The following is a 226,568-nucleotide window of genomic DNA, read 5'->3' as shown; positions in this document are numbered from 1 at the left end:
TTCGACGAAGATCTGCGTCGGCGCGAACGAGCCGAAATCGACCACGGTGCCGGCCCAGTCGAGGATCGCGGCTTGCAGCTTGTCTGGGTTGGTGTAGTTCATGGCAATCAATTCCTGAGTTGGCAATACGATTCAAATGTAGGAGTGAGCCTGCTCGCGATGGCGGTTGATCATTGAGCATCTTCGTCGACTGACAGGGCCTCATCGCGACCAGGCTCACTCCTACAGGGGATTTGTGGTGGGATTTAAATGTCGAGCACTTCCATCTCCCGCAGCGCTTCAGCCACGGCTGCCACCGCCCGGCGCATTTCGTCCGGGGTGACGTGGCCGATGCAGCCGATGCGGAAGGTTTCGACCTGGGTCAGTTTGCCGGGGTAGAGGATGTAACCCTTGGCCTTGACCCGTTCATAGAAATCCTTGAAGCGATAACGCGGATCCTGCGGCGCATGGAACGTGACGATGATCGGCGCCTGAATCGCCGCTGGCAGAAAGCTGCGCAAACCGATTTTGTTCATCTCTGCCATCAGCGCCTGGCAGTTGGCAGCATAACGCGCATGCCGCGCCGGCAGGCCACCTTCTTCGCTGTATTGCAGCAATGCTTCGTGCAGCGCGGCGACCACGTGGGTCGGCGGGGTGAAGCGCCATTGCCCGGTTTTGATCATGTAGGCGTGCTGGTCGTACAGGTCCATCGCCAGTGAGTGCGAGTTGCCGGCGGCCGCGGCCAGCGATTCTTTGCGGGCGAAGACAAAACCCATCCCCGGCACGCCTTCCAGGCATTTACCGGAGGCGGCGATCAGCGCGTCGAACGGCACTTTTCGCGCATCCACCGGCAATGCGCCGAAGGAACTCATGGCATCGATGATCAAGCGTTTGCCGTGTTGCGCGACGACCCCGGCGATTTCCGCCAGCGGATTGAGAATTCCGGTACTGGTTTCGCAGTGAATCAGCGCGACGTGAGTAATGTTGGCGTCGGCGCGCAGCAGTCGGTCGACGTCGACGGCGGTGGTCGGTTGGTCTTCGGCGGTTTCGAAGGTGCTGAACGAGCGACCGAGCACTTCGCAGATTTTCGCCAGACGCTTGCCGTACGCGCCATTGATCAGCACCAGCACCTTGCCGTCGCGCGGCACCAGCGTACCGATGGCAGCTTCGACGGCGAAGGTGCCGCTGCCTTGCAACGGTACGCAGTGGTGGCTGGTGGCGCCATTGACGATGGCCAGCAATTGTTCGCACAGGCTGGCGGTCAACTGGTTGAAGCGCTCATCCCACGAACCCCAGTCGACCATCATCGCCTGACGGGTGCGGGCCGAAGTGGTCAACGGGCCGGGAGTGAGCAAAATCGGTACGGCGGTACTCATTAATGGTGTCCTTGCGAGAGCGCTGTGGAGTGACGCTACTGGGCATACGTTGCAATTCGCGGTTGCATCAATCAAATTGTTTGTTGTTATGCCAGCCATCAGTGAGGCTTATTCATGAATCTGTTTCAGCTACGCGCCTTCGATGCCGTGGCGCGGGAAGGCAGTTTCACCCGCGCCGCCGCGCGGTTGTTCATCAGCCAGCCGGCAGTTACCGGGCACATCAAGGCGCTGGAGGAGCATTACCAGATCACCCTGCTGCGGCGCACCGCGCGCCGGGTAGAGCTGACCGAGGAGGGCACCAGACTGGCGGCGATCACCCGTGCGATGTTTGGCCTGGCGCAAGAAGCCCAGACCCTGCTTGAGGCCAATCGGCAGTTATTGACCGGGCGCCTGGAAGTGGCGGCGGACGGGCCGCACTTGGTCATGCCGATGCTGGCCAGTCTGCGCGCGCGCTATCCGGGGATCACCGTGAACCTGCGTCTGGGCAATGCGCAGGAAACCCTGGCGGCGCTGTTGTCCGAGCACGCCGATGTCGCGGTGCTGACTGAGGTCGAGCCGCGCAAGGGACTGCACCTGCAAGCGCTGAGCGAGTCGCGGATCTGCGCGCTGGTGCCGGTGGCGCATCCGTGGGCGGCGCGCTCCGGTGAAGTGAAACTCGAAGAGCTGGATCAGGTGATCATGGTCCTGCGCGAACCGGGCTCGATCACTCGCCGCACGTTTGACAAGGCTTGCGCGCAGGCGTCGATTCAACCGCGGGTGTTACTGGAGCTGGACAGTCGCGAGGCGGTCACCGAAGCGGTTGCGGCTGAGCTGGGCGTTGGTGTGGTGTCATCGGTGGAGGTCAGCCACGACCCGCGCGTAGTGGCGATTCCGATTGCCGGGGAAGGGCTGATGAATCGGCACATGATCGGCTGCATGGAGCGTCGGCGCGAGTTGCGCTTGATTCACGCGTTCTTTGATCTGGCGCCAACCTGAATACCGAGGCGACTCCTTCGCGAACAGGCTCGCTCCCACATGGATTCTGCGCCTGGCGCGATGAACGCAGGAGCTGCCGAAGGCTGCGATCTTTGCCTTTGCTCTAATGCTCGGCGCGGTTGATCAGCCAGTCCAGCAGCAGGCCGTCGCGTGCAGGCTCCGACTCGCGTGCCGGCGGCTGGCGCGAATGGCCGAGGCACAGAATCGGTCGGTCCGGATCGCTGTCGAGGAAACTGACCCACACTTCACTGCCGGCGCGAGGCAACTCGTCAATGCCGACCGGGCGGTTGAGCCGACTCATGGCCATCGGCAACCACAGGGCGTCGCTGTCGGGTTTTCCCTCCGCTGGCCACAAGACCACAGCGAGGCGTCCGTTTTCATCCACTTGCGCCGGTTGCCCGGGCGCGCCCGCCACTCGCGCGAGGTGATAACCAGCAATATTCGGACGCGCCTGTTTGAGCGGCGGACGGAAGTCGCTTGACCAGGGCTGTGCAGTAAAGTCGTTGTGGTAGCGATGAGCAGTCGGGGCCGTCTCGAGAATTGAAGGATGCTGCCCATGGTGGCGTACGGCATTGATAAGCCACTGTTCGTTGAAGTGATGGATCGGGTGGTCCGCCACCAACAGCAAACGGCCACTGAGCAAATCGCTGCAATCACTGCGACCGTGAATGGTGCGCAGCTGGCAGCGTTGTCGCTGCAGATGACGGCGGCTGCGTTGTTCTGCGTGCAGACGCTCCAGCGATCGCGCTGGCATCGGTAGCTGCGGGGTCACTTCGTTGGCTGCTTCATCGTTGCAGGTTGGCTGACCGCGATTGCGTACCGCATGCAGTACCGGGGCAGGTGCCGCGCGATGCTGTTGGTACAGAACGCTGACGCAGGGCGACGGCGGCTGTTCGTCGGCATTGAACGGAATCTCCACTGGGGTTTGTGGCAGGCTCAGGCTGTCGTCGGCGAACACCACAACATGGCCTTCAGGCCCGTGCTCGAAGTGATAGTGGATCCCTTCTTCTTCGCAAAGCCTCTGTACCAGCGCCAGATCGCTTTCCTCGTACTGAATGCAAAACGGCCGTGCCGGGTAATGGCCCGCCGTCATTTCAATACGGTAGCTGTCGACTGGCAGGGCGTGCTCCTCCAGCAGCAGTTGAATGATCTGCGGCGCACTCAGGTGGGTAAACACACGTCGTTCAGGCGTTTGCGCCAGTTGTTGCAGATACGGCACCAGAATCAGGCGATAGCCCACCCGATGGGTGCCACGATGTTCGCAACTGGCGCTGGAGATCGTACCGTGGAAACCCTGTTGTTCGCTCAGACGCATAAAAGCCTGGCAGTGCAAGAAAGCGCTGGGAGCGATGGCCGGAGCCAGACCGACCAGTTGGATGTCGAAACGGTAGGGCTGGTTCAGCGCTTCCTCACCGCGAAAACGCACTACTGGCAGGCGCAATCCACTGTCGATCAGAGTAAGGGTGAACGGACTTTCCTTGTCATTGAGCATTCGAGCAGGCCCTGTCAGGCGATACGGGGTTTCAAGGGTACGAAACCGTCGAGCTCAATGGTCATGTCAAAGCCGCTTTTCAGAATCCCCCTACACGCTTTGGTGAAGATGTCGATTCCGTCGGCTGTTTTTTTGGTCGATTGCCGACTTTAGGCCGTATAAACTTGCGGCCACGCGTCGGCCAATAGATGTCTCGGCGCCACAGATCAAGAGAGTGAGTAATGGGCGCACAGTGGAAGGTTAAACACAAAGAAGCGGCAGCCAACGCCAAAGGGAAAATCTTCGGCAAACTGGTGAAGGAAATCACCATTGCTGCGCGCAACGGTGCCGACACCGCCACCAACGCACACCTGCGTCTGGTGGTCGAACAGGCGAAAAAAGCCTCGATGCCGAAGGAAACCCTCGATCGCGCGATCAAGAAAGGCGCCGGTCTGCTGGGCGAAACCGTCCAGTACCATCGCGTCACCTACGAAGGTTTTGCCCCGCACCAAGTGCCGCTGATCGTCGAATGCGTTACCGATAACATCAACCGCACCGTCGCAGAAATCCGCGTGGCGTTCCGCAAGGGCCAGTTGGGCGCTTCCGGTTCGGTAGCATGGATGTTCAACCACGTCGGCATGATCGAAGCCTCGCCGGATACCCCGGACGCCGATCCGGAAATGGCCGCGATTGAAGCCGGTGCCCAGGATTTCGAGCCGGGTGAAGAGGGCGCAACGCTGTTCCTCACCGATCCGACTGACCTTGACGCTGTGCAGAAAGCTCTGCCGGAACAAGGCTTCACCGTGCTGTCGGCCAAGCTCGGCTACCAGCCGAAGAACCCGGTCAGCGGCTTGAGCGACGAGCAGATGGCTGAAGTCGAAGCGTTCCTTGAAGGCCTCGACAACCATGATGACGTGCAGGACATGTTTGTCGGTCTGGCTGGCTGATCCTCTGCATCAGTCAGGGCTTCTGCGCGAGCAGGCTTGCTGCCACCTTTGAAATGCATTTCAATGTGGGAGCGAGCCTGCCCGCGATTGACCGCGAAGCAGTCACACATTCTCCAGCACCTCGATCACTTCGCTGAACCCCGGCCGCCCCAACACATCCGCCTGACAGCAACGCCTTTCAAGCGCCTCCAGCGCCAAGCGCCGCTCGGTACTCAACCCCGAGTCGATACGCGTCAGCAACTCCCCCAGCAACACGCCGAACGCGCGCACTTCCAGGCGTTGCAATGCACGGGTCTGCGCATCATCGGTAGTGGCATGAAACGACGCCGCACCAAAATCCCCCAGCAGACAATCGCCCTGATCGTTCAGCAGAATGTTGTGGCCGTAGAGGTCGCCGTGGGTAATGCCTTGCCGATGCAAATGTTGCGCTGCCGAAGCGACCCCTTTGGCGATGCGCAGCGCAACCTCCGCCGAGAATCGGCAATTCTCGGCGTAGACGTCTCGCGAGCACGAGGCGAGGCTCGGCAAGCCGGCGAGGTTGCGAAAACTCGGGTCGATCAACTGCATGACCAATCCCTGCTGCTGATCGGGATGGCCGCCGATGCGCCCTTCGACGCGGATCAGGTTCGGGTGCACACCGGCGGTGATAGAGGCGTTCATCTCATGCAGCGGCGAGCCGTCGCTGGTCATCTCGCCTTTGTACAGCTTGACCGCAACCGCCTGCGCCGCGCCGTCGTCACGCTTCCAGACCGCCCGGGAAATCACCCCGGAAGCGCCTTCGCCCAGCTGTTGCTCAAGGCGCAACGCCGACCAGGCGATCAGTGGCGTGGCCTCGAGGGCAGCGGCATCGGCTTCGGTTTCCAGCGGGTTGCCGGCGTAGGCCAGCCAGGTCAGGCTCGGCAGGGTCAGCAGCCACTGTGGTAGCTCGGTGAGCTGGTTGGCGGCGATGCGCAGCAATTCCAGCCGATGACAGTGGCGCACGGATTCCGGCAGCGATTGCAGGCGATTGCCGGCGAGCATCAGTTTCTGCAGGGCGGGGCGTTCACCGAGTTCGCTCGGCAGGCTTGCGATGCGGTTATCGGTCAGGATCAGCCAGCGCAGCTGCGGCGGCAGGGCAGCGCCGGGGACATCGACGATGCGATTGGCCTTGAAGCCGACCATCGTCAGCGCGGTGCACTGGCCGAGGCAGGCCGGCAGCTCAGTGAACTGGTTGTCGGAGCAGAACAGCACGCGCAGTCGGGTCAGACGATGCAAATCGTCGGGCAGGCTGCTCAACGCATTGCCGCTGAGATTGAGCACTTCCAGCGTGTCGGCCAGTTCGAAAATTTCGCGAGGGAATTCGCTGAGGCCGCAAGACAGGTCGAGGCGGGTAATGCCAGACAGCTCGCCGGCGCGCAGTTGAGCAAGGGTGTGCATGTTTGGTTTCGCTATTGATCGGTGGAGCGACGCGGGGGCGCTGCGAATGGGCGACATGATAACGGTAAAGCGGATGCTGGATTGGGGCGGGATGTTGCAATCACACCCGGTCATTGTAGGAGTGAGCCTGCTCGCGAAGACGGTTTGTCAGGCACATCATCAGCATCTGAAAGAACGCTATCGCGAGCAGGCTCACTCCTACCGGGGGCGGGTGTCAGTCAGATTCGTGGATTTCCTGTAATTGCCCCAATCGGCTGCGCGTGCGCGCCAGGTCGATGGCGTGACCTTCCAGGCTCTGGCCCAGCGACAGTTGGCCGAGCAGGGTCAGGTGTTTGTCCTGATCGTAAAGCACGTCAATCAGATTGATGAAGCGCTGTTGCACGGCGATCGGACACTCGCCGAGCTGCGGCAGGTCATCGATGATCCATTGGTCGAAACGCTGGCACAGCTGCAGATAATCCATCACTGCCGTTGGCTGTTCGCACAGATCATTGAAAGTGAATGCGACTCTTCGGCCCTCGCACAAGCGCGCCTGCAACTGGCGCTTGCCAACCTCGAGGGCAAGGGCAGGCGCGTCGGCTGGCGGCAGGTTGAGAGCCTGGCGCTGAGCCGACGTGGCCGGCCACACGTAGTGTCCCTGGGTAAACACCTGATGCGTGTGCTGGCGGTTGAGCGTGCGGTAATCGTGGGCGCCGCCGACTTCCATGACCTGCATGCGCGTGTTGATCAGCTCGATCACCGGTTTGAAGCGCGCGTGATACAGCGGATTGGGCAGCAGGCCCTCCGGCGCATAGTTGGACGTGACCAACAGCATGATCCGCCGTTTGAACAAAGCCTTGAACAGGCGCGTGATGAGCATTGCATCGCCGATGTCATGCACGTGAAACTCGTCGAAACACAGCGCCTGACAATCTTCCAGCAGCTCGTCCAGGGTGATTTCCAGCGCGTCTTCCTGCTGGCGATGACGGAACATGCTCTCGTGCAGTCGGGCAAAGAACTGATGGAAATGCAGGCGACGCTTGCGGGTGATCGGCAGTGCCTGGAAGAAACCGTCGAGCAGCCAGCTCTTGCCGCGCCCGACTGCGCCGTACAGATACAGACTGGGTGGTGTGAGTCCACTGTCGCCCAACAGAACGCTGGCCTGTTGCGCCATGCAATCAATGACGTGCTGCTGGCTGCGGCTGAGGGTGTAACCCTGACTGTGAGCCTTGTCGCGAAAATAATCGCGGATGATCGCGGCGTTGGCATCGTGCCCGGCGCTGACAGGCACGCCTTTGCCGAACAGGCGGCGCAGCAACGGCCAGCGTTGGCTCAGTCGTGATCGTTTCGGCGTTCGGGCGGGCACGCGGGGCAGGCTCCTGGTTGATTGGGCCGACTCCACCGGAGCTCGGCGCTAAAGTTTAACCAGACCTCGGACATAGGCTCCATGAAATATGCATGATTCCCCTGTAGGAGCTGACGAGTGCAACGAGGCTGCGATCTTTTGATCCTGGGTTGCCGCGAACAGATCGCAGCCTCGTTGCACTCGTCAGCTCCTACAATGGGCGGATTTCAGAACGGTGGCGATTGCTTGAGCAACTCTGCTGCCGGCGAGTCGGTCGGGCTGACCACCGCGTAGTTGTAGCCCGGCCCCGACCAGTAATCGGCCTGCAGATCGCCATCGCTGCGCGAGCCGCGCGGCAGCAAAGTGTTTTTCGGCCCCGGCGGACGCAAGTAGAAACTCACCTTGTGGCCGCTGCCGTCCTCATACATCACCATCGCCGCCGGGCCTTCATCGGTGCTGAGCAAGCGCCCGCTGACCGGTTCAAAACCGGCTGCCTTCAGGTTCGGCAAGCGCCCGGCGCCGCTGAAGTAACGGTCGAGCCAACGCTGCATGTCGCCATCACTGTCGACCTTGTAATCGGCGGGCAACACGCCTTGCTGGGCGATCAGACGATAGGCTTGCAAGGCGTCAGTCATCGGCAATTGCGCAGGGCGCACCAGAGTCATTTCCCGCGCCTGCCAGCCACTGAAACCGCCGACGCTGACGGCGATCAGCAACACCGCCGCGCTGGCCAGATGCCGACGTGACTGTTGGCGGCGCCGCTGGCGAATCATCATCGGATCCAGCGCCGGATTACTCGGCTGCTGCAACCCGCCACTGAGGGCCGCACGTAACTGCTGGGCGTCGCGTTGCCAGGCGCGAACCTGCGCCGCTTCTTCAGGGTGGCTGGCCAGCCATGTTTCCAGCACGCGCCGGTCGGCGTCGCTGAGCTGGTGATCGACGTAGGCGTGCAAGTCACGCTCATTGGGAGGCAGGCTGATCATTTGAGTATCCGCAGGGAAGGGCTGCTGATTTCGCCGTCGCTGAGTTGGCGCAAGGCCTGGCGGGCGCGGGACAGGCGCGACATCACGGTGCCGATCGGGGCGCCGAGGATCTCGGCGACCTCTTTATAGGACAGGCCCTCCACCGACACCATCAGCAGCAGGGCGCGTTGTTCGGTGGGCAGGCGTTCGAAGGCTTGCAGGGTCGACTGGGCAATCACCGTGCGCTCCACCGAAGGTTCGGCGTCGTCACGACCGGTGAAAAATTCGAGCATCCGCGCATAGCGCCGCGAGCGACGGTGCGCGTCGAGAAATTGCCGATAGAGGATCGCAAACAGCCAGGCACGCAAGTCGCCATCGGCGCGTTTTTCGCCCCACGCCGACAGCGCCCGCTCGAGGCTGGCCTGGACCAGATCGTCAGCGCTGCTGCTGTTACGCGTCAACGACACGGCGAAGCGGCGCAATCTGGGAATGATTTCTCTCAACTGTTCGTCGAATTCGCTCATGAATTTCTGCTGGTCGCTACGCTGTGGACTAGGAAGACGCCCGTCAGCGCAGGTTATTCCCCGTGCGCAAAAATAAATACGGCGCAGTGGAATAAACCCGGACGGGGTGCGTCTTGCTGACTCTTTCCACTTGTGGCCGATGGCCTGGAGATATTCATGGTTGATCGCTCGTCCCCCAACGCTGCACCGCCGGGCAGGCCGCCGCGCCAGCCATTGAGCGCCGCGAGCCTGGTTTTCCGTCTGGGCGCCATTGCCGTGATTGTTGCCGCCGTGGCCGGGGCGTTTGCCTACGTGCACGGCAACCTTGACCCACAACGCCTGACGCCAAAGGCGTTGGTCGATGTGCTGGAAAAGAACAACGGCGTGCATCCCGGTTTTCGTCGCAACCACGCCAAGGGCGTTTGCGTGATCGGCCATTTCGAAAGCAGCAGCGAGGCGCGGGCATTCTCTACGGCACAAGTGTTCAACCTGCCGCAGACGCCGGTGGTGGGGCGTTTCGCCTTGCCGGCCGGCAATCCCTATGCGCCGGACAGTGCCGTGCCGATCCGCAGTCTGGCGCTGCGTTTCACTCAGGCGGACGGCCAGCAGTGGCGCACCGGCATGAACAGCATGCCGGTGTTCCCGATCGGCACACCCGAGGCGTTCTATCAGTTACAACAGGCGCAGTCGCCGGATCCCGCCACCGGCAAACCCGACCCGACGAAGGTGCCGGCGTTTTTTGCCGCACATCCGGAAGCCGTGCCGTTTCTGACGTGGGTGAAGACCGCCAAGCCTTCGGCCAGCTACGCCACCGAAACTTATAACAGCATCAATGCGTTCTATCTGGTCGATGGCAACGGCAAGAAACAGGCGGTGCGCTGGAGCATGACGCCGCTGGCGCAGGACGCGGCGGGTGCCACCGCCCCTGAAGGCGCGGACTTTCTCGAGAAGGACCTGGTGCAACGCTTGGCCGCCGCACCCTTGCGCTTCCAGCTGAACATCACCCTGGCTAACTCCGACGACCCGGTAAACGATGCGAGCAAATCCTGGCCTGCAGATCGCAAAGTGCTGAACGCCGGGACGCTGGTGCTGGAAAAAACCCAACCGCAGCTGAGTGGCGAGTGCCGCGATATCAACTATGACCCGCTGGTGTTGCCAGCCGGGATTCAAGGTTCGGAAGACCCATTGCTCGCCGCGCGCTCCGCCGGTTACGCCGATTCCTACCTGCGTCGCACCAGCGAAGTCAGCCAATTGCCCGCCGCCAGACAGGAGGCTCGCCCATGAGCACGCACCCGACGCATTTCGTTTTGCTGGCGCGCCTGCTGCACTGGCTGATGGCGCTGATGATCATCGCCATGCTGTTTATCGGCGCGGGCATGGTCACTTCGGTGTCGTCTCGCCATGAATGGCTGATTCATCTGCACAAGCCGCTGGGCATCGCGATTCTGGCGCTGGTGATCGTGCGCGTGCTGGTGCGCTTCAGCACGCGTCAGCCACCGTTGCCGGATGATCTGCCGGGCTGGCAGGTGCTGGCAGCCAAGGCATCCCACGTTTTGTTGTATGCGTTGATGCTGGTATTGCCGCTGCTCGGCTGGGCGATGATCAGTGCCTCGGGCGAACCGGTGATGCTCACGGCGTCGCTGCATCTGCCGTCGATCGTGCCGGCGGATGCGCAACTGTTTGCGCTGTTGCGCAAGGCGCATGGCTATCTGGCGTATCTGCTGTTTCTGACGGTGCTGCTGCACTTGGCGGCCGCGCTGTTTCATGGCTGGGTGCGTCGTGACGAAGTGCTCGACAGCATGTTGCGTGGGCGCGATCGCGGCTGAGTCGTCAAAGCAAAAGATCGCAGGCCGGCTGCGATCTTTTGTTGGTGCGGGCGAGGGGATCAGCGCAGGGTGTCGACCATGTCGGCGAGCGTGGTCAGCACGTCTTTACCCAATTGCTTCGAACGCTTGCCCGACCAGCCGGTGGTCTTGTCCGGGTGGTCGTCATGGTCCTTGAACGGCATCTCCAGGGTCAGCGACAGGCAGTCGTATGTCTGCCCGACGCTGTTGCAGGCCAGGGTCATGTTGGCCTGACCCGGTTCGTCGCGGGTATAGCCGTAGGTGGTCTGGAAGTCTTTGGTGGTGTGCTTCAGATGGCTGCGGAAATGCTCTTCAAGCTTTTCGATGCGCGGTGTGAAGCCAGGGTTGCCTTCACAACCGGCGGTGAAGACGTGGGGGATTTCCTCGTCGCCGTGTACGTCGATAAACGCATCGACGCCATACTTTTCCATCTGCAGCTGGACGAAAAGCACTTCCGGGCTGATGTCCTGACTGGCGTTCTGCCAGGCTCGATTCAGGTCCTGGCCCATGGCGTTGGTGCGCAGATGGCCGTGGAAGGCGCCGTCCGGATTCATGTTCGGCACCAGATACAGGTCGGCGCTGGCCAGCAGTTTGTTCAGTACCGGATCGTCCTGTCGTTCCAGGCGTTCGATCACACCTTCCATGAACCATTCGGCCATGTGCTCGCCCGGATGCTGCTGGGCGATGATCCAGATCTTGCGTTGGCCTTCGGCGCCGCTGCCTTTGCGCAACAACTGAATGTCGCGGCCCTCGACACTTTTGCCGGTTGCCAGCAATTCGGTGCCAGCCTTGCTCAGCGCCTGCTCGATCAGCCAGTCGTGACGGCCGCGGCTGTAGGGTTCGAAATAAGCGAACCAGGCGTGGGTCTGTTCGGCTTCGAGGCAGAAACGCAGGCTGTCGCCTTCGAAGCTGGTGGGGATGCGGAACCAGTTGACGTGGTCGTAGGAAGCGACTGCCTGATAGCCGGTCCAGGCTTTGTTATAGGAGGATTGGCTGGCGTTGACCAGGCGAAACCAGTGCTCCTGATGAACATGCAGGCCGCTGGCCTTGAAGTGAAACCACTGAAAATGGGCGCTGCGAGTGTCCGGGCGGATGGCCAGAACCGGATTGAGCGGGTTGCTGATGTCGATGACTTGGATATTGCCGCTGTCGAAACTGGCGCTGATGTCGAACGAAGATTTGGCCACGGTCATAGTCGCTTCCTGAGCAGGATTTTTATGACCGGTACTTTACACGCAGGCTGGGGTGAAACCGAGGGGAATTGCGGATCGCGAGCGGGGGGCGTCCTCCGTGACGCGGCAGCAGCTTAGGGCCTGTGCGATTGATTCTCAAGTGCTGATTGCCATTAGTTTCGGCCATTGTGGCTGGGCTCGGGTTGCCAATCGATATTCATTTGATATTATCCGCGCCATCGAATTTGCAGCACCCAAAGACTTCATTAGCCTGAAGACACAAGCCCGAAAAACGGGCAAAAAAAGACCCGGCAAAAAGCCGGGTCAAAAACCGTGATTAGCCTGATGAGGAGATAGTCCAGAAGACCGACCTAAGGTCTCTGGTCCATCGACTGATCTCGCGACCAGCTGCTTGCAATAATAATCATTATCATTTGCAAGTCAAATGTTTTTATCTGCGCGATGGGAAAATTCTTTCCTGTCCGCCCGAACCTTGTTCGCCGTGACTTCGTCGTTATCGATCGAATGGTCGACCATCGCCCGCGCCATATCCACCATGTGCACCACCGAGAAAGCCAGGTCCCGATTCGTGCCTTGCAGGTTTTCTGCTGCCTTGAATGCCGTGGCGGCTGCACATCGCAATAGATCCGAAGCATGTACCAGCGCTTCCTCGCCGCTGAGATGGCCTTTGACATTGAAGAAGCGTTCGTCCGTCTCGGGTTCTGAAACAGCCGGTTTCAAGTAATAGTCAAGCGCGCGCTGTGCGGCGGCATTGCCCTGAGGCGAGGAGAAGCTGGTATCGATTTGCAGGTCGGGCAAGTCTTTGCTGCTGATGTTCATCATGAAAGGGCACTCCATGTTCAATTGAAAGTCCGTTTCCATAGGATAGTACCGCTTGTATTTGTGACGAGAATTTAAATACTACAATATGTGTTTTGCCGGTCGAAGACGTCCGCGTAAGGTGCGGCACATGGATAAATGGATTGAGTTGGTCAAGGCCAAGATGAGTGAACTCAAAATCACTCAAACAGAGCTCGGAGAGCGCGTCGGCATGTCCCAGGGCGGGATCGGTCATTGGCTGAACAAGCGTCGCGAACCCGGTGTCAGCGAAATGAATCGCGTGCTCAAGGCGCTGGGAATGGATTTCCTCGAAGTCGTCCTGGTCATCCGCGAGCCGCAGCCCACGGCGGATGACGAGATGCCGCTGGCGCAGAAGTACAACCCGTACTTCCGTTACCCGGTCTGCGACTGGCGAGCGCCGTGCGAGGTGCGCGACGCTGCAGCTAACTACGCCGGCGCATCGGCGAAGCAGCGCTTCGAACTCACTGATTACCACGCTCGCGGCGGTGCGGCGTTCTGGCTGACGGTGACGGGGGATTCGATGACCGCGCCGAGCGGCCAGAGCATTGCCGAAGGCATGCTGATTCTGGTCGATCCGGAGTTGGAAGCGGTGCCCGGCAAACTGGTGATCGCCCAGTGGCCGGACAGCGAAGAAGCAATTTTCCGCAAACTCGACGAGCAGGCCGGCCAGCGTTACCTGGTGCCGCTCAATCCGACCTGGCCGAAAACCCTGCTCACCGATGAATGCCGGATTATCGGCGTGGTGGTTCAGGCAACGGCGCGTTACTGAGCGGATCGATCCTCGCTCAAGGCCAGGATCGATCCTCTTTCATTTCACCCTTCTTCCAGTTCAACCAAAGCGCTGCCTTCGCTGACCATATCGCCCTCCTGGCAATACAGCGCTTTGATCACACCGGCCTGTGGCGCGCGGATGCTGTGTTCCATTTTCATGGCTTCGAGCACTACCAGTTGCGCCCCGGCCTCAACCGCTTGCCCGGCTTCGACCAGCACGCGCACGATGCTGCCGTTCATTGGCGCGGTCAGGCCGCCCTGATGGCTATGGCTGGCTTCGACGGCACTGACTGGATCGAACGCCTCGATGCGCCGCAATTCGCCGTCCCATTGCAGATACAACGAACCACCCTGACGAATCGCCCGCAACGTGCGGCGCACGCCTTCATGCTCGACCACCAGCGCTTCGCCCAACAGTTTGGCGTGGGCCGCAGCTCCCAGGGTCAGCGCGCGATCCTGTCCCTCGCAACTCAAATGCACAGTGATTTGCGCCGGCAAACCTGCTCGCAGACCACTGCCGCAAGACCAAGGCGAAGCGGGGTCATCTGCCCGCGCACGGGTTGGCAGACTCTGCGCAAACGCCTGCGCCGCCACCTCCCAGAACTCATCGCTCAACGTGCCCGGCGCTGGCAGCAATTGCTCCTGATAGCGCGGGATAAACCCGGTATCCAGCTGTGCCGCGGCAAACGCCGGATGCGCGATGATCCGGCGCAGGAAATTGATGTTGGTCTTCAGACCGCCGATCGCAAACTCATCGAGCATGCTCAACAGACGCAAGCGCGCCTGCTCGCGGTCTTCCCCCCAGGCAATCAGTTTGCCGAGCATCGGGTCGTAGAACGGCGAAATCTCGTCGCCTTCCTCAACGCCGCTGTCCACCCGTCGCCCCGGTTCCTGCGCCGATTCGCGGTACAAGTCCAGACGCCCGGTGGCCGGCAGAAAATCATTCGCCGGATCTTCGGCATACAAGCGCACTTCAATCGCATGACCGTTGAGCGGCACCTGCGCCTGGGTCATCGGCAGCGCTTCACCACGGGCGACGCGAATCTGCCAGGCGACCAGATCGAGCCCGGTTATCGCTTCGGTCACCGGGTGCTCGACCTGCAGCCGCGTGTTCATTTCCATGAAGAAAAACTCGCCGCGCGCGTCGAGCAAAAATTCCACGGTGCCGGCGCCGACATAACCGATCGCCTGCGCCGAACGTACGGCGGCTTCGCCCATCGCCCGGCGCAATTCGGGCGTCAGGCCCGGCGCTGGTGCTTCTTCGACGACTTTCTGATGGCGACGCTGGATCGAACAATCGCGCTCGTTGAGGTAAAGGCAGTTGCCGTGCTGATCGGCGAACACCTGAATCTCCACATGACGTGGCTTGAGCAGATACTTCTCCACCAGCATCCTCGAATCGCCAAACGACGATTGCGCTTCGCGCTGCGCCGAGGCGAGGGCTTCAGCGAGTTGGCTGACATCCTCGACCACTTTCATGCCTTTGCCGCCACCACCCGCAGTGGCCTTGAGCAGCACCGGATAACCGATGCGTTCGCAGGCTTCGCGGAAGGTATCCAGATCCTGCGCTTCGCCGTGATAGCCCGGCACCAACGGCACACCGGCCTTTTCCATCAGCGCTTTGGCGGCAGATTTGCTGCCCATCGCGTCGATGGCCGAGGCGGGCGGGCCGAGGAAGATCAGTCCGGCGGCTTCGATAGCGCGGGCGAACCCGGCGTTCTCCGAGAGGAAACCATACCCGGGATGAATCGCCTGGGCACCGCTGGCCTTGGCAGCAGCGATCAATTTATCGATTTGCAGATAACTCTCAGCGGCCTTGCTGCCGCCCAGGTCAACGCGGATATCGGCTTCTCGGCTGTGCCGCGCATCTCTGTCGGTGGCGCTGTGCACGGCGACGGTGGTCAGCCCCAGGGCCTTGGCGGTGCGCATGACCCGGCAGGCGATTTCGCCGCGGTTGGCCACCAACAGGGTGGTAATCACAGGTGCGCTCATCAACGCGACTCCTTGGTGGATGCGGCTTGCCAGTTCGGCGGGCGTTTTTGCAGGAAGGCGCGCAAGCCTTCCTGGCCCTCAGAGCTGACGCGAATTCGCGCGATGGCATTTTCGGTATAACGACGCAGGGCTGGGGTCAGTGCACCGTTGCCGACTTCGCGCAGCAAGTCCTTGCTGGCACGCATGGCAGCGGGGCTGTTGAGCAACAGGTTGTCGGTCCACTGTTCGACCTGTTGCTCCAGTTCAGCGGCGGGATAGCTTTCAGCGAGCAAGCCGATTTCCCGCGCCCGCTGTCCGCCGAAGCGCTCGGCCGTAAGCGCGTAACGCCGTGCCGCTCGTTCACCGATCGCCTGCACCACGAAGGGGCTGATCACGGCGGGCGCCAGGCCGATGCGCACTTCCGACAGGCAGAACTGCGCGTCATCGGTGCCGATCGCCATGTCACAGCAACTGATCAAGCCCAGCGCGCCACCGAACGCAGCGCCCTGGACCACGGCGAGGGTGGGGATTTTCAGCTTGGCGAGGTTGTACATCAGCTCGGCCAGTTCGCGGGCGTCGTCGAGGTTGGTGTGGTAATCAAGCTCGGCCGATTGCTGCATCCACGCCAGGTCGGCGCCGGCACTGAAGTGCTTACCGCGCCCGCGCAGCAGCAGAAAACGCAGGCTCGAATCGCTGGCGACCTTGTCGAGGGCAAGGATCAGTTCGCGGATCATCTCGGCGTTGAAGGCGTTGTTTTTCTCGGCGCGGTTGAGCCACAGCGTCGCGAAGCCGCGCGGGTCGGTTTGCAGTTCGAGGGTATTGAAGTCGCTCATCAGGTTCTCCCCATCACATCCGGAACACGCCGAAGCGGCTCGGTTCGATTGGCGCGTTCAGTGACGCAGACAAGGCCAGGCCCAGTACATCGCGGGTCTGCGCCGGGTCGATGACGCCGTCGTCCCACAGCCGCGCGCTGGAGTAGTAGGGGTGACCCTGCTCTTCGTACTGGTCGAGAATCGGCTGCTTGATCTCGGTCTCCTGCTCAGCAGTGAACGCCTGACCGCTGCGTTCGGCCTGTTCGCGCTTGACCTGCACCAGCACACCGGCGGCCTGTTCGGCGCCCATCACGCCGATCCGCGCGTTCGGCCACATCCACAAAAAACGCGGATCGTAAGCGCGACCGCACATGCCGTAGTTGCCGGCGCCGAAGCTGCCGCCGATGATCACGGTGAATTTCGGCACCTTGGCGCAGGCCACTGCGGTAACCAGCTTCGCGCCGTGCTTGGCAATGCCGCCGGCTTCGTATTTCTGGCCGACCATGAAGCCAGTGATGTTCTGCAGAAACAGCAGCGGGATGCCGCGCTGGCAGGCCAGCTCGATGAAGTGCGCGCCTTTCTGCGCGGCTTCGGCGAAGAGGATGCCGTTATTCGCCAGGATCGCGATCGGGTAGCCGTGCAAGTGAGCGAAACCGCAAACCAGCGTGGTGCCGAACAGCGCTTTGAATTCATCGAACACCGAGCCGTCGACCAACCGTGCAATCACCTCGCGCACATCGAAAGGCTGCTTGGCGTCGGCCGGGACCACACCGTACAACTCGTCGCTGGCATACAGCGGCGCAATCGGCGTGCGCTGCTGCACCTCGCCGAGCTTGCGCCAGTTGAGGTTGGCGACGCTGCGGCGGGCGAGAGCGAGGGCGTGTTCGTCGTTCTCGGCGTAATGGTCGGCCACGCCGGAAGTCTTGCAGTGCACATCGGCACCGCCCAGGTCTTCGGCGCTGACCACTTCACCGGTCGCGGCTTTCACCAGCGGTGGGCCGGCGAGAAAAATCGTCGCCTGGTTGCGCACCATGATCGCTTCGTCCGCCATCGCTGGCACATACGCGCCGCCAGCGGTGCACGAACCCATGACCACGGCGATCTGCGGGATGCCCATGGCGCTCATGTTGGCCTGATTGAAAAAGATCCGCCCGAAGTGCTCGCGATCGGGAAATACCTCGTCCTGACGCGGCAGATTGGCGCCGCCGGAATCCACGAGATAAATGCACGGCAGGCGATTCTGCTGGGCGATGGTCTGTGCGCGCAGGTGTTTTTTCACGGTCAGCGGGTAATACGAGCCACCTTTTACCGTCGCGTCGTTGGCGACGATCATGCATTCCACACCTTCGACGCGACCGATTCCGGCGATCACCCCGGCGGCCGGCACGTCTTCGCCATACACGGCATGGGCGGCGAGTTGGCTGATTTCGAGAAACGGCGAGCCCGGATCGAGCAGGCGGTTGATGCGCTCACGTGGCAGCAGTTTGCCGCGCGAGGTATGGCGTTCCTGGGCTTTGGCACCGCCACCCTGCGCCACTTGGGCGAGCAAAGTGTGCAGCGCGTCGACCTGTTTGAGCATCGCCGCGCTGTTGGCGGCGAACTCCGCTGAACGCGGGTTGAGCTGAGTGTGCAGGGTTGCCATGGTCAGCTCCGTTTAGCGGGTTTCGTTGAACAGTTCGCGACCGATCAGCATGCGGCGGATTTCGCTGGTGCCGGCGCCGATTTCGTAGAGTTTGGCGTCGCGCAGCAGGCGCCCGGCGGGGAATTCGTTGATGTAGCCGTTACCGCCGAGAATCTGGATCGCGTCGAGGGCCATTTGCGTGGCGCGTTCGGCGGTATAGAGGATCACCCCGGCAGCATCCTTGCGCGTGGTCTCGCCGCGCTCGCAGGCCTGGGCCACCGCGTACAGATAGGCGCGGCTGGCGTTGAGTTGGGTGTACATGTCGGCGACTTTGCCCTGGATCAGCTGGAATTCGCCGATGCTCTGGCCGAACTGCTTGCGGTCGTGGATGTACGGCACGATCAGATCCATGCACGACTGCATGATCCCGGTCGGACCGCCCGAAAGCACCACCCGTTCGTAATCGAGACCGCTCATCAGCACCTTCACGCCGCCGTTGAGCACACCGAGAATGTTCTCTTCCGGCACTTCGACGTCATCGAAAAACAACTCGCAGGTATTGGAGCCACGCATGCCCAGCTTGTCGAACTTGTTGCTGCGGCTGAAGCCTTTCCAGTCACGCTCGACGATGAACGCAGTAATGCCGTGCGGGCCTTTTTCCAGATCGGTTTTGGCGTAGATCACGTAGGTGTTGGCGTCAGGGCCGTTGGTGATCCAGGTCTTGCTGCCGTTAAGGACGAAGCGGTCGCCGCGTTTGTCGGCACGCAGCTTCATAGAGACCACGTCGGAACCGGCATTGGGCTCGCTCATCGCTAGGGCGCCGACGTGTTCGCCGCTGATCAGCTTCGGCAGGTATTTGCTTTTCTGTTCGTGATTGCCGTTGCGGTTGATCTGGTTGACGCAGAGGTTGGAATGCGCGCCGTAGGACAGCGCCACTGATGCCGAACCACGGCTGATTTCTTCCATCGCCACCACGTGCGCCAGATAACCCAGGCCCGCGCCGCCGTACTCTTCCGGCACGGTGATGCCGAGCAGGCCCATATCACCGAATTTGCGCCACATGTCGGCGGGGAACAGGTTGTCGTGGTCGATCTGCGCGGCACGCGGGGCGATCTGGTCGGCGACAAAGGACTGCACCTGATCGCGCAGCATATCGATGGTTTCACCGAGGGCGAAGTTCAGGGATGGATAGCTCATGGGGCACCTTTTGGCTTTTTTATCGGGTGGAGCGCACGACGAATCGGCGTTCAGCTTTACGTTAACGTAAAGCTTCCACAGTTCGACTGTCAATCGGCTTTACGTAAGCGTCAACTTGGGCGAGAGTAAGGACAGTTCAGGATTGAAAACGGAGAGCTTTCTGTAGGAGTGAGCCTGCTCGCGATAGCGGTATTCCAGTCAATACTTGCGTCGGCTGACACACCGCTATCGCGAGCAGGCTCACTCCTACAGGGGACCTTCGATACACCCACTAATAAAGACAATAGGGGTCGTCATGGATCAACCCAGTGCAAACCCGCAGCCTAGCTACAGCCGTGGCTCTCAGGAGAAGGCTCTGCTGGCGATGACTATCGGTCAGCGCTTCGATCAGACCGTCGCGCAACACCCGGACGGCGAGGCGCTGGTGGTGCGCCATCAACAGTTGCGCTACTCCTGGCGGCAACTGGCCGACGCGGTGGATGAGCAGGCCAGAGCCTTGCTCGCACTGGGCTTGCAGACCGGCGATCGCCTCGGCATCTGGGCGCCGAATTGCGCGCAGTGGTGCATCACCCAGTTCGCCACGGCGAAGATCGGCGTGATCCTGGTCAACATCAATCCCGCCTACCGCAGTTCCGAACTCGAATATGTGCTCAAGCAGTCCGGCTGCCAGTGGCTGGTCTGTGCCGGAGCGTTCAAAACCTCGAATTATCACGAAATGCTCCAGGGCCTGGCGCCGGAACTGGCCGAGCACGCCATCGGTCACCTGCGCAGTGAACGTCTGCCGGATTTGCACGGCGTGATCAGCCTCGACGCAAATCCGCCGTGCGGCTTTTTACCGTGGGCGCAACTGAGCGATCTGGCCGCCGGCGTCTCACCCGATCAACTGCGCGAACGCAGTGACAGCCTGCATTTCGATCAGCCGGTGAACATCCAGTACACCTCCGGCACCACCGGTTTCCCCAAGGGCGCGACCCTCAGTCACTACAACATTCTCAACAACGGTTACATGGTCGGCGAAAGCCTCGGGCTGACGGCTGCCGATCGTCTGGTGATTCCGGTGCCGCTGTATCACTGCTTCGGCATGGTCATGGGCAATCTCGGTTGCGTCACCCACGCCAGCACGATGATTTACCCCAACGACGCCTTCGATCCGACGCTGGCCCTGCAAGCGGTGGCCGAAGAACAGGCCACGGCGCTGTACGGTGTGCCGACCATGTTCATCGCCATGCTCGATCAGCCGCAGCGGCAGGCTTTCGACCTGTCGAGCCTGCGCACCGGGATCATGGCCGGCGCCACTTGTCCGATCGAGGTCATGCGCCGGGTGATCAACGAAATGCACATGAGCGAAGTGCAGATTGCCTATGGCATGACCGAAACCAGCCCGGTGTCGTTGCAAACGGGGCCGGCGGATGAGCTGGAGTTGCGCGTGACCACGGTCGGCCGTACTCAGCCACAACTGGAAAGCAAGATCATCGACGCCGCTGGCAACATCGTGCCACGCGGCACCATCGGCGAATTGTGCACGCGCGGTTACAGCGTGATGCTCGGCTACTGGAACAACCCGCAGGCCACCGCCGAAGCCATCGATGAAGCGGGCTGGATGCACACCGGCGATCTTGCGAGCATGAACGAAGAGGGCTACGTCAACATCGCCGGGCGTAACAAAGACATGATCATTCGTGGTGGCGAGAACGTTTATCCCCGTGAGCTTGAGGAATTCTTCTTCACCCACCCGGCGGTGGCGGACGTGCAGGTAATCGGCATTCCGTGCTCGCGCTACGGTGAGGAAATCGTCGCCTGGATCAAATTCCACCCCGGCCACAGCGCCTCCGAGCTTGAGCTGCAAGCGTGGTGCAAGGAGCGCATCGCGCACTTCAAGACACCGCGTTACTTCAAGTTCGTTGACGCGTTTCCGATGACGGTGACGGGGAAGATCCAGAAATTCAGGATGCGTGAGATCAGTATCGAAGAGCTGAAAACAATCGACCGATAACCACAAAACTTCTGTGGGAGCGAGCCTGCTCGCGAATGCGGTGTGTCATTCAGCGTAAATGTGTCTGGCACACCGTTTTCGCGAGCAGGCTCGCTCCCACAGGGATGCAGTGATAGAGAGACGAATCACAGAAAGCACAAAGGGGAGCCGAGGCTCCCCTTTAATTTGTCGTTGCGTGCTCTTTTTATTATTGAGGGTCGGTCTGTTGTTGTTTTTGGCAACCGTGGCCCTGTACAGCTTTTTGGCGACCCCCATCCGGGGTCAAGAGCAAACGTATTTTTTTGAGCGCTGATCTGCTTTCTCGTCAAACGATCCAACCGATTCGGGAGCTACCTGAAGGTAGTTTTATTGTTCTCTGCCCGGTTGCGGGTCACTCCTGAGAGCACCCTGAAAAGCACACCTTCTCCAAAAAAATCTGTTAGCTGCGTCTCTGCCGTGTTGTTCTTGTTATGTCAGAGTCGTTTCGTCTTGTTTTTATTGGTTTGCGGCTTTTTATTCTTGTTATGCGATAGAGATAGCAGGTGTCGTGCCAACTTTAGAAATGCCTTGTAAATCAAGTGGTTACGATTTTCAGTATTTTTCAGCCTTGGGCAAAGCCAGACAATTTGTTTCCGTGTTACTCGCTTTTGCCCACACCACTGACCCAGCGGTAACACCTCACTGCGCGCTGCGCGCCTTCGCCACTCGCGATCCGGTTGGGCGGCCGAGCACTGAACTGATCTGCTGGCCCGCGGTGATCAAGGCGTCCAGGTCGATACCGGTCTCGATGCCCAGGCCGTTGAGCAGGTACACCACGTCTTCGGTCGCGACGTTACCGCTCGCGCCTTTGGCGTACGGGCAGCCGCCGAGGCCGGCGATAGAGCTGTCGAACACTGCAATGCCTTCGAGCAGGCTGGCGTAGATGTTGGCCATGGCCTGGCCGTAGGTGTCATGGAAGTGCCCGGCGAGTCTGTCCCGTGGCACCTGCGCCGAGACCACCTCGAACAGGCGCCGGGTCGCGCCCGCCGTGCCGGTGCCGATGGTGTCGCCCAGCGACACTTCGTAGCAGCCCATCGCGTACAGTTCGCGCGCGACCACCGCCACTTGCTCCGGCGCAACGGTGCCTTCATACGGGCAGCCCAGCACACAGGAAACGTAACCGCGCACGGTAACGCCGTGTTGTTTCGCCGCCTCCATGATCGGCGCAAACCGCGCCAGGCTCTCGCTGATCGAACAATTGATATTGCGCTGCGAGAACGCCTCGGAGGCCGCAGCGAACACCGCGACTTCCTTGACCCCGGCGGCGAGTGCGTCTTCAAAGCCGCGCAGGTTCGGCGCCAGCGCGCCATAGGTGACGCCAGGCTTGCGCTGGATCTGAGCGAACACCTCGGCCGAACCGGCCATCTGCGGCACCCACTTGGGCGAAACGAAACTGCCGACTTCGATATAGCCGAGCCCGGCGGCACTCAGTGCGTCGACCAGTTGTACTTTGTCAGCCACGCTGATCGGCTGGGCTTCGTTCTGCAGGCCATCGCGCGGGCCGACTTCGATCAGGCGTACTTGGGAGGGGAGGGACATGGGCGGGACCTGCCTGTTTTTTTGAGTTCACGAAGAACCCTGTGGGAGCGAGCCTGCTCGCGAAAGCGGTGGATCTGTCACCGTCAACGTTGGATGACAGAATGCATTCGCGAGCAGGCTCGCTCCCACAGGGGCGCCAGTGTTTGCTAGACCGCCTGGCTTTTAAGCGTCTGCTCCAGCGCCTGAACGCAGCGCTCTTCAGCGGTATCCAGTTCCAGCTTCATCTGTTCGATATCCAGCAGCTGCTGTTCAAGCTGTTCACGGCGTTCGCTGATTTTCGCCAGCATGCTGTTGAGCTGTTTGGTGTTGCCGCCTGACGGGTCGTAGAGCTCGATCAGTTCGCGACATTCGGCCAGGGAAAAACCGATGCGCTTGCCGCGCAGGATCAGCTTCAGCGTGACCTTGTCGCGCGGCGAATAGATACGTTCCTGGCCACGACGCTCGGGGCTTAGCAGGCCTTGCTCTTCATAAAAACGGATCGCCCGGGTGGTGATGTCCAGCTCGCGGGCGAGATCGGAAATGCTGTAAGTCTGACTGCTCATGAAAGCGCTCGGAAAAGGGGCATGGCGCTAAGCTAATCGGTGGTTTACGTTTACGTCAAGGATCAAGATCCTCGCTGCGTTTGCCGGCCTCTTCGCGAGCAGGCTCGCTCCCACATTGAATTGCATTTCATCGGAAGGAATGCAGTCGAATGTGGGAGCGAGCCTGCTCGCGAAGAACGATTACGCAGTAAAAAGCCCTACACCTTCTCCAGCTTCTTCTCCTGCGCCGTCACCTGTTGGCACAACTCGATCATCTGTTCGCGCATCCAGCGGTTGGCCGGGTCCTGGTCGGTGCTTTCGTGCCAGTACAAGTGCGTCTCCACCGAGGGCACATCATTCACCGGCAAATTGAACGACTGCAAATCATGACGGCGGGCGAAGCGTTCCGGCACGGTCATGACCATGTCGGTCTGCTGCATCACTTGCGAAGCCATCAGGTAGTGCTGCGAGCGCAGGGCGATCTTGCGCTGGATGCCCATTTTGCCCAGCGCCAGATCGACATAACCCAGACCACTGCGGCGGCTGGAAATATGGATGTGCGTCAGCGAAAGATAATCATCGAGGCTGAGTTTTTCCTTGCCCGCCATCGGATGGCCCTTGCGCATGGCGCAGACGTAACGGTCGTCCATCAGCTTGACGTGGCGCACCTGGGGGTCGGTGTTGAGCGGCGCATCCACGGCGAAATCCAAACGCCCGGCGGCCAGTTCCTTGGTGGTTTCCCGGCGTTTGGACAGAAAGCTTTCGATGATCACCGTCGGCGCCAGGCGGCGCAGGCGCTGGAACAGCGGCGGCAGAATGATTGCCTCCGTGAGGTCGGTCATGCTGATGCGGTAAGTCTTGACTGCCTGCGCCGGGTTGAAGATGCGGCTTTCCTGCACCGACACGCGCAGCAGCGACAGCGCGTTGCGCACCGGGCCGATAATGTTCTGTGCCATCGGCGTTGGCACCATGCCCTGAGCGGTACGCACGAAGAGCGGGTCGTTGAAGGTTTCGCGCAAACGCGCCAGCGCATTGGACACCGCCGGCTGGGTGATGCCGACAATCTGCCCGGCGCGGGTCAGGTTGGCTTCGGTGTAGATCGCGTCGAAGACGATGAAAAGGTTGAGGTCGACCTTGCTCAGGTTCATAACGCGGCTTCTCTTGTTATTAAAGGCGGTGTTTTAACGGCTGACGATCAGCCGATCATATATCGGTGATGAATGTTTATACACGCCGAGAATAGGCTAGGTAAATTATCAGCGCTGTTCTAGCATCGATTGCATGACTTGAACAACCTCTGCCCGAGAAGGTAACTACCCATGGATTTCGCTTATTCGCCCAAGGTGCAAGAACTGCGTGAGCGCGTGACCGCGTTCATGGACACTTACGTTTACCCGGCCGAAGCGGTGTTCGAACGCCAGGTTGCCGAGGGCGATCGCTGGCAGCCGACCGCGATCATGGAAGAGCTCAAGGCCAAGGCGAAGGCTGAAGGGCTGTGGAATCTGTTTCTGCCCGAGTCCGAACTGGGTGCTGGCCTGAGCAACCTCGAATACGCGCCATTGGCGGAAATCATGGGCCGTTCCCTGCTGGGGCCGGAGCCGTTCAACTGCTCGGCGCCGGACACCGGCAACATGGAAGTGCTGGTGCGTTACGCCAACGAAGAACAGAAACAACGCTGGCTCGAACCGCTGCTGCGCGGCGAGATCCGTTCGGCGTTCGCCATGACCGAGCCTGACGTCGCGTCTTCCGATGCGACCAACATGGCCGCCAGCGCCGTGCGCGATGGCGATCAGTGGGTGATCAACGGCAAAAAATGGTGGACCTCCGGCGCCTGCGATCCGCGCTGCAAAATCCTGATTTTCATGGGCCTGAGCAACCCCGACGCACCGCGTCACGCCCAGCACTCGATGATCCTCGTGCCGGTCGACACGTCCGGGGTGAAAATCGTCCGGCCGCTGCCGGTGTTCGGGTACGACGATGCACCGCACGGTCACGCCGAAGTGCTGTTCGACAATGTGCGGGTGCCGTACGAAAACGTCCTGCTCGGTGAAGGACGCGGTTTCGAAATCGCCCAGGGTCGCCTTGGCCCAGGGCGGATTCACCACTGCATGCGTTCGATCGGTATGGCCGAGCGTGCGCTGGAACTGATGTGCAAACGCTCGGTGAGCCGCACCGCGTTCGGCAAACCGCTGGCGCGTCTGGGCGGCAATATCGACAAGATCGCCGACTCGCGGATGGAAATCGACATGGCCCGCCTGCTGACGTTGAAAGCGGCGTACATGATGGACACCGTCGGCAACAAGGTGGCGAAAAGCGAGATCGCACAGATCAAGGTTGTGGCGCCGAATGTGGCCCTGCGAGTGATCGATCGGGCCATCCAGATGCACGGCGGAGCAGGGGTGTCGAACGATTTCCCGCTGGCTTACATGTACGCCATGCAGCGCACCCTGCGCCTGGCCGACGGCCCGGACGAAGTGCACCGCGCGGCGATCGGCAAGTTCGAGATCGGCAAGTATGTGCCGAAGGAAATGTTGCGCAGCGGCCAGTAACACCGCGTCGCCTCATTCACATTCCCCCCAGTCTGATCGTTCCCACGCTCTGCGTGGGAATGCCGCCATGGACGCTCTGCGTCCGCTGTGACGCGGAGCGTCACGGGATGCGTTCCCACGCGGAGCGTGGGAACGATCAGGCGTCAGGATCAATACACCCAAACCTCAACCCGCCGGTTCTTGATCCTTCCCTCATCCGCACTGTTGGTCGCCACCGGCATCAGCGCGCCGAAACCGCGTACTTCGCGCATGACCACACCGTTTCTGACCAACTCGCGGCGCACCGCCATCGCCCGCAGCTTCGACAGCAGATCGGCTCGCGCCGGGTCATCCTTGAGGTCACCAAAACCCACCAGGGTCACCGCGCGCTCGGTCTTGCCGTTGCGCTTTATATAGTCGAGCACCCGCGCCAGATCCTGCCGCGCCTTGTTGTCCAGACTCGCGCTACCCTCGGCAAAACGGAAATTCACTGTCAGACGCTGGGCGTGTCGGCTGAGGGATTGATAACCCTCGGGCATCAGCGCATTCGGCGCCACGCTCATGGCTTGCACGGTCTGGCTGACAAAACCGCTGGCGGCGACGATCGCCTGGCCCTGTGGGCTCTGCGCGAACATGGCCAAGGCCTGCGCCCACGGGTTGCGGGTGTCGGGCGGCAGATAAAAGAACAGGCGCCGCGACAGCGGATAGTCTTCGGTAGCGATCAGACTGTTCAGCGGCAACATCGCTTGCGACGCACCATCGGTGATTGCCACAGCTTTGGCCTGACGTACGTAAGGCAAGCCGATGAAGCCGATACCCTGCGGATCGGCGCTGACCGCGTCGGACAATTGCTCGCTGGATTCAAAGCGTTTCGCTGTACTGCTGAGACTTTTCCCACGCCGACTCAGGACCAGTTCCTTGAACGTGTCGTAGGTCCCCGACTGATCATCCCGCGTATATAGATGTATGGCGCCGCCACGGCCACCAAGGTCTTCCCAGGTTTTCACTTCGCCGGCAAAAATCCGCGCCAGTTGTTCGGTATCCAGCTGCTGTAGCGGATTGGCCGGGTTGAGGATGATTGCCAGACCGTCGATGGCGATGACTTGCTCGGCCGCCGGGCTTTTCAGATCGCCGAGGGTTTGCAGGGCGAGCAGTTCGCTGTCCTTGATCTCCCGGGAAGAAGCGGCGAGATCGGCGCTGGTGTTTTTCAGCGCAGCGAAACCGGTGCTGGAACCGTGGGCGGCGACTTCAATGACTACGCGTTGGCCTTGTGCGGTCTGGCCGACGATGCGCTGTTCGTTGGCAGTGTCCGGGACTTCGCGGTGAATTTTCAGCAGGCCTTGTTCCTGTAACAAGCCCTCGACCAGCGCCGGCCCAAGTTCGGCGCCGATGGTGTTGGAACCCTGAATGCGCAATGCCGGGCCGTTTTCGGGGATCGGCAGGGCGGCGGCGTAGACCGACAGCCAGCCACTCAACAGGAAAACGCAGAGAACACGCAGGGTCATGCCGGCACCGAATCAAGCCAAGGGGATTGCCGGGGAGATTAAGTCAGGCGCGTGACCGAAATATGACAGATCAAAAGATCGCAGCCTCCGGCAGCTCCTACAGGGGAAATGCATTCCAAATGTAGGAGCTGCCGAAGGCTGCGATCTTTTGCTTTTAGCTCAGTTCAAGCCAGATCGGTGCATGGTCCGATGGCTTTTCCATGCCGCGCAGTTCGTAGTCCACACCGGCATCCTTGACCCGTGGCAGCAAACCATGGGAAGCCAGAATCAAGTCAATGCGCAGGCCGCGCTTGGGCTCGTCTTCAAAACCACGGCTGCGGTAGTCGAACCAGCTGAACATGTCGCTCACGTCGGGATTGAGGTGACGGTAGCTGTCGGTCAGGCCCCAGTTTTTCAGGCGCGCCATCCACTCGCGCTCTTCCGGCAGGAAGCTGCATTTGCCGGTTTTCAGCCAGCGCTTCATGTTGTCCGGGCCGATGCCGATGTCGCAGTCTTCCGGGGAAATGTTCACATCGCCCATCACCACCAGTGGCTGTTCGTTGTGGAACTGGCTCTCCAGCAGCGCTTGCAAATCACTGTAGAAACGCTGCTTGGCAGGGAATTTGGTCGGGTGGTCACGGCTTTCACCCTGTGGGAAATAGCCGTTCATGATCGTCACCGGGACGCCATTGGCATCAGCGAAAGTGCCCCAGATAAAGCGCCGCTGCGCGTCTTCTTCATCGGTGGCGAAGCCTTTATGAATGGCGATCGGTTCGTTGCGCGAGAGCAGGGCGACACCGTAATGACCTTTCTGGCCATGGAAGTGCACGTGATAGCCCAGGGCGCGGATGTCTTCGAGGGGGAACTGGTCGTCGTGAACCTTGGTTTCCTGCAGGCCGATCACGTCGGGCTGATGTTTTTCGATCAGCGCTGCCAGCTGATGCGGACGGGCACGCAGTCCGTTGATGTTGAAGGAAACGATCTTCATGGTCGGCATGGTCGGCAGTCCTGGCAAAAGGGCGATGCTAGCTGACATGGGGGAGATGGGCCAGTGTGGGAGAAATCATTTTGGCCTGTGGGATTTATGTTGTTAGTGATGACGCTATCGCGAGCAGGCTCACTCCTACAGGGGAACGCATTCCAAAATGTAGGAGTGAGCCTGCTCGCGATAGCGCCCTCACATTCGATGAAGATCCAGGGCTGGTCTAACCTGTGAGGGAACCACGCCACCGTCAAAAGGTTCGTACCAACAAGCGCGCCAGCCTCCGAGCGCGCCCCGGAGAGAATCATTGCCATGCCTGAAACCCAGTTCGCCAGCGCCGCCATCCACATGCTCGACCGCGGCTACTCGCGCGAAGCCCGCTCGTTGCTGTATCAGGCCTATCGCCACGAGCCGACCTTCGGCTACCTGTTCGAAGCCGAACGTCCCGGCTACGAACAACGCGTACGCGCCACGGTGCGCGAGTTGGTCAAACAGCATTTTCTCCAGGACCTGCCGGCGATCGGCCTGTTGGTCAACGATCGCTTGATCGGCATCGCCCTGATCGCGCCGCCGCAACGGCGCCTGGGGGTGACGGAAAGCTGGGCGTGGCGGTTGCGCATGGTGCTCAGCACCGGGTTTCGCTGCACCCGGCGTTATCTGGAATATCACGATGCCGTTGCTGCATGCGTGCCCGGTGACTCGGTGCACATGCTGCCACTGCTCGGCGTACATCCGCAGTTTCAGGGCAAGCACTACGGCGAACAGTTGCTCACCGCCGTGCACAACTGGTGCGCGGTGGATGAGACCTCGCAAGGCGTGGTGCTCGATACCGGCAACCCCCGCTACCTGGAATTCTATAAAAGGCAGGGTTATCAGGAGATCGGCGAGGTTGCCGTCGGGCCGGTGCGCGAACACGTATTTTTCCACGCCAACCCGCAGGTGTTACAAACAGCCACGGGGTAATGATCGAACTTCTTCACAAATTACCTGTTCTATCAGGCTCCCGAGCCCGTGATAGCATCCGCGCCTATGAAGTTTCCACGAAGATTTACCAGCGGCGTGCTGATGCTGTTATCCAGCTGCGCGGCGCTGGCGCAAAGTGAATTGGATGTACGGATCAAGCCGTCCAACGATGAACTCAAGGCCAATATAGAAGGCTATATCGGCAGCCTCGGCGATCGCGACGAAGAAGCCTTGCTGCGCTTCAGTCGCGGCGCCGAAGAGCAGGCGCGCAAAGCGGCGCAGGCGTTGGGCTACTACCAGCCGCAGATCGACAGTGACGTCAAGGGCGGGGAAAAACCGCGTCTGGTGCTGAACATCGACCCCGGCGAACCGATCCGCCTGCGCAACGTCACCGTGCGTGTCGACGGTCCGGCGGCCTCGCTGAAATCCTTTCGCGTACCGAAAAGCGACCTGCTCAAATCCGGCGCGGTACTCAACCATGGCCGCTACGAAGACGCCAAACGGGTAATCCAGAATCAGGCCTCGCGCTTCGGTTACTTCAGCGGCCATTTCACCAGCCAGAAACTCATGGTCGATCCGCGCGCGGGTGTCGCCGACATCGAATTGATCTACGACAGCGGCCCGCGTTATGCGCTGGGCAAAGTCAGCTTCGAGGGCGACACGCCGTTCGACGAAGACCTGTTGCAACGCATGGTGCCGTTCAAGGCAGGCGAACCGTACGATTCCGAGCTGATTGCCGAACTCAATCGCGACCTGCAATCGAGCGGCTATTTCGAAGGCGTGCGCGTCGACGCCGCGCCGACCGCAGCGAAAAACGATGTGATTCCGGTCGAGGTCAAACTCGACACGCGCAAGCCGCGCACCATGGGCCTGGGCCTGGGTTACTCGACCGACGTCGGCCCGCGCATCAAGGCCAACTGGACGCGCCACTGGGTCAACCCGCAGGGCGACAGTTACGGCTGGGAGGCCGAACTCTCGGCGCCCCGGCAGAACGTCGGGCTGTTCTACGACATCCCGCTCGACCCGCCATTGACTGACAAACTGCGCTGGGCCGGCGGCTATCAGTTCGAGGACATCGAAGGTTCCGACACCCTCAGCAAGCTGCTGACCTTCGGCCCGGAGTGGCACAGCAAGTTGCCCAGCGGCTGGCAGCGGGTGATCTCGCTGAAGTGGCAGCGCGAGGAATACGAACTGGGCGACGACTCCGGCCTGAGCACGTTGCTCATGCCCGGCATCAGTTATTCCTACCTCAAAAGCGACAACCGCATCGACCCGCGCAACGGCTATCGCCTGAGCTTCGAAAGCAAAGTGGCCAAAGAAGGCCTGGGTTCGGACAACAATCTTTTATACGGCACCGCGCAGGTCAAAGGCCTGACAACGGTGTTCGACAAGCACCGCTTGCTCGGCCGCGTGCAGGTTGGCGGCAGCGCCACCAATGGCTACAACTCGATTCCGCCGTCGCTGCGCTTTTTTGCCGGTGGCGATCAGAGCGTGCGCGGTTACGACTACCAGAGCCTGTCGCCGAAAAACTCCGACGGCGACCGCATCGGTGGTCGCTACATGATTGCCGGCAGCGTCGAATATCAATATTCGATCGCCGAGAAATGGCGGGTCGCGACCTTCGTCGACCAGGGCAACTCTTTCAACAAACTCGAACTGCCCGACCTCAAGACCGGGGTCGGCGTAGGTGTGCGCTGGGTCTCGCCGGTCGGGCCGATCCGCCTCGACCTCGCTCATGCGCTGGACGACGACGGCGGCATCCGGCTGCACTTTTCCATGGGGCCTGAGCTGTGAAGCGTGGTGTGAAAATAACGGCGCTGACGCTGTTGGCGCTGGTCGTATTGATCGTCTTGAGCCTCGCCGCGCTGCTCGGTACGCAGGCGGGTAGCCGCTGGGCGCTGGGGCTGGTGCCGGGTTTGAGCGTGGAGAATTTCCACGGTCGCCTCGGTGGCCAATGGAGCGCCGATCATTTGGTGTGGCAGCAGGACACAAGCCGTGTCGAGCTGAACAGGGCGATCTTCGCCTGGTCGCCGCTGTGCCTGACGCGCATGACCTTGTGCATCGATCAGCTCAAGGCCGATCAGGTGATCCTGCAATTCCCGCCGAGCGAAGAAATCACCGAGAGCGGCCCGATCAAACTGCCCGATCTGCAATTGCCGCTGGCCATTGAGCTGGGCGATGTCGAGGTCGGTAGCCTGTTGTTCAACGGCAGCGAACAGCTCAAGGGCTTGCAACTGGCGGCGCACTGGACCGCTCAGGGTCTGCAGATCGACAGCGTGAAATTGCAGCGCGACGAGCTCAGCCTGAACCTGTCCGGCCTGCTGCAACCGAGCGGCAACTGGCCGCTGAAAATTCAGGGCGATCTGACTTTGCCCGCTCCTGGCAGCGAGCCGTGGACGCTGGCGCTGAAAGTCGACGGCGACCTGCTGAAAACCCTCAACCTGCACGCCGACAGTCGTGGCTACCTCGACGGCCAGTTGAGCGGCGAACTGCAAGCGCTGGCGGAAAACCTGCCGGCCAAGGTGCGCATCACCAGCGACGCGTTCAAGCCGAGCGCCGATCTGCCGGACACCCTGCAATTCAATCAGCTTGTACTCACGGGCGAAGGCGACCTGAAAAACGGTTACCAACTACTCGGCAACGCCACGCTGCCCGCGGAAAAATCGCCAGTGGCGCTGCTGCTCAAAGGCAAGGTCGACGCCAGCGGCGCGCAAATCGCCGGGCTCGATCTCAACGCCACCGACAAGCAAAGCCTCAAGCTCACCGGCAATGTCGACTGGAGCAAAGGCCTCAGCGCCCAGGCCAATATTAACTGGCAAGACTTCCCGTGGCATCGGCTCTATCCGGAAATCGACGAGCCGCAAGTCGCGTTGCGTACTTTCACTGGCGAAGTGTCCTACACCGACGGTCAGTACCTCGGCAACTTCGACGCCGCGCTGGATGGCCCGGCCGGGGCGTTCACCTTGAGCAGTCCGTTCAGCGGCAGTCTGGAACAGATCGCCTTGCCGCAACTGATCATGCAGGCCGGGCAGGGCAGGGCCGAAGGGCACGTGAATGTGCGCTTCGCCGACGGCATCGCCTGGGATACCGCGCTGGATCTGTCGGCGCTCAACCCGGCGTACTGGGTCGCGGAACTGCCGGGCACGCTGGCTGGGCCGCTGAAGAGCAAAGGCGAGATGAAGAATGAGCGACTGAGCCTCAGCGCCGACCTCGATCTCAAAGGCAAACTGCGCGGCCAACCGGCGATTCTGCAAGCCAAGGCTGACGGCGCGGGCGAGCGGTGGAACCTCAATGCCCTGCAAATCCGCCTCGGCGATAACAGCATCAGCGGCAAGGGCAGCCTGCAGGACAAGCTCGGCGGGCAGATCGATATCAAGCTGCCGCGTCTCGCGCAGCTATGGCCGCAATTGCGCGGGCAGGTCAACGGTCAGGTCAACGTCGCTGGAACGCTGAAGGCGCCACAGGGCAAGCTCGATCTGCAAGGTTCGCAACTGGCCTTTCAGGATAATCGCCTGCAAAGCCTCAACCTCGACGCCACCCTCGACAGTGCGCAACGAGCGAAAATCAATCTCAAAGGCAGCGGCATTCAGACCGGCGACACCTCGCTGGGCACCCTGACCGCCAGTGCTCAGGGCGATATCAAAAGCCAGAAACTCAACCTCGACCTGACCGGGCCGAAGCTGAAACTGGCGCTGGGACTGGACGGCAATCTGGACAAGGGCAACTGGCGCGGTCGTTTGGCCGGCGGCGATATTCAGGCCGGTGGCCAGGACTGGAAACTGCAAAACCCGGCGAGGCTAGAGCGCCTGGCGAACGGCCAGATCAATTTCGGCGCGCATTGCTGGCTGTCCGGCAACGCCAGCCTGTGCGGTGAAGATCAGCGCCTGATGCCCGAGCCGAAACTGCGTTATCACCTCAAGCAATTCCCGATCGAAAGCCTCGCGCAATGGCTGCCCAAGGACTTCGCCTGGCAGGGCCGGCTCAACGCCGATCTGCAATTGGACCTGCCGGCCAGCGGCCCGAACGGCGTGGTCAGTGTCGATGCCAGCGGCGGCACCCTGCGCGTGCGCGACAAGGATCGCTGGCTGGATTTCCCCTATCAGACGCTCAAACTCAGCAGCAAACTCACGCCCAAGCGCGTCGACACCGAACTCAACTTCATCGGCGGCAAACTCGGCGAATTGATGGTGCAGGCGCAGCTCAATCCGTTGCCGAAAAACAAACCGCTGAGCGGCTCGTTCCGCCTTTCCGGCCTCGACCTGTCGGTGGCGCGGCCGTTTGTACCGATGGTGGAAAAACTCACCGGCCGGCTCAACGGCAGCGGCACGCTGTCCGGTGGCCTGCTCGCGCCGCTGGTCAACGGCACCGTGCAGCTCAGCGACGGCGAAGTGTCCGGCGCTGAACTGCCGATGGAGCTGCAGAACCTGCAACTGACCGCAGCGATTGCCGGCGAATCGGTGCGTCTGGACGGCGGCTGGAACAGCGGCAACACTGGCCGGGGCAGCCTCAACGGCAACGTCGCCTGGGGGCAGGCGCTGGTGGTCGATCTGGCGCTCAAGGGCACGCAATTGCCGGTCAGTGTCGAACCCTACGCCAAACTGGAAATGGCCCCGGATCTGAAGATTTCCATGGCCGGCGATGAGCTGAAGGTTGCCGGCAAGGTGCTGGTGCCGAAAGGCGAAATCACCGTGCGCGAATTGCCGCCATCAACGGTGAAAGTCTCCGACGACACCATCATCGTTGGTGCGCAGACCGAGGAGGGCAAACCACCGATCGCGATGAAAATGGACATCGACGTGATCGTCGGCCAGGACAAGCTGAGCTTCGCCGGTTTCGGCCTGACCGCCAACCTGCAAGGTCAGGTGCACATCGGCGACAACATGGACACCCGTGGCGAACTGTGGCTCAACGACGGCCGCTATCGCGCCTACGGTCAGCGCCTCACAGTGCGCCGTGCGCGATTGTTGTTCGCAGGTCCCATCGACCAGCCGTATCTGGACATCGAAGCGATCCGCCAGACCGACGACGTCATTGCCGGCATTCGCCTGAGCGGCAGCGCCGAACAGCCGACCACGCAGATCTTCTCCGAACCGGCGATGAGTCAGGAGCAGGCGCTGTCGTACCTGGTGCTGGGCCGTCCGCTGAGCACCAACGGCGAAGACAACAACATGCTCGCCCAAGCCGCGCTGGGCCTGGGCTTGATGGGCAGCGCCGGGGTCACCAGTGGTCTGGCCAAGGATCTGGGCATCGAGGATTTCCAGCTCGACACCCAGGGCAGCGGCAACGACACCAGCGTCGTCGCCAGCGGCAACATCTCCGAGAAACTCAGCCTGCGCTACGGCGTCGGCGTCTTCGAACCGGCCAGCACCATCGCCTTGCGCTACAAGCTGAGCAAGAAGGTCTACGTCGAAGCAGCAAGCGGCGTGGCGAGTTCGCTGGATATTTTCTACAAGCGGGATTTCTAGAGCGCACCTGCTCATTTCAACCGAGTCGCGCCCTTCGCGAGCAGGCTCGCTCCCACAGTTGGAATGCGTTTCCCCCCTGTAGGAGTGAGCCTGCTCGCCAAGGCTTTTTTTCAGGCGGTGGGGTTATTTTGACCGGGTACATATCCGTTGCTGCGGTAACGGCTGCTTAGGGTTCCGCCCTTACGGCGGGTCACCTTTTTCAAACGCCAAAAAGGTAACCCAAAAGGCTTGCTCCTGCGTTCGGCCCCTCGCGGGCTCGGGGTTCCTTCGCTGCGGGATCGATCCGGGCGCAGCGGCTCCGGTTTGCTTCGCTGCACCTCCTTGCGCTGTGTACGACTGCGTCGTACGGTCGCTGCGCTCCCACGCCCGGATCAATCCCTCCGCTCAGCCTTCCGACGTCGCTGGAGGATCAAGATCAAGATCAAGAGCAGGCGAGCTGACACTCGGCCTCATGGTTGGCGCGATCACGGTAGGAGCTGCCGAAGGCTGCGATCTTTTGCTCTTGCTCTTGCTTCTGCTTTTGTAGGGGTGAGCCTGCTCGCGAAGGCTTTTTTTCAGGCGGTGGGGTTATTTTGACCGGGTACATATCCGTTGCTGCGGTAACGGCTGCTTAGGGTTACGCCCTTACGGCGGGTCACCTTTTTCAAACGCCAAAAAGGTAACCCAAAAGGCTTGCTCCTGCGTTCGGCCCCTCGCGGGCTCGGGGTTCCTTCGCTGCGGGATCGATCCGGGCGCAGCGGCTCCGGTTTGCTTCGCTGCACCTCCTCCCGCTGTGTTCGACTTCGTCGAACGGTCGCTGCGCTCCCACCCCCGGATCAATCCCTCCACTCAGCCTTCCGACGTCGCCCGTGGATCAAGATCAAGATCAAGAGCAGGCGAGCTGACACTCGGCCTCATGGTTGGCGCGATCACGGTAGGAGCTGCCGAAGGCTGCGATCTTTTGCTCTTGCTCTTGCTTCTGCTTTTGTAGGGGTGAGCCTGCTCGCGAAGGCTTTTTTTCAGGCGGTGGGGTTATTTTGACCGGGTACATATCCGTTGCTGCGGTAACGGCTGCTTAGGGTTCCGCCCTTACGGCGGGTCACCTTTTTCAAACGCCGGAGTGCCGGCCCAGCAAAAAGGTAACCCAAAAGGCTTGCTCCTGCGTTCGGCCCTCGCAGGCTCGGGTTCCTTCGCTGCGGGACCGATCCGGGCGCAGCGGCTCCGGTTTGCTTCGCTGCACCTCCTTGCGCTGTGTACGACTGCGTCGTACGGTCGCTGCGCTCCCACGCCCGGATCAATCCCTTCACTCAGCCTTCCGACGTCGCCCGTGGATCAAGATCAAGATCAAGAGCAGGCGAGCTGACACTCGGCCCCATGGTTGGCGCGATCACGGTAGGAGCTGCCGAAGGCTGCGATCTTTTGATCTTGCTCTTGCTCTTGCTCTTGCTCTTGTAGCAGTGAGCCTGCTCGCGAAAGCTTCTTCCCAGTCGATGATGATGCTGGAGCTGATGGCCTCATCGCGAACAGGCTCACTCCTGCATTTGGTCCGGGCGGCACACCAGTGAGGCGCGTTCGTAGTTCAACGCCTTGTCGCGCTCCCGCAGCGCATAGGGTGCCTCGCAGCGCTGGCCTTGCCACTTGATGGTCAAGGTGCCGGCGTCGTCTTCGACCAGGGCCAGGGCCTTGCCGCTCGGGTCGGAGATCGCCAGTTGCTTGCCGGCGGCGTCTTCCAGCGCGGCGCCGAACGGAATCGGCTGGTGCTGCGCATCGAACAGCGAGAACTGCACCCGGCGTCCGGTCTTGCTCGCATAGCGCGCCAGCACCACCGCACCACGGCGCGGCACCACTTGCTGGGTGGCGTTTTCGATTTCGACATCGCCGCCCAGATCGCGGGTGTCGAGGCTGATCCAGTTGACCCGATACGGTTGCGCATTGGACACCACGGCATACCCATTGCCAGCGGTTTTCGCCCCGGAGAAGCTGGCGATCTTCACGCCTTCGACACCCTCGACCTGCGCCAGCGCGAACGTCTCACCGACGGTCTGCCCGAGGTTGATGCCACCGGCGTGGCCGACAATCGAACCGGCAACATTGAGATTCTGCGAGTTGTAGCCACGGCCCTGACTGTAACCGGCACTGATGTCCATCACCGAGGTTCGCGTGCTGAGGTTGGCCGAGCCCGTGCTGCCGCCGGTGCGACTGTTGCCGCCCTGCACCGAGTAATAGGTGTCGCTGTCTTCGGCCAGATAACCGTTGATGCCGACCTGGGTGCTGCTGTTGTCCTTCTGCGAACTGGCCGAAACGAATGCCCGTGGCGCGCGGGGTTTCGAGCCCAGCGGAAACGACAGCGACAGGTTGAGCAGAGTGTCGTTGTTCGCCGGGCCGTAGTTGCCGACATCCTTGGTATGGGTGGCGCTGAGGTTGTAGCTGACTTCGCCCCAATAATTGCTGTAACCGGCCGACAGGCTCTGCGAACCGCCGCGTCCCCAGTAGCGCTGGTCGCTGGCGTTGAGGTAGATGCTGCCGAACTGCTGGTTGCGCCCCAGGCTCTGGTTGACGGTCAGGTCGGTGCGGGTTTTCGAATTGCCGGTGCGTTGCTCGCCGTCACGGCTCAGCTCCTCGACGTGTTCGCTCAAGGTGCGATAGCCCTCGGTCGAATAACGGTAGGCGGCGAGGGTGAAATTGGTGTCGGTCCCGGTGAAGGTCTTGGCGTACAGCGCGCGCAAGCTGTTGCCCTTGACGGTGCGGCCGAAGGTACGGCTGTTGGAATGGGTCAGGTCGAGCGAGATCGCACCGATCGCCGTATTGCGCCCGGCGCCGACTGACAGTGCCTGAAAATTCTCGGTGGCCTGAGTACCGACAATTGCCGACAGATTACTGCTGACGCCATAAGCCACCGTGCTGCTGAGAAATTCCGGCGTCTGTTGGTCATCGCTGTTGCTGTTGTAGCGGCCCGCCGAAACGCTGTACTTGAGTTGCCCTTCGCGAACCATGATCGGCAGGCTGGAAAATGCCTGGACCGTCACTCGGCGCCGACCGTCGGCTTCGATCACGGTGATTTCCAGATCGCCGTTGGAGCCGCTCGGGTAGATGTCGCTGATCTCGAACGGCCCGGGCGGCACGTTGGCGGTGTACAGAATGTAATTGTTCTGGCGAATCTCGACGGTGGCGCTCGATTGCGCGATGCCACGAATCACCGGCGCATAACCGCGCTCGCTGTCGGCGCGCATGCCGTCGTCGGAGGCCAGTTTCAAGCCGCGGTAGCGCACGCTGTCGAACAGGTCGGCGTCGGAAAAAATATCGCCGGCACTGAACTGGCCCTTCAACGCGGTGACGTCATGTTGCAGATAACTGCGGTTGCTCTTGAACGTGCTCGGCCGCCCGGTGCTGCTGCTGAAGTTGGACTCGTTGCGCAAGCGCCAGCCGCCGAGGTTGATGCCGTTGCGCAGGCCGATGTTGTTGGCAAACGTGGTTTCGGCGTCGCTGCTGTTGCGATTGCTGCTCACCTGATAGTTGATGAACGCTGCGGGTACGCCTTCGTCCCACAGTGCCGGATCGACATAACCACGGCGACCACGCTCCATGGCGCTTTGCGGCACGCTGACCAGCAAACGCAGGCGCGGCACGTCGTAGCGCACGGTGGCGTGATCGATCAGCGCGGGCAGGTCGAGGCAGGCGTCCGCGTCGGCGACGTCGAGTTTGCCGCTGGCCTGCAACTTGCTGAGGTCCACGCCCAGTTGCTTGAGCATGTCCACGGTCAGGCAGGCTTCGACCTTGTTGCTGTCGGGGAGGCGGCGGAAGTCGATATCGCGGCGGCCCACCAGCATGTCGTTGCCGTACAGATCAACGCGATAGGTGCCGGGAAGAACGCGACTGCCAGCGAGCAGCGATTGCAAGTCGAGGGCGGATGTCGCGCCTTGCAGAAACGAGGTATTGAATTGTTCGTCGCCGTCGGCCAGGCAGGTGGTACTGAATACCAGAGCAACCGAAAACGGCGCCAGGCCATCGCGCTTGAGTAAAAACATGCAGGAACCCTATATCACCTCCGATACGAACTAACGGAGCGAAGAGAAATACAGTGAAAGTGCGGCTGTTAAAGCGGCACGCGAGTTACGGCGATTCTTTATCCGGGCTGGCGCTGACTTCGGCGCTGCTGGAAAGTTGCGCGACATAACGATCGCGGGCGCCATAGTCGTTGATGCTGCTGAATGACAGGCGCATTGAACTGGCCGCATGAAGTTGTTTGAGGGAGAACTCTTTCTGTTCACCGGGCGCGATCATCATTGAATCAAATGGATGTTCGCTGTTGGCGCCGGACTGCACGGTGATGTCGGCAATCGACACGTGATAGAGGCCGGGATTATTCACCAGCAGCAGGTTCTTGCCGGCGCGCTCGGTCAGGCGCCAGGTCAGCTCGGCCGGTGCCTGATAGGCGTTGTTGTTCAGCCCGGCAGGGCGGAAGAACACCTTGATGCGTTGACGCACCGCCAGTTGCAGGGTGTTCGCGGTTTTCGCCGACTGCGGGATCTCCTGCACGTTCAGCCAGACCACCGATTCGCGGTCGCTGGGCATGCCAGTGCCTTCGTAGATGACCCGCAGAATCTGCTGCTCGCTGTCGCTGACGCGCACCAGCGGCGGAGTGACGGCGAAGGGCACAGAGGCCTCGTCGTTGTCGGTGTCGACCCAGGACTGAACCAACACGTCGGCACCGCTGTTGCGCACGGTGATGCCGGCTTCTTTGTGCTTGCCATCGAAAATCAGCCGGGTGCTGCTCAGGGAAATGCCGGCCATGGCCTGATTGACGACGAACAGGCCGAGAAGGCCGACGCAAAGAGACAGGGAAGAACGTAAAAACATGAAGAGTTACCGCACAGAGTGAAGGAAAGTGCAGGGCTGTTCAGCCCCGCACAGTGCTCGATGAAGCGCGCGGTTTATTCGTATTGCAGGGTGAACGGCAGGGTCGCGTCGCCGCGGCCGGCCACGGCCAGTTTTGGATCGACGGTGGTCACGTAGGCGGCCGAGAATTTCAGCGTGGTGTTGCTGTCCTGCAGGGTGTTTTCGATGCGTGCGGTGGTCGGTGAAGTCAAATCGATCACCTCGCCGTTGGCGTCCAGCAACGCGATGCCGATGCCTTTCGCAGCGCCGAGGCCCTGGATCAGGTTCAGCACTTTGGTGCCTGTCGCGATGCCCGAACCACCCTGTTTGGTCGGTTCGAAGATCATCGCCACTTTGGTACCGGCGTTACAGTTGATCTTCATGTCGAAGTTCTCAACGCTCAGGGTGCCGTTGCCTTTTGGCGCGGTAGCGGTGCCCATGTCCTTGATCGACACTTCGCCCATGTTCACCGAAATGGTTTTTTCCTTGCCGGCGCCTTCGATCGAGCAGGCATCGTTGTTGATGTTGCCAGTGAAGTTGATGGTGCCGCTGCCAGCCTTGGTAGGCACGACCGGGTCGGCCGCGAGAACATTACCGGCAGCGAAGATCGACAGGGCGAGAAGCGTGCGAGACAGCTTTTTCATGTTGCTTTTCCATTGGTGGGGTAAAGACAACACGATAAAACCCGTACCGACATTGCAACATCAGACGATCCCTAGAAGCCGGGAAGTTGCCAGCGATAACGGTGAGTTAATTGAACAAGTTGCGTTCGATGCAATAAGCCAGCAACTCCTGATCACTGCTTACTTCCAGTTTGCGCATGGCCGAAATCTTCTGCGTACTGATTGTTTTCGCACTTCTGTTCAAACCCCGGGCAATTTCATTGACGCCTTGCCCCTGAACGAACAAGCGCAGAATTTCATGTTCCTTGGGCGATAGGCGGGTAAAGCGTTCATCGAGATCGGCGCCGTCGTCCAGCACAGAGGTCGGCGCCGGTTGATGGCCGCGTATCCGCTTGCCTTTGGCGATGGCTTTGAGCGCCACTTCTATTTCAACGTGCAATTGGCTTTTCTGAATGACCGCGAGTACGCCGAGCTCTTGCAGGCGGGTCAGGATCAGCGGGTTGGAAATCATGGTCAGCACCAGTACCCGCACTGCGGGAAAGTGCCGGGTGACGTACTCCACCAGTTTCAGACCGTCACCGTAGGGCGAGTCGCCGGGCATATTGAAATCCGTAATCAACAGGTCTACCGGCCGGGCCTTGAGCAATTCGATCAAACCATCGGAGCACACCGCTTCGCCGACCACGTTGAAGCGCCGGTCCCGCTCGACCAGCTCGCGCACCCCCAGCAGGACGATGGGATGATCATCGGCGATGACAACGTTGAAGGTTTCCATGGTGCTTTATCCAGAGTGAAATTATTCAAGGGCGTCGAGCAGGTCAGTAAGACGCGCCAATTGCTGGCGTACTTCAAGGGCCAGCGGCGGGGTAATGCTCATGCCGGTCAGGCGGCATTCCAGCTCGACGAACGCCTGGGCCAGCGCCTCGACCTGCACTGCGCCGAGTGCCCCGGCCATGCTGTGCAACTGCTGCGCGACGCTGTTGGCGTCGGCCGCATCCAGCGCGCAGAGGGTGGTTTGAACGTCCTTGCGCAGTGTCGAGACAAACAGCTCACGCATCTTCGGCGACAGTGTCGGCGGGGTGTCAGCGACCTGCGCGAACGCAATCTGGCAGTGGCTTTGCAACTGCGCGCGTAGCGTTGCCAGATTCAATGGCTTGACCATCCAGGCATTCATGCCGACGGCGGCGCAGCGTTCGCCTTCTTCGCGCAGGGCATTGGCGGTGACGCCGATGATCGGCAGCGTCGCGTCCTGCTCGCGCAGTGCGGCGGCCAGTTGGTAGCCATTCATGACCGGCATGTTGACGTCGGTCAGCAGCAGATCGAAGCGCCCCGGTGCCCATTGCGCCAGGGCCTGCTCGCCATTGGCGGCAACGATCACCGAGCAGCCCAGCGCCTCCAGTTGTTCCTGGATGATCGCCGCGTTGATCGCATTGTCCTCGGCCACCAGCACGCGCAGATTCAGCGCGCCGGTCTTTTCGTGCGGCGAAGGCGCGCGGCGCTGATGAGTGTCGTGTCGGGCCAGCGCAATCGCCCAGCCAATCGCGCGCACATCGTCGGCATCGACCTGCCAGCCTTTGCCGCTGACCTGCGCCGGGTTGGGGCCGCCCGGTATTGCAGCGATTCGTGCGCCATCGAAAACCGTGGCGTTGGCCAGTGGCGCAAGATCCACCAGCAGTGCGGTGGAGGGTGGCAGCTCGTTGGTTACCAGACGACAATCGAGGCCAAAGCGGCTCAGCCAGCCGAGCAGATGCTGCGCCAGTTCGGCCACCGGTGCGCGTACGTACACGGCGGCGCTGCCGGCCTCGAATGATGGGCAATCGGCGAGGCTGCCCGGCGCGCAATCGAGGCTCAGTTGCAAGTTGAAGCGGCTGCCAAGCCCCGGTTCGCTGACCACGTTCAACTCACCATGCATCAACTCGCACAGCCACTTGCAAATCGCCAGACCGAGACCCGCACCGGCGTGACTGTCGGCTTCGTTGACTTGATAAAAAGGGTCGAACAATTGCTCTTGCTGTGCCTGGGAAATACCCACGCCGGAATCGCTGACCTGCCACAGCACCTCGGCGCGGCCGTCAGCGTTCTGCAGCACCTGAACGCGCACCACCACGCGACCGTTATCGGTGAACTTGATCGCGTTGCTCAGCAGGTTGTTGAGGATCTGGCGAATGCGCTGCGCATCACCGAGCAACTGATCCGGCAGCGTCGCATCGATGCAGGCATACAGTTGCAGACCTTTGCCACGGGCAAACGCGCCGTAGCTGCGCAGCACATCTTCGGTCAGTTCCAGCGGGCAGAACGGTTGCAGCTCGAGATTCATCTGCCCGGCCTCGATCTTCGACACATCCAGCACGTCACTGATCAGCTTGAACAGGCTGGCGGACGAGCGCTGAATGGTCTCCAGATAGGCCTGCTGACGCGGCGCGAGATCGGTCAGGCCGAGCAGCTCCAGGGTGCCGAGCACGCCATACAGCGGCGTGCGGATTTCATGGCTCATGGTTGCCAGAAAGCGGCTCTTGGCCTGATTGGCCGAATCGGCGGCCTGACGGGCGACTTCGAGTTCTGCCGCATCTTCGACATGGCGGGTGACATCGTGCAGCGCACACAGCCACGCGTCCTGGCCCTGATAGCGCGTCGAAACGAAGGCCACGTGCAAATGCCGGCCGTCGATCTCAAGCTCAGCGTGGCCATGCCCGCTCACGCCTTGTCGGTCGAGCAGGCTGATCAATTGCTCGGTGTCGTGCCATTGCTGGGCGCGCTGATTTTCCAGCAAGACCCGGTGATCGCGGCGGCTGATCACGCACAGGCCGGTGGGTGCGGTATCAATGACCGCGCGGCTGAACGCCTCGCTTTCGGCGATGCTCGCGTGAGCACTTTGTGCGGGCAGGATGACGCGCTCGGTGTACCAGCGATTGAGCGCGCGGCCACAACCGAGCAGGGCCAGGACCAGGCCCAGCAGGCACAGCAACGGCCACAGCGCGTAATCGAGAAAGCTCTGCACGCTGATCACATAGATCGCCGTCCAGTGCTGTTCGCCGGGGCTGCTCAGCTTGAACACCAGACCGTCGCGGGTCAGGTTCGCGCCTTCATCGAGAACCTGATCGGGCTTGGGCTCGCCGATCAGCACCGTGCCGCTGGGCGTGATCAGCGTGAAGTCATCGTAGATCGACCACTCCATCAGGCGCTCGATGTTGTTGACCTGCGACAGCTTCAACAGCGAACCGAGCACCACCCAGGAGTTCGAGCCTTCGATGGCCAGCGTCGGTTTGTGCAGGTTGATCCGCACGTAAGCGAGCAGGCTGGGGGTAACGTTGTTGTCCTCCGCGAACGGGTAGGGCACCCAGTGCACTTGCGCCGAAGTCTGCGCGCGCCGTTGCAGGTTTTTCCGGGTCATGATCTCGACGAAGGTGCTGATCGGCGTCGGCCCCGCTCCGCGCAAACGACCGGCGGCAGGCACGGCGATGTCGAAATTGTCCGGCCCGTTGAGCAGGATCACCTGCGGCGACTGGTAATGCGACGCTGCCCAGAAAGCGCTGTAATAAGCCGCGAGATAGCTGCCGAGGGCAAACACTTTGGGGTACTGGCTGGGGGCGATGCGCTCGGGATCGATCTTGACGCTGAACGGCAACGAAAAGGGCAGGCCCCGACCTTCATAAATATTCGGACCTTCCTCAGGCAAAAGCCTTTGCACAACGGCCGGCGCCACGGTCTCGGGGAAGTACTCACCTTTGTCGCTGGCCCGTGAAACAGCGCCGAGAAAGGCTTCCTGCTCGCGGATGTTTTCCATCAGCCGGGCGAAGTGAAACTGCAGGGTATCGCGCTGCTCTTCGACCATGCGCTGCACACCCAGATAGCTGATGCCCAGCAACAGCAAAACCAGCGCCGCGAGTATCAGCAGGCCCTTGTTCAGGCGCAGCGAACTGCTGGCGAGTTTCTCCAGAAAGGCATTGGGATGCGGCATCAAAGCGCCCGGTCAGTGAAAGTGGTTAGGCCAGTGAACACAGATCACCTCGATGGCAAGTGACGGTCGTCCAGCGCATGCTGCGGCTCACCAGACATTCGCCGGGCCGTCGTGGCTGAGCAACTGCTGGAACTGCTCCGAAGACACCGCGTGGGAGATCAGGAAACCCTGGACCTGAGTGCAGTCGATCTTACGCAACAGAGCAAGTTCTTGCGCAGTTTCCACACCTTCGGCCACCACCGTCAGGCCCAGTTGCCGACCGAGGGTGACGATACTGGTCAGGGCCTGTGCCAGTTCCGCGTTGCTGTTGCAACCTTTCACCAGCGCGCGGTCGATTTTCAGTTCGGTGAAGGGCGCCGACACCAGATTCATGTAGGAACTGTAGCCCTTGCCGAAATCATCCTGGGACAAGCCGAAACCCTTGATGCGCAAGCGGCAGGCCCCGGCATAGAAATTACTGATGTCATCAGGCACCGAGCACTCCATCAGCTCGAAGCAGATCCGCGCCGGCAGCCCGTCGTGTTGCAGGACAAACGCGAGTATGCGATCAGGCAGGTCGTGGCTGTTGAGCAGGTGCGTCGGCAGGTTGATCGACACCGGAATGTCATAGCCTTGTTGGCGCCATACCGATTGGGCGGCAATCGCCTGTTCGAGCATGCGCCAGAGCAGATGTTCTTCAAGGTCGTGGGCGATCAGCGCTGGCAGGAACGCTCCCGGCAACAAGGTGCCATGTTCGGGATGCATCCAGCGCACCAGTGCTTCGGCGGCAACGATGCGGCCATTGTCCAGCGCCTTCTTGGGTTGAAACCAGGCTTGCAGCTCAGCGTTATCCAGCGCACGCAAAAGACTCTGCCGATCGATACCGGCATGCGCAGTAACCGCAACGTCCTGACGTAGTGCCTGCAACTGCTCGATCAGGCAGCGCAATGCCGCGCTGTTGACCGGTTTGGAAATCAGCCCGATGACCTTCACTTGCAGGTTGCTCGCCACCAGACTCGCGCCCATCAACATGCGCCGGGAGGCAGCACTCATGATCGCCAGAGCCGGACGCGACTTCTGCGCCGCAAGGCCCTGGATGAACTGCACGCCATCCATGCCCGGCATCAGCAGATCGGTGAGCACCAGATCGAATTCGCGATTCTGCAGGCGCCGCAAGGCTTCTTCGCCGTCCCGGGCAAACTCCAGATCGAACACGCCCAGCGCGTTGAACAGGTTCTGCAAGTACAGATGCTGAAACGGATGATCTTCGACAATCAGCAGACTAGATGACTTCATCGGTGACTCGTTGGTAGGGAGCCAGGACAGTCGACAAGGCTCGCAGCGTGAAAGGTTTGATCAGGCAGTGATTCATCCCGGCGGCCAGGCACAACGCCTCTTCGCCGCGCAGGGCGTTGGCGGTGGCGCCGATGATCGGCGTGGTGCAGCCCAGATGTCGCAGGGCCTTGGCCAGTTCATAGCCGTTGAGGCGCGGCATGTTGACGTCCGTCAGGACCACATCGAAGCTTTCGTCCTGCCAGAGCGACAAGGCTTCTTCGCCATCGCTGGCCAGCGCCACCGTGCAGCCCAGCTCTTGCAACTGGTCGCGCAGGATCAACTGATTGATCGCATTGTCTTCGGCGACGAGGATGTGCAGGTGCAAGGGCGCCAGCGCGGCGGTTGGCGAGGGCCGCTGATGCTCAATGACGGGGCCGCCCTGCGCCTGACGCACGGCCTGGCGGATCGCGGCCAGATCGTTCAGGTTCGCCGTCCAGCCGTCGCCGGTGCTCTGCGGCTCACAGGCTGCATCGCCGCTGGCCAGCACTCGCGGACCAGACCAGTGCAGGTCGCTGCGCTGCGCCAGCGGCTCCGGGTACAACTCCAGCAACACGCCACGGTCGGCAGACTCGTGGCTGGCTGGCGCACCAAGGTGCGGCAGAGCGCCCCAACGACGCAGCCAGCCCGCCAGGCTCTCGGCCAATTCGCGCACTGGTGACACCACGTAAACGGTCTCGGCCGCGAGTTTCGCCTTCACTTCAGGCAGCGCATCGCCCGAGCGCTGCTCCAGCGGCAAAGTCAGGGAAAAACTGCTGCCCAGCCCCGGCTCGCTGACCATGCGCAGCGTGCCGTCCATCAAATGGGTCAGGCGCAGGCAGATCGGCAGACCCAGCCCGGTACCAGCGACCACATGGCTGTTGCCCTGGGTCTGATAAAACGGTTCGAAAATAAACGCCTGATCCGCGTGGGCAATCCCGCGACCGGTGTCCGAGACCTGCCATTGCACGCAGACGCGCTCACCCTCACGGGCCTGCACCTTGATCCGCAACACCACGCGTCCCGAATCGGTGAATTTCACCGCGTTGTTCAACAGATTATTCAGAACCTGGCGCACGCGGCTGACATCACCGACCAGGCTGTCGGGCAGTTGCGGGTCGAAGCAGGCATACAGCTGCAAGCCCTTGCCCTGCGCCGCCGCCGCGTATCCCTGCACCACTTCCTGCGCCAGCGTCACGACGCAAAAGTCACTCAATTCCAGCGCCAGTTGCCCGGCTTCGATTTTCGATACATCGAGCACATCGCAGATCAGTTGCAGCAGGGTTGCGGACGAGCCTTCGATCGCTCGCAAGTAACCTTTCTGCTGAGCGTCGAGTCGGGTCCGGGCGAGCAGCTCCAGTGTGCCGAGTACGCCATACAGCGGCGTGCGGATCTCGTGGCTCATGGTCGCCAGAAACAGGGTCTTCGCTTCGTTGGCGGCATCGGCGGACTGGCGTGCCTGCTCCAGCGCCGCTTCGATCTGCCGGCGTGCGCTGATGTCGCTGAAGGCGCAAAGCAACACGTCCTCGCCCTTGTAACGGGTCGGCGCGCAGCTCAGGTACAGGTGGCGACCGTCGGCGGTTTCGAAATAATCGGTGAGGCACGGCGATTCATCCGCAAACGCAGCGCGGATCCAGCCAGGCCCGAGTTGCTGGCTGCATTCGCCCAGCCATTGCCGGGCGAGGGTGTTTTCCAGCACCACCTGCGCATCGCTGCGCCGCAATACGCAGAGCGCCACCGGCGCGGTCTGGATCACGTCGCGGCTGAACAGCTCGCTTTCGACCAAGGCCTGAATGCGCTGCAGGGTCGGCGTGATGAAGCGATGTTCCAAACGCCGGATCAACAGCCAAACCAGGCTGATACTGGCCAGACAGAACGCCAGCGCGCCGAGAATCTGCGGCCACAACGCCCGCACCACGGCGAGCAAGTCGATGGAGTAGGTCAGTTGCCAGTCCGAGGATTTCAGCTGTTTGCGCAACACCAGTTGCTCGGGTAGCCAGCCGTCACCGACGAAGCCGAAGAAGTCCTGCTGGCGCAACAGCGGCAGATCCTGCCCGGGCGGCGGCTTGCGGCTGTTGCTGAACAGCGGCATGCCTTGCGAGTTGAACATGGTGAACTCGCCAGCGCTGTGGTCGCTCAGCGCATTGGAGATCTCACGGTCGTCCATCTCCAGACCCAGCCAGCCGGAATCAAGGTCGCGCTCATCCAGACGAATGAAGATGTACAGCTGCGAGTGCCCCTGCGAATTGTGCGTCAGCCAGATTTCTTTGAGGGCGCTGGTGTTGTCGCGTTTGAGGGTTTCCAAGCGCTCGAGCATGGCCTGCGGAAAATCACCGGCCATGGGTGTCGTGTTATACAGACGCCATACCTGCGCCTCGGCGCCGCTGCTGACGTAGAGCAGATTCAGTTTGCGCGCTTGCAGATAGTCGCGCATGCGCTGGGTCAGCCAGATGCTCCATTGCTTGCCCGGCGCTTGTCCCAGCAACAGGCGAATTTCCTCTTCGGACAACGGCGCGCTTAACGCAGTCTGCCGGGTCGCCGACAAACTCAGGCTTTCCAGCAGCGCCTCGCGGGTGGTGAAAAAAGTGTGCGCCTCGGCAATGGCGCTGCTCATGTAGCTGCGCCGCTGAGAGATTTCGTTGTTGAAGGTGAACAGCAGAAAGCTGTACACGCCGCCGAGAATGCCCAGCAGCAGCACCCACGCAAAAATGCGCAACAAGCGTCGCGCAGCGTGAGGCGTGGACAGCACAGGGCTGATCTGATGGAGGTAATTCTTCAATCGCATGCCGGCACAGTAGGGGCGGCCGGGTGTGGCGAGAATCAGACGATTCCTAAAGAGGGTTGCGCGAACAATCGGCTATCGCAACGCCTCATTTGGATTCACAGGTAACTCATGACAAACGCAATCGTTGCGTTGGCTGTTCCGGCGCGCATGCCCTTGTCAAACCCACCATTGCCAGCGGTTTCAGCGATGCGAAAGTATCGAGCGCTCAGGGGGATCTTCAAGTTGCCCCCCACAGAGGGATAGTCCGTGAACACATGACTTTGATTCAAAACCAGGGGGTTTCCATCACTGTTGAGTACTTGCAAAGCCATACCTTGAGCAGTCGAATCTGCACTCAGTTTTACGATGCCTGCCGTGGCGTTCTGCGCGGGGGAAGTTGAGGTAGGCAGTAGGGTATAAGTTACTTTGTTTATGCCTGTCGGGCAGTTGTTAAGGCTGATGTCAAAATTGACGGATTTCGAATAGGCGCCGTTATAGGAAAAAGCACTTATGTCATGTGAGCCCATGTCCACTTTGATGTCAGGTGTTTCGCATGATTGAGGGACGATAGTTGTGCCGTTGGTGGCCATTGCCAGTGGTGAGACACCGTCTGCATGGAAAACCCCCAGTGTTCCTGCGGGGATTTTCTGCGCATCGATTACGTCCGCTATCTTGATTAGTCTTAGCACGTGCCTTGTGGTGTCCCATCCATATCCGCCCGCTTCTCGCCGAATTGCCGGATAAATGGGTATGGTGATGTTGTCCTTGAAGGACCACTGCCATGCGAGCCCGGTATTTCCGATGGCGTAAACGAGGTCGCCCGATTTGGATACGCCGACGTTGTTCTGAACACCATATGAAAACTCGGTAGTGCATTTATACGAGCTGGGCGTAGGGCCCATTGTGAGTGGAGGACTTTCATATATTACGGTGCCATTAGGCGTATCGCGAGGGACCGAAAGTGTAGCCGGTACTTGCATGGTAATAGTTGTTTGATGATGACCCGGGTAGAGCGAGCAATTAGCTGCGCCCGCGTAGCCGGACGCGAAGAGTAAAGTCAGGCACAGCGTGTGAATCAATTTCGTCAGCGGGACAGGGCGCTGTAGTTGGAAACGCTTCATGAGGTGGGCTTTACGTATCGGCCAATGAGTGGCGTACGTTAGCCACGACACTCAAACCTGAATATCAGGCGATTCCTAGAAGACGCTCCCCACTTGCAATGCATTCCCCCCCTGTAGGAGTGAGCCTGCTCGCGATGGCGTCCTTTCATCCACCATCAATGGTGCAGCTGATGGCCTCATCGCGAGCAGGCTCACTCCTACAGGGAATGCATTACAGCGCCTCTGCATCGCTAAAACGCAGCTAATTACCAAGCCCCCTAACTATTGCGTTGACATTCGCTGCCTAAGCAGTAACATCTCGACATACATTCACTGCCTAGGCAGTTATCAGGTCGACCCATGAAGCATTTCACCCCGGAAGAATTCAAACATTGCCACCTCGGCCTCTTGCTCGGCCGTGCCGCGTTGCTCAAGGACCGGATCATCGACACCCACATGGAACCCCACGGCATCACCGCCGCGCAGTTCAAGGTGTTGATCATCATGGCCCAGTTCGGCGTCGACACACCGGCCGAGCTGTGCCGGCACTTGTCGCTCGATAGCGGTTCGATGACGCGCATGCTCGATCGCCTCGAACAGAAGGCTTTTCTGCTTCGTCAGCGCAGCGAAGGTGACCGTCGTCAGGTGCAGCTGAAGCTGACCGAGCAGGGCCAGCAACTGGCCGATCGCCTGCCGCACATCGGTGCCGATGCGATGAATGAACTGGCCGGCGCCATTTCCCGCGACGAGCTGAAGACTTTGGAATACATCCTGAAGAAAATCCTTCTGGCCGCCGGTGACCCGATCACCGTCCAGCGTTTGGGTGAACACAATGAGCGCTAAGACCTTGCGCAGCAGCCTGACGCTGTTGCTGTCGGCGATGATCCTCGCCGGTTGCGCCAACTACAGCGGCCTCGACACCGAAGGCCAGCGCCTCGACGCGGCGCAGTTGAAGACAGCGAAGTCTCTGCAAGGCGTAACCCTGTCGCCGGCGGCATGGCCGAAAAGCGACTGGTGGAGCAGCCTCGGCGATCCGCAGCTTGACGGGCTGATCCGCGAAGCCCTGCACGACAGCCCGGACATGCAGATCGCTGAAGCCCGCGCGCACCAGGCCAGCGCCGCCGCGTATGCCGCCGATGCCGAACGTTATCCGACCCTCGACGCCAGCGCCGGCCTCAGCCGTTCGCGTCTGGCCCGGGATCAGGATCCGTTGGGGCAGGGCGGCGCCTACGCGACGGTGCGCAATGTCAGCGCCGGCTTCAATTACAACTTCGACTTATGGGGCGGCCAGCGCGATGCCTGGGAAGCCGCACTCGGCGAGGCGCGCGCTGCTGAAGTCGATCGTCAGGCCGCGCAGCTGACCCTCGCCGCTGACGTCGCCCGCGCGTACAGCGATCTCGGTCAGGCGCACATCGTTTACGACCTCGCCAGCGAAGACCTCAAGCGCACCCGGCAAATGCTCGACCTCAGTCAGCGCCGCTTGAGTTCGGGGATCGACAGCCAGTACCAGTTCCAGCAAACCCAGAGTCTGGAAGCCAGTTCTCAGGCCAGCCTGATCGACGCGGAAAAACGCCTGAACAGCGCGAAAATCGCCTTGGCGGTATTGCTCGGGAAGGGCCCGGATCGCGGCAACGAAATCGCCCGACCGACAGTCCTGCAAGCCAGTGCCGTGGCGGTGCCGTCGGTGTTGCCAGCGGAACTGCTCGGTCGCCGCCCGGATCTGGTCGCGGCGCGCTGGCGTGTCGAGGCGGCGAGCAAAGACATCGATGCGGCGAAAACCCGTTTCTATCCCAACTTGAACCTGTCGGCCTCGGCCGGCGCCGAGTCGTTGCTCGGTGATGCGATGTTCGGTTCCGCCAGCCGTTTCTTCAATATCGCGCCGACCGTGTCATTACCGATCTTCGATGGCGGACGCCTGCGTGCCAGCCTCGATGCCCGCGACGCCGATTACGATCTGGCGGTGGCGCAGTACAACAAAAGCCTGGTGAAAGCCCTCGGCGATGTCGGCGACACCATCAACCAGTTGCGTGATATCGGCCGCCAGATCGGCGCGCAGCGACACGCCACCGACATTGCTCAGGATTCTTACAACACCGTCGTCCAGCGTTACGGTTCCGGCATTGGCAACTACCTGGACGTGCTCAGCATCGAGCAGCAATTGCTCCAGGCCCAGCGTCAGCTGGCGACCCTCAATGCCGAGCAGATCGACCTGTCGATTCAACTGATGCAAGCGCTGGGCGGCGGCTTTCAGGGTGAAAACCTGAACGCAGCCAACGCCAGCCCAGCCTCGTCGCACTACTAATTCAAGGTATTTGTCATGGCCACTGCCGAAAACACCCAAGCTCAAGACAACACCCCGGACACCGGCAACCCGCGCAAACGCAAGGTGATGCTGCTGGCCCTCGCCGTGGTCGTCCTGCTCGCCATCGCCGGCGTCTGGACCTATCACGAATTCATCGGGCGCTTTAACGAAAGCACCGACGATGCCTACGTCAACGGCAACGTGGTGGAGATCACGCCGCTGGTCACCGGCACCGTGGTCAGCATCGGCGCCGACGACGGTGATCTGGTCCACGAAGGCCAGGTGCTGGTCAACTTCGACCCCAACGATGCCGAAGTCGGCCTGCAAAGTGCCAAGGCCAAACTGGCGCGCACCGTGCGTCAGGCGCGCGGTTTGTACAGCAACGTCGATGGCATGAAAGCGCAGGTCAACGCGCAGCAGGCCGAAGTGCAGAAAGCCCAGGACAACTACAACCGCCGCAAAAATCTGGCTCAGGGCGGGGCGATTTCCCAGGAAGAGCTGTCCCACGCTCGCGACGACCTGACCTCGGCGCAGAACGCTTTGGCCAACGCTAAACAGCAACTGAAAACCACCAGTGCCCTGGTCGACGACACCGTGGTCTCGTCGCACCCGGACGTGATGTCGGCAGCTGCCGATCTGCGTCAGGCCTACCTGACCAATGCCCGCAGCATCTTGATCGCGCCGGTCACTGGTTACGTCGCCAAGCGCACCGTGCAACTCGGTCAGCGCGTGCAGCCGGGCACCGCGTTGATGGCGGTGATTCCGCTGGATCAGCTGTGGATCGACGCCAACTTCAAGGAAACCCAACTGCGTGACATGCGCATCGGCCAGCCGGTGGATATCGAGGCCGATATTTATGGCAGCGACGTGAAATACAGCGGCACCGTCGACAGCCTCGGCGCTGGTACCGGCAGCGCATTTGCCTTGCTGCCGGCGCAGAACGCCACCGGTAACTGGATCAAGATCGTCCAGCGCGTGCCGGTGCGGATTCACATCAATGCTGAAGAACGGGCAAAGCACCCGTTGCGTGTCGGTCTGTCGACCAACGTCGAAGTGAATCTGCACGACCAGAGCGGCCCGGTGCTGGCCCAGCAACCGCCGCAAAAGGCCTCGTTCAGCACCAACGTCTACGAGCGCCAACTGGCCGAGGCGGACGCGATGATTGCGCAACTGATCCACGACAACAGCGCCGCAGCGGGCAAGACCGCACAGCGCTGACCTGCACGGACCTTGTAGGAGTGAGCCTGCTCGCGATAGCGGTGTGTCAGTCACCGATGATGTCGACTGTTATGCCGCTATCGCGAGCAGGCTCACTCCTACAGGGGGGTGGTGTCCATTAGGTTCCATAGGATTCACAATGAGCAATAACGCTTCTTTCACGCCGCCCAGCCTGTTGCTCAGCACCATCGGCCTGTCGCTGGCGACGTTCATGCAAGTGCTCGACACGACCATCGCCAACGTGGCACTGCCGACGATTTCCGGCAACCTCGGGGTGAGTTCGGAGCAGGGCACTTGGGTCATCACCTCGTTCGCAGTGAGCAACGCGATTGCACTGCCGCTGACCGGTTGGCTCAGCCGCCGCTTCGGCGAGGTGAAGCTGTTTCTGTGGGCGACGATGCTGTTTGTACTGGCGTCGTTTCTTTGCGGTATCTCGACCTCAATGCCCGAGCTGATCGGTTTTCGCGTGCTGCAAGGTCTGGTCGCCGGGCCGCTGTATCCGATGACGCAGACCCTGTTGATCGCGGTGTATCCGCCGGCGAAACGCGGGATGGCTCTGGCGCTGCTGGCGATGGTCACGGTGGTCGCGCCGATTGCCGGTCCGATTCTCGGCGGCTGGATCACCGACAGTTACAGCTGGCCGTGGATCTTCTTCATCAACGTGCCGATCGGCATCTTTGCGGTGATGGTGGTGCGTTCGCAACTGGCGAAACGGCCGGTGGTCACCAGTCGCCAGCCAATGGATTACGTCGGCCTGATCACGTTGATCATTGGTGTCGGCGCGTTGCAGGTGATCCTCGACAAGGGCAATGACCTGGACTGGTTCGAGTCGAATTTCATCATTGTTGGCGCGGCGATTTCCGTGGTCGCCCTGGCGGTGTTCGTGATCTGGGAAATGACCGACCGCCACCCGGTGGTCAACCTGCGCCTGTTCGCCTATCGCAACTTCCGCATCGGCACGCTGGTGCTGGTGCTGGGTTATGCCGGTTTCTTCGGCATCAACCTGATCCTGCCGCAGTGGTTGCAAACGCAAATGGGCTACACCGCGACCTGGGCGGGCCTGGCGGTGGCACCGATCGGTATTCTGCCGGTGCTGCTGTCGCCGTTTGTCGGCAAGTACGCGAACAAGTTCGACCTGCGTCTGCTCGCCGGGCTGGCATTTCTGGCGATTGGCTTGAGCTGCTTCATGCGTGCCGAGTTCACCAACGAGGTGGACTTCCAGCACATCGCGCTGGTGCAGTTGTTCATGGGCATCGGTGTGGCGCTGTTCTTCATGCCGACCCTGAGCATTCTGATGTCGGACTTGCCGCCGAGCCAGATTGCCGATGGCGCTGGCCTGGCGACGTTTTTGCGGACGTTGGGCGGTAGCTTTGCGGCGTCGCTGACCACCTGGATCTGGATTCGCCGGGCCGATCAGCATCATGCGTACATGAGCGAGAGCATCAGCACCTTCGAGCCGGCCACCCGCGAAACCTTGAATCAGTTGGGCGGGGCGAGTCAGTCGGCCTATGCGCAGATGGATCAGATCCTCACGAGCCAGGCGTACATGCTGTCCACCGTGGATTACTTCACGTTGCTGGGCTGGGGGTTCATGGGGTTGATTCTGATCGTATGGCTGGCGAAACCGCCGTTTGCCGCCAAGGCAGGGCCTGCCGCCAGCGGGCATTGATCCGAAGCGCGATCAACTGTAGGAGTGAGCCTGCTCGCGATAGCGGTGTATCAGTCAACAAAGATGTTGAATGTGATATCGCTATCGCGAGCAGGCTCACTCCTACAATGGTTTTGTATTTGGCTTTAAATCGTTGGGGCGGGGAGGGCGGGTGGCGGGGCGAAGTCGAACGGGGCCAGGGCGTACCCGCTTTCATCGACCTGCAACGCCCAACCCTGACGGTCCCAGTCCCCCAGCACAATCCGCTTCGCCGCTTGTTCACCAAGCTGCAACTTGTGAATCGCCGGGCGGTGGGTGTGGCCGTGGATCAGGGTTTTCACGCCGAATTTCTGCATCACCCGCGGAATCTCTTCCGGGGTGACATCAACGATGTCATTGGCCTTCATCCGCGTCTGTGCGCGGCTTTCGCTGCGCAGCTTGCGCGCCAGTTTATGGCGGCTGCTCAGCGGCAGATGACGGAGGATGAACAGGGTGATCGGGTTGCGCAGATAGCGGCGCAGCTTCATGTAGCCAACGTCGCGGGTGCACAGGCTGTCGCCGTGCATCAGCAGCACCGGCTCGCCGTAGAACTGCACGACACTCGGATCCTTCAGCAATGTGCAGCCGGCCTGTTTGCAGAAAGCCTTGCCGAGCATGAAATCGCGATTGCCGTGCATGAGAAAGATCGCCGTACCGCTGTCCCTCAAATCGCGCAGGGCCTGGCAGATGGAGCGCTGAAAGGGCGTCATGGCGTCGTCGCCAATCCACGCCTCGAAGAAGTCGCCGAGGATGTACAACGCACTCGCCGAGCGGGCGCGTCCGGCGATCAAATCCAGAAACGCCCGGGTAATGTCCGGGCGCTCCTCTTCCAGATGCAAGTCTGAAATCAGCAATATCACGCTGCGATGATCTCGGCTTTCTCGATGATCACGTCGTCTGCAGGTACGTCTTGGTGGCCGGCCTTGGAAGTGGTCGACACGCCTTTGATCTTGTCGACAACGTCGGTGCCTTGGGTGACTTTACCGAATACCGCGTAGCCCCAGCCCTGCACGTTCTTGCCGCTGTGGTTGAGGAAGGTGTTGTCGGCGACGTTGATGAAGAACTGCGCCGAAGCCGAATGCGGCTCCATGGTGCGGGCCATGGCGACGGTGTACTTGTCGTTGGAAAGACCATTGTCCGCTTCGTTCTGGATGCTTGGACGCTTGTCTTTCTTTTCTTTCATGCCAGGCTCGAAACCGCCGCCCTGGATCATGAAGTTGCCGATGACGCGGTGGAATACGGTGTTGGTGTAGTGACCGGCGTTGACGTATTCGATGAAGTTGGCGACGGTGATCGGCGCCTTTTCAGCGTTCAGTTCGATGACGATGTCGCCATGGTTGGTGGTCAGTTTGACTTGAGTCATGGTCATTACTCTTTATAGGGAATTCGTGGTTTTCGGACACCTGGACCGAAAACCGGTTCAGCCTGCTTCGGCCAAGGTGCGCAGTTTAGCGTGACAGGCGCGAATTTCGAGGCGGTTTTTCAAATCCCGGCGATTAAATGCATGCCTTTATAAGAGCTGCTCTGTCAGGCCCTTGACAGCATCGGCTATGATAGCGGCTTTGTTTTGTCTGGCCCCTCTTTGCGGCCGCGCACCTGTACGTCAAGGATCCTATGAGCAAGCCCACTGTCGACCCTACCTCGAATGCCAAGTCCGGCCCTGCCGTGCCGGTCAACTTCCTGCGGCCGATCATCCAGGCAGACCTGGACTCGGGCAAGCACACCCAGATCGTGACTCGCTTCCCGCCGGAGCCCAACGGCTACCTGCACATCGGCCACGCCAAGTCGATCTGCGTCAACTTCGGCCTGGCCCAGGAGTTCGGTGGCGTCACGCACCTGCGTTTCGACGACACCAACCCGGCCAAGGAAGATCAGGAATACATCGACGCGATCGAAAGCGACGTCAAATGGCTGGGCTTCGAATGGTCCGGTGAAGTGCGCTACGCCTCGCAGTATTTCGACCAGTTGCACGACTGGGCCGTCGAGCTGATCAAGGCCGGCAAGGCCTACGTCGACGATCTGACCCCGGAGCAGGCCAAGGAATACCGTGGCAGCCTGACCGAGCCGGGCAAGAACAGCCCGTTCCGCGACCGCACCGTGGAAGAGAATCTCGACCTGTTCGCGCGCATGAAGGCCGGTGAGTTCGCCGACGGCGCCCGCGTGCTGCGGGCGAAGATCGACATGGCTTCGCCGAACATGAACCTGCGCGACCCGATCATGTATCGCATCCGCCATGCCCATCACCATCAAACTGGTGACAAGTGGTGCATCTACCCGAACTACGACTTCACCCATGGTCAGTCGGACGCCATCGAAGGCATCACTCACTCGATCTGCACCCTCGAGTTCGAAAGCCATCGTCCGCTGTACGAGTGGTTCCTGGAGAACCTGCCGGTGCCGGCGAACCCGCGCCAGTACGAGTTCAGCCGCCTGAACCTGAACTACACGATCACCAGCAAGCGCAAGCTCAAGCAACTGGTTGACGAGAAGCACGTCAACGGCTGGGACGATCCGCGCATGTCCACCCTGTCGGGCTTCCGCCGCCGTGGCTACACGCCGAAATCGATCCGCAACTTCTGCGAAATGATCGGCACCAACCGTTCCGACGGCGTGGTCGACTTCGGCATGCTTGAATTCAGCATCCGCGACGACCTCGACCACAGCGCCCCGCGCGCGATGTGCGTGCTGCGTCCGTTGAAAGTGGTCATCACCAACTACCCGGAAGGCCAGGTCGAAAAGCTCGAACTGCCACGCCACCCGAAAGAAGACATGGGCGTGCGCGCGCTGCCGTTCGCCCGGGAAATCTACATCGACCGTGAAGATTTCATGGAAGAGCCGCCGAAGGGCTACAAGCGTCTGGAACCGGCCGGTGAAGTGCGTCTGCGCGGCAGCTACGTGATTCGTGCCGACGAAGCGATCAAGGACGCCGACGGCAATATCGTCGAACTGCGTTGCTCGTACGACCCGGACACCCTCGGCAAGAACCCGGAAGGGCGCAAGGTCAAAGGCGTGATCCACTGGGTGCCGGCCGCTGCCAGCGTCGAGTGCGAAGTGCGTCTGTACGATCGCCTGTTCCGCTCGCCGAACCCGGAGAAGGCCGAAGACAGCGCCAGCTTCCTCGACAATATCAACCCTGACTCGCTGCAAGTGCTGACCGGTTGTCGCGCCGAGCCATCGCTCGGCAATGCCCAGCCGGAAGACCGTTTCCAGTTCGAGCGCGAAGGCTACTTCGTCGCGGATCTGAAGGACTCGAAACCCGGTCAGCCGGTATTCAACCGTACCGTGACCCTGCGTGATTCGTGGGGCCAGTGAGTGAGTCAAGGAACTAACGTGCTAACGATCTACAACACGCTCACCAAGAGCAAAGAAGTCTTCAAGCCGCTGGATGGCAACAAGGTGCGCATGTACGTCTGCGGGATGACCGTGTACGACTACTGCCACCTCGGCCACGGCCGCAGCATGGTCGCGTTCGACCTGGTGACGCGCTGGTTGCGCTTCAGCGGTTATGACCTGACCTACGTGCGCAACATCACCGACATCGACGACAAGATCATCAATCGCGCCCGCGAGAACGGTGAATCGTTCGAAGCGCTGACCGAGCGCATGATCGCCGCGATGCACGAAGACGAAGCGCGCCTGAACATCCAGAAGCCGGACATGGAACCGCGCGCCACCGATCACATCGCCGGCATGCACGCGATGATCCAGACCCTGATCGACAAGGGCTACGCTTACGCCCCGGGCAATGGCGACGTGTACTACCGCGTCGGCAAATTCATGGGCTACGGCAAGCTGTCGCGCAAGAAGATCGAAGACCTGCGCATCGGCGCCCGTATCGAAGTCGACGAGTCGAAGGAAGACCCGCTTGATTTCGTCCTGTGGAAAGCTGCCAAGCCGGGCGAGCCGAGCTGGGAATCGCCATGGGGCGCCGGACGTCCGGGCTGGCACATCGAGTGCTCGGTGATGTCGACCTGCTGCCTCGGCGAGACCTTCGACATTCATGGCGGCGGCAGCGATCTGGAGTTCCCGCACCACGAAAACGAAATCGCCCAAAGCGAAGCGGCCACCGGCAAGACCTACGCCAACGCGTGGATGCATTGCGGCATGATTCGCATCAATGGCGAGAAGATGTCCAAGTCGTTGAACAACTTCTTCACCATCCGCGACGTGCTCGACAAGTACCACCCGGAAGTCGTGCGTTACCTGCTGGTGTCAAGCCACTACCGCAGCGCGATCAACTATTCGGAAGACAACCTCAAGGACGCCAAGGGCGCACTCGAGCGTTTCTACCACGCGTTGAAAGGCCTGCCGACTGTGGCGCCGGCCGGGGGCGAGGCGTTCGTCGAGCGCTTCACCACGGTGATGAACGACGACTTCGGCACCCCCGAGGCCTGCGCCGTGCTGTTCGAGATGGTGCGTGAGATCAACCGTCTGCGTGAGAGCGATCTCGATGCAGCGGCGGGGCTGGCGGCGCGCTTGAAGGAACTGGCCAGCGTGCTGGGTGTGTTGCAGTTGGAGGCCGATGATTTCCTGCAGGCGGGCGCTGAAGGGCGTGTCGACGCGGCTGAAGTCGATGCACTGATCGCGGCGCGTCTTGCAGCGCGGGCGGGTAAGGATTGGGCCGAGTCGGACCGCATTCGTGATCAGCTCACGGCGATGGGTGTTGTGCTGGAAGATGGCAAGGGTGGGACTACGTGGCGGTTGGCTGACTGAGTAGGCGCCTGCCTTGTTCGTTCCCACGCTCTGCGTGGGAGCGATCTTTTGATCTGGCTTTTAATTGCCAATCTGCCGCAACCGTTTGTACAGCGTATTGCGGCTAACCCCCAAACGCCGCGCCAGGTGCGAGATATTCCCTCCAGCCGCCTTCAACTCCCTGTTCAACGCCTCAGCATCATTCAAATCCAGCCCCAGCGGCGCCGCCGTTTCCACCGGCTCCATCTCCAGATCGACAAAAAAATCATCCGGCAAATGCTCAAGCCGCACTGGTTGTTCTTCGGCCATGGCCAGCGCCACCTGCATCACGCTGCTGACCTGACGCAGATTCCCCGGCCACGGATGCTTTTCAAACAACTCCAACACTTCTGGGCTCAGCCCCGCCCATTGCGTCGGCTCGCGATGTTGCTGCCACAGCCGTTTGAACAGCGCCTGCTTGTCACTGCGCTCGCGTAACGGCGGCAATTCCAGCGTCAGCCCGCCAATCCGGTAATACAAATCCTCACGAAAGCGGCCCAATTGCACCTGCTCGCGCAACGATCGGTTGGTGGCGGAGATAATTCGCAGATCAACCGGGAACAACTCGCTGCTGCCCACCGGTTGCACGCAGCGCTCCTGCAACACCCGCAACAGGCGCGCCTGGGTCGGCAGCGGCATATCGCCGATCTCGTCGAGAAACAGCGTGCCTTTGTCGGCCTTGCGGATCAGGCCGATGCTGCCTTTCTGGTTGGCCCCGGTGAAAGCGCCTTTCTCGTAGCCAAACAACTCAGACTCGACCAGTTCGGCGGGGATCGCAGCGCAGTTCACCGCGATGAACGCCTGTTTGCTGCGTGAGCTGGCCTGATGCAGAGCTTTGACGAAGACTTCCTTGCCGACGCCAGTTTCACCGTGGATCAACAACGGAATGTCTTTCTCAAGCAAACGCTCGGCCTGGCGCACGGCTTTTTCCACGCGGCTGTCACCGAAATGCAGAGTGTTGAGGCTGATTGTGCTGGCTGACGCAGGCTTGTCCTCGACGACAAACACCCGCGCTTGCACCGGCGCCTGTTTCGGCCGTTTCAGCAAGCACTGGAAACGGTTGCGCCCGGATGTCTGCAAGGCAAACGGCATGCCCTCGGGCTGATTGATCAGCTCCAGCAGTGACACCTTGAACAGGCTCTCGACGCTGACCCGTGACAGACGCACGCCGAGCAGATTGTCGGCGCGGCGATTGGCCGAGAGCACCTGGCCGCTCTCATCGAAAATCAGCAACCCGGCCCATTGGCTGTCGAGGTTGTTCAAGCCGGTGTTGAAGGTCAGTTGAAAATGCTGTCCATGGAACAGGTTGAGGATCAGCCGGTTTTCCACGGTCTGGCTCATCATCTTGACCATGCCCAGGGTGTGCGAGGGCGGCAGGTAGCTGTCGCTGGACACATCGAGCACGGCGATGACCTTGCGCTCGGCGTCGAAGATCGGCGCGGCGGAGCCGGTCATGAAGCGGTTGGCCTTGAGGAAGTGTTCGTCGTGTTCGATGTGCACCGCCTGCTCACAGGCCAGCGCGGTGCCGATCGCATTGGTGCCGCTGCTGCGCTCCATCCAGCTCGCGCCGGCCTGAAAGCCCCGGGCCAGATTCGGCTCGATAAAGCGCTGCGTGCCCCACGACGTCAGCACCTGGCCCTGATTGTCGGCGAGCATGATCAGGCAGTTGGAGTTGCTGAGGATGTTTTCGTAGTAGGGCAGGACTTCCTGATGCGTGGTCTGCACCAGCGAATGATGACTGTCGAGCAACCGCGCAATGCCGGCGGCGGGCAATTGATCGAAGGCCGGGGTGCTCTGGTGGTCGAGGCCGAACGCGCGGCAACGTTGCCAGGAGGTCTGGACGATCGCGTCGTGGGACAGCGGCGAAGCAGGTGCGGCCATGGGGGCAAGCCTCTGAGTGCAGCGATTTTATTATTGTTATGAACCCGTTTCGAATCCGACGCAGATCCCCTGTAGGAGTGAGCCTGCTCGCGATAGCGGTCTTTCCGACATATTTTCATCGGCTGACACACCGCTATCGCGAGCAGGCTCACTCCTACAATTGACCTGTGTCGCTAATCGAATCGGGTGCATAGAGTGTTGTTCACTATTGTTCATTGTCAATCACCCCGACTGTTCAAAAGTGTTCAGCTGTGAACGCCACTTCCCTGCGTAATCAACGATTTTCACGGCAAATCAACCACTTGCCATTTCTGGCACGAATGTCGCTCTGTTGCTCCGGTCGCTTGACTCCAAAAATAAAAAAGGCCGAGCCATGTCACTCACCCTGGAGCACGTCAGCCGTACCGTCGAGGGCCAGATATGGATCGACGATGCGTGCCTGAAATTCGAACCCGGATCCTTCAATGTTTTGCTCGGGCGCACCCTGTCCGGCAAGACCAGTCTCATGCGCCTGATGGCCGGCCTCGACAAACCCGACAGCGGCCGCGTGCTGATGAACGGCGTCGACGTCACCCAGCGCCCGGTGCGGCTGCGCAACGTGTCGATGGTCTATCAGCAGTTCATCAACTACCCGACCATGACCGTGTTCGAGAACATCGCCTCGCCACTGCGTCAGGCCGGCATCTCGAAAGAGATCATCCACAGCAAGGTGCAGGAAACTGCACGGATGTTGCGCATCGAGAAGTTCCTGCAGCGCTACCCGCTGGAACTCTCCGGCGGACAGCAACAGCGCACGGCCATGGCCCGCGCGCTGGTCAAGGATGCCGAACTGATCCTCTTCGACGAGCCGCTGGTCAACCTCGACTACAAGCTGCGCGAAGAGCTGCGTCAGGAAATGCGCGAGCTGTTCAAGGCCCGCCATACCATCGCCATCTACGCCACCACCGAACCCAATGAAGCACTGGCCCTCGGCGGCACCACCACCATCCTGCACGAAGGCCGGGTGATCCAGAGCGGGCCGTCGACCGAGGTCTATCACCAGCCGCAGTCGGTGCTCGCCGCTGAATTGTTCTCCGAGCCGCCGATCAACCTGATGCCGGGACGCATTGCCGGCAACGAAGTCAGCTTCGCCAACTTCGTACACTTTCCGTTGAACGTCGATTTGCGTCCGGTGGGCGAGGGCGAGTTCCGTTTCGGCGTGCGCCCGAGTCATATCTCGCTGGTGCCGAGCAACGATGACGATCTCGAATTGGCCGTAACCGTCGAGGTCGCCGAGATCAGCGGTTCGGAAACTTTCCTGCATGTGCGCAACGAGCATTTCCTGCTGGTGCTGCACTTGCCGGGTGTTCATGAATACGACGTCGATGCGCCGATCCGCATCTATATCCCGACCCACAAACTGTTCGTTTTCGATGCGCAGGGCCGGCTGGTGCAAGCACCGGGCCGGCGTGTCGCGAGGGTTGCCTGATGGCCGAAATCCGTTTGCAGCACCTCGCCCACAGCTACAGCAAAACCCCGAGCGGCGCGGAGGATTACGCGATCCGCGAGATGGATCACGTCTGGGAGCAGGGCGGCGCCTATGCGTTGCTCGGGCCGTCGGGTTGCGGCAAGTCGACCTTGCTCAACATCATTTCCGGCCTGCTCAGCCCGTCACAGGGCCATGTGTTGTTTGACGGCAAAGCGGTCAACGACCTGACCCCGGAGAAGCGCAACATCGCCCAGGTTTTCCAGTTCCCGGTGGTCTACGACACCATGACTGTGTTCGATAACCTCGCTTTCCCCCTGCGAAATCAGGGCATGGCCGAGGCGAAAGTGCACAGCAAGGTGCAGGAAATTGCCGAGGTGCTCGACCTGCAGAATCTGCTGAGCAAGAAAGCGCGCAATCTCACCGCCGACGAAAAACAGAAAGTTTCCATGGGCCGTGGGCTGGTGCGCGACGATGTCTCGGCAATCCTCTTCGACGAGCCGCTGACGGTGATCGACCCGCACCTGAAGTGGAAACTGCGGCGCAAGCTCAAACAGATCCACGAGCAGTTCAACATCACCATGGTCTACGTCACCCACGACCAACTGGAAGCCTCGACCTTCGCCGACAAGATCGCGGTGATGTACGGTGGCCAAATCGTCCAGTTTGGTACGCCACGGGAATTGTTCGAGCGGCCGAGCCACACCTTTGTCGGCTATTTCATCGGCAGCCCGGGGATGAACCTGATCGACGTGCAGCCGCAACCCGGTGGCGTCGGTTTCGCCTCGACGCACCTGCCGTTGTCCGACGCCATGCAGCGCCATATCGAGCACGGTCAATGGAAAAACCTGAAGGTCGGCATCCGCCCGGAGTTCATTCATGTCTGGGACGAGCCGTTTGATGACGCCATGCAGGCCAGAGTCGTACACGTCGAAGACCTCGGCACCTACAAGATCATGACCCTCGACCTCGACGGCGCGCCGTTGAAAGTACGGCTGGCCGAAGACAAACCGGTTCCCCAAGGCACGGCGTACATCAGTTTCCCGGCGCAATGGCTGATGGTCTATGCCGATGAGTTTCTGCTCGAAGCCGACGATGAGGTGCAGCCATGAACAAGGTGCAGAACAACAAGGCCTGGTGGCTGGTGTTACCGGTGTTTCTGCTGGTGGCGTTCAGTGCGGTGATCCCGATGATGACCGTGGTCAACTATTCGGTGCAGGACATCTTCGACCAGTCCAGCCGCTACTTCGTCGGCGCTGACTGGTACAAACAAGTGCTGCTCGATCCGCGCCTGCATGACTCGCTGCTGCGCCAGTTCATCTATTCAGCCTGCGTGCTGCTGATCGAAATTCCGCTGGGCATCGCCGTCGCCCTGACCATGCCGACCAAGGGCCGCTGGTCGTCGGTTGTGCTGATCATTCTGGCGATTCCGCTGCTGATTCCGTGGAACGTGGTCGGCACGATCTGGCAGATCTTTGGCCGCGCCGACATTGGCCTGCTCGGTTCCAGCCTCAATGCGCTGGGCATCAGCTACAACTACGCGGCCAACACCATGGACGCCTGGGTGACGGTGCTGGTGATGGACGTCTGGCACTGGACATCGCTGGTAGCGCTGTTGTGTTTCTCCGGGTTGCGCGCGATTCCTGACGTCTATTACCAGGCCGCGCGCATCGACCGCGCCTCGGCCTGGGCGGTGTTCCGCCATATCCAATTGCCCAAACTGAAGAGCGTGCTGCTGATCGCGGTGATGCTGCGCTTCATGGACAGTTTCATGATCTACACCGAGCCGTTCGTGCTCACCGGCGGCGGTCCGGGCAATGCCACGACCTTCCTCAGTCAGACGTTGACGCAGATGGCCGTAGGGCAATTCGACCTCGGTCCGGCAGCGGCGTTTTCGCTGGTGTACTTCCTGATCATCCTGTTGGTGTCCTGGCTGTTCTACACCGCCATGACGCACTCCGACGCCAACCGCTGAGGCCCGGCCATGAGCAAGAAAAAGCTTATTCCGTTGCTGGTGTACATCCTGTTCCTGCTGGTGCCGATCTACTGGTTGCTGAACATGTCGTTCAAGAGCAACACCGAAATCCTCGGCGGCCTGACGCTTTTCCCACAGGATTTCACGCTGGCGAACTACAAGGTGATCTTCACCGATCCGAGCTGGTACACCGGCTACTTGAACTCGCTGTATTACGTCAGCCTCAACACGGTGATTTCCCTGAGTGTGGCGTTACCGGCGGCTTACGCGTTTTCACGCTATCGTTTCCTCGGCGACAAGCACCTGTTCTTCTGGCTGCTGACCAACCGCATGGCGCCGCCGGCGGTGTTCTTGCTGCCGTTTTTCCAGTTGTATTCGTCGATCGGCCTGTTCGACACGCACATCGCCGTGGCCTTGGCGCATTGCTTGTTCAACGTGCCGCTGGCGGTGTGGATTCTTGAAGGCTTCATGTCCGGCGTGCCCAAGGAGATCGACGAAACGGCCTACATCGACGGCTACAGTTTCCCCAAGTTCTTCGTGAAGATTTTCATTCCGTTGATCGGTTCCGGGATCGGCGTCACGGCGTTTTTCTGCTTCATGTTTTCCTGGGTCGAGCTGTTGCTGGCGCGCACGCTGACCTCGGTCAACGCCAAGCCGATTGCGGCAGTGATGACGCGCACGGTGTCGGCATCGGGGATCGATTGGGGTGTGCTGGCAGCGGCGGGGGTGTTGACCATCCTCCCGGGCATGCTGGTGATCTGGTTTGTGCGCAACCACGTGGCCAAGGGCTTTGCCCTCGGTCGAGTCTGAGGAACAGATGATGGAATGGATGAGCTGGACGACACCGACCGCCGCGTTCTTCATCGGCATCGGTCTGATTCTGGTGGGCATGACCACTTGGGAATTGCGCTCGCCGAGCATTCTGCGGCGCGGGTTTCTGCCGATTGCCACCACCCGTGGCGATCGCTTGTTTATCGGTCTTCTCGGCAGCGCCTACCTGCATTTGCTGGTAATCGGCGTCACCGACTGGAGCATCTGGGTGGCGTCCGCGTTGTCCCTGGTGTGGCTGTTGGCTGTGATGCGTTGGGGCTAGTCGAATCGTTCGGCAACGCGGCTCCACAACTTAAACAGGAGGTCTCTATGTTCGATAAAAACAATAAGCTGCGACATAGCATTTCATTGGCAGCCATGCTGGCACTCAGCGGTTTGAGCGCATCTGCCTGGGCCGACGCCTATGAAGATGCGGCGAAAAAATGGATCGGCAGCGAGTTCAAGCCCTCGACCCTGACGGCCGAACAGCAGCTCGAAGAATTGAAGTGGTTCATCAAGGCCGCCGAGCCGTTTCGCGGCATGGACATCAAGGTCGTTTCCGAAACCCTGACCACCCACGAATACGAGTCCAAGGTGCTGGCCAAGGCCTTCAGCGAAATCACCGGGATCAAACTCACCCACGACCTGCTGCAGGAAGGCGACGTGGTCGAGAAGATGCAGACGGTGATGCAGTCGGACAAGAACATCTATGACGGCTGGGTCAACGATTCCGACCTGATCGGTACGCACTTTCGCTACGGCAAGACCGAATCGATCACCGACCTGATGGCCAACGAAGGCAAGAACTTCACCTCGCCAACCCTCGACATCAAGGACTTTATCGGCATCTCTTTCACCACCGCGCCGGACGGCAAGATCTATCAACTGCCCGACCAGCAGTTTGCCAACCTTTACTGGTTTCGCGCCGACTGGTTCGAGCGCGCCGACCTGAAAGCCAAGTTCAAGGAAAAGTACGGCTACGAATTAGGCGTGCCGGTGAACTGGTCGGCCTATGAAGACATCGCCAAATTCTTCAGCGAAGACGTCAAGGAAATAGACGGCAAACGCGTCTACGGCCACATGGATTACGGCAAGAAAGACCCGTCGCTGGGCTGGCGTTTCACCGACGCCTGGTTCTCCATGGCCGGCGGCGGCGACAAGGGCATCCCGAACGGTTTGCCGGTGGACGAGTGGGGCATTCGCGTCGAAGACTGCCACCCGGTCGGCTCCAGCGTGACACGCGGCGGCGACACCAACGGCCCGGCGGCGGTGTTCGCCACCACCAAATATGTCGACTGGCTGAAGAAATACGCGCCACCGGAAGCGGCGGGCATGACCTTCTCCGAGTCCGGCCCGGTGCCGTCCCAGGGCAACATCGCCCAGCAGATTTTCTGGTACACCGCGTTCACCGCCGACATGACCAAACCGGGCCTGCCGGTGGTCAACGCCGACGGCACGCCGAAATGGCGCATGGCGCCATCGCCACGCGGGCCGTATTGGGAGGAGGGCATGAAGCTCGGCTATCAGGACGTGGGCTCGTGGACATTCATGAAATCCACGCCTGAGAAACAGAAACTGGCGGCCTGGCTGTACGCGCAGTTCGTCACCTCGAAAACCGTGTCGCTGAAGAAAACCATCGTCGGCCTGACGCCGATTCGCGAGTCGGACATCAACTCGCAAGCGATGACCGATCTGGCACCGAAGCTCGGTGGCCTGGTCGAGTTCTACCGCAGCCCGGCCCGCGTGCAATGGACCCCGACCGGCACCAACGTGCCGGACTATCCGCGTCTGGCGCAACTGTGGTGGAGCCACATCGCCGAAGCCGCCAGCGGCGAGAAGACCCCACAACAGGCGCTGGATGGCCTGGCCAAGGATCAGGATGCGATCATGACCCGTCTCGAACGCTCCAAGGCTCAGGCCACTTGCGCGCCGAAGATGAACCCGGAGCGCGACGCGCAGTACTGGTTCGATCAGCCGGGCGCACCGAAGCCGAAACTGGCCAACGAGAAGCCGAAGGGTGAAACCGTGAGCTATAGCGAACTGCTGAAATCCTGGGCGGATGCGCGCAAGTGATGTCGGAAATGTGAGAAGCGAACGGCACCGGAAGGTGCCGTTTTTTTTGCTGCCTGATCTGCCGCTTTCGCGAGCAGGCTCGCTCCCACAGGGATTTTTGGTGCCACCGATCTTGAGTAGCACTGATCCAATGTGGGAGCGAGCCTGCTCGCGAAAGCGCTGGGTCAGACGGCGGATTTTCAACTGACATCACACCATCGCGAGCAGGCCCACTTCTACAAGGGTTTGCGATGCACCCGGGTACAAACAAAAAACGGCACCCGAAGGTGCCGTTTTCATTTTCAGCCAGATCAGCCGAGCAATCAGCCCGCCAGACCCGCCTGTTGTACCAGCACCAGCAATGGCTGCGGGTACACACCCAGGAAGAAAGCGACCAGGGCGATGGCCAGCAGCATCACGCCGCCTGCCTTCTGTTCCCAGTGCAACTGGGCGTCGTGGCGACGCAGGTTTGGCTCGATCAGGTACAGGGTGACCATCACGCGCAGGTAGTAGAAGACGCCGATGGCGCTGCCCAGTACCAGTGCGCCGACCAGCCACCACTGACGGGTTTCGACGCCACTGGCGATGATGTAGAACTTGCCGATGAAGCCGGCGGTCAGCGGAATACCTGCCAGGGACAACATCATCACGGTGAGTACGGCGGTCAGGTACGGACGGCGCCAGAACAGGCCGCGGTACTCGTACAGGGCGTCGGCGTCGCGGCCGTTATACGGCGACGACATCAGGGTGATCACGCCGAACGCGCCGAGGCTGGTGATCACGTAGGTGACCAGGTACACGCCGATGGCTTCCACCGCCAGACCCTTGCTCGCCACCAGCGCGATCAGCAGGTAACCGAAGTGCGCGATGGACGAGTAACCGAGCAGACGCTTGAGGTTGCTCTGGGTCAGGGCCAGCAGGTTACCGAACAGGATCGAGGCGACTGCGATCACGCTCAGCACGTCGCTCAGTACGCCACTGCTGGCGGCAGGGGAGAGCTGGAACAGACGCACCATCACCGCAAACACCGCCACCTTCGAAGCGGTGGCGAGGAACGCCGCCACCGGCGCCGGAGCACCTTCGTAAACGTCCGGCGTCCACAGGTGGAACGGTACGAGCGACAGCTTGAACGCCAGACCGATCAGCATCATGCCCAGGCCCAGTTGCGCCAGCGGGCTAGGCAGACCGGTCGCGGCCAGGGCCTGACCGATGCCGACGAAGCTCAGCGAACCGGCGTCGGCGTACAGCAGCGCCATACCGAACAGCAGGAACGCGGAACCGGCGGCCGAGAGCACCATGTACTTGATGCCGGCTTCCAGCGAACGCTTGTTGAAAAAGGCGTAAGCCACCAGACCGTAGACCGGTACCGAGAGCAGTTCCAGACCGATGAACAACCCGGCCAGGTGCTGCGCGCTGACCAGCACCAGACCACCGGCGGCAGCCATCAGGATCAGCAGGTACAGTTCTTCGCGGTTGCCCGGGTAGCCCGAACCGCCATCACCCAGATAAGCGTGGGCGAGGGTAACGCAGGCGAGCGTGGCGACCAGGATCATCGCCATGTACAGGCAGGCAAACGCGTCGATCTGCAGCAGTGGAGTCACGGCTAGAGGCGCGACTTTCAACGCAGGCAGGATCGACAGCAAAGCCAGGTTCAGACCCGCCACCGAAATCAGGAAGGTCTGCGAGTGGTTGCGGCGCCAGGCGATTGCCAGCATCACCACGATAATGGTGAGGCTGGTGATCAACAGAGGCGCAAGCGCAATAAAGTGTTGAATCGTGAATTCCATAGCGCTCTTACCGGGCCGAAGCGAGTTGAGAGAAGGCGGTGCCGAGCCACTGCTGCACGCCATGCATGGTGGCGGCAGAGGTGTCGAGGAACGGTTGCGGGTAGACGCCGAGGTAAATCAGCAGCACCGCCAGACCGAGCACCATGATCAGTTCGCGCGCGTCCATGCCATGCAGCACCGCGTCGGATTTCGACGGGCCGAAGTAGGCACGGTGGATCATGATCAGCGAGTAGACCGAACCGAACACCAGACCGGACGTGGCAACCGCCGTGACCCAAGGAGCGCTGGCGAAGGAGCCGATCAGGATCAGGAATTCGCCGACAAAGTTACCGGTACCCGGCAAGCCCAGCGACGCCGCCGCGAAGAACAGGCTGATCGCCGGCAGGTAGGCGATACGCGACCACAGACCGCCCATCTCACGCATGTCACGAGTGTGCAGACGCTCGTACAACTGACCGCTGAGGATAAACAGTGCCGCTGCCGACAGACCGTGCGCGAGCATCTGGATCACTGCGCCTTGCAACGCCAGTTGGCTGCCGGAGTAGATACCGATCAACACGAAGCCCATGTGGGAAACGGAAGAGAAGGCGATCAGACGCTTGATGTCGGTTTGTGCAAACGCGAGGAACGCGCCGTAGAAGATCCCGATCAGACCGAGGGTCATGGCGATCGGCGCAAACTCGGCCGAAGCGTTCGGGAACAGCGGCAGGGCGAAACGCAGCAGACCGTAGGCCGCAGTTTTCAGCAGGATACCGGCGAGGTCGACGGAACCGGCAGTCGGTGCCTGGGCGTGAGCGTCAGGCAGCCAGGAGTGGAACGGAACCACTGGCAGCTTGACCGCGAAGGCTATGAAGAAGCCGAGCATCAGAATGTACTCGGTGGTCATCGACATCTTGGTTTTCAACAGGTCGGCGTAGTTGAAGGTAATCACGCCAGTGTTGTTGAAGTTGACCAGCACCAGACCGAGGATCGCCACCAGCATGATCAGGCCGGACGCCTGAGTGAAGATGAAGAACTTGGTCGCTGCGTAGATCCGGGTTTTCTTGCCGTCCGAAGAACTGTGACCCCAGAGCGCGATGAGGAAGTACATCGGCACCAGCATCATTTCCCAGAAGAAGAAGAACATGAACAGGTCGAGGGCGAGGAACACGCCAACCACACCGCCGAGGATCCACATCAGGTTCAGGTGGAAGAAGCCAACGTGACGTTGAATCTCTTTCCACGAGCAGAGCACCGAGAGGATACCCAGCAGGCCGGTCAGCAGGATCATCAACAACGACAGGCCGTCGAGGGCCAGGTGCACGTTGATGCCGAAACGCTGGATCCAGACATGCTTGAACTCAAGCGCCCAGGTCGGATCGGCGCCCGGCGCCGGTGCGAATGAATAGTCACCGTGGGCCCACAGCCAGAGGCCGAGCGCGAGTTCCAGGGTCATGGTCAACAGCGCAATCCAGCGCGGGAGGGTAGCGCCGAAGCGCTCACCCATCCAGCACAGCAGGCCGCCGATGAAGGGGATCAGGATTAGCCAAGGCAGAATCATGACGGGCTCGTTTCCTTTCGCAAATTCGCAAGGTTCATATCAGACCGCTACCAGCACGATGGCGCCGATCACCAGCACGGCACCAGCAGCCATCGAGGCGGCGTACCAACGCAGTTGACCGGTCTCGGTGCGGCTCAGGGCAGTGTGACCACCCTTGGCCATACGCGGGATCAGACCGATGGTCTGGTCGAGCGGGTCTTTGCGCAGTACATGGCTGATCGCAAGGTACGGCTTGACGAACAGTTTGTCGTAGATCCAGTCGAAGCCCCAGGCAGCGAACCACCAGGCCGAAAGGAAACGGCCGATACCGCTGTTGGCGATCGCCGTGACGAAGCGACGCTTGCCGAGGAACAGCAGCGCGGCCAGCAGGATACCGGCCAGGGCGATGGCGCCTGAGGCGATTTCCAGACTGTGCTTGGCTTCGCCGCCGGCATGGCCAACGCTTTCTGGCAGAACGCCGTGCAGCGGCGGAACGATCATGGCGCCGACGAAAGTCGACAACACGATCAGCACCGACAGCGGCAGCCAGTGAGCGATGCCGTGACCGGCGTGGGCTTCGGTCTTGGCTTCACCGTGGAACGTGATGAAGATCAGGCGGAAGGTGTACAGCGAGGTCATGAACGCACCGACCAGACCTGCGTAGAGCAGACCGTGGTTACCGCTGGCAAACGCTTCCCAGAGGATTTCGTCCTTGGAGTAGAAGCCCGCAGTGACCAGAGGCAGAGCGGCCAGCGCAGCACCACCGACGATGAAGCTGGCGTAGGCCAGTGGCAGTTTCTTCCACAGACCGCCCATCTTGAAGATGTTCTGCTCGTGGTGACAGGCAACGATCACTGCACCGGAAGCAAGGAACAGCAGGGCCTTGAAGAAGGCATGGGTCATCAGGTGGAAGATCGCGCCATCCCATGCACCCACGCCCAGCGCCAGGAACATGTAGCCGATCTGGCTCATGGTCGAGTAGGCGAGGATACGTTTGATGTCGGTTTGCACCAGCGCGGCGAAGCCTGCGAGAACCAGTGTCACGCCACCGACGATGCCCACCAGGTGCAGGATTTCCGGCGCCAGGGTGAACAGGCCGTGAGTACGGGCGATCAGGTAAACACCGGCGGTCACCATGGTTGCGGCGTGGATCAGTGCCGACACCGGGGTCGGGCCGGCCATCGCGTCCGCCAGCCAGGTTTGCAGCGGCAGTTGCGCCGATTTACCGACCGCACCACCCAGCAGCATCAGCGTTGCCAGGGTGATCCAGAAGTCGCCGACCTGGAATTTCTGCGGTGCCAGCACCAGCAGTTCCTGGATGTTCAGCGTGCCCACTTGCTGGAACAGGATGAACAGGCCGATGGCCATGAACACGTCGCCGACGCGGGTGACGATGAAGGCCTTGAGTGCGGCGTTACCGTTGTTGCGATTGCTGTAGTAGAAACCGATCAACAGGTACGAGCACAGGCCCACGCCTTCCCAGCCGAAGTACAGGAACAACAGGTTATCGCCGAGCACCAGGAACAGCATGCTGGCGATAAACAGGTTGGTGTACGAGAAGAAGCGCGAGTAGCCCGCTTCACCGCGCATGTACCAGGACGCGAACAGATGGATCAGGAAACCGACGCCCACCACCACGCCGAGCATGGTGATCGACAGGCCGTCGACGTAGAGGGCGAAGTCAGGCTTGAAGCCTTCGACCGCCATCCACTGCCACAGCACCAGGGTGTAGTGACCGCCTTCGGGAGGTGCGACGTTGAATTGCCAGATGACGTAGGCGGCGACAATCGCCGACAAGCCAATGGAGCCCACGCCGATCAGCGCCGAGAGGTTTTCCGACCAGCGTCCACGGGAGAACGACAGGAGCAGGAAACCGATCAGAGGGAATACGAAAGTCAGAAAGATCAGGTTCATCCGCGCATCTCACTGGCAGCGTCGATATCGAGCGTGTGGAAGCGGCGATACAGTTGCAGCAGGATCGCCAGGCCAATACTGGCCTCGGCTGCGGCAAGGCTGATCACCAGGATGAACATGATCTGTCCATCCGGTTGCGCCCAGCGGGCGCCTGCAACGATGAAGGCCAGGGCAGAGGCGTTCATCATCACTTCCAGACTCATCAACACGAACAAAATGTTGCGGCGGACCATCAGGCCGACCAGACCAAGGCAGAACAGGATGCCGGCAACCGCCAGTCCATGCTCGAGAGGGATAGCAGGCATGTCTTACTCCTTCGCCTCGTTACGGCCCAAATGGAACGCCGTGACGGCTGCGGCAAGCAGCAGCATCGAGGCGAGTTCGACCACCAGCAGGTACGGGCCGAACAGGCTGATGCCCACGGCTTTCGCGTCTACGGTGGTGTGGCCGATGGCCTGGCCGCTCTGGTGAGCGAACAGCACATACAGCAGTTCGGCCAGCAGCAGCGCGGCGAGAATCACCGGTCCTGCCCAGATGCCGGGCTTGAGCCAGGTGCGTTCCTGCTGCACCGAGGCCGGGCCGAGGTTGAGCATCATCACCACGAACACGAACAGCACCATGATGGCGCCGGCGTAGGCGATCACTTCCAGCACACCGGCGAACGGCGCGCCGAGGGCGAAGAAGGTCATGGCCACGGCGATCAACGAGATGATCAGGTAGAGCAGGGCGTGCACAGGATTGGTGTTGGTGACCACACGCAGCGTGGACACCACAGCAATACCCGATGCGAAATAGAAAGCGAATTCCATCGTTCTTCCTTAAGGCAGCAAGCTCTTCACGTTGATCGGTTCGGCTTCGTTCTGCGCAGCGCCTTTCGGCTTGCCAGCGATTGCCATACCTGCAACACGATAGAAGTTGTAATCAGGGTTTTTGCCGGGGCCGGAGATCAGCAGATCTTCTTTCTCGTACACCAGGTCCTGACGTTTGAACTCGGCCATCTCGAAATCCGGAGTCAACTGGATTGCGGTGGTCGGGCAGGCTTCCTCGCAGAGACCGCAGAAAATGCAGCGCGAGAAGTTGATCCGGAAGAAGTCGGGGTACCAGCGACCGTCTTCGGTCTCAGCTTTCTGCAGCGAGATGCAACCCACCGGGCAAGCCACGGCGCACAGGTTGCAGGCCACGCAGCGTTCTTCGCCATCGGGGTCGCGGGTCAGGACGATGCGGCCACGGTAGCGCGGCGGCAGGTAGACCTGCTCCTCGGGGTATTGCAGGGTGTCGCGCTTGCGAAAGCCATGGCCGAAGATCATGACCAGGCTGCGCAACTGGGTACCGGTACCCTTAACGATGTCGCCAATATATTTGAACATGGGTCAAATCCTCACTGAACCGCAACCGCAGGCGTGTTCAACAACACAACCGCAGCGGTCACCAGCAAATTGATCAGGGTCAGTGGCAGGCAGAATTTCCAGCTGAAATCCATCACCTGGTCATAACGCGGACGCGGGATGGAAGCGCGCAGCAGGATGAACAGCATGATGAAGAACGCGGTCTTCAGTGCGAACCAGACGAAGGACAGTTGCGGCAGGATGCCGAACGGACCGTGCCAGCCACCGAAGAACAGGGTGACCAGCAGCGCCGAGATCAGGATGATGCCGATGTATTCACCGACGAAGAACATGCCCCATTTCATACCGGCGTATTCAATGTGGTAACCGTCGGCCAGTTCCTGTTCCGCTTCCGGCTGGTCGAACGGGTGACGGTGAGTCACGGCGACGCCAGCGATGAAGAAGGTACAGAAGCCGAAGAACTGCGGAATGATGAACCACAGGTTCTGCGCCTGGTACTCGACGATGTCGCGCATGTTGAACGAGCCGACCTGGACCACGATGCCCATCAGCGCCAGGCCCATGAACACTTCGTAGGACACGGTCTGCGCCGAGGCACGCAGGCTACCGAGCAGGGCGAACTTGTTGTTGCTCGACCAGCCGGCGAACAGCACCGCGTAGACCGACAGACCGGCCATGGCGAAGAAGAACAGCAGGCCGATGTTCAGATCCGCCACGCCCCAGGTCGGGGTGATCGGGATGATCGCGAAGGCGATCAGCAGGGCGGACATGGCCACCACCGGCGCGAGGGTGAAAATCACCTTGTCGGCAAACGGCGGGGTCCAGTCTTCCTTGAAGAACATCTTCAGCATGTCGGCGGCGATCTGGAACATGCCGAACGGGCCAACGCGGTTCGGACCGTAACGGTCCTGCCACCAGCCCAGCAGGCGACGTTCGACAAAGCTGAGCAAGGCGCCTGCGACCACCACGGCCAGCAGGATCACGATGGCTTTGATGACCGTCAGGATCACATCGATCACTTCAGGGGTGAACCAGGTCATTGCGCTGCCTCCTGCAGACCGTCGACGGACACGCCGGCGAATGCCGGTGGAATGCCAGCGATGCCCGCAGGCAATGCCACCAGACCGGCGCCCAGTTCTTCATTGATGCGCAGCGGCAGACGCAGGGTCTGGCCGGCAACGTTCAGGCTCAGCAGGGCGCCGTCGTTGACGCCGAGGCGGTCGGCTTCGGATTTCGCCAGAGCCACATATGGCGCCGGAATGCGTTCTTGCACCGGGGCGGCTTTCGACGAGTTCTCTTCGCTGCCGAACAGGTGGAAGAACGGCACGGCTTGCCAGGTACCCGGCGCCGGGTTGAAGGCACGCGGCGCAGCGGCGAACCAATTCAGCGAGTCGCCAGTGCTTTCGATCAGGCGTGTGCCCGGGTCGCCAGCGCGCAGGTGACCACCGACTTCGTCCTGGAACTTGTTCCACGCTTGTGGCGAGTTCCAGCCCGGCGACCATGCGAATGGCACCTGCTGACGCGGTTCGGCGGAGCCCGAGTAACCTTCCATGGAGAAGGCGAACGCGGTGTCCTGGTCTTGCGGGGTGCGCGGTTCGTGAACGCTGATGTCGGCGCGCATCGCGGTGCGACCGGAGTAACGCAGCGGCTCACGGGCCAGTTTCAGACCCTTGATGCGGAACGCAGCGGAAGGTGCAGCATCAACGATACGCGCCAGTTGCGCGGTGCTCGAAGCCACCGCAGCGGTGACGTGGTCGAGTTGCGTCCAGTCGATCGGCTGGTTCAGCAGGGTCGCGCGCAGGGCATGCAGCCAGCGCCAGCCTTCGTGCACCAGAATGCTCGCGTCGAGGTATTGCGGATCGAAAACCTGGAAGAAGCGCTGGGCGCGACCTTCCTGGCTGACCAGCGTACCGTCGCCTTCGGCGAAGCTCGCCGCTGGCAGCACCAGGTGCGCGCGATCGGTGGTGGCGGTTTTCTGATGGTCGGCGACAATCACCACCTTCGCAGCGTTCAGCGCAGCATCGACCTTGGCTTTGGCAGTACGGGTGTACAGATCGTTTTCGAGCACGACGATCGCGTCGGCCTTGCCATCGATGACCGCTTGCAGCGCGGCGTCGACCGATTCGCCACCGAGCATGGCCAGGCCGAGGCTGTTGGCTTCCGGCACGATCAGGCTGATCGAGCCGTTCTTCTCACGCAGCTTCAGGGCTTTGGCGATGTTAGCCGCCGCTTCGATCAGGGCTTTGGAGCCCAGCGAAGTACCGGCGATGATCAGCGGACGTTTGGCTGCGAGCAGGGCATCGGCGATGCGCTTGGCCAGTTCCAGTGCTTCGGCGTCCAGACCTTCAACGACCGGGGCGCTGGCGTCCAGAGCGTGAGCAACGGCGAAACCGATGCGTGCCAGGTCGTCAGGCGCGGCGTGTACGCATTCTTCAGCGATGTCGTCCAGCTTGGTTTCCGCCAGGCTGGCGATAAACAGCGGGTTCAGCGCGTGCTGGCCGATGTTCTTCACCGCCGCGTCGAGCCAAGGCTGGACGCGCATGGCTTCGGCCATGTCTTCAGCCTTGCCCTTGACCGACTGACGCAGAGCCAGCGCCATACGTGCAGCGGTCTGGGTCAGGTCTTCACCGAGGACGAAAATCGCGTCGTGGTCTTCGATGTCGCGCATGTTCGGCACTGGCAGCGGGCTGTCGTTCAGCACCTGCAGGACCAGACGAATGCGCTCCAGTTCGGAGGCTTCGATGCCGGAGTAGAAGTGCTCGGCACCGACCAGTTCGCGCAACGCGTAGTTGCTTTCGAGGCTGGCACGCGGCGAACCGATACCGACGATGTTGCGACCGCGCAGCAGATCGGCAGCTTTATCCAGTGCCGCATCCAGGCCAAGCTTGGTGCCGTCGGCCAGCAGCGGCTGACGTGGACGGTCGGTGCGGTTGACGTAGCCATAACCGAAACGGCCACGGTCGCAGAGGAAGTACTGGTTCACCGAACCGTTGAAACGGTTTTCGATGCGACGCAGTTCACCGTAACGCTCGCCCGGGGAGATGTTGCAACCGCTCGAGCAGCCATGGCAGATGCTCGGGGCGAACTGCATGTCCCACTTGCGGTTATAGCGCTCGGAGTGAGTCTTGTCGGTGAACACGCCGGTCGGGCAGACCTCGGTGAGGTTGCCGGAGAACTCGCTTTCGAGGGTGCCGTCTTCCACGCGACCGAAGTACACGTTGTCGTGGGCGCCGAATACACCGAGGTCGGTGCCGCCGGCGTAGTCCTTGTAGAAACGCACGCAGCGGTAGCAAGCGATGCAGCGGTTCATTTCGTGGGAAATGAACGGGCCCAGTTGCTGGTTCTGGTGGGTGCGTTTGCTGAAGCGATAGCGGCGCTCGTTGTGGCCGGTCATCACTGTCATGTCTTGCAGGTGGCAGTGACCGCCTTCCTCGCACACCGGGCAGTCGTGCGGGTGGTTGGTCATCAGCCATTCGACAACGCTGGCGCGAAACGCCTTGGATTCTTCATCGTCGATGGAGATCCAGGTGTTGTCGGTGGCGGGGGTCATGCAGGACATGACGATGCGACCACGGGTGTCGTTCTCGTCGGTGTACTGCTTGACTGCGCACTGGCGGCAGGCCCCGACGCTACCAAGCGCGGGGTGCCAGCAGAAATATGGAATGTCGAGGCCCAGCGACAGACATGCCTGTAACAGGTTGTCTGCCCCGTCGACTTCGAGCGCTTTGCCGTCTACGTGGATAGTGGCCATGGTTCAAAGGTCTTCGTTGGCCCGGTGTCAGCGGGCGTGGCTAATGGAATCTTGTTATGCGTCCGAATCCAAACAGCCCCGAAGGGCGTCATCGGACGAAAGGCGAAGGGCACGGACCCTTCGCCTAAGCGTTTACGCGCCGACTACGATCGGCCTTGCCAGAGGCGGGACGGCGGCGCTGACAGGCGCGATACCGGCTTCGAACTCTGGACGGAAGTATTTGATGGCGCTGCCCAGCGGCTCCACGGCACCCGGTGCGTGAGCACAGAAGGTCTTGCCCGGGCCGAGGAAACCGACCAGACCCAGCAGGGTCTCGATGTCGCCTGGCTGGCCCTTGCCCTGTTCGATGGCCATCAAGAGCTTGACGCTCCATGGCAGGCCATCGCGGCACGGGGTGCAGAAACCGCAGGATTCGCGGGCGAAGAACTGCTCCATGTTGCGCAGCAGCGAGACCATGTTGACGCTGTCGTCCACCGCCATCGCCAGGCCGGTACCCATCCGGGTGCCCACTTTCGCGATGCCGCCGGCATACATTTGTGCGTCGAGGTGCTCCGGCAGGAGGAAACCGGTACCGGCGCCCCCTGGCTGCCAGGCCTTGAGCTTGAAGCCGTCGCGCATGCCGCCGGCGTAGTCTTCGAACAGCTCGCGACCGGTGACGCCGAATGGCAGTTCCCACAGGCCCGGATTCTTGACCTTGCCGGAGAAGCCCATGAGCTTGGTGCCCATGTCTTCGGAGCCTTCGCGGGCCAACGATTTGTACCAGTCAACGCCGTCGGCAATGATCGCCGGCACGTTGCACAGGGTTTCGACGTTGTTCACACAGGTAGGCTTGCCCCATACGCCAACGGCGGCAGGGAAGGGCGGCTTGGAGCGCGGGTTGGCGCGGCGGCCTTCGAGGGAGTTGATCAGTGCGGTTTCTTCACCGCAGATGTAACGCCCGGCGCCAGTGTGGACGAACAGTTCGAAATCGAAACCGCTGCCCAGAATGTTCTTGCCCAGCAGGCCGGCCGCCTTGGCTTCTTCCACAGCACGGTTGAGGTGCTTGGCGGCGGTGGTGTATTCGCCGCGCAGGAAGATGTAGCCACGGTAGGTTTTCAGCGCACGGGCACTGATCAGCATGCCTTCGATCAGCAGATGGGGCAGTTGCTCCATCAGCATGCGGTCTTTCCAGGTATTCGGCTCCATTTCATCCGCGTTGCACAGCAGGTAGCGGATGTTGATGGATTCGTCCTTCGGCATCAGGCCCCACTTCACGCCAGTGGGGAAGCCGGCACCGCCGCGACCCTTCAGGCCAGCGTCTTTCACGGTCTGGACGATGGCGTCCTGATCCATGTCGGCGAAGGCTTTGCGCGCGGCGGCGTAACCGTTCTTGGCCTGGTACTCGTCGAGCCACACGGCTTCGCCGTCATCGCGCAGACGCCAGGTCAGCGGGTGAGTCTCGGCCGAGCGCTGGATGCGGTTGGCTGGACCAAAAGATGTCAGGGTCATACGTAGCCCTCGAGCAGTTTGGCCACGCCGGCAGGCTGCACGTCGCCAAAGGTGTCGTCGTCGATCATCAGCGCCGGTGCCTTGTCGCAGTTGCCGAGGCAGCAGACAGGCAGCAGGGTGAAACGACCGTCGGCGGTGGTCTGACCCAGGCCGATGCCCAGATTGTTCTGGATTTCGCTGACCACCGACTCGTGGCCGCCGATGTAGCAGACCATGCTGTCGCAGACGCGAATGATGTGGCGGCCGACCGGCTGACGGAAGATCTGGCTGTAGAACGTCGCCACGCCTTCAACGTCGCTGGCGGGAATGCCGAGGATCTCACCGATCGCGTACAGGGCGCCGTCCGGCACCCAGCCGCGTTCCTTCTGAACGATCTTCAGGGCTTCGATCGACGCCGCGCGCGGGTCTTCGTAGTGATGCAGCTCGTGCTCGATGGCCGAGCGCTCGGTTTCACTCAAGGTGAAACGGTCTGTCTGGATAAGCGTGCTGTTCATGCTTAGCGGTCCACGTCGGCCATAACGAAGTCGATACTACCCAGGTACGCAATCAAGTCCGCGACCATGCTGCCTTTGATCACCGAAGGGATCTGTTGCAGATGCGGGAAGCTCGGAGTACGGATCCGGGTACGGTAGCTCATGGTGCCGCCGTCGCTCGTCAGGTAATAACTGTTGATGCCCTTGGTCGCTTCGATCATCTGGAAGGATTCGTTGGCCGGCATGACCGGGCCCCACGAAACTTGCAGGAAGTGTGTGATCAGGGTTTCGATGTGCTGCAGCGTGCGCTCTTTCGGCGGCGGCGTGGTCAGCGGGTGATCCGCCTTGTACGGGCCTTCCGGCATGTTGCGCATGCACTGGTCGATGATCTTGATGCTCTGGCGCATCTCTTCGACGCGGACCATGCAGCGGTCGTAGGCATCGCCGTTGACGGCCAGCGGCACTTCGAATTCGAAGTTCTCGTAGCCCGAGTACGGACGCGCTTTACGCAGGTCGAAATCGCAACCGGTCGAACGCAGGCCGGCACCGGTGACGCCCCATTCCAGGGCCTCTTTGGTGTTGTAGGCAGCGACGCCGACGGTACGACCCTTGAGGATGCTGTTCTGCAGGGCGGCCTTGGTGTATTCGTCCAGGCGCTTGGGCATCCACTCGACAAAATCCTTGACCAGTTTTTCCCAGCCGCGCGGCAGATCGTGGGCGACGCCACCGATGCGGTACCAGGCCGGGTGCAGACGGAAACCGGTAATCGCCTCGATCACCGTGTACGCCTTCTGACGGTCGGTGAAGGTGAAGAACACCGGAGTCATGGCGCCGACGTCCTGGATGTAGGTACCGAGGAACAGCAGGTGACTGGTGATCCGGAAGAACTCGGCCATCATGATGCGGATGACGTCGACCTTCTGCGGCACCTTGATGCCGGCGAGCTTCTCGACCGAGAGCACGTACGGCAGGTTGTTCATCACGCCGCCGAGGTAGTCGATACGGTCGGTGTACGGAATGTAGCTGTGCCAGGACTGACGTTCGCCCATCTTCTCGGCGCCACGGTGGTGGTAACCGATGTCCGGGACGCAGTCGACGATCTCTTCGCCGTCCAGCTGCAGAATGATGCGGAACGCACCGTGCGCCGAAGGGTGGTTCGGGCCGAGGTTGAGGAACATGTAGTCCTCGTTGGCACCGGAACGCTTCATGCCCCAGTCTTCGGGACGGAAACGCGCGGCTTCCTCTTCAAGCTGCTGCTTGGCGAGGTTGAGGCTGTACGGATCGAATTCGGTGGCGCGCGCCGGGAAATCCTTGCGCAGCGGGTGACCTTCCCAGGTCGGCGGCATCATGATGCGCGACAGGTGCGGGTGGCCTTTGAAGTCGATGCCGAACATGTCCCAGACTTCGCGCTCGTACCAGTTGGCGTTCGGCCAGATGCTGGTGACGGAAGGCATGCTGAGGTCGCCTTCGGACAAGGCCACCTTGATCATCACGTCACTATTACGCTCCAGCGACATGAGGTGATAGAACACGGTGAAATCGGCGCCGGTCGGCAGCCCTTGACGCTTGGTGCGCAGACGCTCGTCCACGCCATGCAGGTCATAGAGCATGACGTACGGCTTGGGCAGGTTGCGCAGGAAAGTCAGGACTTCAACCAGTCTGGCGCGGGCCACCCACAGCACCGGCATGCCGGTGCGGGTTGCCTGCGCGGTGAACGCTTCGGCGCCAAAACGGTTGTTCAGTTCGACGACCACATCCTGGTCGTCTGCCTTGTAAGGCGGGATGTACAGAGCACTGCCTGTAGTCATGGTTATTTTTTCGCTTTCGGTCAACGTAAAGAATGAAGCCAGCTTCTCGTTACTTGGAACAGAACTGGATCAGACTTCGTCAGGGCTGCGCAGGTTGGTGACTGCGATTCGCTGTTCGCGGCGCTGTTCCTTCTGCGAAGGCATGTCGGCGCGATAGACGCCTTGATCACCAACGACCCAGGAAAGCGGACGACGCTCCTGTCCAATCGATTCCTGCAGCAGCATCAAGCCTTGCAGAAATGCTTCCGGACGGGGCGGGCAGCCAGGTACGTAGACGTCCACGGGCAGGAACTTGTCTACGCCTTGAACCACGGAGTAGATGTCGTACATGCCGCCGGAGTTGGCGCACGAACCCATGGAGATGACCCATTTCGGTTCGAGCATTTGCTCGTAGAGACGCTGAATGATCGGCGCCATCTTGATGAAGCAGGTACCGGCGATAACCATGAAGTCGGCCTGACGCGGCGAGGCCCGGATCACTTCGGCGCCAAAGCGCGCGATGTCGTGGGGCGCCGTGAAGGCGGTGGTCATTTCCACGTAGCAGCACGACAGGCCGAAGTTGTACGGCCACAGGGAGTTTTTACGTCCCCAGTTGACCGCGCCACTCAGCACGTCTTCCAGCTTGCCCATGAAAATGTTCTTGTGGACTTGATCTTCTAACGGATCGGCAACGGTTTCCCGCTGGCCAATCGGATACTGCTCGTTAGGAGCATCGGGGTCGATCCTGGTGAGATTGTATTGCATTGCCAAAGCCTCATTGTTTCAGCTTCGCCTGCCGCTTGCGACGAGCTTCCGGAGCCCAGTCAAGGGCGCCCACTCGGAACAGGTAGACAAGACCTGCCAACAGAATTGCTATGAAAACGAGAGCTTCGACGAATCCGGTCCAGCCGCTTTCGCGGACGGACACAGACCATGCAAAGAGAAAGAGGGCTTCGATATCGAAGATCACGAAGAGCATCGCGACCAGATAGAATTTGGCTGAGAGCCGCAAGCGGGCGCCACCGGTAGGTAGCATGCCCGACTCGAACGGTTCATTTTTGCTGCGACCCCAGGCTTTTGACCCGAGGAGGCTGGAGACGCCAAGCATGAAGGCACACAGGCCGACGACACCCAGAAGGAAAATGGCAAAGCCCCAGTTGTGGGCCATGAGTCCTGTCGCTTCGGGCATGCTGGTAATCCTTAACAGAGAGCAAAGGTCTCTGAGCTTGATAAAGAAATAAGGCAGTGACGATATGTCGCAGCAATCAATCTGGCTGATTTTATGGCTAAACACCCGGCAAGTAAAATTCCAAAGGCGAAATTATTTACCGGATTAAGGACATAGCGCTTGCTCACAGCCCTGCGGCCCATGCGTTGCGGGCATTAGCCGGGTTTCCATCAATTATGTTTTGTAGGGTTTGTAACGAACATAGTTGCCGCTGAATGATAATTGATATCGTTTGCGGTGGTTTTGTAACTGTTTAACGAGTGAGTGGTTGGGAAGTTGTCTTACTTGCGCGTTACTGCAAGTAGCGAGGCCTACGGTTTTAGCGGAAATTTCTGACGCTTGTACCGCTTCAGATCAATGTTTCGCGCTGACGCCGCAGATCCCCTGTAGGAGCTGCCGAAGGCTGCGATCTTTTGATTTTGCTTTTGAGGGGCAAGATCAAAAGATCGCAGCCTTCGGCAGCTCCTACACTGCGCGAATCGATTTCCCCAGGCAAAAAAAAACGCCCCGATCCAGTCGGGGCGTCAGTTTTGCGGCTCTGCGGTTAGCTTTTATTCGATCCGCAAAGGCCGTTTGCTCAGCGAAGCGCTATCAGTGGAACTGTTCTTCTTCGGTCGAACCGGTCAGCGCGGTCACCGAGGACGAGCCGCCCTGGATCACGGTGGTCATGTCGTCGAAGTAGCCGGTGCCCACTTCCTGCTGGTGCGCCACAAAGGTGTAGCCTTTGGCGGCGTCAGCGAATTCCTGCTCTTGCAGCTTCACGTAGGCCGTCATGTCGTTGCGGGCGTAGTCGTGCGCCAGGTTGAACATGCTGTGCCACATGTTGTGAATGCCGGCCAGGGTGATGAACTGGTGCTTGTAGCCCATGGCGGACAGTTCGCGCTGGAACTTGGCGATGGTCGCGTCGTCCAGGTTCTTCTTCCAGTTGAAAGAAGGCGAGCAGTTGTACGACAGCAGCTGGTCCGGGTATTCCTTCTTGATCGCTTCAGCGAAGCGACGGGCTTCGTCCAGATCCGGCTTGGCAGTTTCGCACCAGATCAGGTCGGCGTACGGCGCGTAAGCCAGGCCACGGGCGATCGCTTGGTCCAGGCCGGCACGTACCTTGTAGAAACCTTCCTGGGTGCGCTCGCCAGTTACGAATGGCTGATCGTACGGGTCGCAGTCGGAAGTCAGCAGGTCTGCCGCGTTGGCGTCGGTGCGGGCCAGAATGATGGTCGGCGTACCGGCAACGTCAGCGGCCAGACGGGCAGCGGTCAGCTTCTGTACGGCTTCCTGGGTTGGCACCAGAACCTTGCCGCCCATGTGGCCGCATTTCTTCACCGAAGCCAGTTGGTCTTCGAAGTGAACGCCGGCGGCGCCTGCTTCGATCATGCTCTTCATCAGTTCGTAAGCGTTGAGTACGCCGCCGAAACCGGCCTCAGCGTCTGCAACGATTGGCGCGAAGTAGTCGATGTAGCCTACATCGCCCGGGTTCTTGCCAGCTTTCCACTGGATCTGGTCGGCACGACGGAACGAGTTGTTGATGCGCTTGACCACGGTTGGCACCGAGTCCACCGGGTACAGCGACTGATCCGGGTACATCGATTCTGCGGAGTTGTTGTCCGCAGCCACCTGCCAGCCGGACAGGTAGATCGCCTGGATACCGGCTTTAACCTGCTGAACAGCCTGGCCGCCGGTCAGGGCGCCCATGCAGTTGACGAAATCTTTCTCTGGACGGAAGGACGGCTTGGCACCCTGGGTGACCAGGTTCCACAGCTTCTCGGCGCCCATCTTCGCGAAGGTGTGCTCAGGCTGAACCGAGCCACGCAGACGGACCACGTCAGCAGCGGAGTAAGTGCGAGTCACGCCTTTCCAGCGCGGGTTCTCGGCCCAGTCTTTTTCGAGGGCTGCAATTTGCTGTTCGCGTGTCAGTGCCATGGAGATAAACCTCGTCGCGTCTTTTATGAAAAGTTGTTCTGCGGTGGAAAATTCCTGCGCTCGCTGACCAGAAGCTTAGGTGGTCAAGTCGGATTCGGCGGGGTAGGCGACGGGATGAACGATGGGCTCGAGGGGAAGTGAGCAGGTAGTGGCGGACTGCGGGGCGCATGCGGGCGTCGTGGGCCTTTATACGGACAACAGCGTGAAGCCGGGTTACCTAAATACGCTTCCGTCCCTCGGGACAACTTCGTTCCAGTCGGCAACCTCGTCAAACACACCTTGTGGGCGGTACAGACACGAAACGGCTCGCAGGGTAGGTGCGAACGGCGCTTCGAAGGCCCTTGCCAGGGCCTCTGATTAGCGGGAGCGAGGCCATCATGCCTTCGCTTTTTTACCCCGTCAAACGTTTTGTAGTGCTTTTTTTCAAGCACTACATCTTTAGTCTGATACGACTAATCAGTCAGTTTTCGGTGCTTTAGTCCAGCGTGTCGACTTTGACCCGCAAGGTCATGTCATCCCGGCCTTGAGTCGAGTAGCTGCGGGTCAGGCCCTGTTTATCGGCCTGAGTCTGGCTGTTGACGCCGGCGAGGGTGATCCACTCACCGAGGCGTCCGGTGACGGTTGTGTCGGTACTCTGAACGTTCACTACATCGGGACGTTCCTGGCTCATGCGGTCACGGTTGGTACTGATTGCCAGATGAACGGTCTCGCCGGTGACGCTGGCGGTGACGTAGAAACCCTGGGTGACGTTGCGGTATTGGGTCTCGCTGCTGTAACCACCGTAGGAATCGCTCTGGGTGTTGGTGATCGGCACACTCTGGCCGACCTGGATCAGCGCCGGAGTACCTTCACTGGTCTGCACTTGCTGGACGCCGCCGTTGCGGCTGGTGGTGCTGCGACTGATGATCCGGGTCTGGTTCGGCTGGGCACCATTGACCGAGTAGCCTTCGTCGCCACGGCCATTGTTTTCGTTGGTGTCGACGGTGATCAGCAAGCGCTTGGGCGCGGTGTCGAGTTGCGCCAGCAAATCCTTCAACTCCTGAATCTTGCCCGGCTCGGCCTTGACGATCAGTTGGTTGCCGTAAGCGCTGACCTGGCCGTCGTGACCGATGAAGTCCTGCGCCACTGGCAGCATGTCGGCGCTGGTGTGGTATTTGAGAGGGACGATTTCTGTGGCTGCCAGCACCGAAAAACTGCAACCGAGCAGCAGGGTGGTGAGCAGGGTGCGTAGGGACATGTCCGTTATCTCCGCGTTCGAAAGGCTTGATATTGCCAGTTTGTCGGCCCGCGGTGGGGCAAGTTGAATCGTAGACAGCAAAACGCCCCGACATCGTTGAATGCCGGGGCGGTTAGTGGTGTTCTCAAGGGCCTTTTCGCGAGCAGGCTCGCTCCCACACTGGATCTCTTTCTGACACAAAATATGTGTCCACCGCAGATCTACTGTGGGAGCGAGCCTGCTCGCGAAGGCCGCGCCTCGGTATCAGGCCGAATGCCGAACCATGTCGACATGCGGAATCCCGGCTTCCAGGAATTCCTCACTGACCAGGCTGAAGCCCAGGCGTTCATAGAACGCCGTGGCCTGCACCTGAGCGCTGAGCTTCTGTTGCTTCAAACCGCGTGCTTCGGCTTCGGCGATGACTGCTTGCATCAGCGCGTCACCGACCCTCATCCCGCGCCAGTCTTTCAGCACCGACACCCGGCCGATATGCCCATCGGGCAACAGTCGCGCCGTGCCGATCGGGAAGTCGCCTTCGAACGCCAGAAAATGCACGGCGGTCGCGTCATCCGCGTCCCACTCAAGCTCGGGTGGCACCGATTGTTCGCCGATGAACACCGTTTCACGAATGCGCCGGATCTCGGCGATATCCTTCTGCCAGTCTGCGACACGAACGCGAATTTTATTCATCGGCGAACCCCAGGCTCCCTTGCTTGACCAGTTCGCAGAGCAGGCTGCGACCGTCTTCGTCGCTCAGCCATTCGCCGAGGTTATCGGCGTGCAGGGCGTCAGCGGCGCAGATCAGCTTCAGCAGTTCGCGCAGCTTGCCCGGCAGGTAACGGCTCTGGCCGCTGGCGAACAGCAGCAGATCGTCATCGACTTCCGACCAGGCCAGGCGCGCGCTCGGGTTGCGGATCAGCACAGCGCCGTCCTGCAGGGCGGCGAGGAAGTCTTCTTCTTCGACGTCTTCCGGGCCGACCACCAGCTCCGGATAACGCGGCTCGGTCATGTACTGGCCGAACCAGGTCAGCAGCAGGCGCTCGTCGCTCATGTGTTCGGCGAGCAGGCTTTTCAGGCGATCCAGCGCATCGTGTTGAATCTGGTGCGGATCGACCGCCGGCTTGGCGTCGGCATCGGTGTAGCGCTCTTCGTCGGTCAGGAACTGGCTGAGGAAGTCGGTGAAGTGGGTCAGCACTTCAGCGGCGCTTGGGGCGCGGAAGCCGACCGAGTAGGTCATGCAGTTGTCGACTGCGACACCGCAATGGGCCAGACGTGGTGGCAGGTAGAGCATGTCACCCGGCTCCAGCACCCACTCTTCGGTCTCGTGGAATTCGGCGAGGATGCGCAGGTCGGCGTGCTGCAGCAGCGGACTCTCGGAGTCGCACATCTGGCCGATTTTCCAGTTGCGCTTGCCGTGGCCCTGCAGCAGGAACACATCGTAGTTGTCGAAGTGCGGGCCGACGCTGCCACCCGGTGCGGCGAAGCTGATCATCACGTCGTCGACGCGCCAGCTCGGCAGGAAGCGGAAGTTTTCCAGCAGCTCGCTGACTTCCGGCACGAACTGGTCGACCGCCTGCACCAGCAGGGTCCACTCTTTTTCCGGCAGTTTGCTGAACTCGTCTTCGGCGAACGGGCCGCGACGCAGTTCCCACGGACGCTCGCCGTGCTCGATGACCAGGCGCGATTCGACTTCTTCTTCCAGGGCCAGGCCGGCCAGTTCGTCGGCGTCGATCGGGCTTTCGAAGTCAGGAATCGCCTGACGGATCAGCAGCGGTTTTTTCTGCCAGTAATCGCGCAGGAATTCGCGTGCTGTGAGGCCGCCCAGAAGTTGAAGAGGAATATCGGAATTCATATGTAACCTATTGAAAAAAAGCACTTTTCAGACGGGAATAAAAACGCCCGGCGCGGCCGGGCGTCTCAAACGGAGCAAACGGTCGATCAGATGCGTTTGGCTTGTGCCACAGCGTTGCCGATGTAGTTGGCCGGGGTCAGTTGCTTGAGCTCGGCTTTGGCTTCGGCTGGCATGTCCAGGCCATCGATGAAAGTCTGCAATGCTTCAGGGCTGATGCCCTTGCCACGGGTCAGTTCTTTCAGCTTTTCGTACGGGTTTTCGATGTTGTAGCGACGCATCACGGTCTGGATCGGCTCGGCCAATACTTCCCAGCAGGCGTCGAGGTCAGCGGCAATCTTCTGCTCGTTGAGTTCGAGTTTGCTGATGCCTTTGAGGCTGGCTTCGTAAGCGATCACGCTGTGGGCGAAGCCGACACCGAGGTTGCGCAGGACGGTGGAGTCGGTCAGGTCGCGCTGCCAGCGGGAGATCGGCAGTTTGCTCGCCAGGTGCTGGAACAGTGCGTTGGCGATGCCCAGGTTGCCTTCGGAGTTTTCGAAGTCGATCGGGTTGACCTTGTGCGGCATGGTCGACGAACCGATTTCGCCAGCGATGGTGCGCTGCTTGAAATAGCCCAGGGAGATGTAGCCCCAGATGTCACGGTCGAAGTCGATCAGGATGGTGTTGAAGCGCGCGATCGCGTCGAACAGTTCGGCAATGTAGTCGTGCGGTTCGATCTGCGTGGTGTACGGGTTAAAACCCAGGCCCAGTTCGTCTTCGATGAAGGCGCGGGCGTTGGCTTCCCAGTCGATCTGTGGATAGGCCGACAGGTGCGCGTTGTAGTTGCCGACGGCGCCGTTGATCTTGCCCAGCAGCGGAACCGCAGCAACCTGAGCGATCTGGCGCTCGAGACGGTAAACCACGTTGGCCAGCTCTTTGCCCAAAGTGGTCGGCGACGCCGGCTGACCGTGGGTGCGCGACAGCATCGGCACGTCGGCGAAACGGATGGCCAATTCGCGGATGGCGTTGGCGGTCTGGCGCATCAGCGGCAGCATCACGTCGTCACGGCCTTCGCGCAGCATCAGGGCGTGGGACAGGTTGTTGATGTCTTCGCTGGTGCAGGCAAAGTGGATGAATTCGCTGACCTTGGCCAGCTCCGGCAGCTTGGCCGCCTGCTCTTTGAGCAGGTATTCGATCGCTTTGACGTCGTGGTTGGTGGTGCGCTCGATCTCTTTGACGCGCTCGGCGTGCTCCAGCGAGAAGTTTTCCGCCAGTTCGTTGAGAACGGCGTTGGCCTCGGCGGAGAAGGCCGGTACTTCAGGGATGCCAGCGTGGGCGGCCAGGCGCTGGAGCCAGCGCACTTCAACCAGAACGCGGGCACGGATCAGGCCGTACTCGCTGAAAATCGGGCGCAGGGCCTGGGTTTTGCCGGCGTAGCGGCCGTCAACAGGGGAAACCGCAGTGAGCGAAGAGAGCTGCATGGGGTGTTCTCGGACAGTCGGGCAACGAAATGGGGCGCGTATCATACATGAAAAAATCCGCCGGTCCGTCGCCAACTGACCGGCGTATTACGCGTTACAGACTACAAAGCCTTCATGACGCGGCGTTTATTCGCTGCGCATCAACGGATAAAGCTCTTTGAGCAACTTGCGGCGGCTGATCACCAACTGCCAGCGATGACCGCCGAGCTGTCGCCACAGGCGCGCCGAGCGGATACCGGCAAGGAGCAGGGCGCGGATCTTCGAGGCGTTGCTCGGCTGCTGCAGGTTGCGCATGTCGCCGTGCACCTGAATGCGCTGGCGCAGGGTGCTCAACGTGTCCTGGTACAACGCACCGCAAGCGGCCACGACGTTTTCGTGGGCCGGGCCAAAATGCTCGACCTGCGACTGAATCTGCGGCAGGCGTTTGGCAATCGTCTCGAGCATGTCGTCACGCTTGGCCAGTTGCCGCTCAAGACCGAGCATCGACAGGGCATAGCGCAGCGGCTCGCGCTGCAAGGTGCTCGGATCGCGCTCCAGGGCGCCAATCAGCGCGCGATAACCCTCGCGCAGATTGATGTCATCGCCACCGTACACGTCCAGCGTATCTTTCGGATCCCGCACCAACAGGCTGCCGAGCATGCAGCTCAGGCCGGCCTCGTTGGTCTGGCCGGTCTTGGCGATGCGATCCACCAGCACGGCGGCGAGAAACACGCCGCCCAGCGCCGTCAGTTGCTCCTGAGTCGGGCTCATGCCTGGCCGCTCCACGGCTCGGCCACTTCGATCACGCCGCCGCCGAGGCAAATTTCGCCGTCATAGAACACCACCGACTGGCCCGGCGTCACCGCGCGTTGCGGCTCGTCGAACACGGCGCGATAGCCGTCCGCGGTTTTTTCCAGGGTGCAGGCCTGATCGCTCTGGCGGTAGCGCACTTTCGCCGTCAGGCGCAGCGGCTGGCTCAGGTCGATCGGGTTGACCCAGTAGATTTCCGAAGCGAGCAGGGCGCTGGAGAACAGCCACGGATGGTTGTTGCCCTGGCCGACGATCAGCTCGTTGCTCTCCAGGTCCTTGCGCAGCACGTACCAGGGCTCGTCACCGGCGTCCTTCAAACCGCCGATGCCGAGGCCCTGACGCTGGCCGATGGTGTGGTACATCAAGCCGTGATGACGGCCGATGACTTCGCCTTCGGTGGTCTTGATCTCGCCCGGTTGTGCCGGCAGGTATTGCTTGAGGAAATCGCTGAAACGGCGCTCGCCGATGAAGCAGATCCCGGTGGAATCCTTCTTCTTGGCGGTGGCCAGCTCATATTTCTCGGCAATCGCGCGGACTTCAGGCTTTTCCAGTTCGCCGACCGGGAACAGGGTCTTGGCAATCTGCTCGCCGCCGACGGCGTGCAGGAAGTAGCTCTGATCCTTGTTCGGATCGAGGCCCTTGAGCAGCTCGGTGCGGCCATCGATATCGCGGCGGCGCACGTAGTGGCCGGTGGCGATCAGGTCGGCGCCGAGCATCATTGCGTAGTCGAGGAACGCTTTGAACTTGATCTCGCGGTTACACAGGATGTCCGGGTTCGGCGTGCGCCCGGCCTTGTATTCGGCGAGGAAGTGCTCGAACACGTTGTCCCAGTACTCGGCAGCGAAGTTGGCGGTGTGCAACTTGATGCCGATCTTGTCGCAGACAGCCTGCGCATCCGCCAGGTCATCCATGGCGGTGCAGTATTCCGTTCCGTCGTCTTCTTCCCAGTTCTTCATGAACAGGCCTTCCACTTCGTAACCTTGCTCGATCAGCAGAAGGGCGGAAACGGAAGAGTCCACGCCGCCGGACATGCCGACAATGACGCGCTTCTTGGATGTGTCAGAAGGGGCTGGATCACGCATAGGAATTCAATGAGTGTCTTGGAAAAGGGCGCGATTCTATCAGGCTCGCGGCCGCAAGGCTAAAGAGAAGGGCGGATCAGTTCGAGGCCGAAGTGATTGCCCGCCAGATAATCGTCGATGCAACGGATGATCAGCTCGCTGCGCCAGTGGTCGCGCTGGGCAATTAATTCGTCACGGGTCAGCCACTTGGCGCCGAGGATGCCGTCGTCGAGCTGGTAATCCGGATGGTGCTGGACGGCTTTGGCGCTGAAGCACACGCGCTGGTAAGTCACGCCGTTGCTCGGTGCGGTGTACAGATAAATGCCGATCACCCCGGTGGGTTCGACGTCCCAACCGGTTTCTTCGAGGGTTTCGCGAATGGCCGCGTCGATCAGGGTTTCATCCGGGTCGAGATGGCCGGCGGGCTGGTTGAGCACGTTACGGCCGCCTTTGTGTTCTTCGACCATCAGGAAGCGACCGTTGTCCTCGACGACGGTAGCGACGGTGATGTGGGGGAGCCATTCCATAAATTTTCCTCAATTCTGAGAATGTAATGAGAACACTGTGGGAGCGAGCTTGCTCGCGAAAGCGGTGGGTCAGTCAATGAAGACCTTGAATGATAAACCGCATTCGCGAGCAAGCTCGCTCCCACAAGGGAATTGCGTGCATTCTGAAAACACAAACCCCGGCACAAGGCCGGGGTTTGTTTAACGCATTACAACCTTAAACCAGCGCAGCGATCGCGGCGTTGAAGGTTGCGCTTGGGCGCATGGCCTTGCTGATCAGCTCGGCGTCGGCATGGTAGTAACCACCGATGTCGACTGGCTTGCCCTGAACGGCGTTGAGCTCGGCAACGATGGTCGCTTCGTTCTCGGTCAGGGTTTTGGCCAGGGTCGCGAACTGCGCTTGCAGTGCCGCGTCTTCAGTCTGGGCGGCCAGGGCCTGAGCCCAGTACATCGCCAGGTAGAAGTGGCTGCCGCGGTTGTCGATGTTGCCGACTTTGCGCGATGGCGACTTGTTGTTGTCGAGGAACTGGCCAGTAGCCTGGTCGAGGGTTTTCGACAGCACCAGCGCTTTCGGGTTGTTGTAGTTCACGCCCAAGTGCTCAAGGGAAGCGGCGAGGGCGAGGAACTCACCCAGCGAATCCCAGCGCAGGAAGTTTTCTTCAACCAGTTGCTGCACGTGTTTCGGAGCCGAGCCGCCGGCGCCGGTTTCGAACAGACCACCGCCGTTCATCAGCGGCACGATCGACAGCATCTTGGCGCTGGTGCCCAGTTCCATGATCGGGAACAGGTCGGTCAGGTAGTCGCGGAGCACGTTACCGGTCACCGAAATGGTGTCCTTGCCTTCGCGGGTGCGCTGCAGGGTGTACTTCATCGCATCGACCGGGGCCATGATCTGGATGTCCAGACCGCTGGTGTCGTGATCCTTCAGGTACGCCTGAACCTTCTCGATCACCACGCCATCATGAGCGCGCATCGGGTCGAGCCAGAAGATCGCCGGCGTGCTGCTCGCGCGAGCACGGTTGACGGCCAGTTTGACCCAGTCCTGGATCGGCGCGTCTTTGGTCTGGCACATGCGGAAGATGTCGCCGGCTTCGACAGCCTGTTCCATCAGCAGCTTGCCCTTGCTGTCGGTGACGCGAACGACGCCGTCAGCCTTGATCTGGAAGGTCTTGTCGTGGGAGCCGTACTCTTCGGCTTTCTTCGCCATCAGACCGACGTTCGGCACGCTGCCCATGGTGGTCGGATCAAAAGCGCCGTTGGCTTTGCAGTCTTCGATCACGGCCTGGTAGATGGTCGCGTAGCAGCGATCCGGGATCACAGCCTTGGTGTCGTGCAGCTGACCGTCGGTGCCCCACATCTTGCCGGAGTCACGGATCATCGCTGGCATCGAGGCGTCGACGATGACGTCGCTCGGCACGTGCAGGTTGGTGATGCCTTTGTCGGAGTTGACCATCGCCAGCGATGGACGAACGGCGTAGACCGCTGCGATATCCGCTTCGATCTGCGCTTGCTGCTCGGCCGGCAGGGCCTTGATGCGCGCGTACAGATCGCCGATGCCGTTGTTCAGGTTGAAGCCGATCTGGTTCAGCACGTCAGCGTGTTTGGTCAGTGCGTCTTTATAGAACTCGGCAACGATCTGGCCGAACATGATCGGGTCGGAGACCTTCATCATGGTCGCTTTCAGGTGCACCGAGAGCAGCACGCCCTGGGCCTTGGCGCTTTCGATCTCGGCAGCGATGAACGCACGCAGGGCGTTTTTGCTCATCACGGCGCAGTCGAGGATCTCGCCAGCCTGAACGGTGGTTTTTTCTTTCAGAACGGTGGCAGCACCGTCCTTGGCGATCAGTTCGATCTTCACGGCGTCAGCGGCGTCGATCAGGACAGCTTTTTCGCTGCCGTAGAAATCGCCGGTGCTCATGTGAGCGACGTGGGACTTGGAGTCTTTGGCCCAGGCACCCATTTTGTGCGGGTGCTTGCGCGCGTAGTTCTTCACCGACAGCGGAGCGCGGCGGTCGGAGTTGCCTTCACGCAGAACCGGGTTCACGGCGCTGCCCTTGACCTTGTCGTAACGCGCCTTGGCGTCTTTGTCGGCGTCGCTGGTCACGGTTTCCGGGTAATCCGGCAGGTTGTAGCCCTGTGCCTGCAACTCTTTGATCGCGGCTTGCAGCTGTGGCACCGAAGCACTGATGTTCGGCAGCTTGATGATGTTGGCTTCAGGCGTAACGGCCAGGTCGCCCAGTTCGGCAAGGTGGTCGGCTACGGCTTTGTCGCCCAGTTGCTCGGGGAAGCTTGCCAGGATGCGCGCTGCAAGAGAGATATCGCGGGTTTCCACGGCGATATCGGCCGAGGCGGTGTAAGCCTCGATGATCGGCAGCAGGGAATAGGTGGCGAGGGCAGGAGCTTCGTCGGTGAAGGTATAGATGATCTTCGAGCGGGTGGGCATATTCGGATTAACTCTCTCTTCTTTGCTAAAGCGTGCGCAGAAACTCGAGGGGCGCCGGGTAAGCGCGTTCGTTCAAAGTCATCCATGAACCGAATGTCGAGAATCTTCGCGGTGATGTTGGGTGCATCAGTAGAGCGTCAAGCAGTCAGGCTGCGGTAACAACCCGACCAATCAGGCGGAAAGTCTCGTGCTAGAGAGGCCAGCCGTCGTGACCCTGTGGTCAGCGGGCGGCATTATACATAGGTAGCTGGCAATCTGCCGATGGTTCATATGCAACGATTCTCGTCCATTGGTCTAAAGGTCGCAGGGCAGCATCGGGCAAAGACTCGTTACGAATGCTGGAGTTTGGCGCTTTTCCCTTTGCTTTCAGGCTTGTACGAAACGAGATGTGCGCGGCGCCGGAACATAGGGTTTGCGTGTTGATTCAACTGGGTTACGCTCGAAGCAAGCCAGGTGTTCAATCCAAACAATGGAGTTCAGCATGGGTTACAAGAAGATTCAGGTTCCAGCCGTCGGTGACAAAATCACTGTCAATGCAGACCATTCTCTCAATGTTCCTGATAACCCGATCATCCCCTTCATCGAAGGCGACGGTATTGGTGTCGACATCAGTCCGGTGATGATCAAGGTTGTCGATGCTGCTGTTGAAAAGGCCTACGGCGGCAAGCGCAAGATTTCCTGGATGGAAGTCTACGCCGGCGAAAAGGCCACTCAGGTTTATGACCAGGACACCTGGCTGCCGCAGGAAACCCTCGACGCGGTCAAGGATTACGTGGTCTCCATCAAAGGCCCGCTGACCACTCCGGTCGGTGGCGGTATCCGCTCGCTGAACGTGGCCCTGCGTCAGCAGCTCGACCTGTACGTCTGCCTGCGCCCGGTGCGCTGGTTCGAAGGCGTGCCAAGCCCGGTGAAAAAGCCTGGCGATGTCGACATGACCATCTTCCGCGAAAACTCCGAAGACATTTACGCCGGTATCGAATGGAAGGCCGGTTCGCCGGAAGCCACCAAGGTCATCAAATTCCTTAAAGAAGAAATGGGCGTCACCAAGATCCGTTTCGACGAAAACTGCGGCATTGGCGTCAAGCCTGTATCCCGCGAAGGCACCAAGCGCCTGGCGCGCAAGGCTCTGCAATACGTGGTCGACAATGACCGCGACTCGCTGACCATCGTGCACAAAGGCAACATCATGAAGTTCACCGAAGGTGCCTTCAAGGAATGGGCCTACGAGGTAGCGGCGGAAGAGTTCGGCGCGACCCTGCTCGATGGCGGCCCGTGGATGCAGTTCAAGAACCCGAAAACCGGCAAGAACGTTGTGGTCAAGGACGCCATCGCCGACGCCATGCTCCAGCAGATCCTGCTGCGCCCGGCCGAGTACGATGTGATCGCTACGCTTAACCTCAACGGCGACTATCTGTCTGACGCCCTGGCCGCGGAAGTGGGCGGTATCGGCATTGCGCCGGGCGCCAACCTGTCGGACACCGTGGCGATGTTCGAAGCGACCCACGGTACCGCGCCGAAGTACGCCGGCAAGGATCAGGTCAACCCGGGCTCGCTGATCCTCTCGGCCGAGATGATGTTGCGTCACATGGGCTGGACTGAAGCGGCGGACCTGATCATCAAGGGCACCAACGGTGCGATCGGCGCGAAGACTGTTACTTATGATTTCGAGCGTTTGATGGATGGGGCCAAGCTGGTTTCGTCTTCGGGGTTTGGGGATGCGTTGATTTCGCATATGTAAAAATCGCAGGCACACAAAAACCGCCTGACTCAATGGGACAGGCGGTTTTTATGACTGAATGTATTCAGGTGTCAGTGGGTCACCGTTTGTTTTTCAGTGGCGACAAAGCTTGGCGCCGAAGCGACTTCGACCGAAGTTATCTTCACGGCATGCAAGCCTTTGGGGCCTTGAACGATGTCGAATGTGACTGCCTGACCCGCTTTCAGGGTCTTGTACCCGTCCATTTCAATGGCCGAGTAGTGGGCAAAGAAGTCAATGTCCTTGCCGTCCTCATCGCGACCTTCCCGGGCGTCGGTATTGATAAAGCCGAACCCCTTGGCGTTGTTGAACCATTTCACCTTGCCGACAGCCATGCTCAAATCCCTCTGCAACAGACTCCATCGCTGGAGTATCATCCACGACATCCGCAATCGAATTCGATAAAAGAATTGACTCCGCGGATCTTTTTTACCCACTGTGGGCTCTATTGGTTGTAACACCGTTTTCCCGATAGTCAAGGTGACCGGGCAGTCGTAGTTGAAAACGTGTGCAACCGCCCCCACCACTGTATTCGCACAACTGACGAACCTTTTTTTCCATGCATGCAATCAGCCAGATTCGACTAACATTCAATCAGGATCGCCCGCTTCTCCAAAAGGATCTTCCACAGGAGCACGACGACGATTCGGCAGGCGTTGCTGTTCAGGAAGCAAAGCCCGCGTTACAGGCGCCGCCGATGTACAAGGTGGTTTTGTTCAACGATGACTACACACCGATGGATTTCGTCGTCGAAGTGCTCGAGGTGTTTTTTAACCTGAATCGCGAGCTGGCGACCAAGGTCATGCTGGCCGTCCATACAGAAGGCCGGGCAGTATGTGGAGTGTTTACCCGCGACATCGCCGAGACAAAGGCCATGCAGGTCAACCAGTACGCCAGGGAAAGCCAGCATCCGCTACTCTGTGAAATCGAGAAGGACGGTTAATCGCCGACCACTTGGGTATGAGGTGAAGCTATGTTAAACCGCGAGCTCGAAGTCACCCTCAATCTAGCCTTCAAGGAGGCTCGTTCGAAGCGTCATGAGTTCATGACCGTCGAACATCTCCTGCTGGCCCTATTGGATAATGAGGCTGCCGCCACCGTTTTGCGTGCCTGCGGCGCAAACCTCGACAAACTCAAGCATGATCTGCAGGAGTTCATCGACTCCACCACGCCATTGATCCCCGTGCATGACGAGGATCGCGAAACCCAGCCAACCCTGGGTTTCCAGCGGGTCCTGCAGCGTGCTGTTTTTCACGTACAGAGCTCGGGCAAACGCGAAGTGACCGGCGCCAATGTGCTGGTCGCCATCTTCAGTGAGCAAGAGAGTCAGGCAGTGTTCCTGCTGAAACAGCAGAGCGTTGCGCGCATCGATGTCGTCAACTACATCGCCCACGGCATCTCCAAAGTACCGGGGCACGGCGATCACTCTGAAGGTGAACAAGATATGCAGGACGACGAGGGCGGTGAGTCTTCTTCTTCAGGCAATCCTCTGGATGCTTATGCCAGCAACCTCAACGAACTCGCGCGCCAGGGTCGCATCGATCCGTTGGTCGGCCGCGAATCGGAAGTCGAGCGTGTCGCGCAGATTCTCGCGCGCCGGCGCAAGAACAATCCGCTGCTGGTCGGCGAAGCAGGCGTGGGTAAAACCGCGATTGCCGAAGGCCTGGCCAAGCGCATCGTCGATAATCAGGTGCCGGATCTGCTGGCCAATGCGGTTGTTTATTCGCTCGATCTTGGCGCTTTGCTCGCGGGCACCAAGTATCGTGGTGATTTCGAGAAGCGCTTCAAGGCGTTGCTCAATGAACTGAAAAAACGTCCGCAGGCGATCCTGTTCATCGACGAGATCCACACCATCATCGGTGCGGGTGCTGCGTCCGGTGGCGTGATGGATGCGTCCAACCTGCTCAAGCCGTTGCTGTCGTCTGGCGACATTCGCTGCATCGGTTCGACCACGTTCCAGGAATTCCGTGGCATCTTCGAGAAGGATCGCGCCCTGGCGCGCCGCTTCCAGAAGGTCGATGTCGTCGAGCCGTCAGTGGAAGACACCATCGGTATCCTGCGCGGTCTGAAAGGACGTTTCGAGCAGCATCACAACATCGAGTACAGCGATGAGTCGTTGCGTGCCGCTGCGGAATTGGCGTCGCGCTACATCAATGACCGGCACATGCCGGACAAGGCCATCGACGTGATCGACGAGGCGGGCGCCTATCAGCGTCTGCAACCGGTGGAGATGCGCGTCAAGCGAATCGAAGTGCCACAGGTCGAGGACATTGTCGCGAAAATCGCGCGGATTCCGCCAAAGCACGTCACCAGTTCCGACAAGGAACTGCTGCGTAATCTTGAGCGTGACCTGAAACTGACGGTGTTCGGTCAGGATGCTGCGATCGATTCGCTGTCGACTGCAATCAAACTGTCTCGTGCGGGGCTCAAATCGCCTGACAAGCCGGTCGGTTCGTTTCTCTTCGCCGGGCCTACCGGTGTCGGTAAAACCGAGGCCGCGCGACAGCTGGCCAAAGCGCTGGGGATCGAGCTGGTCCGCTTCGACATGTCCGAGTACATGGAGCGTCACACCGTTTCACGTCTGATCGGTGCGCCTCCAGGCTATGTCGGTTTCGATCAGGGCGGTCTTTTGACCGAAGCGATCACCAAGCAGCCACATTGCGTATTGTTGCTCGACGAAATCGAGAAGGCGCATCCGGAAGTCTTCAATCTGCTGTTGCAGGTTATGGACCATGGCACGCTGACCGATAACAACGGGCGCAAGGCGGACTTCCGCAACGTGATCGTGATTATGACCACCAACGCCGGTGCCGAAACGGCCGCGCGGGCTTCGATCGGTTTCACCCATCAGGATCACTCGTCTGATGCGATGGAAGTGATCAAGAAGAGCTTTACGCCGGAATTCCGTAACCGGCTGGATACCATTATCCAGTTTGGTCGCCTCAGTCATGAGGTCATCAAAAGCGTGGTGGACAAGTTCCTTACCGAGCTGCAAGCGCAGTTGGAAGACAAGCGTGTGTTGCTGGAGGTTACCGACGCGGCGCGCAGCTGGCTGGCGGCCGGTGGTTACGATTCGGCGATGGGCGCACGTCCAATGGCGCGTCTGATCCAGGACAAGATCAAGCGTCCGTTGGCGGAGGAGATTCTGTTTGGCGAACTGGCCGAGCATGGCGGTGTGGTGCACATCGACATCAAGGACGGGGAGTTGACGTTCGACTTCGAAACTACGGCGGAAATGGCCTGACGGCTGTTGTCTGTTGGTAACGCTAAAGGCGCCTTCGGGCGCCTTTTTGCTGTTTGTCGTTTGGGGGGTTTGGGTGAATATCCGTTTTTGCCGTGCTCCGGCTGGCGGTTTCGCCTGACGGCGACTCACTTTTTTTACAAACGCCTAAAAAAAGTAAGCAAAAAAACGCTTGCTCCTGCGTTCGGCCCTCGCAGGCTCGGGTTCCTTCGCTGCGGGATCGATCCGGGCGCAGCGGCTCCGGTTTGCTCCGCTGCACCTCCTTCCGCTGTGTCTGGCTGCGCCAGACGGTCGCTGCGCTCCCACGCCCGGATCAATCCCTCCACTCAGCCTTCCGACGTCGCCCATGGATCAAAAGCACTCGAGCTAACGCTCATTGTTGAGTGGGGCGGCTTCGCCGCGGGCAGCTGCGCTGCTTTTTTTGCTTTTGTGGGAGCGAGCCTGCTCGCGAAGGCGGCCTGACAGCCGACGTGTTTCTTGAGGTTGTACTCGATCCAATTGCAGGAGTGAGCCTGCTCGCGATGGCGCCCTGCTGGTCAACCAGTTTCCATCAGAGACCCACGATCCAACTGTAGGAGCTGCCGAAGGCTGCGATCTTTTGATCTGGCTCTTGATCTGGCTCTTGATCTGGCTCTTGATCTGGCTTTTGCTTTGCTTCGGCTTTTGACCTTTTGCCCCTTCGGCAGGCTTCGTTACGGGATCGATCCGGGCGTGGGAGCGCAGCGACCGTACGACGCAGTCGTACACAGCGAGAGGAGGTGCAGCGAAGCAAACCGGAGGCGCTGCGCCCGGATCGATCCCGTAACGAAGGTACCCCGAGCCCTAGCGAGCGGGCCGAACGCCGGGGCAAAGCCTTTTGGGTTACCTTTTCGGCGTTTGGAAAAGGTGACTCGCTGTAAAAGCGAAACCGCCAGCGGCAGCACCCGCAGCAACGGATATGCCCCCAAAACCCACAAAACCCACAAAACCCCAAACCCCAGACAAACAAAAACGCCCGGCATAACCCGGGCGTTCTGTATTGACTTGATTAACGAGCGCGGTAAGTGATCCGCCCTTTGCTCAAATCATAGGGCGTCAGCTCGACGCGCACTTTGTCACCGGTAAGAATACGAATGTAGTTCTTGCGCATCTTGCCGGAAATATGCGCGGTTACGACGTGCCCATTTTCCAACTCCACACGAAACATGGTGTTGGGCAGGGTGTCGACGACAGTGCCTTCCATTTCGAAGCTGTCTTCTTTCGACATGCAGTAAAGCCCTCGGTATCCAATGAATGGCCCGGTGCAACTGCGCCAGGCAAAAGCGGCGTGCATTGTGCCCGAAAAATGGGGTTTACGCCAAGGGGTTTAGGCCGCGGGTTTAGTTCAGGACGACCCAGCGCTGGTTGATCAGCAATTCGATGGGCCGATATTGCGTCTTGTAGTTCATCTTTTTGCAGTTCTTGATCCAGTAACCCAGGTACACCGCCTCAAGGCCCAAGCGCTGGCTCTCGGCGATTTGCCAGAGGATCGCGTAACGCCCCAGGCTGCGGCGTTCTTCGTTCGGTTCGTAGAAGGTGTACACCGCCGACAAACCGTTAGGCAGAAGATCGGTCACCGCCACCGCGAGCAACCGTCCGTCGAGTCGAAACTCATAAAAGCGCGAGAAGGGCAAGTCACGCACCAGGAACGTCGAGAACTGATCACGGCTCGGCGGGTACATGTCGCCGTCGGCATGGCGCTGTTCGATGTAGCGCTGGTACAGATCGAAGTATTCTTCACTGAACTGCGGTTTGACTGGCTGCACTTGCAAATCGGCGTTGCGTTTGTAGATACGCTTCTGCTGGCGATTGGCAATGAACTGGGCGGAAGGAATACGCGCAGGCACGCACGCATTGCAATTCTGGCAATGCGGCCGGTACAGGTGATCGCCGCTGCGACGAAAGCCCATTTCCGACAGATCTGCGTAGACGTGCACATCCATGGGCTGACTCGGGTCGAGAAACAGCGTCGTGGCCTGCTCCTCGGGCAGATAACTGCAAGAGTGGGGCTGAGTGGCATAGAACTTCAATCGCGCCAACTCGGTCATGAATCAACCCTCGGGATAAGCTGGTGGATTAAGTGTAAGCCACCTGCGCAAAAGTCGCTCAGCAAACCCAGGTCGCTGTGTTCGGTTGGTCGAGATGCCGAGCCAGATAATCGGCGAATTCGCTACGCGCGATCGATCGTGCACCGAGGCTCTGAAGATGATCGGTCGGCATCTGGCAGTCGATCAGGACAAAGCCGGCGGCTTTCAAATGCTGCACCAAGGTCGCGAAGCCGTACTTCGAAGCGTTGTCGGCGCGGCTGAACATCGACTCGCCAAAAAACAGTTGGCCCATCGCCAGGCCATACAGGCCGCCGACCAGTTGTCCATCGCCCCAGACCTCAACCGAATGAGCGAAACCGCGACGATGCAGCTCCATGTAAGCATTCTGCATGGCCTCCGTGATCCAGGTGCCGTCAGCGTAATCCCGGGGCGCGGCGCAGGCGCGGATGACGGCGTCGAAATCCTCGTCGAAGGTTACTTGATAGCGTTCCTTGCGCAGCAGTTTGGCGAGACTGCGCGAGACATGCAGTTCATCGGGAAAAAGCACGGTGCGGGGATCGGGCGACCACCAGAGAATTGGCTGACCCTCGGAAAACCATGGGAAGCAGCCATGGCGATAGGCCTGGATCAATCGATCGGCAGACAGGTCGCCACCGGCGGCGAGCAACCCGTTCGGTTCACGCGTGGCCTTGTCCAGTGAAGGGAAGGTCAGGGAGTTACGTTGTAACCAAGTCAGCATGGCATCCAGGCTTGCAGAAGGGGAGGGCGGTCAGGGGCGCGCAGCCCCGCGAAAGAGTTTGCCGCGAAACGGCGCCAATGTCCTGCACAGATGTCCGGTGCGGTAACCATCGGGCTGCAACTTGATGTGTCGGCCGTGGTCGTAAGCGTCACCATGGCGATGCTCGCAAATCGTTTTGACTCAATAGAAATCGCTGGCTTCGCTACGTTCATCAAATACAGCTCATAAGCCTTTGTCACAAAAGACAATGCGTGCTCCAATTGCAACGCAGCGCGTGTACGTTTGGCTATGCTCAAGGCAAGGGTCTCAAGCATGGCGTCGGGCGCGCAAACCCGTACAATGCCGGGTTGTGACGGCTTTGCGCTGTGCACAGTGTTTATGGCCGTGTTTATAAAACCAGTGGCACAGTGTTAAAAGTAGTCTCAATTGGGCTTTTCACCTTTGTTACCTGCCTGGACTGGCAGTTTTTTATCGTCATTCAATAGATGGACGCGCCTCGGGCGCAGGAAAAGAAGCGTTTTGAAGAAGACCACCGAAGCACCCAAAACAGTCGTTCCGCTCTGGCGCCAACAGCTGCACTACCGGCTCAAGGAAGGTGCATTGATCGCCATTGGCGCCTTGTGCCTGTTCCTGATGATGGCTTTGCTGACTTACGGCAAGGACGATCCGGGCTGGAGCCATAACAGCAAGATCGACGATGTGCAGAATTTCGGCGGGCCTGCGGGCTCGTACAGCGCCGATATCCTGTTCATGGTGCTCGGTTACTTCGCCTATATCTTCCCGCTGTTGCTGGCGGTCAAGGCGTATCAGATTTTCCGTCAACGTCACGAACCGTGGCAGTGGAGCGGCTGGCTGTTCTCCTGGCGCCTGATCGGTCTGGTGTTTCTGGTGCTTTCCGGTGCTGCGCTGGCGCACATTCACTTTCATGCCGCGACCGGTTTGCCGGCCGGCGCTGGCGGGGCGTTGGGCGAAAGCCTTGGCGATCTGGCGAAAAATGCGCTGAACATTCAGGGCAGCACGCTGCTGTTCATCGCCTTGTTCCTGTTCGGCCTGACCGTATTCACTGACCTGTCGTGGTTCAAGGTGATGGACGTCACCGGCAAGATCACCCTCGATCTGTTCGAACTCTTCCAGGGTGCGCTCAACCGCTGGTGGTCGGCGCGCACCGAACGCAAGCAACTGGTCGCGCAACTGCGTGAGGTTGATGACCGCGTCCACGATGTGGTCGCACCGACTGTCACCGACAAGCGCGAACAGGCCAAGGTCAAGGAACGTCTGATCGAACGCGAGCAGGCACTGAGCAAGCACATGTCCGACCGCGAGAAGCAGGTGCCGCCGGTCATCGCCCCGGCACCGGCCAAGGCGCCGGAGCCGAGCAAGCGCGTGCAGAAAGAGAAACAGGCGCCGTTGTTCGTCGACAGCGCGGTGGAAGGTACCTTGCCGCCGATTTCGATTCTTGATCCTGCGGAAAAGAAACAACTCAACTATTCGCCTGAGTCCTTGGCTGCAGTCGGTCACTTGCTGGAGATCAAGCTCAAGGAATTCGGCGTCGAAGTCACCGTCGATTCGATCCATCCCGGCCCGGTGATTACCCGTTACGAAATCCAGCCGGCTGCCGGCGTGAAAGTCAGCCGCATCGCCAACCTGGCGAAAGACCTGGCACGCTCGCTGGCGGTGACCAGCGTGCGGGTGGTCGAGGTGATTCCGGGCAAAACCACTGTCGGTATCGAAATTCCCAACGAAGACCGTCAGATCGTGCGCTTCTCCGAAGTGCTGTCGACGCCCGAGTACGACAATTTCAAATCGCCGGTCACCCTGGCGCTCGGTCACGATATCGGTGGCAAGCCGGTCATCACCGACCTGGCGAAGATGCCGCACCTGCTGGTGGCCGGTACCACCGGTTCCGGTAAGTCCGTGGGCGTGAACGCGATGATCCTGTCGATCCTGTTCAAATCCGGCCCGGACGACGCCAAGCTGATCATGATCGACCCGAAAATGCTCGAGCTGTCGATCTACGAAGGCATTCCGCACCTGCTGTGCCCGGTGGTGACGGACATGAAGGACGCTGCCAACGCCTTGCGCTGGAGCGTTGCCGAGATGGAGCGGCGCTACAAGCTGATGGCGAAGATGGGCGTGCGTAACCTGTCCGGCTTCAACGCCAAGGTCAAGGAAGCCCAGGATGCCGGCGAGCCGTTGAGCGATCCGCTGTACAAGCGTGAAAGCATCCACGACGAAGCGCCGCTGTTGCAGAAACTGCCAACCATCGTCGTCGTGGTCGACGAATTCGCTGACATGATGATGATCGTCGGCAAGAAGGTCGAAGAACTGATCGCGCGGATCGCGCAGAAGGCGCGTGCGGCGGGGATTCACTTGATTCTTGCGACCCAGCGCCCGTCGGTGGACGTGATCACCGGTTTGATCAAGGCCAACATCCCGACCCGCATGGCGTTCCAGGTTTCGAGCAAGATCGACTCGCGGACCATCATCGACCAGGGTGGCGCCGAGCAACTGCTGGGTCACGGTGACATGCTTTACATGCCTCCGGGCACCAGTCTGCCGATCCGCGTCCACGGCGCGTTCGTTTCCGACGATGAGGTTCACCGTGTGGTCGAGGCGTGGAAACTGCGCGGCGCGCCGGAATACAACGACGACATCCTCAACGGTGTCGAAGAGGCGGGCAGCGGCTTTGAAGGCAGCAGCGGTGGTGGTGACGGTGATGATCCGGAAGCCGACGCGCTGTATGACGAAGCCGTGCAGTTCGTCCTCGAAAGCCGTCGCGCGTCGATTTCCGCAGTCCAGCGCAAACTGAAGATCGGCTACAACCGCGCCGCGCGGATGATCGAAGCCATGGAAATGGCGGGCGTCGTCACGTCAATGAACACCAACGGATCGCGTGAAGTCCTGGCCCCAGGCCCGGTACGCGACTGATAACGCAACGATTCGAGTGGCGCAATGATGCGCCATTCGCTTTCCCACGAGTATTCAAGAGGACTCTCATGCGCCTTATCCGCATGCTGTTGCCAGTACTGGCGCTGACCACGCTCACGGCCCACGCCGACGAAAAGGACGTGGCGCGTCTGACCCAATTGCTGGAAACATCGAAAACCCTGTCGGCGAATTTTTCGCAGTTGACCCTCGACGGCGGCGGCACTCAATTGCAGGAGACCACCGGCAATATGACCCTGCAGCGTCCGGGCCTGTTTTACTGGCACACCAACGCGCCGGCCGAGCAGACCATGGTCTCCGATGGCAAGAAAGTCACCCTGTGGGACCCGGACCTGGAACAGGCAACCATCAAGAAGCTCGATGAGCGTCTGACCCAGACCCCGGCGCTGCTGTTGTCCGGCGATGTCTCGAAGATCAGCCAGAGCTTCGATATCAGCGCGAAAGAGGCGGGCGGTGTGATCGACTTTACCCTCAAGCCGAAAACCAAGGACACCCTGTTCGACAATCTGCGCCTGTCGTTCCGCAACGGGCTGCTCAATGACATGCAACTGATTGACAGTGTCGGCCAGCGCACCAATATCCTGTTTACCGGGGTCAAGGCCAACGAAGCGGTACCGGCGTCGAAGTTCAAATTCGACATCCCCAAGGGTGCCGACGTCATCCAGGAATAATTTCAAACCCTGTGGGAGCGAGCTTGCTCGCGAATGCGATCGGACAGGCAATCTGTCTGGCGCCTGATACACCGCCTTCGCGAGCAAGCTCGCTCCCACAATGGTTGTTGTGCCCAATGAGGTTTCGAACGTAGTGATGGATCTGTTTCGCAGTGCACCGATAGCCCAACCCCTGGCCGCGCGTCTGCGTGCGGCCAATCTGGATGAGTACGTCGGTCAGGAACACCTGCTCGCTCGCGGCAAGCCTCTGCGCGAGGCGCTGGAGCAGGGCGCGCTGCATTCGATGATCTTCTGGGGGCCGCCGGGTGTGGGCAAGACTACCCTGGCGCGGTTGCTCGCTGAAGTCTCCGATGCGCACTTCGAAACGGTCTCGGCGGTGCTCGCCGGGGTCAAGGAAATCCGTCAGGCCGTTGAAATTGCCAAGCAGCAGGCCGGCCAGTACGGCAAACGCACGATCCTGTTTGTCGACGAGGTGCACCGCTTCAACAAGTCGCAGCAGGACGCGTTTCTGCCATACGTTGAAGACGGCACGCTGATCTTCATCGGCGCCACCACCGAAAACCCTTCGTTCGAACTGAACAACGCCTTGTTGTCGCGTGCCCGTGTCTATGTGCTGAAAAGCCTCGACGAAGCGGCGCTGCGCAAACTGGTGCATCGGGCCTTGACCGAAGAGCGCGGGCTGGGCAAGCGCAATCTGACACTGAGCGATGAGGGTTTTCAGATGCTGCTGTCCGCCGCTGATGGCGATGGCCGGCGTCTGCTCAATCTGCTGGAGAACGCCTCCGACCTGGCTGAAGACAATAGCGAAATCGGCACCGAGCTGCTGCAAAGCCTGCTCGGCGACACCCGTCGACGTTTCGACAAGGGTGGCGAAGCGTTTTATGACCAGATCTCGGCCCTGCACAAATCAGTGCGCGGCTCCAATCCTGACGGCGCGCTGTACTGGTTCGCGCGGATGATCGACGGCGGCTGCGATCCGCTGTATCTGGCGCGGCGCGTGGTGCGCATGGCCAGCGAAGACATTGGCAATGCCGACCCGCGTGCGCTGAGCCTGTGCCTGGCGGCGTGGGAGGTGCAGGAGCGTCTCGGCAGTCCCGAGGGCGAGTTGGCAGTGGCCCAGGCCATCACGTATCTGGCCTGCGCACCGAAAAGTAATGCGGTGTACATGGGCTTCAAGACCGCCCTGCGCGCGGCTGCCGAAAACGGCTCGCTGGAAGTGCCGCTGCACCTGCGCAATGCTCCGACCAAGCTGATGAAGCAATTGGGTTACGGCGACGAGTACCGCTACGCCCACGACGAGCCGGACGCTTATGCCGCCGGCGAAGACTATTTCCCGGAAGAACTCGAGCCGATTCCGTTCTATCAGCCAGTGCCCCGTGGCCTGGAGTTGAAGATCGGCGAGAAGCTCAATCACCTCGCTCAACTCGATCGTCTGAGCCCTCGGCAGCGGAGAAAGTAGTGGTCCCATTGATCATCGCAGTGTCGGTCGGCGGCGTCGCTGGCACATTGTTGCGCTTCGCCACCGGCAATTGGGTCAGCGCCAATTGGCCGCGGCACTTCTATACCGCGACGCTGGCCGTTAATATCGTGGGCTGCCTGCTGATTGGCGTGTTGTACGGCCTGTTTTTGATACGCCCGGAAGTGCCGATCGAGGTGCGCGCCGGGTTGATGGTCGGCTTCCTCGGGGGGCTGACGACTTTTTCATCCTTTTCACTGGATACGGTGCGCCTGCTGGAAAGCGGGCAAGTGTTGCTGGCCCTGGGCTACGCGGCACTCAGCGTATTCGGCGGGCTGCTCGCCACGTGGGCCGGCCTGTCCCTGACCAAACTTTGATAACGAGAAACCGACATGCTCGATTCCAAACTGTTACGTAGCAACCTTCAGGACGTAGCGGACCGCCTGGCTTCCCGTGGCTTTGCCCTGGACACCGCGCGCATCGAAGCGCTGGAAGAACAGCGCAAGACCGTCCAGACCCGCACCGAAGCACTGCAGGCTGAGCGTAACGCGCGTTCCAAATCCATCGGCCAGGCCAAGCAGCGCGGTGAAGACATCGCGCCGCTGATGGCGGATGTCGAGCGCATGGCGGGCGAACTGAGCGCTGGCAAGGTCGAACTGGACGCGATCCAGACCGAACTGGATTCGATCCTGCTCGGCATCCCCAACCTGCCACATGAATCGGTTCCGGTCGGCAAGGACGAAGACGACAACGTCGAAGTGCGTCGTTGGGGTACACCAACTCAGTTCGATTTCGAAGTCAAAGATCACGTAGCTCTCGGTGAGAAGTTCGGCTGGCTGGACTTCGAAACCGCCGCCAAGCTGTCCGGCGCGCGCTTTGCGCTGTTGCGTGGTCCGATCGCCCGCCTGCACCGCGCGCTGGCGCAGTTCATGATCAACCTGCACGTCAACGAGCATGGCTACGAAGAGGCTTACACGCCTTACCTGGTTCAGGCCCCGGCGCTGCAAGGTACCGGCCAGCTGCCGAAATTCGAAGAAGATTTGTTCAAGATCGCCCGTGAAGGTGAAGCCGATCTGTACCTGATCCCGACGGCCGAAGTGTCACTGACCAACATCGTTGCCGGCGAAATCGTCGATTCGAAACTGCTGCCGATCAAGTTCGTCGCCCATACCCCGTGCTTCCGCAGCGAAGCCGGTGCCTCGGGTCGCGACACTCGCGGGATGATTCGCCAGCACCAGTTCGACAAAGTCGAAATGGTCCAGATCGTCGAACCGTCGCAATCGATGGAAGCGCTGGAAGGCCTGACCGCCAACGCCGAAAAGGTTCTGCAACTGCTCGGCCTGCCTTACCGCACCCTGGCGCTGTGTACTGGCGACATGGGTTTCAGCGCGGTCAAGACCTACGACCTTGAAGTGTGGATTCCGAGCCAGGACAAGTACCGCGAAATTTCCTCGTGCTCGAACTGCGGCGACTTCCAGGCCCGTCGCATGCAGGCGCGTTTCCGCAACCCGGAAACCGGCAAGCCTGAGCTGGTGCACACCTTGAACGGTTCCGGCCTCGCGGTCGGTCGTACGCTGGTGGCGGTGCTGGAAAACTACCAGCAGGCCGACGGTTCGATCCGTGTGCCGGACGTGCTCAAGCCGTACATGGGTGGCCTTGAGGTCATCGGCTAAATGAAATATCTGCCGCTGTTTCACAACCTGCGCGGCAGTCGTGTGTTGGTTGTCGGTGGGGGGGAAATTGCCTTGCGCAAATCCCGCCTGCTGGCCGATGCCGGTGCGCTGCTGCGGGTGGTCGCACCTGAAATCGAACCGCAACTGGCTGAACTGGTCGCTGCCAGCGGCGGTGAATGCCTGCTGCGCGGTTACGTCGAAACGGATCTGGACGGTTGCGGGCTGATCATAGCCGCCACCGACGACGAAACGCTGAATGCGCAAGTCTCCACCGATGCCCATCGGCGTTGCGTGCCGGTCAACGTGGTCGATGCGCCGGCCTTGTGCAGCGTGATCTTCCCGGCGATCGTCGACCGTTCGCCTCTGATCATTGCCGTGTCCAGCGGCGGCGATGCGCCAGTGCTGGCGCGTCTGATCCGGGCAAAAATCGAAACCTGGATTCCCTCGACTTACGGTCAGTTGGCCGGGCTGGCTGCGCGTTTTCGCCATCAGGTGAAAAACCTGTTTCCGGATGTGCAGCAGCGTCGCGGCTTTTGGGAAGACGTTTTCCAGGGCCCGATCGCCGATCGTCAACTGGCCGGGCAGGGCGCTGAGGCCGAGCGCCTGTTGCAGGCAAAAGTGGATGGCGAGCCAATGGTCACCACTGGCGAGGTTTATCTGGTCGGCGCCGGCCCGGGCGATCCGGATCTGTTGACCTTCCGCGCGCTGCGTCTGATGCAGCAAGCCGATGTGGTGCTCTATGACCGCTTGGTGGCGCCGGCGATTCTAGAGCTGTGCCGTCGCGATGCCGAGCGGGTGTATGTCGGCAAGCGTCGTTCCGAACACGCCGTGCCGCAGGATCAGATCAATCAGCAACTGGTCGATCTGGCCAAGGCCGGCAAGCGCGTGGTGCGGTTGAAGGGCGGCGATCCTTTTATCTTCGGCCGCGGTGGCGAAGAGATCGAAGAGCTGGCAGCTCACGGCATCCCCTTCCAGGTGGTGCCGGGGATCACGGCGGCCAGCGGGTGTGCAGCCTATGCTGGTATTCCGTTGACCCATCGCGATCATGCGCAGTCCGTGCGGTTTGTCACTGGCCACTTGAAGGATGGTTCCACCGATCTGCCATGGGCTGACCTTGTCGCTCCGGCGCAGACGCTGGTGTTCTACATGGGCCTGGTGGGTTTGCCGATCATTTGCGAGCAGTTGATCAGGCACGGTCGCGCGGCGGATACCCCGGCGGCGTTGATTCAGCAGGGCACCACGGTCAATCAGCGGGTATTTACCGGCACGCTGGCCGATTTGCCGCGGCTGGTGGCGGAGCATGAAGTGCATGCGCCGACCCTGGTGATCGTTGGCGAAGTGGTGCAACTGCGCGAGAAACTGGCGTGGTTTGAAGGGGCGCAGGCGCAAATCTGAGTCAAAGCAAAAAGATCGCAGCCTTCGGCAGCTCCTACAGGGAACGCATTCTCATTTAGGAGCTGCCGAAGGCTGCGATCTTTTGCTTTTGTGGTTAGCCCCTGCGCCAAACCCCTTTCCCGCTCAGCCGCGCGCGGTCATGGGCCACAGTGAAATCCTGCTCCGGCCCCTTCGGCACAACCCCTGTCGGGTTAATCGTTTTGTGGCTGCCGTAGTAATGATGCTTGATGTGCTGAAAATCCACCGTTTCGGCAATCCCCGGCCACTGATACATCTCACGCAACCAGTTCGAAAGGTTCGGATAATCGGCAATTCGACGCAGGTTGCACTTGAAGTGTCCGTGATACACCGCGTCGAAGCGAATCATCGTAGTAAACAGGCGCACATCGGCTTCGGTCAGGTATTCCCCGCTCAGGTAGCGATTGGCACCGAGCAATTGTTCCAGATGGTCCAGTTCAGCAAATACTTCATCGAACGCCTGTTCGTAAGCCTGCTGCGACGTGGCAAAACCGGCGCGGTAGACACCGTTGTTCACCGCCGGATAGATCCGCTCGTTCAGCGCATCGATTTCATTGCGTAGCGGCGCCGGATAGAAGTCCAGGTCGTTTCCGGTGAGGTCGTCGAATGCACTGTTGAACATGCGGATGATTTCCGCCGATTCGTTGCTGACGATGCGCTTGAGTTTCTTGTCCCACAGCACTGGCACCGTCACCCGCCCGGTGTAGTCAGGCGTGTCAGCGGTGTAGCGTTGATGCATGAAATCGAAGCCATCGAGTTTATCGCCGGTCGAGCCGAGCGCTGTGTCGAAAGTCCAGCCATTCTCCAGCATCAACCAACTGACGACCGAAACGTCGATCAGACTTTCCAGCCCTTTGAGTTTGCGCAGAATCAGCGTGCGATGCGCCCAAGGGCAGGCGAGGGAAACGTAGAGGTGATAGCGCCCGGCTTCGGCAGCGAAACCGCCCTCACCGCTGGGGCCGGGCTGGCCGTCGGCGGTCACCCAGTTGCGCCGTTGCGCTTGTTCGCGCTGGAACGCGCCGTCCTTGCTGCTTTCGTACCACTTGTCCTGCCAGTGGCCGTCGACGAGTAAACCCATGATCGAGACTCCCAAAACCAATATGCGTTGGAGTCGAGTCTATTCCGATGAGTTCGAACAAAAAGCGCAAAGATCGGGCGCTAATGATCGGTTAGATCGATGTGTTGCGTGTTGCCCAATATTGCTCGGCGGTGATGAACGCCTGTTCACGATTTTGACCAAGGCCGCGCAGGGCGAGAGCCATGGTCGCAATCAGGGCCATTTGCGGGTAACTGTCGACCACATCGCCACGCCACACGGCTTTCAAGTGTCCGATGTCCAGCGAGGCGGGTTTGACGTGGCGTTGCGCTGACAACTGTGGCCATTCCTCATCCCAGCTCTGACCGCCGCTGGTGCCGTAAAGATGGCTGGTTGCGTCGGGGTTGATCTCGATTTCACCGCCATCGCCCTTGACCACGATTGCCGTGTCGCCAAGCAAGCCGCTGGCATCGCGATGCACCGCCTGGTAGCCCGGGTGAAAAATGCTTTGCAGGCCGCAGCGCGCACCGAGCGGATTGAGAATCCGCGCCAGCGAGTGGATCGGTGAACGCAGGCCGAGGGTGTTGCGCAGATCGATCATCTTTTGCAACTGCGGCGCCCAGTCCACCAGCGGCATAAAGGCCAGGCCGCCGTTGTCCAGTGCCGTGCCGACCTGCTGCCAGTTGCGGCACAGAGGAATGTTCAGTTCGCCCAGCAGTTGTTCGCTGTACAAGCGCCCGGCGGTGTGCGCGCCGCCGCCGTGCATGAAGATGCGTACGCCATTCTGTGCGAGACATTTGGCTGCCAGCAGGTACCACGGCAGATGGCGTTTTTTGCCGGCGTAGGTCGGCCAGTCCAGATCGACATTCATTGCCGGCGCCTGCAAGCGTTCGCGCAGCGCCTCGGTGAAACCGGCCATTTCCTCCGCGCTTTCTTCCTTGTGCCGCAGCAACATCAGGAAGGCGCCGAGTTGGGTGTCTTCCACCTGATCGTCAAGCACCATGCCCATCGCCTGGCGGGCTTCCTCACGCGTCAGGTCGCGGGCGCCGCGTTTGCCTTTGCCGAGAATCCGTACGAATTGCGCGAACGGGTGTTCGGCGGGCGTTTCGAGGGTCAATGCTGGAAAGTCGGTCATAGGCAATTCGTCGGTTTGGGCAGGCCCGCCAGTTTCGCGGCGAGTTTGGCAGGGGTGCCTTTGAACAGTCGGTTCAGGTGCAGGCTGTTGCCTTTGTCCGCGCCGAGTTTCAACGCGGTGTACTTGATCAGCGGCCGCGTGGCCGGGGACAGTTGAAATTCGGCGTAGAAGCTGCGCAGCAGTTCGAGGACTTCCCAGTGTTCGGGGGTCAACTCGATGTCTTCGGCAGCGGCAAGGGCACTGGCAACTTCCGCCGACCAGTCACTGAGGTCGACGAGAAAACCGTCCTTGTCCAGTTCGATGGCGCGGGCGCCGACGGTCATCGAATTCATAACCAACTGTTGACCTTGGCGTGATGGATCGACAGTTCGACGAAGGCCGGGTAATCGATGGCCTTGGCCCAGTCCGGAATCGCGATCGCACGGGCTTGTGCGTCTTCAACCAATACGAACAGGTCGATTTTTCGCTCTTGCAGGGCAGAAAACGGCACAGTGTCCGGTTGCAGCGCATACACCGCATCGCCGGACAACAACACCGCATCGGCGCTGCCCAGCAGGCGCAAGCAGCTAGTCAGGCGATCGTCGCCGAACGGGGAATGAGACAACACATGCAAAGTCGACATCAGAGGGTGATCACCTGGTCGTAGCGGTCAATAAGGGCGGTGATGTGTTCAGCGGCGAGCGGCTGCGCTTCGTCCAGCGACAGTTTGCCAAGACCGCGGGCGTGGGCGCTTTCGGCGCAATAGAACAATTCCTCGACACCAAACATCGGCAGCGCCTGCAGATTGGCGCTGAGGTCTTTCTGCTGCAAGGCCTTGGCGTTTTGCCCGGCGGCCAGTTGCAGTACGCCGTCATCGAGAAACAGCAAGCCGATCGGCAGATCGAAGGCGCCACCGGCCAGCACGATGTCCAGCGCTTCCCGCGCGCCGGGGCCGGACCAGGGCGACTGGCGGCTGATGATCAACAGCGATTTGGCCATGTTCATGCGCCTCCGAAACAGATGAGACGGTCAGCGTCCTGCACGGCGTCGTGCAACTGACCAAGACCGGACAATTCCCACGGCGCGCTCAGCGAAATCGCTTCACGCTGGTAACGCCTGGCTTCTTCTTCATTCAATACACCACGGCGCAGGGCGGCGGCGATGCAGACCACGCCATCCAGTTGCTGTTCGTTGATGAAGGCGCGCCATTGCTTGGGCAGGTCCAGTTCATCCTGTGGCGTCACCACTGCATCGCAGGCATTGAAAACGCCGTCCTGATAGAAGAACAGCCGGACAATCTCATGGTCGCCGGCCAGCGCGGCCTGGGCAAACAGCAGGGCACGGCGCGAGGAGGGCGCATGGGCGGCGGAAAACAGCGCAATGGCGAACTTCATGATGGACTCGATCAGCGAAACTGCGCCCATGATAAAGCTTTATTGCGGCAGCCGCGAAACCCCGGTTTCATGCAGATTCCTTGGTAGGAGCTGCCGAAGGCTGCGATCTTTTGATTTTGCTCTTCAAGATCAAGATCAAAAGATCGCAGCCTTCGGCAGCTCCTACACGTTTTACGGTGTGATGCCGTAAAGATCGCAATACTCAATCCACTCCATCCCTGCCATTTCCGCGACTTCCCGATGCACCTCAAGCCGTTGCGCCTGATAGTCCTCGGGCGAATCAGCGGTCAACTGCAACGTCAGCTCCCAGGCGAACAACCCCTGTCTTTCCGCCTCTTCTTCAAACGCCTCATGCAAGCGTTCTTCGCGATATTGCGCCTGGGTTTCGCCCTTGGCCTGAGCCAGCAGCGGGTTGAGATGGTCGAGTGTTTCACGCAGTTCGGGTCGCGCATCGAGAAACAGTTTCAGAGCCTGTTCATGTCGCTGGTCGCTAGGCGCCATGTAATTTCCTTGTGTGGCTGATGACCGTAGGGTGCCGCACCTGTTCGCGCATGTCGCGCATAAAAACAGTTAAGCAGAACGATTTGCCGCGTTGCGGTGCTACAGTCCGCTTTTTTCTCAATGAGCGAATGCAATGCGAATGCTGATGGTAGCGCTGGCGGCGGCCCTGTTGGCCGGGTGCGCCGGTTCGGTGATGAACGATGCTCGTACCCAGAGCCCGGACAAGGTCCTGACCTCGGACAAGCCCGAGAAAGACGTTGCCCGGTGCGTGCAATTCGCTTGGCAGGACGAAGCGGTGTTCGGCGTCGACGCGGCGGCCTATCTGGAGCCGCGCAAGTCGGGCGGCACGACGGTTTACACCCGTTCGGCGGAGTCGTTCGTCGATGTGATCACCGAAGCGTCGGGTACGACCCTGAACTACTACGCGCAGCAGGATGATTTTGTCGCGATGCGGCGCATGGCGGCGATGGCGACCTGTCTCTGATTGTGTGTCGAGGCGGCTGGCGCTTTCGCGAGCAGGCTCGCTCCCACAAGTTGAAATGCATTCCAATGTGGGAGCGAGCGTGCTCGCGAAGACGACGGCGCAATCAGTCAATCAGGCGCTTCTGAAAGAAATGCCGCTTGTGCCCCGGTGGGTAGTCAACGATCTCACCGAACTGGCTGAAGCCCAGCTTCTTGTAAAATTCCGGCGCCTGAAAATCGAAGGTGTCGAGCCAGATTCCGTAGCAGTTCCTGTCTTCGGCCAATGCTTCTGCCTGTGCCATTAACCGGGAACCAATCCCCTGTCCGCGACCTTGTTCCGGTACTGACAGCAAATCGATGAACATCCAGCGCAAAGTCACTCGCCCGTACAACCCGCCCAGTATCGCGCCATACTCATCTTTTACCATCAAGGCGAACGGCTCGGTTTTCGATATGCCGGTCTTCGCATCGTTGTATTCAATCAACGGTTGGAGAATGGCCTGGCGCTGTTCCTCGGTAGGATTTTCTGTCAACTCGATACGCAAATTCATGCATGACTTCCTTGTGTAATTGAATGCCCAGCCTAACGCGTCCGGGCAAGCGCCTCCAAGCCCTTCGATCAAACGAGCGGAACCGCCAAACAAGCGCTGCGGTCTAGGCTTTTATCGCGTCTTTCCCTGAGCGCGGTTGATGAGGAAAGCCCCTTGAATATTTTTGAAGCCTTGCGCGAAAGCCACGAGCGCCAGCGCACTTATGCCAAAGCTCTGGTCGCGACCAGCGGCGACAGCCCTGAGCGGGTCGAGGCATACAAGCAGCTCAAAGCAGAGCTGCAAGCGCATGAAACCGCCGAAGAGCGGCACTTCTACATCCCGTTGATGGCAATCGACGAAGGCGTGGACCTGAGCCGCCACGCCATCTCCGAGCACCACGAAATGGACGAGATGATGGAAGAACTCGACGAGACCGAGATGTCCAGTCCGGCGTGGCTGGCCACCGCCAAAAAGCTCTCCGACAAGGTGCATCACCACCTCGAGGAAGAAGAGCACAAGTTCTTCCAGATGGCCGGCAAGCTGCTCGACGATACTCAGAAAACCCAACTCGCCGGGCAGTACGAAAAGGAGTATCAGGCGCAACTGTCTGAATGACCAAAGGCGACTCGGCGTGTAGGTGTTCAGCTACACGTTGAGTGCGACGTGTCGACTGGTACTGGTTATCCATCCAGTCTTTCCGGGTTTTCTACGTCCTGCACAATCGCACCGCGACAAAAGCGCCGATGGACAAAAAAACCACCTCCGTTAGCTTGAAGGCCTCTCCTCGGGAAGGAGAGTTCTCAAATCAACGGAGTGAACATCATGAATCAGGCAATTCCACAAACCCAACTGAAACACGGTCGTGTCATCTCGCCAGCAAGTCGCGGCGCAGTGGCCATCGACCTCGGCTTGCTCGGCGCTTGGCAAGTCAATGAAATGGAAGGCGGCAAGAACTTCCCGGCGCTTGGAGCTGGATCGTTTCCATCACCCTTCGAGACGGACTCGGACAGCGTTGCGCCGCCGGCTGATGGCTACATCCTCAGCGGCGGAAAGACCGATGCCCGCGATTGCGTGAACTACACCGATGACGAGATGAGCAAGAAGCTTGGTCGTTCCTTCAGCTGGCCGCTGCTCAATGTCGATCCGGGCCAGCTCCTCAAGGTCAGTTGGGCCTACACCGCGCCGCACACCACCCGTGGTTATCGCTGGTTGATCACCAAAGACGGCTGGGATCCACAGCAACGCATCAGCCGTGTGCAGCTCGAAACCCAGCCGTTCTTCGAAGACTTTTACCCGCAAGTGCCCTATTACAGCCATGCCGGCGAATTGAAGGCCAAGGTCGATCACGAAGTGAGGCTGCCGGCCAACAAAAAGGGACATCACGTCATCGTGCTGATGTGGATCGTTGCCAACACCGGCAACGCCTTCTATCAGGCCTTCGACGTCGACTTCCAGTAACAACCCAGGCTGAACGAGCCCGGTAGCGCTGCCGGGCTTTTTTTGTCGGCGCAATTGTCCGACCATGGCAGTCCCCCATGAAGACAGGATCAGACGCGATGTCCAACACAGGCGAACGGGTCAATATCATCGACACTCAGGTGTTGTCCCACGACTGGTATCTGCTGAAGAAAATCACTTTCGACTACCACCGCAACAACGGTGAATGGCAGCGCCAGACCCGCGAGGTATACGACCGCGGCAACGGCGCGGCGATTCTGCTGTTCAACCGCGAAAAGCGTACGGTGGTGCTGACCCGCCAGTTTCGCTTGCCGGTGTTCGTCAATGGCCACGATGGATTGTTGATCGAGGTGGCGGCGGGGTTGCTCGAAGGTGCCGCCCCTGAGCAACGCATCCGTGACGAAGCCGAGGAGGAAACCGGTTACCGCGTGCATGATGTGAAGAAGGTCTTCGAGGCCTATATGAGCCCCGGCTCGGTGACCGAGAAGCTGCACTTCTTTATCGCCGAATACGATGCCGCCTCCAAGGTCAGCGACGGTGGTGGCCTGGAAGAGGAAACCGAAGAACTGGAAGTGCTCGAGTGGGGATTTGAGGATGCCCTGGCAGCGTTTCAGCGCGGCGAGATCTGCGATGCCAAGACCATCATGCTGTTGCAGTACGCAGCGATGAATAACCTCTTCGGTGCCTGAGTCAAAACAGTTCGCCTGTTTTGCCAAATGTTGACCACTGGCCGCCCTCAAGCGTCAGCAACCGCTCTTTAGCGTCAAGCCCGCCGGCAAACCCGGTGAGTTTTCCCGAAGCACCGATTACCCGATGACACGGCGCAACAATGGAAATCGGGTTGCGCCCGTTGGCGGCGCCGACTGCTCGGACCGCTGCCGGATGGCCAATCTGCGCGGCGATCTGGCTGTAGGTGCGCGTCTCGCCGAAAGGAATGGTAAGGAGGGCGGCCCAGACTTTTTTCTGGAATTCGCTGCCGACAAATTCCAGCTCGAGATCGAAGCGATTCCGTGTGCCGGCGAAATACTCATCGAGTTGCCGCGCGGTCTGCATGAGGATCGGATTGTCCGGTGCTTTGCTCATCGGCCCGAGCCGCACCCGGTTCGGTTTGTCGTTTTCCCAGAGGATGGCTGCGAGTCGACCGCCGTTCGCGACCAGCTTCAACTCGCCGACTGGCGAGGGCAGGGGGATGAAGGTGTAAGACATGACGGCGTCTCCAGATCCGGGGCGATTACGCAGATCAGCATACTGGCTGAACGGGGAGGCGCAATACGCAAAGCCGACCATACTGCTTGTTGCTCCTGAAGCGTTGCCCTGCGTTTCGCGCAGACCTCAAAAACAAAAAAGAGATCGACTCATGAAGTACGAACCTTTGGCCAGATCGCTCATCGCGACTTCCCTGGCGCTCAGCTGTCTCATGGCTCACGCGGCATCGGTGGCCCCGGTTGCGGCGGAAAACGGCATGGTCGTCACCGCGCAGCATCTGGCGACCCACGTTGGCGTCGATGTGTTGAAAAACGGCGGCAACGCCGTAGATGCGGCCGTGGCCGTGGGCTATGCGCTGGCGGTGGTCTACCCGGCTGCGGGCAACCTTGGCGGCGGCGGGTTCATGACCATTCAACTGGCGGACGGGCGCAAGACCTTTCTCGATTTCCGTGAGAAAGCTCCGCTGGCAGCGACAGCGAACATGTATCTGGACAAGGACGGTAATGTCATTCCGGAACTGAGCACGCGCGGCCACCTGGCGGTCGGAGTGCCGGGTACGGTGTCCGGCATGGAGCTGGCTCTGAGCAAATATGGCACCAAACAGCGCAAGGACATGATTGCCCCGGCGATCAAACTGGCCGAAGACGGTTTCGAGTTGCAGCAGGGCGATGTCGAACTGCTCGAATACGCGACGGATGTGTTCAAGAAGGACATGCGCGATTCCGGCTCGATTTTCCTCAGCAACGGCGAGCCGATGCAGGTCGGGCAGAAACTGGTGCAAAAGGATCTGGCGAAAACCCTGCGGACGATTTCCGATAAGGGCGCCGACGGCTTCTACAAAGGCTGGGTCGCCGATGCCATCGTCACATCCAGCCAGGCCAACACGGGCATCATCACCCAGGCTGATCTGGACAAGTACAAGACTCGCGAACTGGCCCCGGTGGAGTGTGATTATCGCGGTTACCACGTCGTCTCGGCGCCACCGCCAAGCTCTGGCGGGGTGGTGATCTGCCAGATCATGAACATCCTTGAAGGCTATCCGATGAAGGACCTGGGCTTCCATTCGGCCCAGGGCATGCACTATCAAATTGAAGCGATGCGCCACGCGTACGTCGATCGCAACAGCTATCTCGGCGATCCGGATTTCGTGAAAAATCCGATCGAGCACCTGCTGGACAAGAACTATGCGACCAACCTGCGCAACGCCATCCAGCCGCAAAAGGCCGGCGTGTCAGCTGAGCTCAAGCCCGGTGTAGCGCCCCATGAAGGCAGCAACACCACGCACTATTCGATCGTCGACAAGTGGGGCAACGCCGTCTCGGTCACCTACACCCTCAACGACTGGTTCGGCGCGGGCGTGATGGCGAGCAAGACCGGGGTGATCCTCAACGACGAAATGGACGACTTCACCTCCAAGGTCGGCGTGCCCAACATGTACGGCCTGGTGCAGGGCGAGGCCAATGCCATCGCGCCGGGCAAGGCGCCGCTGTCGTCGATGAGTCCGACGATCGTCACCAAGGACGGCAAAGTGGTCATGGTGGTCGGTACACCTGGCGGCAGCCGGATCATCACCGCGACCTTGCTGACCATGCTCAACGTCATCGACTACGGCATGGGCCTGCAGGAAGCGGTCGACGCGCCGCGCTTCCATCAGCAGTGGATGCCTGAAGAAACCAACCTCGAAGACTTCGCCGCCAGCCCGGATACGAGAAAGATCCTTGAAAGCTGGGGCCACAAGTTTGCCGGCCCGCAGGATCCCAACCACATCGCCGCGATTCTGGTCGGCGCGCCGTCTCTGGATGGCAAGCCGGTTGGCAAGAACCGCTTCTATGGCGCCAACGACCCACGGCGCAATACCGGCTTGTCATTGGGTTACTGAGCGGAGTAAAAAGGGGCGGGCTCAAGTCCGCCCCATTTTCAAGGACTGATCAAGGAAGGCTCGACATGACGACCGCATTACTGATCATCGATGTCCAGCAGGCGCTGTGTGCTGGTGAATATCAGTGTTTTGAAATCGACCGCGTGATCGCCACGATCAATGATCTGAGCCAGCGCGCCCGCGACGCCGGCGTTCCGGTAGTGCTGATTCAACACGAAGAAAAGGACGGTCCATTCGTGCGCGGTGCTGACGGCTGGCAACTGGCCAAAGATCTGCTGACTTCGACGAAAGATCTGCGCGTAGACAAAACCACCGGGGATTCTTTCTACCAGACCGATCTCGGCAAACTGCTACCCGGCGAAGATTTCGAGCGGCTGATCATCTGCGGCCTGCAAACCGACTACTGCGTCAATGCCACGGTGCGCAGCGCGCATGAGCGGGGCTACGATATCGTTGTTGCGAGAGATGCACATTCGACAGTCGACAACGGCACCATGAGCGCCGACGACATCATTGCCCAACACAACAAGGACTTCGCCGCGCTCACCAGTTCCGTAGCGCGAATCGACGTCAAGCCCGCAGCCGACATCACCTTCTGAAACATACGCACCCCCCCTGTAGGAGTGAGCCTGCTCGCGATAGCGGTTTGTCAGTCAGAATTTTATCGTCTGGACTAACGCTATCGCGAGCGGGCTCACTCCTACAGGGATTTGCCGGTCTCAAAATCAGACAACACCACAGTTGGAGATGATGCACTAGGCCCGGTCGCGATTCGCCTCACGCAGCAAACGCTCGATTTGCGCCAGTTCCCACGTGCTGAGCAGACTCACCGGGTCAGTGCCATAACGCTGCCATGTGTTCAGCGTCGCTTCGTCCCCGGCGCAGTTGCGAGCGGATTCACAGTGATGCAAGTGTCCGTCGGTGAAATCCAGCAGCAAACGCCAGCCCTCGATATCCACGGCAATCAGCCCGGATTCGGAAATCACCTCGCAGATTTCGAACGCAAACACACCCAGCGCAGCATCGCGCAGCCGCTGACACACGTCACGGGCAGACAAAAACGCTGACATGCTGCAACTCGATTCAAAGGACAAGTCGGCAAGGATAAGGCCCGAGCCAACCCATGTCAGCGTTTCACTGGCCCGAGGCCGAACAATTCCGTAACATTCGCCTCCCTCTTTTTTCGCGAAAACTGCGGTCGTGCCCGACGGCCGCTCACTCAGGTAAGCCATGAAACCGATTCGTCTGCGCGCCGATGTCCTGGCCGGACTCACCACCTCGTTTGCTCTGTTGCCCGAATGCATTGCGTTCGCGCTGGTGGCGCATCTCAATCCACTGATGGGCCTGTACGGCGCTTTCATCATTTGTACGCTGACGGCATTGTTTGGCGGCCGACCGGGCATGGTTTCCGGCGCGGCGGGTTCGATGGCGGTGGTAATCGTCGCGCTGGTGGTGCAACACGGCGTGCAGTATTTGCTGGCGACGGTGCTGCTCGGCGGTCTGATCATGATGGCGTTCGGGCTGTTGCGCTTGGGCAAACTGGTGCGCATGGTGCCGCATCCGGTGATGCTCGGTTTCGTCAATGGCCTGGCGATCATCATTGCCTTGGCGCAACTGGAGCATTTCAAAAGCGGCGAGCACTGGCTCAGCGGTACGCCGTTGTACCTGATGACCGGGCTGGTGCTGCTGACCATGGCCATCGTGTACATCCTGCCGCGCCTGACCAAAGCGGTGCCGCCGGCACTGGTGGCGATTCTTGGCGTTGGTCTGCTGGTCTACCTGTTCGGCCTGCCGACCCGCACCCTCGGCGACATGGCGCACATCGCCGGCGGTCTGCCGACATTCGCTTTGCCGGACATCACATGGGATTTCGAAACCCTGCGCATCATCGCCCCGTACGCGATCCTGATGGCGATGGTCGGCCTGCTGGAAACCCTGCTGACGCTGAACCTGACCGACGAAATCACCGAGACTCGTGGCTACCCGGATCGCGAGTGCGTGGCACTGGGCGCGGCGAACATGGTGTCCGGCGCGTTCGGCGGCATGGGCGGTTGCGCGATGATCGGTCAGACCGTGATCAACCTCAGTTCGGGCGGGCGCGGGCGCTTGTCCGGCGTGGTGGCCGGTGTGCTGATTCTGTTGTTCATTCTGTTTCTGTCACCGCTGATCGAGCGTATTCCGCTGGCCGCGCTGGTCGGGGTGATGTTCGTGGTGTCGCAGCAGACCTTCGCCTGGGCATCGTTGCGGGTGATCACCAAGGTGCCGCTGCACGATGTGCTGGTGATCATCGCCGTGACCACCATCACCGTATTCACCGACCTGGCCACGGCGGTGCTCTGCGGGATCATCATCGCCGCGCTCAACTTCGCCTGGCAGCAGGCGCGTGAACTGTACGCCGATGAACATCTGCAGGCCGATGGCAGCAAACTCTATCGACTGCACGGCACGCTGTTCTTCGCCTCGACCACGCCGTTTCTCAATCAGTTCGATCCGGCCAACGATCCGGCCAAAGTCACTCTCGACTGCCGGCACCTGAGCTTTGTCGATTACTCGGCGATTGCCGCGTTGAAAACCCTGCGTGAACGCTACGCCAAGGCCGGCAAGCATTTACAGGTGTTTCACCTGTCGGAACGCTGCAAGAAATTACTCAAGCGTGCCGGCGTCGCTCACGACTGAACCGGCCGGCGTCGCGTCCTTGAGCCAGGTCTTGCCGAGAATCCGCGAGACCTGTTCGGCGGAGTAGGGCTTGGCGAGAAATTCGAAACCTTCGTAGCCGCTGCGTGCCAGCTCTTCGCTGTAGCCGGACGTCAGAATCACCGGCAGATCGGGGCGGCGCTGGCGCAGCTCTCTGGCCAAGGCAACGCCGGTAACGCCCGGCATGACCACGTCGGAAAACACCGCATCGAACGCCATGGCATCGCTGCCCGCCAATTGCAGGGCTTCTTCGGCGTTGGTCGCCCACGCGGTTTCATAACCCAGATCCTGCAGGATCTGATTGGCGAAACGGCCGACGTCGAGATTGTCCTCGACCACCAGCACCCGGCGCTTTTCACACGCCGGATGTACCTCGCCATCGTCCTCGGCGGCGTCCACTTCAGCCTCGTCCGCTGGCACTTGCGGCAGATACAAGGTGAACTCGGTGCCTTGGCCAAGCACGCTGGAAACATCGACGTTGCCGCCCGATTGCTTGGCGAAGCCGAATACCTGCGACAGCCCCAACCCCGTGCCTTTGCCGACCGCCTTGGTGGTAAAGAACGGTTCGAAGATGTGTTCCAGGGTGTGTGCATCAATGCCGGCCCCGGTATCGGCCAAGGCAATCGACACGAAGTGGCTGCTGGAACCGCCATGGCCGCGAATCGCCGGCAGCGCTTTGTGGCACTCCAGGCGCAGTTTTAACTCACCCTGGCCATTCATGGCATCGCGGGCGTTCAGCGCAATGTTGATCAACGCGGTTTCAAACTGACTGAGATCGACGCGGATGTAGCAGGGATGATCCGGCCGTTCGACACAGACATGAATCTGCGCGCCGGTGACCGATTCAAGCATTTCGCCAATATTGGCCAACCGTTCGCCGGCATCCACCACTTGCGGATTGAGCGGTTGGCGACGGGCGAAGGCGAGCAACTGGCTGGTCAGTTTGGAGGCACGCTCGACCGTGTCGGAAACCGCACGCATATAACGTTGGCGGCGTTCCTCCGGCAGGTCGGGCTGACGCAGAAAATCCACTGACGAGCGAATGATCGTCAGCAGGTTGTTGAAGTCATGGGCCACCCCGCCGGTCAATTGGCCGATGGCTTCGAGCTTTTGCGACTGACGTAGCGCCGATTCGGCCTGGGCCAGCCGCAGGCTGCGTTCTTCGACCCTTTGCTCAAGCGTGGCATTGAGTTCCGCCAGCGCCAGCAGACCTTCACGGACATTGGCATCGGCACGCACTCGCTCGATGTGCGCCCAGCAACGCTCGGTGACTTCGCTCATCAGCGCCTGCTCGAAACGCGACCAGACGCGCGGCACCTTGTCGTGCACAGCCATCAATGCCGTCAGGCGGCCCTGCTTGATCAGTGGCACACAAATGGTCGCGGTGATGCCGATAGCCTGAAAGGTCGCCGACTCTTCGGGCGGCAATTCGCTGCGGTTGTCATGGATGACCAGCGGATCTCCGGCGCGCAGCAGACGGACAGCCTTCTCACCGAAATCGCGCAAGCGGTAATGACCGACGATGCTTGGCGAGCCCGGCGCCGCATAGTCGCCGCGAATGGTAAAGCCATCCTCGTCCGCATCCATGTCGGCGTAGGCGCAGTTGGACAGCTGCAATTGCTCGACCATCAGCCGCGTGCTCGCGGCCAGGATTGCTTGCGCATCAGTAGCGTTGGTCACCGCGTCGCCGATGGCATCAAGTACCGCCAGGCGTTGGTTGAGGTACACGGTCTGGGTGGTTTCGGTCACCGTGTCGAGCATCCCCACCACATTGCCCAGCGAGTCGCGAATCGGGCTGTAGCAGAAGGTGAAAAAGGCCTGCTCCGGGCCGCTGCCGCGCTCGATCTTCAGGGCAAAGTTTTCGATATAGGTGGCGTGGCCGGCAAACGCCGCCTCGGCGATCGGGCTGATCTCGTGCCAGGCTTCTTTCCAGATGTCGCTGAAAGGACGTCCCAGCGCGTGCGGCTTGTCGCCGAGAATCGGCACGAAGGCGTCGTTATACAGGGTGATCAGCTGCGGGCCCCAGACGATCGCCTGAGGGAAATGCGAGGCGAGGCTGAGCGAGACGGTGGTCTTGAGCACATCGGGCCAGTGTTCCAACGGGCCGAGGGGCGAATTCGCCCAGTCGTGACGGCGGATCTGCCCGGCCATTTCGCCGTTGTCTTGCAACCAGTCTGTCATGGGGTTCGTGTCTTTCCGGGCATTCGTCTGAGAACAAAGACCTACTCGCAGGGTGTTTGGTTTCAGCGCACCAGACACTGTATGTGCTGCGAATTTTCTGACATACATCATGGCAGCAAAAAACAGCGCTGGCGAAAGGAGCATCTTTTCGCCAGCGGATTTTTCTTCGGTTCGTGAGCGGCTGCTCAGGCCTCGATGGCCGGGAAGTCTATGTCGGTCAGCGCAATATTGTTCAGGTAATTGGTCAGCGTCTGCACGGCTACCAGAGCAATCACTTCGATGATCTTGCGGTCATCGATACCGGCGGCGCGGGCAGCGGCCAATTGTGCGTCGCTCAAGTGGCCACGGCTTTCGGTCAGTTGGCGGGCGAGGGCAGCGTAGGCATTCAGTTCGCCATGACGGGCCGCGATGATGTCCTGTGGCGAGAGCCCGGCCTTGCCGGCAAACACGGAGTGTGCGGACAGGCAGTAGTCGCAGCCGTTGACCTGCGAAGCGGCGAGGTAAACGGCTTCTTTCTCTTTGCCGCTCAACGAGGTCTTGCCGAGGATGGCCGAGGCTTGCAGGTAAGTGTCGAGGGCAACCGGTGCCTGGGCGAGGGTGGTGAAAACGTTGGGGAGGAAACCGATTTTTTTCTTCACGCCTTCCAGTGCAGGACGGACGGCGTCTGTGGCGGTGTCGAGGCTGATTGCAGGGATGCGGCTCATGGTGATTCTCCAGATTGCGCGGCGAAGTGCAGCGGCGATGGAGAGATCTTAGGGATTGCCGATAGCGCTTTGGCGGCAAATCGTCGAGGATATGCGGCAGATCGTCCAGATGTGCCCTTGGGAGTCAGCCGTGGATCGCCTTTCTACGTTACTCAGTCACTTCGGCGTGAACGCCGGCACCTTTCACAGCGGCGCATTTTGCGGCGTCAGTGTTCATGAGGGCGAACCGGTCGGCCACGTGCATGTTCTGCAAGCGGGGGCGTTGCTGCTCAAGCCGGGCAACGAACGGGAGATCCGTCTGGACGAACCGTCGCTGATTTTCTTCCCTCGGCCGTTCACCCATCGGATGTTTGCCGACGAGGCCATGGCCAGCCAGATTGTCTGTGCTTCGCTGACCTTCGATGGCGGTTCGGGCAATGCCCTGGCCGCCGCGTTACCCGACTATCTGGTGTTGAAGCTCACCGATATTCCCGAACTGGGCAGCACCCTCGACTGGCTGTTCAACGAAGCTTTCGAAGGGCATTGCGGGCGCGTCGCGGTAATGGATCGTCTGTTTGAATTGCTGGTGATCCTGCTGCTGCGCCATCTCATTGGCAGTCGTGATCAGCCACCGGGCATGATGGCCGGGCTGGCTGACCCGCGTTTATCTCGCGCTCTGAACCTGATCCATGAGCAACCGCACAAGCCGTGGAGCGTCGCCGATCTGGCCGCGGCCGCGAACCAGTCCCGCGCCGGTTTCGCCGAGCAGTTCCGCCGGGTAGTCGGGCAGACGCCGGCCGATTACCTGCTGAGCTGGCGCGTCAGTCTTGCGCAAAAACGCCTGCGTGAAGGCCGGCCGATTGCACTGATAGCCGAGGAGGTCGGATATGAAAGTCCGTCGGCGCTGGCCCGGGCGTTTCGGCGCAAGACCGGACTCAGTCCTCGGCAATGGAAAGCCGAACACTGAACATTATCTGGCAAATTTCTTTGCCCCGGCCACACAGACAATCACCCCAAGCGTGACGCCGAGCATGCCCACGCTGACTTGCTCATGCAGCAACGTCGCCGCCAGTGCCAGACCAAAAAACGGCTGCAGCAATTGCAACTGCCCGACTGCCGCGATCCCACCCTGGGCCAGACCGCGATACCAGAACACGAAGCCGATCAGCATGCTGAACAGCGATACGTAACCCAGACACATCCACGCCGACACACTGATGTTGGCGAAAGAGGCGGGCGCCAGCCACAGACTCAGCAGCGCCATCGGCGGTAACGACACCACCAGCGCCCAGCAGATCACCTGCCAGCCGCCGAGGCTGCGTGAGAGTTTCGCGCCTTCGGCGTAACCGAGGCCGCAGGCCAGAATCGCCGCAAGCATCAGCAAGTCTCCGGTTGGCGACGCGCTCAAGCCTTGGGACAGGGCGAAGCCCACCACCAGCGCACTGCCCAGGATCGAGAAGATCCAGAACACCGGTCGTGGCCGCTCGCCGCCGCGCAACACACCAAACATCGCGGTGGCCAGCGGTAGCAATCCTACAAAGACGATCGAATGCGCTGACGTTACGTGCTGCAACGCCAGCGCGGTCAACAGCGGGAAACCCAACACCACGCCCAGCGCCACAATCAACAACGACAGCCACTGCTGGCGCGCCGGTCGCCGTTGTTTGAACAACGTCAAAAGGCCCACCGCCAACCCCCCGGCAATCGCTGCCCGCACTACGGTGAGAAATACCGGGTCGAATTCGAGCACCGCCAACCGCGTCGCCGGTAGCGAACCGCTGAAAATCAGTACGCCGATAAAACCGTTGATCCAACCACTGGTCTTGTCCAGCGCCGGTTTGATCGGGTTCGAGGTGGTTTCCATATCGCTCGCACTCAAAAGTGGGTTGTGTTGCCGCGATCCTAGAGCTGAGAATCAGCACAATCAAAAAATTGTCATGGATACAGCCGGCATGCCCAAGTCTCGTTACAAAACCCTGGTTGACCGTTACGCGGCGGACATTCGTGGCGGACGAATGACGCCGGGCGCGCGATTGCCAACGCATCGGCAGCTGGCTGCGCAGGAAGGACTGGCGCTTGTCACCGCCTCACGGGTGTACGCCGAGCTCGAGGCGATGGGACTGGTCAGTGGCGAAGCCGGGCGCGGTACGTTCGTGCGGGAAATGTCGCTGGCGCCGGGGCAGGGCATCGATCAGAAGGATGTGGCGGTGGGCATGATCGACCTGAATTTCAATTATCCATCGTTGCCTGGTCAGGCCGAGCTGTTACGCACGGCATTGCGCCAGCTGGCGTTGTCCGGTGATCTGGACGCCCTGTTGCGTTATCAACCCCACGCCGGGCGTGCCCACGAACGCGCCTCGGTGGCGCGACATCTGTCGGCACGCGGCGTGACGGTCGAGGCCGGGCAAGTGCTGATCGTCAACGGCGCTCAGCAAGGTTTGGCCGTGACGCTGATGGCACTGCTCAAACCCGGCGATGTGATCGCCGCCGATGCGCTGACCTATTCCGGGTTCAAGGTGCTGGCCGACGCGTTGCATCTGGAAGTGCTGGCGATTCCGGTGAGCGAACATGGCGCGGATTTGCAGGCGCTGGAGAAACTTTGCCGGCAGCGCTCGGTGCGCGCCGTGTACAGCATGCCGACGTTGCACAATCCGCTGGGCTGGGTCATGCCGGTGGAGCAGCGTGAGCGGTTGGTTGCGATCGCCCGTCGCTATGATCTGACGATCATCGAAGACGCGGCCTACGCGTTTCTGGTCGACAGCCCGCCGCGAACGTTGATCGATCTGGCGCCGGAACGGACGTTCTATGTTTCAGGCCTGTCGAAAAACATCGCCACCGGATTGCGCGTCGGCTTCATTGCGGCGCCACTTGCTCAGGTGCCTGCACTGGAGCGGATTATTCGCGCCATGACCTGGAACACGCCCGGCGTGATGACCGCCATTGCCTGCGGCTGGCTCGATGACGGTACCGTCACCGTGCTTGAGGAACAGAAGCGCAGCGATGCCATGGCCCGGCAGGCCTTGGCGGCTGAGGTACTGAAAGGGCTGCGCTACATTGCTCATCCGGCTTCGTATTTTCTGTGGCTGCCATTGCCCGAAGATGTACGCGCTGATCAGATGGTTGTCGAGTTGATGCAGCAGCAGATTTCGGTCACCAGCGCCGAGCCGTTTTCGGTGTCATCCAACACGCCCCATGCGCTTCGTCTGGCGCTGGGCTCAGTGGACATGGACGTCTTGCATCAGGCGTTGCTCGCCGTCAGAACGATTGTCGGCGCTTATCTGTAAACTGCGCTCACGCCATGAAAAGCCAGGTTTGGACTGTTCAATGAAATTCATCACGACACTGCTGCTCACCTTGATCTTCAGCGCCAGCGCACAGGCTGAGGGCGATGCTGAAGCGGGGGCGAAAATCTTTCCGCGCCTGTGCGGCGGTTGCCATCAGGTTGGCGAGTCGGCCCGACCGGGGTTTGGTCCGCAGCTCAACGGCATCATTGGCCGAGCTGCGGGGACTTCGGCCAATTATGTCTATTCCGATGCGATGAAGAATTCGGGGATTACCTGGGATCGGGCGACGTTGAGGGATTATCTGGAGGATCCGAAAGGGGTGGTGCCGGGTACGCGGATGATTTTCTGGGGGCTGAGTGATGAGGAGAAGTTGAATAATTTGCTGGCGTATTTGCAGAGGTTCAGTGCTGAGCCCTAGTCGGGCGATGCTTTCTCGTCTGATTGAGTGCATATCCATTGCTGCGGTAACGGCTGCTTAGGGTTTCGCCCTTACGGCGACTCACTTTTTTTACAAACGCCTAAAAAAAGTAAGCAAAAAAACGCTTGCTCCTGCGTTCGGCCCTCGCAGGCTCGGGTTCCTTCGCTGCGGGATCGATCCGGGCGCAGCGGCTCCGGTTTGCTTCGCTGCACCTCCTTCCGCTGTGTCTGGCTGCGCCAGACGGTCGCTGCGCTCCCACGCCCGGATCAATCCCTCCGCTCAGCCTTCCGACGTCGCCCGTGGATCAAGATCAAGAGCAGGCGAGCTGACACTCGACCCAGAGGTGAACGCGGAGACTGTAGGAGCTGCCGAAGGCTGCGATCTTTTGATCTTGCTCTTGCTCTTGCTCTTGCTCTTGCTCTTGCTCTTGCTCTTGCTCTTGCTCTTGATCTTGCTTTCTGTGGGAGCGAGCCTGCTCGCGAAAGCGGTTCTCCAAACGACTCATATTTCCGGTTTTACCCCATCCCTATGCGAGCTGGCTTGCCAGCGATGGTGGCCGGCGGGCAGACCTGTCTCTGGTTGACATACGCCGGTGTCAGTGAGCATGGACCGCGACCTGATTGCGCCCCGCAGCCTTCGCCTGATACAGCTGCTGATCGGCACGTTTGATCAGCGCCATGTGATTGTTGTCTGCCGGATCCGCCAGGGCCAGGCCAACACTGACCGTGACGTTTCCTGCGCCGGGAAAGTCCGCTTCGGCCACCGCGGCGCGAATCTTCTCGGCGACGACTTGCGGGGTGTCGGGTTGCGCCACTTCCGGCAGCAGCACGGCGAACTCTTCGCCACCGTAACGCGCGACGAAATCGGTGCTGCGCACACTGTGCTGGATCAGCTCCGCCAATTGCTGCAGGACTTCATCGCCCACTGCATGACCATGGCTGTCATTGATGCGTTTGAAGTGGTCGGCGTCGATCAACAACAGGGCGAAAGGCCGTCCGGTGCGTCGGGACAGCAGTGAGTATTCGGTGATTTTTTCGTCGAACCGCCGACGGTTGTAAACGCCGGTCAGGCCATCGTGCGTCGCCAGACTCAGCAGCTCGGCGTTGGCCTCGGTGAGTGCGGCGGTGCGTTGCGCCACGGTGGCTTCCAGGGTCGCGTTGGCCTCCTGCAGTTCGCGCTCCTTGCCGAGCAGCGATTGCGTCATTGCATCGATGGACTGGCCGAGCTGGGCGATTTCCAGCACCGGATGCTGGAGCTGGAATTGCGCGCCGGCCTGGTTGTTTTGGACCTCTTTCGCGGAGCGTGCGAGTTGTTCGATCGGGCGGCTCAGGTACAGCGCCAGGTAATAAGCCACCAGACCGAAAACGATGGCGGCGAATACGCCGAGTATCAACAATTCGTATTGCAGCGTTCGCGCCGGTAGCAGCGCGGTCTCCAGTGGCTGACGAATGGCGATCGACCACGAAAGCGCCGTGCCCGATGGCGTTGGCACGGTGACCATACTGGTCAGGTAACCGCTACCGGTGGTCCAGCCCTGCGTAGCCGAATGGTTGACTGCCAGTTGCTGCCCCATGAGTGCTTCGGGATAGAGCACCTTGCCATCGTGGTCGACGATCAGCGCCTGGACATCCGGCGCCGAGTTCTTGTGTGAAAACGCGGCCGACTCGACGATGCGGGTCACCCAGCTCCAGTGCGCATGTGCGCCCAGCACGCCAATCACTTGACCTTCGGCGTTATGAATAGGGGCAGCGAAATCGATGAAGCGCAGCGGCTCGCCATTGGGCAGGCCTGGCAATAATTTGGCCAGCAACACTGCTTCGTGAGGATCGCCGGTGTATTGCCGACGCAAGCCAACCTGAAACCACGGGCGTTTTTGCACTGATTGTCCGACCAGCAAATCATTGACGGCCTGGCGGACGTTGCCCTCGGCGTCGGTGACGCCCATCCACGCATATTCGGCGCGCGCTTGGGTGCGCAGCTGCATCGATTTGAGAATGTTCGGGTTATCCAGATCACCACGCTCTAGATGCGGCGCGCGACTCAACAGATAAACCTCCAATTGCCGTTCGCGCAGTTGCTCGCCCAACAACGTCGCCGTCGCCCGCGCCGTATTCAGCAAGGCGCTGCCGCTGGCCTGTTTCATCTGTTCGGTGGCAATGTGACCGACGTAGAAGCCCACGCTCAATAATGTCAGCAGTGACAAACCGCCGAACCACAGTGTGAGATGGCTACGCAGACTGGCTTTGAACATGGAGGGCGGTGTCTGTCTTTATCAAAGTGGCGCCATGTTAAGCGACATCGCTGACGGCCGGCCAGCGAACGGGTTCAAAGAAATCCAAGATGGTGCTGCCGATGGGGATTATTTTCGTTGGAGTACGCACCGTCCGAGAGATGGATTGCGGACGTTTTCCCATGCGGTTTACTGTGAAATACCTCAGCAAAGTAGCCGCCGCGCTGTCGGTTTGGTTCACGCGGTTTCCGTCGACGTGGCCAAGCTGAAAACCGCGCACCAAGCGACGACTGAATGTAAAAAGCCCGGCTGATCAGGCCGGGCTTTTTCATGGTGTGGCGGTACAGCGATTGAATCATGCGACGCGGCGTTCCATCAGACGATCGGAACCACCTTCGGCAACACGGCGTTCGATCAGACGATCAGAGCCACCTTCGGCAACACGGCGTTCGATCAGTCGATCAGAGCCACCCTCGGCAACGCGGCGTTCGATCAGACGATCGGAACCACCTTCGGCTACACGGCGTTCGATCAGGCGATCAGAGCCACCTTCGGCAACGCGGCGTTCGATCAGGCGATCAGAGCCACCCTCGGCAACACGGCGTTCGATCAGGCGATCAGAGCCACCCTCGGCAACACGGCGTTCGATCAGGCGATCAGAACCACCCTCAGCCAAGCGGCTTTCGATCAGCTTGTCCGAGCCGCCTTCAGCGACCAGGGTCTGAACAGGGGTTGCTGCAAAAACGTTGACTGCGAAAACCGAGAATGCAATGCCGAGAAGGGTTTGGCGTTTCATGATCGTGTGCTCCAGAAAGTTGTTTGTTTGTCTGGAGCCGATGTTACGCCGCGCAGTTTTTATGAAAACTTCATTGACGTGATGGTGAACATCGACGCTGATGATGGTTGCCAAGACCTCCGGTTCAGAGCGCTTTGGCCCGTACACACAACTCGCCGCCGGCACGAATCAGTGCCAGCTCATGCAGCGCATCGGCGGCCAGACCGCTGCGTGCATTGGCCAGCCAGGACGGGCAATTCGGGTCCTGTCGATGGGGCGCGAACTCGGCGTATTGCTGTAACAGGCGTTTTTGCAGCGCATCCAGATGGGGGCGAATCTGTTTGCCCAGATCCGGGCGCGGCGTGTCCGGTGCCGTACCTGCCGCTTGCCATTGCGCGAGCAGACCGTACTGCACCAGTTTGTTCGCCTCCATCTGTGCGGCGATCAGCTGCGCGACATCGTCCGGGTTCAGTTCGTGTTCGATGGCCAGCGTTCGGGCATCGGCAATGACCTGCGCCTCACGTGGGCTGTCCTGGACCGGCTTGCCGCTGTCCCACTTGGTCAGCGCAACCAGATCACCGATGTTCAGGCGTTCGTTCAGGGTGGCGAGTAAGGATTTCAATGAATCAGGTGCTGCTGCCGGTGCGGCGGCCTGAGTACAGGCGGCGAACGGAGCGAGGAGGGTACTGACCAGAATATTTGCAACCTTACGCATGAGCCGAGCCTCAATGGTATCTGTCGGAAGAGCTGTGATTTACCACAGCCGCACACTGACACAAAGCGATCTCTGGCATTTACACAAATCCAAAACAGGCAATCAACGCCGATTGGAAATGTTGATTGCACGCTGCACCCAACTCACCGAAGCTATCGTCAATCAGGCCTGCCGCCGTCGAGATGGACCTCCATTCAATGCAAAGCACCACCTTCGCCAAACCCCTTTGGCAAACCTATCTGCTGTTTCTTGCGCCGATGGTGTTGTCCAATTTCCTGCAATCGATGTCCGGCACGGTCAACAGTATTTACATCGGCCAGATGCTCGGCACCCAGGCGTTGGCGGCAGTGTCCGGCATGTTTCCCGTCGTGTTCTTTTTCATTGCACTGGTCATCGGGCTCGGGGCTGGAGCGGGTGTGTTGATCGGTCAGGCGTGGGGCGCACGCGAAACGCACATGGTCAAAGCGATCGCCGGGGCAACGTTGCTGTTGGGTGTATTGATCGGTCTGGTCGCAGCGGTGCTGGGCACTGTGTTCGCGCGGCAGGCACTCACAGGCCTGGGCACCCCGGCAGATGTACTCGACGATGCGGTGGCCTATGCCCACGTGATGTTGTGGATTCTGCCGTCCCTGCTGGTGTTCGTACTGTTCACCCAGTTGCTGCGCGGCGTCAGCGATACGCTGTCGCCGTTGCTGGCGCTGATCGTATCCACCGCCGTGGGGCTGGCGCTGACGCCGGCATTGATTCGCGGCTGGCTGGGCTTGCCGCCATTGGGCATTCAGAGCGCGGCATATGCCGGACTCGCCGGTAATCTGGCCGCGATGGCATGGCTGGCATGGCGGCTGATCCGCAAGGGCCACCCGCTGGCACCGGATCGAGAATTCTTCGCCGCGCTTCGGCTGGACCGGGTCATCCTCGGCAAGGTTCTGCGCATCGGCCTGCCAACCGGGGTGCAGATGATCGTGCTGTCGTTATCGGAGCTGGTGATTCTGGCACTGGTCAACCAGCACGGCTCGCAAGCGACAGCGGCGTATGGCGCAGTCACCCAGATCGTCAACTATGTGCAGTTTCCTGCATTGTCGATTGCGATCACGGCATCGATCCTCGGTGCCCAGGCGATCGGCGCCGGACATCTGCAACGCATGGGGCCGATCCTGCGCACCGGGCTGTTGATCAATGTGTGCCTGACCGGTGGCCTGATTGTGCTGGGTTATCTGCTCTCGCACTGGTTGCTGGGCCTGTTCCTGACCGAAGACCCGACTCGCGCGATGGCCGAGCATCTGCTGCACATCATGCTCTGGAGCCTGTTGGTCTTCGGCTTCCAGGCCATCATCGGTGGGATCATGCGCGCCAGCGGCACGGTGCTGGTGCCGGTGATCATTTCAATTATTTGCGTGGTCGGCGTGCAATTGCCGGCAGCGTATTGGCTGGACGGGCAGTTTGGCCTGCAGGGCGTATGGATGGCGTTTCCGGTTGCCTATCTGGGGATGCTGGTTTTGCAGACGCTGTATTACAAACTCGTCTGGAAGAATCAGAAGATCGAGCGATTGCTTTAGGCGCAGCTATTGCGGGTGAACATTTTTCTGTTCTCCCGCACAAAAGCGTCGTAGCGTATGCGCCCACAACTATAAGGACATTACGAGGGTGTAAGTGGGAGCTTTTCGACTGCTGTTGGCCGTGCTGGTCGCTGTATCTCACATGGGCAAAACGTTCGCAGGACTTAATCCTGGCGTGATCGCCGTTATTTCCTTCCTGATCATCAGTGGATTCGTGATGGCCTCGCTCATCGAGCGAAACTACAGTGAGCCAAAGAAGATCGGTCTGTTCTATGTCGACAGGGCGCTGAGGCTGTATCCGCAATTTCTGGTGTACTTCGTTGCTTCCTGTCTGGTGATCCATTTTCTGTTGCCCGGCACACCCCAAGCGGCGGAGCTGACATGGCAAACCCTGTCGTCCAGCGTACTCATGCTGCCGCTCGGCTATTACATGTTCGGCGTTGGCGGAACCGAGATCCTGCCACCCGGCTGGTCGCTCGGGCTGGAAATGAGTTTTTATCTGCTGATCCCCTTTCTGTTGATTTTCAAGGCGCAGGGTGTCGCCTTTGCTGTCTCGGTCGGGATTTTTTTGCTGGCGTGCCTTGGCTTCATCAATACCGACATCTACGGCTACCGTTTGCTGCCAGGCGTGTTGTTCATCTTCCTGTGCGGCTGCTATCTCTACCAGCGCAACGTCAAAGGAATGGCCATTGTCGCGGGCACTGCCGTGGCGGCGGCGCTGATGTTTGTGGCGATCATGGCAGGGTGGATCGAACGTCGTCCGTTCAATGCCGAGGTCACGCTCGGCATCACCGTGGGAATCCCACTGGTCTATGTTTTCACCAGACTCAAGTTCAATCGGGTAGATGAGTTCCTTGGCAATATCAGCTACGGCGTGTTCCTCAACCACTTTGTGGCCATGTATTTACTGCGCGGTTTTTGGCCGGTGGCGTATGACGCTTACATTATTGGAGCGGTGCTGGTGTTGTCATTTGCCTGCAGTGGCGTGACCTATTACTGCGTCGAGCGCCCTGCACTGACATTGCGCCACCGTCTGCGCAGGGGGGTGAAGCACGTTTCGGGTCAATCGCACAGCGCCGGGATTACTGAATCTCCAGTGCCTGAGCGTGGAGTGGCATAACGTTCGGTTGTTTGCTTAAGTCAACCAAGGCCCTCGACGGCACGCGCTGCCCGGAGAACTCCATGTCGATGCGATTATTGCTGGTTGCTGCGTTTTGCCTGTGCGCAGCGACCGTCGCGCAGGCCGCTGAATACACCAGGGTCAACACCACTGCCAGCCAGATCAGCTTCACTTACAACCAGCTGGGCTCGCGAATGTACGGTACCTTCGGCAAGTTCGAGGCTACCCTGGACTTCAATACCGACAACCTCGCCAACGCCCGCACCACGCTGCAGATTGATCTGGGCAGCATCGACGCAGGCAGTGAAGACGCCAATACCGAGCTGGTGAAACCGGCCTGGTTCGACACAGAGAAATATCCGGTCGCCGTGTTCGAATCCAGCCATTTCACCAAAGTGGACGAGTACCGTTATCACGTCGTCGGCCAATTGACCCTCAAGGGCATCACCCGCGAAGTCGAGATACCTGTGGAATTGAAACCGGACAACGCCGTTGGCATTTTCGACGGTGAGCTGGTGCTCGAACGCGATGAGTTCGGGCTCGGTGCGGGCGAGTGGGCAGACAGCGTGGTGTCCAAAGACATCAACATCAAATTCAGAGTCGTGGCCCCGCAACAGTGACGGGTTCCATGGAGCCCGGCACGGTATGATGTCGCGGTTCGTCGACGGCTCAGCTCATCGGCAACGTTTTTTACCGCCGGAGTTTGCCCATGCCACGCATCACCCACTACACCTCTCCATGCCCCGAAAGCGTCAACAGCCAGATTCTGCAAATGGTCGTCGATTACTTTACGGACATCAGTGCGGTCGGACTTGGTCCGAGCAACCTGCTGTACAACGTTTATCAATACGCGATCGGTTATGAGGTGCATCTCTACCTCGAGGCGCTGAATGGCCAGAAGGGCACCGAGGTGGAATTGCTGGTTGCCACCGGTGATGACGATCCGGAACAGGTCATCGGCTTTCTGTTGTACCTGCCGGTGCAAGGCGATTGGGAGGCGTGCAGCGTCGCGTACATGGCGGTGCGTGAAGGGTATCGGCGTCAGGGTGTGGCGCGGGCGTTGCTCGCGGACATGGTCGGGCGCTATCCGCATGCGGAACTGGCCTGCAGCATCGGCAAGGTGCCGTACTTCGAGGCGTTGGGTTTTGAAGTGATCGGCCAGCGCGAGACGCAGGTGCTGATGAGCACGCGGCATTACCGCAGCAACGGTTTGCGTGGGTTCATTGACACCACGCCGATCTACCGCTCACTGGAAGTGCAGCAGATTCATACCTACTTGCTGCAAAAGAACGGCAAGCGCGCGATGCTCGATGCGGAAAAACAACGCGACCGGCATCTGGACCAGACCAGTCGCCACGTAGAGGAATTTGTCCGCCAGCGCCTGACCCTGCACTGACCCGGCCAATAAAAAGCCCTTGCTGCGCGTTCCGTAGCAAGGGCTTTTTTGTGCCTGCAATCTCAACCGAGCTTGACGTTCATGGTGATCCGCGCGGTAAAGACCTTTTTGCCCTCGGCATCGTGAATGTCGACGTTGACCACCTTGTCGCCATCGCTTTGCCAATCCACACCTTCGGCGCTGGCCACGGCGGTGACGTCGGTTTTCGCCTTGGCCAGGTATTCCACGGTCATTCCTTTGGGAATCCAGCGTGCCCCGGCCGGGATCGATACGTCGGTCATCATCCCACCGGCCAGTTCCGCCGCGTTGCACATGGCGATCGCATGCACCGTGCCGAGGTGATTGGTGATTTCCTTGCGAAACGGCACCTGCACCGTGGCGGCATTCGGGCGCAATTCGCTGATCAGCGGATTGATGCTGCTGAAGTAGGGGGCGAACTGGCAGGCCATCTTGCTGAAAGCGTCCGGGCCGACGCTGTTGAACATGCTGAGAGATTGACTCATGGGAAGCCTCACTGGGTGGTTTTGCAGAATGATGTTCTGTTACAGAATAATGTTCTGTAACGGAACGGTATTCTGTTCGCGGCAAATCTGTCAACCTAGGCGCGATTTGCTCACGGGCACTTAACGCCTTCTTCAAACCCGTTTTCGGACCTCAAGCAGCATGGATACCGCCGATCTACTGGAACGCAGCTACCCCGGTCGCCGCGCCGAACTCAAACGCGATATTTTTCGCAAGGCCTTGAGCCTGTTCAACGAACAGGGGATCGAGGCGACCACCATCGAGATGATTCGCGCCGAATGCGACACCAGCGTCGGCGCGATCTATCACCATTTCGGCAACAAGGAAGGGCTGGTCGCGGCGCTTTTTTTCACTGCGCTGGAGGATCAGGCGCGTTTGCGTGATGCGTATCTGGACGTGGCCGCTACCACTGAAGAAGGCGTGCAGGCGCTCGTCTTCAGCTATGTCGACTGGGTCGAGCAACAGCCGCAGTGGGCGCGATTCCAGTACCACGCCCGGTTCGCCGTGACCAAAGGCCCGTTCAAGGACGAACTGGCCGAGCGCAACAAGACGCGCAGTCTGCGTCTGCGCCAATGGCTGGCGGAATCGGGTCGCGCTGGCGAGCTTCAGGACTTGCCTGCGGAACTGCTGCCATCGTTGATCATCGGCCAGGCGGACAGCTATTGCCGGGCGTGGCTGGCAGGGCGGGTTAAAGGCAGCCCGAAGGCCTATCGCGAAATGCTTGCGCAGGCGGCATGGCGGTCGATCCGCGCTGAAAGCTGATTCACACGCCCCCCTGTAGGAGTGAGCCTGCTCGCGATAGCGGTGTGTCAGTTAACCATTTGCTGACTGACACACCGCTATCGCGAGCAGGCTCACTCCTACAAGGGGATGTGTGGTGCGTCAGCTGATGTGCTGGAAAATCAGGGCTTTCAGGCCGCTTTCCGGGTCGATATCCGGAAACTCCGGCGGATTGGCCAGCCGTTGTTCGAAGCGCAGGCTTGGCGCTTCCAGGGTGACGCCATCAATCAGGAAGTCCGAGCCGAACGACGGATCGTTCATGCACGCCAATACTGTGCCTTGCGCGGTCAGCAGTTCCGGCAAGCGGCGCAGTACGCGCTGATAGTCCTTGGTCAGCAGAAAACTGCCCTTCTGGAACGACGGCGGGTCGATGATCACCAGATCGTAGGGGCCGCTGTTGATCACCTTGCCCCAGGATTTGAACAGGTCGTGACCGAGGAAACTGACCTTGCTCAGGTCGTGGCCGTTCAGACGATGATTGTCGCGACCACGGCTCAGGGCGGCCCGGGACATATCCAGATTGACCACATGGCTGGCGCCGCCCTCGATTGCTGCTACGGAAAAGCCGCAGGTGTAGGCGAACAGGTTCAATACCCGCTTGCCCGCTGCCTGTTCGCGCACCCAGTTGCGGCCGTAACGCATGTCGAGAAACAGACCGGTGTTTTGCTTGCGGCCGAGGTCGACGCGGTACTGCAAGCCACCTTCGACGATGGTCATTTCCTCGATTTCCTCGCCGATCAGCCATTCGGCCGTACTCTGCGGCAGGTAACGGTGCTGGATCAGCAGGGTGTGCGCGCCGGACTGCTGCCATTCGCGCTTGGTGGCGAGTTGCAACAGTGAATCTCTCAGATTTTGCAGTTGTTCAGGCGCCGGCTCCTTGAACAGCGACACCAGCACCACGCCCTGCAGCCAGTCCACGGTCAGCTGTTCCAGTCCCGGCCAGCAGCGCCCGCGGCCGTGAAACAAGCGGCGGGTTTCGCTGGGTGCCGCCGCCAGTGCGGGCAGCAAATGGGTGTGGAGGGTGGCGAGGGCTTCAGGGGTCATGGATTACGGTTCGGCCGTTCAAAGGGCCGGCATTTTAACCACAAATGAGTGTTGCGCACGGTCGCTGCGCTTCGAAAAACAACACCTTGGCGAAATCTGCTGTATCAAAAATGAATTTCTACAAGACGCGCTGCTCATACCAGATAAGCAGCGGATTCAAAACCGCTATTCAAAAAATGTAATTCGGGGGAGTGCTGTTCATGTGCCCTACACCTACGTCGAGCGCGCACCTTCCTGGCGGGTTGATTCTGGTTGTCGAGGACGATCCGTTGATTCTGGAGTTTCTCTGCGAAATTCTCCAGGAGGAAGGGTTCAAGGTCGAACCGCAAACCAGCGCTGACGCCGCCTCACTGTATCTGGAAGAACACGCGGCGAACGTCGCGTTATTGCTGACCGACATCACCATGCCCGGCACGCTTAACGGCGCCGACCTTGCGAATCTGGTCGGCGATCGCTGGCCGGAAAAACCGGTGATGGTGATGTCCGGCTATGAAACGCCGGAGACCTCCGGGGTCAAGCATTCGGTGGCGTTCATCAAGAAGCCGTGGGCGATCGGTCAGTTGCTCGACTGTGTGGAAAGTGCGTTCAAATCCAAGGCCCCGCAGTTGCACTGACAAGTGCTACATTGCCGGGCCTGTCTGCCCCGGCCATCTGTCAGAGGATTTGTTCTTTTGTCTGCACAAGCATCGGTTTTTGATCGCGCATTCGCCGCGTTCCTGTTCGACATGGACGGCACCGTCCTCAATTCCATCGCCGCCGCCGAGCGCATCTGGTCAGCGTGGGCGGTGCGCCATGGCGTTGAGGTCGAGACGTTCTTGCCGACCATTCACGGCGCGCGGGCGATCGACACAATCACTCGGCTGAATCTGCCGGGCGTGGATGCCGAGGAACAAGCGGCGTTCATCACCGCTGCGGAAATCGAAGACGTTGAAGGCATTGTCGAAATTCCCGCTGCTGCGGCATTTCTCAACGGTCTGCCAAAAGAGCGCTGGGCGATGGTGACGTCCGCGCCACGGGATCTGGCCCTGCGGCGGATGGCGGCGGCGGGGATTCCCGAGCCGGCGGTGATGATCACGGCGGAAGATGTGAAGGCTGGGAAGCCTGATCCGTCGGGGTATCTGCTGGCGGCGAAAAAGCTGGGGGTCAAGCCGGCTGACTGTCTGATTTTTGAAGACGCGACGGTTGGTATTCAGGCTGCGGAAGCGGCGGGCGCTGCGTTGATGATCATCACTGCTACGCATCAGCATCCGATTGAAACGGCTCACGCTACGTTGGCCAGTTACGATGCGATCAGCGTGACGGTCGATAACGAGGGTTTGCTTCGCTTGACGCAAGTCTGATCAGTTTCCAAAAGCCCCTCACCCTAGCCCTCTCCCGGAGGGAGAGGGGACTGACCGGAGGATATTCAGGTGATACGCCGACGTGGAAGATCTTCCCTGAATCCGGAATCGCTATGTTCTTTCAGGTGGGCGTTGAGTTCAGCATAACTCGGTCGGTTTCCTCTCCCTCGGGAGAGGGCCAGGGTGAGGGGCTACGGTCTGCCAGACGCAGGGATTCCTCGATCAAACGACATCCCCGTCACCGGTCGGCAGCTCAACCGGGCGCGCACTATCGCAACTACGCTGATCCATGCTTCTGAAATCGTCGCCAAAGTCGAGCGCGGTGGAACTCCTTGCCAATGAGGTAAACCCATGAAAATTGATCTGAGTGGAAAACTGGCCGTCGTCAGCGGCAGTACCGCCGGCATTGGGCTGGGCATCAGCCAGTCGCTGGCCGAGGCGGGCGCCACGGTGGTGGTGATCGGTCGCGACACGGCCAAGGTCGAGCAGGCGCTGGCGAGTATTCGCAAGGCTGTGCCGGGCGCGCAGCTGCGCGGTTTGACCGCTGATCTGGGCACCGCCGAGGGCGCGGAAAAACTCTTCGCCGCCGAGCCGCGCGCTGACATTCTGGTGAACAACCTCGGCATTTTCAACGACGTCGATTTCTTCGAGACTCCCGACAGCGAGTGGACGCGCTTCTACGAGGTCAACGTGATTTCCGGCGTGCGTCTGGCGCGGCATTATGTGCCGGCGATGGTTGAGCAGGGCTGGGGCCGGGTGATCTTCCTGTCTTCGGAATCCGGGGTCGCAACGCCGGCGGACATGCTCAATTATGGCGTGACCAAAAGTGCCAACCTCGCGGTGTCCCACGGCTTGGCCAAACGTCTGGCTGGCACCGGGGTCACGGTCAATGCGATCCTGCCGGGGCCGACTTTCACCGACGGTCTGCAGGACATGCTCAGAGACGCCGCTGCCGAGTCGGGGCGCAACCTGCGTGAGGAAGCCGACGCCTTTGTGCGCAAGGCCCGTCCGACCTCGATCATCCAGCGCGTGGCGGATGTATCGGAGGTTGCGCATCTGGTCACCTACATCGCTTCGCCGCTGTCCTCGGCCACCACCGGCGCCGCATTGCGCGTCGATGGCGGTGTGGTCGACAGCCTGACTATCTGAATCCTTGAGAGAGAGGTTTTATGCCAACTGCATCCGCAACCATCGACATCCCGGCCTCGGCCGATCAGGTCTGGCAATTGATCGGCGGCTTCAACACGCTGCCCGACTGGCTGCCGCTGATTACCAATAGTGAATTGAGCGAAGGCGGGCGCGTGCGCACCCTGCAGACCGCCGACGGCGGCGTGGTGATCGAGCGTCTGCAAACCTTCGACAACGCCGCCAGAACGTACAGTTATTCGATCGAACAGGCACCGTTCCCGGCCAGCGATTACCTGGCGACCATCAAGGTTGAAGCCCAAGGTGAAGGGGCGCGGGTGACGTGGTCGGGACGTTTCAACGCGGTCGGCGTGAGCGATGAAGAAGTGGTGGCGTTGTTCAACGGCATCTATCAGGGCGGGCTCGACGCCCTGCGGGCCAATTACCCAACCTGATTGATTCACAAAGCGCCTATGAGGCATGGGATTTCCTGTGGGAGCGAGCCTGCTCGCGAAGGCGTCAGGTCAGTTAACATTGCTGTGACTGAACCACCGCATTCGCGAGCAGGCTCGCTCCCACAGGGTGGATTGCATTCCCTCAGGCCTGGCTGATCAAACTCTGCCGGCAATCCAGCACCAGTTTCGCCCCGCCCAGATCACTGCTGCCGACCTCAAGACTGAAACCGTGCAGGCTGACAATCGCCGCGACGATCGACAGTCCCAGGCCAAAACCACTTTGCGGCTGGCCACCTTCAGTACGATAGAACCGCTGAAACACCGCCTCGCGTTCGGTCTCGGGAATCCCCGGCCCTGAATCGTGAACCTCGATCCGCGTCTGCCCGTTCGCATTGACCCCGCGCAGCATCACCGTGCCGCCGGGCGGGGTGAATTTGATCGAGTTGCTCAGCAGATTCGCCAGCGCTTCGAACAGCAACGCGCGGTCGCCATTGAGCGGCGGCAGCGTTTCCGGCATGTTCAACTGGAACCGCAGATCGCCTTCCTCGGCCAGCGGCAGATAGAATTCGTGCAACTCTTCCAGCAAACGCGCCGGATCGAGTTCAACAAAGCCCGAGCGACGCTGGCGATCTTCCAGTTCGGAAATCCGCAACAGACCACGAAACCGCGCCATCAGCGTATCCGCTTCAGCCAGTACCAAGTCCAGTTGCGCCGCTTCCTGCGAGCCTTCGCCGGCCTGTTGCTGCATGCGATACAACTGCGCGCGCAAGCGGGTCAGCGGGGTGCGCAAGTCGTGGGCGATGTTGTCGCAGACGCCTTTGACCTCGTTCATCAAGCGCTCGATGCGCTCGAGCATGGCGTTGACGATGGCGGCGAGCATGTCCAGTTCATCGCGGCGATTGGACAGCGGTAAACGGCGCGTCAGATCGCCGGCGACGATGGCTTGGGCGCTGTTCTGAATGGCGCGAATTCGCTGCAGCGGGCGGCGGCGCAGCAGATGCCACCCGGCGATTCCGGGAATGATCGTCAGCGAGACGCCCCAGAACAGCGCGTGCAAAATGATCCGCGTCACGGCGAACAACGAGCCGTTGTCGCGCAGCAACACCAGCCAGCGTCCGTCACGGGTTTGCGTCGCTACGGCATCGCAGCTGTCGCTGGGCAGGGTCGGATCGTCGGAATCGACACACTCGGCGAGCATGTGGATCTTGCCATCCAGCGGCAGATCTTCGGGGATTTGCTGCAGCGCACCGCCGAGATAAGTGCCCTGCGCGTCGAACAGGCCGTAGGCGTCGATGCCGCGAATATCAAAGGTCATGCTGGCGGCGAGGGCGTCTTCCAGTTGCTCGCCGCGAAAGTGCGAGAACAGGTGCTGACGTTGCATCAGCGAATGCTTGGCGAGCTTGTCGAGGTAGCCGGAAACCTCGTAATACATGACCCCCATGAGGATCGCGCTCCACGCCACGAACAGCGAGCTGTACAGCGCCAGCAAGCGACTGCTGGAGGAGCGCCAGCCGTCAGACGGGTTCGGCAATGACATAGCCCGAGCCCCGTACCGTGCGGATCAGCGGAACATTGCCCGCGGCGTCGATCTTTTTACGCAGACGGCCGATGTGCACGTCGATCAGGTTGGTGCCCGGATCGAAGTGATAGCCCCAGACCTCTTCGAAAATCATCATCCGCGAAAGAATCTGGCCGCTATTGCGCATCAGAAACTCGAGCAGTTTGTATTCGGTCGGCAGCAGCGTCAGCACCTGTCCGGCGCGGCGGGCTTCGTGGCTGATCAGGTCGAGTTCGAGGTCGGCGACTTTTAGCGTGGTGGCCTGGGTGGCGACGCTGTTCTGCCGGCGCAGCAACACTTCAACCCGCGCGGCCATCTCATCGGTGGCGAACGGCTTGGTCAGGTAGTCATCGCCGCCAGCGCGCAAACCGCGCACGCGCTCATCGACATCGGAGAGGGCGCTGATCATCAGAATCGGCGTGGCCACGCCCATGGTGCGCAACGTGGTGACAATGGCCAGGCCATCGAGCTCGGGCAGCATGCGGTCGAGGGTGATCAGGTCGTAGTTGCCGCTGACGGCGCGGTCGAGGCCTTCGCGGCCATTGTCGACCCAGTCGACGTCCAGCCCGTGGCTGCTCAGTTCGGCAACGATTTCCCGCGCGGTCACGGCGTCGTCTTCGATGGTCAAGATACGAGTCATAGGCAGGCCTGCTGATCGGTTCAAACGGAATGGCAGCATTTTGCCAAGAATTTGCCGTGACGCTTTAAATTAACTTTCATGTTGTAGCTGCCATTCGCCGGGACAGGCGCTGTGATTGTCGGAAGATTGATATCATCTGGCCATAAAGTCCAACAGGAGTGGCGCTGTGATTTCATTGATTAGCCGTGGGTGGAAGCCAATAGTCCTGCTTTTGCTGCTGTGTACCAGCGCTCTCGCTCAAGCTCCAAATACACCTTGTTCAGGCAAAAAGGGCGGGATTGATCGTTGCGACGGCGATCTGTTTCTGTGCAATGACGGCTCTATCAGCGGTTCGAAGAAGAGCTGCGCGGCAATGTTCGGTGAGCGCGAACAGGTGCGCCCGCAAAACTTTCTGAATAGCGACGATGGCTGCGCCTGTGGAACCAGTTCGTTTTGCACAGGGCCGCGTGGTGGGGTGTATTGCCTGACGCCGAGCGGGAAAAAGAGCTACAAGCGAAAATGATCGACCCGGGCCAATGCATAAAACCCGCTGTAATTGGGCAGGTGTTGCAATTTGCAACGTCCCCAGAAGTTCATCTTTTATAAGATATTGAAAAACAAGGGTTTATTTAGTTGCTGTATCTGGCACGGTCGCTGCAATTCCTCACTCGACGAGTTGTAACACCATTTTTCATGCCTGGAGCAGCACAACAATGAACAGATCCCCTGATGGCTATTATCCTGCCGTGGAAGAGTCGAGCAGTGTCTCAGGCGTGTCCTGGGGCGCGATCTTCGCGGGTGCAGCGGCTGCCGCAGCACTGTCGATGATTCTGGTACTGCTCGGTTTCGGCCTGGGCTTTTCGGCTGTTTCACCGTGGGCCGGAGAGGGCGTCAGCGCCAAGGGCCTGGGCATTTCGACGATTGTCTGGCTGGCTGTGACGCAGATCATTGCTTCCGGCATGGGCGGCTATATTGCCGGCCGTCTGCGCGTGAAGTGGGCAAACATGCACGGTGACGAAGTCTACTTCCGCGACACCGCCCACGGCTTCCTCGCCTGGTGCGTCGCTACGCTGGTCACCGCTGTGCTGGTGGTCGGTTCGGTGAGTAGCGTCGTCAGTGGTGGTGTGCAGGCTGGTGCCAATGTCGTCGGCGGTGCTGCCGGTGCGATGAGCCAGGCCGCCGGCTCCGCTGCTGCCAACACTGACAGCGATCAGTACGGCTACTTCGTCGACAGCCTGTTCCGCGATGATCGTCCTGCCGCCGTCAGCGATGACGCCGCACGCGGCACCGTGACCCGCATCTTCGCCCAGAGCCTGGCCAACGGTCAGCTCAGCGCCGAAGACCGTACCTACCTCGCACAACTGGTGTCGCAACGTACCAACCTGAGCCAGGCCGATGCCGAACGTCGCGTTGACGAGATCTACGCCAACACCCAGAAAGCCATCGCTGACGCGAAACTGAAAGCTCAGCAAGCGGCCGATACCGCCGCGAAAGTCGCTGCCTACACCTCGCTGTGGATGTTCGTAGCGCTGCTGGCCGGTGCGTTCTTCGCCAGCCTCGCAGCCACCTTCGGCGGTCGTCGTCGCGATGCGGTCGAGTACGTCGAAGTCGACACCTACACCACTACCACTCCGGTTCGTTAAAAAGGAGAGTCACCATGCGCTCATTACTGCTGTTCTTCCTCGGCGTACCGATCCCGATCATCATCCTGATCGCCCTGTTCGTACACTGATCCCTCTGAGGCAGGATGCCTCTGCCGCTTTCATCTTCGGGTGAAAGCGGCTTTTTTGCTTTTTGGAACTGCAAACGCAAGCGCGGCGAATTACTCGGTCGGCACGACGTTATCCAGCGCTTTGTTCACGGCCAATTCTCCCAACATGACCACTTGCGCAATGCCCAACAGGGTATTGCGCCGTGAGCCTTCGAGCATCCCGGCAAAATCACCGAGCATCACCGTGGCGGACGCCAGGGATTCGCACGCGTTGACCAGCAACGATTCGGTGTCGGATTGCGGGTTGACCATGAACAGAGTATTGGGGCTGTACGGCGTGGCGTTGATCCTGGCCGGCGGATTGGATGGTGTCTGTGACATCAGCTGAAACTCCGATGAGAGCAGCTTGGTGTGAGAGAGGACGCCACGAGGTGACGTCCACGCTGGCAGTGAGGGAGCACGCCCCCTCATGCCTCGGTTGCGGCTAGTTCGACACGCGTCGGCTGTCGAGCACGCGATTGACGATCAGCTCACTCAGCATGATCACCTGCTGCAACATCAGCAGCGAACGGCGCTGTGCAGGCTCTATGACAGTGCTTATTTCGCGGGCCATGTCGTTCGCCGCAGCCAGCGATTCACAGGCTTCGACGAGCAGCGTTTCGTCGTCCACAGTTGGGTCTACGATAAAGATCCTGCCCGGTTGGCGATTGGGAATCGTGGTCTTCAAGGTTTGAGGATCGAGATAAAAGTTGATGGCGCGAGCGGCCGCGTCTTTTATTCGCTGTGGCTCCAAAGCAGGGTCGTACGGGATCGAATCGGCTTCTGGCGGGTTTGGCGTTACTTTGAACATGGTTGACTCTCTATCTTGAAGGAATGAAGAGCCGTCACTATCGCTACCAAACGAAGGGTGGCGGCCACGCGCGGGTTGGTAGACCGGTCAAGATAGTTAACCCCGGCGCTCACGAATGAGCCCCACGCATGGTCACCATAAAGAGCTGAGCCTCAAAAGAGGGGCCGCTTAAAGGGACGCCGTACAACTATCAAGAAACGGGCTACCAAACCCGATCACTGTTTTGCAGTGACAGGGAAACGATATAGCCCTACCGATAGCCGTGTAAGCCGGCGGATTCTGATGCACCCGTAGGCAGCGACGCAAGGCGTTGTAAGTCCGATGCGGTAACAGCGCGTGTGATTTAAACATGATCGACAAATTGTGTTTATCCACTGCGTAAGGGCCGGCATGCCTGAGCCTTTTGCTTTCGGCAACTCAACAAGGCGACAATCGGTTCCCGAAGTGCCCTTGCTTCACTCCCCCGATTTTTTTAATTAAGGAAGAACACGTTGGACAAAAAGGAAATCAAACGCCAGGTCGCCGAAATGCTCGATGCCGGGCGCTCGAAAACCGATACTTTCAAGGCCTTCTCCGGTGGTGCGCTGAAAGACAAGGCGCTGGCCTATCTGATCGGTTCGCGCCCGGATCCGGATCTGCTCGAACGCCACGCCGGCAAGATCAAGGTCCTCCTCGGACTGACTTACGTTCAGGCCCTGATCGGTCTGGTGGGTGGCTATCTCCTCGGGCTGACCATCAGCAGCGGTTTTGCCATCGGACTTGGTTTGTTCGCCGGTGGCGTGCCTTTGCTCTTTGCCTGGGGTTTTTATCGCAACGCGGCTCATGCTTACACGGTGTACGTGGTGCTCTCGATCAGCCAGGTTCCGCGCATGTTCAAGGAATACGGGGATGACCCCACCGGTACGGTGATCGGCGTGGCAATCACCCTGGCGATGATTTTCTACGTGGCCTGGCTGAAAAACCTGCTGTTCCCCGACCTTGGTTTCTTCGGCGCAAAGAAGATCAAAGGCCAGTTCGTCTTCACCAATTGATCGATGTCCGTCCCGCCATTTTCACTGGCCTGGATCAATATTTCGCCTGGCGATATCGCCTACCGTAAATGATCCAGGCCTTTGCTGAGGTATGAGCTACAGTGCTTGTCGCGCACCTTGTTGCGCTGACGAAGTATCCGCGTCGACGTTGAAAACACGGCAATAAAAGCGTCGACGAGGCGTAGTGCAGCAAGGAGCTGACACAACCTCAACTGAATCTTCACGGACGAACACCGTAATGAACTGCCTAGAAAGAACCTTCGATATCCAGCCCTTGGTGCAGGCGGACATGACCGTGCACATCAACGGCCAAGCGGTCAGCGCTGCCATCGGCGAAACCGTTCTCAGCGTCATCCAGTCCCTCGGCGTGCGCCAGATCGCACGCAACGATCACGATCAAATCAGCGGCGCCTATTGCGGCATGGGCGTGTGCCAGTGCTGTCTGGTGAAAATCAACGGCCGGCACAAGCGCCGCGCCTGTCAGACCGTGGTGCGTGACGGCATGCTGATTGAAACCCAGGTCAACCGCGTCGTCGCGCAGGAGGTCGTATGAGCCTGCAACCGCTGATTGTCGGCGGCGGGCCGGCGGGGATGGCGGCAGCCATCGAGCTGGCGCGCCATGGGGTGCGCTGCACCTTGCTCGAAGAGGCCTCGCGCCTCGGTGGGGTGGTGTATCGCGGGCCGTTGCGCGATGGCGTGCAACTGGATTATCTCGGACCGCGTTACTCGGAAGCGCTGGACAAACTGCACGGTGAATTTGAGCAGCAGTCGGGCCTGATCGACGTGCGCCTCAACCATCGTGTGGTAGGCGCCGAAGGCACCCGCGCAATGGTGGTACTCGACGCCGACGAACAGTTGCATGAGATCGCTTATCCGCAGCTGCTGCTGGCCGCCGGTTGTCACGAACGCAGCGTGCCGTTTCCCGGCTGGACGTTGCCGGGAGTGATTCTGCTCGGTGGTCTGCAATTGCAGATCAAGAGCGGCGTGGTCAAGCCGCAAGGGCCCGTAATTATCGCCGGCACCGGGCCGTTGCTGCCATTGGTCGCGACTCAGTTACATGCCTGCGGCGTGCGCGTCACCGGGGTGTACGAGGCGTGCGCGTTCGGCAAGATCGCCCGCGAGAGTCTGGCGCTGTTGAACAAGCCGCAACTGTTCCTCGACGGCTTGAGCATGCTCGCTTATCTGAAATTGCACGGCATTGCGATGAACTATGGCTGGGGCGTGGTGGAAGCCCATGGCGACGGCGAATTGAAAAGCGTCAGCGTCGCGCCGTATTCGTCGACGTGGGAGGCGGATCTGTCGCGGGTCGAGCGCTTCGAAGCGCAGACGCTGGCGGTCGGTTACGGTTTTATCCCGCGCACGCAATTGAGCCAGCAGATGGGCCTCGATCATGGCTTCAGCGATGACGGCTATCTGCGTGCTCATGCCGATGTCTGGCAGCAAAGCAGTGAGCCGCATGTGCATCTGGCTGGCGACATGGGCGGGATCCGCGGCGGTGAAGCAGCGATGCTGGCCGGCAAGATTGCCGCCACTTCCATCCTGCTGCAACGCGGCGTGCTCGACGCCGAACTGGCCCGCGTGCGCCGCGATCGCTTCGCGAGCAAACTCAGAGCCATCGTGCGCTTTCGTGCGGCGGTGGATCGCTACACCGAACGCGGCGTCGGCCAGATTGCATTGCCCGCCGCCGACACGGTGATTTGCCGCTGCGAACACGCAACCCGCGCCGACATCGATCTGGCGCTGGAGCAGGGCGTGCAAGACATCGCCAGCCTGAAAATGCGTACCCGCGTGAGCATGGGCGATTGCCAGGGGCGTATGTGCGTGGGCTATTGCAGCGATCGCCTGCGCCAAGCCACTGGACGTCAGGATGTCGGCTGGCTGCGCCCGCGCTTTCCGATTGATCCTGTGCCGTTTTCGGCGTTCCAGTCCTTTGGCGCGGAGGGCGCTGGCCATGAGTAAGTTCTACGACGTGGTCATTGCCGGTGGCGGCGTGATCGGCGCGTCCTGCGCCTACCAATTGTCCAAGCGCAAAAATCTGAAAGTTGCGCTGATCGACGCCAAGCGTCCCGGCAATGCGACCCGCGCTTCGGCTGGCGGTTTGTGGGCGATTGGCGAGTCGGTCGGCCTCGGTTGCGGGGTGATCTTCTTTCGCATGATGTCGGCCAATCGCAAGCGCGCAACCCAAGGCGCAGCGGTGGCGGTGGACGCCAGTACGCCGCATATTTTGCCGGCGTCGTTTTTCGATTTTGCCTTGCAGTCCAACGCGCTTTACCCGGCGCTGCACCGCGAGCTGAAAGACAATCACGGCATGGATTGCAAGTTCGAAAAGACCGGGCTGAAGTTCGTGATCTATGACGACGAAGACCGGCTCTATGCCGAGCACATCGTCGGCTGCATTCCGCATCTGGCCGATCAGGTGCGCTGGCTCGATCAGGCGGCGTTGCGCGCGGCGGAGCCGAGCGTCAGCCATGAAGCGCGCGGGGCGCTGGAGTTTCTCTGCGATCATCAGGTCAGTCCGTTCCGCCTCGCTGATGCCTATCTGGAAGGCGCGCGGCAGAACGGCGTCGACATCTTCGTCAATACCAACGTCACCGGCGTGCTGCATCACGGCACTCGCGTCACCGGTGTGCAGACAGCGGAGGCGGGGGTGTTTCACTGCAAGACGCTGATCAACGCTGCCGGCGCGTGGGCGGCGGATTTGAGCGAGTGGGCGACGGGGATTCGCATTCCGGTGAAACCGGTGAAAGGCCAGATTCTGCTGACCGAACGCATGCCGAAAATCCTCAACGGCTGCCTGACCACCAGCGATTGCTACGTGGCGCAAAAGGACAACGGCGAAATCCTCATCGGCAGCACCACCGAAGACAAAGGCTTCGACGTCACCACCACCTTCCCGGAAATCGCCGGGCTGGTGCAGGGCGCGGTGCGCTGTCTGCCGGAGCTGGCGGACGTCAATCTGAAACGTACCTGGGCAGGGCTGCGTCCGGGGTCGCCGGATGAGTTGCCGATCCTCGGGCCGATGCATGGGGTGGAAGGGTATCTGAATGCTTGCGGGCACTTCCGCACCGGGATTCTGACCTCGGCGATTACCGGGGTGTTGCTGGATAAACTGGTGAATGACGAACCGCTGCCGCTGGATATCACGCCGTTTCTGGCGGATCGGTTTGAAGTGGCAGCCGTTGAGCCAGCGCCCGTGCTGGAACTGGCCTGACCCGATCCCCCTGTAGGAGCTGCCGAAGGCTGCGATCTTTTGATCTTGTTTTTTAAGAGCAAAATCAAAAGATCGCAGCCTTCGGCAGCTCCTACAGGGGATTCGCAGGGCTCAGGATTTGCGGGCTTCTTCTTCGAGCTGATCCGATTCGAACAGTTTGGCCAGTTCCGCCCGGGCTTCCTGGGCGGTCTGCAGGACTTTGGCGGCGTCGTCGTAGACGGCGTGTTGCGCCTCCAGTACCTGTTCGTCGTGATGCTTGAAACGCTTGATCCGCGCATCGGCCTGGGCCTGGGTCAGACCGAGGCCGACCAGCGTGCGTCGGCTCATTTCCAGACTCGAATAATAGGTCTCACGGATCGCCTCCGCGCCCACATCGACCAGGCGATGCACGTGCTGACGGTTACGCGCGCGAGCGATGATTTTCATGTGCGGATACAGCTTGTGCACCACTTCGGCAGTCTTGATGTTGGTTTCCGGATCATCCGTGGCGATGACGAAATATTCCGCCTCGCCAACCTTCGCCGCGTGGAGGATTTCCGGGCGCATCGGGTCGCCGTAGAACACCGGCACACCGCCGAAGCTGCGCGACAGTTCGATGGTTTCCACCGAGGTGTCCAGCGCGACGAACTTGATGTTCTGCGCGCGCAGAATCCGCGCCACGATCTGCCCCATCCGGCCCATGCCGGCAATCACCACGCGCGGCGCTTCGGTATCGATTTCGCGGAATTTCTCCGGCACTTCCACCGGCTGCACTTTCGGGCTGACCAGACGCGCGCAGATCAACAGCAGCAACGGCGTCAGCGCCATCGACAGGGTGATGGTCAGCACCAGCAAGTCGTACAGACGCGGTTCGAACAGGCCCTGATCGCGGCCGATCTTGAACACCACAAACGCAAACTCACCGCCGGCAGCGAGGACGATACCGAGGCGAATTGCGCTGATCTTGTTCAATCCTCCTGCCAAGCGCCCAACCACGAACAGCAACGGCAATTTGAGACCGATCAACAGCAGGGTCAGACCCAATACGGCGATCGGCGCGCTCAACAACAGGCTGAGATTGGCGCCCATGCCGACGCTGATGAAAAACAGCCCGAGCAGCAGGCCTTTGAACGGTTCGATCTGCGCTTCCAGCTCATGCCGGTATTCCGAATCCGCCAGCAGCAGACCGGCGAGAAACGCCCCCAGCGCCATCGACACACCGACCAGATCCATCAGCCATGCCGTGCCGATCACCACCAGCAACGCGGTGGCGGTGGACACTTCCGGCAGACCGGTTTTCGCCACCACGCGGAACACCGGCCGCAGCAGATAACGCCCGCCGATCACCACCACGGCAATACCGCCGAGCACCTGCAAGCTGTGGCGGATGTCGTCGGCGGTGCTGGTGTGGTGATCGACGCCAGCGAGCATCGGCACCAGCGCGATCAACGGAATCGCGGCGATGTCCTGGAACAGCAGAATCGCAAACGCCAGCCGCCCGTGGGGACTGGTCAGCTCCTTGCGCTCAGCGAGGCTTTGCAGGCCGAACGCCGTGGACGACAGTGCCAGACCGAGGCCCAGCACAATCGCGCTGTTCAGCGGCTGGCCGAACACCGCCAGTGCCAGCACGCCGATCACCGACGCAGTCAACAGCACCTGCGCCAGACCGACGCCAAACACCGATTTGCGCATCACCCACAAGCGCCGCGGCGACAGTTCGAGGCCGATGATGAACAGCAGCAACACCACGCCCAGCTCGGAAATATGCGCAACGCTCTGCGGGTTGCCAATCAGGCCCAGCACCGACGGGCCGATGATCACCCCGGCAAACAGATAACCGAGCACCGCGCCCAGTTGCAGACGTTTGGCCAAAGGCACGGTGAGCACCGCCGCGAACAGAAACACGACAGCGGCTTGCAACAGATTGCCTTCATGGGGCATTGAAATGACTCCTGACTACGGTACGGCGGGGGGCGACAAGGATAAGGGTTGACCTAATTTCAGATCCACCAAAGATCCCTTGTAGGAGCTGCCGAGTGCAACGAGGCTGCGATCTTTTGATCTTGCTTTTACCTTCAGAGAATCAAAATCAAAAGATCGCAGCCTGCGGCAGCTCCTACAGGGGATTTCCGGTGTCGCTGTAATAATTTGCATCAACTCGTTACATTTATAACCCCTGCGCATCAATTTCCGGAAACGCCATGGCCATCAACTTCGACCTCAACGACCTGCAAGCCTTTCGTGCGGTGGTCGAGCAGGGCAGTTTTCGCAAGGCTGCCGACACCGTGCGGCTGTCGCAACCGGCGCTGAGTCGGCGCATCGAAAAGCTCGAAGACGCCCTCGGCGTGAAACTGTTCGAGCGCACCACGCGCAAGGTCAGCCTGACCCAGGCCGGGCGCGGTTTCATGCCCAGTGTCGAACGCTTGCTGGATGATCTCGACATCGCTTTGCTCGGCATCAGCGAAGTCGCCTCGACCCGCTTGGGCCATGTCACCGTCGCCTGCGTGCCCTCGGCGGCGTATTACTTCATGCCCCGCGTGGTCGCGCGTTATCACCAGCAGTTTCCACGGATCAAGGTCAAAGTCCTCGATTCCAGCGCTCACGACGTGTTGAGTGCGGTGGTCAATGGCGAGGCGGATTTCGGCTTGAGTTTTCTCGGCACGCAGGATGCCAAAGTCGAGTTCGAACCGCTTGTGCAGGAGTGCTATGTCGTCGCCTGTCGCCGCGATCATCCGCTGGCGGGGCGCAGCAGCGTCAGTTGGGACGAGTTCTATCAGCAAGATTACATCGCGCTGGACAAGACTTCGGGCAATCGCTTTCTGCTTGATCAGGCCTTGGGCGGGGTGGTGCCGCAGCGTCAGAGCATTTGCGAGACGCGGCACGTGACAACGATGATCGGCCTGGTGGAGGCGGGGTTGGGTGTGGCGGCGGTGCCGTTGATGGCGATGCCCGGGCCGGATCATCCGATCCTGACGCGGGTGCCGCTGATCGAGCCGCAAGTGATGCGCAGTGTCGGCATCATCAAGCGCCGGGATCGCACGTTGACCCCGGCGGCACTGGAACTGGAGCGGCTGGTCGTGGAGATGCGCGTCCAGCCGCCAACGATCAACGCTTGACCGAATCCAGTCCAGTGGCCTGCACGTCAGCCTGAGCGGCCGGTGCAGCGAGGTAGGCGAGCAGGGCTTTGGCCTCTTCCGGATGCTCGGCCTTGACCGGAATACCCGCGGCAAAACGCGTCACCGACTGCACCGATTCCGGAATCTTCGCGACGAAGCTCACGCCCGGTACCGGCAGCAATTCACTGACTTGCTGGAAGCCCAATTGATAGTCGCCCGTGGCAACCACCGAACCGACCGGGATCTTGGCGATCATCTTGGCTTTCGGGTTCAGCTGATCTTCGATGCCGAGTTTCTTGAACAACTGCTGCTCGATATACACGCCGCTGGCGCTGTCGGAGTACGCCACCGACTGCGCGTCGAGCAGGGTTTTCTTCAGGCCGTCGACGCTGCTGATGTCCGGTTTCGTCGCGCCTTCACGCACTACCATGCCGATTCGCGAATCCGCCAGTTCAACGCGGGACGCCGGGTCGACCTTGCCTTGTTTGATCAGCTCATCGAGGGCGTAGCCGACCATGATCACCACGTCGGCGTGCTCACCGCGCGCCAGACGATTGGGGATCGCTTCCGGCGCCTTTCCCATCGACGGGCCGAGGCTGGTGGTCAGGGTGTTGCCAGTGGCAGCGGCGAATTTCGGCCCGAGAATCTTGTAAGCGGCAGTGAAGCCACCGGAGGTCATCACGCTCAATTCCTCGGCCTGGGCCGCGAAGTTGAAGGCGAGACCGGCGAGCAGGGCGGTAACAGTAAAGAGTTTTTTCATGGCGAGTATTTCCTCAGGCCGCGACAGGTTGCAGACGACCACCGGCACGGCGGTACAGATAACGCGTGGCGCACAGCGCGCACAGCGCACCGATGCTCATCCAGTAACCTGGCGCGGCTTTGTCGCCGGTGTACTGGATCAGGAAGGTCGACATCGCGGGGGTGAAACCGCCGAAAATCGCCGTGGCCAGGCTGTAAGCCAGGGAGAAACCGGCGACGCGCACCTCCACCGGCATGATTTCGGTCAGTGCCGGAATCATCGCGCCGTTGTACAGACCGTAGATAAACGACAGCCACAACAGCGACAGCAGCATGTTGGTAAAACTCGGCGCCTGCACCAGGAACGACAGCGCCGGGTAGGTAGTGGCCAAGGCCAGCAGGGCCATGCCGATCAGCACCGGGCGACGGCCGATACGGTCGGACAACGCGCCGCCAATCGGCAGCCAGAAGAAGTTCGACACACCCACCAGCAGCGTCACCAGCAGCGCGTCGGAAGTGCTCAGGTGCAGCACGGTTTTACCGAAAGTCGGCGCGTACACGGTGATCAGGTAGAACGCGGTGGTGGTCAGCGCGACCATCAACATTCCGCCGAGTACTACGCCCCAGTTCTGACCCAGCGTGCGGAATACTTCGCGCATGCTCGGACGATGTTTGCGCGCAGCGAACTCTTCGGTTTCCGCCAGGTTGCGGCGCAGGAAGAAGATGAACGGGACAATCATGCAACCGACGAAAAACGGAATGCGCCAGCCCCAGGCAGCCACTGCTTGCGGCTCCATCCACTGGTTCAGACCGTAGCCCAGCGCGGCCGCGACGATGATCGCCACTTGCTGACTCGCCGACTGCCAAGCGGTGAAAAAGCCTTTGCGACCCGGGGTGGCGATCTCGGACAGGTACACCGAGACGCCGCCGAGTTCCGCACCGGCCGAGAAGCCTTGCAGCAGCCGGCCGATCAGCACCAGCGCCGGTGCGAACAAGCCTATGGTTTCGTATCCGGGCACCAGCACAATCAGGATCGTGCCGCTGGCCATGATCGACAGGGTGACGATCAGACCTTTGCGACGCCCGACATCATCGATGTACGCGCCGAGCACGATGGCACCCAGCGGACGCATCAGGAAGCCCGCGCCGAACACCGCGAAAGTCATCATCAGGGAGGCGAACTCGCTGCTCGCCGGGAAGAACACCGCTGCGATCTGCGTGGCGTAGAAGCCGAACAGAAAGAAGTCGAACTGTTCGAGGAAGTTGCCCGAGGTCACCCGGAAGATGGCACCGGCCCGCGAGCCGTTGGTTGGGATTGAGGCTGTCATAGAAAAGTACTCCACCGCTTTTATGACGTGCGCTACGGAGAAGCGGCGCACGGTTTTTATTGAGGTGGATGGTGGCGCAGATGTAACAATCTGTTAATTGCATTGTTGGCATGGATTGATGCGTGGGGCGGATCAATCCGTGACGTGGAGCGCTGTCAATGTGGGAGCGAGCCTGCTCGCGAAGGCATCTGGTCAGGCGGTGATTTGTTCAGGTCGACCGGGTACATATCCGTTGCTGCGGTAACGGCTGCTTAAGGTTTCGCCCTTACGGCGAGTCACCTTTTTCAAACGCCAAAAAGGTAACCGAAAAGGCTTGCTCCTGCGTTCGGCCCTCGCAAGCTCGGGTTCCTTCGCTACAGGATCGATCCGGGCGCAGCGTCTCCGGTTTGCTTCGCTGCACCTCCTCCCGCTGTGTTCGACTTCGTCGAACGGTCGCTGCGCTCCCACGCCCGGATCAATCCCTCCACTCAGCCTTCCGACGTCGCCCGTGGATCAAAAGCACACGAGCTAACGCTCATTGTTGAGTGGGGCGGCTTCGCCGCGGGCAGCTGCGGCTGCCTTGCTTTTCTGTGGGAGCGAGCCTGCTCGCGAAGGCGGCCTGACAGCCGACCTGATCTTGAGGTTGTGCCCAATCCAACTGTATGAGCTGCCGAAGGCTGCGATCTTTTGATCTTGCTTTTGCTCTTGCTCCTGCTTTTTGTAGGAGTGAGCCTGCTCGCGATAGCGGTATGTCAGGCGAAACCGATATTGGCCGATCGAATGCCATCGCGAGCAAGCTCACTCCACAGGGGATCGGCGGTGACTAAAGAATCAGAATCCGCCAAGGCCTTTGTAGGAGTGAGCCTGCTCGCGATAGCGATATGTCAGGCGAAACCGATGTTGGCCGGTCGAATGCCATCGCGAGCAAGCTCACTCCTACAGGGGCGGGTTACCACTCTGCCTACGCCGTAGCCGCCATTGCACTTGGTTCGCGAGCTACCTCAGTCGCGCCGTTCCCAACCTGCACAGGCATGCTCAGAAACGGCGGAAGCGGGCAATCGAGCAAGTCGGCGACGGCCCGGAACAACTCCGCTTCGGCCACGGTGATCACGCCGTCGTGCATCACGCAGCGGGTCATCGCATCGAGCAGGGCGGGGCGCTCCTCCGGCATGAGATGGCGCAGACGGCTGAGCGCGGTTTCCAGCCCGATTAGTTCTTCCAGATCGGCGCGAATCTCTGGTGGTCGCTCGAATGCGAGCCCTTGCCACGCAGATTCCAGCGCCTGCGCCACCGTCGCTTGATCATTTTGACCGGCGCGGGCCAGCGCGCTGAGCAGTGCCAAGAGTTCTTCGGCGCACTGGAACAGACCGAATTTGAACTGCACCGGCGCCGCGCCCAGCACATTGCGTTCGACGATGCGCAACAGCGTCCACTCAAGCAGTTCGGTCTGGTTGTCGGCTTCAATCAGCGCGATCAGGTTGGCATCGACCCTGGGGAAACTTTTGCCGAGCTGTTGCAGGCTTGGTGTCGCCAGATCGAGCAGTGGCAAACGCAGGCCCGGCTGTAGTGACAACAGTGGATTTTGCAGCTGTTCCAAATGCTCGAACACCGCGTCGTCGACGGATCCCCTCAGTATGTCGAACTGCATGCCCAGCACGGGCGCCGAGCGCGACAGCAACAACCCGTAAACGATGGCTTGAGCGCCATCGACGCTGCGCGCAGCGTCTCTGAGTACCTGCGGAATATCGTCGAGCAAACGGCGCGCCTCAAGCAAATGTTCTGCCTGCGGCGCGCCGATCGCTGCGACTGAGGCTTGCGCCGCACTGAAGTCGTAAAGCACCGCCGTGGCGGCAGCCGGGACGCCGCCAAATGCATCCGCCATCGGCAGGTCGGGTTTGGCCGGCAGCTCTACGCTCGGCGCGGCGATCTTGACGAAGCTGCCATCCCATTGCGCATCGACCCGGCGGATCCGCTCGCTCAAATCCGGATGCAAGGCCATCAGGTCGAACGAAGAAGTGCCCGAGCCGAAATACAGATGGCTGAACTCGGCAGCACGCGCGGCATTGAGCGTGGCGCCCAATTCATAACCACCGATTTTTTTCAGTGCACCGGCAATGCTTTGCGGGTTGCGCGTGTATTGCACAGCCGTCGCGTCAGCGAGGAACTCGCGCTGGCGCCCGATCGCTGCCTTGATCAGGTTGCCGAAATACGACCCCGCAAATCCTGCAACGCACAGGACAAAACCCACCAGCGCGGTGAACGCGACAAACTTGCTGCGACGCGCGGCTTCTTTGCCCACCGTTTCGGTGCCACGCAGGATGTAGCTTCCGGTCAGGCCGAGCACGAGGATGCCGTGAACGATAGCGATCAACCGGGTATTCAGGCGCATGTCACCGTTGTAGATGTGGCTGAACTCATGGGCGATGACACCTTGCAACTCTTCGCGAGTCAGCAGATTGATCGCGCCCTGAGTCACGCCGATCACCGCGTTTTGCGGCGTCATGCCTGCGGCGAAGGCGTTGATGCCCAGCTCCGGCAGCAAATACACCGGCGGGACGGCCGTGCCTGAGGCGATGGCCATTTCTTCCACCACGTTGAGCAGGCGCTGCTCTTCAAGAGTCTGCGCGTTATGGTTGATCAGCCGGCCATTGAGGCTACGCGCAATGACTTTGCCGCCGGCGGACAACTCCGAATGCTTCGCCGTACTGCCCAGCAGCACGACGCTGATAACTACCGCGGATACGGTTCCGACCAGCTCCCAGCTCATTTCGAGATCGAAGAGGACATTGCCGTCGCCGTCTTCCACCGGAATGATCATCATCAAGCAGGACGCGGCAATCAGGCTCAGAACGGCCAATCCCATCAGAACGATGAGCAGCAGAGTGCGGCGCTTGGCCTGGCGCTGTTGTTGGAAAAAATTCATGGTGCCATCCGTTGGCTGGGGTCAGAACGAAACCTGTGGCGCTAGCTGAATCGCCGCGCTGTCGGCGAATGTCAGCAGCGACGCGTCGGCAGCATGGCCGAACAGCGGGGCGAACACGACAGCCGGAAAGCTCTGTTTGAGGGTGTTGTAGCTCATCACCGCATCGTTGTAAGCCTGGCGAGCAAAGCTGACTTTGTTCTCGGTGCTGCTCAGCTCTTCGCTCAATTGCTGCATGTTTTGCGAAGCCTTGAGATCCGGATAGGCTTCGACCGTCACGTTCAACCGGCCCATCGCACTGCTCAGTGCGCTGTCCGCCTGCCCGAGCTGGACGATGTTCTGGGCATTGCCCGGCTGCGCCTGAGCTGCCTGCAGGCCTGCAACCGCGTGGTTGCGCGCTGCGATCACTGCTTCCAACGTCTCACGCTCATGAGCCATATAGCCCTTGGCGGTTGCCACCAGATTGGGGATCAGGTCGTAGCGACGTTTGAGCTGCACCTCGAGTTGCGCAAACGCATTGTTGATTTGATTGCGGCGGGCAACGAGGCGGTTGAAGAGCTGGATGGCGTAGAGGGCGAGGAGGCCGGCAACGACCAAAAGGATGATGAGAGTGCTGTTCACGGTGATGTCCTTATTCACGCGGCAGAAAGGGGCGCGGCATCTTAGCGCAAATCCGACGGGTGTGTGGCAGCGGGCCACTTTTCGCTGCGGGCCAGATCGGCAGCGTCAATTTCTCAGCCTGCCTGAGCACAAAAACAAGGAATGTTTCCCGCGCCGCGCAGTCGGAGTTCAGGTACTACTCATCTGAAAGAGGTTCACCGATGAACAGCAAAACCCTAATCGCCAGTCTGGCCCTCGTTGCCGGTATTGCCGGTATCACGCCCATTGTTCAAGCGGCGCAAACCTCCAGCGAACCCGCCGTGCAATCGCCGACCAGCGACCGCCAGCTGAAGGTCAACGACCGCGCGCCGGAAATGTACCAGCGCGAGGACAAGGCTTTGAAGAACTGGAAAGCCAAAGGTCTGAAAGCACCGATCGAACAGGCTCAGTGGGTGCAGATCAATGACAAGTACGTGATGGTGATGATCACCAACGGCACGATTGTCGAGATGCAGCCGGTCGAGCGATAGGCCCGGTTTTACAATTGGCCATGGATGGCTGATTGTATTCGAACGGCGTTCCGGTAAAACAGCGGGCGTTTGAATGAGGAACAAGGGATTGGACAAGAAACTTCTTTACCGCAAAGTGAATACTCGTACGTGGGGTGTTCGTCGCAACGAATCAGTTGCGCATTACCGCGATCAGCGCAACAGCAAAGCCGCAAGCCGTCACGAAGCCATGCGAAGTTCGATGCATCCAGGCAAACAATACGGAAGAGACTACACCCCGCTTTTTCGCTTCCTGTTGTCTCGCGTTGGCGGCCCTTGGGATTCCATTTTCGGGGAGGCTGTCGCGCGACTTGATCAATCCGCCCCAGTGTTCTGGATGGTTGCCATCCATGAAGAAGATCGCCAGGACATCGTGCGACTAGGTGAATCCAGCTATTTCAGCGGGCTGTATGTCGATGAGCAAAATCGACTGCAAATGGTTGATCCGAAACTGACGGCGCAGGACATGACGCCGCATTGCGAGTGCTGTACGCACACATTCAACGGTGTGGTCTTTGGACAAACCGCAGGATTTGGCCCACGCACATCGTCAGTTGTCGACGCAGAAGACCCGCCAGCATGAATCAGAGCAGCTCTCCCGTGTCCCACAGACTCACCAACTCCCCAGGCGCCCGGTCCTCCGGCACCTTCAACACCATTTCCCCGGACTGATAGCGCACTTCAATCTGATAGAAGCGCTGATCCCCACGGCCCGATTCGCTGCTGTCCAAAGGCAGGCAGCCCTCGAGCACTGAGCAGATCCTTGAGCGCTGACTGATATCACATTGCGCGAATTCGATTTCCCGTGGGCGGCTCAGGCTGTGAGTCGCTGCAACGCCACCCTGGCGAGATACGCGCAAAACGGAGTCGTCATCCAGCTCGGGTAGCGTTTTCATACAGCCTCCTCGGATTATTCGATGCCGACCTGTGCCCAGGCTCGCTGCACTGCGTCGGCTGCTTCGGTGCCAAAGCGCTGGGCGGCGTGGTCGATGGTCAATTTTGCGAACGCGTCGAACGTTGCCTCTTGGCTCAAGCGGTCATCGCACAGTGTGTCATACCAGATCTTCCCGGCCTTTTCCCAGGCAAAGCCACCAAACGCCCGGGCTGCCAGATAAAACGCACGGTTGGGAATGCCGGAATTGATGTGCACGCCACCATTGTCTTCGCTGGTGATGACGAACTTGCGCATGTGATCCGGTTGCGGGTCCTTGCCCAGCAATGGGTCGTCATACGCCGTGCCCGGGTGCGACATCGAGCGCAGGCCCTTGCCCTGGATCTTCGGCATCAGCAGGTCGGCGCCGATCAACCAGTCGGCCTGCTCGGCGGTTTGCCCGAGGGTGTATTGCTTGGTCAGCACACCGAACACGTCCGAGAGCGACTCGTTCAGCGCGCCGGACTGGTTGGCATAAATCAGCCCGGCCTCGCTTTCGGTGACGCCGTGGGCCAGTTCATGGCCGATGACGTCGAGCGAGCGGGTGAAGCGCTGGAAAATTTCGCCATCGCCGTCCCCAAAGACCATCTGCGCGCCGTTCCAGAATGCGTTTTCGTAGCCCTGGCCGTAATGCACGCTGCCGATCAGGGCGAATCCCTGATTGTCGATCGAGTCGCGACCGAGCACTTTCCAGAAGAAATCATAGCTGGCGCCCAGCGCATCGTAGGCCTCATCGACCGCCGGATCGCCCGACGCCGGCTGGCCCTCGAGGCGCACCGGCATCCCCGGCAAGAGCATTTTGTTCTGCGCATCATGCACGCTGCGTCGGGCCAGGCCTGGCTTGGTCGCCTCCGGCAGAATCGCCCGCGCCGGCGGCTGCGAAGGGCGGCCGGGGTTGGGTAGCAAGCTGCGTACATGGTTGAGCGTCTGCATCGCGGCGCTACGCTGCGGCTCCGAACCGTGGGCAATGATGCGGTTGAGGATGTAGGGCGGAATAAAGCTGCGCAGCAATCGAGAGTCGGTCATCAAAGCATCCTTGTCGTCATACGATGTCGATACACATGTGAGCGGCGACGCGTGTTTTCGGTTCCATGGATTGCCATCGACGCCGGATTCTGCGAAAACGCCGCCTGCGAAAAATCTCAACAGAGCCAACGACATGACAGACGAACTGCAAATCATCGACCTGCAACCGGGCGAGGGCAAAGCCGCGGTGAAAGGCGCACTGATTACTACCCAATACACCGGCTGGCTGGAAGACGGCACTGAGTTCGACTCCTCCTGGAGCCGAGGCAAAGCGTTTCAGTGCGTGATCGGCACTGGCCGCGTGATCAAAGGCTGGGATCAGGGCCTGATGGGCATGCAGGTCGGCGGCAAACGTAAATTGCGGGTGCCGGCGCACCTGGGGTACGGCGAGCGAACCATGGGCAAGATTCCGCCGAATTCGAATCTGGTGTTTGAAATTGAGTTGCTGGAGGTTTTGACGCGGGAGGATTGAGGTCTGAGGAGCGTGCGTCTGGATGAAGCTACCCTCATCCAAACGCTTGCAACTTCGGATGCTCAGTGAACATCTCTATATCGTCAATCGTGTCCTCAATGATGCCCCGCAACGAGGGTATCCGACGCCTTACGTTTTCGAGCGCCGGCAAAACGGTTTCGGTATCCAGTCTTCCATGGCGACGAGCGATATGGCCCAAGGCGGTGATGGCAGATGCAGCAATCGCCTCGGTTTTGCTGGAGAGGTATTGGAGGCAGATCGCCTGCGCCCACACTGGATCTTCTTCGCTCATACCAATCGACACTAAGCCCGTTACCACATTTTCGGCGACGCCACTTGCAAGGTGTGCCATCGCCGCGTCGTGGGAAATGCATAAATCTTGGTAGATAAGGTTCATCGTCTGCGTTAGCCCCTAACGCCGATGTACAAATCCAGCTCCTTAGGCAATTGCTCTCCTACTATTTCGCTGATTTGGTTAGCTTGATCCGCAGTCATCAGCCATTCTCCGTCCGGGCTTAGGCTAAGTTCTGGCCAACCCATTACAGTCAATATCGGAAGTTCAAATTCCGAGTCGACTGTCAGATCGAATTTCAGCGTATCGTCTTCGCTATCGTCTGGTAAAAAGCCACTAATCCATAAAAACATATCTTGGTTCCTCTTCACTTTGGAGTCCATCGCTCAGGATCGGCAGGATCAATTTGCTCGCCCGTTTCATGATTGAACTCACCTAAATGTTTGCCTTGCTTGTTATAGAGTTCTATAGCGCCTGTTTTGCTATCCCATTCATAGATTCGACCTTTCTTGTCTTTCCATCTGCTGCGCTTGCCGCCACCACCTTGAACACTGCTTTTGGATTTGACGGGATAGGTATCCGGGTATGCTGGGAGAGAAACGGGAGGCCGGTGATATTTGATATCACCGCCAAGAGCAGGTCTTGAAAGCACAACGTATAGAGGCTGTACTCCGGAGTCAGCCGGAAAGACCAGAATAAAGTCTTGGTATTCAGGCGGGTAAACCGGATTGACAATGATTTTGTCCGCCTGCTCGGTCGGCGGGTATACCCAGATATGGGGAACCTGCGGCGCACTTTCCAGCGGCGGAATTGCCGATCCGCGTGACGAGTCTACTGAGGGAGTCCAGAGTAGGGTCGACCCATTGCCAAAATCTGCGACGTACGAGGCGCCTTGCTTGACGAACTGGACGACAGGAATCATTTCCCAATCGCTGCGCGTTTGAGTGTTGTATCCGTATCCTTTCACCGTGCCGTCGGGCTGCTGTTCCACATGCAATCGAACCCGAGTCCGAGCCGTCTCAAGCGACTGTAGCTGCTCCTCTGTATATAGAGCGCTATCGGCGAGCGTCGATGGCCACAGCAGCGCAACCAATCCGAGCAACCCGCCTGCGACGACACCGCCGGTAGCCAGGCTTGTGCTACTTGAGGCCGCAGTACTGGCGCTCAGACTGCCAGAGCTGCCGAGAGCAAAAGCTCCGATGGATGCATGGAGATTGGTGGCGCCAACAGCCTTTAGTGAGATATTCCCGGCCGAGTCACGCTCACGCCCCGCTAGCAAGGACAGCGTTCCATAATCCGAAATTTTCCCAACCGGTATAAATCCGGATGGATTGGCATCATTGATAACACCTTCCGGCAGCTTGCAACTTTTCACAAACACACAGCCGCTTATACTTTGCTGTTGCTGTATGACCTGGTTGCGAAGTCGGTCTTCATGGGCCTGCTGCCGCGCCAGCATGTCTTCATAAGCGCCATGCGCGGCCTCGCGCTCAGCAAGTTCGCTGGCAGTCATGTAGCGGGTGGTGATGTGGTGTCCGTCTCCCTCTGGCAGGTTTTGGACCCGGGGGATGTCTTTCTTGCGAGCCATGAGCGTCCTTGTCCGCTGTTAAAAAACGAAGCGGACGCTAAAGCAACGACGGAGTGATGGATGTAGGACACGTCTGAAAGTGTTGCAGTTGTTAGGACTATAAAAAGATCAAATCCATTGCCAGACAGGTCAACAGATCGCCTTACCCTCCCGCCCAAACCGCTCCCGATAAACCGACGGCGGCACGCCCACCACGCTGCGAAACGCCACGCGAAAACTCTCCACCGATCGATAGCCGCAGCGCTGGGCGATCTGCTCGGTGTGTTGGTGGGTGCTTTCCAGCAACTCCCGCGCTCGCGCCAGGCGTTCATGTTGCAGCCAGGCTTTCGGCGATTGGCCGTTGGCTTCAGTGAAGCGCCGCAGGAACGTGCGCTCGCTCATTGCTGCTTCGCTGGCCAGATCGCGGACTTCCAGCGGTTCGTGCAGGCGTTCGCGGGCCCATTGCATGACTCGCGATAAATCGCTGCGTGGTGTCGGGCTGACCGGGGTGGGGATAAATTGGGCCTGGCCGCCGGTGCGTTGCGGCGACATGACCAGGCGCCGCGCGACGGCGTTGGCGACCTGCGTGCCGAAGTCACGTGTCACCAGATGCAGGCAGGCGTCAATGCCGGCCGCGCTGCCGGCGGAGGTGATCAGTTGGCCTGCATCGACATACAGCACGCCCGGATCGACCTCGATGGCCGGAAAACGTTGGGCCAGTTCGCTGGTGTAGCGCCAGTGCGTGGTGGCGCGGTGGCCGTCGAGCAGGCCGGTGGCTGCAAGGACGAACACGCCAGAGCAGATCGACAGCAACCGCGCCCCGCGGCCGTGGGCCTGACGTAATGCGTCGATCAGTGCTGGCGGCACCGGGGCGTTGCGGTCGCGCCAGCCGGGAATGACGATGGTGCGCGCTTCGGCGAGCAGTTCCAGGCCGCCATCGGCCAGTACCTGAATTCCACCCATGGCGCGCATCGGGCCTTGATCGACTGCGGCAATCGCATGCGCGTACCAAGGGAAATCAAACTCCGGCCGGGCCAGGCCGAAGATCTCCACGGCAATGCCGAACTCGAACGTGCAGAGGCCATCGTAGGCCAGAATGGCAACCAGATTGGGCTGAGTGAGCATTTGGCGGAAAACTCCCGGTCGGTGTCTTGCGCGCCACTGTAGCGGCAAGCACCGTCTCGATAAAGTCTGTTCATACCCCACAGACACAGGAACACAACATGATCAGCCTGGTTCGCGAAATTCCCGCTGCCCCATCGGCCATTGCCCTGATGCATTTCAGCAATCGTCTGACCTTCGAAACCGATTGTTCCGACGTATTCAGCAGCCACGAGGCCGGCGAGGTCGATTTTGTTCTGGTGGACGTGCGCGGCCCATTGGCGTTCGAGCGCGGCCATGTACCCGGCGCGATCAATATCCCGACACGCTTGCTCACGGCGGATCGCTTGGCCGATTACCCGAAAAACACTTTGTTCGTGGTCTATTGCGCCGGGCCACATTGCAACGGCGCGAACAAGGCGGCGGTGAAACTGGCGGCGCTGGGTTATCCGGTCAAGGAGATGATCGGTGGCGTCACCGGATGGCTGGATGAAGGCTTCGAACTGAGCGCGGCGTCAGTCGCCAATACACCTGTCGCCTGCGAATGCTGATCCCTGTGTAGGAGCTGCCGGAGGCTGCGATCTTTTGATCTTGATCTCAAAAATACAAGATCAAAAGATCGCAGCCTTCGGCAGCTCCTACAGGGGGAATCAGTGTTTTTTGCTCTGAAAGCAGGCTTGTCCTACAGCCTCCGCACCACCACGGCGCACGCGTTGACTCTCGTCAATGCGTGCGCCGATGTTCTGTAAGTATTTGTCGCTTAAAAACAATTGCCCCCGTGCGCGCCGCCATAGACTGCCGGCCACTTCGGTTTTTGCCGTTAGAACGCCATGACCGAATGCTGAATCGAAAGCTGCCAATAAAAGCCTCCGCACGGGAGTAATAAATGAAAAAGCTAGTGATGTTCGGTGCCCTGGCACTGTCGATGTTGTCCCTGACCGCTGTGGCCGAAGACGCCAAGCCGATCCGCATCGGCATCGAAGCCGGTTACCCGCCATTCTCGATGAAAACCCCTGACGGCAAACTCACCGGTTTTGACGTCGACATCGGCGATGCGCTGTGTGCGCAGATGAAGGTTAAATGCACGTGGGTCGAGCAAGAGTTCGATGGCCTGATCCCGGCACTCAAAGTGAAGAAGATCGACGCGATTCTGTCGTCGATGACCATCACTGACGATCGCAAAAAGAACGTCGACTTCACCATCAAGTACTACCACACCCCGGCACGCTTCGTGATGAAGGAAGGCTCCGGCGTCAAAGACCCGCTGACCGAACTCAAGGGCAAGAAAGTCGGCGTGCTGCGCGCCAGTACCCATGACCGCTACGCCACCGAAGTGCTCGTTCCGGCCGGTATTGAACTGGTGCGCTACGGCTCGCAGCAGGAAGCCAACCTCGACATGGTGTCCGGGCGTATTGACGCGATGCTCGCCGACTCGGTCAACCTCAGCGACGGTTTCCTCAAAACCGACGCCGGCAAAGGCTTCGAATTCGTCGGCCCGACCTACGAAGACGCCAAGTACTTCGGCGGCGGTGCCGGCATTGCCGTGCGCAAGGGCGATACCGCACTGGCTGAGCAGTTCAACAAGGCCATCACCGAAATCCGCGCCAATGGCGAGTACAAAAAAGTCCAGGACAAGTACTTCGACTTTGATGTATACGGCCATTAATACGGCGTAAGAAAAAGTGGCCCCGTTTGCGCGGTGGCCATTTTTTTTGCACTCTAAATCTACCCAGCCCCCTGTAGGAGTGAGCCTGCTCGCGATAGCGGTGTGTCAGCCGACATAATCATTGAATGACACACCGCTATCGCGAGCAGGCTCACTCCTACAGGGGATCTGTGTGATCCAGATATCGAGGAATTTCCCATGCAACGCATCGACCACGTTCTGCCCTGGAGCCACTTGGGTAGCGAGCGCTCTCTCAGCGTGTTCCGCTACGGCGCCGGCAGCCGCAAGGTGTACATCCAGGCCAGCCTGCATGCCGACGAGCTGCCGGGCATGCGCACCGCATGGGAGCTCAAGCTGCGCCTGAACGAGCTGGAACAGCAGGGCCGCTTGCAGGGCGTCATCGAACTGGTGCCGGTGGCCAATCCGATTGGCTTGGATCAGCATCTGCAAGGCAATCACATGGGCCGCTTCGAACTGGGCAGCGGCAAGAATTTCAATCGCGCATTCGTCGAACTCAGCGCCCCGGTGGCAGCGCTGGCAGGCGAGCGGCTGGGTGCGGATGCCGAGGCGAATGTCATGCTGATCCGCGAGGCCATGGCTCAGGTCTTTGACGAGTTGCCGGCAGCCAAATCTCAACTGGAAGCCTTGCACCGCTTGTTGCTGCGCCACGCCTGCGACGCCGACATCACCCTCGATCTGCATTGCGACTTCGACGCTGCGATTCATTTGTACGCGCTGCCGCAACACTGGCCGCAGTGGCAATCGCTGGCGGCGCGGCTGAAGGCGGGTGTGGCATTGCTTTGCGAAGATTCCGGCGGCAGCTCGTTCGATGAGTCCTGCTCGACGCCTTGGTTGCGTCTGGCTAAAGCATTCCCGGACGCAGCGATTCCGGCGGCGAACCTGGCAACCACGCTGGAACTGGGCAGCATGGGCGACACCCGCGTCGATCAGGCTCAGGCCAATTGCGAAGCGATTCTGGGCTTTCTCGCCGAGCAGGGTTTCATCAGCGGCGACTGGCCGGCGGCGCCGAGCGAATGTTGTGAAGGTCTGCCGTTCGAAGGCACTGAATACCTGTTCGCCCCGCACCACGGCGTGGTCAGTTTCCTGCGCAATGCCGGTGAATGGGTAGAGCAGGGCGATGCGCTGTTCGAGGTGGTTGATCCATTGCAGGATCGCGTGACCACCGTGCGCGCCGGCACCAGCGGGGTGCTGTTCGCGCTTGATCGCGGGCGTTATACCGAACCGGGGATCTGGCAGGCGAAAGTGGCGGGGCGGGTGCCGTTTCGTACCGGCAAGCTGACCAACGATTAGGATTTTCGTCGGGTTCAATGGCCTCATCGCGAGCAGGCTCACTCCTACAGGGGGAACGCATTCCAAATGTAGGAGTGAGCCTGCTCGCGATGGCGGCATCAGCCACAGCACAAAATTTGGATCTTCACCCCAGGATGTTAGGCTCACCCGCGAACCCGACACTCTGTGAAGGAACGCGCCATGCTGAAAATATTCGCCCTGCTAACGCTGCTCGCATCCCCCGCCGTCCACGCCCAAACCACCGTGCAATCCGACCTGCCGCTCAAATACCTCGAACAGGTCCACGCCGATACCGAGCCACGTCCGCTGGTGATTTTTCTGCACGGTTACGGCAGCAACGAGGCTGATCTGATCGGTATGAAATTTCAGTTGCCGGCGCGTTACAACTACCTATCCGTTCGCGCACCGATGACGTTGGGCGAAGGACGTTACCAGTGGTTTCGCAAGAAGGGCGACGGTGCCTACAACGGCGAGACCGATGATCTGAAGGTCAGCGCCCAGAAACTGCGCGACTTTATCGCCCAGGCGGCGAAGAAATATCACGCCACGCCGGACAAGGTGTACCTGATCGGCTTCAGCCAGGGCGCGATGATGAGCTACGAAGTGGGCCTGCGCGCGCCAGCGGCCGTGGGTGGCTTTGCCGCGTTGAGCGGGCGCTTGTTGCCCGTGCTGAAAACCGAGATCGAGCCCGGGCAACCGCCGCTGCCGCTGAGCATTTTTATCGGCCACGGCACCGCCGATGATCCGGTGCCTTACCGCCACGGCACCGAAGCCAACGCGCTGTTGCAAAAACTCGATTACAAGCCCGAGTTTCACGCGTATCCGGGCGTCGGCCACAGCATCAGCGCGGCCGAGTTGCGCGATCTGAATGCCTGGTTGCAGCGGCTCAATCCTTGACGATGGCTTTGATCAAGGCATCGTGAGTCTTCTTGTCGCTGGCGCGGGAAATCACCTGCACCAGCGCCATCTTCGTCCCCGAGCCGGCCAGCAGCGTGGTGTTCAGCGTCTGGCCACCGCCCTGGGTGGCGGTGCTGTCAACCTGGCGCAGGCCGAGGCCTGTGCCTTTCTGGGTCAGGCTTTTTTCGCTGAGCTTGTTGAAGTCCGGCAGCGCCTTGCGCTGATCGTCGATGAAACTCGACACGCTGCCGTCGAGAAACTCGCCGTCGTTATCCTTGACGTTCTGCCCTGCGGGGATCTGATTTTCGGCGGCGATGACCACGGTTTTGGTCGCCTGATTGGTGTACATCGTGCCTTTGGCCCCGCTCGGGCTGGCGGGCAGCGGGTCGGCAACAAAGCCTTTGGGCAGGACGAAGGCAAACTTGCCGTCGAGCAGCGAGACCTTCTCGGTTTTGACTTTTTCCTTGGCGGCGTGCGCGTTGATCGCGGCGAAGCCGGCGAAGGCCGCCAACATCAGGACGACGGCTTTTTTGCTCAACAATGACATCTGAATCTCCGGGAATTGGTCGCGCGAGGCGGGCGATCATCCCACGGAGCGTGCCGGGGGTTCCAGCGCGATTCGTCCGGACGGTTATTGCGCTTGCGCCTTGGCCATTGGCCGCGCCAGCAGACGCCGGGTCACCCCCAGCATCGCGATCGAAACCGCCACGCCTACGGCAAAACCGCTGAGTCCCATGCTCGGCAGGGTCAATGCCGACACCAGGCAGAATGCCGAAAACGAATACATGCCGGTCGCCGTTGCGCGCAACAACGCAGCGGTAAACGCTGGGCCGCGGGTCTGATGCGAGAACACCGCCATGACGCTGCCGAGCACCGGGAATACCGCGAGCAGGCCGCTCCAGCGTTCGCCAACGGTGCTGGCGAGCATCGTCACCACCAGCGTCAGCGCCGCGCCGGCAATCATTCGCCAGATCAGTTTGTCCGACTTCGGCGCTGGCCCGTTCAGCACCGGCTGCACCACGGGGAACAGATAAGGCGACGCGAGCAGTGCCACCGCCGCAGCCATCACCGAGAACGGCAACGAGCCCGGGATCACCGATAACACCGCCGCCAGCACGCCCCAAACCGCCAGTGAAATCGTAAGTGCCCACGGCCAATTGGCCCGTTGCGCGACCTGCGCATAGGTGATGCAGAACGCGATCATCGCGAACATTGCCGACAGCGCCGCGACCGCTGATTGCGCGGCAAACTGCGGGCCTTGTTCGATGGCGAGGAAAAACAGAATCGGCCCGACCACCACTGGCAATCCCGACAGCCACCCGGCCACGCTCGGTCCCCAGCGTTTGCCCGCCAGAGAAATCAGCAGCAGGAAACCGGGAATCAGCAGCAGTTTGAGGATCAGCACGCGGGTGTCTCCGTCGGGTCAGGGTGAGCCACGTTAGCATTGCGCTGACAAGATTGCTGCCTATGTGTGCAAAGTTTGTATACAAAATTCCAGGCTTGAATCCGGCTATGCTTTGAGCATCAGAATCCAGCGGAGACGATACGGCGATGAACAGAACACCGAAGCTCGTACGTGGCTGCTGTGGCATTGGCTTGTGGGCGCTACTGCTGACACCGACATGGGCCAACTGGCAAGACGCCGTGCCCGGTGCGCAGATCATCGGCAGCGGCGATTTCAGTGTGTTTGGCTTCGATGTTTACAGCGCACGTTTGTGGAGTGCCGCGCGGCCCTTGGTCGATGGCCAACCCTTTGCGCTGGAGCTGATCTACCGCCGGGCGATCTCGCGCGACGATCTGGTCAGCACCAGCGTCGACGAAATCAAACGCCTCGGCGGCCCCCGCGTCAGTCCGGCGCAACTGGCCGACTGGCAGGTGCAGATGCAGCAATCGTTCGTCGACGTGCAGGCCGGCACGCGCATTACCGGCGTGTATCTGCCGGGGCAGGGTGCGCGATTTTTTATCGGTCAGAAGCTTCAGCACGAAATCGAGGATCCGCAATTTGCCAAGGCTTTTTTTGCTATCTGGCTGGATCCGCGTACGCGCAGTCCGGAGCTGCGCGAGCAGTTGTTGGGCGTGAACCCATAGGAGCAACAATCTTTGCGCTTCAAGGCATCAGACGAAACGACTAAGCTGCCGGGCTCCCGTGTTTGTTTCTGGATGTGTGCGTGAAATTCAGTTTGCCCAAAATCGCCACTGCGCCGTTTTGCCCACCGGAAGTGGCCGGCAGTGTCGCGGTCGATCCGACTGCTTCGTTCTTCAAGCGCGTGCTGCGTTTCGCCGGCCCCGGTTTGCTGGTGTCGATCGGCTACATGGATCCGGGCAACTGGGCCACCGCGATCGAGGCCGGTTCGCGTTTTGGTTACAGTCTTTTGTTCGTGGTGCTGTTGGCGAGTCTGGCTGGCATGGTGGTGCAGTGCCTGTGCTCGCGGCTGGGCATCGCCACCGGGCGCGATCTGGCGCAACTGTCCCGCGAACGCTACAGCACGCCAACCGCCCGCCTGCAATGGGGGCTGGCGGAAATCTCGATCATCGCCACCGACCTCGCCGAAGTGCTTGGCTGCGCCCTCGCGTTTCATTTGCTGCTCGGCTGTTCGCTGACTTTCGGCATCGCCCTGACCGCGTTCGACACACTGCTGGTGCTGGCCCTGCAGAACCGTGGTTTCCGCCGGCTCGAAGCGATCATGCTGGTGCTGGTCGCGACCATCGGCGTGTGTTTTTTCGTTGAGCTGTTGCTGATCAAACCGTACTGGCCGGACGTGGCGCAGGGCTTCAAACCGTCGCTGGCGGCCATCGGCGATGCCGCACCGCTGTATCTGGCCATCGGCATCCTCGGCGCCACGGTTATGCCGCATAACCTGTATCTGCACACCTCGATCGTGCAGACGCGAATGATCGGCAAGGATCTGGCGAGCAAGCAGGATGCGGTGAAACTGGCGCGCATCGACACCATCGGTTCGCTGGCCTTAGCGCTGCTGGTCAACGCGGCGATTCTGATTCTCGCCGCGGCGGCGTTTCACCAGTCCGGGCACACCGATGTGGTCGACATTCAGGACGCCTATCATTTGCTTGATCCGCTGGTCGGCGGTGCGCTGGCGAGCGTGTTGTTTGGCGTGGCGTTGTTGGCGTCCGGGCAGAGTTCGACCTTCACCGGGACCATCGCCGGGCAGGTGATCATGGAGGGCTATCTGAACCTGCGCATCCCATGCTGGCAGCGACGTTTGATCACTCGCGGGCTGGCGCTGATTCCGGCTTTTATCGGCGTGTGGCTGATGGGCGATAACGCCATCGGCAAATTGCTGGTGTTGAGCCAGGTGGTGCTCAGCCTGCAACTGCCGTTTGCCCTGTACCCGTTGATCCGCATGACCAATGACCGGCACCTGATGGGCCCGTTCGTCAATCGCTGGCCGACCCGTGTGCTGGCGTGGGGGTTGTTCGTGTTGATCAGCGGGGCGAACAGCTGGTTGATCTTGCAGTGGGCGGTTTGATTGTTGAGTTGCGGTGGATGTTTTGGCCTCTTCGCGAGCAGGCTCGCTCCCACAATGTTGAGTTCATCACTGGGCCAATGTGGGAGCGAGCCTGCTCGCGAAGACTGATCATCAGCCGCCGCTAATGTTGAACAGTGGAACCCGGCCATTGAGCGATGGCCTGTAATCCCAGCCCAGGCTATTCAGACCAAGGCCGCTGGCAAGGATTTGATTCAAAGTCGCCCCGGCAATACTCATCGCCAACGCTTGCCCCGGACACTGATGCCGACCACTGCCAAAACTGAAACTTCGGCGGTTGGCGCGCTGGGGCACGAACTCCTCCGGCCGTTCGTTGAGCGCCGGATCGCGATTGGCCGCGGCCAACAGCAGCAGAACTACATCACCCGCTGCAAGCCGCACGCCATCGATTTCGCATGGCGCTGCAACAAAGCGGCGGGTGTTCTGTACGGGCGGGTCGAAGCGCTGAACTTCCGCCAATAGATTCTCTATCGGTGTTGCATGTAATTCAGACTGGCGCTGCAGCGTTACCAACGCATTGCCGATCAGGCCGGCGCAGGCTTCGAATGTCTGCGAGCACAGGCCGATGAGGTTGGCGATCAATGTGTCTTGATCGCCTTCGAAACGTTGTGTGATCCCCTGCAATAGCGCGCTGTTCATGTCGGAATCGGCCAACAATTCGATGAAATAACCGCGCAACTGCGTTGCCGCAGCATGAGCGGCGGCGAGTTGCAGGTCATTGCTCAAAGGTGACAGGCACGCGACGAAATCCGCGGTCAGCTCGCTGATCGTCCGACTCTGCGCCGGCGGGAACCCGAGCAACGTTGCGACCACGGCGACCGGGCCGCGGAACATTGCGTTGTACAAACCGTCGGCATCTGCTGTGAACAGTCGGGCAGCAACCAGCTCACGTACCTCATTCTGATTGATCAGCCCCAGCGCCGGTTCGATGGCCGAGCGTGGGCAGCGCTGGCGCTCGCCGTCATTCATGCGCATCAGTCGGCCAAACACCTCGCCCGCCGGGCCTTGTGCGACGGTTTGAGGCACCGGTTCCTGCGCCGGGCGCACGCGGCAATCGGCGTGCGCCAGCACCGCACACACCGCCCGTGCGCTGCTGGCGACCCACAGTTTCAAATCGTGGTGAAAGGCCAGTCCGCCGCCAACGCGCAGCGCTGTGTAGTAAGGATAGGGATCGGCGTGAGTCGCAGCGCGAAGCGGGTCCATGGTTGGCGGCCTTGTCAGCGGAGAAAGTGTTGCTACTATCTCCACTCCTTGCAGGCGACGATTCGTTCGAGAGCGAAATATGCACGCAGAGCAGCAAGACATCGGCGTCTCGCAAGTGGCCGCCGCTATCGCCGAACCGGCGCGGACGAAAATGCTCTGCTCGTTGATGGACGGCCACGCCCGCACCAGCACCGAACTGGCCGCCGTTGCCGACGTCAGCGCCTCCACCGCCAGCGCGCACCTGAGCAAACTCAAGGAGCTGGCTTTGGTGCGCCTGCATGTGCAGGGCCGCCATCGCTATTACAGCCTCGCCGATCGGCGCGTTGCCCAGGCAATGGAAGCGCTGATGGTGATCGGCCAGAACACCGCGCCGACCTTCAAGCCGCAGACGCCGGATCGCCTGCGGTTCGCCCGCACCTGCTATGACCACATGGCCGGAACCCTGGCGGTGTTGCTGCATGATCGCTTGATCGCAGGCGGTTGGCTGGTGCAAACCGACGAGCAGGCGTATCGCCTGAGCGACAGTGGCGAGGCGTTGTTTCTCGGGCTGGGTATCGATGTGCGGGACCTGACGACTCTGCGCCGCAAGTTTGCCTGCCCGTGCCTCGACTGGAGCATGCGTCGGCCGCATCTCGGTGGCTCGCTGGGTGCGGCATTGCTGGAAACGGCGCTGAAGCGCAAATGGGTGACGCAGGATCTGGACAGTCGGGCGCTGGCGTTGACGGCGGTGGGGCGCAAGGAGATCAGTGCACGGTTTGGTGTTGAGTGGCCGGTAGACGGGAAGATCAAAGGATCGCAGCCTTCGGCAGCTCCTACCGGAGTTGCGTACACCCGATAAATCTCGACCCTACCCCATTTGTAGGAGCTGCCGAAGGCTGCGATCTTTTGATCCATGCCTTGCGCCGACGAGGGGTCGTTGCCGATCTTGTGCACGCGCGTCCGACCCTATACTGTATATGCACACAGTAAAGAGCCCGCACCCATGCAAATCATCGACAAGCTCAGCATCCTCGCCGACGCCGCCAAGTACGACGCTTCCTGCGCCAGCAGCGGTGCGCCCAAGCGCAGCTCCGAAGGCAAGAGCGGGCTCGGTTCGTCGGACGGCATGGGCATTTGCCACAGCTACACGCCGGACGGGCGCTGTGTGTCGTTGTTGAAGATTTTGCTGACCAACTTCTGCCTTTACGATTGCCAGTATTGCGTCAACCGCCGTTCCAGTGATGTGCCGCGTGCGCGCTTCACCCCGGAAGAAGTCGTCACGCTGACCATGGATTTCTACCGACGCAACTGTGTCAGCGGCCTGTTTCTCAGCTCCGGGATCATCCGCTCGGCGGACTACACCATGGAACAACTGGTGCGGGTGGCGAAGTTGCTCCGTGAAGAGCATGAATTTCGCGGCTATATCCATCTGAAGACCATCCCGGAAGCCGATCCTGCCTTGATCGAGGAAGCGGGGCGTTATGCTGATCGTCTAAGCGTCAACATCGAATTGCCTACGGACGCCAGCCTGCAGACGCTCGCGCCGGAGAAGGGCATCACATCCATCAAGCAAGCGATGAACACCATCTACACGGGTGTGCAGACCGTGTTGAACGAGCCGCGCTCAGCGAAGTTCGCCCCGGCCGGACAAAGTACACAGCTGATCGTCGGTGCCGATGACACCGATGACAGCACTATCCTGCACAGCGCCCAATCGCTGTATGGCAACTTCAGTCTGCGCCGGGTCTATTATTCGGCGTTCAGCCCGATCCCAGACAGCCCGAAAAGCGTGCCCCTCGCGGCGCCGCCGCTGATGCGCGAGCACCGTTTGTATCAGGCCGATTTCCTCCTGCGCAGCTACGGCTACCGCGCAGACGAATTGCTTAAAGGTCCGGGCAATCTGGCGCTTGATATTGACCCGAAATTGGCCTGGGCGCTGGAGAATCGCGAGGTGTTTCCGCTGGACCTGAACCGTGCCGACGCGTCTCTGATCGCACGTATTCCCGGCATTGGCTTGCGCACCACCGAGCGCCTGGTCGAGCTGCGCCGTCAGCGCCGCATCCGTTACGAAGACGTGGCGCGGATGCGCTGTGTGCTGGCCAAGGCCAAGCCGTTCATCATCACCAGCGACTATCACCCGCAGCAGGCGGAGGTCACCAGCCACATGCTCTATCAGCAATTGCGCGATCGGCCGATGCCGCAGCAGATGGGGTTGTGGGGATGATCAGTCTCGATTGTGATGACCTGTTCGACACCTGGCGTCAGCAGGCACGCTGGTTGCTCAGTCATGAAATCGATCCGAGTCTGGTGAGCTGGGCGGCGGAAGGGGTGGGTGATCTGTTTGCCAGTGATGAACACGTGCCCGAAGGGCAGGGGCCGTTTCAGGCGCGTATTCCCCGTGCGCTGCTCGACACCCTCGAACAAGCGGCGCGCTATCGCGGCGAGCAACGCTGGAGCCTGTTGTATGAAGTGCTATGGCGCGTCAGCCATGGCGACCGCACGGCGATGATGGCTGGCGACAAGCTTGGCAGTGAGTTGCAGCGACGCATCAAGCAGGTCAGCCGCGAGGCCCATCATCTGCATGCCTTTGTGCGATTCATCGAGCGCCCAAAGGATCTGCCCGGCCCGCAATACGTGGCGTGGCACGAACCGGCGCATGACATTTTGCACAGCGCCAGCGAGCACTTCATCGGGCGGATGGGCCAGCATCGCTGGTTGATCGCCACGCCGCGCGACGGTGTGTATTACGACGGCGAGCAATTGATTCACGAGCGGCAGTGCCCGATCGAATGGCAGCAACTGGCGCAGAACGTCGACGATCCGCACGGCGATTTGTGGTTGACCTACTACAGCCACATCTTCAATCCGGCGCGGTTGAACCCGAAGGTCATGCAAGGGCATCTGCCGGTGCGGTTCTGGAAGAATCTGCCGGAGGGTGAGTTGATCCCAGGACTGATCACCCAGGCGCGGATGGGCAAGCAGCAGAATGGACAGGCGAGTGGGATTTCGGATCGGACGGGCAAGCGCATTGCCTCCAAAAAACAAAAGCAAACCCTCACCCCAGCCCTCTCCCGGAGGGAGAGGGAGCCGACCCAAGTTTTCTCCCGTACTACACCGACCTGAAAGTTCGCGTCGAACTCGGGTTTTGAAGAGCACAAAAATCGGCTCCCTTTCCCCCTCGCCCCCTTGGGGGAGAGGGCTGGGGTGAGGGGGAAAAGATCTCCAGCCTTACACAAAAAGAACCAACAACCACCATCAAAAAAGCCCCCCACCAATCACTCGGTGGAGGGCTTTTGAGCATCCGCAGTCGTCAGATCAAACCTTGACGATCCAGCCCGCCGGCGCTTCGATGTCGCCGGTCTGCACGCCAGTCAGCTCCTTGTAGAGCTTCTGAGTCACCGGGCCCACCTCGGTTTCGCTGTGGAACACATGCAGGTGATCGTTGTAGCTGATGCCGCCAATCGGGGTGATCACGGCAGCGGTACCGCAGGCACCGGCTTCCTTGAAGTCCGCCAGTTTGTCGATCAGCACATCGCCTTCAACCACTTCCAGGCCCAGACGCGATTTGGCCAGTTCGATCAGCGACAGGCGGGTGATGCCTGGCAGAACCGATGGCGAGTTCGGGGTGACGAACTTGTTGTCGTGGGTGATCCCGAAGAAGTTGGCCGAACCGACTTCCTCGATCTTGGTGTGGGTCATTGGATCGAGGTAGATCGCATCGGCGAAGTTGGCTTTCTTGGCTTTCGAGCCCGGCATCAGGCTGGCGGCGTAGTTGCCACCGACCTTGGCCGCGCCGGTGCCTTGTGGGGCTGCGCGGTCGTAGCTGGAGATCTGGAAGTTGTGCGGGGTCAGGCCGCCCTTGAAGTAGGCGCCGACCGGGATGCAGAAAATCGAGAAAATGAACTCGGGCGCGGTGCGTACGCCGATGTTGTCACCCACGCCGATCACGAACGGGCGCAGGTACAGCGCGCCGCCGGTGCCGTACGGCGGGATGAAACGCTCGTTGGCGCGAACCACGGCTTTGCAGGCTTCGATGAACTGCTCGGTGTCGACCGTCGGCATCAGCAGACGCGCGCAGCTGCGTTGCATGCGCAGGGCGTTCTGGTCCGGACGGAACAGGTTGATCGAACCGTCCTTGCAGCGATAGGCCTTCATGCCTTCGAAGCACTGCTGGCCATAGTGAAGGGCCGTGGAGCCTTCGCTGATGTGCAGGACGTTATCTTCGGTCAGGGTGCCTTTGTCCCACTCGCCATCGCGAAAGTACGACAGATAGCGTTTGTCGGTCTTGATGTAGTCAAAACCCAGCTTGTCCCAATTGATGCTTTCGTTACCCATGACACCCTCTATCACTGAACAACCGCCGAAACGGTTCAAGGCTTCTGACGTTTTTTTGGATGGGCACAACAATACTTCATTCTTGAGCGGTTTCGCAGCCCGGACTATCGGATGGCACACAGATAAATCGTGTTGCCCTCAGGAATTCGCGAGCAGGCTCGCTCCCACAGGGGAGCGCATCGATCGTTCCTACGCTCTGCGTGGGAATGCCTCATCGGACGCTCCGCGTTCGGCTTTTGGGACGCAGAGCGTCCCCGGCTGCATTCCCACGCGGAGCGTGGGAACGATCAATTTTCAAAGGTGCAGCGCATGCCCAAGGGCACGCAACGCCGCTTCCTGCACCGCTTCGCCCAAGGTCGGGTGCGCATGGATGGTGCCGCCGATGTCTTCCAGCCGCGCGCCCATTTCCACGCTTTGCGCAAATGCCGTCGACAATTCCGACACGCCAACGCCCACCGCTTGCCAGCCGACAATCACATGATTGTCACGACGCGCAACCACGCGCACGAAGCCGCTTTTCGATTCCAGGGTCATCGCCCGGCCATTGGCAGCGAACGGGAAGCTGGAAACAATGCAGTCCAGCCCGGCCGCCGTGGCCTCGTCGGGGGTCTTGCCGACCACCACCAGTTCCGGGTCGGTAAAGCACACGGCGGCGATGGCGGTCGGGTTGAATTCTCGGCTCTTGCCACTGATCAGCTCGGCAACCATCTCGCCCTGGGCCATGGCGCGATGGGCGAGCATCGGTTCGCCACTCAGGTCGCCGATCGCGTAGACGTTGCGCATGCTGGTCTGGCAGCGGCTGTCGATCTTGATCGCCGAACCGTTCATGTCCAGATTCAGCGCTTCGAGATTGAAGCCTTGGGTGTTGGGTTTGCGACCGACCGCGACCAGCACCTGATCGGTTTCCAGATTCAAGGTTTCGCCTTCAGGATCACGCACCTGCAACCTACCGTCGAAACCCAGCACGCTGTGCTTGAGGTACAACTTCACGCCGAGCTGCTTCAAGGCGTCGTGCACCGGTTGCGTAAGTTCCGCGTCATAGGCCGGCAGGATGCGGTCCTGTGCTTCGACTACGCTGACCTCGGCGCCGAGCTTGCGATAAGCGATGCCCAGCTCCAGACCGATGTAACCGCCGCCGACCACGATCAGGCGTTTCGGCACGGATGTCGGCGCCAGCGCTTCGGTGGAGGAGATGATCGGCCCGCCAATCGGCAGGATCGGCAGGTTGACGCTGGTCGAACCGGTGGCCAGCACCAGATGCTCACACTGGATGCGCGTATCGCCGACTTCCACGGTTTTGCCGTCGATGATTTTCGCCCAGCCGTTGATGACCTGAACCTTGTTCTTCTTCAGCAACGCAGCGACGCCAGTAGTCAGGCGATCAACGATACCGTCCTTCCACTCGACGCTTCTGCTGATGTCGAGGGTCGGCGCGGAAACATTGATGCCCAACGCTGAATGCTGGCTGTGATGCTGCGTCTGGTGAAACTGCTCCGCCACATGAATCAGCGCCTTCGACGGAATGCAGCCAATGTTCAGGCAGGTCCCGCCCAACGATTGGCCCTCCACCAGAATGGTCGGAATGCCCAGTTGCCCGGCGCGGATCGCCGTGACGTAACCACCAGGGCCGCCGCCGATAATCAGCAGCGTAGTGTTCAAAGCTTGCATTCCATTACTCCACAAACAGAGTGGCAGGTTGTTCGAGCAAGCCACGGATGGCCTGGATGAAGAGTGCCGCGTCCATGCCATCGATCACGCGATGATCGAACGAGCTGGAGAGGTTCATCATCTTGCGGATCACCACTTGGCCTTTGACCACCATCGGCCGCTCGACGATTTTGTTCACGCCGACAATGGCCACTTCCGGCAAATTCAGCACCGGCGTGCTGACGATGCCGCCCAATGCGCCGAGGCTGGTCAGGGTGATGGTCGAGCCGGACAGCTCATCGCGACTGGCCTTGCCGTTGCGCGCGGCGTTGGCCAGGCGCGAAATTTCTGCGGCGCTGTCCCACAAACTACGTGCTTCGGCGTGACGCACTACGGGCACCATCAGGCCGACATCGCTTTGCGTGGCGACACCGACATGCACCGCGCCGAGGCGAGTGATGACCTGGGCTTCGTCGTCATAACGGGCGTTCATCTGCGGGAAGTCGCGCAGAGCGACGACCAGCGCGCGGACGAGGAACGGCAGCAAGGTCAACTTGCCACGGCTGGCGCCGTGCTTTTCATTCAGATGCGTACGCAGTTCTTCGATCGCAGTAACGTCGATTTCCTCGACGTAGCTGAAATGCGCGGCACGTTGCGTGGCGTCCTGCATGCGCTGAGCAATCTTGCGGCGCATGCCTATGACTTGAATCTGTTCTTCGTCATTACGTTGAGCGTACGCGGCGGCAACGGGTGCCGAAGCGTTCGACTGACCATGCGCCAGATAAGCTTCAAGGTCTTCGTGCAGCACACGACCGGCCGGTCCTGTGCCGCGCACCAGACGCAATTGAATACCCAGATCCAGCGCGTGTTTGCGCACGGCCGGCGAGGCGAGGGGGCGTTCGTCTGCTTCGCGAGCAACCATCGGGCCTTGGCAAGCAGGAGCGGGGCGCGGCGCGGCTGCAGCAGGTGTGCTCTCAACAACGGCTTCAACTTTCGGCGCAACAGGCTCTTTGGTGACAACTGGCACGGCGGACTCTTTAAGGTTGCCAGCACCTTCGACTTCGATGCTGATCAGCACACTGCCAACCGCCATCACTTCGCCCGGCTGACCACCGAGCGCAATCACTTTCCCATGCACCGGCGAAGGAATATCGACCATCGCCTTGTCGGTCATCACGTCCGCCAGCACCTGATCTTCAACCACCAGGTCGCCGACCTTGACGTGCCATTGCGACAGTTCTACTTCTGCGATGCCTTCGCCGATGTCCGGCATCTTGATAACGTGCGTGCCCATTCAGACCTCCATGACCCGTTTCAACGCCGCGCCCACGCGGGACGGCCCTGGGAAATACGCCCACTCTTGCGCGTGCGGGTAGGGCGTGTCCCAACCAGTGACGCGTTCGATCGGCGCTTCCAGGTGATGGAAGCAATGCTCTTGCACCAGCGACACCAGCTCGGCGCCGAAACCGCAGGTGCGCGTGGCTTCGTGAACCACCACGCAGCGACCGGTTTTCTTCACCGACTTGACGATGGTTTCCAGATCCAGCGGCCACAGGCTGCGCAGGTCGATGACCTCGGCATCGACGCCGGATTCTTCGGCCGCGACTTGCGAGACATAAACGGTGGTGCCATAGGTCAGCACCGTCACATCCTTGCCCGGACGAGTGATCGCGGCAACGTCCAGCGGCACGGTGTAGTAACCGTCTGGCACCTGGGCTTGCGGGTGTTTCGACCACGGCGTTACCGGGCGGTCGTGGTGGCCGTCGAACGGGCCGTTGTACAGGCGTTTTGGCTCAAGGAAGATCACCGGGTCATCGTTTTCGATGGAGGCGATCAACAGGCCTTTGGCGTCGTACGGATTGGATGGCATGACCGTGCGCAGGCCGCAGACCTGAGTGAACATCGCCTCGATGCTCTGGCTGTGGGTCTGGCCGCCGTAGATGCCGCCGCCGCAAGGCATGCGCAGGGTCATCGGTGCGGTGAACTCGCCGGCCGAGCGATAACGCAGGCGCGCCGCTTCGGAAATGATCTGGTCGGAAGCCGGGTAGACGTAGTCGGCGAACTGAATCTCGGCGACCGGGCGCAGGCCGTAGGCGCCCATGCCGACGGCCACGCCGACGATGCCGCTTTCCGAGATCGGCGCATCGAACACGCGCGAAGTGCCGTATTTGGTCTGCAGGCCTTCGGTGCAACGGAACACGCCGCCGAAGTAGCCGACGTCCTGACCGAAGACGACGACGTTGTCATCGCGCTCAAGCATCACATCCATGGCCGAGCGCAGGGCCTGGATCATGGTCATGGTGGTCGTGGTCATGGCGGTTTCCAACTGAATATTGTTGTTGTGATCGTTCATGTCAGATCCCCAACTGCTGACGCTGGCGCTTCAAGTGCTCCGGCATCTCTTTGTAGACGTCTTCGAACATGGTCGCGGCGCTCGGGATCTGGCCGCCGGCGAGGGTGCCGTACTGTTCGGCCTGTTTCTGCGCGGCAATCACTTCGGCTTCGAGTTCGGCGCTCACGGCGGCGTGCTCTTCCTCCGACCAGTGGCCGGCCTTGATCAGGTGCTGTTTGAGACGCGCGATCGGATCGCCGAGGGGGAAGTGGCTCCAGTCATCGGCAGGGCGGTATTTCGATGGATCGTCGGAGGTCGAGTGCGGGCCGGCGCGGTAGGTGACCCATTCGATCATGGTCGGGCCGAGGTTGCGCCGGGCGCGTTCGGCCGCCCAGGCGGAAGCGGCATAGACCGCATAGAAGTCGTTGCCATCGACGCGCAGCGAGGCAATGCCGCAACCGACGCCGCGTCCGGCGAAGGTGGTGGCTTCACCGCCAGCGATGGCCTGAAACGTGGAAATCGCCCACTGGTTGTTGACCACATTGAGGATCACCGGCGCGCGATAAACGTGGGCGAAGGTGAGGGCGGTGTGGAAGTCCGATTCGGCGGTGGCGCCGTCACCGATCCACGCCGAGGCGATTTTGGTGTCGCCCTTGATCGCCGAGGCCATGCCCCAGCCCACGCCCTGAATGAACTGGGTGGCGAGGTTGCCGGAAATGGTGAAGAACCCGGCGTCCTTGACCGAATACATGATCGGCAACTGGCGGCCCTTGAGCGGATCGCGCTCGTTGGACAGCAACTGGCAGATCAAGTCGACCAGCGGAACGTCGCGAGCCATCAGGATGCTTTGCTGGCGGTAGGTCGGGAAGCACATGTCGTCGATGTTAAGCGCCAAAGCCTGGGCGCTGCCGATGGCTTCTTCCCCGAGGCTCTGCATGTAGAACGACATCTTTTTCTGCCGCTGCGCGACCACCATGCGGTTGTCGTAGATTCGCGTCTTGAGCATCGCGCGCATGCCTTTGCGCAGGATTTCTACCGGCACGTTTTCAGCCCACGGGCCGAGGGCGTTGCCCTGATCGTCGAGCACGCGAATCAGGCCACGGGCCAGGTCGGCGGTGTCGGCCGGTTCGACATCGACAGGAGGTTTGCGCACCGTACCGGCATCGGTCAGATGCAGGTAGGAAAAGTCGGTTTTACAGCCGGGACGGCCCGAGGGTTCAGGGACGTGCAGGCGCAGCGGTTCATACGCTTGGGTCATGGCTTCTACGCTCGATCTTGTGAATTTCTTGTAGTGAGCTGGCAGTCATTCCTGGGTAGAGGAAATCTTGTCCTACAACAATCATAGGCGCGGCCAAGAAGAATATTTCTCTGTGTTTCGTTGCGCTGGCGACCATTTGCAGATAGAAATTCTGCATAAACATAAAAAACAGGTGGTTTTGTCTCATGCGCAAACTGGACCGTACCGACATCGGCATTCTCAACAGCCTTCAGGAGAACGCCCGCATCACCAACGCCGACCTTGCCCGCTCGGTAAATCTGTCGCCAACGCCATGCTTTAACCGGGTCAAGGCGATGGAAGAACTGGGCCTGATTCGCGAGCAGGTCACGCTGTTGGATGCCGACCTGCTGGGGCTGCACGTGAACGTGTTCATTCACGTGAGCCTGGAGAAGCAGGTGGAGGAAGCGCTGCAGCATTTCGAGGAAGCGATCTCCGATCGCCCCGAGGTGATGGAATGCTATTTGATGGCCGGTGACCCGGACTACCTGATCCGGGTGCTGGTGCCGAGCATCCAGTCGCTGGAACGCTTCATGATGGATTTTCTGACCAAAGTGCCGGGAGTGGCGAACATTCGCTCAAGCTTTGCGCTCAAGCAGGTGCGCTACAAGACCGCGTTGCCGTTGCCTGCGAATGGACTGACTCTGAGTAGCTAAGCGTCAGATGTTGTCGTAGCGGTAATCCAGTTCACCAGTGTAAAGCGTTTGTTGCACGGTATAGGTTTGCGGCCAGGGTGCCGGTTCACTGTCGGGATGAAAAACCAGAACGGTTTCGGTTGCATCCGGCGAGCCGGCCACATCGGTGAAACCCGGGGTACCGGCGTGTTGGTGCTTCCAGCGCTCCCATAGCAGATCGAGATAGCAGTGATGCAGGAAAAATATCGGATCATTGGGTGAGGCTGCTTCCGCCATGTTCCCTCCGATCCATGCGTGTACCGGATTGTGCAATTCGACTTCCGAAACATTCTCCCAGCCACTTTCGGCCAGCCAGTAAGGCGTTCTGTTCAATGCGGATATGACGGTCTCGGCTGTGGGCAACGTGCCTTGCGCCGCGAAATTTCGCCGAACGCCCGCGTTTCCAATGCCCTCATCCCATACCCGGACTTCGAATTGCGAGTGCTCCCTGGAGAACGGGCCACTGGTGACGCGTTGGTCTTGCAGGTTATCTCCGTTCGAGCCCATAAAGTCCGAGGTGAACGGATTGTCGGCGCCGGTCAGTTGCCAGTTCCAGTAGGGGAGCGTGATGGTCGCGTTGTTGGCAGCGGATTGCAGGGCAAGTTCAAATTGGCGGATCAGGATTCGGTGCCATGGATAGAACAAGGGACTGCGATGCGGGTTAGGCGTCAGCGGGTTGCCTCGTCCCATCGAATTCTTGTGAATCTGGACAAAGTCATCGTAGCGGCTTTGCTCTCCGGGCCGGAGTACGCTATCGACATTGTTTTTGAGTAGCAGGATGGCATCGATGAATGCCGATTTTTGTTGCGTGGTCAGGTCACGGTGATTACGACGAATATCCATATTGCGAAAACTCCATTGAATGTTTGCCTGATGGAGTCTGATCGCTGCGAGGATTTTCACCAGTTCATCATTGTCGCCAGCGTTCGTAGGAAAAATAATCTGGTGACGGATCTAGCGATTTTTCCTATAGGGAATCCAGCGGAATCTTCAGATAAACCACACCATTGTCTTCCGCCGACGGCATATTCCCCGCCCGCACGTTCACCTGAATCGCCGGCAGCAACAACGTCGGCATGCCCAATCCTGCGTCACGCTGAGTACGCATGTCGACGAACGCGGCCTCATCAATCCCGTCATGCACATGAATATTGCTTTTGCGCTGTTCGCCGACAGTGGTCTGGCACTGTGGGGCACGCCCTTCGGGCGGGTAATCGTGGCAGACGTAAAGCTTCACACTGGCCGGGAAGGCCAGCAGCTTCTGGATCGATCTGAACAGTTGCTGTGCATTGCCCCCCGGGAAATCGCAGCGCGCCGTGCCTACATCCGGCATGAACAGCGTGTCGCCGACCAGGATCTGTTCGCCGTCGACCAGGTAGGCCATGTCCGCCGGCGTATGGCCGGGAACGTGCAGGGCGGTGGCTTTGAGATTGCCGATCATGAATGACTCGTTCGGCGCGAACAGGTGATCGAACTGCGAGCCGTCGACGCGAAATTCCGGCTCCAGATTGAACAGGGCCTTGAACACGTTCTGCACTTTGCTGATTGATTCGCCGATGGCGATCTTGCCGCCCAGTTCACGGCGCAGATATGGCGCTGCGGAGAGGTGATCGGCGTGGGCGTGGGTTTCCAGCAGCCATTGCACTTGCAAGCGATGCGCACGGACGAAGGCGATGATCTTGTCCGCCTGCACGGTGCCGGTGCGCCCGGCGGCGCCATCATAATCGAGCACCGGGTCGACGATCGCGCACTCGCCGCCGTCGGCTTCATAGACCACGTAGCTGTAGGTCGAGGAGGCGGGGTCGAGGAACGCTTCAATCAGGGCGGGCATGGCTAAAACCTGTGCTGGGGAATTCAGAGTTGCAACACTTTATGTAAAAACATAATGTTCGCAGCTTAAGTGACCTTCAAGGCCTCGTGCAAATGCAATCCAGTCTGACCGAATGTGAAGTCGCCCAACTGCGCGCCTCGGCGTCCAAGGCCTGCGCCTTGCTCAAAGCCTTGGCCAATGAGGATCGTCTGTTGATCCTCTGTCAACTGACCCAGGGTGAACGCAACGTCGGCGAACTGGAAACCATGACCGGCGTGCGCCAGCCGACGCTGTCCCAGCAACTGGGCATCTTGCGTGACGAAGGGCTGGTCGCGACCCGCCGTGAAGGCAAATACATTTTCTACGGCCTGGCCAGTCACGAAGTGATTCAGGTAATGAAAACCCTCTCGGGGCTCTATTGCGGAGCGGTGCTCAAGAGCTGGGAACAGCCATAAATGTCAGCCTTCACACGCCCCTTGTAGGAGTGAGCCTGCTCGCGATAGCGGTGAAACAGTCAATGAAGATGTCGGCTGGTACACCGCTTCGCGAGCAGGCTCACTCCTACAGGGGGGGTGCGTGAAGGCTGAGAAATCCTTGCGTGCAGTAAAAGGAACCAGCAATGAACGATCAACACTGGGGCTCATCCATCAGTGCGGACATCGTGGTCATCGGCGGCGGGACGGCTGGCATCGGTTTTGTCGCCAGCCTGCTCAAGCGTGACCCGCACCTCAACGTCACCGTGATCGAGCCGAGTTCACAGCACTACTACCAACCGGCGTGGACGCTGGTTGGCGGTGGCGCGTTTGACGTGAAAGATACCGTCAGGCCGATGAGCAAAGTCATGCCGCGTCAGGCGACGTGGGTTCAGGCCAGTGTAAGCGCCATCGACCCACAAAACCGCCAACTCACCCTCGACGACCAGCGCACTGTCAGCTACCAGAACCTGGTCGTCTGCCCCGGCCTGCGCCTGGCCTGGGAGAAAATCGAAGGTTTGCGGGAAAGCCTCGGCCAGCACGGTGTCACCTCCAACTACAGCTATCAACACGCCCAGTACACTTGGGATCAAGTGCAGAAACTGCGCGATGGCCAGGCGCTGTTCACCCAGCCGGCGATGCCGATCAAATGTGCCGGCGCGCCGCAAAAAGCCCTGTATCTGTCCTGCGACCACTGGCGCAAAACCGCCGTGCTGCACAACATCAACGTTGAATTCAATCTGGCCGGCGCTGCGCTGTTTGGCGTGGCGACCTTCGTGCCACCGTTGATGAAATACATCGAACAGTACGACGCGCAACTGGCCTTCAATTCGAATCTGGTCAAAGTCGACGGCCCAGCGAAAACCGCGTGGTTTGAGGTCAAAGACGCCGATGGCAACGTCAGCCTCCTAGCGAAAACCTTCGATCTGCTCCACGTCGTTCCGCCGCAAGTCTCGCCGGATTTCATCGCAGAAAGTCCGCTGGCCGACGCCGCCGGCTGGTGCGAAGTCGATCCGCACAGCCTGCAGCACCCGCGTTTTCCCGAAGTGTTTGCACTGGGCGATATATGCGGCACCAGCAACGCGAAAACTGCAGCGGCGGTGCGCAAGCAGATTGTCGTCGTTGCGCAAAACCTCCTGGCCGCGCGCAAACAACAGCCGCTGCCGCTGAAGTACGACGGCTACGGCTCGTGCCCGCTGACGGTGGAGAAGGGCAAGGTGATCCTTGCCGAGTTCGGCTATGGCGGCAAACTGCTGCCGACCTTCCCGCTCGACCCGACCGTGCCGCGGCGGTCGGCGTGGTGGCTGAAAGCGACGCTGCTGCCGTGGTTCTACTGGCACGGCATGCTCAAGGGCCGCGAGTGGCTGACGCGTCTGTCCAAGGTCGACTGAGAAAACCCTATGTTGCTGGCAAGTCTGTTTGGCGTGGTGATGGGGTTGGTGCTCGGCCTGACCGGCGCGGGCGGCGGGATTCTTGCGGTACCGGCGCTGGTGCTGGGGCTCGGCTGGACGATGACGCAAGCGGCGCCGGTGGCCTTGTTTGCGGTCGGCAGCGCGGCAGCGGTCGGGGCTATCGATGGTTTGCGCCATGGCCTGGTGCGTTATCGCGCTGCGCTGTTGATCGCAGCATTGGGCGCGGTATTTTCGCCGCTGGGGATCTACTTCGCGCATCAGTTGCCGGAAAAGATTCTGATGATTCTGTTCAGCCTGCTGATGGTCTTGGTCGCCTGGCGAATGTTCAGAAAGGAGCGTCAGCCAGCCGGGCCGAGCGATCACGGGCACGCCAGTTGGGGCCAGAAGAATTGCATGCTCAACGAGCAGACCGGGCGCTTCGACTGGACCGCCAAATGCACCGCCACCCTGGCCGCACTGGGGGCGATTACCGGTGTGGTCTCCGGGTTGCTCGGCGTCGGAGGCGGGTTCCTGATTGTGCCGGCGTTCAAGCAGCTGACCGATGTGCAGATGCGCGGCATTGTTGCGACGTCGTTGATGGTGATCAGTCTGATTTCAGTGATCGGGGTGATCGGTTCGTTTCATGCGGGCGTACGCATCGATAGCCAGGGCGCGGCGTTCATTGTCGCGAGCATCGTCGGCATGATCATCGGCCGCAGGGTTTGCGCGCAGGTGCCGGCGCGGGCGTTGCAGGTGGGGTTTGCCAGTGTGTGTCTGGTGGTGGCGGGGTACATGTTGTTGCGGGCTTGAGGATCAAAAGATCGCAGCCTCGTTGCACCCGACAGCTCCTACAGGGGGAATGCGATTCCTGTAGGAGCTGCGATTTTTTAGCGGGTTACAACACCAGGTGCGGCAGCCACAGCGACAGAGCCGGAATATAGGTGACCAGCATCAGCACCAGGAACAGCACTGCATAGAACGGCAGCAGGGCTTTCACGGTGCTTTCGATACTGACCTTGCCCACCGCCGAGCCCACGAAGAGCACGGCGCCCACCGGCGGTGTTATCAATCCGATCCCCAGGTTGACCAGCATGATCATGCCGAACTGCACCGGATCGACACCGATACCGAGAATCACCGGCATCAGGATCGGCGTGAGGATCAGGATCAGCGGCGCCATGTCCATCACCGTGCCCAACAGCAGCAACATGACGTTGATGCACATCAGGATCACGTAACGGTTGTCCGACAGCGTCAGGAACATCGTGGTGATCTTCGCCGGGATCTGCATCAGCGTCATGATGTAGCCGAAGCTCGCGGCGAAGCCGATCAGAATCATCACAATCGAGATCGTCCGCACGGTGCGGTGCATCAGCTTGGGCAGTTCACGCCACTTGTAGTCGCGATAGATGAACATGGTCACGAAAAACGACCACAGCACTGCGATCGCCGCCGATTCCGTCGCGGTGAAAATCCCCGAGAGGATGCCGCCGAGGATGATCACCATCGCCATCAGTCCCCAGAGGGCTTCGCCGACGATTTTCAGCGCCTGGCGCATCGGGATGACTTCGCCCTTCGGGTAGTTGCGCTTTTTCGCGAAGATCAGACACAGCACCATCAGGCAGGCGCTCATCAGCAGGCCCGGAACGATGCCGGCCATGAACAGCGAGGCAATCGAGACCGTACCACCGGCGGCCAGCGAGTAGAGCACCGAGTTATGGCTTGGCGGGGTCAGCAGGGCCTGCACCGAACCGCTGACGGTGACGGCGGTGGAGAAGTCCCGTGGATAGCCCTTGCGTTCCATTTCCGGAATCAGCACCGAACCCACCGAGGCGGTGTCCGCTACCGACGAGCCGGAGATCGCGCCGAAGAAGGTCGAAGCGACGATGTTGACCAGTGACAGGCCACCGCGCACGAAACCCACCAGCACGCCGGCACACGCCACCAATCGCCGGGACATGCCGCCCTCGGCCATGATCGCACCGGCGAGCACAAAGAACGGAATGGCCAGCAGCGAGAATTTGTTCACGCCCGAGGCGACCTGGATCATCACCGCCTGGAACGGAATGTCGATCCACCATGCGCCGATCAGCGCGGCGGCGCCCAGCGCGTAGGCGACCGGCATGCCGATCAGGATCAAAGCGATAAAACTGCCCAGCAGTATCAGAGCGTCCATTAAGCGGCACCTTCACTTTCTTCCACCAGGTCGAACTGCACGACCCGCCGTTTGCTCTGGTCACCGAGCAAGAGTTTTTCCAGGACAAAAATCAGCGTCAGCAAGCCGCCCACCGGAATCGGCAGGTAGGTCACGCCAACGCGCAGATCGGGCAGGGCGGCCATGAACTGGTTCCATGTCGACATGCACAGCTTGGCGCCCCAGATGGTCATGAAGATGCAGATCGCCGCCATCAGCAGTTGCGAAAAAATCGCCGCCGCTGATCTCAGCTGCGGTGACATGCGATCGGTGAGCATGGCCACGGCCATGTGCGCGCCGGCGCGGTAGCTGGCGGCGGCGCCGATGAAGGTGAACACCATCATCAGCAGGATCGCCGTCGGCTCTGGCCAGCTGGAGCCGGTGCCAAGTACGTAGCGGGCGAATACGCCCCAGGGAATCATCAGGGAAATCGCCAGGACGGAAAGGCCGGCGACCCAGATGCATGTCATGTAGATCTTGTCGTTGATACGTAGCAGCAGATTCTTCATCGGGTTCCACCGTAACCGGGCGCGCCTGATTCATCAGGCACGCCGGGCCTAGTTCATGAGTACGGAGCGGGAGGCGTTACTGAACGGCTTCGATTTTCTTGATCAGGTCGGCGTACTTCGCGCCGTACTTTTCCCGTACCGAAGCGGTGGCGTCGTAGAAGGGTTTCTTGTCGACTTCGATGAACTCGACGCCGGCGGCCTTGAGTTTTTCTTCACTGGCAGCGGACTTCTTGTCCCACAGCACGCGTTCTTCAGCCTGAGCAGCCTTGGCGGCTTTCTTCACCAGTTCCTGTTGATCCGGAGTGAGTTTCTCCCAGGTGATTTTCGACATCACGATCGGCTCTGGCAGGATCAGGTGACCGGTCAGGCTGTAGAACTTGGCGTTCTGGAAGTGGTTGTGTTCGAGCAGGGTCGGCGGGTTGTTTTCCGCGCCGTCGATCACGCCGGTCTGCAGGGCGCTGAAGATCTCGCCGGTATCCATGGCGATGCCGTTACCGCCCATGGCATTCATCATGTCGATGAACATCGGGTTGCCTTGCACGCGGATCTTCATGCCCTTGAGGTCTTCGAGCTTGCGCACCGGTTTCTTGGTGTAGATGTTGCGCGTGCCGCCGTCCATCCACGCCAGCGCTACCAGGCCGAATTCGGAGTTGGTGATCTTGTCGAGAATCTCATCGCCCACCGCGCCATCGATGACGTTACGCATGTGCTGATGGTCGCGGAAAATGAACGGCATGTTGAACACGTTCACGTCCGGCACCACGGGGCCGACGATACCCAGGCTGACGCGCGACAGCTGCACCGCGCCGACCTGCATCTGCTCGATGACTTCCTTTTCCGAACCCAGCACACCGCCCGGGAAATATTGGAAGGTCAGTTCGCCGTTGGTTTCCTTGGTCAGGGTCTTGCCCATGTTTTCTTCGGCCACCACGGTTGGATAACCGGCGGGGTGGATGTCAGCGAATTTGAGTTTGATTTCTGCCTGAGCGGCACCGGCGAAGGTGAACATCAGCGGAAGTGCAGCGGCGAGCAAGGTGCGTTTGAAGTTCATGGGGGTGAGTCTCCAGTCTTGTTATTTTTTTGTTCAAGGCGCAGCGGTGCAGCAGAGGGGCTAAAGCAAATCGTTGAATTCAGGTTCGGCGAGGCCTTTGACGCCCGGCTTCAAAGCGAATAAGCCGCCGGCCAGGGATTGCGGGTCGAGGTCATCGCCGGGGCGAATCGAGGCGACGAACAAGGTGTCCAGGTTGCTGCCGCCGAAAGCGCACATGGTCGGTTTTTTCACCGGTACTTCCAGCGAGAAATCGAGGCGACCGTCCGGGGCGAAACGGTGAATCAGGCCGGCGTCGTTGGCACAGATCCAGTAGCAACCTTCGGCATCCACGGCGGCGCCGTCGGGGCGGCCGGGGAAGTGATTCATGTCGACGAAGATTCGGCGATTCGACGGCGTACCGGTCTCGGTGTCGTAATCGAACGCCCAGATCAGTTGCACGTTGGGGTGCGAATCCGACAGGTACATGGTTTTGCCGTCAGGGCTGAAACCGAGGCCGTTGGGCACGATGAAGCCGTCCAGCTGCGCTTCGACCACGCCGGACTGCCCGGCGCCGAAGCGATAGAGCCGGCCTTCAGGCGCATTCAGGCCCATGTTCAACACCATGCTGCCGGCCCAGAAACGCCCTTGGCGGTCGCAGCGACCGTCGTTGAGGCGCATGTCCGGGCGGCTGTGCTCGACGGTGGCGAGCAATTCGCTGTCGAGGCTGCCGTCGCTGTGTGGGTGCAGGCGAAAGAAACCGCTTTCCATACCGGCCACCCAGCCACCGCTGCGGTGGCGGGTGATGCAGGCGAGCATTTCCGGGGTTGTCCACGAGGCAACATGGCCAGTGTCGGCACTCCAGCGTTGCAGCCCGCCGTTGGGAATATCCACCCAGTACAGCGCGTTTTCCTGCGCCACCCAGACCGGGCTTTCACCGACCGCGTTGCGGGCGTCGACGATCAATTCGGCTTGCATACTCATTCCCTTGGTTTTTATTGGAGGGGGATCAAGTCGAGCGATCAGTCGCCGAACGGGCCTGCTGCGACGAAGGCGCCGCCCTGATAGATCCGCGCCGGATCATCGTCGGCCGGCATTGGCTGCGCTTCGACCTTGTCGCGGAATATTTCGGAGGTGTCCTTGGCTTCGAAACCGAGATGGCTGGCGTAGCGGTTGTCCCACCAGACGTCTTTGTTGGCGGACATGCCGTAGACCACGGTGTGACCGACGTTCGGCGTGTACAGCGAGCGTTCGAGCAGTTGCGTGAGGTCGTCGAAGCTCAGCCAGGTGTGCATCATCCGGCGGTTCTGCGGCTCGGGGAATGAGGAGCCGATGCGGATGCTGACGGTTTCGATGCCGTAGCGGTCGAAGTAGAAACTGGCCATGTCTTCGCCGTAGGACTTGGAGAGGCCGTAGTAACCGTCAGGACGGCGCGGGGAGGTGGCGTCGAGTTTTTCGTCCTGCTTGTAGAAGCCGATCACGTGGTTCGAACTGGCAAAGATCACCCGCTTCACGCCGTGCTTGCGCGCCGCTTCGTAAATGTGAAAAACACCGCAGATGTTGGCGCCGAGAATTTCTTCGAACGGCCGCTCGACCGAAACGCCGCCGAAATGCAGGATCGCATCGACGCCTTCGACCAGTTGATGCACGGCTTGTTTATCGGCGAGGTCGCAGAGCACGACTTCTTCGTGTTCATCGACGGCCGGGGCGAGGGCGGCGATGTCGGACAGGCGCAGCACGTTGGCGTAAGGGCGCAGGCGTTCGCGCAGCACTTTGCCCAGGCCTCCGGCGGCACCGGTCAGCAGCAGGCGATTGAAAGGCACGCGGGGGGTAGAAGTAGACGTCATGGCAATCCCTGGACACATTGTTATTAGGTTTGTTGTAGGTTGTCGTATGACTGCGCTGAAGTATCGGTAGGGTTTCCGGATCTTGTCAACGCGACTTTTGGTGTAGATGACGGAAGGCCCAGTCCAGTCTTCAATAACCACAAATGCCTGTTTGGCAATGCAACTCCCCTGTGGGAGCGAGCTTGCTCGCGAAAGCGGTGTGTCATTGAAAGATGAATTGACTGACCCGACGCATTCGCGAGCAAGCTCGCTCCCACAGGGAATATCGGTGTGGAGACTGGCTTTACAACAACGAAATCGGATAGCTGATAAAGATCCGGTTCTCGTCAAATTCGTTGGTGCTGAAGTCCCGGCGGATGGTCGCATTGCGCCATTTCACGTTGAGATTCTTCAGCGGGCCGCTCTGCACGGTGTAGGCCAGTTCCGATTCGCGGCCCCATTCCTTGCCGTCATTGGTGGTGGCGGTGTGCACGTTATCGCCGCTGATGTAGCGGTTCATCAGGGTCAGACCAGGCACGCCCAGCGCAACGAAGTTGTAGTCGTGACGCAGCTGCCAGGAGCGCTCTTTGGCGTTGTCATAACTGGCGTTGTAACTGTCGTTGGCCAGGGTGCCACCACTGGTGCCGTTGACGCGCATCCAGGCATCGTCGCCGGTGAGTTTCTGCAGGCCGACGTAGAAAGTGTGGCCGCCGTACTTGGCCGAGAGCAGGGCGAACGCGGTCTTGTTGTCGAGATCGCCGGCCTGGGCGCTGCCGTCTTCCTTGCCGGTGAAGAAACCGAGGTTGGCGCCAAGGGTCCAGTCGCCCATCGGCTGGCTGTGGCTGAGGTTGAAATACTGCTGCTGATAGATATCGGTGAGTTCGGCGTACCACACGCCGACCATCGTGCGCTTCTCGTTGAAGGTGTATTCGCCGCCACCGAAGTTGAAGCGATCAGAGGTGAACGCACCGCGGCCGTTCATCGACATGTCTTCCATGCTCGCGTCGTTGCGCGGGCTGTTGCCGCGGAACTGGCCGCCGTACACGGTCAGGCCGTTGATTTCGGTGGAGGTGATCTGGCCGCCGCGAAAGGTCTGCGGCAGGGAGCGGCCATCGTCGGAGCGCAGGATCGGCAGCACCGGCATCCATTCACCGACCTTCAATTCAGTTTTCGACACCTTGGCTTTCAACGCCACGCCGAGCCGGCCGAAGTTGTCCGCCGGGCGCCCGTCATCGTGGATCGGCAACAGCTGTGTGCCGCCGGTACCTTTGCCGCCATCGAGCTTCTGCGAGTACATACCCAGGATGTCGAGACCGAAGCCGACGGTGCCTTGGGTGAAACCGGACTTGGCGTCGAGGATGAAGTTCTGCGTCCACTCTTCAGCCTTGCCCTGGGGATAGGCCGGGTTGACGAAGTTGCGGTTGAAGTAGGCGTTGCGCAGGTTCAGCGTGGCTTTGCTGTCTTCGAGAAAGCCTTCGGCATCGGCGCTCATTGGCAGGGCGAGGGCGAGGCTGCTGCAGCCGAGCAGGCTGAGGGTCGAACGTGGGCGGGTAACGGCAAAACGTGGAGGGCGGACGGAATTGCGGGCGAGTGTGCTCACTGTGACGCTCCCTGAATCGTTTGTTGTTTTTATTATTTGTCATACGTCGTCGTACAACATCGTTGCGGATATTTCCCAGATTTTCGGGGATTGTCAACTGGAAGTTATACGATCACCGCCGGTGCTACGCCGCACTCCTTGTAGGAGCTGCGGCACGCTGCGATCTATTGATCTTGCTTTTGAAAAATCAAAAGATCGCAGCCTCGTTTCACTCGACAGCTCCTACAGGGTTTTTTGTTGTCCATGGAAAAGTGTGCTGCAAAGAAATATGCGGCAAACTTCCCTCACCCCCAGCACCAGGCCGATCCATGGATAAATACGCCCCGCGCAACTGGCAACCTCACGAAAAGCCCAGCCTGCCCGGTTCACCGTCGACACCATTGCACTCCACGCCCAAGCGTCTGGCGTATGCGGCGGTCGGTGTGCTGGTGGCGGTGACCGGTGGGCTGGGGAATTCGCTGGTGGTCGCCAACCTGCCTTATCTGCAAGGCTCGCTCGGCGCGACTACGGCGGAAATGGCCTGGTTGCCGGCGGCGTATGTGATGACCAACGTATCGATGAACCTGCTGCTGGTTAAGTTTCGCCAGCAGTTCGGCTTGCGCGCGTTCACTGAAGTGTTCCTTGTGCTGTACGCGCTGGTGACCTTCGGCCATTTGTTCGTCAACGACTTGAATTCGGCAGTGGCGGTGCGTGCCGCGCACGGCATGGTCGGCGCGGCGCTGAGTTCGCTGGGGTTGTATTACATGGTCCAGGCGTTCCCGGCGAAGTGGCGGCTGAAGGCGCTGGTACTCGGTCTTGGCACGTCACAACTGGCGTTACCGCTGGCGCGGCTGTTTTCCGAGGATCTGTTGCAGATCGCCGAGTGGCGCGGCCTCTACCTATTCGAATTGGGCATGGCGCTGTTGTCACTCGGCTGTGTATTGCTGCTGAAGTTGCCGCCCGGTGACCGCTTCAAGACTTTTGAAAAACTCGACTTCCTGACCTTCGCCATCCTCGCCACCGGTGTGGCCTTGTTGTGCGCGGTGCTGTCGCTGGGACGCATCGACTGGTGGCTGGAGGCCGACTGGATCGGCGTGGCGCTGGCCTGTTCGATCGCGCTGATCATTATGGGCCTGGCCATTGAGCACAATCGCAGCAACCCCATGTTGATGACGCGTTGGCTGGGCAGCGGCACGATGATTCGTCTGGCGCTGGCGGTGACCCTGATTCGCATGGTCACCTCGGAGCAATCCACCGGCGCGGTCGGTTTCATGCAGAACCTCAACATGGGCTATGAGCAGTTGCACAGTCTGTACGTGGTGATGCTGATCGGCAGTATCGCCGGGCTTGCCACCAGCGCGCTGACCATCGACCCCAAACACCTGCTGATGCCGTTGATCATCTCGCTGGCGCTGATGGCCACCGGTTCGGTGATGGACAGTTTTTCCAACAACCTGACCCGCCCGCAAAATCTCTACGTCAGCCAGTTCCTGCTGGCGTTCGGCAGTACGTTTTTTCTCGGCCCGACCATGGTCTTCGGGACGCGCAACGTGCTGACCAATCCGCGCAACCTGGTGAGTTTTTCCGTGCTGTTCGGGATCTGCAACAACCTCGGCGGGCTGCTCGGCGCGGCGTTGCTTGGCACTTTTCAGATCGTGCGCGAGAAGTACCATTCCAGCCACATCGTCGATCATCTGGTGATGTCCGACCCCTTGGTGGCCGCGCGCGTGCAAAGTGGCGGCTCGGCCTACGGCGGTTTGCTGGCCGACCCGAGCCTGCGCAATCTGGCCGGGATCCGCAGCCTCGCCAATGCGGCGACACGCGAAGCGAACGTGCTGGCCTATAACGATGTCTTCATGCTGATCGCGGTCATTGCCGTACTGACCATGATCTGGCTTTCGATTCGCGCGTTGTGGCTGATGAGCACCACCAAAGCCATTGAGCCGACGCCTTCCGTACCATCAAGCGGCGCCATTTCTTCATGACCGAACCGACCACCACAACCACCAACGCCATTGCCGCCACGCCTGAGGGTGAGGCGCCGCCGTCGTCAGCCAATACCGCGCCGCGTTCGCTGCGGGTGCGGATCATTTCTTCGCTGGGCTTTGCCGCGATCGCCATCGTTGGCGTACTGATCGTGTTGTATGCCTGGCAACTGCCGCCGTTCAGCAGCGCCGTCGAAACTACGGAAAACGCCTTGGTGCGCGGGCAGGTGACGATCATCGGCCCGCAGCTCAGCGGCTATGTGTTCGAGGTGCCGGTGCAGGACTTCCAGTACGTCAAGGCCGGGGATCTGCTGGTGCGTCTGGACGACCGCATTTATCAGCAGCGCCTCGACCAGTCGCTGGCGCAACTGGCGGTGCAAAAGGCTGGATTGGCCAACGTGGTGCAGCAGCGCAACAGTGCCGAGGCGACGATCAAGTTGCGCCAGGCAGTGCTCGCCGACAGCCAGGCGCAGTTGCGCAAGAGCGAGGCCGATCTGCGGCGCAATCAGGAACTGGTGCGCGACGGCTCGGTGTCGAAACGCGAGTTCGACGTGACTCTCGCCGCCAATGCGCAGAGCACGGCGGCAGTGGCGCAGGCCAAGGCCAATCTGGAAATCGCCCGGCAGGACTTGCAAACGGTGATCGTCAATCGCGGCTCGCTGGAAGCTGCGGTGGCCAGCGCCGAAGCGGCGGTGCAACTGGCACGGATCGATCTGTCGAACACGCGGATTGTCGCCCCGCGCGACGGCCAGCTCGGGCAGATCGGCGTGCGCCTCGGCGCCTACGTCAACTCCGGCGCGCAGTTGATGGCGTTGGTGCCGGATCAGAAATGGGTGATCGCCAACATGAAGGAAACCCAAATGGCCAATGTGCGTGTCGGGCAACCGGTGCGCTTCACCGTCGACGCCTTGAACCACCGCAGATTCACCGGCCACGTGCAGCATATTTCGCCGGGCACCGGCTCCGAATTTGCCTTGCTCCAGGCCGACAATGCCACTGGCAACTTCGTCAAGATCGCTCAGCGCGTGCCGGTGCGCATCACCATCGATCCCGATCAGCAGGAAGCAGAACGGCTACGACCGGGGATGTCGGTGGTGGTCAGCATCGACACCGCCGCCGGCGACACCCAACACCACTGATCAATGCATTACCCTGTGGGAGCGAGCCTGCTCGCGAAAGCGTCGTATCAGTAACATTTCTTTATCTGACACACCGCTTTCGCGAGCAGGCTCGCACCCACAGGATTAGTGCTCACGGGCTCTATTCACTCGGGCGAGGGGGTGACCCGGCAGCTCTTGCGCTTGCGAATCTGCTCGTCGCTCGGCCGTTCGGGGACGAATTCGAAGCGTGGTTCGCCTTCGCTGTAATGCACCAGCCAGCCCCATTCCAGTTCGCTTTCGTTCTGCCCGGGTTGTGGTGGCCGGGCCCACCAGGGTTCTTTGCTGAGGATCTCGCGCATGGCAGCCTCCGGTTGTTGGCAATCCTTGAACTATAGCTTCCTGTCGCGAGTCGTCAGCACAGGCTGTGTAGAATCGGCGCGATCAAGACGATAAAGGGGGCAGGGCGATGATTGATGGGGTGCGCAAGGATGAACCTGCAAAGCGGCTGTTCTTTGCGCTGGATTGCCCGCCGGCGCAGCGCAAGGCAATCGCCCAGTGGCGCGCGGAGCTGGGCCTGCGAACCGGGAAACCGGTACCGGCGGATAATTTTCATCTGACCCTGTTGTTCCTCGGAGCAGTGCCGCTGGCGCAGATCCACGGCGTCTGCGAAGCAGCGAGCAGTGTGCGTATTCCGGGCGAAGCGTTGCGGGTTGCGCTGGATCGCTTGCAGGTCTGGCATCGAGCAGGGGTGTTGTCATTGGCGCCGGAGCAGGCGCCGCCGGCGTTGTTGCGCCTGGTCTATGCGCTGGAGCAAGCGATGCTGCCGTTTGGTTTTGAGGAGACCACCCACGAGTTTCGTCCGCACCTGACCCTGGCCCGCGAATACCGTGCGCCGGAGCCGGAAACGAGCGCGCCGCCGGAGTTCTTTCTGCGCGCGGAACGCTTCGCTTTGTTCGAATCGCACAAGGGCCGCTATCGGGTTTTGCAGGACTGGTCGCTGATCTGAACGAACAAAAAAGGCGCCCGAAGGCGCCTGCAAATTCACCCGAGCCGAGGGAGCCGGGTGAGGCCGTTCAGAGCAGGGTGCAGCGGTGGTAAGGCGCTGCGTGAACGGGAAACATCAGAATCTGGCCGGCTCACATCGATCGACTGTGGGAGCGAGCCTGCTCGCGAAGGCGTCGGCACATCCAACATTTTCGTCGCCTGTCCTACCGCTTTCGCGAGCAGGCTCGCTCCCACATTTTTGATTATCGGTGTTTTTATTTACCAAGCTTCACCCGGGTCCAGCCGCGGGTCATGATCCGCTGCGTGGCAATCGGCTGATCCGGCACGGCATACAAGGTCGCCATCACCGCTTGCGACGGATACGAGCCCGGTTCGTTGCGGATCGCCTCGTCCACCAGTGGCGTGGCCGCCGCATTGGCGTTGCTGTAGCCGATGCTGTTGGTGACTTCGGCGATGATGTCCGGGCGCATCAGGAAGTCCATGAACAGGTAGGCGTTGTCGACGTTCGCCGCATCCCGGGGGATGGCGACCATGTCGTAGAAACTGCCGGCGCCTTCCTTGGGAATGCTGTAGTCGATTACCACGTTGTTGCCCGATTCCACCGCACGCGCCTTGGCCTGCAGGACGTCGCCTGAGTAACCGACCGCTACGCAGATGTTGCCGTTGGCCAGATCGGAGATGTACTTCGAGGAATGGAAATACGCCACGTACGGGCGGATTTTCATGAACAGCGCTTCCGCCTCGGCGATGTGCGCCTTGTCCTTGTCGTTCACCGGATAGCCCAGATAGTGCAGGGCGGCCGGGAGCATTTCGGTCGGCGAATCGAGGAAACTGATGCCGCAGGCTTTGAGCTTTTCCGCGTTCTCCGGCTTGAACAGCAAGTCCCAGGAATTGGTTGGAGCGTTGGCGCCGAGCACTTCCTTGACCTTGGCCGGATTGAAGCCGATACCGATCGAGCCCCACATGTACGGGAACGCATGGGCGTTGTCCGGATCACTGGCAGAGGCATTTTTCAGCAGCACCGGATTGAGATTCTTCCAGTTCGGCAGCTTTGATTTGTCCAGCGGCTGATAGACGCCGGCCTTGATCTGCTTGGCCAGAAAACTGTTCGACGGCACGACGATGTCGTAGCCGGATTTGCCCGCCAGCAGGCGCGCTTCCAGGGTTTCATTGCTGTCGAAGACGTCGTAGGTCACGCGAATGCCGGTTTCGTCTTCAAACTTCTTGACGGTGTCCGGCGCGATGTAATCGGACCAGTTGTAAACACGCAGCACCTTGTCGTTGGCCTGGGCGCCCATGACCATTGCGCCCATTAAGGACAGTGTCAGCAGAGTCCTGCCAAACATTTTCATCGCTACAACTCCCATCTTTTTATTAACTTCAAGCAAAGGCCCCTCACCTTGACCCTCTCCCGGAGGGAGAGGGAATTGGCTGGTCGGCCTGACAACATTTGTGTAGGAGCTGACGAGTGCAACGAGGCTGCGATCTCCTGATCTTGCTTGTGAAGATCAAAAGATCGCAGCGTGCCGCAGCTCCTACACGGCGGTCGCGGCACGTTGCGGCTGCCACGCTTCGTTGGCGGTCTGATCCATCGCTTCCTGAATCGCCCGTTTGCGATTGGCTTCCGCTTTGCGGCCGAAGTACCAGACGAGGAAAGTCACCAGCGACACCGCCAGCAGAATCAGACTGGCCACGGCGTTGATCTCAGGCTTCACGCCCAGGCGCACCGCCGAGAACACTTCCATCGGCAGCGTGGTCGAGCCCGGCCCGGAGACGAAACTCGCCAGCACCAGGTCATCAAGCGACAAGGCGAACGACATCATCCCGCCCGCCGCCAGCGACGGCGCGATCATCGGAATGGTGATGAGGAAAAACACCTTGAACGGTTTCGCGCCGAGATCCATCGCCGCTTCTTCGATCGATAGATCCAGCTCACGCAGGCGCGCCGAGACTACCACCGCGACATAGGCCGCACAAAACGTGGTGTGGGCGATCCAGATGGTGACGATGCCACGCTCCTGCGGCCAGCCGATCAACTGCGCCATCGCCACGAACAGCAGCAACAACGACAGACCGGTGATCACTTCCGGCATCACCAGCGGCGCGGTGACCAGGCCGCCAAACAGCGTGCGACCCTTGAAGCGCGTGACGCGAGTCAGGACAAAAGCGGCAAGGGTGCCCAGCGCCACTGCTGCAATTGCGGTGTAGCAGGCGATCTCCAGCGAGCGCAGCACCGAGCCCATCAGTTGCGTGTTGTCGAGCAGGCCGACATACCACTTGATCGACCAGCCACCCCACACGGTCACCAGTTTCGAGGCGTTGAACGAGTAGATCACCAGAATCAGCATCGGCAGATAAATGAACATCAAGCCGAAGATCAGCATGAACCTGGAAAAGTTGAAGCGTTTCATCCCCGTGCCTCCATCTCTTTGGCCTGGCTGCGGTTGAACAGCAGAATCGGCACAATCAGGATCAACAGCATCACCACCGCCAGCGCGGACGCCACCGGCCAGTCGCGGTTATTGAAGAACTCTTGCCACAGCACGCGACCGATCATCAGCGTCTCCGGGCCACCCAGCAGTTCTGGAATCACGAACTCGCCGACCACCGGAATAAACACCAGCATGCAGCCAGCGATGATGCCGTTCTTCGCCAGTGGCACGGTGATCTTCCAGAAGTTGTTGAAGTTGCTCGAGCCCAAGTCCTGCGCGGCTTCCAGCAGGCTGTTGTCGTGTTTGACGAGGTTGGCGTAGAGCGGCAGGACCATGAACGGCAGGTAGGCATACACCACGCCGATGTACACCGCTGTGTTGGTGTTGAGGATCTCGATCGGATGATCGGTGAGCCCGGTCCACATCAGGAACGCGTTGAGCAGACCGTTGTTGCTAAGGATGCCCATCCACGCATACACACGGATCAGGATCGCTGTCCAGGTCGGCATCATGATCAACAGCAGCAGGACGTTTTGCGTTTCCTTGCCGGTCTTGGTGATCGCGTAGGCCATCGGAAAACCGATCACCAGGCACATCAGCGTGCTCAGTGCCGCGACTTTCAGCGAGCCGAGGTAGGCCGACAGGTACAGCTCGTCTTCGCCGAGCAGGGTGTAGTTGCCGATGTTCAGCAGCAGCTGGAATTTCTGTTCGGCGAAGGTGTAGATCTCCGAGTACGGCGGGATCGACAGCGCGGCTTCCGAGAAGCTGATCTTCATCACCAGAAAGAACGGCAGCATGAAGAACAGGAACAGCCAGATGAACGGAATGCCGATCACCAGTTTTCGTCCGCTGGGCACCAGCCGCAGGAATTGCTGATTGAAGGTTCTCATGAGCGCAGCACCACGCCGCTGTCGTCTTCCCACCAGACGTAGACCTTGTCGTCCCAGGTCGGTCGCGCGCCACGGCGTTCGGCGTTGGCCATGAACGACTGGACAATCTTGCCGCCAGGCAGCTCGACGTAGAACACCGAGTGGCCGCCGAGGTAGGCGATGTCATGCACCTTGCCTTCGGACCAGTTGTAGCGAAACTCCGGTTGAGTGGTGCTGACGAGCATTTTTTCCGGGCGGATGGCGTAGGTGATCGATTTGTCCTGCACCGAGGTGCTGACGCCGTGGCCGACGTAAATCTTCTGCTGCAAATCCGGGCTGTGAATGATCGCGTGGCCTTCCAGATCTTCCACCACGGTGCCGTCAAAGGCGTTCACATTTCCGATGAATTCGCAGACCATGCGGCTGACCGGCGCTTCATAAATGTCGACCGGGCTGCCGATCTGCGCGATCCAGCCCAGGTGCATGATTGCGATGCGCTGAGCCATGGTCATGGCTTCTTCCTGATCGTGGGTCACCATCACGCAGGTGACGCCGACGCGCTCGATGATCTCCACCAGCTCCAGTTGCATTTGCGAACGCAGCTTTTTATCCAGCGCGCCCATCGGCTCGTCGAGCAGCAACAGTTTCGGCCGTTTGGCCAGCGAGCGGGCGAGGGCGACGCGCTGCCGCTGGCCGCCGGACAACTGATGCGGGCGGCGTTTGGCGTATTGGGTCATGTGCACCAGACGCAGCATTTCTTCGACGCGGGCATCGATTTCACTGGCAGGCAAGCGGTCCTGTTTGAGGCCGAAGGCGATGTTCTGCGCCACGGTCATGTGCGGGAACAGCGCGTAGGACTGGAACATCATGTTGATCGGCCGCTCGTACGGCGGCATGTCGGTGATGTCCACGCCATCGAGCAGAATCCGCCCCTCGGTCGGCCGCTCGAAACCGGCGAGCATGCGCAGCAGAGTCGATTTGCCCGAACCGGAACCGCCCAGCAGCGCGAAGATTTCGCCCTGATGGATCTCCAGGGACACATCGTCCACGGCCACGGTTTCGTCGAACTTCTTGGTGACACGATCGACTTTCACCAACACCTTTTTCGGTTGCTGATGACCTTCGAGTGCCTTGCGGTAAGTGCTGGAGGCGTTTGCCATGTGAAACTCCCAACAGGTTTCGTGTGCCTGGCCAATGTGGCCGGGCTTAAGTGGATTGCAAGCCTGCAGGTGCACCTGTAGGAGCTGCCGAAGGCTGCGATTTTTTGATCTTGATCCTGAAAAACAAAATCAAAAGATCGCAGCCTTCGGCAGCTCCTACAGGGCTCCTGCCCCTGCGGCTTGGGTCGTACTTGTTGTTATTACGGTTGTTGCGGTTCACGACTGACGGATGTGCAAACGCACACCCGCCAGCCGAGGGGCAGTAAAACGTTATTGGGTCTGTGGTTGCGTCAGCGCTGACTGCGCGATGCCGCCCGGTGCCGGCACGCTGCGCCGAACGCCTGGAAAATCTTCAGGTAGTCGGGGTTGTCCAGCACTTGCCACTCCGGGTGCCATTGCACGCCGAGGGCGAAGGTGGAGCTGTGCTCGACCGAGATCGCTTCGATCAAACCGTCCGGCGCCACGGCTTCGGCACGCAGGCCAGGAGCGAGGCGGTCGATGCCCTGACTGTGAATCGAATTGACCTGAAATTCGTTGGGCAGCTCCAGCGCTTCGAACACACCGCCAGCGATCACGCTGACCGCATGGGCCGGGGCGTATTGCACCGCCACATCCGGGCTGTCAGCCTCGCGGTGATCGAGCATGCCCGCCAGCTCATGCACCTTCTGATGCAGGCTGCCGCCGAAGGCCACGTTCATCTCCTGAAAGCCACGGCAGATGCCGAGCACCGGAACGCCGGCCGCGATGGCTGCACGCAATAAAGGAAGGGTGGTGGCGTCGCGGGCCGGATCGTGATCCGTGCCGGGTGCGCTGGCCGGGCCTTGATAGTGGAAAGGCTCCACATTCGACGGCGAGCCGGTCAGCAGCAGACCGTCGAGCTGACCGAGCAGGTCTTCGATTTCAGTCAGGTTGCCAAGGGAAGGAATGACCACTGGCAGCCCCTGAGCGCCAACGCTGACAGCACGTAAGTACTTGTCGCCGCTGATGTGATAGGGGTGCAGGCCAATCTGTTTGACGCACGCAGTAACGCCGATCAATGGCTTGAATGCCATTTTTATTCACCTCGAAGTCTGTCACTTGAACGAGCTTTTCCGGAGCTTAGCCTCGTTGATTTTAATTAACAACTGCCATGTAAAAAATTCTAAACGGCGATCATCGCGCCGCTCTGGTTTTATGGGGTTTAGCAGTTGATCTGGCACGAGAGCGTTAATAAAAGCCCGAAAAATAAAGGCTGAGGGGCCAGCTGTTCGCTATTGACTTCACTTTGCCTTTCGGATTGACTGGCTGCGCAACACGGTGGTGAACATAATAATTAACAGCTAAATAGGTGCATCATGTCGGTCCCTCTGCGTACCGTTCAACTCAACGAAGCCAACGCATTCCTTAAGAAATATCCTGAGGTTTTGTACGTCGACCTTCTGATTGCGGATATGAACGGTGTGGTGCGCGGCAAGCGCATCGAACGCACCAGTCTTCATAAGGTGTACGAAAAAGGCATCAACCTGCCGGCGTCGCTGTTCGCGCTGGACATCAACGGCTCGACAGTGGAAAGCACCGGTCTGGGCCTCGATATTGGCGATGCCGATCGCATCTGCTACCCGATTCCCGGCACCCTGAGCATCGAGCCGTGGCAAAAGCGCCCGACCGCACAATTGCTGATGACCATGCACGAGATCGAAGGGCAGCCGTTCTTCGCCGATCCGCGTGAAGTGCTGGCCAATGTGGTGCGCAAGTTCGACGACCTCGGCCTGACTATTTGCGCGGCGTTCGAGCTTGAGTTCTACCTGATCGACCAGGACAACGTGAATGGCCGTCCGCAGTCGCCACGTTCGCCGGTCTCCGGTAAGCGTCCGGTGTCGACCCAGGTGTATTTGATCGATGATCTCGACGAATACGTCGACTGCCTGCAAGACATCCTCGAAGGCGCGAAAGAGCAGGGCATCCCGGCCGACGCGATCGTCAAGGAAAGTGCCCCGGCGCAGTTCGAAGTCAACCTGCATCACGTCTCCGACCCGATCAAGGCTTGTGATTACGCGGTGCTGCTCAAGCGTCTGGTGAAAAACATCGCCTACGACCACGAGATGGACACGACTTTCATGGCCAAGCCGTACCCAGGCCAGGCCGGCAACGGTTTGCACGTGCACATTTCGATTCTGGATAAAGAAGGCAACAACATCTTCGCCAGTGAGGACCCCGAGCAGAACGCCGCACTGCGTCACGCGATCGGCGGTGTGCTCGAGACCCTGCCGGCGCAAATGGCTTTCCTCTGCCCGAACGTCAACTCGTATCGCCGTTTCGGCGCGCAGTTCTACGTGCCGAACTCGCCGAGCTGGGGCATCGATAACCGCACCGTCGCCGTGCGCGTGCCGACCGGTTCAGCCGACGCCGTGCGCATCGAACACCGCGTCGCCGGTGCCGACGCCAACCCGTATCTGCTGATGGCTTCGGTGCTGGCCGGTATTCACCACGGTCTGACCAACCAGATCGAACCGGGCGCTCCGGTCGAAGGCAACAGCTACGAGCAGAACGAGCAGAGCCTGCCGAACAACCTGCGCGACGCCTTGCGTGAACTCGACGACAGCGAAGTCATGGCGCGCTACATCGACCCGATGTACATCGACGTGTTTGTCGCCTGCAAGGAAAGCGAGCTGGCCGAGTTCGAGAACTCGATTTCTGACCTTGAGTACAACTGGTATCTGCATACCGTCTAAAAGCTGACACCCAACCCTGTAGGAGCTGCCGAAGGCTGCGATCTTTTGACTTTGATTTTCGGAGCAAGAGCTAAAGATCGCAGCCTTCGGCAGCTCCTACATGGGAACGGTTATCAGATTTCGTTTGGCGTGCGTTCGCCCATCCCCATTCCTTTTGTCGAGCTCATAACAATGACCACAACCCGCAACGACTGGGAACAACGCTTCCAGTCTCTGTCCATCGAATCCCGCGCCTTCATCAACGGTGAATACCGCCCGGCGATCAGTGGCGACACCTTCGAATGCCTGAGCCCGGTCGATGGCCGCTTTCTTGCCGCCGTCGCCAGTACCGATGAAGGCGACGCCAATCTCGCCGTCGAGGCCGCGCGCCAATCGTTCAACTCCGGCATCTGGTCGAAAAAAGCCCCGGCCGAGCGCAAGCGCATCCTGATCCGCTTCGCCGATCTGATCCTGCAACATCAGGAAGAACTGGCGCTGCTGGAAACCCTCGACATGGGCAAGCCGATCAGCGATTCGATGAGCATCGATATCCCGGCGACCGCCAACGCGATCCGCTGGAGTGCCGAGGCCATCGACAAGATCTACGACGAAGTCGCCGCCACGCCCCACGACCAACTCGGCCTCGTCACCCGCGAGCCCGCCGGTGTGGTCGCGGCGATCGTGCCGTGGAATTTCCCGCTGATCATGGCCAGCTGGAAGTTCGCCCCGGCGCTGGCGGCGGGTAACTCGTTCATCCTCAAGCCTTCGGAAAAATCGCCACTGACGGCGATCCGCATCGCGCAGCTTGGGCTGGAGGCCGGGATTCCGAAAGGCGTGTTCAACGTGCTCCCAGGTTATGGCCATACCGTCGGCAAGGCACTGGCGTTGCACATGGATGTCGATGTGCTGGCCTTCACCGGCTCCACGGCAATCGCCAAGCAACTGATGATTTACGCCGGCCAGAGCAACATGAAACGCGTCTGGCTCGAAGCGGGTGGCAAGAGCCCGAACGTGGTGTTCGCCGATGCACCAGACTTGCGCGCCGCAGCCCAAGCAGCGGCCGGTGCCATCGCCTTCAACCAGGGCGAAGTCTGCACTGCCGGCTCGCGTCTTCTGGTTGAGCGTTCGATCCGCGAGCAGTTCATTCCGCTGCTGGTGGAAGCGCTGCAAGCCTGGAAACCGGGGCATGCGCTGGATCCGGCGACCACCGTCGGCGCCGTGGTCGACCAGCGTCAGCTCGACAACGTGCTGCGCTACATCAGCATCGGTCGCGAGCAGGGCGCCGAGCTGATTGCCGGCGGCCAGCGCACCCTCGAAGAAACCGGTGGCCTTTACGTGCAGCCAGCGATTTTCGACGGCGTGACCAACGCAATGACCATCGCTCAGGAAGAAATCTTCGGTCCGGTGCTGTCGCTGATCACTTTCGACACCGCTGAAGAAGCGCTGCAGATCGCCAACGACAGCATCTTCGGCCTCGCCGCCGGTGTGTGGACCAGCAACCTGAGCAAGGCGCACACCTTCGCTCGCGGCCTGCGCGCCGGCAGCGTTTGGGTCAACCAGTACGACGGCGGCGACATGACTGCACCGTTCGGCGGCTTCAAACAGTCGGGCAACGGTCGCGACAAATCGCTGCACGCCTTCGACAAGTACACCGAGCTGAAAGCCACCTGGATCAAGCTCTGACTCTTTTACAGCGGCGGTCGCCCCTCATTGGCGACCCTCGGAGAAATGTATGAAACAGCAACACGTAAACAGCTACTACGCCGCCACCCGCAACGAAGTCATCGACTTTCCGGTTCTGGAAGAAGCGGTGGACTGCGACGTCTGCATCATCGGTGCCGGCTATACCGGCCTGTCTTCGGCGCTGTTCCTCAGCGAGGCGGGCTATAAAGTCACGGTGCTGGAAGCGGCGAAAGTCGGCTACGGCGCCAGCGGGCGCAATGGCGGTCAACTGGTCAACTCCTACAGCCGCGACGTCGATGTCATCGAAGAGCGCTACGGCGACAAGACTGCGGAAATTCTCGGCAGCATGATCTTCGAAGGCGCCGACATCATCCGTTCACGCATCCAGGATTACGACATCCAGTGCGACTATCGTCCGGGGGGTATTTTCGCGGCGATGAACAACAAGCAACTCAACGGCCTGGCCGAGCAGAAGCGCAACTGGGAACGCTACGGCAACCGCAATCTGAAGATGCTCGACGCCGCGGATATTCGTCGTGAAGTAGGTTCCGATGCCTACGTTGGCGGCTTGCTGGACATGCAGGGCGGCCACGTTCATCCGTTGAACCTGGCCCTCGGTGAAGCCGCAGCGATCGTGCGGCTGGGCGGCAAGATCTACGAACAATCGGCGGCGGTGGAAATCACCTACGGCGAGCCGATCACCGTGCGCACCGGCAAAGGTCTGGTCCGCGCCAAGTACCTGCTGATCGCCGGCAACGCTTATCTGCCGCAGGGTCTCGATAACCGCGTCACCGCGAAAAGCATGCCGTGCGGCTCGCAGATCGTCGTCACCGAACCGCTGACCGAGCAGCAAGCACGCAGTTTGATCACCAATAATTACTGTGTCGAAGATTGCAATTACCTGCTGGATTACTACCGCCTGACTGCCGACAACCGTCTGCTTTACGGAGGAGGCGTGGTGTACGGCGCGCGCGAGCCGGACGACATCGAACAGCTGATTCGGCCGAAGATCCTCAAGACTTTCCCGCAGCTCAAGGACGTGAAAATCGATTACCGCTGGACCGGCAATTTCCTGCTGACCATGTCGCGCATGCCGCAATTCGGCCGCATCGAAAAGAACGCCTACTACATGCAGGGCTACAGCGGCCACGGCGTTACCTGCTCACACCTGGCCGGCAAACTGATCTCGGAAATGATCCGCGGCGACGCCGAACGCTTCAACGCCTTCGCCTCCCTGCCGCATATGCCGATGCTCGGCGGCCGCACCTTCTCCGCACCGCTCACCGCTCTGGGCGCCGTCTACTACTCACTGCGCGACCGCTTCGGCCTCTGAGTCACCTCCCCGGCGACGGTCCAAGACCGCGCCGGTTTTCCCCTGTGGGAGCGAGCCTGCTCGCGAAGAGGCCAACCCAGCCACACTCGCTTTTGCTGACCTGCTCAAAACCAAATGTGGGAGCGAGCTTGCTCGCGAAGGGGCCATATCAGCCAACATCTTCGTTGTCTGACACACTGCTTTCGCGAGCAAGCTCGCTCCCACATTGGCTGTATTGCCAGTGCGAGAGGAAGTTTCGTCTCACCATCCATCGAACCTGCTGAGCAACACCCGCAAACGTGATTTAATAGCCGCCTTTCACGGTTCCGGGACACGGGAGCAACGTGATCCGCGCGACCTGCGCGTCACCCGCCACCCACCCCCATTACCCTTAAGTACCTCAACATAAGGCAGTCATGGATACGGGTTCTCGACTCAAACTAGTACGCGAAAGCTACAAACTCTCCCAGCGCGAGCTCGCCCGGCGTAGCGGCGTGACCAACGCGACCATCTCGCTGATCGAACAGAACCGCGTCAGCCCCTCCGTCAGCTCGCTGAAAAAGCTGCTCGAAGGCATACCGATGTCCCTGGCCGACTTCTTCACCTTCGACCAGCCGCCGCGCGAACACCAATACGTCTTCCGCGCCAACGAACAACCCGACCTCGGCCGCCACGGCCTGCGCCTGCTGCTCATCGGCGCCTCTGTCCCCAGCCGCCAGATGCGCCTGCTGCGCGAACAATACGCCCCCGGCGCCAGCTCCGGCGAAGAGCCGATCGTGCATGCAGAAGGCGAAGAGTGCGGGCTGGTTACGCGCGGCACGGTGGAATTGACCGTGGACGGGCAGGTGAGTGTGTTGAGTGCGGGCGATGGGTATTACTTTCCGACGACGTTACCGCACAGGTTTCGCAATATCGGCGCGGATGAGGCTGAGATCATCAGTGCGAACACGCCGGCGAATTTCTGAGGGGCATGCGTTTCGCATAGCTTTATCGAGGTTGATTTTTCGGGAACCCGCAGGCCGCCTGCGGTATTTTCCTGCGAAGTGTGCAGGCGTTGAAATTTCGCGATGTCTTCAGGTGATAGCCGTTCGTCCGACCCATCGCACGTTCGCCGCACATCTTCTTCCAATGCTGTAACTCACCACGCAAAGGAAGAGCCACCATGCTGAACCATAAAATCGCGGTGTTAACCCTCACGGCACTGCTGTTCGGCAGTGCGCCGTACGCGCTCGCGGCTGGCGAAACGTCTACCCCGAAAGCGAGCGATGGCAGCAGCCAGACTCGTGAACCGGCGTCTCCAGCCACCAATGCCGACCCGGATGCCGATTCGCTGCCCCAAGGTGGTGATGGTGGCAAGACCGACAATGGGCCGGTGCCATCTGCCTCCAAACCCACCCCTGCGGGTCAACCATCCGGCAGCAGCAGTGGCGGGAGCGGCGGTGGTTGATAGGTGTCGCAAACTGAAAGCCCGGTCTTTTGAGCCGGGCTTTTTTCTGCGTATAAATTATTGTCTTTTCATGACCCGATATTTCTTTCGAGGTGTCAGTTCTATTTATTGTTGCCATTCGTCAGCCCTCCCGCATTTTCCATGCGCGCCCGCTTCCAATGCATACCTAACCCCTGCAAAGGAACCGCCAACATGCGTAAATCCAATCTCGCAGCACTGACGTTAGCCACCCTGTTATCCGCCTCCTCGCTTTATGCAACAGCCGCCAGCGACACCCCTGAACCCACCGCAAATGACGGCAACAGCCAAACCAACCCGAGCGCGCCGGAAGACATTCATTCCAATGGCGCCACCGTGCCCAAGGGCACTCAGGGCAACACCACCAACAATGATGGCTCAACCCCTGCGGGTTCCAAGCCCAGTGGTTCGAAGCAATCGAATGACAGCGGTACCAGCAGCGGTGCCGGTGAAGGCTGAAGCTGTTTTCAGATGCAGCAAGCCCGGCATCAAGCCGGGCTCTTTGATAGACATTCCTGGCAGCTGAAGCTATTTAGCCTTCCAGTTCCCACCACTGTTCTCACAATCAATCTTCGCCTGAGCCAGATGTTCGCCATCGTAGTAATACGTGGTGACTTTGGCGTTGTCGGGCATGTTCAGCGGTTTGGCGCTTTTGTCTTTGCTGGTCGAATGCGGATTGGCCAGGGATTCCTGGGTGAGGCGGGCGGTGCAGGTGGCCTGGTAGTGGTCGTCGCAGCGCTCGACTTTCCTCTTGGTGGCGTTGAGGGTGTCCTTGCTTTCGTTGCTGCATGACCAGTTGATGGAGTCCACGGGCATGCCTTCGTACTCGTAGCAGCTGTGGGTTTCCACGGCGGGCACTGCGGCGCTGGAGGAACGGGTCTGGACGTCGCAGCCTTCGGCCATGACGCAGGTGGGGATGATGGCGAATGTGGCGATCAGGAGCAGCAGTCGGGTTTTCATCGGCAATTCCTCTCCAATGGCGCCGCGTCTGATCGGATTTGGCGCTTGTCTGGTTTCGAGGCGGCGAGGGCGGGCAAGGTTCAATCGGCTTTGCGCTGCCCCATCTTCGCGTACACTGCGCAACCATCAGATACCTTCAGCGCCCAAGGATTGGACCGTCGCCATGATTGAAATCGGCCGTCGCAACATTGCCCCCGCTTCGCAGCATCCCTTTCACGATATCTATCTTTTCCATATCGACCCGAGCAAGCCGGACACGCCGTTCTGCTTTGAACAATCCATGGGCGGCGGACATATGGAGCATGGCGGCGCGCGGTTTTTGGCCCGGGACGAGCTGGACGGCTGGTCCGGCGACTGGCGCGAGCACCTGCGCAAGGCCGATTGCGCCTGGGTCGCGGAATTGATCGATGCAAGTCCGCAGGCGGATCAGGCGACGCTGGTGACGATGATTCTGCAGCGCCATGCTGAGCCGGCAAAAACAGTTGGGCGCCTGCGAGCCATCGGCAACTGGCTCAAACGCAACATTCACGTCGGTGGCCGCTATGGCCTTTGAAACCACGGAGACTCCCATGGCCCAAACCCTCGAACGCGCCATCGCCATTGCCGCCACGGCCCACACCGGGCAGGTGGACAAGGGCGGCGCGCCGTACATTTTGCATCCGCTGAAAGTCATGTTGCGCATGAATACTCTGGAAGAGCGCATCGTCGCTGTGCTGCACGATGTGGTCGAGGATTGCGGCGTGAGTCTGGACGATTTGCGCGGGGAAGGTTTCAGCGAAGAGGTGCTGACGGCGCTTGCAGCGGTGAGCAAAGTGCCCGGTGAATCCTATGAGGATTTCGTCGATCGCGCCGCGCAGAACCCGATCGGCCGGGTGGTGAAACTGGCGGATCTGGAAGAGAACAGCGATATCTCGCGGATCGCCTCGCCGGGTTGGGAGGATCTGGAGCGGATCGAGAAGTATCGGCGGGCGATTGCACGGTTGCGTATGTAAAACATGATCGCTGTGGAAGCGAGTGATAGTCATCTGAATAGCCAAAGGCGAAAACGTCATCCAGTACGCCGCAGCGGAATCTGAGACTGGTCGAGTGACGGCAACGTTGTATTTTTTATTTTTTATTCGGGTTTTTGTGAGATGGCAAAAAGTTTTGCGTACCTGTCACCGTTCGGTGGACTTGCCGATAAAGTGACGGCCAAACAGATCGAACGCCGTCGATGCCAAGAGTTTCACGGACAGCCCACAGGGCAACTTTTCTACAGTTCTCACAAACCAGGCAATCGTAAACCGGTCAAGCACGTGATGAAGGGGGGGACCAGCTATTTTGCCTATATCAACAATGATGGCAGTGGCGGTGGTGTTGGAGGGGAATCCCTGAATCACCAATTGTTCAAAGAGGCCCTCATATCGATCGAGCGGGCACGGTTGCAGCTGATCTTCAATTCAAGCACCAGGGCCAGGAGACAAGAGAACATTTCGATAACGGTGACCCACGCCGAGTCCGAGAAAAGGCTTGTGACGCAAAATGAGAGCTCCCGCTCTGTTGATGTCTACCTGAAATTTGAAACCGAAAGCCGCATAGGGTGTAAGTGGGAGCAGCAACTGTATCTGGAAGTGCATAGCACAAATGCTGTGGATGCAGAGAAACAGACGGATCTGCGGGCACTGTCAGTGCCAGTGGTGGAGGTCGATATCCCGGATATCTTCGTTTATAAATTTTCTGATGAAAATACGACGGACGAGCGTGAGGCCGCGCACAAGGCATTCATAAAAAAAATCCTCGAAGGGCCAAACGGTTTTCTGCGATGCAGGGTATTGAGCGATCCAAGCTCCCGGCAGTATTTGGAAGAGCAGGTTGTTCTTCAGCAAAGAACCATCAACGAACTTCAGGTGGAAAACGGCGAATTGGTGCAGGCGCGAGCTGAGATTTCAACTCGACTGGAGGCTGCTGACAGTGCTTTGCAGGCCGCACAAAGCAATCGTGAAGACCTCTTGGCACAGCTCAATAGACTCAGTGGGGTGCATTCTGCAACCGCACGGCAATTGGCTGTAGTGAAAAACGACCTGTGTCAGGCCGAAGCCGACAACGGTGAGCTGAAGGGCGAAATCGATCGTGTGACTGACGCATTGGACAAGAAGACGGGCGAGCAGAAAGAAACGCTTGAAACGTTGAGCAGGTTGAAATCGACGTGCGCGGCGCTTTCAAACCAGAAACGGCAACATCTCATTCGTATTCGCCAATTGTGGATGGGGCTGGCAGCGTCATTGGTCGTTGGTTGTGTCTCTATCGGATGGCAGGTATCGGGTATGAAAGTGTCCTCGGTGTTCAGCAAGCTTCTTGGTGGCTGAGCTGTAGGGTCAGATAGCGATTATCGGGCAGTGCCGACAGTCCGGATTTGTTGTGCTGCCAATACGTGCATCATCAACGTGCCATATAGCGCCACCAGAATGAACAGGCCCATGCGCACCGCGAACGCGGTGTACACATCCTTGCCGGCGGCGCTGTCCTGCACCGATTGGCCGAGCAGGATGATCATGGTCACGAGGGTGTTGAGCCAGAAACCGGGGCTGAACCGCGTAGGGCTGAGGCGATAGAGTCTGCGCCCCAGCCACAGGCCGAACAGCAGCATCCACAGAAAGAACATCCACAGATGCACAAACAGGCTCAACCCGCACCAGAGCAGCACCGCCAGCACGCCTGCGAGGAGGGTCGAGCCAAGCAGTTCGCGGCCGGCGTGACGGGTGTGCGTGGTAGAGCTTTGTTGGCCCAGGCTGACAGCTTTGAGGATGATCGGCAGATAGCTGGCCGGATCGCTCAGGGCCAGCATGAACGTCGGCAGCACAATCAGAGTGGCGCGCAGGGCCACCCATGGAACTTCCTCGGCAGGCAGGGACGGCGGTTTTGGTGGGGCGGGGCTATCAGGTTGCTCAGGAAACAGCGCATGGCTGACACCGACCACTGCGACCGCCAGCAACAAGCCTTTGACCAGCGCGCCGATCACCGCCATCGCCAGATCGAATTCGGCGAATCCGGCGGCGGAAATCATGGTCATGCCGATCACCAGAAACGTCACCAACAGCGGATTGCCGCCGCGCAGGCCGAAGCGAAACACCACAAACAGACCGAGGCCGATCAACAGTACGCCGCTCACCGGGGCATAGCGCAGCAATGGCACCAGCAGCAGGCCGATGCTCGTGGTAAGGCCCGCCACCAATGCCAGCACCAGCGCACCTTTGAATGGCAAGGGTTTGGGCATGCTGGCCAGCAACAACACCGCCAATACCGGCGAAATAAACGCCAGCGGCAAGGCCAGCGCATAACTGGCAGCGGTGCACAGCGCCGTGCCGAACGCAAGGCGCATGGCCCGTTGCGCCGGGATGCTGCGCTCAGTAGGCATACGACAGCCAGCTCATCAACGCGACAAACAGCCGCCCCAACGAGTTGAGCGGATTGCCTTCGCTGGGGAAAACCATGACTTCGGCCTGGCCGCCGGCACGTATCGCTCGGCTGTCCATGAGACGGTTCTTTGCCTCTCGCGTGAACTCGATGATCACCGGAAAACGTTGCGCCGGACGCAGCCAGTCGCGGCTGTTCTGGATATTTGGCAGAGTGCCGGGCGCTGGGGTCTGGCCGACGCTGACGCCGTAGCCAACGCTGCGGACGCGGCCGTCAAGGACTTCGCCGGGTAACGCATCGAGGACGATCGCGACCGGTGTTCCGGGTTGGATGCGGCCGAGGTTGTTTTCGGTGAGGTCAGCGCTGATCCACACGTCGTGGATGGCAATCAAGGTCATCACCGGATTGCCAGCGGTGGTGAACTGGCCGACGTCGGTGCGCAGGTCAGTAATCAAGCCGGCCGAACGCGCGCCGATGCGAGTGTTGGCCAGGTCCAGTTCGGCCTTGGCCAGTGCCGAAGCAGCGCTGCGCAGTTGCGCGTTGGTGTCAGTATTTCCACCTTCCTGCTCTTGCGCGCGCTGCACTTCGGCTCGGGCGGCGGCGACCTGCGCGACCGCTTGTTCGCGGTTGGCTCGAGACACTTCAAGAAGTCTCACGGACACTGTACCGGGATCCTGCCTGTACAAGCCTTCAAGCCGTTGATTGTCCTGCCGTGCCTTGAGTTCATTGGCTTGCGCAGCACGCAACGACGCCTGCGCCGAGGCGATACCGGCGGTGCTGGCGCCGACCTGGCGACGGGTCGACTCCAGATCAGCCTTCGCCCGGTCAACAGCGATTTGCAACGGCTGCGGGTCGAGTTCGAAGAGGATGTCGCCAGCGTTCACGTCCTGATTATTACGCACGTTGACGCGGATCACCCGACCGGCGACCTCCGCCGCTACCGGAATCACAAACGCACCGACCCGTGCCTGCTGAGTGTAAGGTGTGTAGCGGTCGGCGAGCAGGTACCAGGCCAGGCTCAGCACGATCAACAGCAGCACCCAGCGGATACCTTTTTTTGCCGGATCGGGTTGGGCAGATACAGGATCCGGGGCGGGCGGCGCGTTGTCAGTCATGGCGGCTTACCTGCGAGGGAAGGGGATACGCTGGTCGGGCGGGCGGCGCGCTGAGCAGATCCCCCCAATCGGTACGTTGCTGCATGTGTTGCCGAGTCGGCTCATCGATCGGCGGCGCGTTGCTCAGCCACCCGCCACCGAGGGCTTTGTAGAGGGCTATCAGATTGCTCACCGCATTGCTGCGACTGACCAGATAATTGTCCTGCAACTCCAGCAGCGCCCGTTGCGCGTCGAGTACCCGCTGGAAATCCGAATAGCCTTCACGGTATTGGGTGTTGGCAAGAACCAGCGAACGCCGCGCCGCACCTTCGGCTTCACGCAGAATACGCTCGCGTTCCAGCGCTTTGGTCAAGCCGCTGGCGGCGTCGTCAGCCTCGCGGGCAGCTTGGCGCACTTTGTCGCGATAGGCTTCGATCAGTTGCTGCAAGCGCGCATCCTGCACCCGCACGTTGTTGCGGATACGCCCGTAATCAAAGATGTTCCAGCGTAGGCTCGGGCCACCGATAAGGTCGAGACTGCGCGGCGTGGCGCCGAGGGTATCGCTGGACCAGACAATACTGCCGAGCAAGGTCAGCGACGGATACAGATCGCTCTCGGCGACGCCGACCAGCGCCGATTGCGCAGCGACATTCATTTGCGCCGCACGCACGTCCGGACGGCGCAGCAGCAGGTTGGCCGGGATGTCCTGCAACACTGCACGATCCGTCAGCGGGATCAGTCCGGTTTGTTCGGCCAGCAGCGCCGCGCCACCGGGTGGCTGGCCAACCAGCACTGCCAGGGCGTTGCGGGTGCGCAGCAGTTGATCTTCGAACGCCGGGATACTGCTCAGCGTGCCGAGGTATTGGGTTTTCGCCTGTTGCAGATCCAGTTCGGCCGTCTGGCCGCTGCTGAAGAGTTGTTGAGTGATCTCGAAATTGCGTTTTTGCTGAACGGCATTTTCCCGGGCGACGCGCAGCCGCGCTTCGGTGGTGCGCAAAGCGAAATAGGTATCAGCGACTTGCGCGCGCAGCAGCACCAGGGCGTCTTCATAGTTGGCCTGTGCGGCGAAGTAGCTCGCATCCGACGATTCGATGGCGCGGCTGAATCGGCCCCAGAAATCCAGTTCCCAACCAACGTCGAACGCCGCGCTGTGTTGCCAGAAGTGCAGATCCTGCGGGTTGCTGCCACCGGACTGATGGCGGTCAACATACAGACCGTCGGCGCCGAGCTGCTGCAGTTGCGGGTAGCGAGCACTCTCGGCGATGCCCAGTTGCGCGCGGGCTTCGAGTACTCGCAGACCGGCGATTTTCAGGCTGCTGTTGTGCGCATCGGCCGCGCTGATCAGGCGGTCGAGCACAGGATCGGCGAAGATCTGCCACCACTGGCGCAAATCCGGCTGAGCGGCGCGCTTACTGGCCTGTTCCAGCGCGGAACTGTTCCACTGTCGGCTCCACGCCTCAGCGGGGGGCTGGAAATCCGGCCCCAGGCGTACGCACCCGCCAACGCTCAGGGCGCCAAGCAACAACAGGTGACCGGGCCGCGTCAGCAGGGCGGTTGTTGGAGGCATTGCGTCATGTCCCTGACCCGCGAATATCAGTGGAGCATAGACTGCGAATGGCGAGTTGTTCGTGCGGATCTGCTGCTACGCTTTTCAGGCGTCTGCACCCCACCCCAACAGGTACAAAACCATGGAAAACGTCAAGGATCAGCTAACGCCGCCCCCCGCTTCCAACTGGCGCTTCAAGGTTGGCCTGGCAATCATCTGCGTGATGCTTGGCTCGTGGCTGATGGTGCCGCTGGCCGCCGCCTTCGACGTACCAGGCTCGAAGATAGCGGCATTGACCGGGGTTCTGTTCATCAGCAACAAAGTGTTGTTACTGGTGGTCATTGCGGTCATGGGCAAGGCCGGGTTTGCCGAGCTCAAACGCAAGATCGGCGGTTATATCTCGGGGATGATTCCGACGCCGGTCGACGAGGTTGGCCCGACTCGGCACCGGATCGGCGTGGTGATGTTTTGCCTGCCGTTGCTCAGCTCGTTTCTGGAACCGTATTTCGATAACTTCTGGCCCGGATTACGGCCCAATCTGTGGCAGATGCAATTGCTCGGGGATTTGATGTTTGTCGGCAGCTTCTTTGTACTGGGCGGCAACTTCTGGGACAAGGCTCATGCGCTGTTTGTGCGCAAGGCGCGGGTGGTTTCGACCTGATGCCCGATGCGCACGGCGCGTCAGGCGTGACCCAAAGCAATCGCGAACGAGACGACAATCATGCAGGCGAAGGCGAAGTTGAGATTCATGGGCTGTTCATCCTGAGCTTTTAAGAGTGGGACCATTGTGAACAGGCGCAGCGCAAAGAAAAAATTCGCCTTGTTGATTCCAATGATCGAAAGCATTGATAGCCGCTGCGTTTGTATTTGCCCGAGACTTTCGCTAGTGTCGCTGAAACCTGCAATTACAAGCACAAACAGGCATAACCATGCACGATCACTCCATCGCTGAATTGCCGTCTCTGCGTCGGCAGAAAATCCTTTTGCTTCTCGAACGTGACGGCAAGGTCATGGCCTCGGAGCTGAGCCAGCATTTCGCGGTTTCCGAAGACACCATCCGCCGCGACCTCGCCGAGCTGGACAGCGCCGGGCTGGTGCAACGCGTGCATGGCGGGGCGTTGCCGCGACCCAAGGACTCCGGCAAGGATTATTTCACCCGGCTCGATGAAACCGACGAGATCAAAGTGCGCCTGGCGCAATTGGCGGCCCAGCACATCGAGGACGGGCAGATTGTGTTGTTCGATTCCGGCTCGACCACCTTGCAGGTTGCGCGCGCGTTACCCGCCGATATCCGCATCACCGCCGTGACCGCGTCACCGCTGACGGCGATTGCCTTGTCCGAATACAAGGGCGTCAAAGTGATTCTGGCGGGCGGTGAATTGAATCCGCACTCGATGTCGGCGAGCGGTCAGGAAGCGCTGCGATTGCTCGCGGGAATCAAGGCGGATCTGGCGATTACCGGGGTATGTGCAATTCATCCCGAGGTCGGGATTACCTCGCTGCATTTCGATGAGGTGCCGGTAAAACAGGCGATGCTCAACAGCGCGACGCGGGTAATTGCGGTGACCACGGCGGACAAGCTGGGGGCGGTGGAGCCGTTTGTGGTGGCGCCGTGCACGCGCCTGCACAGGCTGATTACCGAACGGCATCTGGGGTCGGGGAGTGTCCAGGACTATCGGCGGTTGGGGATTGTGGTGGAGCAGTTGCCGGATTGAATTTTTTGTTGGGTTTGAGGGCCTCATCGCGAGCAGGCTCACTCCTACAGGGGACCGCATTTCAAAATGTAGGAGTGAGCCTGCTCGCGAAGGTGCCAGTCCACTCAGCGCAACCGCTCGAGCATCTGGTAATACCACATCCCCGCCGCCAGCAACGGGTTGCCGAGCAGGTCGCCCATTGGCACGCGGATGTGCTGGCACGCGGCGAAGGTATCGAACTGTTCCATTTGCCCGGTGATCGCCCGGCTCATGATCTCGCCCATGATGTGCGTGGTGGCGATGCCATGTCCCGAGTAGCCCTGGCAATACCAGACGTTGTCCGAGAGCTTGCCCAGTTGCGGGATGCGGTTGATGACGATGCCCATCGCGCAGCTCCACTGGTAATCGATCGGCACGCCTTTGAGCGCTGGAAATGTGCGCTCGATGCACGGGCGCAATTCGGCGGCAATGTCCCGTGAGTCCTTGCCGCTGTAATTCGCGCCACCACCAAACAGCAACCTGCCGTCGGCGGTGAGCCGGTAGTAATCGAGGACGAAGCGGCAGTCGTACACGGCAAGGTCTTCGGGGTTGATCTGTTTCGCCAGATCACCCAGCGGCGCGGTGGTGACGATGCCGCCCATGGCCGGGAAAATCTTGCCCTTGAGCTGGCCCGGTTCGAGCTTGTGATAGACGTCGCCGGCAAGCATCACTTGATTGGCGTCGATCTGGCCTTGAGCAGTTCTCACCCCAGGCGTCGCGCCATGAATGATCTCCAGCACTTCACTGTTTTCGAAGATCAGCGCGCCGAGACTTTCGGCCACCCGCGCTTCGCCGATGCACAGGTTGAGCGGGTGCAGGTGCATGTTGCGGGTGTTCTTGATCGCGCCGTGGTAGAGCTCGCTTTGCAGCAGATCGCGAACCTGGCTGCGGTCGAGCAGACTCACTTCATCGCCCAGACCTCGACGCACGGCTTCGTCGTAGTCCTGGCGCAGATCGGTCATGTGGCTCGGCTTGTACGCCGCGTGCAGATGGCCGTGTTTGAGGTCGCACTGGATCGCATATTTTTCCACGCGCTGGCGGATGATTTCATGACCGCGCCAGCGCAAGTGCCAGATGAAATCGTCGACGTCATCGCCCAGTTTTGCGCGCATCTGTTTGCGCATCGCGCCGTCGCCGGAGAGGCTGCCGGTGACTTGCCCGCCGTTGCGCCCGGTCGCGCCCCAGCCGATCTTGTGGCTTTCGACGATCGCGACTTTCAGGCCTCTTTCTGCCAGTTCGACAGCGGTGGCGACACCGGTGAAACCGCCGCCGATGATCACCACATCGACCTTGTGCCGGCCTTGCAGGGTGGGGTAATCGGTATCCTGATTGAGGGTGGCGGTGTAGTAGGAATTGCAGCGAATGGTCATGGCAGTGTCCACATTAATTCAGGTTGTACACGGTCCCCTGTAGGAGTGAGCCTGCTCGCGATAGCGCTGCGTCAGTCAAAAAATCAGGGTCTGACACACCGCAATCGCGAGCAGGCTCACTCCTACAGGGGTTGAGGTGAATCCTCAGGCCTCGGTCAGGTACCACCGCCAATCCTGCTCACCCACTTCAGCCATGAACTGCCGATACTCGGCACGCTTCACCGCCAGATACACCCCAAGGAATTCCTGCCCCAATGCCTCCCGTGCCCACGCGGAGTTTTCCAGCGCCTGCAACGACGTCAGCCAATCGGTCGGCAGCAGTTCTTTCGCCTTGGCATAACCATTGCCCTCGACCGGCGCCCCCGGATCCAGCTCTTCACGAATGCCACGGTGAATGCCGGCGAGGATCGCCGCCGCCGCCAGATAGGGGTTGGCGTCGGCGCCGCAGATGCGGTGTTCGATGTGTCGCGTCGGCGCCGGGCCGCCGGGGACGCGCAGGCTGACAGTGCGGTTGTCGACGCCCCAGGTCGGCGCCAGTGGCGCGTAGCTGTTGGCCTGGAAACGCCGATAGGAGTTGGCGTTGGGGCAGAACAGCAGCAGCGAATCGAGCAAGGAGGCGAGCATGCCGCCAATCGCCGTGCGCAACAGTGGCGTGCCGGCTGGGTCTTCAGAGGCGAACAGATTACGCCCCTCGGCATCGGCGAGGCTGACGTGCATGTGCATGCCGGTGCCGGCCAGATCATCGAACGGTTTGGCCATGAACGTCGCCTGCATGCCGTGCTTGTGCGCCACGCCTTTGACCAGACGTTTGTAGCGCACCGCTTGATCCATCGCCACCAGCGCATCGCCGTGTTCGAGGGTGATTTCCACCTGGCCCGGGGCGTATTCGGAGATTGCCGTGCGCGCCGGAATGCCGTGCAGTTTGCAGGCGCTGTAGAGATCGGCGAGAAACGGCTCGATCTGCTCCAGCTCGCGCAAACCGTAGACTTGCGTGTGTCGCGGTCGCCCGCCGTCGGCGTCCAGCGCCGGTTGCGGGCGGCCGTTGTGATCGCGTTTGGCGTCGAGCAGATAGAACTCCAGCTCGCAGGCCATGATCGGGTGATAACCCTCGGCCTTGAGGCCGTCGATCACCTTGATCAGCAAGTGCCGAGGATCAGCGATGCTCGCCGGCAGGCCCTCGGTCGGGTGCATGCTGACCTGCACCGCCGCAGTCGGAATCTGCCGCCATGGCAGGCGCACCAGACTGCCTTGCAGCGGATAGGCACGGCAGTCGATATCGCCGACGTCCCACACCAGCCCGGAGTTCTCGACGTCCTCGCCCTGTACGGTCAGGCCAAGGATGGTGCTCGGCAGTGGCCGGCCGCTTTCATACACCGCGAGCAGCTCTTCACGGTGCAACAGCTTGCCGCGCGGCACGCCGTTGGCGTCGAGGATGAACAACTCGATCATGTCGATATCGGGGTTCTGTTCGAGGAACAGGCGTGCGTCTTCGATGGCTGCGAATTTCATGGCAAATCACTCACGATGGCGCCGCACAGGCGCGCAGATTCGGCCGGACACGACGCGACAAAAAGGCGTAGGTGTCCCGGCAGGGATATCAGGGAACAGGGAAAGTGACTGTCGCGGGTATCAGCCCACGCGATCAGACAGGAGCGGTGATATCCGGCGGGCGTGCGGAGTGACGCAGCTTGGAACGGCGCAGGGCCATGGGCAGATTGACGATGCGGTTCATACGCGGCCCCTGTTGCAGTGGGCGCGTACAGCAGAGACGTGCAACCTTTGCGGTTGTTGTGGTGACGTACTCATAACGCGTGTTTCCGTTGGCGGAAAGCGTCGGCGGCAGGGCGGGCCCGGCAACCGGTGTGCCCGGATAGTAAGGGGGAATTCGCGCGCGTGTAAACGCAAAATTTGCCGGTGTCGCTTGGTGCGTTTGGTCTGATTGACCGAGTTGCCTTTTTCGCGAGCAGGCTCGCTCCCACATTGGAATGCATTTCAACTGTGGGAGCGAGCCTGCTCGCGAATGTCCGCACCTCGGTCCAGAGTGAACACGCCGGGCCCGCCGCTGCGCCATTCAGCGCAGTACGTAGTCGTCCGGTTGCGGCGCGGGCGGCAATGGCCGGACGCCGAGTTCGTGCAGCACGTCGCGCTCCAGGGTGCGCACCAGCGCGTCGGTTGGCAGATCGTTTTCATCGCGGCCGAACGGGTCTTCGAGCTCGTCGGCAATCGCGTCGAAGCCGAAGAAGGTGTAGCTGACAATCGCCGTGAACAGCGGCGTCAACCAACCCAGCGATTGCGCCATGGCGAAGGGCAGCAGCAGGCAGAACAGGTAAATGGTGCGGTGCAGCAGCAGGGTATAAGGGAAGGGCAGCGGCGTGTTCTTGATCCGGTCGCACACGGCCTGGGCCTGGGACAGGCAGGTCAGGTGATTGGCCAGCAATTGATAGCGCCATGGCGACAGCACACCGGCCGTTTCCAGCTCGGAACACTGGCGCCCGACCTGGTGCAGGATCTGTCCGCAGTGATCCGGTGCAGCCTCGTCAATTGGCGGGCTGACCCAGTCGGCACTGGCCTGCGCCTCACTCTCTGCGCGTAGTCGTGCGTTCAATGCATGGGCAAACCCGCACAGGTTGCGCAACAGTTGTTCACGCAGGCTGGCGTCGTCGATGCCCTGGGTTTCGCGCATCACCGCGCGCACCCGCAACAGCACCTCGCCCCAGGCCTTGCGGCCCTCGTACCAGCGGTCGTAACAGGCGTTGTTGCGAAAACTGAGGAAAATCGACAGCGACAAGCCGAGCAGGGTGAACGGTGTCGCGTTGATCTCGGCGAAGTAGCGCGGCACAAGGATTTCAACCAGCACAATCGCTGCAGCCAGCAGTGTCAGCATCAAGGTGCGCACGGCAATGCGTTTGGCGATCGAACCTCTGAGGGTGAACAGCACGGCGAACTGATTGGGTCTCGGTCTGACGATCATTTCGCGGTCCCTGTTGTGCGGCGAATCAGCCGCCGGTCATGTTCATGAAACGCACCACTTGCACGTCGTCGTTGACTTCGAAGTTGTGTCGATAGGGCTTGAGTTTCATTGCCTCGATGATCGCGTTTTCCAGGCGTTCCGGGTGGCCCGGATGGGCACGCAACACCGCTTTGAGGTCCATCGAATGCTCGTTGCCCAGACACAGCAGTAAGCGACCTTCGACGGTCAGGCGCACGCGGTTGCAGGTACCGCAGAAGTTGTGGCTGTGCGGCGAAATGAAGCCAAGGCGAATGTTCGGCGCTTCGGCCACGCGCCAGTAGCGCGAAGGCCCTTGCGTCGATTCGGTGGAGTCGATCAGGGTAAAGCGTTGGGCGATGCGGTCGCGCACTTGCGCGCTGGAATAGAAGGATTCGGCGCGGCTGTGTTCGGCGATCGCGCCCAGCGGCATCTCTTCGATAAAGGAAATATCCAGATCGCGGTTGATGGCGAAACTGACCAGATCGTTGATCTCGTGATCATTGCGGCCCTGCATCACCACGCAATTGAGCTTGGTGCGGGTGAACCCGGCGGCACGGGCCGCGTCGATGCCGTCGATGACCTGCGCCAGATCGCCGGTGCGGGTCAGCTCTTTGAAGCGCTGCGGGTCGAGGCTGTCGAGGCTGATATTGAGGCGCTTGACCCCGGCGTCGAACAGCGGCCTGGCCAGTCGGCCCAATTGCGAGCCGTTGGTGGTCAGGCACAGTTCGCGCAGGCCGGGCAGGGCGGCGATCTGCTCGCAGAGTTGCACGACGCCGGGGCGGATCAGCGGTTCGCCGCCAGTGAGGCGGATCTTGCGCGTGCCGAGGGCGACGAAGCTTTGCGCTACCTGGAACAGCTCTTCGAGAGTGAGGATCTGCTGACGCGGCAGGAACTGCATGTCCTCGGCCATGCAGTAGACGCAACGAAAATCGCAGCGGTCGGTGACCGACAGGCGCAGATAATCCACGCGGCGGTTGTGACCATCGATCAATTCACGCTGTGTCATGGGCTCGCCTCGTGGATGTGAAGCGCCGTTATCGGGCGCAGACCGCGCAGGGTAGGCTGCGCTCGCCACGCCGTCCAATCACTCTGGCTGACCGAGTGATTGACGGCGTCGATGATGCCTTACGGTGCGCCGAACATCGCCGTCCAGTAAATGCCGGCGTTGCTTTTCGGATCGGTTGCGTACGCGGCGCCCAGTTCCTGGTATTGCGGGTTCATCACGTTGGCGCAATGACCGGGGCTGGCGAGCCAGCCGTCGACGACTTTGCCGACGGTGTCTTGCCCGGCGGCAATGTTTTCACCGACCAGTTGCCCGCTGTAGCCGGACAGCTCGGCACGGTCGCCGGGCGTGCGGCCGTCGCGGTCCTTGTGGTCGAGATAATTGTTGTTGGCCATGTCGCGGCTGTGATCCTGGGCAACGCTGCCCAGGGTGGCGTTCCAGGTCAGCGGTGCTGCCGCCGCGAAGGACTGGCCGCCGCACTGGCGCGCCTGGCTGCGCGCGGTATTGAGTTGCGCCAGCAGCTTTTGCCCTTCGCTTTGTGCATCGCCGAGTTTCGCCGTCAGCAACGGCCGCGCGAGGACAATGCGCCAGTCGCGGTCGACGCGGTTGACGCCGACATCGACAAATTGTGGATCGAGCACCACCTGGCAAAAGCTTTCCTTGATGGCCTGCATTGCCGCCGCTGCATCGCGCGGGCCGTTGAGGGTGATCGCCTGCACGTTGACCATCGGGTAGTGGGCGCTGGTCATGGCCTGCTGCAGATCGACCGCGCCACTGGCCGGCAGGCGCAGGCGCGGATCGGCCGACAGCGGTGGCAACTCGTTTGACGCCTGCGTGCCGCAACGCTGTGGCTGGCTGCGATAGCTGTTGATCGACTCGATCAATTGCAATTCATCGGCGGCCAGCGCCGAAGCGGCGAATACCACGCCCAGCGACAATGCGGCGCAACGCAAAACGGACGGCATGAAGCGCATGGAAATCTCCCTTGAGCTGAATGCGCCCATGATGCGCGAAAGGCCCCCGATGGGTGAATGTCTTTTTCTTTGCGGTGGATTTTTTTCTGCGCTGGTGCGCCCGCACATTTGCTCGCTACACTCTGCGAAGACCCCGCAAACCGGGCGTCTCACCAACGTAACATCTTGCCCCGGGCGGGCGCTGACGGAAGAAACGATATGGGATTGAGAGGCTTGGCGGGCGGTTTGTTGTGTATCGTTTTTGCCGGTGCAGCATGGGCCGGCGCTCAGGCGCCGATCGAGGCCAAGGCGGAACAGAAAGCCGAGGTGCTTGAAGAGAAAGCGGCGGATAAGGTCAGCGCCGCGCCGGCGCCGAAATCCGAAGCCATCACGCCCACCGAAGCGCAGGCCGTAGACCCGGCCGGTGCCGCGCCACTGGACGATCCGCTGACCTGTCTGGCGCGCAGCATTTATTGGGAAGCCAAAGGCAAGGACACCCCGGAAATGGAGGCCGTCGCCAGCGTGGTGATGAATCGGCTAGGCCATGAAGGCTTTCCCGACACGGTGTGCGCGGTGGTCAAGCAAGGTTCGGAAAGCGGCAATTGCCAGTTTTCCTGGTGGTGCGATGGCAAGCCTGATCAGGTCAAGGAAGATGCCGAATACACGCTGGCCAAGGAAATCGCCGGCAAGGCGTTGAATCGCCAGCTCAAGGACCGCACCCGCGGCGCCCTGTATTTTCACGATCGCGGCGTACACCCGAGCTGGGCCAAGGCCTATCGCAATACGGCGCGGACCGGCAGGTTCCTGTTCTACAAA

The 226,568-nt window shown here is 60.3% G+C and carries 210 protein-coding genes (2 of these 210 running past the window's edge); 89 read left to right on the top strand and 121 right to left on the bottom strand.

Going from position 1 to position 226,568, the window contains the following annotated elements:
• On the bottom strand, window positions 1-102 hold the beginning of the coding sequence (gene phnX / locus J2Y90_RS22500; RefSeq protein ID WP_253503444.1) for a phosphonoacetaldehyde hydrolase. It extends 726 nt beyond the left edge of the window; only the first 102 of its 828 coding nucleotides appear in the window; its start codon is at window positions 100-102; its stop codon lies off the left edge, out of view.
• A gap of 143 nt (window positions 103-245) precedes the next feature.
• Window positions 246-1,355, bottom strand: coding sequence for a 2-aminoethylphosphonate--pyruvate transaminase (locus J2Y90_RS22495; protein WP_253503440.1), 1,110 nt, complete (start codon window positions 1,353-1,355; stop codon window positions 246-248).
• Between the two features lie 114 nt (window positions 1,356-1,469).
• On the opposite strand from J2Y90_RS22495, the gene J2Y90_RS22490 reads away from it, so the two are divergent.
• Entirely contained in the window at window positions 1,470-2,330 is an 861-nt protein-coding gene (locus J2Y90_RS22490) for a LysR substrate-binding domain-containing protein (protein ID WP_253503437.1), read from the top strand.
• A gap of 103 nt (window positions 2,331-2,433) precedes the next feature.
• Here the strand turns inward: J2Y90_RS22490 and J2Y90_RS22485 are convergent, their stop codons facing one another.
• Complete coding sequence (locus tag J2Y90_RS22485; protein ID WP_253503434.1) at window positions 2,434-3,822, bottom strand: type VI secretion system Vgr family protein; 1,389 nt, start codon at window positions 3,820-3,822, stop codon at window positions 2,434-2,436.
• Between the two features lie 221 nt (window positions 3,823-4,043).
• On the opposite strand from J2Y90_RS22485, the gene J2Y90_RS22480 reads away from it, so the two are divergent.
• Window positions 4,044-4,748, top strand: a complete 705-nt coding sequence (locus J2Y90_RS22480) for a YebC/PmpR family DNA-binding transcriptional regulator (RefSeq protein ID WP_039763362.1) — start codon at window positions 4,044-4,046, stop codon at window positions 4,746-4,748.
• 102 nt (window positions 4,749-4,850) lie between these two features.
• Here the strand turns inward: J2Y90_RS22480 and J2Y90_RS22475 are convergent, their stop codons facing one another.
• The 4 genes from J2Y90_RS22475 to J2Y90_RS22460 all read right to left on the bottom strand — a co-directional run bounded on the left by J2Y90_RS22475 (window position 4,851) and on the right by J2Y90_RS22460 (window position 8,974).
• Entirely contained in the window at window positions 4,851-6,164 is a 1,314-nt protein-coding gene (locus J2Y90_RS22475) for a leucine-rich repeat-containing protein kinase family protein (protein ID WP_253503431.1), read from the bottom strand.
• A 214-nt stretch (window positions 6,165-6,378) separates the two neighbouring features.
• Window positions 6,379-7,509 (bottom strand): cell division protein ZapE, encoded by a 1,131-nt coding sequence (gene zapE / locus J2Y90_RS22470; protein WP_253503428.1) that lies wholly within the window; start codon window positions 7,507-7,509, stop codon window positions 6,379-6,381.
• Between the two features lie 206 nt (window positions 7,510-7,715).
• Window positions 7,716-8,471, bottom strand: coding sequence for an anti-sigma factor family protein (locus tag J2Y90_RS22465; protein ID WP_253503424.1), 756 nt, complete (start codon window positions 8,469-8,471; stop codon window positions 7,716-7,718).
• Complete coding sequence (locus tag J2Y90_RS22460; RefSeq protein ID WP_041477125.1) at window positions 8,468-8,974, bottom strand: sigma-70 family RNA polymerase sigma factor; 507 nt, start codon at window positions 8,972-8,974, stop codon at window positions 8,468-8,470. The genes J2Y90_RS22465 and J2Y90_RS22460 overlap by 4 nt, the downstream gene beginning before the upstream one ends.
• 156 nt (window positions 8,975-9,130) lie before the next feature.
• Here J2Y90_RS22460 and J2Y90_RS22455 point away from each other — a divergent pair, with 156 nt between their 5' ends.
• Both J2Y90_RS22455 and J2Y90_RS22450 read left to right on the top strand, forming a co-directional pair.
• The gene (locus J2Y90_RS22455) at window positions 9,131-10,237 is read left to right on the top strand and encodes a catalase family peroxidase (protein WP_253503420.1); all 1,107 of its coding nucleotides are present in this window, start codon (window positions 9,131-9,133) and stop codon (window positions 10,235-10,237) included.
• Window positions 10,234-10,779, top strand: a complete 546-nt coding sequence (locus J2Y90_RS22450) for a cytochrome b (protein WP_253503416.1) — start codon at window positions 10,234-10,236, stop codon at window positions 10,777-10,779. Before J2Y90_RS22455 ends, J2Y90_RS22450 begins: the two co-directional genes overlap by 4 nt.
• A gap of 59 nt (window positions 10,780-10,838) precedes the next feature.
• On the opposite strand, the gene J2Y90_RS22445 is transcribed toward J2Y90_RS22450, so the two are convergent.
• Window positions 10,839-11,990: a M14 family metallopeptidase gene (locus J2Y90_RS22445; protein WP_253503412.1), complete on the bottom strand. Its 1,152-nt coding sequence runs from the start codon at window positions 11,988-11,990 to the stop codon at window positions 10,839-10,841.
• A 97-nt stretch (window positions 11,991-12,087) separates the two neighbouring features.
• Here J2Y90_RS22445 and J2Y90_RS22440 point away from each other — a divergent pair, with 97 nt between their 5' ends.
• A complete protein-coding gene (locus J2Y90_RS22440) occupies window positions 12,088-12,306 on the top strand; it encodes a hypothetical protein (RefSeq protein WP_253503408.1) in 219 nt (72 codons plus the stop codon).
• Between the two features lie 104 nt (window positions 12,307-12,410).
• On the opposite strand, the gene J2Y90_RS22435 is transcribed toward J2Y90_RS22440, so the two are convergent.
• Window positions 12,411-12,809, bottom strand: a complete 399-nt coding sequence (locus J2Y90_RS22435) for a DUF6124 family protein (RefSeq protein WP_253505300.1) — start codon at window positions 12,807-12,809, stop codon at window positions 12,411-12,413.
• Window positions 12,810-12,939: 130 nt separating this feature from the next.
• On the opposite strand from J2Y90_RS22435, the gene J2Y90_RS22430 reads away from it, so the two are divergent.
• A complete protein-coding gene (locus J2Y90_RS22430) occupies window positions 12,940-13,599 on the top strand; it encodes a LexA family protein (protein ID WP_253503403.1) in 660 nt (219 codons plus the stop codon).
• A 44-nt stretch (window positions 13,600-13,643) separates the two neighbouring features.
• On the opposite strand, the gene J2Y90_RS22425 is transcribed toward J2Y90_RS22430, so the two are convergent.
• From J2Y90_RS22425 to J2Y90_RS22410, 4 genes are read right to left on the bottom strand one after another with little or no spacing between them, the layout of a single operon-like run.
• Window positions 13,644-15,593, bottom strand: a complete 1,950-nt coding sequence (locus J2Y90_RS22425; RefSeq protein WP_253503400.1) for an acetyl/propionyl/methylcrotonyl-CoA carboxylase subunit alpha — start codon at window positions 15,591-15,593, stop codon at window positions 13,644-13,646.
• Entirely contained in the window at window positions 15,593-16,405 is an 813-nt protein-coding gene (locus tag J2Y90_RS22420; protein ID WP_253503395.1) for a gamma-carboxygeranoyl-CoA hydratase, read from the bottom strand. Before J2Y90_RS22420 ends, J2Y90_RS22425 begins: the two co-directional genes overlap by 1 nt.
• Before the next feature lie 13 nt (window positions 16,406-16,418).
• Window positions 16,419-18,026 carry a carboxyl transferase domain-containing protein gene (locus tag J2Y90_RS22415; RefSeq protein ID WP_253503392.1) on the bottom strand — a complete coding sequence of 536 codons (1,608 nt, stop codon included), beginning with the start codon at window positions 18,024-18,026 and terminating at the stop codon, window positions 16,419-16,421.
• Between the two features lie 12 nt (window positions 18,027-18,038).
• Complete coding sequence (locus J2Y90_RS22410) at window positions 18,039-19,202, bottom strand: isovaleryl-CoA dehydrogenase (RefSeq protein WP_041068789.1); 1,164 nt, start codon at window positions 19,200-19,202, stop codon at window positions 18,039-18,041.
• A 295-nt stretch (window positions 19,203-19,497) separates the two neighbouring features.
• On the opposite strand from J2Y90_RS22410, the gene J2Y90_RS22405 reads away from it, so the two are divergent.
• Complete coding sequence (locus J2Y90_RS22405) at window positions 19,498-21,195, top strand: AMP-binding protein (protein ID WP_253503389.1); 1,698 nt, start codon at window positions 19,498-19,500, stop codon at window positions 21,193-21,195.
• 657 nt (window positions 21,196-21,852) lie between these two features.
• Here J2Y90_RS22405 and J2Y90_RS22400 read toward each other — a convergent pair.
• From J2Y90_RS22400 to J2Y90_RS22390, 3 genes are all read right to left on the bottom strand, one after another.
• A complete protein-coding gene (locus J2Y90_RS22400; RefSeq protein ID WP_253503386.1) occupies window positions 21,853-22,752 on the bottom strand; it encodes a hydroxymethylglutaryl-CoA lyase in 900 nt (299 codons plus the stop codon).
• Window positions 22,753-22,898: 146 nt separating this feature from the next.
• The gene (locus tag J2Y90_RS22395) at window positions 22,899-23,294 is read right to left on the bottom strand and encodes a MerR family transcriptional regulator (RefSeq protein ID WP_137214773.1); all 396 of its coding nucleotides are present in this window, start codon (window positions 23,292-23,294) and stop codon (window positions 22,899-22,901) included.
• Window positions 23,295-23,491: 197 nt separating this feature from the next.
• The gene (locus J2Y90_RS22390) at window positions 23,492-24,421 is read right to left on the bottom strand and encodes a LysR family transcriptional regulator (protein ID WP_016775308.1); all 930 of its coding nucleotides are present in this window, start codon (window positions 24,419-24,421) and stop codon (window positions 23,492-23,494) included.
• A 171-nt stretch (window positions 24,422-24,592) separates the two neighbouring features.
• Here J2Y90_RS22390 and J2Y90_RS22385 point away from each other — a divergent pair, with 171 nt between their 5' ends.
• Window positions 24,593-25,822 (top strand): acyl-CoA dehydrogenase, encoded by a 1,230-nt coding sequence (locus tag J2Y90_RS22385; RefSeq protein WP_253503382.1) that lies wholly within the window; start codon window positions 24,593-24,595, stop codon window positions 25,820-25,822.
• A 149-nt stretch (window positions 25,823-25,971) separates the two neighbouring features.
• Here J2Y90_RS22385 and J2Y90_RS22380 read toward each other — a convergent pair whose 3' ends face one another.
• Together J2Y90_RS22380 and xthA are read right to left on the bottom strand one after the other, a co-directional pair.
• Window positions 25,972-27,306 (bottom strand): substrate-binding domain-containing protein, encoded by a 1,335-nt coding sequence (locus J2Y90_RS22380; protein WP_253503379.1) that lies wholly within the window; start codon window positions 27,304-27,306, stop codon window positions 25,972-25,974.
• Between the two features lie 154 nt (window positions 27,307-27,460).
• Complete coding sequence (gene xthA / locus J2Y90_RS22375) at window positions 27,461-28,273, bottom strand: exodeoxyribonuclease III (RefSeq protein WP_253505297.1); 813 nt, start codon at window positions 28,271-28,273, stop codon at window positions 27,461-27,463.
• A 306-nt stretch (window positions 28,274-28,579) separates the two neighbouring features.
• On the opposite strand from xthA, the gene J2Y90_RS22370 reads away from it, so the two are divergent.
• The 3 genes from J2Y90_RS22370 to J2Y90_RS22360 all read left to right on the top strand — a co-directional run bounded on the left by J2Y90_RS22370 (window position 28,580) and on the right by J2Y90_RS22360 (window position 34,695).
• A complete protein-coding gene (locus J2Y90_RS22370) occupies window positions 28,580-29,230 on the top strand; it encodes a GNAT family N-acetyltransferase (RefSeq protein ID WP_042609196.1) in 651 nt (216 codons plus the stop codon).
• Between the two features lie 66 nt (window positions 29,231-29,296).
• Window positions 29,297-31,024 (top strand): autotransporter assembly complex protein TamA, encoded by a 1,728-nt coding sequence (locus J2Y90_RS22365; protein WP_253503375.1) that lies wholly within the window; start codon window positions 29,297-29,299, stop codon window positions 31,022-31,024.
• A complete protein-coding gene (locus J2Y90_RS22360) occupies window positions 31,021-34,695 on the top strand; it encodes a translocation/assembly module TamB domain-containing protein (protein ID WP_253503371.1) in 3,675 nt (1,224 codons plus the stop codon). Before J2Y90_RS22365 ends, J2Y90_RS22360 begins: the two co-directional genes overlap by 4 nt.
• Before the next feature lie 1,508 nt (window positions 34,696-36,203).
• Here J2Y90_RS22360 and J2Y90_RS22355 read toward each other — a convergent pair.
• The 8 genes from J2Y90_RS22355 to J2Y90_RS22320 form a co-directional block, all read right to left on the bottom strand.
• A complete protein-coding gene (locus J2Y90_RS22355; RefSeq protein WP_253503367.1) occupies window positions 36,204-38,699 on the bottom strand; it encodes a fimbria/pilus outer membrane usher protein in 2,496 nt (831 codons plus the stop codon).
• 85 nt (window positions 38,700-38,784) lie between these two features.
• Window positions 38,785-39,531, bottom strand: a complete 747-nt coding sequence (locus tag J2Y90_RS22350; RefSeq protein ID WP_253503363.1) for a fimbrial biogenesis chaperone — start codon at window positions 39,529-39,531, stop codon at window positions 38,785-38,787.
• A gap of 74 nt (window positions 39,532-39,605) precedes the next feature.
• Window positions 39,606-40,193 (bottom strand): fimbrial protein, encoded by a 588-nt coding sequence (locus J2Y90_RS22345; protein WP_253503359.1) that lies wholly within the window; start codon window positions 40,191-40,193, stop codon window positions 39,606-39,608.
• Between the two features lie 106 nt (window positions 40,194-40,299).
• The gene (locus J2Y90_RS22340; RefSeq protein ID WP_253503355.1) at window positions 40,300-40,947 is read right to left on the bottom strand and encodes a response regulator; all 648 of its coding nucleotides are present in this window, start codon (window positions 40,945-40,947) and stop codon (window positions 40,300-40,302) included.
• A gap of 21 nt (window positions 40,948-40,968) precedes the next feature.
• The gene (locus J2Y90_RS22335; RefSeq protein ID WP_253503351.1) at window positions 40,969-44,130 is read right to left on the bottom strand and encodes a hybrid sensor histidine kinase/response regulator; all 3,162 of its coding nucleotides are present in this window, start codon (window positions 44,128-44,130) and stop codon (window positions 40,969-40,971) included.
• Between the two features lie 87 nt (window positions 44,131-44,217).
• Window positions 44,218-45,405 (bottom strand): EAL domain-containing response regulator, encoded by a 1,188-nt coding sequence (locus J2Y90_RS22330; RefSeq protein WP_253503347.1) that lies wholly within the window; start codon window positions 45,403-45,405, stop codon window positions 44,218-44,220.
• Window positions 45,392-48,205 (bottom strand): ATP-binding protein, encoded by a 2,814-nt coding sequence (locus tag J2Y90_RS22325; protein WP_253503343.1) that lies wholly within the window; start codon window positions 48,203-48,205, stop codon window positions 45,392-45,394. The genes J2Y90_RS22330 and J2Y90_RS22325 overlap by 14 nt, the downstream gene beginning before the upstream one ends.
• 95 nt (window positions 48,206-48,300) lie before the next feature.
• Window positions 48,301-49,305 (bottom strand): fimbrial protein, encoded by a 1,005-nt coding sequence (locus J2Y90_RS22320; protein ID WP_253503339.1) that lies wholly within the window; start codon window positions 49,303-49,305, stop codon window positions 48,301-48,303.
• A 339-nt stretch (window positions 49,306-49,644) separates the two neighbouring features.
• On the opposite strand from J2Y90_RS22320, the gene J2Y90_RS22315 reads away from it, so the two are divergent.
• The 4 genes from J2Y90_RS22315 (at window position 49,645) to J2Y90_RS22300 (ending at window position 54,473) form a co-directional block, all read left to right on the top strand.
• Window positions 49,645-50,127: a MarR family winged helix-turn-helix transcriptional regulator gene (locus tag J2Y90_RS22315; RefSeq protein WP_042609199.1), complete on the top strand. Its 483-nt coding sequence runs from the start codon at window positions 49,645-49,647 to the stop codon at window positions 50,125-50,127.
• Window positions 50,117-51,586: an efflux transporter outer membrane subunit gene (locus tag J2Y90_RS22310; RefSeq protein ID WP_253503336.1), complete on the top strand. Its 1,470-nt coding sequence runs from the start codon at window positions 50,117-50,119 to the stop codon at window positions 51,584-51,586. Before J2Y90_RS22315 ends, J2Y90_RS22310 begins: the two co-directional genes overlap by 11 nt.
• A gap of 15 nt (window positions 51,587-51,601) precedes the next feature.
• Complete coding sequence (locus J2Y90_RS22305) at window positions 51,602-52,804, top strand: HlyD family secretion protein (protein ID WP_253503333.1); 1,203 nt, start codon at window positions 51,602-51,604, stop codon at window positions 52,802-52,804.
• A gap of 139 nt (window positions 52,805-52,943) precedes the next feature.
• Window positions 52,944-54,473 carry a DHA2 family efflux MFS transporter permease subunit gene (locus tag J2Y90_RS22300; protein ID WP_253503330.1) on the top strand — a complete coding sequence of 510 codons (1,530 nt, stop codon included), beginning with the start codon at window positions 52,944-52,946 and terminating at the stop codon, window positions 54,471-54,473.
• A gap of 125 nt (window positions 54,474-54,598) precedes the next feature.
• Here the strand turns inward: J2Y90_RS22300 and lpxH are convergent, their stop codons facing one another.
• Both lpxH and J2Y90_RS22290 read right to left on the bottom strand, forming a co-directional pair.
• Window positions 54,599-55,351 carry a UDP-2,3-diacylglucosamine diphosphatase gene (gene lpxH, locus J2Y90_RS22295; protein WP_253503325.1) on the bottom strand — a complete coding sequence of 251 codons (753 nt, stop codon included), beginning with the start codon at window positions 55,349-55,351 and terminating at the stop codon, window positions 54,599-54,601.
• Window positions 55,348-55,854, bottom strand: a complete 507-nt coding sequence (locus J2Y90_RS22290; protein ID WP_253503322.1) for a peptidylprolyl isomerase — start codon at window positions 55,852-55,854, stop codon at window positions 55,348-55,350. The genes lpxH and J2Y90_RS22290 overlap by 4 nt, the downstream gene beginning before the upstream one ends.
• Window positions 55,855-56,105: 251 nt before the next feature.
• Between J2Y90_RS22290 and J2Y90_RS22285 the strand changes: the two genes are divergently transcribed.
• Window positions 56,106-57,803: a glutamine--tRNA ligase/YqeY domain fusion protein gene (locus tag J2Y90_RS22285; RefSeq protein ID WP_253503318.1), complete on the top strand. Its 1,698-nt coding sequence runs from the start codon at window positions 56,106-56,108 to the stop codon at window positions 57,801-57,803.
• Window positions 57,804-57,821: 18 nt separating this feature from the next.
• Window positions 57,822-59,204 carry a cysteine--tRNA ligase gene (gene cysS, locus J2Y90_RS22280; RefSeq protein WP_253503315.1) on the top strand — a complete coding sequence of 461 codons (1,383 nt, stop codon included), beginning with the start codon at window positions 57,822-57,824 and terminating at the stop codon, window positions 59,202-59,204.
• A 60-nt stretch (window positions 59,205-59,264) separates the two neighbouring features.
• Here the strand turns inward: cysS and J2Y90_RS22275 are convergent, their stop codons facing one another.
• A complete protein-coding gene (locus tag J2Y90_RS22275) occupies window positions 59,265-61,103 on the bottom strand; it encodes a sigma-54-dependent Fis family transcriptional regulator (RefSeq protein WP_253503310.1) in 1,839 nt (612 codons plus the stop codon).
• 373 nt (window positions 61,104-61,476) lie between these two features.
• Between J2Y90_RS22275 and J2Y90_RS22270 the strand changes: the two genes are divergently transcribed.
• From J2Y90_RS22270 to J2Y90_RS22245, 6 genes are read left to right on the top strand one after another with little or no spacing between them, the layout of a single operon-like run.
• Window positions 61,477-62,571: an ABC transporter ATP-binding protein gene (locus tag J2Y90_RS22270; RefSeq protein WP_016775291.1), complete on the top strand. Its 1,095-nt coding sequence runs from the start codon at window positions 61,477-61,479 to the stop codon at window positions 62,569-62,571.
• The gene (locus J2Y90_RS22265) at window positions 62,571-63,680 is read left to right on the top strand and encodes an ABC transporter ATP-binding protein (protein WP_108225644.1); all 1,110 of its coding nucleotides are present in this window, start codon (window positions 62,571-62,573) and stop codon (window positions 63,678-63,680) included. The genes J2Y90_RS22270 and J2Y90_RS22265 overlap by 1 nt, the downstream gene beginning before the upstream one ends.
• Window positions 63,677-64,543, top strand: coding sequence for a carbohydrate ABC transporter permease (locus J2Y90_RS22260; protein WP_007961995.1), 867 nt, complete (start codon window positions 63,677-63,679; stop codon window positions 64,541-64,543). The genes J2Y90_RS22265 and J2Y90_RS22260 overlap by 4 nt, the downstream gene beginning before the upstream one ends.
• A gap of 9 nt (window positions 64,544-64,552) precedes the next feature.
• Entirely contained in the window at window positions 64,553-65,353 is an 801-nt protein-coding gene (locus J2Y90_RS22255; RefSeq protein ID WP_024013421.1) for a carbohydrate ABC transporter permease, read from the top strand.
• Between the two features lie 10 nt (window positions 65,354-65,363).
• Entirely contained in the window at window positions 65,364-65,636 is a 273-nt protein-coding gene (locus J2Y90_RS22250; RefSeq protein ID WP_038861868.1) for a DUF2160 domain-containing protein, read from the top strand.
• A gap of 47 nt (window positions 65,637-65,683) precedes the next feature.
• A complete protein-coding gene (locus tag J2Y90_RS22245) occupies window positions 65,684-67,426 on the top strand; it encodes an ABC transporter substrate-binding protein (protein WP_042609208.1) in 1,743 nt (580 codons plus the stop codon).
• A gap of 302 nt (window positions 67,427-67,728) precedes the next feature.
• Here the strand turns inward: J2Y90_RS22245 and nuoN are convergent, their stop codons facing one another.
• The 22 genes from nuoN to J2Y90_RS22130 form a co-directional block, all read right to left on the bottom strand.
• A complete protein-coding gene (gene nuoN / locus J2Y90_RS22240) occupies window positions 67,729-69,192 on the bottom strand; it encodes an NADH-quinone oxidoreductase subunit NuoN (protein WP_024013420.1) in 1,464 nt (487 codons plus the stop codon).
• Window positions 69,193-69,199: 7 nt separating this feature from the next.
• Window positions 69,200-70,732 carry an NADH-quinone oxidoreductase subunit M gene (nuoM, locus tag J2Y90_RS22235; RefSeq protein ID WP_253503307.1) on the bottom strand — a complete coding sequence of 511 codons (1,533 nt, stop codon included), beginning with the start codon at window positions 70,730-70,732 and terminating at the stop codon, window positions 69,200-69,202.
• Window positions 70,733-70,771: 39 nt separating this feature from the next.
• A complete protein-coding gene (gene nuoL, locus J2Y90_RS22230) occupies window positions 70,772-72,625 on the bottom strand; it encodes an NADH-quinone oxidoreductase subunit L (RefSeq protein WP_253503304.1) in 1,854 nt (617 codons plus the stop codon).
• A complete protein-coding gene (gene nuoK, locus J2Y90_RS22225; RefSeq protein WP_003180046.1) occupies window positions 72,622-72,930 on the bottom strand; it encodes an NADH-quinone oxidoreductase subunit NuoK in 309 nt (102 codons plus the stop codon). The genes nuoL and nuoK overlap by 4 nt, the downstream gene beginning before the upstream one ends.
• 3 nt (window positions 72,931-72,933) lie before the next feature.
• The gene (gene nuoJ / locus J2Y90_RS22220; protein WP_007951462.1) at window positions 72,934-73,434 is read right to left on the bottom strand and encodes an NADH-quinone oxidoreductase subunit J; all 501 of its coding nucleotides are present in this window, start codon (window positions 73,432-73,434) and stop codon (window positions 72,934-72,936) included.
• A gap of 9 nt (window positions 73,435-73,443) precedes the next feature.
• The gene (nuoI, locus tag J2Y90_RS22215; RefSeq protein ID WP_253503301.1) at window positions 73,444-73,992 is read right to left on the bottom strand and encodes an NADH-quinone oxidoreductase subunit NuoI; all 549 of its coding nucleotides are present in this window, start codon (window positions 73,990-73,992) and stop codon (window positions 73,444-73,446) included.
• An 11-nt stretch (window positions 73,993-74,003) separates the two neighbouring features.
• A complete protein-coding gene (gene nuoH / locus J2Y90_RS22210; protein WP_039763316.1) occupies window positions 74,004-75,011 on the bottom strand; it encodes an NADH-quinone oxidoreductase subunit NuoH in 1,008 nt (335 codons plus the stop codon).
• A complete protein-coding gene (nuoG, locus tag J2Y90_RS22205) occupies window positions 75,008-77,722 on the bottom strand; it encodes an NADH-quinone oxidoreductase subunit NuoG (RefSeq protein ID WP_253503297.1) in 2,715 nt (904 codons plus the stop codon). Before nuoG ends, nuoH begins: the two co-directional genes overlap by 4 nt.
• Before the next feature lie 132 nt (window positions 77,723-77,854).
• Window positions 77,855-79,210: an NADH-quinone oxidoreductase subunit NuoF gene (gene nuoF, locus J2Y90_RS22200; protein WP_064363636.1), complete on the bottom strand. Its 1,356-nt coding sequence runs from the start codon at window positions 79,208-79,210 to the stop codon at window positions 77,855-77,857.
• The gene (gene nuoE, locus J2Y90_RS22195) at window positions 79,207-79,704 is read right to left on the bottom strand and encodes an NADH-quinone oxidoreductase subunit NuoE (protein WP_003223804.1); all 498 of its coding nucleotides are present in this window, start codon (window positions 79,702-79,704) and stop codon (window positions 79,207-79,209) included. The genes nuoF and nuoE overlap by 4 nt, the downstream gene beginning before the upstream one ends.
• Window positions 79,705-79,706: 2 nt before the next feature.
• Window positions 79,707-81,491: an NADH-quinone oxidoreductase subunit C/D gene (gene nuoC, locus J2Y90_RS22190; protein ID WP_042609213.1), complete on the bottom strand. Its 1,785-nt coding sequence runs from the start codon at window positions 81,489-81,491 to the stop codon at window positions 79,707-79,709.
• A 69-nt stretch (window positions 81,492-81,560) separates the two neighbouring features.
• Window positions 81,561-82,235, bottom strand: coding sequence for a NuoB/complex I 20 kDa subunit family protein (locus J2Y90_RS22185; RefSeq protein ID WP_016775278.1), 675 nt, complete (start codon window positions 82,233-82,235; stop codon window positions 81,561-81,563).
• Between the two features lie 10 nt (window positions 82,236-82,245).
• The gene (locus J2Y90_RS22180) at window positions 82,246-82,659 is read right to left on the bottom strand and encodes an NADH-quinone oxidoreductase subunit A (protein WP_003223812.1); all 414 of its coding nucleotides are present in this window, start codon (window positions 82,657-82,659) and stop codon (window positions 82,246-82,248) included.
• A 630-nt stretch (window positions 82,660-83,289) separates the two neighbouring features.
• Window positions 83,290-84,615 carry an isocitrate lyase gene (aceA, locus tag J2Y90_RS22175; RefSeq protein ID WP_253503294.1) on the bottom strand — a complete coding sequence of 442 codons (1,326 nt, stop codon included), beginning with the start codon at window positions 84,613-84,615 and terminating at the stop codon, window positions 83,290-83,292.
• Between the two features lie 475 nt (window positions 84,616-85,090).
• Window positions 85,091-85,852, bottom strand: coding sequence for a secretin N-terminal domain-containing protein (locus J2Y90_RS22170; RefSeq protein WP_253503291.1), 762 nt, complete (start codon window positions 85,850-85,852; stop codon window positions 85,091-85,093).
• Window positions 85,853-86,095: 243 nt separating this feature from the next.
• On the bottom strand, window positions 86,096-86,521 hold the full coding sequence (locus tag J2Y90_RS22165; protein WP_253503288.1) for a GNAT family N-acetyltransferase: 426 nt from the start codon (window positions 86,519-86,521) through the stop codon (window positions 86,096-86,098).
• Window positions 86,514-87,683, bottom strand: a complete 1,170-nt coding sequence (locus tag J2Y90_RS22160; RefSeq protein ID WP_016775274.1) for a ribosomal protein uL16 3-hydroxylase — start codon at window positions 87,681-87,683, stop codon at window positions 86,514-86,516. The genes J2Y90_RS22165 and J2Y90_RS22160 overlap by 8 nt, the downstream gene beginning before the upstream one ends.
• Window positions 87,684-87,769: 86 nt before the next feature.
• Entirely contained in the window at window positions 87,770-89,140 is a 1,371-nt protein-coding gene (gene purB, locus J2Y90_RS22155) for an adenylosuccinate lyase (RefSeq protein WP_003223822.1), read from the bottom strand.
• A 126-nt stretch (window positions 89,141-89,266) separates the two neighbouring features.
• Window positions 89,267-89,890 (bottom strand): high frequency lysogenization protein HflD, encoded by a 624-nt coding sequence (gene hflD / locus J2Y90_RS22150; protein ID WP_039763308.1) that lies wholly within the window; start codon window positions 89,888-89,890, stop codon window positions 89,267-89,269.
• Window positions 89,887-91,011, bottom strand: coding sequence for a tRNA 2-thiouridine(34) synthase MnmA (gene mnmA / locus J2Y90_RS22145; protein WP_253503284.1), 1,125 nt, complete (start codon window positions 91,009-91,011; stop codon window positions 89,887-89,889). Before mnmA ends, hflD begins: the two co-directional genes overlap by 4 nt.
• A gap of 59 nt (window positions 91,012-91,070) precedes the next feature.
• Window positions 91,071-91,517: an NUDIX hydrolase gene (locus J2Y90_RS22140; protein WP_253503281.1), complete on the bottom strand. Its 447-nt coding sequence runs from the start codon at window positions 91,515-91,517 to the stop codon at window positions 91,071-91,073.
• A 196-nt stretch (window positions 91,518-91,713) separates the two neighbouring features.
• On the bottom strand, window positions 91,714-93,939 hold the full coding sequence (locus J2Y90_RS22130) for an NADP-dependent isocitrate dehydrogenase (RefSeq protein WP_071172899.1): 2,226 nt from the start codon (window positions 93,937-93,939) through the stop codon (window positions 91,714-91,716).
• Window positions 93,940-94,420: 481 nt separating this feature from the next.
• On the opposite strand from J2Y90_RS22130, the gene icd reads away from it, so the two are divergent.
• The gene (gene icd, locus J2Y90_RS22125) at window positions 94,421-95,677 is read left to right on the top strand and encodes an NADP-dependent isocitrate dehydrogenase (protein WP_024013414.1); all 1,257 of its coding nucleotides are present in this window, start codon (window positions 94,421-94,423) and stop codon (window positions 95,675-95,677) included.
• A gap of 71 nt (window positions 95,678-95,748) precedes the next feature.
• Here icd and J2Y90_RS22120 read toward each other — a convergent pair whose 3' ends face one another.
• Window positions 95,749-96,030: a cold shock domain-containing protein gene (locus J2Y90_RS22120; RefSeq protein WP_253503278.1), complete on the bottom strand. Its 282-nt coding sequence runs from the start codon at window positions 96,028-96,030 to the stop codon at window positions 95,749-95,751.
• 224 nt (window positions 96,031-96,254) lie between these two features.
• Between J2Y90_RS22120 and clpS the strand changes: the two genes are divergently transcribed.
• Both clpS and clpA read left to right on the top strand, forming a co-directional pair.
• A complete protein-coding gene (gene clpS / locus J2Y90_RS22115) occupies window positions 96,255-96,638 on the top strand; it encodes an ATP-dependent Clp protease adapter ClpS (protein WP_011334948.1) in 384 nt (127 codons plus the stop codon).
• A gap of 30 nt (window positions 96,639-96,668) precedes the next feature.
• On the top strand, window positions 96,669-98,939 hold the full coding sequence (clpA, locus tag J2Y90_RS22110) for an ATP-dependent Clp protease ATP-binding subunit ClpA (RefSeq protein WP_016775266.1): 2,271 nt from the start codon (window positions 96,669-96,671) through the stop codon (window positions 98,937-98,939).
• A 1,024-nt stretch (window positions 98,940-99,963) separates the two neighbouring features.
• On the opposite strand, the gene infA is transcribed toward clpA, so the two are convergent.
• From infA to aat, 3 genes are all read right to left on the bottom strand, one after another.
• Window positions 99,964-100,182, bottom strand: a complete 219-nt coding sequence (gene infA / locus J2Y90_RS22105; protein ID WP_002553999.1) for a translation initiation factor IF-1 — start codon at window positions 100,180-100,182, stop codon at window positions 99,964-99,966.
• Between the two features lie 112 nt (window positions 100,183-100,294).
• The gene (locus tag J2Y90_RS22100) at window positions 100,295-101,002 is read right to left on the bottom strand and encodes an arginyltransferase (RefSeq protein WP_042609221.1); all 708 of its coding nucleotides are present in this window, start codon (window positions 101,000-101,002) and stop codon (window positions 100,295-100,297) included.
• Between the two features lie 58 nt (window positions 101,003-101,060).
• A complete protein-coding gene (gene aat, locus J2Y90_RS22095; RefSeq protein WP_253503273.1) occupies window positions 101,061-101,741 on the bottom strand; it encodes a leucyl/phenylalanyl-tRNA--protein transferase in 681 nt (226 codons plus the stop codon).
• Between the two features lie 519 nt (window positions 101,742-102,260).
• Between aat and ftsK the strand changes: the two genes are divergently transcribed.
• The 6 genes from ftsK to cysG all read left to right on the top strand — a co-directional run bounded on the left by ftsK (window position 102,261) and on the right by cysG (window position 109,882).
• Window positions 102,261-104,669: a DNA translocase FtsK gene (gene ftsK, locus J2Y90_RS22090; protein WP_041477069.1), complete on the top strand. Its 2,409-nt coding sequence runs from the start codon at window positions 102,261-102,263 to the stop codon at window positions 104,667-104,669.
• Between the two features lie 68 nt (window positions 104,670-104,737).
• Complete coding sequence (gene lolA, locus J2Y90_RS22085) at window positions 104,738-105,358, top strand: outer membrane lipoprotein chaperone LolA (RefSeq protein WP_042609224.1); 621 nt, start codon at window positions 104,738-104,740, stop codon at window positions 105,356-105,358.
• 136 nt (window positions 105,359-105,494) lie between these two features.
• Entirely contained in the window at window positions 105,495-106,817 is a 1,323-nt protein-coding gene (locus J2Y90_RS22080) for a replication-associated recombination protein A (RefSeq protein WP_253503268.1), read from the top strand.
• A complete protein-coding gene (crcB, locus tag J2Y90_RS22075; RefSeq protein WP_253503264.1) occupies window positions 106,817-107,191 on the top strand; it encodes a fluoride efflux transporter CrcB in 375 nt (124 codons plus the stop codon). Before J2Y90_RS22080 ends, crcB begins: the two co-directional genes overlap by 1 nt.
• A gap of 15 nt (window positions 107,192-107,206) precedes the next feature.
• Window positions 107,207-108,487, top strand: coding sequence for a serine--tRNA ligase (gene serS, locus J2Y90_RS22070; protein ID WP_125927824.1), 1,281 nt, complete (start codon window positions 107,207-107,209; stop codon window positions 108,485-108,487).
• Window positions 108,488-109,882, top strand: coding sequence for a siroheme synthase CysG (gene cysG / locus J2Y90_RS22065; protein WP_253503261.1), 1,395 nt, complete (start codon window positions 108,488-108,490; stop codon window positions 109,880-109,882). It begins immediately after the preceding gene.
• 94 nt (window positions 109,883-109,976) lie between these two features.
• Here cysG and J2Y90_RS22060 read toward each other — a convergent pair whose 3' ends face one another.
• The 7 genes from J2Y90_RS22060 to J2Y90_RS22030 form a co-directional block, all read right to left on the bottom strand.
• Entirely contained in the window at window positions 109,977-110,978 is a 1,002-nt protein-coding gene (locus tag J2Y90_RS22060; RefSeq protein WP_253503258.1) for a glutathione S-transferase family protein, read from the bottom strand.
• Window positions 110,979-111,069: 91 nt separating this feature from the next.
• The gene (locus J2Y90_RS22055; protein WP_253503254.1) at window positions 111,070-112,071 is read right to left on the bottom strand and encodes a glycosyl transferase family protein; all 1,002 of its coding nucleotides are present in this window, start codon (window positions 112,069-112,071) and stop codon (window positions 111,070-111,072) included.
• Window positions 112,068-112,403 (bottom strand): TusE/DsrC/DsvC family sulfur relay protein, encoded by a 336-nt coding sequence (locus tag J2Y90_RS22050; RefSeq protein ID WP_016770652.1) that lies wholly within the window; start codon window positions 112,401-112,403, stop codon window positions 112,068-112,070. The genes J2Y90_RS22055 and J2Y90_RS22050 overlap by 4 nt, the downstream gene beginning before the upstream one ends.
• A complete protein-coding gene (gene tusB, locus J2Y90_RS22045; RefSeq protein ID WP_253503251.1) occupies window positions 112,400-112,693 on the bottom strand; it encodes a sulfurtransferase complex subunit TusB in 294 nt (97 codons plus the stop codon). The genes J2Y90_RS22050 and tusB overlap by 4 nt, the downstream gene beginning before the upstream one ends.
• Window positions 112,693-113,049: a sulfurtransferase complex subunit TusC gene (gene tusC, locus J2Y90_RS22040; RefSeq protein ID WP_253505295.1), complete on the bottom strand. Its 357-nt coding sequence runs from the start codon at window positions 113,047-113,049 to the stop codon at window positions 112,693-112,695. The genes tusB and tusC overlap by 1 nt, the downstream gene beginning before the upstream one ends.
• Window positions 113,050-113,051: 2 nt before the next feature.
• Entirely contained in the window at window positions 113,052-113,444 is a 393-nt protein-coding gene (tusD, locus tag J2Y90_RS22035; protein ID WP_253503248.1) for a sulfurtransferase complex subunit TusD, read from the bottom strand.
• 171 nt (window positions 113,445-113,615) lie between these two features.
• On the bottom strand, window positions 113,616-113,945 hold the full coding sequence (locus J2Y90_RS22030) for a DUF6388 family protein (RefSeq protein ID WP_253503244.1): 330 nt from the start codon (window positions 113,943-113,945) through the stop codon (window positions 113,616-113,618).
• Between the two features lie 133 nt (window positions 113,946-114,078).
• Between J2Y90_RS22030 and J2Y90_RS22025 the strand changes: the two genes are divergently transcribed.
• Entirely contained in the window at window positions 114,079-114,429 is a 351-nt protein-coding gene (locus tag J2Y90_RS22025) for a hypothetical protein (protein WP_253503241.1), read from the top strand.
• 103 nt (window positions 114,430-114,532) lie between these two features.
• Here J2Y90_RS22025 and J2Y90_RS22020 read toward each other — a convergent pair whose 3' ends face one another.
• Entirely contained in the window at window positions 114,533-114,958 is a 426-nt protein-coding gene (locus J2Y90_RS22020) for a GNAT family N-acetyltransferase (RefSeq protein WP_253503237.1), read from the bottom strand.
• A gap of 153 nt (window positions 114,959-115,111) precedes the next feature.
• Between J2Y90_RS22020 and J2Y90_RS22015 the strand changes: the two genes are divergently transcribed.
• The 3 genes from J2Y90_RS22015 to J2Y90_RS22005 all read left to right on the top strand — a co-directional run bounded on the left by J2Y90_RS22015 (window position 115,112) and on the right by J2Y90_RS22005 (window position 117,084).
• Entirely contained in the window at window positions 115,112-115,552 is a 441-nt protein-coding gene (locus J2Y90_RS22015; protein ID WP_253503233.1) for a hemerythrin domain-containing protein, read from the top strand.
• 207 nt (window positions 115,553-115,759) lie between these two features.
• Window positions 115,760-116,395, top strand: a complete 636-nt coding sequence (locus tag J2Y90_RS22010) for a lytic polysaccharide monooxygenase auxiliary activity family 9 protein (RefSeq protein WP_253503229.1) — start codon at window positions 115,760-115,762, stop codon at window positions 116,393-116,395.
• A gap of 98 nt (window positions 116,396-116,493) precedes the next feature.
• On the top strand, window positions 116,494-117,084 hold the full coding sequence (locus J2Y90_RS22005; protein ID WP_253503226.1) for an NUDIX domain-containing protein: 591 nt from the start codon (window positions 116,494-116,496) through the stop codon (window positions 117,082-117,084).
• 1 nt (window position 117,085) lies between these two features.
• On the opposite strand, the gene J2Y90_RS22000 is transcribed toward J2Y90_RS22005, so the two are convergent.
• Window positions 117,086-117,601, bottom strand: coding sequence for a methylated-DNA--[protein]-cysteine S-methyltransferase (locus J2Y90_RS22000; RefSeq protein ID WP_253503222.1), 516 nt, complete (start codon window positions 117,599-117,601; stop codon window positions 117,086-117,088).
• Between the two features lie 151 nt (window positions 117,602-117,752).
• Here J2Y90_RS22000 and ggt point away from each other — a divergent pair, with 151 nt between their 5' ends.
• The gene (gene ggt / locus J2Y90_RS21995; protein WP_253503219.1) at window positions 117,753-119,480 is read left to right on the top strand and encodes a gamma-glutamyltransferase; all 1,728 of its coding nucleotides are present in this window, start codon (window positions 117,753-117,755) and stop codon (window positions 119,478-119,480) included.
• A 65-nt stretch (window positions 119,481-119,545) separates the two neighbouring features.
• The gene (locus J2Y90_RS21990) at window positions 119,546-120,079 is read left to right on the top strand and encodes a cysteine hydrolase family protein (protein WP_253503216.1); all 534 of its coding nucleotides are present in this window, start codon (window positions 119,546-119,548) and stop codon (window positions 120,077-120,079) included.
• Between the two features lie 156 nt (window positions 120,080-120,235).
• Here the strand turns inward: J2Y90_RS21990 and J2Y90_RS21985 are convergent, their stop codons facing one another.
• Window positions 120,236-120,550, bottom strand: a complete 315-nt coding sequence (locus J2Y90_RS21985) for a DUF7693 family protein (protein ID WP_253503213.1) — start codon at window positions 120,548-120,550, stop codon at window positions 120,236-120,238.
• A gap of 160 nt (window positions 120,551-120,710) precedes the next feature.
• On the opposite strand from J2Y90_RS21985, the gene J2Y90_RS21980 reads away from it, so the two are divergent.
• A complete protein-coding gene (locus J2Y90_RS21980) occupies window positions 120,711-122,156 on the top strand; it encodes a SulP family inorganic anion transporter (protein WP_253503209.1) in 1,446 nt (481 codons plus the stop codon).
• Here J2Y90_RS21980 and J2Y90_RS21975 read toward each other — a convergent pair.
• Together J2Y90_RS21975 and J2Y90_RS21970 are read right to left on the bottom strand one after the other, a co-directional pair.
• Complete coding sequence (locus J2Y90_RS21975) at window positions 122,124-124,355, bottom strand: response regulator (protein WP_253503207.1); 2,232 nt, start codon at window positions 124,353-124,355, stop codon at window positions 122,124-122,126. The two genes, J2Y90_RS21980 and J2Y90_RS21975, sit on opposite strands and share 33 nt — an antisense overlap.
• 185 nt (window positions 124,356-124,540) lie before the next feature.
• Entirely contained in the window at window positions 124,541-125,059 is a 519-nt protein-coding gene (locus J2Y90_RS21970; RefSeq protein ID WP_253503203.1) for a carboxymuconolactone decarboxylase family protein, read from the bottom strand.
• A gap of 130 nt (window positions 125,060-125,189) precedes the next feature.
• On the opposite strand from J2Y90_RS21970, the gene J2Y90_RS21965 reads away from it, so the two are divergent.
• Window positions 125,190-126,005: an AraC family transcriptional regulator gene (locus J2Y90_RS21965; protein WP_253503199.1), complete on the top strand. Its 816-nt coding sequence runs from the start codon at window positions 125,190-125,192 to the stop codon at window positions 126,003-126,005.
• A gap of 3 nt (window positions 126,006-126,008) precedes the next feature.
• On the opposite strand, the gene J2Y90_RS21960 is transcribed toward J2Y90_RS21965, so the two are convergent.
• Entirely contained in the window at window positions 126,009-126,902 is an 894-nt protein-coding gene (locus J2Y90_RS21960; protein ID WP_253503196.1) for a DMT family transporter, read from the bottom strand.
• 88 nt (window positions 126,903-126,990) lie between these two features.
• On the opposite strand from J2Y90_RS21960, the gene J2Y90_RS21955 reads away from it, so the two are divergent.
• Both J2Y90_RS21955 and J2Y90_RS21950 read left to right on the top strand, forming a co-directional pair.
• Window positions 126,991-128,322 (top strand): PLP-dependent aminotransferase family protein, encoded by a 1,332-nt coding sequence (locus tag J2Y90_RS21955; protein WP_253503193.1) that lies wholly within the window; start codon window positions 126,991-126,993, stop codon window positions 128,320-128,322.
• Window positions 128,323-128,362: 40 nt separating this feature from the next.
• Window positions 128,363-128,740 carry a c-type cytochrome gene (locus J2Y90_RS21950; protein WP_253503189.1) on the top strand — a complete coding sequence of 126 codons (378 nt, stop codon included), beginning with the start codon at window positions 128,363-128,365 and terminating at the stop codon, window positions 128,738-128,740.
• A 595-nt stretch (window positions 128,741-129,335) separates the two neighbouring features.
• Here J2Y90_RS21950 and J2Y90_RS21945 read toward each other — a convergent pair.
• The 3 genes from J2Y90_RS21945 to J2Y90_RS21935 all read right to left on the bottom strand — a co-directional run bounded on the left by J2Y90_RS21945 (window position 129,336) and on the right by J2Y90_RS21935 (window position 132,460).
• Window positions 129,336-130,991: a sensor domain-containing diguanylate cyclase gene (locus J2Y90_RS21945; protein ID WP_253503186.1), complete on the bottom strand. Its 1,656-nt coding sequence runs from the start codon at window positions 130,989-130,991 to the stop codon at window positions 129,336-129,338.
• Between the two features lie 334 nt (window positions 130,992-131,325).
• A complete protein-coding gene (locus J2Y90_RS21940) occupies window positions 131,326-131,766 on the bottom strand; it encodes a phage infection protein (RefSeq protein WP_253503183.1) in 441 nt (146 codons plus the stop codon).
• 124 nt (window positions 131,767-131,890) lie between these two features.
• The gene (locus J2Y90_RS21935) at window positions 131,891-132,460 is read right to left on the bottom strand and encodes a chorismate mutase (protein WP_253503179.1); all 570 of its coding nucleotides are present in this window, start codon (window positions 132,458-132,460) and stop codon (window positions 131,891-131,893) included.
• Between the two features lie 197 nt (window positions 132,461-132,657).
• On the opposite strand from J2Y90_RS21935, the gene J2Y90_RS21930 reads away from it, so the two are divergent.
• The 4 genes from J2Y90_RS21930 to J2Y90_RS21915 all read left to right on the top strand — a co-directional run bounded on the left by J2Y90_RS21930 (window position 132,658) and on the right by J2Y90_RS21915 (window position 136,532).
• Window positions 132,658-134,016, top strand: coding sequence for an MATE family efflux transporter (locus J2Y90_RS21930; protein WP_253503176.1), 1,359 nt, complete (start codon window positions 132,658-132,660; stop codon window positions 134,014-134,016).
• Between the two features lie 94 nt (window positions 134,017-134,110).
• On the top strand, window positions 134,111-135,136 hold the full coding sequence (locus tag J2Y90_RS21925; RefSeq protein WP_253503173.1) for an acyltransferase family protein: 1,026 nt from the start codon (window positions 134,111-134,113) through the stop codon (window positions 135,134-135,136).
• A gap of 62 nt (window positions 135,137-135,198) precedes the next feature.
• A complete protein-coding gene (locus J2Y90_RS21920) occupies window positions 135,199-135,756 on the top strand; it encodes a YceI family protein (protein WP_253503169.1) in 558 nt (185 codons plus the stop codon).
• Between the two features lie 89 nt (window positions 135,757-135,845).
• Window positions 135,846-136,532: a GNAT family N-acetyltransferase gene (locus tag J2Y90_RS21915; protein WP_253503166.1), complete on the top strand. Its 687-nt coding sequence runs from the start codon at window positions 135,846-135,848 to the stop codon at window positions 136,530-136,532.
• 62 nt (window positions 136,533-136,594) lie between these two features.
• Here the strand turns inward: J2Y90_RS21915 and J2Y90_RS21910 are convergent, their stop codons facing one another.
• The gene (locus J2Y90_RS21910; RefSeq protein ID WP_253503163.1) at window positions 136,595-137,035 is read right to left on the bottom strand and encodes a hotdog fold domain-containing protein; all 441 of its coding nucleotides are present in this window, start codon (window positions 137,033-137,035) and stop codon (window positions 136,595-136,597) included.
• A 160-nt stretch (window positions 137,036-137,195) separates the two neighbouring features.
• On the opposite strand from J2Y90_RS21910, the gene J2Y90_RS21905 reads away from it, so the two are divergent.
• On the top strand, window positions 137,196-137,816 hold the full coding sequence (locus J2Y90_RS21905) for a TetR/AcrR family transcriptional regulator (RefSeq protein WP_253503158.1): 621 nt from the start codon (window positions 137,196-137,198) through the stop codon (window positions 137,814-137,816).
• Window positions 137,817-137,936: 120 nt separating this feature from the next.
• Here the strand turns inward: J2Y90_RS21905 and J2Y90_RS21900 are convergent, their stop codons facing one another.
• Window positions 137,937-138,878: a class I SAM-dependent methyltransferase gene (locus tag J2Y90_RS21900; RefSeq protein ID WP_253503155.1), complete on the bottom strand. Its 942-nt coding sequence runs from the start codon at window positions 138,876-138,878 to the stop codon at window positions 137,937-137,939.
• 200 nt (window positions 138,879-139,078) lie between these two features.
• Here J2Y90_RS21900 and J2Y90_RS21895 point away from each other — a divergent pair, with 200 nt between their 5' ends.
• From J2Y90_RS21895 to J2Y90_RS21880, 4 genes are all read left to right on the top strand, one after another.
• Entirely contained in the window at window positions 139,079-139,492 is a 414-nt protein-coding gene (locus J2Y90_RS21895) for a response regulator (protein ID WP_056788985.1), read from the top strand.
• 57 nt (window positions 139,493-139,549) lie between these two features.
• The gene (locus J2Y90_RS21890) at window positions 139,550-140,218 is read left to right on the top strand and encodes an HAD-IA family hydrolase (protein ID WP_253503152.1); all 669 of its coding nucleotides are present in this window, start codon (window positions 139,550-139,552) and stop codon (window positions 140,216-140,218) included.
• A gap of 351 nt (window positions 140,219-140,569) precedes the next feature.
• Window positions 140,570-141,367: an SDR family NAD(P)-dependent oxidoreductase gene (locus J2Y90_RS21885; RefSeq protein ID WP_253503148.1), complete on the top strand. Its 798-nt coding sequence runs from the start codon at window positions 140,570-140,572 to the stop codon at window positions 141,365-141,367.
• A 20-nt stretch (window positions 141,368-141,387) separates the two neighbouring features.
• Window positions 141,388-141,798: an SRPBCC family protein gene (locus J2Y90_RS21880; protein ID WP_253503145.1), complete on the top strand. Its 411-nt coding sequence runs from the start codon at window positions 141,388-141,390 to the stop codon at window positions 141,796-141,798.
• A gap of 142 nt (window positions 141,799-141,940) precedes the next feature.
• On the opposite strand, the gene J2Y90_RS21875 is transcribed toward J2Y90_RS21880, so the two are convergent.
• Window positions 141,941-143,335 (bottom strand): sensor histidine kinase, encoded by a 1,395-nt coding sequence (locus J2Y90_RS21875; protein WP_253503142.1) that lies wholly within the window; start codon window positions 143,333-143,335, stop codon window positions 141,941-141,943.
• Window positions 143,313-143,996, bottom strand: a complete 684-nt coding sequence (locus J2Y90_RS21870; RefSeq protein ID WP_039762250.1) for a response regulator transcription factor — start codon at window positions 143,994-143,996, stop codon at window positions 143,313-143,315. The genes J2Y90_RS21875 and J2Y90_RS21870 overlap by 23 nt, the downstream gene beginning before the upstream one ends.
• Before the next feature lie 178 nt (window positions 143,997-144,174).
• Here J2Y90_RS21870 and J2Y90_RS21865 point away from each other — a divergent pair, with 178 nt between their 5' ends.
• Entirely contained in the window at window positions 144,175-144,498 is a 324-nt protein-coding gene (locus tag J2Y90_RS21865; protein ID WP_429462316.1) for a hypothetical protein, read from the top strand.
• Between the two features lie 190 nt (window positions 144,499-144,688).
• Window positions 144,689-145,618 (top strand): hypothetical protein, encoded by a 930-nt coding sequence (locus J2Y90_RS21860; RefSeq protein ID WP_016775227.1) that lies wholly within the window; start codon window positions 144,689-144,691, stop codon window positions 145,616-145,618.
• 179 nt (window positions 145,619-145,797) lie between these two features.
• Here J2Y90_RS21860 and J2Y90_RS21855 read toward each other — a convergent pair whose 3' ends face one another.
• Window positions 145,798-146,157 carry a DUF6124 family protein gene (locus J2Y90_RS21855; RefSeq protein WP_371699921.1) on the bottom strand — a complete coding sequence of 120 codons (360 nt, stop codon included), beginning with the start codon at window positions 146,155-146,157 and terminating at the stop codon, window positions 145,798-145,800.
• Between the two features lie 13 nt (window positions 146,158-146,170).
• The gene (locus J2Y90_RS21850; RefSeq protein ID WP_253503134.1) at window positions 146,171-146,536 is read right to left on the bottom strand and encodes a DUF6124 family protein; all 366 of its coding nucleotides are present in this window, start codon (window positions 146,534-146,536) and stop codon (window positions 146,171-146,173) included.
• Between the two features lie 491 nt (window positions 146,537-147,027).
• Between J2Y90_RS21850 and J2Y90_RS21845 the strand changes: the two genes are divergently transcribed.
• From J2Y90_RS21845 to hcnC, 4 genes are all read left to right on the top strand, one after another.
• Window positions 147,028-147,567: a hypothetical protein gene (locus tag J2Y90_RS21845; protein WP_253503130.1), complete on the top strand. Its 540-nt coding sequence runs from the start codon at window positions 147,028-147,030 to the stop codon at window positions 147,565-147,567.
• 238 nt (window positions 147,568-147,805) lie between these two features.
• The gene (locus tag J2Y90_RS21840) at window positions 147,806-148,120 is read left to right on the top strand and encodes a (2Fe-2S)-binding protein (protein WP_083352473.1); all 315 of its coding nucleotides are present in this window, start codon (window positions 147,806-147,808) and stop codon (window positions 148,118-148,120) included.
• Window positions 148,117-149,526, top strand: a complete 1,410-nt coding sequence (hcnB, locus tag J2Y90_RS21835; protein WP_253503126.1) for a cyanide-forming glycine dehydrogenase subunit HcnB — start codon at window positions 148,117-148,119, stop codon at window positions 149,524-149,526. The genes J2Y90_RS21840 and hcnB overlap by 4 nt, the downstream gene beginning before the upstream one ends.
• Window positions 149,519-150,778, top strand: a complete 1,260-nt coding sequence (hcnC, locus tag J2Y90_RS21830; RefSeq protein WP_253503123.1) for a cyanide-forming glycine dehydrogenase subunit HcnC — start codon at window positions 149,519-149,521, stop codon at window positions 150,776-150,778. Before hcnB ends, hcnC begins: the two co-directional genes overlap by 8 nt.
• A gap of 111 nt (window positions 150,779-150,889) precedes the next feature.
• On the opposite strand, the gene J2Y90_RS21825 is transcribed toward hcnC, so the two are convergent.
• Window positions 150,890-152,698, bottom strand: a complete 1,809-nt coding sequence (locus J2Y90_RS21825) for a monovalent cation:proton antiporter-2 (CPA2) family protein (RefSeq protein ID WP_253503120.1) — start codon at window positions 152,696-152,698, stop codon at window positions 150,890-150,892.
• 260 nt (window positions 152,699-152,958) lie between these two features.
• Between J2Y90_RS21825 and J2Y90_RS21820 the strand changes: the two genes are divergently transcribed.
• Window positions 152,959-153,873, top strand: coding sequence for a LysR family transcriptional regulator (locus J2Y90_RS21820; RefSeq protein WP_016775221.1), 915 nt, complete (start codon window positions 152,959-152,961; stop codon window positions 153,871-153,873).
• Here J2Y90_RS21820 and J2Y90_RS21815 read toward each other — a convergent pair.
• The 4 genes from J2Y90_RS21815 to J2Y90_RS21800 all read right to left on the bottom strand — a co-directional run bounded on the left by J2Y90_RS21815 (window position 153,863) and on the right by J2Y90_RS21800 (window position 159,459).
• Window positions 153,863-154,633 carry a substrate-binding domain-containing protein gene (locus J2Y90_RS21815; RefSeq protein WP_253503115.1) on the bottom strand — a complete coding sequence of 257 codons (771 nt, stop codon included), beginning with the start codon at window positions 154,631-154,633 and terminating at the stop codon, window positions 153,863-153,865. The genes J2Y90_RS21820 and J2Y90_RS21815 overlap by 11 nt on opposite strands.
• A 13-nt stretch (window positions 154,634-154,646) precedes the next feature.
• Window positions 154,647-155,939 carry an MFS transporter gene (locus tag J2Y90_RS21810; protein WP_253503112.1) on the bottom strand — a complete coding sequence of 431 codons (1,293 nt, stop codon included), beginning with the start codon at window positions 155,937-155,939 and terminating at the stop codon, window positions 154,647-154,649.
• Between the two features lie 940 nt (window positions 155,940-156,879).
• On the bottom strand, window positions 156,880-158,841 hold the full coding sequence (locus tag J2Y90_RS21805) for a M48 family metallopeptidase (protein ID WP_253503108.1): 1,962 nt from the start codon (window positions 158,839-158,841) through the stop codon (window positions 156,880-156,882).
• A gap of 21 nt (window positions 158,842-158,862) precedes the next feature.
• A complete protein-coding gene (locus tag J2Y90_RS21800; RefSeq protein ID WP_429461728.1) occupies window positions 158,863-159,459 on the bottom strand; it encodes a LemA family protein in 597 nt (198 codons plus the stop codon).
• Window positions 159,460-159,659: 200 nt separating this feature from the next.
• Here J2Y90_RS21800 and J2Y90_RS21795 point away from each other — a divergent pair, with 200 nt between their 5' ends.
• Window positions 159,660-159,968 carry an RcnB family protein gene (locus tag J2Y90_RS21795; RefSeq protein ID WP_042609276.1) on the top strand — a complete coding sequence of 103 codons (309 nt, stop codon included), beginning with the start codon at window positions 159,660-159,662 and terminating at the stop codon, window positions 159,966-159,968.
• An 88-nt stretch (window positions 159,969-160,056) separates the two neighbouring features.
• Window positions 160,057-160,569: a hypothetical protein gene (locus tag J2Y90_RS21790; protein WP_253503105.1), complete on the top strand. Its 513-nt coding sequence runs from the start codon at window positions 160,057-160,059 to the stop codon at window positions 160,567-160,569.
• 1 nt (window position 160,570) lies between these two features.
• Here the strand turns inward: J2Y90_RS21790 and J2Y90_RS21785 are convergent, their stop codons facing one another.
• Window positions 160,571-160,882: a protealysin inhibitor emfourin gene (locus tag J2Y90_RS21785; RefSeq protein WP_253503102.1), complete on the bottom strand. Its 312-nt coding sequence runs from the start codon at window positions 160,880-160,882 to the stop codon at window positions 160,571-160,573.
• A gap of 14 nt (window positions 160,883-160,896) precedes the next feature.
• The gene (locus J2Y90_RS21780) at window positions 160,897-161,943 is read right to left on the bottom strand and encodes a M4 family metallopeptidase (protein WP_253503099.1); all 1,047 of its coding nucleotides are present in this window, start codon (window positions 161,941-161,943) and stop codon (window positions 160,897-160,899) included.
• A gap of 133 nt (window positions 161,944-162,076) precedes the next feature.
• Here J2Y90_RS21780 and J2Y90_RS21775 point away from each other — a divergent pair, with 133 nt between their 5' ends.
• Complete coding sequence (locus J2Y90_RS21775; RefSeq protein ID WP_253503096.1) at window positions 162,077-162,415, top strand: FKBP-type peptidyl-prolyl cis-trans isomerase; 339 nt, start codon at window positions 162,077-162,079, stop codon at window positions 162,413-162,415.
• Window positions 162,416-162,449: 34 nt separating this feature from the next.
• Here J2Y90_RS21775 and J2Y90_RS21770 read toward each other — a convergent pair whose 3' ends face one another.
• From J2Y90_RS21770 to ftrA, 4 genes are all read right to left on the bottom strand, one after another.
• Window positions 162,450-162,812 carry a hypothetical protein gene (locus tag J2Y90_RS21770; protein ID WP_253503093.1) on the bottom strand — a complete coding sequence of 121 codons (363 nt, stop codon included), beginning with the start codon at window positions 162,810-162,812 and terminating at the stop codon, window positions 162,450-162,452.
• Between the two features lie 8 nt (window positions 162,813-162,820).
• Window positions 162,821-163,060: a pyocin S6 family toxin immunity protein gene (locus J2Y90_RS21765; RefSeq protein ID WP_253503089.1), complete on the bottom strand. Its 240-nt coding sequence runs from the start codon at window positions 163,058-163,060 to the stop codon at window positions 162,821-162,823.
• A gap of 14 nt (window positions 163,061-163,074) precedes the next feature.
• Entirely contained in the window at window positions 163,075-164,295 is a 1,221-nt protein-coding gene (locus J2Y90_RS21760; protein WP_253503085.1) for an S-type pyocin domain-containing protein, read from the bottom strand.
• A 129-nt stretch (window positions 164,296-164,424) separates the two neighbouring features.
• Window positions 164,425-165,399, bottom strand: a complete 975-nt coding sequence (gene ftrA, locus J2Y90_RS21755) for a transcriptional regulator FtrA (RefSeq protein WP_253503082.1) — start codon at window positions 165,397-165,399, stop codon at window positions 164,425-164,427.
• A 98-nt stretch (window positions 165,400-165,497) separates the two neighbouring features.
• On the opposite strand from ftrA, the gene J2Y90_RS21750 reads away from it, so the two are divergent.
• Window positions 165,498-165,926, top strand: coding sequence for a rhodanese-like domain-containing protein (locus J2Y90_RS21750; protein WP_253503079.1), 429 nt, complete (start codon window positions 165,498-165,500; stop codon window positions 165,924-165,926).
• Window positions 165,927-166,025: 99 nt separating this feature from the next.
• Here J2Y90_RS21750 and J2Y90_RS21745 read toward each other — a convergent pair whose 3' ends face one another.
• The gene (locus J2Y90_RS21745; RefSeq protein WP_253503076.1) at window positions 166,026-166,235 is read right to left on the bottom strand and encodes a hypothetical protein; all 210 of its coding nucleotides are present in this window, start codon (window positions 166,233-166,235) and stop codon (window positions 166,026-166,028) included.
• A 26-nt stretch (window positions 166,236-166,261) separates the two neighbouring features.
• Between J2Y90_RS21745 and J2Y90_RS21740 the strand changes: the two genes are divergently transcribed.
• From J2Y90_RS21740 to J2Y90_RS21730, 3 genes are all read left to right on the top strand, one after another.
• The gene (locus J2Y90_RS21740; protein ID WP_024013359.1) at window positions 166,262-167,041 is read left to right on the top strand and encodes an ABC transporter substrate-binding protein; all 780 of its coding nucleotides are present in this window, start codon (window positions 166,262-166,264) and stop codon (window positions 167,039-167,041) included.
• A 198-nt stretch (window positions 167,042-167,239) separates the two neighbouring features.
• Window positions 167,240-168,352, top strand: a complete 1,113-nt coding sequence (locus J2Y90_RS21735; RefSeq protein ID WP_253503073.1) for a succinylglutamate desuccinylase/aspartoacylase family protein — start codon at window positions 167,240-167,242, stop codon at window positions 168,350-168,352.
• 180 nt (window positions 168,353-168,532) lie between these two features.
• Complete coding sequence (locus J2Y90_RS21730) at window positions 168,533-169,249, top strand: alpha/beta hydrolase (RefSeq protein WP_253503070.1); 717 nt, start codon at window positions 168,533-168,535, stop codon at window positions 169,247-169,249.
• On the opposite strand, the gene J2Y90_RS21725 is transcribed toward J2Y90_RS21730, so the two are convergent.
• A complete protein-coding gene (locus J2Y90_RS21725; protein WP_253503066.1) occupies window positions 169,239-169,796 on the bottom strand; it encodes a hypothetical protein in 558 nt (185 codons plus the stop codon). The two genes, J2Y90_RS21730 and J2Y90_RS21725, sit on opposite strands and share 11 nt — an antisense overlap.
• A gap of 84 nt (window positions 169,797-169,880) precedes the next feature.
• The gene (locus J2Y90_RS21720; RefSeq protein WP_253503063.1) at window positions 169,881-170,654 is read right to left on the bottom strand and encodes a hypothetical protein; all 774 of its coding nucleotides are present in this window, start codon (window positions 170,652-170,654) and stop codon (window positions 169,881-169,883) included.
• 146 nt (window positions 170,655-170,800) lie between these two features.
• Here J2Y90_RS21720 and J2Y90_RS21715 point away from each other — a divergent pair, with 146 nt between their 5' ends.
• Window positions 170,801-171,337 (top strand): chalcone isomerase family protein, encoded by a 537-nt coding sequence (locus J2Y90_RS21715; RefSeq protein WP_253503060.1) that lies wholly within the window; start codon window positions 170,801-170,803, stop codon window positions 171,335-171,337.
• A gap of 80 nt (window positions 171,338-171,417) precedes the next feature.
• Window positions 171,418-172,737, top strand: a complete 1,320-nt coding sequence (locus J2Y90_RS21710) for an Nramp family divalent metal transporter (protein WP_253503057.1) — start codon at window positions 171,418-171,420, stop codon at window positions 172,735-172,737.
• A 111-nt stretch (window positions 172,738-172,848) separates the two neighbouring features.
• Here J2Y90_RS21710 and J2Y90_RS21705 read toward each other — a convergent pair whose 3' ends face one another.
• Complete coding sequence (locus tag J2Y90_RS21705; protein WP_253503053.1) at window positions 172,849-173,958, bottom strand: cytochrome P450; 1,110 nt, start codon at window positions 173,956-173,958, stop codon at window positions 172,849-172,851.
• A 79-nt stretch (window positions 173,959-174,037) separates the two neighbouring features.
• Here J2Y90_RS21705 and J2Y90_RS21700 point away from each other — a divergent pair, with 79 nt between their 5' ends.
• From J2Y90_RS21700 to J2Y90_RS21690, 3 genes are all read left to right on the top strand, one after another.
• On the top strand, window positions 174,038-174,796 hold the full coding sequence (locus J2Y90_RS21700; protein ID WP_253503050.1) for an ArsR/SmtB family transcription factor: 759 nt from the start codon (window positions 174,038-174,040) through the stop codon (window positions 174,794-174,796).
• A 144-nt stretch (window positions 174,797-174,940) separates the two neighbouring features.
• Entirely contained in the window at window positions 174,941-176,161 is a 1,221-nt protein-coding gene (locus tag J2Y90_RS21695) for a putative DNA modification/repair radical SAM protein (RefSeq protein WP_253503047.1), read from the top strand.
• Window positions 176,158-177,060, top strand: a complete 903-nt coding sequence (locus tag J2Y90_RS21690) for a TIGR03915 family putative DNA repair protein (RefSeq protein ID WP_253503043.1) — start codon at window positions 176,158-176,160, stop codon at window positions 177,058-177,060. Before J2Y90_RS21695 ends, J2Y90_RS21690 begins: the two co-directional genes overlap by 4 nt.
• A 192-nt stretch (window positions 177,061-177,252) precedes the next feature.
• Here the strand turns inward: J2Y90_RS21690 and J2Y90_RS21685 are convergent, their stop codons facing one another.
• The 5 genes from J2Y90_RS21685 to J2Y90_RS21665 all read right to left on the bottom strand — a co-directional run bounded on the left by J2Y90_RS21685 (window position 177,253) and on the right by J2Y90_RS21665 (window position 183,509).
• Window positions 177,253-178,272: a branched-chain amino acid aminotransferase gene (locus tag J2Y90_RS21685; RefSeq protein ID WP_041476992.1), complete on the bottom strand. Its 1,020-nt coding sequence runs from the start codon at window positions 178,270-178,272 to the stop codon at window positions 177,253-177,255.
• 294 nt (window positions 178,273-178,566) lie between these two features.
• Entirely contained in the window at window positions 178,567-179,940 is a 1,374-nt protein-coding gene (lpdA, locus tag J2Y90_RS21680) for a dihydrolipoyl dehydrogenase (protein ID WP_253503039.1), read from the bottom strand.
• Between the two features lie 4 nt (window positions 179,941-179,944).
• Window positions 179,945-181,213, bottom strand: coding sequence for a dihydrolipoamide acetyltransferase family protein (locus J2Y90_RS21675; protein ID WP_253503036.1), 1,269 nt, complete (start codon window positions 181,211-181,213; stop codon window positions 179,945-179,947).
• Window positions 181,214-182,272 (bottom strand): alpha-ketoacid dehydrogenase subunit beta, encoded by a 1,059-nt coding sequence (locus tag J2Y90_RS21670; protein WP_003224000.1) that lies wholly within the window; start codon window positions 182,270-182,272, stop codon window positions 181,214-181,216.
• Between the two features lies 1 nt (window position 182,273).
• Window positions 182,274-183,509 (bottom strand): 3-methyl-2-oxobutanoate dehydrogenase (2-methylpropanoyl-transferring) subunit alpha, encoded by a 1,236-nt coding sequence (locus J2Y90_RS21665; RefSeq protein WP_253503033.1) that lies wholly within the window; start codon window positions 183,507-183,509, stop codon window positions 182,274-182,276.
• Between the two features lie 185 nt (window positions 183,510-183,694).
• Between J2Y90_RS21665 and bkdR the strand changes: the two genes are divergently transcribed.
• Window positions 183,695-184,183 (top strand): Bkd operon transcriptional regulator BkdR, encoded by a 489-nt coding sequence (gene bkdR / locus J2Y90_RS21660; RefSeq protein ID WP_253503030.1) that lies wholly within the window; start codon window positions 183,695-183,697, stop codon window positions 184,181-184,183.
• A gap of 3 nt (window positions 184,184-184,186) precedes the next feature.
• Here the strand turns inward: bkdR and J2Y90_RS21655 are convergent, their stop codons facing one another.
• Together J2Y90_RS21655 and J2Y90_RS21650 are read right to left on the bottom strand one after the other, a co-directional pair.
• A complete protein-coding gene (locus tag J2Y90_RS21655; protein WP_253503026.1) occupies window positions 184,187-185,044 on the bottom strand; it encodes a tyrosinase family protein in 858 nt (285 codons plus the stop codon).
• Window positions 185,045-185,168: 124 nt separating this feature from the next.
• Window positions 185,169-186,032 (bottom strand): MBL fold metallo-hydrolase, encoded by an 864-nt coding sequence (locus J2Y90_RS21650; protein ID WP_253503023.1) that lies wholly within the window; start codon window positions 186,030-186,032, stop codon window positions 185,169-185,171.
• A gap of 92 nt (window positions 186,033-186,124) precedes the next feature.
• Between J2Y90_RS21650 and J2Y90_RS21645 the strand changes: the two genes are divergently transcribed.
• From J2Y90_RS21645 to J2Y90_RS21635, 3 genes are all read left to right on the top strand, one after another.
• Window positions 186,125-186,466, top strand: a complete 342-nt coding sequence (locus J2Y90_RS21645) for an ArsR/SmtB family transcription factor (RefSeq protein ID WP_008086967.1) — start codon at window positions 186,125-186,127, stop codon at window positions 186,464-186,466.
• Between the two features lie 164 nt (window positions 186,467-186,630).
• Window positions 186,631-187,875 (top strand): NAD(P)/FAD-dependent oxidoreductase, encoded by a 1,245-nt coding sequence (locus tag J2Y90_RS21640; RefSeq protein WP_253503020.1) that lies wholly within the window; start codon window positions 186,631-186,633, stop codon window positions 187,873-187,875.
• A gap of 9 nt (window positions 187,876-187,884) precedes the next feature.
• The gene (locus J2Y90_RS21635; protein ID WP_253503015.1) at window positions 187,885-188,685 is read left to right on the top strand and encodes a sulfite exporter TauE/SafE family protein; all 801 of its coding nucleotides are present in this window, start codon (window positions 187,885-187,887) and stop codon (window positions 188,683-188,685) included.
• A gap of 85 nt (window positions 188,686-188,770) precedes the next feature.
• Here the strand turns inward: J2Y90_RS21635 and J2Y90_RS21630 are convergent, their stop codons facing one another.
• The 6 genes from J2Y90_RS21630 to J2Y90_RS21605 form a co-directional block, all read right to left on the bottom strand.
• Window positions 188,771-190,051: a TRAP transporter large permease gene (locus tag J2Y90_RS21630; protein ID WP_253503012.1), complete on the bottom strand. Its 1,281-nt coding sequence runs from the start codon at window positions 190,049-190,051 to the stop codon at window positions 188,771-188,773.
• Complete coding sequence (locus J2Y90_RS21625) at window positions 190,051-190,578, bottom strand: TRAP transporter small permease (RefSeq protein ID WP_253503009.1); 528 nt, start codon at window positions 190,576-190,578, stop codon at window positions 190,051-190,053. Before J2Y90_RS21625 ends, J2Y90_RS21630 begins: the two co-directional genes overlap by 1 nt.
• A gap of 76 nt (window positions 190,579-190,654) precedes the next feature.
• Window positions 190,655-191,629: a TRAP transporter substrate-binding protein gene (locus J2Y90_RS21620; RefSeq protein WP_039763165.1), complete on the bottom strand. Its 975-nt coding sequence runs from the start codon at window positions 191,627-191,629 to the stop codon at window positions 190,655-190,657.
• Between the two features lie 60 nt (window positions 191,630-191,689).
• Window positions 191,690-192,583, bottom strand: a complete 894-nt coding sequence (locus J2Y90_RS21615; RefSeq protein WP_253503005.1) for an SMP-30/gluconolactonase/LRE family protein — start codon at window positions 192,581-192,583, stop codon at window positions 191,690-191,692.
• 44 nt (window positions 192,584-192,627) lie between these two features.
• Window positions 192,628-193,452, bottom strand: coding sequence for an NAD-dependent epimerase/dehydratase family protein (locus J2Y90_RS21610; protein ID WP_253503002.1), 825 nt, complete (start codon window positions 193,450-193,452; stop codon window positions 192,628-192,630).
• Window positions 193,453-193,735: 283 nt separating this feature from the next.
• Window positions 193,736-195,031 (bottom strand): OprD family porin, encoded by a 1,296-nt coding sequence (locus J2Y90_RS21605; RefSeq protein WP_253502999.1) that lies wholly within the window; start codon window positions 195,029-195,031, stop codon window positions 193,736-193,738.
• Window positions 195,032-195,339: 308 nt separating this feature from the next.
• Here J2Y90_RS21605 and J2Y90_RS21600 point away from each other — a divergent pair, with 308 nt between their 5' ends.
• Window positions 195,340-196,995: an MFS transporter gene (locus J2Y90_RS21600; protein ID WP_253502996.1), complete on the top strand. Its 1,656-nt coding sequence runs from the start codon at window positions 195,340-195,342 to the stop codon at window positions 196,993-196,995.
• Window positions 196,992-198,134, top strand: a complete 1,143-nt coding sequence (locus J2Y90_RS21595; RefSeq protein WP_253502994.1) for an HlyD family secretion protein — start codon at window positions 196,992-196,994, stop codon at window positions 198,132-198,134. The genes J2Y90_RS21600 and J2Y90_RS21595 overlap by 4 nt, the downstream gene beginning before the upstream one ends.
• A 125-nt stretch (window positions 198,135-198,259) precedes the next feature.
• Here the strand turns inward: J2Y90_RS21595 and J2Y90_RS21590 are convergent, their stop codons facing one another.
• The gene (locus J2Y90_RS21590) at window positions 198,260-198,454 is read right to left on the bottom strand and encodes a hypothetical protein (protein WP_253502991.1); all 195 of its coding nucleotides are present in this window, start codon (window positions 198,452-198,454) and stop codon (window positions 198,260-198,262) included.
• 107 nt (window positions 198,455-198,561) lie between these two features.
• On the opposite strand from J2Y90_RS21590, the gene thpR reads away from it, so the two are divergent.
• Window positions 198,562-199,101 (top strand): RNA 2',3'-cyclic phosphodiesterase, encoded by a 540-nt coding sequence (gene thpR, locus J2Y90_RS21585; protein ID WP_253502986.1) that lies wholly within the window; start codon window positions 198,562-198,564, stop codon window positions 199,099-199,101.
• A gap of 253 nt (window positions 199,102-199,354) precedes the next feature.
• On the opposite strand, the gene J2Y90_RS21580 is transcribed toward thpR, so the two are convergent.
• The 5 genes from J2Y90_RS21580 to J2Y90_RS21560 all read right to left on the bottom strand — a co-directional run bounded on the left by J2Y90_RS21580 (window position 199,355) and on the right by J2Y90_RS21560 (window position 204,613).
• Complete coding sequence (locus tag J2Y90_RS21580) at window positions 199,355-200,452, bottom strand: polyamine ABC transporter substrate-binding protein (protein ID WP_024013335.1); 1,098 nt, start codon at window positions 200,450-200,452, stop codon at window positions 199,355-199,357.
• A gap of 183 nt (window positions 200,453-200,635) precedes the next feature.
• The gene (locus tag J2Y90_RS21575) at window positions 200,636-201,511 is read right to left on the bottom strand and encodes an ABC transporter permease subunit (protein ID WP_253502983.1); all 876 of its coding nucleotides are present in this window, start codon (window positions 201,509-201,511) and stop codon (window positions 200,636-200,638) included.
• Window positions 201,508-202,422: an ABC transporter permease subunit gene (locus J2Y90_RS21570; protein ID WP_039763290.1), complete on the bottom strand. Its 915-nt coding sequence runs from the start codon at window positions 202,420-202,422 to the stop codon at window positions 201,508-201,510. Before J2Y90_RS21570 ends, J2Y90_RS21575 begins: the two co-directional genes overlap by 4 nt.
• The gene (locus J2Y90_RS21565; RefSeq protein WP_039763289.1) at window positions 202,419-203,561 is read right to left on the bottom strand and encodes an ABC transporter ATP-binding protein; all 1,143 of its coding nucleotides are present in this window, start codon (window positions 203,559-203,561) and stop codon (window positions 202,419-202,421) included. Before J2Y90_RS21565 ends, J2Y90_RS21570 begins: the two co-directional genes overlap by 4 nt.
• 290 nt (window positions 203,562-203,851) lie before the next feature.
• Window positions 203,852-204,613, bottom strand: a complete 762-nt coding sequence (locus J2Y90_RS21560) for a gamma-glutamyl-gamma-aminobutyrate hydrolase family protein (protein WP_253502980.1) — start codon at window positions 204,611-204,613, stop codon at window positions 203,852-203,854.
• 282 nt (window positions 204,614-204,895) lie between these two features.
• Here J2Y90_RS21560 and J2Y90_RS21555 point away from each other — a divergent pair, with 282 nt between their 5' ends.
• The 6 genes from J2Y90_RS21555 to J2Y90_RS21530 all read left to right on the top strand — a co-directional run bounded on the left by J2Y90_RS21555 (window position 204,896) and on the right by J2Y90_RS21530 (window position 211,170).
• Window positions 204,896-206,272: a glutamine synthetase family protein gene (locus tag J2Y90_RS21555; RefSeq protein ID WP_007918694.1), complete on the top strand. Its 1,377-nt coding sequence runs from the start codon at window positions 204,896-204,898 to the stop codon at window positions 206,270-206,272.
• 171 nt (window positions 206,273-206,443) lie between these two features.
• Window positions 206,444-207,934 (top strand): aldehyde dehydrogenase, encoded by a 1,491-nt coding sequence (locus J2Y90_RS21550; protein WP_253502977.1) that lies wholly within the window; start codon window positions 206,444-206,446, stop codon window positions 207,932-207,934.
• Window positions 207,935-207,983: 49 nt separating this feature from the next.
• Entirely contained in the window at window positions 207,984-209,267 is a 1,284-nt protein-coding gene (locus J2Y90_RS21545; RefSeq protein ID WP_253502974.1) for an NAD(P)/FAD-dependent oxidoreductase, read from the top strand.
• A gap of 395 nt (window positions 209,268-209,662) precedes the next feature.
• Entirely contained in the window at window positions 209,663-210,211 is a 549-nt protein-coding gene (locus tag J2Y90_RS21540; RefSeq protein WP_093223112.1) for a cupin domain-containing protein, read from the top strand.
• A 197-nt stretch (window positions 210,212-210,408) separates the two neighbouring features.
• A complete protein-coding gene (locus J2Y90_RS21535; RefSeq protein ID WP_253502971.1) occupies window positions 210,409-210,693 on the top strand; it encodes a hypothetical protein in 285 nt (94 codons plus the stop codon).
• 192 nt (window positions 210,694-210,885) lie between these two features.
• The gene (locus J2Y90_RS21530; RefSeq protein WP_253502968.1) at window positions 210,886-211,170 is read left to right on the top strand and encodes a hypothetical protein; all 285 of its coding nucleotides are present in this window, start codon (window positions 210,886-210,888) and stop codon (window positions 211,168-211,170) included.
• 69 nt (window positions 211,171-211,239) lie between these two features.
• Here J2Y90_RS21530 and J2Y90_RS21525 read toward each other — a convergent pair whose 3' ends face one another.
• Window positions 211,240-211,671, bottom strand: a complete 432-nt coding sequence (locus tag J2Y90_RS21525) for a hypothetical protein (protein ID WP_253502965.1) — start codon at window positions 211,669-211,671, stop codon at window positions 211,240-211,242.
• Between the two features lie 163 nt (window positions 211,672-211,834).
• Between J2Y90_RS21525 and J2Y90_RS21520 the strand changes: the two genes are divergently transcribed.
• From J2Y90_RS21520 to J2Y90_RS21510, 3 genes are all read left to right on the top strand, one after another.
• Window positions 211,835-212,224 carry a hypothetical protein gene (locus J2Y90_RS21520; RefSeq protein ID WP_253502962.1) on the top strand — a complete coding sequence of 130 codons (390 nt, stop codon included), beginning with the start codon at window positions 211,835-211,837 and terminating at the stop codon, window positions 212,222-212,224.
• 16 nt (window positions 212,225-212,240) lie between these two features.
• Complete coding sequence (locus J2Y90_RS21515) at window positions 212,241-212,663, top strand: HD domain-containing protein (RefSeq protein WP_253502959.1); 423 nt, start codon at window positions 212,241-212,243, stop codon at window positions 212,661-212,663.
• A gap of 141 nt (window positions 212,664-212,804) precedes the next feature.
• A complete protein-coding gene (locus tag J2Y90_RS21510; protein WP_253502955.1) occupies window positions 212,805-214,016 on the top strand; it encodes a hypothetical protein in 1,212 nt (403 codons plus the stop codon).
• 20 nt (window positions 214,017-214,036) lie between these two features.
• Here J2Y90_RS21510 and J2Y90_RS21505 read toward each other — a convergent pair whose 3' ends face one another.
• Genes J2Y90_RS21505 through J2Y90_RS21495 form a run of 3 tightly spaced genes read right to left on the bottom strand, consistent with a single transcriptional unit; the run spans window position 214,037 to window position 217,725 of the window.
• Window positions 214,037-215,065 (bottom strand): DUF2955 domain-containing protein, encoded by a 1,029-nt coding sequence (locus tag J2Y90_RS21505; protein WP_253502953.1) that lies wholly within the window; start codon window positions 215,063-215,065, stop codon window positions 214,037-214,039.
• Window positions 215,055-216,179 (bottom strand): HlyD family secretion protein, encoded by a 1,125-nt coding sequence (locus tag J2Y90_RS21500; protein ID WP_253502950.1) that lies wholly within the window; start codon window positions 216,177-216,179, stop codon window positions 215,055-215,057. The genes J2Y90_RS21505 and J2Y90_RS21500 overlap by 11 nt, the downstream gene beginning before the upstream one ends.
• Window positions 216,172-217,725, bottom strand: a complete 1,554-nt coding sequence (locus tag J2Y90_RS21495) for an efflux transporter outer membrane subunit (protein WP_253502947.1) — start codon at window positions 217,723-217,725, stop codon at window positions 216,172-216,174. Before J2Y90_RS21495 ends, J2Y90_RS21500 begins: the two co-directional genes overlap by 8 nt.
• A gap of 121 nt (window positions 217,726-217,846) precedes the next feature.
• Between J2Y90_RS21495 and J2Y90_RS21490 the strand changes: the two genes are divergently transcribed.
• Window positions 217,847-218,365: a transporter suffix domain-containing protein gene (locus J2Y90_RS21490; RefSeq protein ID WP_253502944.1), complete on the top strand. Its 519-nt coding sequence runs from the start codon at window positions 217,847-217,849 to the stop codon at window positions 218,363-218,365.
• Window positions 218,366-218,385: 20 nt separating this feature from the next.
• Here the strand turns inward: J2Y90_RS21490 and J2Y90_RS21485 are convergent, their stop codons facing one another.
• Window positions 218,386-218,550, bottom strand: a complete 165-nt coding sequence (locus J2Y90_RS21485) for a hypothetical protein (protein ID WP_253502941.1) — start codon at window positions 218,548-218,550, stop codon at window positions 218,386-218,388.
• A gap of 83 nt (window positions 218,551-218,633) precedes the next feature.
• Between J2Y90_RS21485 and J2Y90_RS21480 the strand changes: the two genes are divergently transcribed.
• A complete protein-coding gene (locus J2Y90_RS21480; protein ID WP_253502938.1) occupies window positions 218,634-219,419 on the top strand; it encodes a DeoR/GlpR family DNA-binding transcription regulator in 786 nt (261 codons plus the stop codon).
• 104 nt (window positions 219,420-219,523) lie between these two features.
• On the opposite strand, the gene J2Y90_RS21475 is transcribed toward J2Y90_RS21480, so the two are convergent.
• The 5 genes from J2Y90_RS21475 to J2Y90_RS21455 form a co-directional block, all read right to left on the bottom strand.
• Window positions 219,524-220,807, bottom strand: a complete 1,284-nt coding sequence (locus tag J2Y90_RS21475) for an NAD(P)/FAD-dependent oxidoreductase (RefSeq protein ID WP_253502935.1) — start codon at window positions 220,805-220,807, stop codon at window positions 219,524-219,526.
• A gap of 144 nt (window positions 220,808-220,951) precedes the next feature.
• Window positions 220,952-222,316: a glutamine synthetase family protein gene (locus J2Y90_RS21470; protein WP_253502932.1), complete on the bottom strand. Its 1,365-nt coding sequence runs from the start codon at window positions 222,314-222,316 to the stop codon at window positions 220,952-220,954.
• Between the two features lie 562 nt (window positions 222,317-222,878).
• Window positions 222,879-223,778, bottom strand: a complete 900-nt coding sequence (locus J2Y90_RS21465; protein ID WP_253502929.1) for a bestrophin family protein — start codon at window positions 223,776-223,778, stop codon at window positions 222,879-222,881.
• A gap of 25 nt (window positions 223,779-223,803) precedes the next feature.
• A complete protein-coding gene (gene moaA, locus J2Y90_RS21460) occupies window positions 223,804-224,802 on the bottom strand; it encodes a GTP 3',8-cyclase MoaA (protein WP_253502927.1) in 999 nt (332 codons plus the stop codon).
• A 119-nt stretch (window positions 224,803-224,921) separates the two neighbouring features.
• Window positions 224,922-225,773 carry a CAP domain-containing protein gene (locus J2Y90_RS21455; protein WP_253502924.1) on the bottom strand — a complete coding sequence of 284 codons (852 nt, stop codon included), beginning with the start codon at window positions 225,771-225,773 and terminating at the stop codon, window positions 224,922-224,924.
• 198 nt (window positions 225,774-225,971) lie between these two features.
• On the opposite strand from J2Y90_RS21455, the gene J2Y90_RS21450 reads away from it, so the two are divergent.
• A protein-coding gene (locus J2Y90_RS21450) for a cell wall hydrolase (RefSeq protein WP_253502922.1) crosses the window boundary here: on the top strand, window positions 225,972-226,568 show its 5' portion. It continues 24 nt past the right edge of the window; 597 of the gene's 621 nt are visible here — the first part of the coding sequence; the start codon lies at window positions 225,972-225,974; its stop codon lies off the right edge, out of view.

This window comes from Pseudomonas koreensis (assembly GCF_024169245.1).
In the GTDB taxonomy this organism is placed as follows: domain Bacteria; phylum Pseudomonadota; class Gammaproteobacteria; order Pseudomonadales; family Pseudomonadaceae; genus Aquipseudomonas; species Aquipseudomonas koreensis_F.
This window is presented reverse-complemented; position numbering and strand designations above follow the sequence as displayed.

Excerpts from the sequence above, each read along its gene's own strand:
- J2Y90_RS22495 (WP_253503440.1), bottom strand. The coding sequence starts at position 1,355 with ATGAGTACCGCCGTACCGATTTTGCTCACTCCCGGCCCGTTGACCACT.
- J2Y90_RS22490 (WP_253503437.1), top strand. The coding sequence starts at position 1,470 with ATGAATCTGTTTCAGCTACGCGCCTTCGATGCCGTGGCGCGGGAAGGC.
- J2Y90_RS22485 (WP_253503434.1), bottom strand. The coding sequence starts at position 3,822 with ATGCTCAATGACAAGGAAAGTCCGTTCACCCTTACTCTGATCGACAGT.
- J2Y90_RS22480 (WP_039763362.1), top strand. The coding sequence starts at position 4,044 with ATGGGCGCACAGTGGAAGGTTAAACACAAAGAAGCGGCAGCCAACGCC.
- J2Y90_RS22475 (WP_253503431.1), bottom strand. The coding sequence starts at position 6,164 with ATGCACACCCTTGCTCAACTGCGCGCCGGCGAGCTGTCTGGCATTACC.
- J2Y90_RS22465 (WP_253503424.1), bottom strand. The coding sequence starts at position 8,471 with ATGATCAGCCTGCCTCCCAATGAGCGTGACTTGCACGCCTACGTCGAT.
- J2Y90_RS22460 (WP_041477125.1), bottom strand. The coding sequence starts at position 8,974 with ATGAGCGAATTCGACGAACAGTTGAGAGAAATCATTCCCAGATTGCGC.
- J2Y90_RS22455 (WP_253503420.1), top strand. The coding sequence starts at position 9,131 with ATGGTTGATCGCTCGTCCCCCAACGCTGCACCGCCGGGCAGGCCGCCG.
- J2Y90_RS22450 (WP_253503416.1), top strand. The coding sequence starts at position 10,234 with ATGAGCACGCACCCGACGCATTTCGTTTTGCTGGCGCGCCTGCTGCAC.
- J2Y90_RS22445 (WP_253503412.1), bottom strand. The coding sequence starts at position 11,990 with ATGACCGTGGCCAAATCTTCGTTCGACATCAGCGCCAGTTTCGACAGC.
- J2Y90_RS22435 (WP_253505300.1), bottom strand. The coding sequence starts at position 12,809 with ATGAACATCAGCAGCAAAGACTTGCCCGACCTGCAAATCGATACCAGC.
- J2Y90_RS22430 (WP_253503403.1), top strand. The coding sequence starts at position 12,940 with ATGGATAAATGGATTGAGTTGGTCAAGGCCAAGATGAGTGAACTCAAA.
- J2Y90_RS22425 (WP_253503400.1), bottom strand. The coding sequence starts at position 15,593 with ATGAGCGCACCTGTGATTACCACCCTGTTGGTGGCCAACCGCGGCGAA.
- J2Y90_RS22420 (WP_253503395.1), bottom strand. The coding sequence starts at position 16,405 with ATGAGCGACTTCAATACCCTCGAACTGCAAACCGACCCGCGCGGCTTC.
- J2Y90_RS22415 (WP_253503392.1), bottom strand. The coding sequence starts at position 18,026 with ATGGCAACCCTGCACACTCAGCTCAACCCGCGTTCAGCGGAGTTCGCC.
- J2Y90_RS22410 (WP_041068789.1), bottom strand. The coding sequence starts at position 19,202 with ATGAGCTATCCATCCCTGAACTTCGCCCTCGGTGAAACCATCGATATG.
- J2Y90_RS22405 (WP_253503389.1), top strand. The coding sequence starts at position 19,498 with ATGGATCAACCCAGTGCAAACCCGCAGCCTAGCTACAGCCGTGGCTCT.
- J2Y90_RS22400 (WP_253503386.1), bottom strand. The coding sequence starts at position 22,752 with ATGTCCCTCCCCTCCCAAGTACGCCTGATCGAAGTCGGCCCGCGCGAT.
- J2Y90_RS22395 (WP_137214773.1), bottom strand. The coding sequence starts at position 23,294 with ATGAGCAGTCAGACTTACAGCATTTCCGATCTCGCCCGCGAGCTGGAC.
- J2Y90_RS22390 (WP_016775308.1), bottom strand. The coding sequence starts at position 24,421 with ATGAACCTGAGCAAGGTCGACCTCAACCTTTTCATCGTCTTCGACGCG.
- J2Y90_RS22385 (WP_253503382.1), top strand. The coding sequence starts at position 24,593 with ATGGATTTCGCTTATTCGCCCAAGGTGCAAGAACTGCGTGAGCGCGTG.
- J2Y90_RS22380 (WP_253503379.1), bottom strand. The coding sequence starts at position 27,306 with ATGACCCTGCGTGTTCTCTGCGTTTTCCTGTTGAGTGGCTGGCTGTCG.
- xthA (WP_253505297.1), bottom strand. The coding sequence starts at position 28,273 with ATGAAGATCGTTTCCTTCAACATCAACGGACTGCGTGCCCGTCCGCAT.
- J2Y90_RS22370 (WP_042609196.1), top strand. The coding sequence starts at position 28,580 with ATGCCTGAAACCCAGTTCGCCAGCGCCGCCATCCACATGCTCGACCGC.
- J2Y90_RS22365 (WP_253503375.1), top strand. The coding sequence starts at position 29,297 with ATGAAGTTTCCACGAAGATTTACCAGCGGCGTGCTGATGCTGTTATCC.
- J2Y90_RS22355 (WP_253503367.1), bottom strand. The coding sequence starts at position 38,699 with ATGTTTTTACTCAAGCGCGATGGCCTGGCGCCGTTTTCGGTTGCTCTG.
- J2Y90_RS22350 (WP_253503363.1), bottom strand. The coding sequence starts at position 39,531 with ATGTTTTTACGTTCTTCCCTGTCTCTTTGCGTCGGCCTTCTCGGCCTG.
- J2Y90_RS22345 (WP_253503359.1), bottom strand. The coding sequence starts at position 40,193 with ATGAAAAAGCTGTCTCGCACGCTTCTCGCCCTGTCGATCTTCGCTGCC.
- J2Y90_RS22340 (WP_253503355.1), bottom strand. The coding sequence starts at position 40,947 with ATGGAAACCTTCAACGTTGTCATCGCCGATGATCATCCCATCGTCCTG.
- J2Y90_RS22335 (WP_253503351.1), bottom strand. The coding sequence starts at position 44,130 with ATGCCGCATCCCAATGCCTTTCTGGAGAAACTCGCCAGCAGTTCGCTG.
- J2Y90_RS22330 (WP_253503347.1), bottom strand. The coding sequence starts at position 45,405 with ATGAAGTCATCTAGTCTGCTGATTGTCGAAGATCATCCGTTTCAGCAT.
- J2Y90_RS22325 (WP_253503343.1), bottom strand. The coding sequence starts at position 48,205 with ATGCGATTGAAGAATTACCTCCATCAGATCAGCCCTGTGCTGTCCACG.
- J2Y90_RS22320 (WP_253503339.1), bottom strand. The coding sequence starts at position 49,305 with ATGAAGCGTTTCCAACTACAGCGCCCTGTCCCGCTGACGAAATTGATT.
- J2Y90_RS22315 (WP_042609199.1), top strand. The coding sequence starts at position 49,645 with ATGAAGCATTTCACCCCGGAAGAATTCAAACATTGCCACCTCGGCCTC.
- J2Y90_RS22310 (WP_253503336.1), top strand. The coding sequence starts at position 50,117 with ATGAGCGCTAAGACCTTGCGCAGCAGCCTGACGCTGTTGCTGTCGGCG.
- J2Y90_RS22305 (WP_253503333.1), top strand. The coding sequence starts at position 51,602 with ATGGCCACTGCCGAAAACACCCAAGCTCAAGACAACACCCCGGACACC.
- J2Y90_RS22300 (WP_253503330.1), top strand. The coding sequence starts at position 52,944 with ATGAGCAATAACGCTTCTTTCACGCCGCCCAGCCTGTTGCTCAGCACC.
- J2Y90_RS22290 (WP_253503322.1), bottom strand. The coding sequence starts at position 55,854 with ATGACTCAAGTCAAACTGACCACCAACCATGGCGACATCGTCATCGAA.
- J2Y90_RS22285 (WP_253503318.1), top strand. The coding sequence starts at position 56,106 with ATGAGCAAGCCCACTGTCGACCCTACCTCGAATGCCAAGTCCGGCCCT.
- J2Y90_RS22275 (WP_253503310.1), bottom strand. The coding sequence starts at position 61,103 with ATGGCCGCACCTGCTTCGCCGCTGTCCCACGACGCGATCGTCCAGACC.
- J2Y90_RS22270 (WP_016775291.1), top strand. The coding sequence starts at position 61,477 with ATGTCACTCACCCTGGAGCACGTCAGCCGTACCGTCGAGGGCCAGATA.
- J2Y90_RS22265 (WP_108225644.1), top strand. The coding sequence starts at position 62,571 with ATGGCCGAAATCCGTTTGCAGCACCTCGCCCACAGCTACAGCAAAACC.
- J2Y90_RS22260 (WP_007961995.1), top strand. The coding sequence starts at position 63,677 with ATGAACAAGGTGCAGAACAACAAGGCCTGGTGGCTGGTGTTACCGGTG.
- J2Y90_RS22255 (WP_024013421.1), top strand. The coding sequence starts at position 64,553 with ATGAGCAAGAAAAAGCTTATTCCGTTGCTGGTGTACATCCTGTTCCTG.
- J2Y90_RS22250 (WP_038861868.1), top strand. The coding sequence starts at position 65,364 with ATGGAATGGATGAGCTGGACGACACCGACCGCCGCGTTCTTCATCGGC.
- J2Y90_RS22245 (WP_042609208.1), top strand. The coding sequence starts at position 65,684 with ATGTTCGATAAAAACAATAAGCTGCGACATAGCATTTCATTGGCAGCC.
- nuoN (WP_024013420.1), bottom strand. The coding sequence starts at position 69,192 with ATGGAATTCACGATTCAACACTTTATTGCGCTTGCGCCTCTGTTGATC.
- nuoM (WP_253503307.1), bottom strand. The coding sequence starts at position 70,732 with ATGATTCTGCCTTGGCTAATCCTGATCCCCTTCATCGGCGGCCTGCTG.
- nuoL (WP_253503304.1), bottom strand. The coding sequence starts at position 72,625 with ATGAACCTGATCTTTCTGACTTTCGTATTCCCTCTGATCGGTTTCCTG.
- nuoK (WP_003180046.1), bottom strand. The coding sequence starts at position 72,930 with ATGCCTGCTATCCCTCTCGAGCATGGACTGGCGGTTGCCGGCATCCTG.
- nuoJ (WP_007951462.1), bottom strand. The coding sequence starts at position 73,434 with ATGGAATTCGCTTTCTATTTCGCATCGGGTATTGCTGTGGTGTCCACG.
- nuoI (WP_253503301.1), bottom strand. The coding sequence starts at position 73,992 with ATGTTCAAATATATTGGCGACATCGTTAAGGGTACCGGTACCCAGTTG.
- nuoH (WP_039763316.1), bottom strand. The coding sequence starts at position 75,011 with ATGACCTGGTTCACCCCTGAAGTGATCGATGTGATCCTGACGGTCATC.
- nuoG (WP_253503297.1), bottom strand. The coding sequence starts at position 77,722 with ATGGCCACTATCCACGTAGACGGCAAAGCGCTCGAAGTCGACGGGGCA.
- nuoF (WP_064363636.1), bottom strand. The coding sequence starts at position 79,210 with ATGACCCTGACATCTTTTGGTCCAGCCAACCGCATCCAGCGCTCGGCC.
- nuoE (WP_003223804.1), bottom strand. The coding sequence starts at position 79,704 with ATGAACAGCACGCTTATCCAGACAGACCGTTTCACCTTGAGTGAAACC.
- nuoC (WP_042609213.1), bottom strand. The coding sequence starts at position 81,491 with ATGACTACAGGCAGTGCTCTGTACATCCCGCCTTACAAGGCAGACGAC.
- J2Y90_RS22185 (WP_016775278.1), bottom strand. The coding sequence starts at position 82,235 with ATGCAATACAATCTCACCAGGATCGACCCCGATGCTCCTAACGAGCAG.
- J2Y90_RS22180 (WP_003223812.1), bottom strand. The coding sequence starts at position 82,659 with ATGCCCGAAGCGACAGGACTCATGGCCCACAACTGGGGCTTTGCCATT.
- aceA (WP_253503294.1), bottom strand. The coding sequence starts at position 84,615 with ATGGCACTGACACGCGAACAGCAAATTGCAGCCCTCGAAAAAGACTGG.
- J2Y90_RS22170 (WP_253503291.1), bottom strand. The coding sequence starts at position 85,852 with ATGTCCCTACGCACCCTGCTCACCACCCTGCTGCTCGGTTGCAGTTTT.
- J2Y90_RS22165 (WP_253503288.1), bottom strand. The coding sequence starts at position 86,521 with ATGAATAAAATTCGCGTTCGTGTCGCAGACTGGCAGAAGGATATCGCC.
- J2Y90_RS22160 (WP_016775274.1), bottom strand. The coding sequence starts at position 87,683 with ATGAATTCCGATATTCCTCTTCAACTTCTGGGCGGCCTCACAGCACGC.
- purB (WP_003223822.1), bottom strand. The coding sequence starts at position 89,140 with ATGCAGCTCTCTTCGCTCACTGCGGTTTCCCCTGTTGACGGCCGCTAC.
- hflD (WP_039763308.1), bottom strand. The coding sequence starts at position 89,890 with ATGAGCCCGACTCAGGAGCAACTGACGGCGCTGGGCGGCGTGTTTCTC.
- mnmA (WP_253503284.1), bottom strand. The coding sequence starts at position 91,011 with ATGCGTGATCCAGCCCCTTCTGACACATCCAAGAAGCGCGTCATTGTC.
- J2Y90_RS22140 (WP_253503281.1), bottom strand. The coding sequence starts at position 91,517 with ATGGAATGGCTCCCCCACATCACCGTCGCTACCGTCGTCGAGGACAAC.
- J2Y90_RS22130 (WP_071172899.1), bottom strand. The coding sequence starts at position 93,939 with ATGCCCACCCGCTCGAAGATCATCTATACCTTCACCGACGAAGCTCCT.
- icd (WP_024013414.1), top strand. The coding sequence starts at position 94,421 with ATGGGTTACAAGAAGATTCAGGTTCCAGCCGTCGGTGACAAAATCACT.
- J2Y90_RS22120 (WP_253503278.1), bottom strand. The coding sequence starts at position 96,030 with ATGGCTGTCGGCAAGGTGAAATGGTTCAACAACGCCAAGGGGTTCGGC.
- clpS (WP_011334948.1), top strand. The coding sequence starts at position 96,255 with ATGCATGCAATCAGCCAGATTCGACTAACATTCAATCAGGATCGCCCG.
- clpA (WP_016775266.1), top strand. The coding sequence starts at position 96,669 with ATGTTAAACCGCGAGCTCGAAGTCACCCTCAATCTAGCCTTCAAGGAG.
- infA (WP_002553999.1), bottom strand. The coding sequence starts at position 100,182 with ATGTCGAAAGAAGACAGCTTCGAAATGGAAGGCACTGTCGTCGACACC.
- J2Y90_RS22100 (WP_042609221.1), bottom strand. The coding sequence starts at position 101,002 with ATGACCGAGTTGGCGCGATTGAAGTTCTATGCCACTCAGCCCCACTCT.
- aat (WP_253503273.1), bottom strand. The coding sequence starts at position 101,741 with ATGCTGACTTGGTTACAACGTAACTCCCTGACCTTCCCTTCACTGGAC.
- lolA (WP_042609224.1), top strand. The coding sequence starts at position 104,738 with ATGCGCCTTATCCGCATGCTGTTGCCAGTACTGGCGCTGACCACGCTC.
- J2Y90_RS22080 (WP_253503268.1), top strand. The coding sequence starts at position 105,495 with ATGGATCTGTTTCGCAGTGCACCGATAGCCCAACCCCTGGCCGCGCGT.
- serS (WP_125927824.1), top strand. The coding sequence starts at position 107,207 with ATGCTCGATTCCAAACTGTTACGTAGCAACCTTCAGGACGTAGCGGAC.
- cysG (WP_253503261.1), top strand. The coding sequence starts at position 108,488 with ATGAAATATCTGCCGCTGTTTCACAACCTGCGCGGCAGTCGTGTGTTG.
- J2Y90_RS22060 (WP_253503258.1), bottom strand. The coding sequence starts at position 110,978 with ATGGGTTTACTCGTCGACGGCCACTGGCAGGACAAGTGGTACGAAAGC.
- J2Y90_RS22055 (WP_253503254.1), bottom strand. The coding sequence starts at position 112,071 with ATGACCGACTTTCCAGCATTGACCCTCGAAACGCCCGCCGAACACCCG.
- J2Y90_RS22050 (WP_016770652.1), bottom strand. The coding sequence starts at position 112,403 with ATGAATTCGATGACCGTCGGCGCCCGCGCCATCGAACTGGACAAGGAC.
- tusB (WP_253503251.1), bottom strand. The coding sequence starts at position 112,693 with ATGTCGACTTTGCATGTGTTGTCTCATTCCCCGTTCGGCGACGATCGC.
- tusC (WP_253505295.1), bottom strand. The coding sequence starts at position 113,049 with ATGGCCAAATCGCTGTTGATCATCAGCCGCCAGTCGCCCTGGTCCGGC.
- tusD (WP_253503248.1), bottom strand. The coding sequence starts at position 113,444 with ATGAAGTTCGCCATTGCGCTGTTTTCCGCCGCCCATGCGCCCTCCTCG.
- J2Y90_RS22030 (WP_253503244.1), bottom strand. The coding sequence starts at position 113,945 with ATGGCGCCTAGCGACCAGCGACATGAACAGGCTCTGAAACTGTTTCTC.
- J2Y90_RS22025 (WP_253503241.1), top strand. The coding sequence starts at position 114,079 with ATGCGAATGCTGATGGTAGCGCTGGCGGCGGCCCTGTTGGCCGGGTGC.
- J2Y90_RS22020 (WP_253503237.1), bottom strand. The coding sequence starts at position 114,958 with ATGAATTTGCGTATCGAGTTGACAGAAAATCCTACCGAGGAACAGCGC.
- J2Y90_RS22010 (WP_253503229.1), top strand. The coding sequence starts at position 115,760 with ATGAATCAGGCAATTCCACAAACCCAACTGAAACACGGTCGTGTCATC.
- J2Y90_RS22005 (WP_253503226.1), top strand. The coding sequence starts at position 116,494 with ATGTCCAACACAGGCGAACGGGTCAATATCATCGACACTCAGGTGTTG.
- J2Y90_RS22000 (WP_253503222.1), bottom strand. The coding sequence starts at position 117,601 with ATGTCTTACACCTTCATCCCCCTGCCCTCGCCAGTCGGCGAGTTGAAG.
- ggt (WP_253503219.1), top strand. The coding sequence starts at position 117,753 with ATGAAGTACGAACCTTTGGCCAGATCGCTCATCGCGACTTCCCTGGCG.
- J2Y90_RS21990 (WP_253503216.1), top strand. The coding sequence starts at position 119,546 with ATGACGACCGCATTACTGATCATCGATGTCCAGCAGGCGCTGTGTGCT.
- J2Y90_RS21985 (WP_253503213.1), bottom strand. The coding sequence starts at position 120,550 with ATGTCAGCGTTTTTGTCTGCCCGTGACGTGTGTCAGCGGCTGCGCGAT.
- J2Y90_RS21980 (WP_253503209.1), top strand. The coding sequence starts at position 120,711 with ATGAAACCGATTCGTCTGCGCGCCGATGTCCTGGCCGGACTCACCACC.
- J2Y90_RS21975 (WP_253503207.1), bottom strand. The coding sequence starts at position 124,355 with ATGACAGACTGGTTGCAAGACAACGGCGAAATGGCCGGGCAGATCCGC.
- J2Y90_RS21970 (WP_253503203.1), bottom strand. The coding sequence starts at position 125,059 with ATGAGCCGCATCCCTGCAATCAGCCTCGACACCGCCACAGACGCCGTC.
- J2Y90_RS21960 (WP_253503196.1), bottom strand. The coding sequence starts at position 126,902 with ATGGAAACCACCTCGAACCCGATCAAACCGGCGCTGGACAAGACCAGT.
- J2Y90_RS21955 (WP_253503193.1), top strand. The coding sequence starts at position 126,991 with ATGCCCAAGTCTCGTTACAAAACCCTGGTTGACCGTTACGCGGCGGAC.
- J2Y90_RS21950 (WP_253503189.1), top strand. The coding sequence starts at position 128,363 with ATGAAATTCATCACGACACTGCTGCTCACCTTGATCTTCAGCGCCAGC.
- J2Y90_RS21945 (WP_253503186.1), bottom strand. The coding sequence starts at position 130,991 with ATGTTCAAAGCCAGTCTGCGTAGCCATCTCACACTGTGGTTCGGCGGT.
- J2Y90_RS21940 (WP_253503183.1), bottom strand. The coding sequence starts at position 131,766 with ATGAAACGCCAAACCCTTCTCGGCATTGCATTCTCGGTTTTCGCAGTC.
- J2Y90_RS21935 (WP_253503179.1), bottom strand. The coding sequence starts at position 132,460 with ATGCGTAAGGTTGCAAATATTCTGGTCAGTACCCTCCTCGCTCCGTTC.
- J2Y90_RS21930 (WP_253503176.1), top strand. The coding sequence starts at position 132,658 with ATGCAAAGCACCACCTTCGCCAAACCCCTTTGGCAAACCTATCTGCTG.
- J2Y90_RS21920 (WP_253503169.1), top strand. The coding sequence starts at position 135,199 with ATGTCGATGCGATTATTGCTGGTTGCTGCGTTTTGCCTGTGCGCAGCG.
- J2Y90_RS21915 (WP_253503166.1), top strand. The coding sequence starts at position 135,846 with ATGCCACGCATCACCCACTACACCTCTCCATGCCCCGAAAGCGTCAAC.
- J2Y90_RS21910 (WP_253503163.1), bottom strand. The coding sequence starts at position 137,035 with ATGAGTCAATCTCTCAGCATGTTCAACAGCGTCGGCCCGGACGCTTTC.
- J2Y90_RS21905 (WP_253503158.1), top strand. The coding sequence starts at position 137,196 with ATGGATACCGCCGATCTACTGGAACGCAGCTACCCCGGTCGCCGCGCC.
- J2Y90_RS21900 (WP_253503155.1), bottom strand. The coding sequence starts at position 138,878 with ATGACCCCTGAAGCCCTCGCCACCCTCCACACCCATTTGCTGCCCGCA.
- J2Y90_RS21895 (WP_056788985.1), top strand. The coding sequence starts at position 139,079 with ATGTGCCCTACACCTACGTCGAGCGCGCACCTTCCTGGCGGGTTGATT.
- J2Y90_RS21885 (WP_253503148.1), top strand. The coding sequence starts at position 140,570 with ATGAAAATTGATCTGAGTGGAAAACTGGCCGTCGTCAGCGGCAGTACC.
- J2Y90_RS21880 (WP_253503145.1), top strand. The coding sequence starts at position 141,388 with ATGCCAACTGCATCCGCAACCATCGACATCCCGGCCTCGGCCGATCAG.
- J2Y90_RS21875 (WP_253503142.1), bottom strand. The coding sequence starts at position 143,335 with ATGTCATTGCCGAACCCGTCTGACGGCTGGCGCTCCTCCAGCAGTCGC.
- J2Y90_RS21870 (WP_039762250.1), bottom strand. The coding sequence starts at position 143,996 with ATGACTCGTATCTTGACCATCGAAGACGACGCCGTGACCGCGCGGGAA.
- J2Y90_RS21860 (WP_016775227.1), top strand. The coding sequence starts at position 144,689 with ATGAACAGATCCCCTGATGGCTATTATCCTGCCGTGGAAGAGTCGAGC.
- J2Y90_RS21855 (WP_371699921.1), bottom strand. The coding sequence starts at position 146,157 with ATGAGGGGGCGTGCTCCCTCACTGCCAGCGTGGACGTCACCTCGTGGC.
- J2Y90_RS21850 (WP_253503134.1), bottom strand. The coding sequence starts at position 146,536 with ATGTTCAAAGTAACGCCAAACCCGCCAGAAGCCGATTCGATCCCGTAC.
- J2Y90_RS21840 (WP_083352473.1), top strand. The coding sequence starts at position 147,806 with ATGAACTGCCTAGAAAGAACCTTCGATATCCAGCCCTTGGTGCAGGCG.
- hcnB (WP_253503126.1), top strand. The coding sequence starts at position 148,117 with ATGAGCCTGCAACCGCTGATTGTCGGCGGCGGGCCGGCGGGGATGGCG.
- hcnC (WP_253503123.1), top strand. The coding sequence starts at position 149,519 with ATGAGTAAGTTCTACGACGTGGTCATTGCCGGTGGCGGCGTGATCGGC.
- J2Y90_RS21825 (WP_253503120.1), bottom strand. The coding sequence starts at position 152,698 with ATGCCCCATGAAGGCAATCTGTTGCAAGCCGCTGTCGTGTTTCTGTTC.
- J2Y90_RS21820 (WP_016775221.1), top strand. The coding sequence starts at position 152,959 with ATGGCCATCAACTTCGACCTCAACGACCTGCAAGCCTTTCGTGCGGTG.
- J2Y90_RS21815 (WP_253503115.1), bottom strand. The coding sequence starts at position 154,633 with ATGAAAAAACTCTTTACTGTTACCGCCCTGCTCGCCGGTCTCGCCTTC.
- J2Y90_RS21810 (WP_253503112.1), bottom strand. The coding sequence starts at position 155,939 with ATGACAGCCTCAATCCCAACCAACGGCTCGCGGGCCGGTGCCATCTTC.
- J2Y90_RS21805 (WP_253503108.1), bottom strand. The coding sequence starts at position 158,841 with ATGAATTTTTTCCAACAACAGCGCCAGGCCAAGCGCCGCACTCTGCTG.
- J2Y90_RS21795 (WP_042609276.1), top strand. The coding sequence starts at position 159,660 with ATGAACAGCAAAACCCTAATCGCCAGTCTGGCCCTCGTTGCCGGTATT.
- J2Y90_RS21785 (WP_253503102.1), bottom strand. The coding sequence starts at position 160,882 with ATGAAAACGCTACCCGAGCTGGATGACGACTCCGTTTTGCGCGTATCT.
- J2Y90_RS21780 (WP_253503099.1), bottom strand. The coding sequence starts at position 161,943 with ATGACCGACTCTCGATTGCTGCGCAGCTTTATTCCGCCCTACATCCTC.
- J2Y90_RS21775 (WP_253503096.1), top strand. The coding sequence starts at position 162,077 with ATGACAGACGAACTGCAAATCATCGACCTGCAACCGGGCGAGGGCAAA.
- J2Y90_RS21770 (WP_253503093.1), bottom strand. The coding sequence starts at position 162,812 with ATGAACCTTATCTACCAAGATTTATGCATTTCCCACGACGCGGCGATG.
- J2Y90_RS21765 (WP_253503089.1), bottom strand. The coding sequence starts at position 163,060 with ATGTTTTTATGGATTAGTGGCTTTTTACCAGACGATAGCGAAGACGAT.
- J2Y90_RS21760 (WP_253503085.1), bottom strand. The coding sequence starts at position 164,295 with ATGGCTCGCAAGAAAGACATCCCCCGGGTCCAAAACCTGCCAGAGGGA.
- ftrA (WP_253503082.1), bottom strand. The coding sequence starts at position 165,399 with ATGCTCACTCAGCCCAATCTGGTTGCCATTCTGGCCTACGATGGCCTC.
- J2Y90_RS21750 (WP_253503079.1), top strand. The coding sequence starts at position 165,498 with ATGATCAGCCTGGTTCGCGAAATTCCCGCTGCCCCATCGGCCATTGCC.
- J2Y90_RS21740 (WP_024013359.1), top strand. The coding sequence starts at position 166,262 with ATGAAAAAGCTAGTGATGTTCGGTGCCCTGGCACTGTCGATGTTGTCC.
- J2Y90_RS21735 (WP_253503073.1), top strand. The coding sequence starts at position 167,240 with ATGCAACGCATCGACCACGTTCTGCCCTGGAGCCACTTGGGTAGCGAG.
- J2Y90_RS21730 (WP_253503070.1), top strand. The coding sequence starts at position 168,533 with ATGCTGAAAATATTCGCCCTGCTAACGCTGCTCGCATCCCCCGCCGTC.
- J2Y90_RS21725 (WP_253503066.1), bottom strand. The coding sequence starts at position 169,796 with ATGTCATTGTTGAGCAAAAAAGCCGTCGTCCTGATGTTGGCGGCCTTC.
- J2Y90_RS21715 (WP_253503060.1), top strand. The coding sequence starts at position 170,801 with ATGAACAGAACACCGAAGCTCGTACGTGGCTGCTGTGGCATTGGCTTG.
- J2Y90_RS21705 (WP_253503053.1), bottom strand. The coding sequence starts at position 173,958 with ATGGACCCGCTTCGCGCTGCGACTCACGCCGATCCCTATCCTTACTAC.
- J2Y90_RS21700 (WP_253503050.1), top strand. The coding sequence starts at position 174,038 with ATGCACGCAGAGCAGCAAGACATCGGCGTCTCGCAAGTGGCCGCCGCT.
- J2Y90_RS21695 (WP_253503047.1), top strand. The coding sequence starts at position 174,941 with ATGCAAATCATCGACAAGCTCAGCATCCTCGCCGACGCCGCCAAGTAC.
- J2Y90_RS21690 (WP_253503043.1), top strand. The coding sequence starts at position 176,158 with ATGATCAGTCTCGATTGTGATGACCTGTTCGACACCTGGCGTCAGCAG.
- J2Y90_RS21685 (WP_041476992.1), bottom strand. The coding sequence starts at position 178,272 with ATGGGTAACGAAAGCATCAATTGGGACAAGCTGGGTTTTGACTACATC.
- lpdA (WP_253503039.1), bottom strand. The coding sequence starts at position 179,940 with ATGCAAGCTTTGAACACTACGCTGCTGATTATCGGCGGCGGCCCTGGT.
- J2Y90_RS21675 (WP_253503036.1), bottom strand. The coding sequence starts at position 181,213 with ATGGGCACGCACGTTATCAAGATGCCGGACATCGGCGAAGGCATCGCA.
- J2Y90_RS21670 (WP_003224000.1), bottom strand. The coding sequence starts at position 182,272 with ATGAACGATCACAACAACAATATTCAGTTGGAAACCGCCATGACCACG.
- J2Y90_RS21665 (WP_253503033.1), bottom strand. The coding sequence starts at position 183,509 with ATGACCCAAGCGTATGAACCGCTGCGCCTGCACGTCCCTGAACCCTCG.
- bkdR (WP_253503030.1), top strand. The coding sequence starts at position 183,695 with ATGCGCAAACTGGACCGTACCGACATCGGCATTCTCAACAGCCTTCAG.
- J2Y90_RS21655 (WP_253503026.1), bottom strand. The coding sequence starts at position 185,044 with ATGGATATTCGTCGTAATCACCGTGACCTGACCACGCAACAAAAATCG.
- J2Y90_RS21650 (WP_253503023.1), bottom strand. The coding sequence starts at position 186,032 with ATGCCCGCCCTGATTGAAGCGTTCCTCGACCCCGCCTCCTCGACCTAC.
- J2Y90_RS21645 (WP_008086967.1), top strand. The coding sequence starts at position 186,125 with ATGCAATCCAGTCTGACCGAATGTGAAGTCGCCCAACTGCGCGCCTCG.
- J2Y90_RS21640 (WP_253503020.1), top strand. The coding sequence starts at position 186,631 with ATGAACGATCAACACTGGGGCTCATCCATCAGTGCGGACATCGTGGTC.
- J2Y90_RS21635 (WP_253503015.1), top strand. The coding sequence starts at position 187,885 with ATGTTGCTGGCAAGTCTGTTTGGCGTGGTGATGGGGTTGGTGCTCGGC.
- J2Y90_RS21630 (WP_253503012.1), bottom strand. The coding sequence starts at position 190,051 with ATGGACGCTCTGATACTGCTGGGCAGTTTTATCGCTTTGATCCTGATC.
- J2Y90_RS21625 (WP_253503009.1), bottom strand. The coding sequence starts at position 190,578 with ATGAAGAATCTGCTGCTACGTATCAACGACAAGATCTACATGACATGC.
- J2Y90_RS21620 (WP_039763165.1), bottom strand. The coding sequence starts at position 191,629 with ATGAACTTCAAACGCACCTTGCTCGCCGCTGCACTTCCGCTGATGTTC.
- J2Y90_RS21615 (WP_253503005.1), bottom strand. The coding sequence starts at position 192,583 with ATGCAAGCCGAATTGATCGTCGACGCCCGCAACGCGGTCGGTGAAAGC.
- J2Y90_RS21610 (WP_253503002.1), bottom strand. The coding sequence starts at position 193,452 with ATGACGTCTACTTCTACCCCCCGCGTGCCTTTCAATCGCCTGCTGCTG.
- J2Y90_RS21600 (WP_253502996.1), top strand. The coding sequence starts at position 195,340 with ATGGATAAATACGCCCCGCGCAACTGGCAACCTCACGAAAAGCCCAGC.
- J2Y90_RS21595 (WP_253502994.1), top strand. The coding sequence starts at position 196,992 with ATGACCGAACCGACCACCACAACCACCAACGCCATTGCCGCCACGCCT.
- J2Y90_RS21590 (WP_253502991.1), bottom strand. The coding sequence starts at position 198,454 with ATGCGCGAGATCCTCAGCAAAGAACCCTGGTGGGCCCGGCCACCACAA.
- thpR (WP_253502986.1), top strand. The coding sequence starts at position 198,562 with ATGATTGATGGGGTGCGCAAGGATGAACCTGCAAAGCGGCTGTTCTTT.
- J2Y90_RS21580 (WP_024013335.1), bottom strand. The coding sequence starts at position 200,452 with ATGAAAATGTTTGGCAGGACTCTGCTGACACTGTCCTTAATGGGCGCA.
- J2Y90_RS21575 (WP_253502983.1), bottom strand. The coding sequence starts at position 201,511 with ATGAAACGCTTCAACTTTTCCAGGTTCATGCTGATCTTCGGCTTGATG.
- J2Y90_RS21570 (WP_039763290.1), bottom strand. The coding sequence starts at position 202,422 with ATGAGAACCTTCAATCAGCAATTCCTGCGGCTGGTGCCCAGCGGACGA.
- J2Y90_RS21565 (WP_039763289.1), bottom strand. The coding sequence starts at position 203,561 with ATGGCAAACGCCTCCAGCACTTACCGCAAGGCACTCGAAGGTCATCAG.
- J2Y90_RS21560 (WP_253502980.1), bottom strand. The coding sequence starts at position 204,613 with ATGGCATTCAAGCCATTGATCGGCGTTACTGCGTGCGTCAAACAGATT.
- J2Y90_RS21555 (WP_007918694.1), top strand. The coding sequence starts at position 204,896 with ATGTCGGTCCCTCTGCGTACCGTTCAACTCAACGAAGCCAACGCATTC.
- J2Y90_RS21550 (WP_253502977.1), top strand. The coding sequence starts at position 206,444 with ATGACCACAACCCGCAACGACTGGGAACAACGCTTCCAGTCTCTGTCC.
- J2Y90_RS21545 (WP_253502974.1), top strand. The coding sequence starts at position 207,984 with ATGAAACAGCAACACGTAAACAGCTACTACGCCGCCACCCGCAACGAA.
- J2Y90_RS21540 (WP_093223112.1), top strand. The coding sequence starts at position 209,663 with ATGGATACGGGTTCTCGACTCAAACTAGTACGCGAAAGCTACAAACTC.
- J2Y90_RS21535 (WP_253502971.1), top strand. The coding sequence starts at position 210,409 with ATGCTGAACCATAAAATCGCGGTGTTAACCCTCACGGCACTGCTGTTC.
- J2Y90_RS21530 (WP_253502968.1), top strand. The coding sequence starts at position 210,886 with ATGCGTAAATCCAATCTCGCAGCACTGACGTTAGCCACCCTGTTATCC.
- J2Y90_RS21525 (WP_253502965.1), bottom strand. The coding sequence starts at position 211,671 with ATGAAAACCCGACTGCTGCTCCTGATCGCCACATTCGCCATCATCCCC.
- J2Y90_RS21520 (WP_253502962.1), top strand. The coding sequence starts at position 211,835 with ATGATTGAAATCGGCCGTCGCAACATTGCCCCCGCTTCGCAGCATCCC.
- J2Y90_RS21515 (WP_253502959.1), top strand. The coding sequence starts at position 212,241 with ATGGCCCAAACCCTCGAACGCGCCATCGCCATTGCCGCCACGGCCCAC.
- J2Y90_RS21510 (WP_253502955.1), top strand. The coding sequence starts at position 212,805 with ATGGCAAAAAGTTTTGCGTACCTGTCACCGTTCGGTGGACTTGCCGAT.
- J2Y90_RS21505 (WP_253502953.1), bottom strand. The coding sequence starts at position 215,065 with ATGCCTACTGAGCGCAGCATCCCGGCGCAACGGGCCATGCGCCTTGCG.
- J2Y90_RS21500 (WP_253502950.1), bottom strand. The coding sequence starts at position 216,179 with ATGACTGACAACGCGCCGCCCGCCCCGGATCCTGTATCTGCCCAACCC.
- J2Y90_RS21495 (WP_253502947.1), bottom strand. The coding sequence starts at position 217,725 with ATGCCTCCAACAACCGCCCTGCTGACGCGGCCCGGTCACCTGTTGTTG.
- J2Y90_RS21490 (WP_253502944.1), top strand. The coding sequence starts at position 217,847 with ATGGAAAACGTCAAGGATCAGCTAACGCCGCCCCCCGCTTCCAACTGG.
- J2Y90_RS21485 (WP_253502941.1), bottom strand. The coding sequence starts at position 218,550 with ATGCTTTCGATCATTGGAATCAACAAGGCGAATTTTTTCTTTGCGCTG.
- J2Y90_RS21480 (WP_253502938.1), top strand. The coding sequence starts at position 218,634 with ATGCACGATCACTCCATCGCTGAATTGCCGTCTCTGCGTCGGCAGAAA.
- J2Y90_RS21475 (WP_253502935.1), bottom strand. The coding sequence starts at position 220,807 with ATGACCATTCGCTGCAATTCCTACTACACCGCCACCCTCAATCAGGAT.
- J2Y90_RS21470 (WP_253502932.1), bottom strand. The coding sequence starts at position 222,316 with ATGAAATTCGCAGCCATCGAAGACGCACGCCTGTTCCTCGAACAGAAC.
- J2Y90_RS21465 (WP_253502929.1), bottom strand. The coding sequence starts at position 223,778 with ATGATCGTCAGACCGAGACCCAATCAGTTCGCCGTGCTGTTCACCCTC.
- moaA (WP_253502927.1), bottom strand. The coding sequence starts at position 224,802 with ATGACACAGCGTGAATTGATCGATGGTCACAACCGCCGCGTGGATTAT.
- J2Y90_RS21455 (WP_253502924.1), bottom strand. The coding sequence starts at position 225,773 with ATGCGCTTCATGCCGTCCGTTTTGCGTTGCGCCGCATTGTCGCTGGGC.